Annotated in this window: 202 protein-coding genes, 2 tRNA genes, 3 rRNA genes, 2 pseudogenes and 1 riboswitch (2 of these 210 running past the window's edge); of the genes and pseudogenes, 107 read left to right on the top strand and 102 right to left on the bottom strand. The window is 36.8% G+C overall.

Annotation, left to right across the window (positions count from 1 at the left end; all coding sequences use genetic code 11):
- From fabD to pgk, 25 genes are all read right to left on the bottom strand, one after another.
- Positions 1–719, bottom strand: partial view of an ACP S-malonyltransferase gene (fabD, locus tag AC5LXV_RS03805; RefSeq protein ID WP_493467416.1) — the 5' portion only. The gene continues 217 nt to the left of window position 1, outside the view; only the first 719 of its 936 coding nucleotides appear in the window; its start codon is at positions 717–719; its stop codon lies off the left edge, out of view.
- Between the two features lie 36 nt (positions 720–755).
- Positions 756–1,709, bottom strand: a complete 954-nt coding sequence (locus AC5LXV_RS03800) for a beta-ketoacyl-ACP synthase III (protein ID WP_110424289.1) — start codon at positions 1,707–1,709, stop codon at positions 756–758.
- Between the two features lie 4 nt (positions 1,710–1,713).
- Complete coding sequence (plsX, locus tag AC5LXV_RS03795; RefSeq protein ID WP_493467415.1) at positions 1,714–2,760, bottom strand: phosphate acyltransferase PlsX; 1,047 nt, start codon at positions 2,758–2,760, stop codon at positions 1,714–1,716.
- A 33-nt stretch (positions 2,761–2,793) separates the two neighbouring features.
- Complete coding sequence (rpmF, locus tag AC5LXV_RS03790; protein ID WP_025316508.1) at positions 2,794–2,961, bottom strand: 50S ribosomal protein L32; 168 nt, start codon at positions 2,959–2,961, stop codon at positions 2,794–2,796.
- A gap of 4 nt (positions 2,962–2,965) precedes the next feature.
- Positions 2,966–3,475, bottom strand: a complete 510-nt coding sequence (gene yceD / locus AC5LXV_RS03785; RefSeq protein WP_110424291.1) for a 23S rRNA accumulation protein YceD — start codon at positions 3,473–3,475, stop codon at positions 2,966–2,968.
- Positions 3,476–3,771: 296 nt separating this feature from the next.
- Complete coding sequence (locus AC5LXV_RS03780; RefSeq protein ID WP_493467414.1) at positions 3,772–5,691, bottom strand: BglG family transcription antiterminator; 1,920 nt, start codon at positions 5,689–5,691, stop codon at positions 3,772–3,774.
- Positions 5,692–5,694: 3 nt separating this feature from the next.
- Positions 5,695–6,435, bottom strand: a complete 741-nt coding sequence (gene dagF / locus AC5LXV_RS03775) for a 2-dehydro-3-deoxy-phosphogluconate aldolase (RefSeq protein ID WP_110424293.1) — start codon at positions 6,433–6,435, stop codon at positions 5,695–5,697.
- Entirely contained in the window at positions 6,435–7,574 is a 1,140-nt protein-coding gene (locus tag AC5LXV_RS03770) for a DgaE family pyridoxal phosphate-dependent ammonia lyase (protein WP_493467413.1), read from the bottom strand. Before AC5LXV_RS03770 ends, dagF begins: the two co-directional genes overlap by 1 nt.
- Entirely contained in the window at positions 7,552–8,706 is a 1,155-nt protein-coding gene (locus AC5LXV_RS03765) for an amidohydrolase/deacetylase family metallohydrolase (RefSeq protein ID WP_493467412.1), read from the bottom strand. Before AC5LXV_RS03765 ends, AC5LXV_RS03770 begins: the two co-directional genes overlap by 23 nt.
- 48 nt (positions 8,707–8,754) lie before the next feature.
- On the bottom strand, positions 8,755–9,408 hold the full coding sequence (locus AC5LXV_RS03760) for a DUF4310 family protein (protein WP_493467411.1): 654 nt from the start codon (positions 9,406–9,408) through the stop codon (positions 8,755–8,757).
- 18 nt (positions 9,409–9,426) lie between these two features.
- Positions 9,427–10,179 (bottom strand): DUF4311 domain-containing protein, encoded by a 753-nt coding sequence (locus tag AC5LXV_RS03755; protein WP_110434536.1) that lies wholly within the window; start codon positions 10,177–10,179, stop codon positions 9,427–9,429.
- A 15-nt stretch (positions 10,180–10,194) separates the two neighbouring features.
- Positions 10,195–10,491 (bottom strand): DUF4312 family protein, encoded by a 297-nt coding sequence (locus tag AC5LXV_RS03750; protein ID WP_493467410.1) that lies wholly within the window; start codon positions 10,489–10,491, stop codon positions 10,195–10,197.
- A gap of 13 nt (positions 10,492–10,504) precedes the next feature.
- Entirely contained in the window at positions 10,505–10,873 is a 369-nt protein-coding gene (locus AC5LXV_RS03745) for an SFCGS family glycine-rich protein (RefSeq protein ID WP_034884881.1), read from the bottom strand.
- 45 nt (positions 10,874–10,918) lie between these two features.
- A complete protein-coding gene (locus tag AC5LXV_RS03740) occupies positions 10,919–11,248 on the bottom strand; it encodes a transcriptional antiterminator (RefSeq protein ID WP_493467409.1) in 330 nt (109 codons plus the stop codon).
- 420 nt (positions 11,249–11,668) lie between these two features.
- On the bottom strand, positions 11,669–12,589 hold the full coding sequence (locus AC5LXV_RS03735; protein WP_493467408.1) for a TPM domain-containing protein: 921 nt from the start codon (positions 12,587–12,589) through the stop codon (positions 11,669–11,671).
- Positions 12,590–12,594: 5 nt separating this feature from the next.
- Positions 12,595–13,194: a LemA family protein gene (locus AC5LXV_RS03730; RefSeq protein WP_110434539.1), complete on the bottom strand. Its 600-nt coding sequence runs from the start codon at positions 13,192–13,194 to the stop codon at positions 12,595–12,597.
- A 358-nt stretch (positions 13,195–13,552) separates the two neighbouring features.
- Positions 13,553–13,864, bottom strand: coding sequence for an antibiotic biosynthesis monooxygenase family protein (locus tag AC5LXV_RS03725; protein ID WP_110434540.1), 312 nt, complete (start codon positions 13,862–13,864; stop codon positions 13,553–13,555).
- Between the two features lie 83 nt (positions 13,865–13,947).
- Entirely contained in the window at positions 13,948–18,168 is a 4,221-nt protein-coding gene (gene rpoC, locus AC5LXV_RS03720) for a DNA-directed RNA polymerase subunit beta' (RefSeq protein ID WP_110434541.1), read from the bottom strand.
- A gap of 90 nt (positions 18,169–18,258) precedes the next feature.
- Positions 18,259–22,287, bottom strand: coding sequence for a DNA-directed RNA polymerase subunit beta (gene rpoB, locus AC5LXV_RS03715; protein WP_493467407.1), 4,029 nt, complete (start codon positions 22,285–22,287; stop codon positions 18,259–18,261).
- 245 nt (positions 22,288–22,532) lie between these two features.
- Positions 22,533–22,901: a 50S ribosomal protein L7/L12 gene (gene rplL / locus AC5LXV_RS03710; protein ID WP_493453068.1), complete on the bottom strand. Its 369-nt coding sequence runs from the start codon at positions 22,899–22,901 to the stop codon at positions 22,533–22,535.
- Positions 22,902–22,959: 58 nt separating this feature from the next.
- The gene (rplJ, locus tag AC5LXV_RS03705) at positions 22,960–23,457 is read right to left on the bottom strand and encodes a 50S ribosomal protein L10 (protein WP_034884318.1); all 498 of its coding nucleotides are present in this window, start codon (positions 23,455–23,457) and stop codon (positions 22,960–22,962) included.
- A 222-nt stretch (positions 23,458–23,679) separates the two neighbouring features.
- Entirely contained in the window at positions 23,680–24,381 is a 702-nt protein-coding gene (rplA, locus tag AC5LXV_RS03700; RefSeq protein WP_110434544.1) for a 50S ribosomal protein L1, read from the bottom strand.
- Positions 24,382–24,384: 3 nt separating this feature from the next.
- The gene (rplK, locus tag AC5LXV_RS03695) at positions 24,385–24,813 is read right to left on the bottom strand and encodes a 50S ribosomal protein L11 (protein WP_034884321.1); all 429 of its coding nucleotides are present in this window, start codon (positions 24,811–24,813) and stop codon (positions 24,385–24,387) included.
- Positions 24,814–25,003: 190 nt separating this feature from the next.
- The gene (gene fbaA, locus AC5LXV_RS03690; protein ID WP_493467406.1) at positions 25,004–26,083 is read right to left on the bottom strand and encodes a class II fructose-bisphosphate aldolase; all 1,080 of its coding nucleotides are present in this window, start codon (positions 26,081–26,083) and stop codon (positions 25,004–25,006) included.
- A 73-nt stretch (positions 26,084–26,156) separates the two neighbouring features.
- A complete protein-coding gene (gene pgk / locus AC5LXV_RS03685; protein ID WP_086358833.1) occupies positions 26,157–27,320 on the bottom strand; it encodes a phosphoglycerate kinase in 1,164 nt (387 codons plus the stop codon).
- Between the two features lie 229 nt (positions 27,321–27,549).
- Here pgk and rpsT point away from each other — a divergent pair, with 229 nt between their 5' ends.
- The 4 genes from rpsT (at position 27,550) to dtd (ending at position 29,816) form a co-directional block, all read left to right on the top strand.
- Entirely contained in the window at positions 27,550–27,813 is a 264-nt protein-coding gene (rpsT, locus tag AC5LXV_RS03680; protein ID WP_086358832.1) for a 30S ribosomal protein S20, read from the top strand.
- A 111-nt stretch (positions 27,814–27,924) separates the two neighbouring features.
- A complete protein-coding gene (locus tag AC5LXV_RS03675) occupies positions 27,925–28,518 on the top strand; it encodes an SPOR domain-containing protein (protein WP_493467405.1) in 594 nt (197 codons plus the stop codon).
- 12 nt (positions 28,519–28,530) lie between these two features.
- Positions 28,531–29,373, top strand: a complete 843-nt coding sequence (locus AC5LXV_RS03670) for a virulence factor BrkB family protein (protein ID WP_034884780.1) — start codon at positions 28,531–28,533, stop codon at positions 29,371–29,373.
- Between the two features lie 8 nt (positions 29,374–29,381).
- Positions 29,382–29,816, top strand: coding sequence for a D-aminoacyl-tRNA deacylase (gene dtd / locus AC5LXV_RS03665; RefSeq protein ID WP_493467404.1), 435 nt, complete (start codon positions 29,382–29,384; stop codon positions 29,814–29,816).
- Positions 29,817–29,820: 4 nt separating this feature from the next.
- On the opposite strand, the gene AC5LXV_RS03660 is transcribed toward dtd, so the two are convergent.
- On the bottom strand, positions 29,821–31,188 hold the full coding sequence (locus AC5LXV_RS03660) for a histidine-type phosphatase (RefSeq protein ID WP_493467403.1): 1,368 nt from the start codon (positions 31,186–31,188) through the stop codon (positions 29,821–29,823).
- 187 nt (positions 31,189–31,375) lie between these two features.
- Here AC5LXV_RS03660 and dauA point away from each other — a divergent pair, with 187 nt between their 5' ends.
- Positions 31,376–33,049 carry a C4-dicarboxylic acid transporter DauA gene (gene dauA / locus AC5LXV_RS03655; protein WP_493467402.1) on the top strand — a complete coding sequence of 558 codons (1,674 nt, stop codon included), beginning with the start codon at positions 31,376–31,378 and terminating at the stop codon, positions 33,047–33,049.
- Between the two features lie 187 nt (positions 33,050–33,236).
- Positions 33,237–33,788, top strand: a complete 552-nt coding sequence (locus AC5LXV_RS03650; RefSeq protein ID WP_110424309.1) for an HdeD family acid-resistance protein — start codon at positions 33,237–33,239, stop codon at positions 33,786–33,788.
- Positions 33,789–33,872: 84 nt separating this feature from the next.
- Here the strand turns inward: AC5LXV_RS03650 and rsgA are convergent, their stop codons facing one another.
- Positions 33,873–34,898, bottom strand: a complete 1,026-nt coding sequence (gene rsgA / locus AC5LXV_RS03645; RefSeq protein WP_493461137.1) for a small ribosomal subunit biogenesis GTPase RsgA — start codon at positions 34,896–34,898, stop codon at positions 33,873–33,875.
- A gap of 80 nt (positions 34,899–34,978) precedes the next feature.
- Here rsgA and orn point away from each other — a divergent pair, with 80 nt between their 5' ends.
- The 5 genes from orn (at position 34,979) to AC5LXV_RS03620 (ending at position 40,853) form a co-directional block, all read left to right on the top strand.
- A complete protein-coding gene (orn, locus tag AC5LXV_RS03640) occupies positions 34,979–35,545 on the top strand; it encodes an oligoribonuclease (RefSeq protein ID WP_034883923.1) in 567 nt (188 codons plus the stop codon).
- 2 nt (positions 35,546–35,547) lie between these two features.
- Positions 35,548–36,819, top strand: a complete 1,272-nt coding sequence (gene waaA / locus AC5LXV_RS03635; RefSeq protein ID WP_493467401.1) for a lipid IV(A) 3-deoxy-D-manno-octulosonic acid transferase — start codon at positions 35,548–35,550, stop codon at positions 36,817–36,819.
- 9 nt (positions 36,820–36,828) lie between these two features.
- Entirely contained in the window at positions 36,829–37,806 is a 978-nt protein-coding gene (gene hemH / locus AC5LXV_RS03630; RefSeq protein ID WP_493467400.1) for a ferrochelatase, read from the top strand.
- A gap of 164 nt (positions 37,807–37,970) precedes the next feature.
- Positions 37,971–39,302, top strand: a complete 1,332-nt coding sequence (locus tag AC5LXV_RS03625) for a CoA-disulfide reductase (protein ID WP_493467399.1) — start codon at positions 37,971–37,973, stop codon at positions 39,300–39,302.
- 129 nt (positions 39,303–39,431) lie between these two features.
- Entirely contained in the window at positions 39,432–40,853 is a 1,422-nt protein-coding gene (locus tag AC5LXV_RS03620; protein WP_493467398.1) for a cation:dicarboxylate symporter family transporter, read from the top strand.
- 83 nt (positions 40,854–40,936) lie between these two features.
- On the opposite strand, the gene galU is transcribed toward AC5LXV_RS03620, so the two are convergent.
- The 6 genes from galU to AC5LXV_RS03590 all read right to left on the bottom strand — a co-directional run bounded on the left by galU (position 40,937) and on the right by AC5LXV_RS03590 (position 44,958).
- Positions 40,937–41,851, bottom strand: a complete 915-nt coding sequence (gene galU, locus AC5LXV_RS03615; protein WP_110434552.1) for a UTP--glucose-1-phosphate uridylyltransferase GalU — start codon at positions 41,849–41,851, stop codon at positions 40,937–40,939.
- Between the two features lie 46 nt (positions 41,852–41,897).
- Complete coding sequence (locus AC5LXV_RS03610; RefSeq protein WP_110434553.1) at positions 41,898–42,368, bottom strand: DUF2569 domain-containing protein; 471 nt, start codon at positions 42,366–42,368, stop codon at positions 41,898–41,900.
- 9 nt (positions 42,369–42,377) lie between these two features.
- A complete protein-coding gene (locus AC5LXV_RS03605; protein ID WP_493467397.1) occupies positions 42,378–42,827 on the bottom strand; it encodes a hypothetical protein in 450 nt (149 codons plus the stop codon).
- A 97-nt stretch (positions 42,828–42,924) separates the two neighbouring features.
- Complete coding sequence (locus AC5LXV_RS03600) at positions 42,925–43,056, bottom strand: entericidin A/B family lipoprotein (protein WP_375334998.1); 132 nt, start codon at positions 43,054–43,056, stop codon at positions 42,925–42,927.
- A 47-nt stretch (positions 43,057–43,103) separates the two neighbouring features.
- Entirely contained in the window at positions 43,104–44,297 is a 1,194-nt protein-coding gene (locus AC5LXV_RS03595; RefSeq protein WP_110434556.1) for an amino acid aminotransferase, read from the bottom strand.
- Positions 44,298–44,574: 277 nt separating this feature from the next.
- Positions 44,575–44,958, bottom strand: a complete 384-nt coding sequence (locus AC5LXV_RS03590; RefSeq protein WP_493467396.1) for a RidA family protein — start codon at positions 44,956–44,958, stop codon at positions 44,575–44,577.
- 147 nt (positions 44,959–45,105) lie between these two features.
- On the opposite strand from AC5LXV_RS03590, the gene ffh reads away from it, so the two are divergent.
- Positions 45,106–46,473 (top strand): signal recognition particle protein, encoded by a 1,368-nt coding sequence (gene ffh / locus AC5LXV_RS03585; RefSeq protein WP_493467395.1) that lies wholly within the window; start codon positions 45,106–45,108, stop codon positions 46,471–46,473.
- Positions 46,474–46,654: 181 nt separating this feature from the next.
- On the opposite strand, the gene AC5LXV_RS03580 is transcribed toward ffh, so the two are convergent.
- The 3 genes from AC5LXV_RS03580 to ispB all read right to left on the bottom strand — a co-directional run bounded on the left by AC5LXV_RS03580 (position 46,655) and on the right by ispB (position 48,797).
- Entirely contained in the window at positions 46,655–46,780 is a 126-nt protein-coding gene (locus AC5LXV_RS03580; protein WP_493467394.1) for a hypothetical protein, read from the bottom strand.
- Positions 46,781–46,785: 5 nt separating this feature from the next.
- Complete coding sequence (locus AC5LXV_RS03575) at positions 46,786–47,658, bottom strand: EamA family transporter (protein WP_110434559.1); 873 nt, start codon at positions 47,656–47,658, stop codon at positions 46,786–46,788.
- A 155-nt stretch (positions 47,659–47,813) separates the two neighbouring features.
- The gene (gene ispB / locus AC5LXV_RS03570) at positions 47,814–48,797 is read right to left on the bottom strand and encodes an octaprenyl diphosphate synthase (RefSeq protein ID WP_110434604.1); all 984 of its coding nucleotides are present in this window, start codon (positions 48,795–48,797) and stop codon (positions 47,814–47,816) included.
- 154 nt (positions 48,798–48,951) lie between these two features.
- On the opposite strand from ispB, the gene AC5LXV_RS03565 reads away from it, so the two are divergent.
- A complete protein-coding gene (locus AC5LXV_RS03565) occupies positions 48,952–49,746 on the top strand; it encodes a TonB family protein (RefSeq protein ID WP_110434560.1) in 795 nt (264 codons plus the stop codon).
- An 82-nt stretch (positions 49,747–49,828) separates the two neighbouring features.
- On the opposite strand, the gene pepP is transcribed toward AC5LXV_RS03565, so the two are convergent.
- A complete protein-coding gene (pepP, locus tag AC5LXV_RS03560; RefSeq protein WP_493467393.1) occupies positions 49,829–51,142 on the bottom strand; it encodes a Xaa-Pro aminopeptidase in 1,314 nt (437 codons plus the stop codon).
- 33 nt (positions 51,143–51,175) lie between these two features.
- Positions 51,176–51,718, bottom strand: coding sequence for a UPF0149 family protein (locus AC5LXV_RS03555; RefSeq protein WP_110434562.1), 543 nt, complete (start codon positions 51,716–51,718; stop codon positions 51,176–51,178).
- 224 nt (positions 51,719–51,942) lie between these two features.
- Between AC5LXV_RS03555 and AC5LXV_RS03550 the strand changes: the two genes are divergently transcribed.
- The 4 genes from AC5LXV_RS03550 (at position 51,943) to crr (ending at position 54,867) form a co-directional block, all read left to right on the top strand.
- On the top strand, positions 51,943–52,176 hold the full coding sequence (locus tag AC5LXV_RS03550; protein WP_493467392.1) for a hypothetical protein: 234 nt from the start codon (positions 51,943–51,945) through the stop codon (positions 52,174–52,176).
- 140 nt (positions 52,177–52,316) lie between these two features.
- Positions 52,317–52,574, top strand: coding sequence for a phosphocarrier protein Hpr (ptsH, locus tag AC5LXV_RS03545; protein ID WP_034883950.1), 258 nt, complete (start codon positions 52,317–52,319; stop codon positions 52,572–52,574).
- A gap of 52 nt (positions 52,575–52,626) precedes the next feature.
- Positions 52,627–54,354, top strand: coding sequence for a phosphoenolpyruvate-protein phosphotransferase PtsI (ptsI, locus tag AC5LXV_RS03540; protein WP_110434564.1), 1,728 nt, complete (start codon positions 52,627–52,629; stop codon positions 54,352–54,354).
- A 9-nt stretch (positions 54,355–54,363) separates the two neighbouring features.
- Positions 54,364–54,867 carry a PTS glucose transporter subunit IIA gene (gene crr, locus AC5LXV_RS03535; protein WP_110434565.1) on the top strand — a complete coding sequence of 168 codons (504 nt, stop codon included), beginning with the start codon at positions 54,364–54,366 and terminating at the stop codon, positions 54,865–54,867.
- Positions 54,868–54,955: 88 nt separating this feature from the next.
- Here the strand turns inward: crr and pgi are convergent, their stop codons facing one another.
- Complete coding sequence (gene pgi / locus AC5LXV_RS03530) at positions 54,956–56,605, bottom strand: glucose-6-phosphate isomerase (RefSeq protein WP_110424324.1); 1,650 nt, start codon at positions 56,603–56,605, stop codon at positions 54,956–54,958.
- 256 nt (positions 56,606–56,861) lie between these two features.
- Between pgi and AC5LXV_RS03525 the strand changes: the two genes are divergently transcribed.
- Positions 56,862–57,614, top strand: a complete 753-nt coding sequence (locus AC5LXV_RS03525; RefSeq protein ID WP_034883954.1) for an IclR family transcriptional regulator — start codon at positions 56,862–56,864, stop codon at positions 57,612–57,614.
- A gap of 52 nt (positions 57,615–57,666) precedes the next feature.
- On the opposite strand, the gene AC5LXV_RS03520 is transcribed toward AC5LXV_RS03525, so the two are convergent.
- Entirely contained in the window at positions 57,667–58,809 is a 1,143-nt protein-coding gene (locus tag AC5LXV_RS03520) for an iron-containing alcohol dehydrogenase (protein ID WP_110434566.1), read from the bottom strand.
- 224 nt (positions 58,810–59,033) lie between these two features.
- On the opposite strand from AC5LXV_RS03520, the gene AC5LXV_RS03515 reads away from it, so the two are divergent.
- The 9 genes from AC5LXV_RS03515 (at position 59,034) to fucO (ending at position 69,779) form a co-directional block, all read left to right on the top strand.
- Complete coding sequence (locus AC5LXV_RS03515) at positions 59,034–59,951, top strand: dihydrodipicolinate synthase family protein (RefSeq protein WP_110424326.1); 918 nt, start codon at positions 59,034–59,036, stop codon at positions 59,949–59,951.
- Between the two features lie 14 nt (positions 59,952–59,965).
- The gene (locus tag AC5LXV_RS03510) at positions 59,966–61,234 is read left to right on the top strand and encodes an MFS transporter (protein ID WP_086358802.1); all 1,269 of its coding nucleotides are present in this window, start codon (positions 59,966–59,968) and stop codon (positions 61,232–61,234) included.
- Between the two features lie 27 nt (positions 61,235–61,261).
- Positions 61,262–62,974 carry a dihydroxy-acid dehydratase gene (ilvD, locus tag AC5LXV_RS03505; protein WP_086365903.1) on the top strand — a complete coding sequence of 571 codons (1,713 nt, stop codon included), beginning with the start codon at positions 61,262–61,264 and terminating at the stop codon, positions 62,972–62,974.
- 207 nt (positions 62,975–63,181) lie between these two features.
- On the top strand, positions 63,182–63,958 hold the full coding sequence (locus AC5LXV_RS03500; protein WP_493445781.1) for a class I SAM-dependent methyltransferase: 777 nt from the start codon (positions 63,182–63,184) through the stop codon (positions 63,956–63,958).
- Between the two features lie 386 nt (positions 63,959–64,344).
- Positions 64,345–65,103, top strand: coding sequence for an IclR family transcriptional regulator (locus tag AC5LXV_RS03495; RefSeq protein WP_110424329.1), 759 nt, complete (start codon positions 64,345–64,347; stop codon positions 65,101–65,103).
- A 27-nt stretch (positions 65,104–65,130) separates the two neighbouring features.
- Positions 65,131–66,336, top strand: coding sequence for an L-rhamnonate dehydratase (gene rhmD, locus AC5LXV_RS03490; RefSeq protein WP_493467391.1), 1,206 nt, complete (start codon positions 65,131–65,133; stop codon positions 66,334–66,336).
- Positions 66,337–66,481: 145 nt separating this feature from the next.
- A complete protein-coding gene (locus tag AC5LXV_RS03485; protein WP_493467390.1) occupies positions 66,482–67,747 on the top strand; it encodes an MFS transporter in 1,266 nt (421 codons plus the stop codon).
- 55 nt (positions 67,748–67,802) lie between these two features.
- Positions 67,803–68,609, top strand: coding sequence for a 2-keto-3-deoxy-L-rhamnonate aldolase (yfaU, locus tag AC5LXV_RS03480; RefSeq protein ID WP_493467389.1), 807 nt, complete (start codon positions 67,803–67,805; stop codon positions 68,607–68,609).
- Positions 68,610–68,627: 18 nt separating this feature from the next.
- Positions 68,628–69,779 carry a lactaldehyde reductase gene (fucO, locus tag AC5LXV_RS03475; protein ID WP_493467388.1) on the top strand — a complete coding sequence of 384 codons (1,152 nt, stop codon included), beginning with the start codon at positions 68,628–68,630 and terminating at the stop codon, positions 69,777–69,779.
- 118 nt (positions 69,780–69,897) lie between these two features.
- On the opposite strand, the gene metA is transcribed toward fucO, so the two are convergent.
- The 6 genes from metA to rne all read right to left on the bottom strand — a co-directional run bounded on the left by metA (position 69,898) and on the right by rne (position 77,404).
- The gene (metA, locus tag AC5LXV_RS03470) at positions 69,898–70,830 is read right to left on the bottom strand and encodes a homoserine O-succinyltransferase MetA (protein ID WP_493453114.1); all 933 of its coding nucleotides are present in this window, start codon (positions 70,828–70,830) and stop codon (positions 69,898–69,900) included.
- A gap of 241 nt (positions 70,831–71,071) precedes the next feature.
- Positions 71,072–71,884: a peptide ABC transporter ATP-binding protein gene (locus AC5LXV_RS03465; RefSeq protein ID WP_034883755.1), complete on the bottom strand. Its 813-nt coding sequence runs from the start codon at positions 71,882–71,884 to the stop codon at positions 71,072–71,074.
- Positions 71,885–71,905: 21 nt separating this feature from the next.
- A complete protein-coding gene (gene sapD / locus AC5LXV_RS03460) occupies positions 71,906–72,895 on the bottom strand; it encodes a putrescine export ABC transporter ATP-binding protein SapD (RefSeq protein WP_034883756.1) in 990 nt (329 codons plus the stop codon).
- Positions 72,896–72,897: 2 nt separating this feature from the next.
- Positions 72,898–73,758: an ABC transporter permease subunit gene (locus tag AC5LXV_RS03455; protein WP_493467387.1), complete on the bottom strand. Its 861-nt coding sequence runs from the start codon at positions 73,756–73,758 to the stop codon at positions 72,898–72,900.
- Positions 73,751–74,680 (bottom strand): ABC transporter permease subunit, encoded by a 930-nt coding sequence (locus AC5LXV_RS03450; protein ID WP_110434573.1) that lies wholly within the window; start codon positions 74,678–74,680, stop codon positions 73,751–73,753. The genes AC5LXV_RS03455 and AC5LXV_RS03450 overlap by 8 nt, the downstream gene beginning before the upstream one ends.
- A 63-nt stretch (positions 74,681–74,743) precedes the next feature.
- Positions 74,744–77,404, bottom strand: a complete 2,661-nt coding sequence (gene rne / locus AC5LXV_RS03445) for a ribonuclease E (RefSeq protein WP_493467386.1) — start codon at positions 77,402–77,404, stop codon at positions 74,744–74,746.
- Positions 77,405–78,136: 732 nt separating this feature from the next.
- On the opposite strand from rne, the gene syd reads away from it, so the two are divergent.
- The 7 genes from syd to AC5LXV_RS03410 all read left to right on the top strand — a co-directional run bounded on the left by syd (position 78,137) and on the right by AC5LXV_RS03410 (position 84,458).
- Entirely contained in the window at positions 78,137–78,670 is a 534-nt protein-coding gene (syd, locus tag AC5LXV_RS03440; protein ID WP_493467385.1) for a SecY-interacting protein, read from the top strand.
- 128 nt (positions 78,671–78,798) lie between these two features.
- Entirely contained in the window at positions 78,799–79,974 is a 1,176-nt protein-coding gene (locus AC5LXV_RS03435) for an amino acid aminotransferase (protein WP_493467384.1), read from the top strand.
- A 391-nt stretch (positions 79,975–80,365) separates the two neighbouring features.
- A complete protein-coding gene (gene purB, locus AC5LXV_RS03430) occupies positions 80,366–81,724 on the top strand; it encodes an adenylosuccinate lyase (protein WP_493467383.1) in 1,359 nt (452 codons plus the stop codon).
- The gene (locus AC5LXV_RS03425; protein ID WP_493461108.1) at positions 81,721–82,245 is read left to right on the top strand and encodes a GNAT family N-acetyltransferase; all 525 of its coding nucleotides are present in this window, start codon (positions 81,721–81,723) and stop codon (positions 82,243–82,245) included. Before purB ends, AC5LXV_RS03425 begins: the two co-directional genes overlap by 4 nt.
- Positions 82,245–83,027 carry an amino acid ABC transporter substrate-binding protein gene (locus tag AC5LXV_RS03420; RefSeq protein ID WP_493467382.1) on the top strand — a complete coding sequence of 261 codons (783 nt, stop codon included), beginning with the start codon at positions 82,245–82,247 and terminating at the stop codon, positions 83,025–83,027. The genes AC5LXV_RS03425 and AC5LXV_RS03420 overlap by 1 nt, the downstream gene beginning before the upstream one ends.
- Positions 83,024–83,695: an amino acid ABC transporter permease gene (locus AC5LXV_RS03415; protein ID WP_493467381.1), complete on the top strand. Its 672-nt coding sequence runs from the start codon at positions 83,024–83,026 to the stop codon at positions 83,693–83,695. Before AC5LXV_RS03420 ends, AC5LXV_RS03415 begins: the two co-directional genes overlap by 4 nt.
- 10 nt (positions 83,696–83,705) lie before the next feature.
- Positions 83,706–84,458: an amino acid ABC transporter ATP-binding protein gene (locus AC5LXV_RS03410; RefSeq protein WP_110434581.1), complete on the top strand. Its 753-nt coding sequence runs from the start codon at positions 83,706–83,708 to the stop codon at positions 84,456–84,458.
- A 54-nt stretch (positions 84,459–84,512) separates the two neighbouring features.
- Here AC5LXV_RS03410 and AC5LXV_RS03405 read toward each other — a convergent pair whose 3' ends face one another.
- Entirely contained in the window at positions 84,513–85,871 is a 1,359-nt protein-coding gene (locus AC5LXV_RS03405; RefSeq protein ID WP_110434582.1) for an MmgE/PrpD family protein, read from the bottom strand.
- A 186-nt stretch (positions 85,872–86,057) separates the two neighbouring features.
- Between AC5LXV_RS03405 and folK the strand changes: the two genes are divergently transcribed.
- The 3 genes from folK to gluQRS all read left to right on the top strand — a co-directional run bounded on the left by folK (position 86,058) and on the right by gluQRS (position 88,060).
- Complete coding sequence (folK, locus tag AC5LXV_RS03400) at positions 86,058–86,543, top strand: 2-amino-4-hydroxy-6-hydroxymethyldihydropteridine diphosphokinase (protein ID WP_493467380.1); 486 nt, start codon at positions 86,058–86,060, stop codon at positions 86,541–86,543.
- A 135-nt stretch (positions 86,544–86,678) separates the two neighbouring features.
- The gene (dksA, locus tag AC5LXV_RS03395) at positions 86,679–87,134 is read left to right on the top strand and encodes an RNA polymerase-binding protein DksA (RefSeq protein ID WP_493453123.1); all 456 of its coding nucleotides are present in this window, start codon (positions 86,679–86,681) and stop codon (positions 87,132–87,134) included.
- Between the two features lie 35 nt (positions 87,135–87,169).
- On the top strand, positions 87,170–88,060 hold the full coding sequence (gene gluQRS, locus AC5LXV_RS03390; protein ID WP_493467379.1) for a tRNA glutamyl-Q(34) synthetase GluQRS: 891 nt from the start codon (positions 87,170–87,172) through the stop codon (positions 88,058–88,060).
- Here gluQRS and moaA read toward each other — a convergent pair.
- Positions 88,040–89,014 (bottom strand): GTP 3',8-cyclase MoaA, encoded by a 975-nt coding sequence (gene moaA / locus AC5LXV_RS03385; protein WP_493467378.1) that lies wholly within the window; start codon positions 89,012–89,014, stop codon positions 88,040–88,042. The two genes, gluQRS and moaA, sit on opposite strands and share 21 nt — an antisense overlap.
- Positions 89,011–89,136: riboswitch (molybdenum cofactor riboswitch) on the bottom strand. Its footprint overlaps the gene before it by 4 nt.
- 73 nt (positions 89,137–89,209) lie before the next feature.
- Positions 89,210–90,199 (bottom strand): hypothetical protein, encoded by a 990-nt coding sequence (locus AC5LXV_RS03380; RefSeq protein ID WP_493467377.1) that lies wholly within the window; start codon positions 90,197–90,199, stop codon positions 89,210–89,212.
- A gap of 1,007 nt (positions 90,200–91,206) precedes the next feature.
- On the opposite strand from AC5LXV_RS03380, the gene AC5LXV_RS03375 reads away from it, so the two are divergent.
- Positions 91,207–93,762 carry a tetratricopeptide repeat protein gene (locus AC5LXV_RS03375; protein WP_493467376.1) on the top strand — a complete coding sequence of 852 codons (2,556 nt, stop codon included), beginning with the start codon at positions 91,207–91,209 and terminating at the stop codon, positions 93,760–93,762.
- A gap of 537 nt (positions 93,763–94,299) precedes the next feature.
- Positions 94,300–95,676, top strand: coding sequence for a nucleotide 5'-monophosphate nucleosidase PpnN (gene ppnN / locus AC5LXV_RS03370; RefSeq protein WP_493467375.1), 1,377 nt, complete (start codon positions 94,300–94,302; stop codon positions 95,674–95,676).
- Between the two features lie 73 nt (positions 95,677–95,749).
- Here the strand turns inward: ppnN and radA are convergent, their stop codons facing one another.
- The 3 genes from radA to AC5LXV_RS03355 form a co-directional block, all read right to left on the bottom strand.
- A complete protein-coding gene (gene radA / locus AC5LXV_RS03365) occupies positions 95,750–97,126 on the bottom strand; it encodes a DNA repair protein RadA (RefSeq protein WP_034883774.1) in 1,377 nt (458 codons plus the stop codon).
- A gap of 9 nt (positions 97,127–97,135) precedes the next feature.
- Positions 97,136–98,110, bottom strand: a complete 975-nt coding sequence (gene serB, locus AC5LXV_RS03360; RefSeq protein ID WP_110424349.1) for a phosphoserine phosphatase — start codon at positions 98,108–98,110, stop codon at positions 97,136–97,138.
- Between the two features lie 264 nt (positions 98,111–98,374).
- Positions 98,375–98,716, bottom strand: a complete 342-nt coding sequence (locus tag AC5LXV_RS03355; protein ID WP_034883777.1) for a winged helix-turn-helix transcriptional regulator — start codon at positions 98,714–98,716, stop codon at positions 98,375–98,377.
- Between the two features lie 111 nt (positions 98,717–98,827).
- Here AC5LXV_RS03355 and AC5LXV_RS03350 point away from each other — a divergent pair, with 111 nt between their 5' ends.
- A complete protein-coding gene (locus tag AC5LXV_RS03350; protein ID WP_493467374.1) occupies positions 98,828–99,364 on the top strand; it encodes an NAD(P)H-dependent oxidoreductase in 537 nt (178 codons plus the stop codon).
- A gap of 52 nt (positions 99,365–99,416) precedes the next feature.
- Here the strand turns inward: AC5LXV_RS03350 and rsmB are convergent, their stop codons facing one another.
- A complete protein-coding gene (gene rsmB, locus AC5LXV_RS03345) occupies positions 99,417–100,706 on the bottom strand; it encodes a 16S rRNA (cytosine(967)-C(5))-methyltransferase RsmB (protein WP_493467373.1) in 1,290 nt (429 codons plus the stop codon).
- Between the two features lie 31 nt (positions 100,707–100,737).
- Entirely contained in the window at positions 100,738–102,081 is a 1,344-nt protein-coding gene (locus AC5LXV_RS03340) for a Na+/H+ antiporter family protein (RefSeq protein WP_493467372.1), read from the bottom strand.
- Positions 102,082–102,542: 461 nt separating this feature from the next.
- On the opposite strand from AC5LXV_RS03340, the gene plsB reads away from it, so the two are divergent.
- The 13 genes and pseudogenes from plsB to AC5LXV_RS03275 form a co-directional block, all read left to right on the top strand.
- On the top strand, positions 102,543–104,978 hold the full coding sequence (gene plsB / locus AC5LXV_RS03335) for a glycerol-3-phosphate 1-O-acyltransferase PlsB (RefSeq protein WP_493467371.1): 2,436 nt from the start codon (positions 102,543–102,545) through the stop codon (positions 104,976–104,978).
- Positions 104,979–105,279: 301 nt separating this feature from the next.
- Positions 105,280–108,348: a formate dehydrogenase-N subunit alpha gene (gene fdnG / locus AC5LXV_RS03330; protein WP_493467370.1), complete on the top strand. Its 3,069-nt coding sequence runs from the start codon at positions 105,280–105,282 to the stop codon at positions 108,346–108,348.
- A gap of 15 nt (positions 108,349–108,363) precedes the next feature.
- Positions 108,364–109,338 carry a formate dehydrogenase subunit beta gene (fdxH, locus tag AC5LXV_RS03325; RefSeq protein ID WP_110434598.1) on the top strand — a complete coding sequence of 325 codons (975 nt, stop codon included), beginning with the start codon at positions 108,364–108,366 and terminating at the stop codon, positions 109,336–109,338.
- Entirely contained in the window at positions 109,331–110,029 is a 699-nt protein-coding gene (locus AC5LXV_RS03320; protein WP_493445761.1) for a formate dehydrogenase subunit gamma, read from the top strand. Before fdxH ends, AC5LXV_RS03320 begins: the two co-directional genes overlap by 8 nt.
- 85 nt (positions 110,030–110,114) lie before the next feature.
- Positions 110,115–111,011, top strand: coding sequence for a formate dehydrogenase accessory protein FdhE (gene fdhE, locus AC5LXV_RS03315; protein WP_493467369.1), 897 nt, complete (start codon positions 110,115–110,117; stop codon positions 111,009–111,011).
- A 90-nt stretch (positions 111,012–111,101) separates the two neighbouring features.
- A complete protein-coding gene (locus AC5LXV_RS03310; RefSeq protein WP_493467368.1) occupies positions 111,102–112,064 on the top strand; it encodes an ABC transporter substrate-binding protein in 963 nt (320 codons plus the stop codon).
- A 235-nt stretch (positions 112,065–112,299) separates the two neighbouring features.
- Positions 112,300–113,295, top strand: coding sequence for an ABC transporter substrate-binding protein (locus AC5LXV_RS03305; protein ID WP_493467964.1), 996 nt, complete (start codon positions 112,300–112,302; stop codon positions 113,293–113,295).
- Between the two features lie 66 nt (positions 113,296–113,361).
- The gene (locus tag AC5LXV_RS03300; protein ID WP_110424361.1) at positions 113,362–114,306 is read left to right on the top strand and encodes an ABC transporter permease; all 945 of its coding nucleotides are present in this window, start codon (positions 113,362–113,364) and stop codon (positions 114,304–114,306) included.
- Positions 114,307–114,308: 2 nt separating this feature from the next.
- A complete protein-coding gene (locus AC5LXV_RS03295) occupies positions 114,309–115,103 on the top strand; it encodes an ABC transporter ATP-binding protein (protein WP_110434601.1) in 795 nt (264 codons plus the stop codon).
- Between the two features lie 254 nt (positions 115,104–115,357).
- Positions 115,358–115,654, top strand: coding sequence for a transposase (locus AC5LXV_RS03290; RefSeq protein WP_303803345.1), 297 nt, complete (start codon positions 115,358–115,360; stop codon positions 115,652–115,654).
- Positions 115,651–115,932, top strand: coding sequence for an IS3 family transposase (locus AC5LXV_RS03285; protein ID WP_493467367.1), 282 nt, complete (start codon positions 115,651–115,653; stop codon positions 115,930–115,932). Before AC5LXV_RS03290 ends, AC5LXV_RS03285 begins: the two co-directional genes overlap by 4 nt.
- A gap of 11 nt (positions 115,933–115,943) precedes the next feature.
- Positions 115,944–116,204 (top strand): annotated as a pseudogene (gene maoP / locus AC5LXV_RS03280) (DUF413 domain-containing protein); the annotation flags it as partial.
- Positions 116,162–116,260, top strand: a pseudogene (locus AC5LXV_RS03275) (IS3 family transposase); the annotation flags it as partial. The pseudogenes maoP and AC5LXV_RS03275, both read left to right, overlap by 43 nt.
- Before the next feature lie 438 nt (positions 116,261–116,698).
- On the opposite strand, the gene AC5LXV_RS03270 reads toward AC5LXV_RS03275, so the two are convergent.
- The 5 genes from AC5LXV_RS03270 to AC5LXV_RS03250 all read right to left on the bottom strand — a co-directional run bounded on the left by AC5LXV_RS03270 (position 116,699) and on the right by AC5LXV_RS03250 (position 123,213).
- A protein-coding gene (locus AC5LXV_RS03270; RefSeq protein ID WP_493467366.1) for an IS3 family transposase occupies positions 116,699–117,780 on the bottom strand; the annotation gives its coding sequence in 2 pieces (ribosomal slippage) (positions 116,699–117,540 and positions 117,540–117,780; 1,083 coding nt in all).
- 406 nt (positions 117,781–118,186) lie between these two features.
- Positions 118,187–118,302 (bottom strand): 5S ribosomal RNA (rrf, locus tag AC5LXV_RS03265).
- 134 nt (positions 118,303–118,436) lie between these two features.
- Positions 118,437–121,335 (bottom strand): 23S ribosomal RNA (locus AC5LXV_RS03260).
- Between the two features lie 211 nt (positions 121,336–121,546).
- Positions 121,547–121,622 (bottom strand) — tRNA-Glu (locus tag AC5LXV_RS03255).
- A 53-nt stretch (positions 121,623–121,675) separates the two neighbouring features.
- Positions 121,676–123,213, bottom strand: a 16S ribosomal RNA gene (locus AC5LXV_RS03250).
- Together the 16S, 23S and 5S rRNA genes with 1 tRNA gene alongside form the textbook arrangement of a ribosomal RNA operon.
- A 482-nt stretch (positions 123,214–123,695) precedes the next feature.
- On the opposite strand from AC5LXV_RS03250, the gene AC5LXV_RS03245 reads away from it, so the two are divergent.
- A complete protein-coding gene (locus AC5LXV_RS03245; protein ID WP_493467365.1) occupies positions 123,696–123,968 on the top strand; it encodes a DUF4184 family protein in 273 nt (90 codons plus the stop codon).
- Between the two features lie 517 nt (positions 123,969–124,485).
- Here the strand turns inward: AC5LXV_RS03245 and gmhB are convergent.
- A complete protein-coding gene (gmhB, locus tag AC5LXV_RS03240) occupies positions 124,486–125,022 on the bottom strand; it encodes a D-glycero-beta-D-manno-heptose 1,7-bisphosphate 7-phosphatase (protein WP_034884786.1) in 537 nt (178 codons plus the stop codon).
- A gap of 116 nt (positions 125,023–125,138) precedes the next feature.
- Here gmhB and metN point away from each other — a divergent pair, with 116 nt between their 5' ends.
- The 4 genes from metN (at position 125,139) to tsaA (ending at position 128,635) form a co-directional block, all read left to right on the top strand.
- Positions 125,139–126,170, top strand: a complete 1,032-nt coding sequence (gene metN / locus AC5LXV_RS03235) for a methionine ABC transporter ATP-binding protein MetN (RefSeq protein ID WP_493467364.1) — start codon at positions 125,139–125,141, stop codon at positions 126,168–126,170.
- 112 nt (positions 126,171–126,282) lie between these two features.
- Positions 126,283–126,924, top strand: a complete 642-nt coding sequence (locus AC5LXV_RS03230; RefSeq protein ID WP_110424390.1) for a methionine ABC transporter permease — start codon at positions 126,283–126,285, stop codon at positions 126,922–126,924.
- 15 nt (positions 126,925–126,939) lie between these two features.
- On the top strand, positions 126,940–127,839 hold the full coding sequence (gene metQ / locus AC5LXV_RS03225; RefSeq protein ID WP_493467363.1) for a methionine ABC transporter substrate-binding lipoprotein MetQ: 900 nt from the start codon (positions 126,940–126,942) through the stop codon (positions 127,837–127,839).
- Positions 127,840–127,921: 82 nt separating this feature from the next.
- Positions 127,922–128,635 (top strand): tRNA (N6-threonylcarbamoyladenosine(37)-N6)-methyltransferase TrmO, encoded by a 714-nt coding sequence (gene tsaA / locus AC5LXV_RS03220; RefSeq protein ID WP_110434607.1) that lies wholly within the window; start codon positions 127,922–127,924, stop codon positions 128,633–128,635.
- A 210-nt stretch (positions 128,636–128,845) separates the two neighbouring features.
- Here tsaA and hslO read toward each other — a convergent pair whose 3' ends face one another.
- Both hslO and hslR read right to left on the bottom strand, forming a co-directional pair.
- Positions 128,846–129,733: an Hsp33 family molecular chaperone HslO gene (gene hslO, locus AC5LXV_RS03215; RefSeq protein WP_493467362.1), complete on the bottom strand. Its 888-nt coding sequence runs from the start codon at positions 129,731–129,733 to the stop codon at positions 128,846–128,848.
- On the bottom strand, positions 129,711–130,103 hold the full coding sequence (gene hslR / locus AC5LXV_RS03210; RefSeq protein ID WP_110434609.1) for a ribosome-associated heat shock protein Hsp15: 393 nt from the start codon (positions 130,101–130,103) through the stop codon (positions 129,711–129,713). Before hslR ends, hslO begins: the two co-directional genes overlap by 23 nt.
- A gap of 974 nt (positions 130,104–131,077) precedes the next feature.
- Between hslR and greA the strand changes: the two genes are divergently transcribed.
- Positions 131,078–131,554, top strand: a complete 477-nt coding sequence (greA, locus tag AC5LXV_RS03205; RefSeq protein ID WP_110424373.1) for a transcription elongation factor GreA — start codon at positions 131,078–131,080, stop codon at positions 131,552–131,554.
- Positions 131,555–131,590: 36 nt separating this feature from the next.
- Here greA and yhbY read toward each other — a convergent pair whose 3' ends face one another.
- A complete protein-coding gene (gene yhbY / locus AC5LXV_RS03200) occupies positions 131,591–131,884 on the bottom strand; it encodes a ribosome assembly RNA-binding protein YhbY (RefSeq protein WP_110424374.1) in 294 nt (97 codons plus the stop codon).
- Positions 131,885–131,982: 98 nt separating this feature from the next.
- Between yhbY and rlmE the strand changes: the two genes are divergently transcribed.
- The 3 genes from rlmE (at position 131,983) to folP (ending at position 135,552) form a co-directional block, all read left to right on the top strand.
- Positions 131,983–132,609, top strand: a complete 627-nt coding sequence (rlmE, locus tag AC5LXV_RS03195) for a 23S rRNA (uridine(2552)-2'-O)-methyltransferase RlmE (protein WP_110424375.1) — start codon at positions 131,983–131,985, stop codon at positions 132,607–132,609.
- A 75-nt stretch (positions 132,610–132,684) separates the two neighbouring features.
- On the top strand, positions 132,685–134,565 hold the full coding sequence (gene ftsH / locus AC5LXV_RS03190; protein ID WP_110434610.1) for an ATP-dependent zinc metalloprotease FtsH: 1,881 nt from the start codon (positions 132,685–132,687) through the stop codon (positions 134,563–134,565).
- Between the two features lie 150 nt (positions 134,566–134,715).
- The gene (folP, locus tag AC5LXV_RS03185; protein WP_493467361.1) at positions 134,716–135,552 is read left to right on the top strand and encodes a dihydropteroate synthase; all 837 of its coding nucleotides are present in this window, start codon (positions 134,716–134,718) and stop codon (positions 135,550–135,552) included.
- Positions 135,553–135,719: 167 nt separating this feature from the next.
- Here the strand turns inward: folP and AC5LXV_RS03180 are convergent, their stop codons facing one another.
- The 3 genes from AC5LXV_RS03180 to rpiB form a co-directional block, all read right to left on the bottom strand.
- Positions 135,720–137,309, bottom strand: a complete 1,590-nt coding sequence (locus tag AC5LXV_RS03180; RefSeq protein WP_493461505.1) for a PTS transporter subunit EIIC — start codon at positions 137,307–137,309, stop codon at positions 135,720–135,722.
- Positions 137,310–137,552: 243 nt separating this feature from the next.
- On the bottom strand, positions 137,553–138,206 hold the full coding sequence (gene rpe, locus AC5LXV_RS03175; protein ID WP_493445754.1) for a ribulose-phosphate 3-epimerase: 654 nt from the start codon (positions 138,204–138,206) through the stop codon (positions 137,553–137,555).
- Complete coding sequence (gene rpiB, locus AC5LXV_RS03170) at positions 138,199–138,651, bottom strand: ribose 5-phosphate isomerase B (RefSeq protein ID WP_110434614.1); 453 nt, start codon at positions 138,649–138,651, stop codon at positions 138,199–138,201. The genes rpe and rpiB overlap by 8 nt, the downstream gene beginning before the upstream one ends.
- A gap of 171 nt (positions 138,652–138,822) precedes the next feature.
- On the opposite strand from rpiB, the gene AC5LXV_RS03165 reads away from it, so the two are divergent.
- Positions 138,823–139,716: an SIS domain-containing protein gene (locus AC5LXV_RS03165; RefSeq protein WP_493467360.1), complete on the top strand. Its 894-nt coding sequence runs from the start codon at positions 138,823–138,825 to the stop codon at positions 139,714–139,716.
- 931 nt (positions 139,717–140,647) lie between these two features.
- On the opposite strand, the gene ubiA is transcribed toward AC5LXV_RS03165, so the two are convergent.
- The 5 genes from ubiA to AC5LXV_RS03140 all read right to left on the bottom strand — a co-directional run bounded on the left by ubiA (position 140,648) and on the right by AC5LXV_RS03140 (position 146,142).
- Positions 140,648–141,478 carry a 4-hydroxybenzoate octaprenyltransferase gene (ubiA, locus tag AC5LXV_RS03160; RefSeq protein WP_493467359.1) on the bottom strand — a complete coding sequence of 277 codons (831 nt, stop codon included), beginning with the start codon at positions 141,476–141,478 and terminating at the stop codon, positions 140,648–140,650.
- Positions 141,479–141,609: 131 nt separating this feature from the next.
- A complete protein-coding gene (locus tag AC5LXV_RS03155) occupies positions 141,610–142,167 on the bottom strand; it encodes a TorD/DmsD family molecular chaperone (protein WP_493467358.1) in 558 nt (185 codons plus the stop codon).
- 54 nt (positions 142,168–142,221) lie between these two features.
- Positions 142,222–143,061: a dimethyl sulfoxide reductase anchor subunit family protein gene (locus tag AC5LXV_RS03150; RefSeq protein ID WP_493467357.1), complete on the bottom strand. Its 840-nt coding sequence runs from the start codon at positions 143,059–143,061 to the stop codon at positions 142,222–142,224.
- A 1-nt stretch (position 143,062) separates the two neighbouring features.
- Positions 143,063–143,677: a DMSO/selenate family reductase complex B subunit gene (locus AC5LXV_RS03145; protein WP_219999831.1), complete on the bottom strand. Its 615-nt coding sequence runs from the start codon at positions 143,675–143,677 to the stop codon at positions 143,063–143,065.
- A 14-nt stretch (positions 143,678–143,691) separates the two neighbouring features.
- Positions 143,692–146,142, bottom strand: a complete 2,451-nt coding sequence (locus AC5LXV_RS03140; RefSeq protein WP_493467356.1) for a DMSO/selenate family reductase complex A subunit — start codon at positions 146,140–146,142, stop codon at positions 143,692–143,694.
- A 222-nt stretch (positions 146,143–146,364) separates the two neighbouring features.
- Here AC5LXV_RS03140 and parE point away from each other — a divergent pair, with 222 nt between their 5' ends.
- The 11 genes from parE to AC5LXV_RS03085 all read left to right on the top strand — a co-directional run bounded on the left by parE (position 146,365) and on the right by AC5LXV_RS03085 (position 163,901).
- Complete coding sequence (parE, locus tag AC5LXV_RS03135) at positions 146,365–148,254, top strand: DNA topoisomerase IV subunit B (RefSeq protein ID WP_493467355.1); 1,890 nt, start codon at positions 146,365–146,367, stop codon at positions 148,252–148,254.
- A gap of 27 nt (positions 148,255–148,281) precedes the next feature.
- Positions 148,282–150,510 (top strand): DNA topoisomerase IV subunit A, encoded by a 2,229-nt coding sequence (parC, locus tag AC5LXV_RS03130; RefSeq protein WP_493467354.1) that lies wholly within the window; start codon positions 148,282–148,284, stop codon positions 150,508–150,510.
- A gap of 1 nt (position 150,511) precedes the next feature.
- On the top strand, positions 150,512–151,369 hold the full coding sequence (gene djlA / locus AC5LXV_RS03125; RefSeq protein WP_493467353.1) for a co-chaperone DjlA: 858 nt from the start codon (positions 150,512–150,514) through the stop codon (positions 151,367–151,369).
- 14 nt (positions 151,370–151,383) lie between these two features.
- Complete coding sequence (locus AC5LXV_RS03120; protein WP_493467963.1) at positions 151,384–152,829, top strand: TrkH family potassium uptake protein; 1,446 nt, start codon at positions 151,384–151,386, stop codon at positions 152,827–152,829.
- Between the two features lie 143 nt (positions 152,830–152,972).
- The gene (locus AC5LXV_RS03115) at positions 152,973–154,538 is read left to right on the top strand and encodes a TerC family protein (RefSeq protein WP_493467352.1); all 1,566 of its coding nucleotides are present in this window, start codon (positions 152,973–152,975) and stop codon (positions 154,536–154,538) included.
- Positions 154,539–154,789: 251 nt separating this feature from the next.
- Positions 154,790–156,100 carry an NCS2 family permease gene (locus AC5LXV_RS03110; protein ID WP_493467351.1) on the top strand — a complete coding sequence of 437 codons (1,311 nt, stop codon included), beginning with the start codon at positions 154,790–154,792 and terminating at the stop codon, positions 156,098–156,100.
- Positions 156,101–156,370: 270 nt separating this feature from the next.
- Positions 156,371–157,813, top strand: coding sequence for a D-xylose transporter XylE (gene xylE, locus AC5LXV_RS03105; protein ID WP_493452966.1), 1,443 nt, complete (start codon positions 156,371–156,373; stop codon positions 157,811–157,813).
- Positions 157,814–157,852: 39 nt separating this feature from the next.
- Positions 157,853–159,172 (top strand): xylose isomerase, encoded by a 1,320-nt coding sequence (gene xylA, locus AC5LXV_RS03100; protein WP_110434625.1) that lies wholly within the window; start codon positions 157,853–157,855, stop codon positions 159,170–159,172.
- A gap of 72 nt (positions 159,173–159,244) precedes the next feature.
- Positions 159,245–160,702, top strand: coding sequence for a xylulokinase (xylB, locus tag AC5LXV_RS03095; protein WP_493467350.1), 1,458 nt, complete (start codon positions 159,245–159,247; stop codon positions 160,700–160,702).
- A gap of 297 nt (positions 160,703–160,999) precedes the next feature.
- Entirely contained in the window at positions 161,000–162,649 is a 1,650-nt protein-coding gene (locus AC5LXV_RS03090) for a glycoside hydrolase family 43 protein (protein WP_493467349.1), read from the top strand.
- Between the two features lie 16 nt (positions 162,650–162,665).
- The gene (locus AC5LXV_RS03085; protein WP_493467348.1) at positions 162,666–163,901 is read left to right on the top strand and encodes an MFS transporter; all 1,236 of its coding nucleotides are present in this window, start codon (positions 162,666–162,668) and stop codon (positions 163,899–163,901) included.
- A 75-nt stretch (positions 163,902–163,976) separates the two neighbouring features.
- Here AC5LXV_RS03085 and AC5LXV_RS03080 read toward each other — a convergent pair whose 3' ends face one another.
- Complete coding sequence (locus tag AC5LXV_RS03080; RefSeq protein ID WP_493467347.1) at positions 163,977–165,176, bottom strand: XylR family transcriptional regulator; 1,200 nt, start codon at positions 165,174–165,176, stop codon at positions 163,977–163,979.
- Between the two features lie 386 nt (positions 165,177–165,562).
- On the opposite strand from AC5LXV_RS03080, the gene rpsL reads away from it, so the two are divergent.
- The 5 genes from rpsL to AC5LXV_RS03055 all read left to right on the top strand — a co-directional run bounded on the left by rpsL (position 165,563) and on the right by AC5LXV_RS03055 (position 172,393).
- On the top strand, positions 165,563–165,937 hold the full coding sequence (rpsL, locus tag AC5LXV_RS03075; protein ID WP_034883792.1) for a 30S ribosomal protein S12: 375 nt from the start codon (positions 165,563–165,565) through the stop codon (positions 165,935–165,937).
- Positions 165,938–166,037: 100 nt separating this feature from the next.
- Positions 166,038–166,508 (top strand): 30S ribosomal protein S7, encoded by a 471-nt coding sequence (rpsG, locus tag AC5LXV_RS03070; protein WP_034883788.1) that lies wholly within the window; start codon positions 166,038–166,040, stop codon positions 166,506–166,508.
- Between the two features lie 108 nt (positions 166,509–166,616).
- Complete coding sequence (gene fusA, locus AC5LXV_RS03065; protein WP_034883786.1) at positions 166,617–168,719, top strand: elongation factor G; 2,103 nt, start codon at positions 166,617–166,619, stop codon at positions 168,717–168,719.
- Positions 168,720–168,789: 70 nt separating this feature from the next.
- Complete coding sequence (gene tuf / locus AC5LXV_RS03060) at positions 168,790–169,974, top strand: elongation factor Tu (RefSeq protein ID WP_034882428.1); 1,185 nt, start codon at positions 168,790–168,792, stop codon at positions 169,972–169,974.
- 355 nt (positions 169,975–170,329) lie between these two features.
- Complete coding sequence (locus AC5LXV_RS03055) at positions 170,330–172,393, top strand: TonB-dependent receptor family protein (RefSeq protein ID WP_493467346.1); 2,064 nt, start codon at positions 170,330–170,332, stop codon at positions 172,391–172,393.
- A 39-nt stretch (positions 172,394–172,432) separates the two neighbouring features.
- Here AC5LXV_RS03055 and AC5LXV_RS03050 read toward each other — a convergent pair whose 3' ends face one another.
- The gene (locus AC5LXV_RS03050) at positions 172,433–173,146 is read right to left on the bottom strand and encodes a Crp/Fnr family transcriptional regulator (protein ID WP_493467345.1); all 714 of its coding nucleotides are present in this window, start codon (positions 173,144–173,146) and stop codon (positions 172,433–172,435) included.
- A 223-nt stretch (positions 173,147–173,369) separates the two neighbouring features.
- On the opposite strand from AC5LXV_RS03050, the gene AC5LXV_RS03045 reads away from it, so the two are divergent.
- The 7 genes from AC5LXV_RS03045 (at position 173,370) to frr (ending at position 178,407) form a co-directional block, all read left to right on the top strand.
- Positions 173,370–173,702 carry a cupin domain-containing protein gene (locus AC5LXV_RS03045; RefSeq protein WP_493452974.1) on the top strand — a complete coding sequence of 111 codons (333 nt, stop codon included), beginning with the start codon at positions 173,370–173,372 and terminating at the stop codon, positions 173,700–173,702.
- A gap of 23 nt (positions 173,703–173,725) precedes the next feature.
- The gene (locus AC5LXV_RS03040) at positions 173,726–174,499 is read left to right on the top strand and encodes a class I SAM-dependent methyltransferase (RefSeq protein WP_493445738.1); all 774 of its coding nucleotides are present in this window, start codon (positions 173,726–173,728) and stop codon (positions 174,497–174,499) included.
- A gap of 99 nt (positions 174,500–174,598) precedes the next feature.
- On the top strand, positions 174,599–174,934 hold the full coding sequence (locus tag AC5LXV_RS03035) for a zinc ribbon domain-containing protein YjdM (protein WP_110434724.1): 336 nt from the start codon (positions 174,599–174,601) through the stop codon (positions 174,932–174,934).
- Positions 174,935–175,289: 355 nt separating this feature from the next.
- Positions 175,290–176,027 (top strand): 30S ribosomal protein S2, encoded by a 738-nt coding sequence (rpsB, locus tag AC5LXV_RS03030; RefSeq protein ID WP_034882419.1) that lies wholly within the window; start codon positions 175,290–175,292, stop codon positions 176,025–176,027.
- Positions 176,028–176,111: 84 nt separating this feature from the next.
- Positions 176,112–176,972 (top strand): translation elongation factor Ts, encoded by an 861-nt coding sequence (gene tsf / locus AC5LXV_RS03025; RefSeq protein WP_493467344.1) that lies wholly within the window; start codon positions 176,112–176,114, stop codon positions 176,970–176,972.
- A 119-nt stretch (positions 176,973–177,091) separates the two neighbouring features.
- The gene (pyrH, locus tag AC5LXV_RS03020) at positions 177,092–177,826 is read left to right on the top strand and encodes a UMP kinase (RefSeq protein WP_110424482.1); all 735 of its coding nucleotides are present in this window, start codon (positions 177,092–177,094) and stop codon (positions 177,824–177,826) included.
- 23 nt (positions 177,827–177,849) lie between these two features.
- Positions 177,850–178,407: a ribosome recycling factor gene (gene frr, locus AC5LXV_RS03015; RefSeq protein WP_034882415.1), complete on the top strand. Its 558-nt coding sequence runs from the start codon at positions 177,850–177,852 to the stop codon at positions 178,405–178,407.
- A 40-nt stretch (positions 178,408–178,447) separates the two neighbouring features.
- On the opposite strand, the gene AC5LXV_RS03010 is transcribed toward frr, so the two are convergent.
- From AC5LXV_RS03010 to rbsK, 3 genes are read right to left on the bottom strand one after another with little or no spacing between them, the layout of a single operon-like run.
- Positions 178,448–179,452, bottom strand: a complete 1,005-nt coding sequence (locus tag AC5LXV_RS03010; protein WP_493467343.1) for an aldose 1-epimerase family protein — start codon at positions 179,450–179,452, stop codon at positions 178,448–178,450.
- 17 nt (positions 179,453–179,469) lie between these two features.
- A complete protein-coding gene (fucP, locus tag AC5LXV_RS03005; protein WP_110434727.1) occupies positions 179,470–180,786 on the bottom strand; it encodes an L-fucose:H+ symporter permease in 1,317 nt (438 codons plus the stop codon).
- A gap of 2 nt (positions 180,787–180,788) precedes the next feature.
- Positions 180,789–181,718, bottom strand: a complete 930-nt coding sequence (rbsK, locus tag AC5LXV_RS03000) for a ribokinase (protein ID WP_110434728.1) — start codon at positions 181,716–181,718, stop codon at positions 180,789–180,791.
- Between the two features lie 211 nt (positions 181,719–181,929).
- Here rbsK and deoC point away from each other — a divergent pair, with 211 nt between their 5' ends.
- From deoC to ispC, 3 genes are read left to right on the top strand one after another with little or no spacing between them, the layout of a single operon-like run.
- Positions 181,930–182,601 (top strand): deoxyribose-phosphate aldolase, encoded by a 672-nt coding sequence (gene deoC / locus AC5LXV_RS02995; RefSeq protein WP_493452986.1) that lies wholly within the window; start codon positions 181,930–181,932, stop codon positions 182,599–182,601.
- Between the two features lie 60 nt (positions 182,602–182,661).
- Positions 182,662–183,423, top strand: coding sequence for a DNA-binding transcriptional repressor DeoR (deoR, locus tag AC5LXV_RS02990; RefSeq protein WP_110434730.1), 762 nt, complete (start codon positions 182,662–182,664; stop codon positions 183,421–183,423).
- 1 nt (position 183,424) lies between these two features.
- Complete coding sequence (gene ispC, locus AC5LXV_RS02985) at positions 183,425–184,603, top strand: 1-deoxy-D-xylulose-5-phosphate reductoisomerase (RefSeq protein ID WP_493467342.1); 1,179 nt, start codon at positions 183,425–183,427, stop codon at positions 184,601–184,603.
- A gap of 43 nt (positions 184,604–184,646) precedes the next feature.
- Here the strand turns inward: ispC and bioB are convergent, their stop codons facing one another.
- The 3 genes from bioB to AC5LXV_RS02970 form a co-directional block, all read right to left on the bottom strand.
- Complete coding sequence (gene bioB, locus AC5LXV_RS02980; protein ID WP_493467341.1) at positions 184,647–185,690, bottom strand: biotin synthase BioB; 1,044 nt, start codon at positions 185,688–185,690, stop codon at positions 184,647–184,649.
- Between the two features lie 315 nt (positions 185,691–186,005).
- Complete coding sequence (locus AC5LXV_RS02975) at positions 186,006–186,566, bottom strand: sugar O-acetyltransferase (protein WP_493467340.1); 561 nt, start codon at positions 186,564–186,566, stop codon at positions 186,006–186,008.
- Between the two features lie 4 nt (positions 186,567–186,570).
- Positions 186,571–187,530 carry a PfkB family carbohydrate kinase gene (locus AC5LXV_RS02970; protein WP_110424488.1) on the bottom strand — a complete coding sequence of 320 codons (960 nt, stop codon included), beginning with the start codon at positions 187,528–187,530 and terminating at the stop codon, positions 186,571–186,573.
- A gap of 283 nt (positions 187,531–187,813) precedes the next feature.
- On the opposite strand from AC5LXV_RS02970, the gene AC5LXV_RS02965 reads away from it, so the two are divergent.
- Positions 187,814–189,283 (top strand): glycoside hydrolase family 32 protein, encoded by a 1,470-nt coding sequence (locus AC5LXV_RS02965; RefSeq protein ID WP_110434735.1) that lies wholly within the window; start codon positions 187,814–187,816, stop codon positions 189,281–189,283.
- A 35-nt stretch (positions 189,284–189,318) separates the two neighbouring features.
- Here the strand turns inward: AC5LXV_RS02965 and AC5LXV_RS02960 are convergent, their stop codons facing one another.
- A complete protein-coding gene (locus AC5LXV_RS02960) occupies positions 189,319–190,323 on the bottom strand; it encodes a LacI family DNA-binding transcriptional regulator (protein WP_493445731.1) in 1,005 nt (334 codons plus the stop codon).
- 194 nt (positions 190,324–190,517) lie between these two features.
- On the opposite strand from AC5LXV_RS02960, the gene AC5LXV_RS02955 reads away from it, so the two are divergent.
- Both AC5LXV_RS02955 and cysE read left to right on the top strand, forming a co-directional pair.
- Entirely contained in the window at positions 190,518–191,753 is a 1,236-nt protein-coding gene (locus AC5LXV_RS02955; RefSeq protein WP_110434737.1) for an oligosaccharide MFS transporter, read from the top strand.
- Positions 191,754–191,932: 179 nt separating this feature from the next.
- Complete coding sequence (gene cysE / locus AC5LXV_RS02950) at positions 191,933–192,694, top strand: serine O-acetyltransferase (RefSeq protein WP_110424618.1); 762 nt, start codon at positions 191,933–191,935, stop codon at positions 192,692–192,694.
- Between the two features lie 51 nt (positions 192,695–192,745).
- Here the strand turns inward: cysE and AC5LXV_RS02945 are convergent, their stop codons facing one another.
- From AC5LXV_RS02945 to AC5LXV_RS02920, 6 genes are all read right to left on the bottom strand, one after another.
- Complete coding sequence (locus AC5LXV_RS02945; RefSeq protein ID WP_110434738.1) at positions 192,746–193,582, bottom strand: mechanosensitive ion channel domain-containing protein; 837 nt, start codon at positions 193,580–193,582, stop codon at positions 192,746–192,748.
- A 60-nt stretch (positions 193,583–193,642) separates the two neighbouring features.
- Positions 193,643–194,236 carry a nucleoid occlusion factor SlmA gene (gene slmA / locus AC5LXV_RS02940; protein WP_110424493.1) on the bottom strand — a complete coding sequence of 198 codons (594 nt, stop codon included), beginning with the start codon at positions 194,234–194,236 and terminating at the stop codon, positions 193,643–193,645.
- On the bottom strand, positions 194,233–194,691 hold the full coding sequence (dut, locus tag AC5LXV_RS02935) for a dUTP diphosphatase (protein WP_110424494.1): 459 nt from the start codon (positions 194,689–194,691) through the stop codon (positions 194,233–194,235). Before dut ends, slmA begins: the two co-directional genes overlap by 4 nt.
- Complete coding sequence (gene coaBC, locus AC5LXV_RS02930; RefSeq protein ID WP_493445728.1) at positions 194,675–195,901, bottom strand: bifunctional phosphopantothenoylcysteine decarboxylase/phosphopantothenate--cysteine ligase CoaBC; 1,227 nt, start codon at positions 195,899–195,901, stop codon at positions 194,675–194,677. The genes dut and coaBC overlap by 17 nt, the downstream gene beginning before the upstream one ends.
- 52 nt (positions 195,902–195,953) lie before the next feature.
- Positions 195,954–197,615, bottom strand: coding sequence for a DNA repair protein RecN (gene recN, locus AC5LXV_RS02925; protein ID WP_493460519.1), 1,662 nt, complete (start codon positions 197,613–197,615; stop codon positions 195,954–195,956).
- A 268-nt stretch (positions 197,616–197,883) separates the two neighbouring features.
- Positions 197,884–199,236 carry an Nramp family divalent metal transporter gene (locus AC5LXV_RS02920; protein WP_493467339.1) on the bottom strand — a complete coding sequence of 451 codons (1,353 nt, stop codon included), beginning with the start codon at positions 199,234–199,236 and terminating at the stop codon, positions 197,884–197,886.
- Between the two features lie 366 nt (positions 199,237–199,602).
- Between AC5LXV_RS02920 and AC5LXV_RS02915 the strand changes: the two genes are divergently transcribed.
- On the top strand, positions 199,603–200,154 hold the full coding sequence (locus AC5LXV_RS02915; RefSeq protein WP_034882391.1) for a YagU family protein: 552 nt from the start codon (positions 199,603–199,605) through the stop codon (positions 200,152–200,154).
- A gap of 58 nt (positions 200,155–200,212) precedes the next feature.
- Here AC5LXV_RS02915 and AC5LXV_RS02910 read toward each other — a convergent pair whose 3' ends face one another.
- Positions 200,213–200,584 carry a hypothetical protein gene (locus AC5LXV_RS02910; RefSeq protein WP_110424498.1) on the bottom strand — a complete coding sequence of 124 codons (372 nt, stop codon included), beginning with the start codon at positions 200,582–200,584 and terminating at the stop codon, positions 200,213–200,215.
- A 211-nt stretch (positions 200,585–200,795) separates the two neighbouring features.
- Between AC5LXV_RS02910 and metE the strand changes: the two genes are divergently transcribed.
- Together metE and metF are read left to right on the top strand one after the other, a co-directional pair.
- Complete coding sequence (gene metE, locus AC5LXV_RS02905) at positions 200,796–203,069, top strand: 5-methyltetrahydropteroyltriglutamate--homocysteine S-methyltransferase (protein WP_493467338.1); 2,274 nt, start codon at positions 200,796–200,798, stop codon at positions 203,067–203,069.
- A gap of 109 nt (positions 203,070–203,178) precedes the next feature.
- Positions 203,179–204,054 carry a methylenetetrahydrofolate reductase [NAD(P)H] gene (metF, locus tag AC5LXV_RS02900; RefSeq protein WP_493467337.1) on the top strand — a complete coding sequence of 292 codons (876 nt, stop codon included), beginning with the start codon at positions 203,179–203,181 and terminating at the stop codon, positions 204,052–204,054.
- 43 nt (positions 204,055–204,097) lie between these two features.
- Here metF and AC5LXV_RS02895 read toward each other — a convergent pair.
- Positions 204,098–204,174: transfer RNA gene (locus AC5LXV_RS02895), tRNA-Met, on the bottom strand.
- Positions 204,175–204,395: 221 nt separating this feature from the next.
- Between AC5LXV_RS02895 and AC5LXV_RS02890 the strand changes: the two genes are divergently transcribed.
- The gene (locus tag AC5LXV_RS02890; RefSeq protein ID WP_110434744.1) at positions 204,396–204,815 is read left to right on the top strand and encodes a GFA family protein; all 420 of its coding nucleotides are present in this window, start codon (positions 204,396–204,398) and stop codon (positions 204,813–204,815) included.
- A gap of 58 nt (positions 204,816–204,873) precedes the next feature.
- On the opposite strand, the gene carB is transcribed toward AC5LXV_RS02890, so the two are convergent.
- Positions 204,874–208,089, bottom strand: a complete 3,216-nt coding sequence (gene carB / locus AC5LXV_RS02885) for a carbamoyl-phosphate synthase large subunit (protein ID WP_493467336.1) — start codon at positions 208,087–208,089, stop codon at positions 204,874–204,876.
- 1 nt (position 208,090) lies between these two features.
- The gene (carA, locus tag AC5LXV_RS02880) at positions 208,091–209,251 is read right to left on the bottom strand and encodes a glutamine-hydrolyzing carbamoyl-phosphate synthase small subunit (RefSeq protein WP_493467335.1); all 1,161 of its coding nucleotides are present in this window, start codon (positions 209,249–209,251) and stop codon (positions 208,091–208,093) included.
- 267 nt (positions 209,252–209,518) lie between these two features.
- On the opposite strand from carA, the gene argF reads away from it, so the two are divergent.
- Together argF and AC5LXV_RS02870 are read left to right on the top strand one after the other, a co-directional pair.
- On the top strand, positions 209,519–210,529 hold the full coding sequence (gene argF, locus AC5LXV_RS02875) for an ornithine carbamoyltransferase (RefSeq protein ID WP_493467334.1): 1,011 nt from the start codon (positions 209,519–209,521) through the stop codon (positions 210,527–210,529).
- 96 nt (positions 210,530–210,625) lie between these two features.
- The gene (locus AC5LXV_RS02870; protein ID WP_493445721.1) at positions 210,626–211,123 is read left to right on the top strand and encodes a phosphatidylglycerophosphatase A family protein; all 498 of its coding nucleotides are present in this window, start codon (positions 210,626–210,628) and stop codon (positions 211,121–211,123) included.
- A gap of 49 nt (positions 211,124–211,172) precedes the next feature.
- Here the strand turns inward: AC5LXV_RS02870 and nadK are convergent, their stop codons facing one another.
- Complete coding sequence (nadK, locus tag AC5LXV_RS02865; protein ID WP_110434749.1) at positions 211,173–212,051, bottom strand: NAD(+) kinase; 879 nt, start codon at positions 212,049–212,051, stop codon at positions 211,173–211,175.
- A 154-nt stretch (positions 212,052–212,205) separates the two neighbouring features.
- On the opposite strand from nadK, the gene grpE reads away from it, so the two are divergent.
- Positions 212,206–212,790: a nucleotide exchange factor GrpE gene (gene grpE / locus AC5LXV_RS02860; RefSeq protein ID WP_110434750.1), complete on the top strand. Its 585-nt coding sequence runs from the start codon at positions 212,206–212,208 to the stop codon at positions 212,788–212,790.
- Positions 212,791–212,893: 103 nt separating this feature from the next.
- Here the strand turns inward: grpE and def are convergent, their stop codons facing one another.
- Positions 212,894–213,406: a peptide deformylase gene (def, locus tag AC5LXV_RS02855; protein ID WP_110434751.1), complete on the bottom strand. Its 513-nt coding sequence runs from the start codon at positions 213,404–213,406 to the stop codon at positions 212,894–212,896.
- Between the two features lie 160 nt (positions 213,407–213,566).
- Between def and dprA the strand changes: the two genes are divergently transcribed.
- Positions 213,567–214,688: a DNA-processing protein DprA gene (dprA, locus tag AC5LXV_RS02850; protein ID WP_493467333.1), complete on the top strand. Its 1,122-nt coding sequence runs from the start codon at positions 213,567–213,569 to the stop codon at positions 214,686–214,688.
- Between the two features lie 104 nt (positions 214,689–214,792).
- Here dprA and rraA read toward each other — a convergent pair whose 3' ends face one another.
- The 5 genes from rraA to AC5LXV_RS02825 form a co-directional block, all read right to left on the bottom strand.
- Positions 214,793–215,284 (bottom strand): ribonuclease E activity regulator RraA, encoded by a 492-nt coding sequence (gene rraA, locus AC5LXV_RS02845; protein ID WP_493467332.1) that lies wholly within the window; start codon positions 215,282–215,284, stop codon positions 214,793–214,795.
- An 89-nt stretch (positions 215,285–215,373) separates the two neighbouring features.
- Positions 215,374–216,276 (bottom strand): 1,4-dihydroxy-2-naphthoate polyprenyltransferase, encoded by a 903-nt coding sequence (locus AC5LXV_RS02840; protein WP_493467331.1) that lies wholly within the window; start codon positions 216,274–216,276, stop codon positions 215,374–215,376.
- Positions 216,277–216,348: 72 nt separating this feature from the next.
- On the bottom strand, positions 216,349–217,536 hold the full coding sequence (locus AC5LXV_RS02835) for an ABC transporter permease (protein ID WP_110434754.1): 1,188 nt from the start codon (positions 217,534–217,536) through the stop codon (positions 216,349–216,351).
- A 14-nt stretch (positions 217,537–217,550) separates the two neighbouring features.
- A complete protein-coding gene (locus AC5LXV_RS02830) occupies positions 217,551–218,690 on the bottom strand; it encodes an ABC transporter permease (RefSeq protein ID WP_110434755.1) in 1,140 nt (379 codons plus the stop codon).
- Complete coding sequence (locus AC5LXV_RS02825; protein WP_110434756.1) at positions 218,672–219,643, bottom strand: HlyD family secretion protein; 972 nt, start codon at positions 219,641–219,643, stop codon at positions 218,672–218,674. The genes AC5LXV_RS02830 and AC5LXV_RS02825 overlap by 19 nt, the downstream gene beginning before the upstream one ends.
- A gap of 338 nt (positions 219,644–219,981) precedes the next feature.
- On the opposite strand from AC5LXV_RS02825, the gene AC5LXV_RS02820 reads away from it, so the two are divergent.
- A complete protein-coding gene (locus AC5LXV_RS02820; protein ID WP_493467330.1) occupies positions 219,982–221,271 on the top strand; it encodes an NAD(P)/FAD-dependent oxidoreductase in 1,290 nt (429 codons plus the stop codon).
- An 88-nt stretch (positions 221,272–221,359) separates the two neighbouring features.
- Entirely contained in the window at positions 221,360–221,959 is a 600-nt protein-coding gene (locus AC5LXV_RS02815; protein WP_110434758.1) for a YiiX family permuted papain-like enzyme, read from the top strand.
- Between the two features lie 2 nt (positions 221,960–221,961).
- Here AC5LXV_RS02815 and rnhB read toward each other — a convergent pair whose 3' ends face one another.
- Genes rnhB through fabZ form a run of 4 tightly spaced genes read right to left on the bottom strand, consistent with a single transcriptional unit; the run spans position 221,962 to position 224,967 of the window.
- Complete coding sequence (gene rnhB, locus AC5LXV_RS02810) at positions 221,962–222,555, bottom strand: ribonuclease HII (protein WP_493467329.1); 594 nt, start codon at positions 222,553–222,555, stop codon at positions 221,962–221,964.
- Positions 222,546–223,700, bottom strand: coding sequence for a lipid-A-disaccharide synthase (lpxB, locus tag AC5LXV_RS02805; RefSeq protein ID WP_493467328.1), 1,155 nt, complete (start codon positions 223,698–223,700; stop codon positions 222,546–222,548). The genes rnhB and lpxB overlap by 10 nt, the downstream gene beginning before the upstream one ends.
- Positions 223,700–224,479 (bottom strand): acyl-ACP--UDP-N-acetylglucosamine O-acyltransferase, encoded by a 780-nt coding sequence (lpxA, locus tag AC5LXV_RS02800; RefSeq protein WP_493453149.1) that lies wholly within the window; start codon positions 224,477–224,479, stop codon positions 223,700–223,702. Before lpxA ends, lpxB begins: the two co-directional genes overlap by 1 nt.
- Positions 224,480–224,520: 41 nt before the next feature.
- On the bottom strand, positions 224,521–224,967 hold the full coding sequence (gene fabZ, locus AC5LXV_RS02795) for a 3-hydroxyacyl-ACP dehydratase FabZ (RefSeq protein WP_091121625.1): 447 nt from the start codon (positions 224,965–224,967) through the stop codon (positions 224,521–224,523).
- A 233-nt stretch (positions 224,968–225,200) separates the two neighbouring features.
- On the opposite strand from fabZ, the gene fkpA reads away from it, so the two are divergent.
- From fkpA to tusC, 3 genes are read left to right on the top strand one after another with little or no spacing between them, the layout of a single operon-like run.
- Positions 225,201–226,247 carry an FKBP-type peptidyl-prolyl cis-trans isomerase gene (fkpA, locus tag AC5LXV_RS02790; protein ID WP_493467327.1) on the top strand — a complete coding sequence of 349 codons (1,047 nt, stop codon included), beginning with the start codon at positions 225,201–225,203 and terminating at the stop codon, positions 226,245–226,247.
- 28 nt (positions 226,248–226,275) lie between these two features.
- Positions 226,276–226,641, top strand: coding sequence for a sulfurtransferase complex subunit TusD (gene tusD, locus AC5LXV_RS02785; protein WP_493467326.1), 366 nt, complete (start codon positions 226,276–226,278; stop codon positions 226,639–226,641).
- 15 nt (positions 226,642–226,656) lie between these two features.
- Complete coding sequence (tusC, locus tag AC5LXV_RS02780; RefSeq protein ID WP_110434764.1) at positions 226,657–227,010, top strand: sulfurtransferase complex subunit TusC; 354 nt, start codon at positions 226,657–226,659, stop codon at positions 227,008–227,010.
- A gap of 156 nt (positions 227,011–227,166) precedes the next feature.
- Here tusC and nagE read toward each other — a convergent pair whose 3' ends face one another.
- The gene (nagE, locus tag AC5LXV_RS02775; protein WP_110434765.1) at positions 227,167–228,645 is read right to left on the bottom strand and encodes an N-acetylglucosamine-specific PTS transporter subunit IIBC; all 1,479 of its coding nucleotides are present in this window, start codon (positions 228,643–228,645) and stop codon (positions 227,167–227,169) included.
- A gap of 249 nt (positions 228,646–228,894) precedes the next feature.
- On the opposite strand from nagE, the gene nagB reads away from it, so the two are divergent.
- On the top strand, positions 228,895–229,701 hold the full coding sequence (gene nagB, locus AC5LXV_RS02770) for a glucosamine-6-phosphate deaminase (protein WP_110434766.1): 807 nt from the start codon (positions 228,895–228,897) through the stop codon (positions 229,699–229,701).
- A gap of 11 nt (positions 229,702–229,712) precedes the next feature.
- Positions 229,713–230,686, top strand: partial view of an N-acetylglucosamine-6-phosphate deacetylase gene (nagA, locus tag AC5LXV_RS02765; protein ID WP_493445717.1) — the 5' portion only. It continues 169 nt past the right edge of the window; only the first 974 of its 1,143 coding nucleotides appear in the window; its start codon is at positions 229,713–229,715; its stop codon lies beyond the right edge, outside the window.

Genomic DNA, 230,686 nt, shown 5'->3' with positions numbered 1-230,686 from the left:
GCTGATGTTTCAACTTTAACATCGACATTATTAATTACCGCAAATTTAGGAGTATTAAATGTAATATCATTTAAAGTTATCGCTAATTTATCAGCAGCAGGTTTCATTAAGGCACAATGAGAAGGTACACTAACTGCAAGCGGTAATGCACGTTTAGCACCAGCCTCTTTACAAAGCGCCCCTGCGCGTTCAACCGCTTCTTTATTACCGGCAATAACAACTTGGCCAGGTGAATTGAAATTAACTGGTGCAACAACTTGACCTTGAGCCGCTTGTTCACATGCTTTTTGAATTGAATCGTTATCTAAACCAATAATAGCAAACATCGCGCCAGTACCACTTGGCACCGCTTCTTGCATTAGTTTTCCACGTAATTCAACTAATTTAATGGCATCTTTAAAATCAATTACGCCGGCACATACCAATGCTGAGTATTCTCCTAAACTGTGACCAGCCATAAATTCGGGTTGAGCACCATTAATACTTTGCCAAACACGGTAAATAGCTACCGATGAAGCAAGTAATGCAGGTTGAGTTTGCCAAGTTTTATTGAGTTCTTCAGCTGGCCCCTCTTGCACTAAAGCCCATAAATCATAACCTAACACTTGTGACGCTTCATCAAAAGTTGACTTAACAACTGGATAGTTTTCCGCAAGATCTTTTAACATACCTACAGCTTGTGAGCCTTGTCCTGGAAATACCATTGCAAATTTGGTCATTTTTGAAATCCTTGATTACCTAAAATAAGTTATAAATTAAAATTTAACGAGTGCCGAACCCCAAACAAAACCACCACCGAAAGCTTCTAATAAAATTAATTGCCCTCGCTTAATACGGCCATCTCGTACCCCAGTATCTAAAGCACAAGGCACGGACGCGGCAGAAGTATTGCCTTGTTTATCAAGCGTCACAATAACCTTACTCATATCCATATCAAGGCGTTTAGCCGTTGCTGAAATAATACGTAAATTAGCCTGATGAGGAACTAACCAATCTAAATCTGATTTCTTAAAGGCATTTTCGTTCAAAAGTTCATCGACTAAATTTGAAAGTTCTTTGACCGCAATTTTGAATACTTCATTACCTTGCATTGTCATATAGACAGGATCATTCAATGAACGACGATCGACATAGGGATATTTTAATAGTTCACCATAACGACCATCCGCATGAAGATGAGAAGCAATAATCCCAGGTTCTTGAGAAGCACCGACCACAACCGCGCCCGCACCATCACCAAAAATAATAATTGTGCCGCGATCATTTGGATTAACACCGCGAGTTAACATATCTGAGCCAACAACTAAAGCATATTTAATTGCACCGCTTTTTACATATTTATCCGCAATATCTAGCGCATAGATAAATCCTGAACAAGCTGCCGATACATCAAATGCAATTACATCACCTAGTTCCAATTTAGCTTGTAATTCAGTAGCTGAACTAGGAAAAGCATTAACCGAGGTGGCTGTTGCAACAATAATTAAACCAATTTCTTGTTTATCAATATCAGCCATTTCAATCGCGTTAATTGCTGCTTCATAAGCCATACTCGTAACGGTTTCATCGGGTGCGGCAATACGTCTCTCTTTAATACCAGTACGAGTTGTTATCCACTCGTCACTAGTATCCACCATCTTTTCAAGATCGGCATTGGTTCTTATTTGTTTTGGAAGGTAACTTCCTGTTCCTAATATCTTTGTATACATCTAATTATTCGCTCTTAGGTAGTGCGGAAGAAAGGCTGTTGGCAATCTTCTCAGGTATATTGGTTTCGATAGCTAAAATAGCTTGTTCAATGGCTGCAAAAAAAGATTTTTGATTGGCACTACCGTGACTTTTAATCACAATACTTTGAAGTCCAAGTAAACAGGCGCCATTATATCGTCCTGGGTCTAAATAACCAAAATTTTTTACTATTTTTCGTTGCAGCCATTTACTCAACAATTTCATAATTAATGAATTATGCCCTAACAGCATTTTGAATGATGACATAAAAATTTTGATCAATCCTTCTACGGTTTTTAACGTCACATTACCCACAAAACCATCACAAACAAGCACATCGGTTTTACCAGTTAACAACTCGTTACCTTCTAAATAACCGATATAATTGATTTGATCATTGGCTTTCAAAATAGACGCCGCAGCACGAATTTTATCTAATCCCTTAATATCTTCTTCACCAATATTAAGTAAGGCAACCCGCGGATTTTCAATATGCAGCACTGACTTTGCTAAAATTTCGCCCATTATGGCAAATTGCACTAACATATCACTATCGCATTCTGCATTAGCCCCTAAATCAAGCACAACTGTGTTTTGATTATTCAAAGCAGGAATAGTTGCAACTAACGCCGGTCGATCGATGCCAGTTAGTGAATGCAATAATAACTTAGAAAGTCCCATCAGCGCACCGGTATTACCAGCACTGACACAAGCCTGAGCTCTATTGCTTTTTACTAACTCCAATGCAATTCTCATTGAAGAGCCTTGACTATGTCTAATTGCATATGATGGCTTCATATCATTGGTAATAATCGAAGTAGATTCAGTTATCATCAAACGACCACTTTGTTGATATTGACTAACCAGCTTTGCATTTTCTTTAGACAAAAAGGCGTTGACTTCCTTTAAATCACCGATAAGGAAGATAGAGAGGTTTGGATAATGGTGTAATGCTTGAATTGCAGCAGGAACAACAATACGAGGACCGAAGTCCCCGCTCATAGCATCTAACGCAATGGTTAGATTATCCAAAATGTCACCTGAAGATTTCTAATTACTAAGTAATTATTTAGAAATCACTTTACGACCACGATAATAACCATCAGCGGTTACGTGATGACGTAAATGTGTTTTTCCTGATTCATCAACTGAGATATTAGCAACAGTTAATGCATCATGAGAACGACGCATACCACGTTTTGCACGAGTTTTACGATTCTGTTGAACAGCCATGGATTTACCCCTTATTCTTTAAACTAACTAAAATTGCAAATGGATTTGGTTTTTCATTCTCCGCTGGAATTTCACCAAATACCATATCTGCCTCTGACACTTCGCAGTGTTTACTATCATGCACCGGGACAATTGGTAAAGAGAGAATAATTTCGTCCTCAATTAACGCTAATATATCTACTTCACCAAACTCGTTAACTAAAACGGGCTCATAATGTTCCGGTAATGTCTCTGCTTGAGCATCGCTCTTAACAGGACTAAATTTATTCATCACATGAACTTCAGTGATAAAAGGTTTAAAACAACGCTGACAAATTTGTTCTAGCGTCATTTTTGCATCAATGGTGATAACGCAAAGTCTTTGCTCATCAAAATCAAAAGACAAATGACATTCGATATCACTTTTTGGACTTTCAATCCTCGTTGCACTTTGAGCTGGATAATATCCAATATAATCAAGTCGTTTTTGTGCTGCTTTGATTGGGTCAATTGTTAATGGTAATTTATTTTGCATAAGATATGCACCCCAACCTTAAAAATTATTTAGTGTAGCTAAAAACCACACAAAGCCATAAGGCGCGCATCTTACCCTTAAATCACTGTTTCGTCAATGGGCAAGCACAAGATAATTTGTTTTAATTTTTGATTATTTTCTTAATATTTATAAGTTTTATTTTACTTCATAATTAGCAAAAAAATATTAAAGGAAGTTTTTTTTGCGTCAAAAATCGTTATTTATTTCACCATTACCTAACAATTTTTATTCGCTTGATAAAATTCCATTTTCAATTTTAAATTAAAACGAATTAATTATGATAATCGCCCAAAACTATCTTTCACTATAGCTTGAAAATCATCAAAGTTACGACTGTTTAATAACCGCTTAGTTGATCTCTCTTTAACAAAATTGACGACTAAGTTATAAATTCGCATCGCATCTTCATATTCATCTTTGCTAATTGCTAATAAGAAAATAACATGCGCAATTTCATTTTTATTCCATTCAATGCCTTCAGGAGCCAAAATAGTGGTAACTACTGTCTTTTTGGCCAACAACCCAACTGAATGTGGAATGGCAATATTTTCTCCGATTAAGGTTGATACAATACTTTCTCGCTCTACTACAGATGGATAAAAGTCCTGTCCCACATATCCGGACTCCTCAAGCCGCTGACAAACCATCTGAAACAGTTCACTTTGTGTCATCGGTTTATCAATAATTAGGAAAAACTTTTCATTAAAAAAACGCTCAATAATATATGGCATAGTGCGATCAACCATAGATAAACGTCCTAATTGTTCAAGTTGATAAGGCGTTGGAAACGGTGCAATTTTCACTATTTGTTTATCTTTTTCGGTTAAGCGAACGGTTGATACCACAAAGTCTTCCTCAATATTGGTTAACTGTTCATACTCTCGATAAGATAGTGTACGGTTGATTAAAATATGCGGAAAATCGCGGTTAATTTTTGATTCAATCATGCGCATAGTTGCGTTACCTAATTCACTAACCAGTAAAATTTGCACTAATCTTTCATATCCAGCACTATAATTACGCTCCAATGCCACACCAATATGAATTGCTAAATAACTAATTTCATCTTCAGTCATTTCAACATCCGTAAATTTATGAATATTCGCTAATGCCGATAAAGTAATATCATAAGCAAAAGGATAATATTGTTTAATTTCATGTAATATTGGATTGAAAGTACGAATTTGGTATTTTATCCGAGATAGCATTGATGAAATATGAATTAGCATATCTTGGCGTAACTTCATATCCTGTTTTAAATTATAGTGATAAGAATCATTAATATAAGACAAGATATGTTCAAATAGCTCTAAACTTTTGGCTTGGTTAGGCGATTCCATAATAGTGCGCGAAATAATCTGCACACATAAATAGTTAAATTCGGGTTCTGAAAGAGTGTTACCTAAAAAATAGGAGAAACCTTCAGAAACCTCACGCGCAGCGCCAATAACTGTCGAATCAATATTATCGACTTGATATTCTACTAATTCATGCCCTTGTGTAATTCTGGTGATTGAAACGGCACAACAATAGAGCAAATACCCTTGACCTTCCGAAGTTAATTTTAATTCAAAACGTTCAAACTGATTTTGTAGTACACTTTCCAGATAATCTAAATCAATATCAGATAATATCACCTGAATTAGCCGAGTGAAATTAATAGTGTCTCCTGTTATATGATGTTGCCATAAAATATCAGTTAAACACGCTCGAATAGCCGATTCCTCACCAACTAATCGTATACCAGAATAAGGACGATTTTCCAACGATAAATGGTATTTATCTAGATATTGCTTAACTTCAATAACATCATTTTGTAATGTATTGCGGCTTAAAAACCATTCACCAGCAATATCATCCAACTTTACTGATTTTGATTGGGTTAAAAATGCAATCAATAAGGCAGAAACGCGTTCTTTATTAGTCCGAGGAACCCGTTCTATTTGCTGAACAATCGGTATGGTTGCATACAAATTAGAATCGGATATGACAAGATGATAACCAACGTTCTTAACATAATCAACTTTAGCACCATAAGTGTGTAATATATCGTTAAGAGCAACAATATCTGAACGAATAGTTCTTATTGATACTGAAAAACGATTTGCTAACTCTTTTTGAGGTAGCAATTCGTTTTTTATCGTATCAAAAATATACGCTAGTCGTTGATAGGGAAATAGCAATTTAGATGCCATTACTCATCCTGCTAACTTTTGCGTAATCGTTAATAGTTGTTTAACATCTTCCGTTCTTGTCGCACCTGTAACTTTATCGATAATTGAGGTATAAATATGTGGAATAACTTTTTTCACACCAGCATTTAAAGCAATTTTTAAAATGGCTTCATAATTATCTAAATCTATACCACCAGTAGGTTCTAGATAGAAATCATGTTCAGCACAACATTTAGCCACATATTCATATTCATCAATATGTTTTAACCCGCCCATAGGGAAATATTTTATAGAGCTCCCCCCCATGTCTTTTAATAAAGCAATTGCGGTTTCGACCGGCACTATTGCAGCGGGTGATTTTGAGCTTAGTGGTCCTGTGGCAATATTAACTAAACCTACTTTACCAGTTGGTGATACAAGACCATTGATTACCGTTTCTTTTTGTCCTAATAAAGCTCGACTTGTTGCCACCCCTGTGAAAACTTGATTGACATGTTGAGGCTGGAGAACTGCAGATATTTCTGACACCATAGTAGATTGGTTAGGATCACCTGCACCCAGACCAACAGAAATAGCATTATCAATCGCTAACGCATATTTTTTCATATCTGCTATTGCTTGCTGATTATCTGGATAATTTTTAGATAATACCCCCACAACAACATAAGTTTGTGCTGCTTCATAAATAGCACTAGCGTTATCAATTGAATTGGCTAATACGTTTAAACAAACACGATCGTTAAAATAATTTGGTGTCAATTGCATTATTTTACTCCTTGGATAATTTTTATAATTTTGTTATAGACAATATCAAGCTGTTCAGCCGTTACACTACGAACATCTGCGTCTACTTTACCTTCATTGGCTTTATATTCCCGAAAATAGACTGCAATCTCGCCTTGCTTCATTAGATCTATCATTTCAACAGCAGTTTTGCCAATTACCTTCGCATCAAAGGATATTTCTGTACGAGCAATATCTCGGCCAGCACCATCCCAGACAACTTTTGCCGATATACCATTAATAGAATTTAACTTTTCGATAAATGGTGTCATTTTGGCAACCATTTCTTGTCCAGTTTCTTGTTTAGGATCGTTAATATATAACTCAATAGCCTTGGTTAAGCCTAAAATACCCTCTTTACCTACCTTCATTGGTCGACCAATACCTTGAGATTGAAGTTTAAGCCATTCAATGGCTTGATGACGGCCAATAACTAAGCCACTAGTTGGCCCTTCAATTGCCTTTGCACCACTATAAATAACTAAATCAGCACCTTGTTGATAATAGGTTTGTAAATCCTCTTCTGCTGCGGCATCAACAATTAATGGAATATTATATTTTTTGGCCACCGTTACAGCTTGCGCAACTGATAGCATACTTTTTTGCACACAGTGATGTGATTTGACATATAAAATAGCCGCGGTATCAGAATTAATTAATGATTCAATATGCTCTGGTTTACACTCATTTGCATAACCCGCTTCAACCACAATTCCACCACCTAAAGAGACCATCGTACCAATAGGAGCGCCAAAATTTACGTTATGTCCTTTGGGTACAATAATTTCCCTAGCTACCCATTTATCAGAGCTATGTAAATTAAATAATAAATCACGATCATCTTTAACGATTAAGCCTGCGACAGCTTGCGCAATGCCAGCAGAGGCACAAGATACAACTACAGCATTTTCGACATTGAGTAATTTAGCAATGTATTGTCCAGTTTTATCGACTAAATCTTTTATTTCAAAATATTCATTTAATCCATGAGATACAGTATCAACCACTTCTGCTCTAGGTGTTGAAACACCTAAAATAGTCATTCGCCCCGAAGCATTAATCACTTTTTTCAAGTGGTATTTACTGTATATTTCTTTTTCAGTTTGAGATTCTGAGCTCATTTTTACTACCTTCTTGTTTTATTTCAATGATTGTAACATTTTTAGTTGTATTTTTTACGATAGCAGCTAAAGGAAAAAACTGTTCATGACATTCCCTTTTTTCACCTTCTGAATCAGTTAAAGAGACGGTTTGTTGTTTTATATCAAAAATAGTCAAATCGGCATCATAGCCAATGGCTATTTCCCCTTTATTATTTAAATGCAAAATTTGTGCCGCGTTTTTAGTAACACTATCAATAATTCTGGTTTTACTATAGCCTAGAGAGATAAATTTATTCATTACATTAGCTAAACTAAACACAGGACCTTGTAAGCGATTTTTAGAATAGATATCAGAGCTGATTGTGTTTGGATAAACATCTAAACATTTTGCTCGCTCAGCTACTGCAAAACTGAAACTTTCACCACCATGACCAATATCTAAAATCACCCCACGTTCAATAGCACGTTTAATTGAATCACGCAGATTATTTTGATTATCAAATATTTGGTTGGGCTTACCATTAAAACAATGAGTAATAATATCGCCTTTAGTTAATAAATCTGCAATTTCATCAAGTTCAGGAGGATTGTTTCCTACATGAATCATTAGTGGCAAACCAGTCTTTTTTTGCATCTCTTTCGCTTTGATTAACGGTAAAATACCATTTTCACCAACAACGCTACGACTCATCCTAACTTTTATACCAATAATAAAATTGGGATATTTAGCTAAAGTTTGATCAAATAACGGCACATCCACATCTTGCATATCAGCAAGCTCACTTTGCCTTACTAAGCCTATTTTTGAGATATTTAGGAAGGAATAAACATGAGTTTTAGCCTGCATCGCTAAATCATAAAACTCGTCAATATCAAGTGCACCAACACTACCAGCATCAACCACTGCCGTCACGCCAGACTCAACACCAATGAGATCGGGTTCATCATAGTAAATTGGTGAATGTGCAAAGCAATGGGTATGAGAATCTATCCATCCGGCACTTATATAGTGTTGATTTTGTAGATCTAACACTCGATTTGAAGTTGCGATTATATTTTTGTCAATTTCAACAATTTTGCCATGTTTAATGGCAATATCAGTTACTGAATTGTCAATAAGTTTGGCATTTTTTATAATTAAATCATACATAATTTAACCCAACCCCTCGACCACAATTATGATTGAGGGGATATAACATTATATAATTGGGAAGATACCACCAAAAATCATGGCACCTAATATTGCACCGCCAGTGATAGGCTTTTTCCATACATAAAATAATAGTGCACCAAGCAATGAACCGATACCGATAGGAATAGAGGCAACCATAGCGGATAAAATAATCATTGGACCAAGAAAACGACCAGATGCATTTCCCGCGCCCATCATGACATCAGCACCAAAAGTTGATCCACCACCACTATTAACCGTAAATTTACGGATAAGGATGATAAGTAAACCTATTGCCATACCGAGTAATAAACCGGTTAATAACGCCACCAAAAAGTTTTCAATTGGCAATGTATAGCCACCAGCCAGTAACAACGCGGGCACACCTAAACCTATACCTGTTTGTAACGCGCCACCAATATCGAGAATTCCAACTAGCGAGCCTTCAATGACACGGGCAAATAAAAAACTGGCACCAAATGCTGCTACTGCACCATAATCGCCTGTCGTCATACCTGATTTAAGCATGGCAACAAAGGCTATTTCATTAAAAGCACCAATTCCATATACATAAAAAGTATGCGTTCCAGCAAAAATACCTGCAGAGAGTAATCCACAAAAAATAGGGAATGACCAATCGGCATACCAAAAACTTTTATTAATGGTTGTTTGAGTATTCATAATCTATTGTTCCCTATATTATTTAAACCAATAAGACAGACCATCTCGGAATGAATTAATCATTTTCATATCAAATCCACGGAAATAACCGCTCATGACAAATAAAACAATTACCGCAGTTAACATGATTACCATCACTCGGTTCCAACCACTGTCATCCACTCCTTTACCAATCAAAATACCTAACACTAAACCAGGTACCGCATTGCCCATAATTAATTGCGCAAGCCCACCAAACAATGTGCCCCAAAAGCCACTTCTTCTACCGGCATCTAAAGCTGCCAACCAGAAAATAACCGGCATCACGGTTGCTACCAGTAAATTCGCAGCGGGAACTAAAACTTTGGTCGCGGTGATTTTTAAAGAATCAGGAATTACAGAGGTTGTTGTATTTAAAAATAACACAACAATCACACCGATTAATGCACATGCAAACGCCATTTTTTTAGGAGAATGTAATGTCTGCTCCAAATTTCGGTTTTTTATCATCAATAGTGCTGCGCCCCAGTTAGGGATAATACGGTGATCAACATCTTGGGTAAATGAACCGGCAGCAACAGATGAAGCCCAAGCATTAAAAAAGAATCCTAAGCCAAATGAGAAATGTGCAGCAGGATCACCCTCACAAGAATTAAGTTCACCTAGGGTACGAAAAGCCCCCATACCTTGATAAGTTGGAGCATGAAACATTCGAGCAGCACCAGCGCCTACTCCAAATCCACATAGCCCACCAATTACAATGGACTTCAATGCTATAATTAGAATTTCCATTACTTTCCTTTTGCGTTATTTAGAGATAAAGTTAATATCGTTGAGATCGATAAATGTAACATTTACTGAGACATCAAGAGTGATGTCATAAAATGTCTTTTTTCTTGGTAAAAAAATAAATAAAAAACGTTCTGTAGTTATCTTTTCAATAGCAGAAACAACACTAATATCAAGCGGTTCAATTCGTAGCATTATATTATTCGTATTTTTAAGCACTTGCTTTTGCACCTGATTTAGCGCTATAGCAAATGCCCGCTGCTTTGAATCTCCTTGCCCAGTTACTCTAATTTGTATCTGCTCAGTTTTTTTCATATTTCTAACCTATTTAACTACGTGGATATTTTTTCAAAAATGCTTGAGCTATACGTTGACCAAGTTCCACTGTATCCATAAAACCAAAGCCAAGTACTTTACAACCGTCATTAATGGCTGTTTCACCTTCTTCAATTGAACGCATACCATGTCGTTGAGAATAACCATATTTATTTTGCGCCGTTATGGCACCCGCACCACCACTGCCACAAAACGAAAGCCCTAAATCGGCATTCTCATTATTCATCACATCACCTAATTTCATATCAGCAGCCATACCTGGGATAACAATTGCACGACATCCTTCAATAGAATTGATTCCTTCTGCAATTTTTTGCCCTTTTCCCATTCTATCGCCGATTACGATGATTACTTCAGCCATAATTATTCTCCTATTAATTATTGTATTTTAGATCTAGTAATTTGGTTAATTTGCTATAGCCACTTCATAATGAACAGCTAATAAATAAGCCTCTTCTTTTGCTAGGCTATTGAATAATTGTACAGTTTTATGTGCAAGCATTAAGGATTGTTCTGAGAGCTCATCAAATAAAGATGGATCGACTTCAGGTAGTTTTTCTAGTGTTTTTGCTCTTTCAACCATTGCTTTAACATGTGATAACAACATCGCTTTTTGCACATCGTTTTGGGTTATTTGATGTTCAGTTAACCAACGATTAATAATTTCTATCGTTTGCTCAGTCACAACTTCGGGATCTAAATCATCTTCGATCATACGGAATTGTATTTGTGGCATAGTCATTCTAATTCTCTTGTTTTTTTAAGATGGCTTAGCCTAAATGAAATAACTATAAATGTGGAGAGAGAATTTTTCCTATTGCAAAAGGAAATTTCTTGTAATTATGGATTAATGCTGTTGCTAACAAGCATTTTAGTGGGAAATATTTTTGTAAATTGAGTTAATTTATTTTAAATCTAATCAGTAAGCGCGTTAAAATGCGATTAAATAGCAAATTTAATATGAGAAAACTCCTTTTCCTCATATTTTTATCAGATTTTTAATATAAAAGTAAAAATGTGTTAAATAATAATATGTTAACCATACAACAAAGATAACAGGAGCTATCCAATATGCAGGACATAGAAAACGATATTTGTCGAATAGAGTTAACATACATAAATTACTCAATCCGGTTAGTATTTAGTTTGTTAAAGTTCACCAGCTACCAGAAGCACCACCACCGCCACTGCGTCCACCGCCGCCGCCACCAAAGCCGCCAAAAGAACCTCCGCCAAATCCACCACCATTACCGCCACCAAAACCGCCTCCTCGACCGCGTCCACTACCGCCACCACCACGCATAGTTAAAATGCCACTTAAAATTGCACTGGCAACAAAAGCTAAAAATATTAGTGGTAAAACAATATGTAATGAATAACCATTGAATAAAGTAAACCCTCCAACTGACATCCCATTTAGCAAACCAGTACCTAAACTTCGGCTCGCACTACGTTTAGTGGAACTAATCGAAAATAAGCTAGCAATAGTGAAACAGATAAAAAAGGATGCTAACCCATAGTTAAATAAATTGGCACCAAAATCACCAGCAAGTACCGTTTTGAGATCAGGATCACTGTTGGTCGCAGGGACCTGTTGCGGATCATTCAAATGATTGATTAATACTGAAAGTGCATCATGTATCCCTTGATAATAGTTATTTTGTCTAAATTGTGGTGCTAATTGTTCGCGGATGATATGGCTAGCAATTAAGTCCGTAATGATGCCTTCAAAACCATAACCGACTTCAATTCGCATCAATTTATCATCTTTAATAATTAATAATAAAATGCCATTATCTCGCTCTTTGTTACCTATTTTCCACTGAATAAATACCCGATCGGCATACTGTTCAACCGTCTCATTATCAAGTTTGGCGATCATTAATACCGCAATCTGTGCACCATCAGTTCTCGTCTTTTCAAAAGCAATCAAGTCTGATTCCAAATCATCTATTTGTGAAGGTGCTAAAGTATTTGAGGTATCAATAACCCGCCGGTCAAAAGAGGGAATTTCAGTTAATGCATAACTTGCACAACTGAAAAACAGTAAACAAAAAAGTAGATAATATTTTTTCATTATATTTATTGTCCGAAATTGACAGCTGGAGGATTAGAAATTTGTTGTTCATTTTCAACGGTAAACTGTTGTTTTGGTTGTACCCCTATAACATTTGCAATCCATTTGGTTGGCAATTGTCGAATATAAGTGTTAAAGGATTGTACAGTCTCAATATATCGACCTCTAGCAACCGTTATACGGTTTTCGGTTCCTTCAAGTTGACTCATTAAATCTTGATAGAGTGTATTTGCTTTAAGTTCTGGGTAATTTTCACTAACGGCAATTAAGCGACTTAAGGCAGAACTTAATTCAGATTGAGCTTGTTGGAATTTTGAGAATAAAGCGGGATCACTAAGTTGATCGGCATTGATTTGAATCGAACCGACTTTAGCTCTGGCATCAGTTACTTGAGTAAAAACATCTTTTTCATGACTAGCATAACCTTTTACTGTATTAACTAAGTTAGGTACTAAATCAGCGCGTCGTTTGTACTGATTAACAACTTCTGACCAAGAAGCCGCCACTTTTTCGTCTTGAGTTTGAATGCTGTTATAGTCTTTAAAAAATAGAAACGCACCGATAATAATTAATATAACGATAAGCAAGAACAATTTGGATTTCATAGTTAGCCCCTATAAATAGTTAAACTTTCAAATAGCTTAAAAAGCATGATAATTAGCAAACACTAACCAGTAACCTGAAAATATTTTGCTACTAAACAAACTAATAATGCTTAATTGAGGAATATATTTATAACTATTTATGAAAATAGTTACGGACTACAGACTACCAAGAAGAGACTTTTAGATAATAGATTAATTTATATGAACTGACATATTTCTTTAATCGATGTTATGCCAGATAATTTTTAATAATTATAGCTTTTTTTTATGCAATTTGCGAAGAATAATCATCGGTAATTTTTATTGGTATTGCTCACAATACTTATTTTTAAATTAGATTTTTTAGATTAAAAAAAACTTAGATAATAACTTCAAAACATTCTAGTTGAGCCGGTTCAAAATAGATATCTGGGTTATTTGGACGGCTATCGGTATTACGGTGCGTATGTTTGAAATGATCTGAATTAACCCAGTTTTCAAAATCTTGTTTTGATTCCCATTCGGCATACGATGAAAACAGCGTGTAATCTGCATACGTTTTACCTTTAAGAAAATAAAAACGATTAAACCCTTTCGTCTCTTTTAAATGACTATCACGATTACGCCAGATTTCAATAAAAGTATCCTCACTACCCAACTTAATTTTAAAACGATTCATTACAATATACATCTAATTCTCCTTTCATGTACCCTACTGTTGACAAAAAAATAGCACGTGATTACACGTGCTATTTTAGTCAGTTTATCTAAAATTTATTGATTTTCTTCTGCTGAATTCAATAGTTCCGCTAAGTTAGCTGTAGCTTCTTCTGCTGAAACTGTTGTTGGTTGAATTTCATCATTAGTTGGCATTACACGTTTACGTAAACGCTCTTTATGATAAGCATAACCAGTACCAGCTGGGATCAAGCGACCAACAATAACGTTCTCTTTCAAGCCACGAAGTTCATCATTTTTACCTGCAACTGCTGCTTCAGTTAATACGCGAGTCGTTTCTTGGAACGATGCCGCAGAAATAAATGATTCAGTAGTAAGTGATGCTTTAGTAATACCAAGTAAATCATGCAAATAGACAATTGGTTCTTTACCTTGAGCTTCAAGTTCTCGGTTAATAATCTTCAAGCGTGAAACTTCAAGTTGTTCACCATCAAGTAAACGTGAACTTCCCGGATGAATAACCGTTGCTTTTCGTAACATTTGACGAACAATGACTTCAATGTGTTTATCGTTAATTTTTACACCTTGTAAGCGATAAACTTCTTGAACTTCATTCACAATGTAACGAGTCACAGCATTAACACCACGTAGACGTAAAATGTCATGTGCTGATTCAGGACCATCAGAAATTACATCACCACGACCAACTTGTTCACCTTCGAATACGTTAAGTTGACGCCATTTTGGAATCATCTCTTCGTATGGTTCGCTACCATCTAGTGGCGTAATGATTAAGCGACGTTTGCCTTTCGTTTCTTTACCGAATGAGATAATACCATCAATTTCAGCAAGAATTGCTGGCTCTTTAGGTTTACGAGCTTCAAATAAATCGGCAACGCGTGGTAAACCACCGGTGATATCTTTAGTACCCACAGATGCTTGTGGAATACGAGCAAGTGTGTCACCAACATTGATTTCCGCACCATCTTCTAATTGTACTAATGCTTTACCTGGTAAGAAGTACTGCGCAAGCATTTCTGTACCTGCCACAAAAATATCATTACCTTTAGCATCAACAATCTTAATTGCTGGACGTAAATCTTTACCAACACCAGTACGTTCTGCTACATCTAAGATTACAATAGAGGATAAACCAGTTAACTCATCAGTTTGACGAGTAATAGTTTGACCATCGATCATATCAACAAAGCGGACAAAACCTTTGGCTTCTGAGATAACCGGCATGGTATGCGGATCCCAATTAGCTAGAGTTTCACCTGCATCAACCGCTGCACCATTACCTTTAGTTAAAATCGAACCATAAGGAACTTTATAAGTTTCTTTCATTCGACCTAATTCATCGATAATCGTCAATTCAGCATTACGCGAAGTAATAACCAGTTTCTGATCTGGGTTAGTTACAAATTTAGCATTAGTTAATTTAATACTACCTTTGTTTTTAACTTGAACACTTGATTCTGCTGCCGCTCGTGATGCCGCACCACCGATATGGAACGTACGCATGGTTAACTGAGTACCTGGCTCACCGATTGACTGAGCGGCGATAACACCAATTGCTTCACCTTTATTTACTAGGTGACCACGAGCTAAGTCACGACCATAACATTTCGCACAAACACCAAAGTCAGTATCACACGAAACAACTGAACGAACTTTAACGCTATCTACAGATTCTTGTTCAAGTAGATCACAATAACTTTCATCAAGTAATGTATTACGAGGGATTAAGATATCCGCACTACCTGGTTTTAATACATCTTCAGCTGTTACCCGACCTAAAACACGTTCACGTAGTGGCTCTTTAACATCACCACCTTCAATTACTGGCGTCATTACCACGCCTTCTAACGTGCCACAGTCATCTTCAATAACAACTAAATCTTGAGCCACGTCAACTAAACGACGAGTCAAGTAACCTGAGTTTGCTGTCTTCAATGCGGTATCCGCAAGACCTTTACGCGCACCATGGGTGGAAATAAAGTACTGAAGAACGTTTAACCCTTCACGGAAGTTTGCTGTGATTGGCGTTTCGATGATAGAACCATCTGGTTTTGCCATCAAACCACGCATACCAGCTAACTGACGAATCTGAGCTGCAGAACCACGAGCACCAGAGTCGGCCATCATATAGATGCTGTTAAATGAAGATTGAACTTCTTCTTTACCTTCACGGTTAATAACTTTTTCAGTTGATAAGTTATCCATCATCGCTTTAGCAACACGTTCATTGGCTGCTGCCCAAATATCGATAACTTTATTATAACGTTCACCTGCGGTTACTAAACCTGATTGGAACTGTTCTTGAATTTCCGCAACTTCAATTTCAGCTTCATTGATGATTTGTAATTTCTTAGCTGGAATTTCCATATCATCAATACCAACTGATACCCCAGAACGCGCTGCATAAGCAAATCCGGTGTACATAACTTGGTCAGCTAAGATAACCGTTTCTTTCATGCCTAATTGGCGATAACAAATGTTTAAAATTCGTGAAATCGCCTTTTTACCAAGCGGTTGATTGATAACAGAGAAGCTCATACCTTTAGGCATAATTAACCATAAGATAGCACGACCAACTGTAGTATCGACAACTGAAGTTGTATCTTCCCATTCACCAATACTATTACGATGACTTTCTGTAATACGAACTTTAACTTTAGCATGTAATTCAACAAGACCTAAACGATACAGTTTTTCTGCTTCTTTAGGGCCAGTTAATATCATGCCTTCACCTTTCGCATTGACTTTATCGCGAGTCATGTAGTAAAGCCCTAAAACCACGTCCTGAGATGGAACGATGATAGGCTCACCACTTGCTGGTGAAAGAATATTGTTGGTTGACATCATTAACGCACGTGCTTCTAATTGCGCTTCTAACGTTAATGGAACGTGCACCGCCATTTGGTCACCATCGAAGTCAGCATTGAATGCCGCACAAACTAATGGGTGTAACTGAATAGCTTTACCTTCAATAAGAATCGGCTCAAATGCTTGAATACCTAATCGGTGAAGTGTTGGCGCACGGTTTAATAATACTGGATGTTCACGAATAACTTCATCTAAGATATCCCAAACAACTGCATCTTCACGCTCAACCATTTTCTTCGCCGCTTTAATGGTTGTTGCATAACCACGACGTTCTAATTTACCGTAGATAAATGGTTTAAATAGTTCAAGCGCCATTTTTTTCGGTAAACCACATTGATGTAAACGTAAGTATGGACCTACAGTGATTACTGAACGGCCTGAATAGTCAACACGTTTACCTAATAGGTTTTGACGGAAACGACCTTGCTTACCTTTAATCATATCGGCAAGTGATTTTAATGGACGTTTGTTTGAACCAGTGATTGCACGACCACGACGACCATTATCAAGTAAGGCGTCAACAGACTCTTGTAACATACGTTTTTCGTTGCGTACAATAATATCTGGTGCAGCTAAATCTAATAAGCGTTTTAAACGGTTATTACGGTTAATAACGCGACGATATAAATCGTTCAAATCTGATGTTGCAAAACGGCCACCATCTAATGGTACTAATGGACGTAAATCTGGCGGTAATACAGGCAACACATTTAAAATCATCCATTCTGGTTTATTTTCTGATTGAATGAATGCTTCAATGATTTTAATACGTTTTGTTAATTTTTTACGTTTAGTTTCTGAGTTAGTCGTTGAAAGTTCATCACGCAATGCTTCACATTCAGCTTGAACATCAATGTTGCGTAGTAACTCTTGAATAGCTTCTGCACCCATACGTGCATCAAACTCATCACCAAACTCTTCTAACGCATCTAAATACTGTTCTTCAGTTAAAATTTGTCCGCGTTCAAGGTTTGTCATACCACCATCAAGAACCATAAATGATTCAAAATAAAGTACCCGTTCAATATCACGAAGTGGCATATCGAGTAATAAACCGATACGTGATGGTAATGATTTTAAAAACCAGATATGTGCAGTAGGTGATGCAAGCTCAATGTGCCCCATACGTTCACGACGTACTTTAGCTTGAGTAACTTCTACCCCACATTTTTCACAAATAACACCACGGTGTTTTAAACGTTTATATTTTCCACACAAACATTCATAATCTTTAACTGGTCCGAAAATACGCGCACAAAACAAACCATCACGTTCAGGTTTGAACGTACGATAGTTGATTGTTTCAGGTTTTTTAACTTCACCAAAAGACCATGAGCGAATCATATCAGGAGAGGCAAGGCCAATCTTGATAGCATCAAAATCTTCAGTTTTTGTTTGCGCTTTTAGAAACTTTAGTAAGTCTTTCACAATTGACTCCTATGGAGTTAAACCAATTAGATAACTTATCATTACTGATAAGTTATCCCTATAAATAGAAATCATTTCAGTTAGTTAAGATTACTCTTCATCTAACTCGATATTAATACCTAACGAACGAATCTCTTTTAGTAATACATTAAATGATTCTGGAATCGCAGGTTCCATACGATGATCACCATCTACAATATTTTTATACATCTTAGTACGACCGTTCACATCATCTGATTTAACAGTTAACATTTCTTGTAGAGTATAAGCGGCACCATATGCTTCAAGTGCCCACACTTCCATCTCACCGAAACGTTGACCACCAAATTGAGCTTTACCACCCAACGGTTGTTGCGTAACCAGACTATATGAACCTGTAGAACGAGCATGCATCTTATCATCAACTAAGTGATTCAATTTAAGCATGTACATGTAACCTACTGTTACTGGACGTTCAAATTGCTCACCAGTACGACCATCAAACAAGGTAATTTGACCTGAAGTTGGTATATCACCAAGTTCAAGTAATGCTTTAATTTCTTGCTCTTTTGCACCATCAAACACTGGTGTTGCAAGTGGCATACCATTACGTAAATTTTGTGCCAATGTCATCACTTCTTGGTCGGTAAATTCAGCAACATTGACTTTTTGCGCTGCTCCTAAACCAAGGTCATAAGCTTTTTGGATAAAATCACGTAGTTTAGCTAGCTCTTGCTGTTCTTTTAGCATAGCATCGATCTTCTGACCAATACCTTTCGCCGCCATACCTAAGTGAGTTTCTAAAATCTGACCGATATTCATACGTGAAGGAACACCTAGCGGATTCAATACGATATCAACTGGACGTCCTTTATCATCATATGGCATATCTTCAATTGGGTTGATTTTAGAGATAACCCCTTTGTTACCATGACGACCCGCCATCTTATCACCAGGCTGAATTTGACGTTTAACCGCTAAGTAAACTTTAACAATTTTCAGCACACCAGGTTGTAAATCATCACCTTGAGTGATCTTCATGCGTTTAGCTTCAAGTTTTTTGTTAAACTCAGCTTTAATTTCATCATGCTGTTCAGCAAGTTGCTCTAATTGCGCTTGTTTGCTCTCATTAGCAATACCAATGGTTAACCATTTTTCACGTGGTAAGGCATCTAATTTGTCGGCTTTAATACCGCCAGAAATTAATACATCACGGATACGAGCAAATAAAGCTGCTTCAAGGATTTTAAGCTCTTCTGTTAAGTCTTTGCGAACTTGTTTAAGTTGCATCTCTTCAATTTCAAGTGCACGTTTATCTTTTTGTACACCATCACGAGTAAAGACTTGAACATCAATAACTGTACCTGAAACGCCATTTGGTACACGAAGTGAAGTATCTTTAACATCTGACGCTTTTTCACCAAAAATAGCGCGTAATAATTTTTCTTCTGGCGTTAATTGTGTTTCACCTTTTGGTGTTACTTTACCAACCAGAATATCGCCACCTTTAACTTCAGCACCAATATAAACAATACCTGATTCATCTAGTTTAGAAAGAGCCGCTTCACCTACATTTGGAATATCGGCGGTAATTTCTTCTGCACCAAGTTTGGTATCACGAGATACACAAGATAACTCTTGAATATGAATCGAAGTGAAACGGTCATCTTGAACCACTTTTTCAGAGACTAAAATAGAATCCTCAAAGTTATAACCATTCCATGGCATGAATGCCACTCGCATGTTTTGACCTAAAGCCAACTCACCTAAGTCAGTTGATGGACCATCGGCAAGGACATCACCACGCTCAACTTTTTCACCTAATTCCACACATGGAATTTGGTTAATACAGGTATTTTGGTTTGAACGGGTATATTTAGTTAAGTTATAAATATCAATCCCTGTTTCGCCAGCATACATTTCATCATCGTTAACATTAATTACAATACGTGATGCATCAACATATTGTACTGTACCGCCACGACGAGCAACTGCAGTTACACCTGAGTCAACCGCTACTGCACGTTCCATACCTGTACCAACAAATGGTTTTTCTGCTTTTAATGTTGGTACCGCTTGACGTTGCATGTTTGCACCCATCAATGCGCGGTTCGCATCATCATGTTCTAAGAACGGAATTAATGAAGCACCAACCGATACGATTTGTTGCGTTGATACGTCCATATAATGGACTTGTTCAGGACTATATAAACCTGACTCACCATTTAAACGACAAGTCACTAAATCTTCTTTAAAACGACCATCGTCATCAAGATTTGAGTTAGCCTGAGCAATAACAAATTCACTTTCGTCGATTGCTGATAAATAGTTAATTTCATCAGTTACCACACCATCAATTACCCGACGATATGGTGTTTCAAGGAATCCATATTCATTAGTACGAGAATAAACCGCTAATGAGTTAATCAAACCGATGTTTGGTCCTTCCGGTGTTTCAATCGGACATACACGACCATAATGGGTAGGATGTACGTCACGTACTTCAAAGCCTGCTCGTTCACGAGTTAAACCACCAGGACCTAATGCTGAAATACGACGTTTGTGAGTAATTTCAGATAATGGATTGTTTTGATCCATAAACTGAGATAACTGGCTAGAACCAAAGAATTCACGAATTGCCGCTGAAATTGGTTTAGCATTAATCATATCTTGTGGCATTAGTGAATCTAGATCACCTAATGATAAACGTTCTTTTACCGCACGTTCTACACGTACTAAACCAATACGGAATTGGTTTTCAGCCATTTCACCCACACTACGGATACGACGGTTTCCTAAGTGATCGATATCATCGACTTCACCATGACCATTACGGATGCTGATTAATTTCTTCATTACATCAACGATATCAGCTTTAGTTAAGACACTTTCACCTTCAATATCGTCTCGCCCTAAAGAACGATTAAATTTCATACGTCCGACTGCTGATAAGTCATAACGTTCGTCAGAGAAGAATAGATTATCAAATAATGCTTCAGCAGCTTCTTTTGTTGGTGGCTCGCCTGGGCGCATCATTCGGTAAATTTCAACTAAAGCTCCTAATCGATCTCGTGTAGAGTCAACATTTAGGGTTTCAGAAATAAATGGACCATGATCTAAATCATTAGTGAATAAAGTTTCGATTTTCTTATAACCAGCATTAGTTAATTGAAGTAATAGTTCTAACGAAATTGGAGTATTGGCAAATGCAACGACTTCACCCGTTTCTTCATCAATATAATTTTTAGCTAGTACTTTATTTACAATATACTCAACTGGAACGTCAATTTTAGTTACTTTATCTTTTTCAAGCTCACGAATATGACGAGCTGTAATACGACGACCTTTCTCTGCGTAGACTTTACCTTTAGATTCGATATCAAATAGTGCCGTTTCACCACGTAAACGCTCTGGTACAAGATCCATCTTTAATTTTGATTTGCCTACTTCGAAAATTGTTTTTTCGAAGAACATATCTAAAATTTCTTCAGTTTCATAACCTAACGCACGTAAAATGATTGTTGCAGGAAGTTTACGACGGCGGTCGATACGAGCAAAAAGATTATCTTTTGGATCAAATTCGAAATCAAGCCAAGAGCCACGATAAGGAATAATCCGAGCATTATATAAAACTTTACCAGAAGAGTGTGTTTTACCTTTATCACTATCAAAGAACACACCTGGACTACGATGTAATTGTGAAACGATAACACGTTCAGTACCGTTAATTACAAACGTACCATTGTCCGTCATTAAAGGAATTTCGCCCATATAGACGTCTTGCTCTTTAATATCTTTAACTGTTCCTTCTGGCGCATCTTTATCATAAATAACTAAACGTAATTTAACGCGCAATGGTGCTGAGTAAGTGATCCCTCTAATTTGACATTCTTTAACATCAAATACAGGTTCGCCCATTTTAAAGCTCACGTATTGTAACTCAGCGCTACCACTATAACTTTTTATCGGAAATATTGAACGAAAAGCGGCTTCTAATCCATATTGACCTTCTGGATCCTGCTCAATAAACTTCTGGAACGAATCAAGTTGAATAGAAAGAAGATACGGTATATCCAAGACTTGTGGACGCTTACCAAAATTCTTACGAATTCGTTTTTTCTCGGTATAAGAGTAAACCATTAGTTCCTCAACTTGCTTATCTGCTATTTTAGCATGATTAAATATTCATCAGGGTACTACGAAATAATAACGCCTGACACCTCATCGAAAATATCTATAAATATCAATTGATTAGGCTTAATATATATATTATTTCTTTATTACTTTTTATTGATAATCTTCAAATAAAATTGTATGACTTATTACAGCGCAAAAAGGCTGGAGGTATAAAAACCCCCAGCCGTTTAGCTTGGCTATCGATAAACTTACTTAAGTTCGACAACAGCACCAGATTCTTCAAGTGCTTTTTTAAGTTCATCTGCGTCAGCTTTACTAACACCTTCTTTAACAGTTGCTGGAGCTGATTCAACAAGATCTTTAGCTTCTTTTAAGCCTAAACCAGTTGCACCACGAACTGCTTTGATAACCGCTACTTTGTTAGCGCCAATATCTTTTAAGATTACATCAAATTCAGTTTTTTCTTCTGCTGCTTCAGCTGGACCAGCTGCTGCAACTGCTACAGCTGCTGCTGCAGAAACGCCAAATTTTTCTTCCATCATAGATACAAGTTCAACAACATCCATTACAGACATTTCTGCAACTGCATCTAAAATTTGTTCTTTAGTGATAGACATAATATAGTTTCCCAAATTTACATTTTTTTAATTAATAAAATTCACAATCAAACCGCAATTAAGCAGCTTCTTTTTGATCGCGAACCGCTGCAAGAGTACGAACCAATTTGCCAGCTGCGGCTTCTTTCATGGTTGACATCAAGCGAGCTAATGCTTCTTCATAAGTAGGTAATGTTGCTAAGCGATCAATGTTCGCTGCAGTAATCAACTCACCTTCAAAGGCTGCGGCTTTAATCTCAAAATTACTATTTTCTTTTGCAAACGCTTTAAAAATACGCGCTGCAGCACCTGGGTGCTCGTTTGAAAATGCAATTAGAGTTGGACCAACAAACGTATCTTTTAAACACTCGTATTGAGTTCCCTCAACAACGCGGCGTAATAAGGTGTTACGAACAACACGCATATAAACACCAGCTTCACGAGCAGATTTACGTAATGCGGTCATATTTTCTACAGTTACGCCACGAGAGTCAGCCACAACTGCAGATAGCGCACCTTTGGCGATTTCATTAACTTCAGCAACAATTTCTTGTTTATTTTGAAGATTTAGTGCCATTGGTATTGCTCCTGGATTAAACTAGGCAAAGCCTAGAATTGCTTTAACTAACTACAAATGTAGCTAGCACAATCACGATGAGCAGAATCCCTCTATTATATCTTATCAGGTTCTGTCACCGTCTACGTAGGAAGATTAAGTAATTAAATATCAATTACACCTACGGTCTTGGACGGGGTCTGGTTAAGGCCAGACACCAACCGATTCTTTGTTTAATATTAATTAAACAGCTGCATTTAATGTTGCTTGATCAATAGCAACACCAGCGCCCATTGTGGTAGAAAGGCTAACTTTCTTCACAAATACACCTTTTGAAGAGGCTGGTTTTGCACGTTTCAATGCAACAAGTAATGCTTCTAAATTTTCTTTAAGTTTATCTGCATCAAAATCAGCTTTACCGATAGTGGTATGGATAATACCATTTTTATCATTACGGTAGCGGATTTGACCTGCTTTAGCATTTTTTACTGCTTCAGCAACGTTAGGGGTTACTGTACCAACTTTAGGGTTTGGCATTAAACCACGAGGCCCTAAGATTTGACCTAGTTGACCAACCACGCGCATTGCGTCTGGAGATGCGATAACAACATCAAAGTCCATTTCGCCTTTTTTGATTTGATCTGCTAGATCATCCATACCAACTAATTCAGCACCAGCTTCTTTAGCGGCATCAGCGTTTGCACCTTGAGTAAATACAGCAACACGTACACTACGTCCAGTACCGTGTGGAAGAACGATAGCACCACGTACATTTTGATCTGATTTACGTGGATCGATACCTAAATTAACGGCAACGTCAACGCTTTCAGTAAATTTAGCTGTTGCGAATTCTTTTAATAAAGCAATAGCTTCATTAATTTCATATTGTTTAGTTGCGTTTACTTTTTCGCGGATAAGTTTAGCTTTCTTAGATAATTTAGCCATGAATTAACCCTCCACTTCCAAGCCCATTGAACGTGCTGTTCCTTCGATAGAACGCATCATCGTTTCAATGGTTGCACCATTCATATCAGCAGCTTTTAATTCAGCGATTTCGCGAATTTGAGCGCTAGTTACTTTACCTACTTTTTTCTTGTTAGGCTCACCTGAACCAGACTTGATTTTAGCCGCTTTCTTTAATAATACAGCGGCTGGAGGAGTCTTAGTTACAAAAGTGAATGAACGGTCAGAATATACAGTAATAACAACAGGAATAGGTAAACCTTTTTCCATGCTTTCTGTTTTAGCGTTAAATGCTTTACAGAATTCCATAATATTCACACCATGTTGACCAAGTGCTGGACCAACTGGCGGACTAGGATTTGCTGCACCAGCTGCAACTTGCAACTTGATGTAAGCTTGTACTTTTTTTGCCATTTTAGTTTCCTTTTCTCGGGTGCAAACGCCTCTATTAATAACAACTATTAATAAATAGACAGCTCCCCTAAGTTAAATGAGGGCGAGATTATCCTACAATTATTACAAAAATGCAAGATTTTTATTAGCAGATAAAATAAAAGCAGGGACAACCCTGCTTTATAGAATAAAAATAGAAAGTATTAAAGTATTAAAGTACATCGACAGCATTAAGTTCTTTAAATGCAAGTTCTAAACGTGCAACTAAAGACTCTTGACCTTTACGTAACCATACACGTGGGTCATAATATTTTTTATTTGGAGCATCAACACCTTCAGGGTTACCTAATTGACCTTGAAGATAAGCTTCATTTGCTTTGTAATAACCTAAAACACCTGCCCAGTTTGCCCATTGAGTATCAGTATCAATGTTCATTTTAACAACACCATAGCTTACTGCTTCTGCAATTTCTTCTGGTGTAGAACCTGAACCGCCATGGAACACAAAGTTTAATGATTTAGCTGGTAAATTGAATTTTTCAGATACAAATTTTTGCGAATTATCTAAAATTTTTGGTGTTAATTTCACATTACCTGGTTTGTAAACACCATGAACGTTACCAAATGATGCAGCAATAGTGAAACGAGGGCTAATTGCACTTAAACGCTCATAAGCATAAGCAACATCTTCAGGTTGAGTATAAAGTGCTGAACTATCCATATGGCTATTGTCTACGCCATCTTCTTCACCACCAGTACAACCAAGTTCTAACTCTAATGTCATTTTCATTGCTGACATACGAGCAAGATATTGACAACAGATATCAATGTTATCTTTCAAAGATTCTTCTGAAAGGTCGATCATGTGAGAAGAGAATAAAGGTTTACCAGTTTTAGCAAAGTGAGCTTCACCGGCGTCAAGTAATCCATCAACCCATGGAAGAAGTTTTTTAGCACAGTGGTCGGTATGAACAATAACAGGTACACCGTATTTTTCAGCCATAAGGTGAACATGTTTAGCACCAGAAATTGCACCTAAAACAGCAGCTTCTTGCCCATCTAATTTTAATCCTTTACCAGCGATAAATTGAGCACCGCCATTAGAGAATTGAACGATAACAGCAGAACCAACTTTAGCGGCAGTTTCAATTACTGCGTTAATTGTATTAGTGTCAACACAGTTAACAGCTGGTAGTGCAAAATTGTTTTCACGAGCAACTTGAAACACTTTTTGAACATCATCACCGGTTACAACACCAGGTTTCACGACATCAGAAATCTTTGTAGCCATTTTAATACCTATAGATTATTTATATAAAAAGTAAAGGATGAGTAATCGGCTCATCCTTCATATCGAAAAAATATTACGCTTTTGCTCTCTCTTCTAACATGGCAACCGCAGGAAGTTTTTTACCTTCAACAAACTCAAGGAACGCACCACCACCAGTTGAAATATAAGAGATTTTATCTTCAATACCAAATAAGTCAATTGCCGCTAATGTATCACCGCCACCAGCGATTGAGAAACCTTGGCTATCAGCAATTGCTTTAGCAACAATTTCAGTACCACGACGGAAATTCGGGAACTCAAACACACCGACAGGACCATTCCATAAAATGGTTTTTGCTTTTTTGATAATATCAGCTAACGCTTCTGCTGACTCATCACCTAAATCAAGGATCTGTTCATTTTCTTTCACATCTTTAACTGATTTTTCAGTTGCTGTTGCTGTTTCGCTAAATTCTGTTGCTACACGAACATCAGTTGGAACTGGAATATGACAATTAGCCATTAATTTTTTCGCTTCAGGAATTAAATCAGCTTCATAAAGTGATTTACCTACATTATAGCCTTCAGCTGCGATAAAGGTATTAGCGATACCACCACCAACAATAATTTGATCAGCGATTTTTGATAAAGAATCAAGAACGGTTAATTTAGTTGATACTTTAGAACCAGCAACAATCGCAACCATCGGACGAGCTGGATTATCAAGCGCTTTACCTAATGCATCAAGTTCTGCGGCTAATAATGGGCCTGCACAAGCAACTGGCGCAAATTTACCGGCACCATGAGTTGAAGCTTGCGCTCGGTGAGCGGTACCAAATGCATCCATTACATAGATATCACAAAGAGCTGCATATTTTTTAGATAAAGCTTCGTCATCTTTACCTTCACCAACATTAAAGCGTACATTTTCAAGAACAACAAGTTCACCTTCTTTAACGTCGACACCGTTAAGATAATCTTTAACTAGACGAACAGGGAAAGAAACATGTTCTTTTAAATAATCAACCACTGGTTGTAAAGAGAATTCAGGGTTATATTCACCTTCCGTTGGACGGCCAATATGAGAAGTAACCATTACTTTAGCGCCTTTTTTAATGGCTTCTTCAATAGTAGGTAATGATGCTTTAATTCGCGCATCAGAAGTAACCTTACCATTTTTGACTGGCACATTAAGATCTGAGCGAATAAATAAACGTTTCCCTTTTAGATCAAGATCTTGCATTCTAATGATAGACATGAGACTTCCTCTTATAAATATATAAACAATAAAATTTTTGTTATTCTAACATAAAATTTGTTTTTAGGTTACAATCATTATCGGTTATATAGTAAACATTTACTTGAAAAAGGTCATTTATACTTTTATAAGCAAATTTTTTTATGTAACAGCATTGACAATAGAAAGAAAATCAGGCATATTTCCCCGCCTTATTAATATGTATTTTATCTAAACTTGGGAGTTGACTTTGGCTAATATCAAATCAGCTAAAAAGCGTGCGGTTCAGTCCGAAAAACGCCGTAAACACAATGCTAGTAACCGTTCAATGATGCGTACTTATATTAAAAAAGTTTACGCAGCTGTAGCAGCTGGTGATAAACAAACAGCTGAAGTAGCATTCAAAGACATGCAAGCAGTTGTTGACCGTCAAGCGGCTCGTGGTTTAATCCACAGAAATAAAGCTGCACGTCATAAAGCGAATTTAATTAAACAGATTAAAGCATTAGCTTAATACTTTTCTCTGTTGATAAATAAAGTTAAACAAAATTGAAAAAAAGTGGTGTAGGCCACTTTTTTTATTTATATACTATTCTAATTATATGAATAAAAAAGAGAGCATATTGTGGTTCAGCGTGATTATGTAAGAAAAAAGAGCCAATCAAAAAAGAAAAAGAAAAAAAATAAATCACGATTATTGCCAACTATAATGATAATCTTTGCGATCATCATCATTATTTTGTTTTCGACTATTTTGTACTTTATTTCAAGCAATTCCCCTAAAAAGCCAGTTGAGCAGCCAAAAGTAAAAACTGAGACGCCAGCTATTACCTTACCAGAAAAACCTCAAGAACGTTGGACCTATCTTAAAGAGCTAGAAACCTCTAACGCCAGTGGTAATTCAAATACCACCACGAGCGAAAGACAACAAGCACTAAATAGTTTTATTAATAATAAACCTATCACCTCGACTTCGCCAACTACATCAGCAAATGCCAATAATAGTAAATGGTTACTACAATGCGGCGCATTTAAAGATAAAACCAATGCCGATGCAGTAAAAGCCTCTTTGGCGATGGCTGGTATTAGTAGCAATATCGCTTTAAACCAGCAATTTTATCGAGTCACTGCCGGCCCCTATAGCAGTAAAGGTGATGCGCAAAAGGTGTTAAGTACATTAGAAACTAATGGGATTAATAACTGTTTTATATCTAATTAAATAAGGCATATTATGAATATACTTAAGCATATACGAGCCTTTTTGATAATGTTATGGTTTCGAGTAAATCATGACCGTTTAACCACCTCATCAGCAGAGCTTGCTTATACAACCATACTGGCATTAGTCCCTCTGATAACTGTTATTTTTTCTTTACTCTCTGCCTTTCCAATGTTTGACGAAATTAGTCAATCATTAAAACGGCTCATTTATAGCAACCTAGTGCCCACTGCAAGTGACACTATTCAAAATTATCTCGAACAATTTATTGCCAATACCAAAAAAATGACTTTTGTCGGAATTATCGGTTTAATGGTGACATCATTACTACTGATTAATTCAATTAATAATGCGTTAAACCGCATTTGGCGAACCAAACGTAAACGCTCATTCATGTATAACTTAACCATGTATTGGACAATTTTAACATTAGGTCCTATTTTAGCTGGATCGAGTGTTGCGGTTAGTTCTTATATATTCTCGCTAAAATGGTTATCAACTGCCGCTAGTGGTGATTTACTACTGAGCACTTTACCATTTATCATATCGATTGTTGGATTCTGGTTGCTTTACAGCATTATTCCTACTGAATCAATACCGTTTAAAGAAGCGGCTATTGGTGCTTTAGTTGCCGCAATATTATTCGAAATTGGTAAACGTGCTTTTGCGCTGTATGTTACTTCTTTCCCAACTTATCAACTAATTTATGGCGTAGTTTCTTCAATTCCTATTATGTTGGTATGGATCTATTGCTCGTGGTGTATAGTGCTATTTGGCGCTGAATTTGCAGCAACCTTAACTGATTTTAATAAACAAAGAAAAGTACTGTTAAAGTACTCACCTAAACCGGAGTAGTATCTATTATGATTGCCCTAATTCAACGCGTAAAACAAGCATCAGTTTCTGTTGATAGTCAAATTATTGGTCAAATAGATCAGGGATTACTTGTTTTACTTGGTATTGAGCAAGGTGATAACGAGCAAAAAGCGATACGTTTGCGGGAAAAAGTACTTGGTTATCGTATCTTCAGTGATGATGATGGCAAGATGAACCTCAATGTTCAGCAAATAAATGGCAAATTATTGGTTGTTTCACAATTTACGCTAGCAGCGGATACACAAAAAGGTATGCGCCCAAGTTTCACAAAAGGCGCATCGCCCGCTATGGCCAATGAGCTTTACCAATTTTTTGTCAAACAGTGCCAACAGCATATTGAAACTCAAACAGGACAATTCGCCGCTGACATGCAGGTAGCGCTGATTAATGATGGCCCAGTGACCTTTTGGCTACAAGTTTAATAACTTATTTTACCTTATTTAACCATTCCAATGAGGCGCTCTCATCAGTCAGACCTAACTGATGCAATTTATTTTTATAGTACTGTTTAACTTCATCCCATCGATAGTATGGAAAATTATTGGTTGGCAAAGGGAGATGGACTTCTCGTTCATTTAACATCACTTTGATTAATATAGGTTGATTAGATTGGTTACTTTGGTAAAAAATCCATTGAATATTAGCTCCCATAGGAACAATTTTTTCTGCTTGCCAAACGGAAGGGTAGTCCTCCACTGAATTAACCGCTGTATATGCTCCCTCAAGTTCCAGCAATGTTGCTAATGGCGAAACGGTTTCGGCATGCGCAAAGCGTAAGTTAGCATCGACATTCTTATCGGTTATAGCCTTATCAGCAGTTTTTAGCATATCCAACAATAGTGGGGCAGCAATTTTAACTTGAATCCCCTTTGCATCAAAAGCAGGACCTATTTGTAAAAAATTTTTAGCTGTAACTACCGTATTAAACCACACTAGCTGATCTTGAGTAAAATAATCACTAAAATCAAGATGGTTACTAGCTAGCGTTTCTGGCGAAAACGATAGTAATTCTTGATAAAGTTGATAAATAGCAATAACAAAATCTGCTGTTTTAATTGAAGATTTTTCAGATAAAGCAACACCATTATTTAACTGATGAATAAAATCAGCTGTGAATATCAAACGGGCAACATCTTGGCTCATATCCGCGGTTTTAGTTGCACGTTCTAACGATTTTAATGCGGCTTTGATACTTTTACTCTTCTTATAAGCTTCATAGGCTGGAGAATACTCAAAAAAGCGTAATAACGTTTGTTTATTTTCTGGTGGTTGAAAAATGTAAATATCAGGATAATTCGCTTTAAATGGTTTAACAAAAATTTCCGCGGTTTCTTTGGCTCGTGGCGAAGTTGATGATATTACTTCGATTTTTTGTCCTTTAAAAACTGTCGGATAGTTTCTTAACATCCGTTGACTAATCAAACTAATATCTTTTCGACCAAGATCTGTAAGCTCTCCATAATGATTTCTATTCAGTGCGTTAATACCAATAATTTGCTTTAATAATGATTTTCCCATATCGGTTAATTGATTATTTTTTTCAGCTAAGGTTAATACCTTATAAGCAATATCTTCATATTTCGGTTTACTAAGATAGCGTGAACCATGGCGACCAATATGATCAATATAAAATGCTTGATAACCAGCTGGTACAGCAGTTGGTTGTTTAACATAGTGATACGCGGTCTTTGAGCCTGATGTCATCATTGTTGCCAAACTGAGGGGGGAAAATATCAGCAATAAAATTGCGACGATTAAAAACTGGATAAAAAAAGAGTGTTTTATAAAAGACATAATGACTCCTACCTATAATCAACAATATAAGTGGAAAATATGAGTGCTTTTTTGATCATTGTATACTATTAATGACATAATTTAACTGAAAATCATGTAATTATTTTAATAACACTCTTTCAATTTTTAAAAAAAAGATTATCTTATTAGCTACTTTTTATAACTCATTTAATTGATTTAAAACATAATGAAATTATATGGCCTTTCTGGTACTAAAATTAGCTGTGCGTTTATATCAGCCTGCATAACTACTCCATACAACACAACGCGTTTTCTTAAAGATCTCATTGCCGGAATAACCGTTGGTATTATCGCTATTCCGCTGGCTATGGCGTTAGCTATTGCGAGTGGTGTTGCACCTCAGCATGGCCTCTATACGGCAATTATCGCCGGGTTTGTGATTGCCCTTACCGGTGGCTCACGTTTTAGCGTTTCGGGGCCAACTGCGGCATTTGTGGTAATTCTATATCCTGTCTCTACACAATTTGGTTTATCCGGACTGTTAATTGCCACCCTACTTTCCGGTGTTTTTTTGATATTAATGGGCGTGATTCGTTTAGGGCGATTGATTGAATACATTCCACTACCGGTGGTATTAGGTTTTACGTCCGGTATTGCGATAACCATTGCCACCATGCAAATAAAAGATTTCTTTGGCTTAACGCTAGAACATATGCCAGAAAGCTATATCAATAAAGTTATTGAACTGGTTAAAACTTTTCCAACTATTAATATCGCCGATACTTTGGTTGGTTTTGTTACACTGATTGTTCTAATTGTTTGGCCTAAATTTCGGGTAAAAATATCAGGCCATTTACCAGCATTAATTGCCGGTATTTTAACCATGTTGCTATTCAATCAATTTGGTTATCACATCGAAACAATAGGTTCACGATTCACTTATACATTGGCCGATAACACTGTTGGTCATGGTATTCCGCCGGTTTTACCAGAATTTATCTTACCATGGCAGCACGCCACTTTTACCTGGGATTGGTCGACATTAACCGCTTTAATGCCGATCTCGTTAACTATGGCAATGTTATGTGCAATTGAATCATTGCTATGTGCAGTCGTGTTAGATGAAATGACACATACCAAACATCACTCCAATAGCGAACTCATTGGTCAGGGTTTAGGTAATCTCATCGCACCATTTTTTGGCGGAATTTCAGCAACTGCCGCCATTGCTCGTTCAGCAGCCAATGTTAAAGCAGGTGCCACCTCGCCGATTGCCGCTGTATTACATTCAATAATCGTATTATTGGCCCTTATCTGTTTTGCCCCGCTTTTATCATTTATCCCATTATCAGCAATGGCAGCATTATTGTTAATTGTTGCATGGAATATGAGTGCCGTTCAACGCGTAATCTATATTATTAAATGTGCGCCTAAAGACGACATTATTATCATGCTTATTTGCATGTCACTTACCGTATTATTCGATATGGTTATTGCTATTACACTGGGGATTGTATTAGCCTCTATCTTATTTATGCGACGTATTGCCCGTATGACTCGCTTGGTCGAATTGAATCAAAGCAATGAAAAAACCTTAGTTCTACGTATTAATGGTCCATTGTTCTTCGCCGCTGCTGAAAAGACATTCTTAGAGTTATATCAAAAAATTAATGGATACCAACATATTGTTTTACAATGGGATGCCGTACCTATTCTTGATGCAGGTGGCTTAAATGCACTGATCCATTTTATTGATGAATTACCACCGCAAGTCGATCTATCTATTTGCGAACTACAATTTCAACCATTAAAAACCTTAGCGCGAGCAAGAGTTGTACCAATCGCAGACAAATTAATGTTTTATTCAACTTTAGATGAAGCACTGAAAGATAAAATTTAATAGCTAAATTGGTTTTATTATATTGATTAAATATTATACTTAGTGAAAATAAATCGTCCTGATTTTCACTAAGTATTTTGTACCACCTATGCACACTTCCCTATTTCGAACTAATATGCATCAAAGTTAGCTCAGCAAGATTGTGTTATTTAATACGTTACATTAACAACAAAAATAGGAAATTAATATGATAGCTAATGAAAATATTATTCAACATGTTAAGCAAAAAGCGAATTGGTTTATTGTAATTGGTGTGATCTTAATTATTCTTGGTTGTTTGGCATTGGGTTATCAATTCATCGCCACTGTGTTTTCTGTTTATTTTATCGGCTCTCTACTTTTTATCGCCGGTGTTATCCAAGTTATCCACGCATTTAACCTTAAAGGTTTCGGTCAGACGGCTTTATGGGCCATCATGGGGATTTTATATATTTTTATTGGGGTGATGTCGTTTTTACAACCACTTGCCGTCTCCTCAGCATTAACGTTACTCATTTCACTATTATTGACTATTAGTGGATTTAGCCAAATTTTTGTTGCCATGAGTAACCGCAATTTACCACGTTGGGGATGGGTGGTTTTTTCTGGGATTATTAACATCATTTTAGGATTTATGCTAATAACCGGTTGGCCATATGATAGTATTTGGGTACTAGGAATGTTTTTAGGTATCGATCTTATTTTCCAAGGTTTTGCTTATATTACCATTGGTTTAGCGTTAAAAAAGCCTAACGCTTAATATGTTATTGCTCACAATATAATTTGTGAGCAATTCTCTTTTGCTGTTCAAAAAAGACCATGTTAACAACTCAATCAAAAATTGCTATTTATAACTTTTATTGGTTTTCCCTTTAACTTCGCGCATTGACTGCAATATTCGATGATAATTAGCTAATCTTGATGGCGCTATCGCGCCTTCATTAACCGCTTTTTGCAATAAACAACCTGGGGTATCTAAATGATTACAATCCCGAAATTGGCAGCCCCCTAAATAATCATCAAATTCGACAAAACCGGCAATAACTTCCTCAGGTTCTAAATGCCATAAACCAAACTCCCGAATTCCCGGCGAATCAATAATATCGCCGCCATTAGGTAAATGGTAAAGCCGAGTTGAAGTTGTGGTATGTTGGCCAAGCCCCGATATTTCAGACACTTCGCCAGTTAGCGTAGCTTGGTCATGAGGTAATAGCAAATTGATAATACTCGATTTACCGACACCTGATTGCCCAACTAAAATAGATATTTTGCCATCTAGTACCTGCTGCAAAGGCGCAATCCCCTGTTGTGATTGGCAAGAGACATATAAAACTTGATAACCAATTTTGCTGTAAATAAGAAACTGTTGTTCAATCTCTTGTTTTTTTTGTTCATCAAGCAAATCAATTTTATTTAATACGATAATTGGGGTAATTTTAGTCGCTTCACATGCAACTAAATAACGATCGATGATATTAAATGATAATTCAGGTAATACCGCAGAAATAATAACAATTTGATCGACATTGGCGGCAACAGGTTTAACGCCATCATAAAAATCAGGTCGTACTAACTCGGAATGACGAGGATGAACGGCTTCTATAATACCATTAGTATTCGGTTCTAAACTTTCACGCCACAATACTTTATCGCCGGTCACTAATGATGGTAAAGTACGACGAATACTACATCGGTAGATGTTGCCAGCATTATCTTCAACATCCGCTGATTTGCCAAAGCGACTCACCACCACGCCATCACGAGGCGCAGAAAAATTAGCCAGATTGTCATCTAACTTAGTTTCTAAACGCTGCTGATGCTTAGCGGCCATACGCCTTTTTTGATTTTTTGAGAGTTGATTTTTCGCCACAGTAACTAATTTTTTGCTCAAACAGTTTGGTACTTATGCTACACTACTCGGTATTAAAAAGAAAATTTATCTCGAAAATTATGACGACACAAGTAAATATAAACAGTAGTAATCTTATCTGGATTGACCTAGAAATGACAGGTCTTGATCCAAATAGCGATCGGATTATCGAAATCGCTACCATCGTAACTGATTCTAATTTAAATATCCTTGCTGAAGGACCAGTCATTGCTATCCATCAATCAGATGAACAACTTGCGCTTATGGATGATTGGAATCAAAGAACGCATGGCAAATCTGGATTAATTGATCGTGTGCGTCAAAGTACCATTTGCGAACAACAAGCTGAACAACAAACCATTGAATTTTTAAAACAATGGGTGCCGGAAAACAGTTCACCAATCTGTGGTAATACCATTGGTCAAGATCGCCGTTTTCTATTTAACTATATGCCAAATTTAGAAAAATATTTTCATTATCGATATTTAGATGTCAGTACGATTAAGGAATTAGCCAGACGCTGGAAACCAGAAATATTAAAAGGTATCAGTAAACAGAGTTCTCACCAAGCTTTAGATGATATTCGCGATTCAATTGCCGAATTAGTTTATTACCGACAACATTTTTTTAATCTTACTAATGAATGATCATGAGTATTGTATATACGATCTTACTTTATCTAATTCAACCACTAGTCTGGCTGAGATTACTTTGGCGTAGCCGTAAAGCGCCAGATTATCGTAAACGCTGGTTAGAACGTTATGGATTTTGCAAAAATAAAGTCAAATCAGGTGGAATTTTAGTACATGCGGTTTCTGTCGGCGAAACGTTAGCCGCAATTCCATTGATTAAAGCACTTCAAAGCCAATATCCACAGTTACCGATTACGGTGACGACCATGACCCCCACTGGCTCTAAACAAGTTAAATCAATACTCAAAGAGAGTGTTAGTCATGTCTACTTGCCTTATGATCTGCCTTGTGCAATACATCGCTTTCTAAAAACAGTTCAGCCCAAATTAGTCATAATTATGGAAACAGAGCTTTGGCCAAACTTAATTAGCCAATGTGATAGCAAAAAAATTCCATTGATCATTGCTAATGCCCGCTTATCTGAACGTTCAGCCAGAAGATACCATAAACTAGGACAAGCGATTAGTAAACTATTAGCTAAAATCAGCACGGTTGCCGCCCAAAATAGACAAGACGGTGATAGATTTATCTCATTGGGTCTACCGGCAGATCATTTAGCGGTAACGGGTAGTATTAAGTTTGATATTGAACTCACGGCCAAGCAACAACAGAATCTTGCGCAGTTAAAACAGCAATGGCAATTACATCGACCAGTACTAATCGCTGCCAGCACGCATTCAGGCGAAGATGAAATCATTTTATCAGCATTTCAACAGCTTCTTAAAAATCATAGCAACTTATTACTTATTTTGGTTCCTCGTCACCCTGAACGTTTTAAAACCGTTGAAAAACTAATTGCCGATAATGGCTTGAATTATATTACACGCAGTAGCAAACAAAACCCTACAGATCAGACACAAGTGATTTTGGGTGATACCATGGGAGAATTACTGGAACTTTATGGTTTGGCTAATATTGCTTTTGTTGGCGGTAGTTTAATTGAACATGGCGGACATAACCCCCTGGAACCGGCTCTACACCATATTCCCATTATAAGCGGTACACATTTTTTTAACTTTAAAGTTATTGGTGAACAGTTAATTGAAGCTAATGGCATGCTGATATGTGATAGTTCTGCTGATTCGCTCTATTCCACCATTAATAGCTTATTAAATGATGAAAGTCGTTGTCAGCAAATTGGCGAAAATGCCTATCAAGTTTTAAAAAATAACCAAGGTGCACTAAATCGCCTTCTTGAGGTTATCCATCACTATCTTGAAAAATCATAAGGATGGCTTGTGAATAAAAAACAGGGGTTATTGCTAGTTAATTTAGGCACACCAAGTGCCGTAACACCAATGGCGATTCGTTGTTACTTGACCGAGTTTTTACTCGATCGCCATGTTGTCGACCTGCCTGCTTTTATTTGGTATCCAATTTTAAAATACCTCGTACTGCCTAAACGTGTCCCCTATATCATCAACCATTATCAAAAGATATGGATAGAGGGTGAATCACCATTACTCCATTACAGTAAACGCTTGATCAATCAATTACAACCCGCATTACCAGATATGCAATGCGAATTAGCCATGACCTATGGGGAACCGAACTTACTGTCGGCGCTAAATAATTTAAAATCATGTGAAAAAGTCACTTTATTACCGTTATTTCCGCAATATTCGACCACCACAACTCAAGCGGTATTAGCTAAAGTAAAGCAACTTATTGCTGACAATAATATCAAAATTAATCTTAGCTATATTCGTGATTATGCCGACCACCCAAGTTATATTGATGCACTTTATTGGCAAGTTCAGCAAGCGTTTTCAACCCAAGGGCAACCGGATGTATTACTCCTTTCTTACCATGGTATTCCTCAACGCTATATTGATAAACGCCAAGACGACTATGTGCAAAGATGCCAGTTAACCACTAAATTATTGGCAAACAAGTGCCATGCAAATGGCATCGACTTACCAATAATAATGGCTTATCAATCAAAGTTTGGTAAAGGGAAATGGGTTGAACCCAACACCAGCGATATATTAGCAAACTTGGCTAAAACCGGTACTGAACATGTGCAGGTTATCTGTCCAGGTTTTTCGGCAGATTGTATTGAAACTATTTATGAAATTGACGAACAAAATCGAGAAATATTCTTAAATGCTGGTGGTAAACAGTTTTATTATATCCCAGCCCTAAACGATACACCATTACAGGTTAAATTAATCAAAAATATAGTTGAAAAACCTCCTTTCCTCAAAAAGTTTTAACCAACTAAGATCTATTTTTAATAATAATCAAATATATTAAATCTTATCTGCTCAACTTAAAATTGATTAATATTAACGCTAAATAACCAACTAATTTAACTAGTATGATTAACCTGTGTTAGGATGATAGTTAAAAATTATTAGCGCTCAAAGGAGAATAATCGATGAAAATAATCATCATTGGCGCTCAAGCAGCTGGCGCAAGTGCTGCTGCAAAAGCCAAAAGAAGGGATCCCAATGCGACGATTCGCATCTATGAAAAATCAGATATTGTTTCATTTGGAGCGTGTGGCTTACCTTACTTTATTGGCAACCACTTTGGTGATGAAAATGAAATGATATCCAGAACACCAGAACAATTTGCTAAAGATGGCATTGAAATCAAAACATTGCATGAAGTTATCGCTATTGACCCAAGATTAAAAAAAATTACCGTTAGGGATATCAAAAGCAATAATTGTTTTGATGATGATTATGACAAATTACTCATTGCCGTTGGTGCCGCACCAATAATTCCACCGTTAGAAAATCAGCAACTGGAAAATATTTTCACTTTACGGGATATGTATGATGGTTTAGCCATAAAAAATGCCTTAACCAATCGGCAAAATAGCAATATTGTGGTCATAGGTGGCGGCTATATCGGGCTGGAAATAACCGAATCTTTAGTCGCATTAAACAAAAATGTAAAGCTAATTCAATTAGATGAAAGAGTATTGGTCGACGCCTTCGATCCGGAACTTACCGAGATAATTGAAGAAAACCTAAAACAACATTGTGATTTACACCTACAAGAACGAGTACAAGGTTTCGAAGGTGAACAGAAAGTTACTCATGTTATTACCAATAAAGCTAAATATCCTGCTGATATAGTCATTATTGCCACCGGGGTAAAACCTAATAGCGAGCTATATAAAGATTTAGATCTTGAAACACTTAGCAATGGGGCTATTGTCATTGATAGTTATGGCAAAACTAATATTGCTGATATTTATGCCGCAGGCGACTGTGTCGCTCTTTATCATCGTGTTAGCCAATCAATGACCTATATTCCATTAGCGACTGGCGCCAACAAACTCGGTAAGGTGGTTGGTGACAATTTAGCCGGCGGTAATAATCAATTCCCAGGAACCCTTGGCACATCAGCATTAAGAGTGTTTGATATTGAAGCTGGCCGAACAGGACTCACCGAACAGCAAGCTATCAAAGCAGCTATCCCTTACAAAACAGTGATAGTTAAAGATAAAAATCATAGTAACTATGTTGCAGGGCAAACTAGCGTTATTGCTAAACTGATTTATCACGCTGAAACTCGTGTTTTATTAGGTGGACAACTGGCTGGCGGCAGTGGCGCTGCATTAAGAACCAATAGTTTAGCTACGGCTATTTGGGCAAATATGAAAATTGATGAATTAGCGATGATGGACTTTTTATATGCGCCACCTTTTTCAAGACCGTGGGATATTTTAAATATCGCCGGAGGTATCGCTAAATAGAGTTTAAGCATAATAAATATTTGCTTAGTTATTAAGATTCAGAATGGGCAGTTGGGTTAATTTAAATGGTTAATCCAACCCCAAAACAGATTATTCAAAATTAATTTTATCCAAACGCTGGGGGTAAACATGTCAGATGCCATATTTCAGGGCACTTTTTTCGAAAAGTTCTTATCTATCACTCATTATCAAACCTTAATCGGCATTGGGTTATTACTGCTTTGCTTTTTCGCTATCATGCGGCCACTACAAACAAAAAAAGTTAATTTTTCCATTCGAATGTTAGTCGGATTGATACTTGGTGCCGTTCTTGGTTTAGGTATCCAAGCCACAGCCGGTTTTCCTACTGACTCAACAGTTTGGATGCAAGAAACAGCAACATGGTATGGTTTATTTGGTCGCGCCTTTATCGCTTTTATACGCATGCTGGTGATCCCGTTAATTTTTGTTTCAATCGTAAAAGTGATTATTGATTTTTCTGGTAAAGAGAATTTACCACAAATCGCATTCAGAGGGATTTTTTGGTTACTATTTACTACCGCAATTGCATGTATAGTCGGTATCCTCTTAGCCAATGTCTTATCCTTAGGTGAAATCAGCTCAGCCTCAGCCAAAACTGCTACCGCGAAACAATATACAAATATCATCGATACATTTGTCAATCTTATTCCAAGTAATATTATTGCTTCTATGGTAAAAGAGAATATCGTAGGTTTAGTTATCTTTTCGGCTTTAATGGGGCTTGCCGCTAACCGCATGGAAAAAAAGAATCCACAACCTATCGCTCTTTTTAAAACTTTTATTGAGGCGCTTTATAAAATCATCATGTCAATTGCCATGACAGTCATCAAATATATGCCTTATGCGGTAATTGCCTTACTTGCTCGCACCATTATTTCAAACGGTATCCCAGCAATTATTGAAGTATCAAGCTTCGTATTAGCGATTTACCTTGCCACTATAATAATGCTTGTTGTGCATATTGTGATTGTGATGGTGCATGGTATTTCCCCTATCCTCTTTATTAAAAAGGCACTTGGCACATGGTTACTGGCCTTCACCAGCCGCTCATCGGTTGGTACATTACCAATGACGATATCAACACTGACCGTCAGAATGGGGGTAAATACCGGTACCGCAAACCTAGTCGGATCGCTTGGTAGTACAATGGGTATGAATGGTTGCGCTGGCTTTTTCCCTGCTTTACTGGCGGTTATGGTTGCTCATATGGTAGGCATTAATACTGATATTCAATTTTACATTATGCTAGTAATTGTGGTGGTTATCGGTTCGATTGGCATCGCCGGTATTCCAGGTACCGCAACTGTTGCTGCTACTGTGGTGCTTTCTGGTATGGGAATGGCTGAGTACTTCCCATTAATCGGTATGGTATTAGCCGTCGATCCAATTATTGATATGGCGAGAACTTTAGCTAACGTATCTGGAGCAATGACCGCAGCAATAGCAACGGATCACGAGGTTGGATTAATGGATATGGATATCTATAACGATCCAAATGTAACTTTAGATAATGAACAGTCAGAAGTTTAACCAAGAAATAATTTGCATTGAATTTATTGTAAATTGCAAAAGACGCCAATTGGCGTCTTTTTTATCTTAACGGTAAAGCAAACTTATAGGGTCTTTAACCACGCTTTAACATCATCACCTAAACTATTGTGACGCATTGCGTATTGTACGAAAGTTTGTACATAACCTAATTTATTTCCACAGTCATGGCTTCGACCTTTTATACAATAGGCATCGACAGGCTCATCTTCTAGTAACATCGCAATCGCATCAGTTAATTGAATCTCACCACCTGCTCCTAATGGCGTTTTGGCTAATAAAGGCCAAATTTTTTCAGACAGTACATAACGTCCAACGACTGATTGATTAGACGGCGCTTCGTCAATTGACGGTTTTTCAACTACACTATACATTTGGACGACATTACCAGCCGATAACTCTTCACCTCGGCAGTCGACAATACCATAAGAGGAAACTAGCTCTTTCGGTACTGGTTCAACCATAATTTGACTATGTTTAGTGTTATGATAATTATTAATCATCGCCGCTAAATTATCTTGAGAAAGATCGCTATCATACTCATCAATAATTACATCCGGTAACACAACGGCAAAAGGTTCATCACCAACTAAAGGATAAGCACAAAGCACCGCATGACCAAGTCCTTTAGCTAAACCTTGACGAACACTTGTGATAGTGACATTTTTTGGTAGTATACCTTGTACTTCCTGCAAGAGCTGGCGTTTAACACGCGCCTCAAGCATAGCTTCAAGCTCAAAACTGGTATCAAAATGGTTTTCAATAGAATTTTTCGAAGAGTGTGTCACGAAGATAATTTCGGTTATTCCCGCAGCAATACACTCTTTGACTACATATTGAATAAGTGGTTTATCAACCACTGGTAGCATCTCTTTAGGAATCGCTTTAGTTGCAGGTAACATTCTTGTGCCAAGACCAGCAACAGGGATCACCGCTTTTTTAACTTTTCCCTTAACAGAGGGTTCAAAATTTAATGGCATTTTAATTCCTTAAAAAAAATTAACTAATAATATTATAACTTTTCTCTCAACGATATCCATTTACAAACGTATTCTTCACGCGCACTGAATTTAGCATATACAAGACCCAAATAGTGCTCCAAATAATGCTATTTGTTGTAATAAAAATATCACGAATTTCAAGTTTAAATATAGTAAATTGATCATTAATAAACAGGTCTAAAACCTTAAATATAACGATTACAAATTCAAAACAGATCATTAAAGATGGAAATTTATAATTTTTAGTAAAAAACAGATAGAGCAGATAGCTACTAAAAAAAATAATAATCAGATTAATACCAATTTCAAATAGATAAACCCACTTAAGATTTTCAATATAAAGATTGGAATCTGGATTAGTAATTTGAGACCATTCTATAAAGATAATGCTACTATAAAGAATCAAAATTAAACTACTGATACAACTAAAAATTAATCTTATTGCAACAATAATAAGCCAGCCACCTAACCCCTTAAGGGGTGAGTTGTCAGTCATATAAATTCCTTATTTGATAATAGATAAATCGTTAGATTCAATTAGTGACGGATTATCCCTATCTTTAGCTAAAGAATCAATGGAAATATAGACAATCTGACAGGTCTCTAATACCGCCTCTTTAACTACAAATTTTGCTTTACGATCGCGTGCTTCTTTCTGTTTGGCGCTAATGTAGAGATCATCATAACCATCATCATACATTGATGCTCGTTCATATATATTAGTACTACGCCAAAATGTCTCTTTTGGATAATCGCGCTCAAAAGTTTGACCGGTTAATTTGCCTTTTAAACCAGCATAACTTATTGGTAAATGATTACCCGCTCGACTTTGTGAGAGATAAATATGGGGATATTCTGTAAGATTGGATTCAAGCTGGTTTAGCTTAAATTCAATACCAGAACGATTTTGGTACTGGCAATTTTCCATTGTTAAAGGCGCAGTTCGAAAATTCAACGAACTGCACCCTACAAGTAAAAATACTAAAATAAAGATTCGATACATATTTTCCTGTTTGCTTATAAAAATATTTATAAGCAATTGCACTCATCGTTTACATTTTATCACTAACATTTTCGGCGGTATTGGTAATTGCTTTACCGCCTGATTGCACATCTTTACCTACACCTTTAAACGTATTACAACCTACAACCAATGTTGCCATAACAAGAGCTACTACTAACATTAACATTTTGTGGAACATTTTAAATACTCCTCTGATTAATGAATTAGCTATTTGATTGTAGCAAAAGCCTCTGCTACACGATGTATATTAAGGTGATTTAAACCCGCCACACACATTCTTCCACTGCCCACCAAATAAACAGCAAAATCATCTTTTAATTGTGCGACTTGCTCTTTAGAAAAACCGGTATAACTAAACATACCTCTTTGTTTAAGTAAATAATCAAAATTCTGCTTAGGTGCTGCTGTTTTTAATAGATCGACTAATGTTGAGCGCATACTAACAATACGGTTACGCATTGATTCAACTTCTTTAAACCATAAAGCTTTAAGTTCAGCATTATTCAGTACGTATGACACTAACTGCGCACCATAAGCGGCTGGACTTGAATAATTTCGACGAACGGTTGCTTGTAACTGGCCAAATACTCGATTAGCCGCTTGGTTATCATCACATAAAACCGATAAACCACCTACTCGCTCACCATAAAGTGAGAATGTTTTAGAAAACGAATTACTGATAAAACCACACAAGCCTTGCTCCGCCACTTTTTTTATTGCATAACTATCACTTTCGATAGTTTCGCCAAAACCTTGGTAAGCAATATCCATAAATGGGATAAGATCACGATTTTGTAAAACCTCAATCACTTTATCCCACTGTTGATGGGTTAAATCTGCCCCCGTTGGGTTATGACAGCAAGGATGCAACAACACGATACTTTTAGCCGGTAAACTATTTAGTGTCGCAAGCATAGCATCAAATTTTACGCCACAAGTCTCTGGATCAAAATAGGGATATTTATTTACCTTAAAGCCTGCTCCATTGAAAATAGCGATATGATTTTCCCAAGTTGGATCACTAACCCACACTTGCGAATCGGGAAAATAGCGATATAAAAAGTCAGCACCGACTTTCAGCGCTCCAGATCCGCCTAATGTCTGAACAGTGGCAATTCGCTGTGCTTGAAAAGCAGGATTATCTTCACCAAAAAGTAGCGATTGGATCGCTTGACAATAACTCGGTAAGCCACTCATCGGCAAATAAAGTTGCGCACCTTGTTGATGATGATAAATATAGTCTCGAGCCGTTTTTACGCAGGATAATTGCGGAACCACACTGTTTTCATCATAATAATAACCAATACTTAAATTGATCTTATCGGCACGCTTATCATTATTAAATTCAGCGACCAATGATAAAATGGGATCACCCGCATACGACTCTACTTTTTCAAACATTTTTCCAACCTAATTAACCAATAAATAGCAATGTATAGTTGTAGATTATTGCACCAACTTAATTGGCAATCAATCATTAAATAATAGTTTAAATATAAATAATTTTAGGCTAATAAAAGCGATGGTTTAAAAAATTGATTCTGATAGAAAAATCCCAAAGTAGACAACAAAAATTAGGAAAATTAAGTAAAAAAACTCAAAAACCCCGTTCCTCAACTTTTCGGTACTTTAATTGGTCGTTAATTAGCACCTTTCGGTGCTAACCATTTTTGTGAGCTTATTTGACAGCAATCACTTCTATTTCAACTTTTGCATCTTTAGGAATGCGTGCAACTTGCACACAAGAGCGAGCAGGGAATGTGGCTTGATTCTCAGTAAAAAATGCCTCATAGACACTATTTACTTGCGCAAAATCATTCATATCAGCTAAAAAAATCGTTGTTTTAACAATATTTTTAACTTGATAACCGGCTTCAGTAATAATCGCTTTAACATTTGCTAAACTTTGTTTTGCTTGCTCTTTGACACAATTTGGCATCTCACCTGTTGCGGGGTTAATCGGAATTTGACCTGAGGCAAATAACATATTGCCTAAATCAACACCTTGAACATAAGGGCCAATAGCCGCAGGGGCTTTATCGGTATTAACAACTTTTACCATGTATGCTTTCTCCTTTCATCTTGTTATGGCTCCCATTTCAACAGGAAGCCAATTTGGTGTCAAGTCACGGTAAATTTATGATCATGGGACTTCTGTCAATTTTCTGATATGATAGGTGAAAATTTTTTCATTTTTTTGAGAGTTAGTATGTTTGAGAATTTAACTGATCGTTTATCACAGACATTTCGCAATATTAGTGGTCGTGGGCGTCTGTCTGAAGATAATATTAAAGATGCGTTGCGCGATGTGCGTATGGCATTACTTGAGGCCGATGTTGCCTTACCTGTAGTACGAGAATTTATTAACCAAGTTAAACAAAAAGCTGTCGGTTTAGATGTTAATAAAAGTCTAACACCCGGCCAAGAATTTATAAAAATAGTTCAAGCCGAACTTACCAGCGCAATGGGCGAAGTTAACAGTACACTTAACTTAGCTACCCAGCCTCCAGCGGTTATACTAATGGCTGGCTTGCAAGGTGCCGGTAAAACAACTAGCGTGGCTAAACTAGCAAAATTCTTAAAAGAAAAACAGAAAAAGAAAGTCTTAGTTGTCTCTGCTGACGTTTATCGTCCCGCAGCGATAAAACAATTAGAAACACTGGCGAAAGCGATTAATGTTGAGTTCTTCCCATCAGATATAAAACAAAAACCGGTTGATATTGTTAACCAAGCCATTTCGCATGCCAAACTACAATTCTTTGATGTGCTTATTGTCGATACTGCGGGTCGATTGCATGTTGATAGCGAAATGATGGATGAAATTAAAGCATTACATGATGCAATCAATCCAATTGAAACCTTATTTGTGGTCGATGCCATGACCGGGCAAGATGCTGCTAATACCGCCAAAGCATTTAATGATGCCTTACCACTAACTGGGGTTATTTTAACTAAAGTGGATGGTGATGCGCGTGGTGGTGCGGCATTATCAATTCGTCATATTACCGGTAAACCAATCAAATTCTTAGGGATGGGTGAAAAGACGGATGCTCTTGAACCTTTTTATCCTGACCGTATCGCATCACGCATTTTAGGCATGGGTGATGTTCTCTCTTTAATTGAAGAATTACAGAGTAATGTTGATCGTGAAAAAGCGGAAAAAATCGCCAAAAAACTTAAAAAAGGCGATAAGTTTGATTTTAACGACTTTCAAGATCAACTACGACAAATGCGTAGTATGGGCGGAATGGGCGCAATGCTAGCCAAACTGCCGGGCGTCGGTCAACTTCCTGAGCATATCAAAGCGCAGATGGATGATAAAATCACCATCAAGATGGAAGCGATTATTGGTTCAATGACATTAAAAGAGCGGGCAAACCCCGAAATTATAAAAGGTTCTCGCAAACGTCGAATTGCTAATGGTTCCGGTACCCAAGTGCAAGATGTCAACAAGCTACTTAAACAGTTTGAAGATATGCAAAAGATGATGAAAAAAATGAAAGGTGGTGGCATGATGAAGATGATGCGCCAAATGAAAGGGTTAATGGGCGGCGGTATGGGTTTCCCACCGAGATAACGTTTTACTTTTCTCTTTCTTGCAATTCATTACTATCGCGTAGCTCGGCGCGATAGTATTTCAAAAAACACAATTCTCGCGATTTACTGCTTTAAGTTTGCTTGGCCGATGCGATGCATGGTTAATGATACATAGTTAATACGGTTCCAATCGATGAAACAATAATAAACATAATAGCCAACTATTGATAATGTGTTAATTGTTCGTGCAACACAATTAATCCGCAAAACGCCGCAAATACCGGTGACAAACTCATTAAGGTACTAAAAACGCCACTATCGCGCGGCTCGGCGCGATAGTATTTCAATAAACTTAATTCTCGCGATTTACTGCTTTAATCTTACTTGGCCGATGCATGGTTAATACGGTTCCAATCGATGAAACGATAATGAACATAATAGCCAACCATTGATAATGTGTTAACTGTTCGTGCAACACAATTAATCCGGAAAACGCCGCAAATACTGGTGACAAACTCATTAAGGTACTAAAAGTTTGCGCCGGTAAGCGTGGTAGTGCGATCATATCAAGACCATATGGAATAGCTGAAGCTAACAATGAAACCACAAAAACCAGTGGCAGCAGTTCGATTGAAAACATGTTGCTTCCACTTTGCCATACGCCAATTGGAAACAGTAATAGCGAGGCGACAATTGAACCTACCGCAACACTTGATGCACCATAAATTTCACCCGCTTTACGGCCAAAAAGAATATAACCCGCCCAACAGCTACCTGCACATAAAGCCAGTAAAATACCAATAGGATCTAAATCATTGGAAGCTTGATGAATAGGCAACAACATCACTAATCCAACTATCGCAATAGCTAACCAAATAAAATCGGTTAATCGTCGTCCGGAAAACATCGCCACCATAATGGGGCCAGTTAACTCAATGGCTACCGCGATACCTATCGGGATTCGTGATATAGCATTATAAAAAGCCAAATTCATACATCCCATCGCTACACCATATAAAATAATATATTTAATGGCCGGTTTAGTGATGGTTTTACGCCAAGGTTTAAAGATTATTACCAATAAAATTGCCGAGAAAAATAACCGCCAAGCAGTCATCGCCTCTGGCCCGAGTACCGGGAACAAGTATTTAGCGAATGAAGCACTTGCTTGTACCGATATCATCGAAACAAAAATTAATAGCACAGGCCAAGATCTTTTGAACATAATAACTACCTTGATTGAAGTAACTGCATTTAAAGGGTCGCAATCTGTTTGCATAACAACGTAAAATCAATTTAAGATTATTACGATATGTAGCTAAAACACGTTGTTATTAAATAAATTGCATCAATAACGTTTTTAAAAATATCACATCACGTTTAGTTTTCCCTTTTTACTGATAGCAATGCCAGATCTTGAAGCGCTTTTTTATAAGGGGAATCCGGTAGGATTGAAATAACATTAAATGCTTTATTGGCTTCTTGTTGAGCGGTTTTAAAAGTAAATTCAAGTGATCCACAAGACTGCATCACCGCTAAAATATGATCTAATAAATGACGACCATTTCCTTGCTCAATGGCTTGGCGGATTAAAGTCGCATCTTCTGAATTAGCATGATGCATCGCATGTAATAATGGTAAAGTTGGTTTACCCTCATTAAGGTCATCACCTAAATTTTTACCTAATTTTTGATTACTATCAGCGCTATAGTCTAATAGGTCATCAATAATTTGAAAGGCTGTTCCCAAATATTTTCCATATTCTTGCAGGGCAAATTCCTGCTCAGGGGTTGCGCCGGCTAATACCGCAGCGGAATGTGAAGTGGCTTCAAACAGTCTTGCTGTTTTACGATAAATAACTTGTAAATACTGCTCTTTAGTAATATCAGGATCATTACAATTCATAAGTTGTTGAACTTCACCTTCGGCAATGACATTGGTCGCTTCTGACATTATTTTTAATACTTTGAATGATTCGGTACGTACCATCATTTGGAAAGATCGGGTATAAATATAATCACCAACTAAGACACTAGCCGCATTACCAAATAATGCATTAGCGGTTGATTTGCCACGCCGTAAATCAGATTCATCAACAACATCATCATGCAATAAAGTCGCCGTGTGGATAAATTCAATAAAAGCTGCGGTAATAATATGTTTATCACCCTGATAATTGAGCGCTTTAGCGATGAGTAATGCAATAATAGGACGAATACGCTTGCCACCACTGCTGATGATATAATTTCCTAATTGATTGATTAATACCACATCGGAACAGAGTTCTGCTTGTATTGCTTCATTAACCTTAATTAAATCATCTTGCACTAAATCGAGTATTTGTTTTATTGATGGATTATTCATCAGTCTAACCGCTACAAATGGGAAATATTTGCTTACTATTATCTGATAAATATTTTTAAGCAACAAGTAGTGATAAATCATATTTAAAAAAATGCTACAAATGATAAGCATTTTCATTTAGAATACTCGCCTTAAGCGAAAATTATTTACCGTTATGAAGATTAATTTTGATATAGATATCAACAACGAACAAGAACCACAATCACCTGCTTCTAATAAGCCAAAGGATGTTTATTTATATACATCTATCTCTGTGATATCGCATCTATTTTTATTCGGATTATTATTCAGTTCAGCACTGTTTGCAAATAATATCACGATTGATGAAGGTGATAATTCAATTAAAGCTGTGATGGTCGACCTTACTCAGCTAGCCGCGCCTGAACAATCTTTAGTTGAAGATGCACCTGACATTAAAGGTGTTGAAAACAGTGAAATCATCGACAATAAACCAATTGAAGAACCGCAAGTTGACCCGGTAAAAGAGCCTGAGATCGTCAAAGAAGAAAAACCAGTGGTTGAAACCGATAAACCGGTAATTATTAAAACCGAACCAAAGCCGAAAAATAAAAAACCTCCTACCCAAAAATCATCTCGTCAACAAGTTAAGCAAGACGTGATCAGTGATAAAGTGGCAAATACTTCAGTAGCACCTAAAGTATCTGAAAATCGACAATATTCAGGCAATCCAACACCAATTAGTCGTAATCGACCTGAATATCCTCGAAGAGCACTTGATATGCGCTTAGAGGGTTATGTTGTTGCCATGTTCGATGTTACAAGTGAGGGGCGTGTTGAAAATATTAGAATCATTGAAACCCAACCTAATAATATTTTTAATCGCTCAGTTATCTCGGCAATGAAAACGTGGAAGTACAAACCAATTGCTGGTAAAGATATCAAAATAAAGATTATTTTTAACCGCGATAATTCAATTAGCTTAGGTTAATCATACAGTTACCAATCAATAATTGTCTTTTAAACAATAAAAAGCGCTAATCTCAACATTTTGATTAGCGCCTTATTTAAATTCATCGGTTATTTTGCATTAAAAATTCAATCTGCTGTGGATCTTTTGGTACCGTTGCGGTTAAAACTTGGTTGCCAGAGTCGGTAATTAAAATATTGTCTTCAATCCGAATCCCGATACCCTTATAGCGTTCAGCAACATCAGCATCTTTATTAATATAGAGTCCAGGTTCTACCGTTAAGACCATACCCGGTTCCAGTAGACGATCGCGATCACTGCCAACATCATGCACATCAATACCTAACCAATGGCCTAAACCATGCATATAAAACGCTTGATAAGCTTTATTAACAATCAATGTTTCAACATCGCCTTGCATAATTCGCAACTGAACTAACCCTTCAACCATCATCCGAATAATTTTTTGATTCACTAAGGATATTGAAGTACCTGGTTTTAATAATTTGATAGCGGTATATTGTGCCGTTAATACTATGTCATATATTTCGCGTTGAGCTAGATTGAAGTGACCATTAACCGGAAATGTTCGGGTAATATCTCCGGCATAATATTGGTATTCACAACCTGCATCAATTAAGACTAAATCACCATCTTGCAACTTGTCGCTATTATTTTCATAATGCAATATACAACCATTATTACCACCACCAACGATGGTGTTATATGACGGCCAACGAGCACCACGCCGAGCAAACTCATGTAAGATTTCGGCTTCTAATTGATACTCAAACCAATTGGGCTGACATTTTTGCATTGCTCGAATATGTGCTTGCGCACTGATTTCACAAGCTTGACGTAAAATGGCGATTTCATATTCAGACTTAAACATCCGCATTTCGTGAACGATTGGTCGCCAATCAATAACTATGCTTGGCGCTGAAAGTTTTAATCGACTGCCTTGCCGTAGCGTATTAAGCGTTTTTTTAATTATCTCGTCAGCATAATGATATAGCTGGTCAGCATGATAAATAGCTTTTTTACCATTGATTAAATTAGGCAAAACCTCATCAATCTCATCAAAAAGATAGGCTTCATCTACTAAAACTTTTTCAAGTGCAGCTTGTTGACCTAACCGATATCCGGTCCATGTTTCAGCTAGAGGATCTTTTTTACGATTAAATAAAATATAACGTGGTTGATTATCTGACTGTTTAATAACCACAAAAAGTGCTTCTGGTTCAGCAAAAGAAGTAAAATACCAAAAATCACTATCTTGTCGATAAGGATAATGGGTATCATTACTTCGCTTAACTTCTGGCGAAGCAAAAAATAAGGCAATGCTATTTAACTCCATCTGTGCCAATAATTTATTTCGTCGAGCTAACAGTTCTGCCTTGGTATCAATATCTATCATAGCGTTTACCTTAATGATCAATAATACAGCATTTTAGTGAAGAGTTGGGGTGATATCAGATTCATTAAATTCATCAAAACATAACATCGCCGTAATTCGAACGTACTCTTTGATCTCTTCAAATGCAAAACCTAGCTCTTGCTGATCTTCATCTTCATCATAACCGAGTTTAACTATTTGTCTTAGGTCGTATATTGCTTCACCTACATCGCCTTTAAGCCGATTAAGTTTTGGTTGAACTAAACCAATACCTAATAAAAAATGATTTACCCAACCAACTAAATCATCAATTTGGCGAAACAAATCTTGTTCACTAAGTAAAAGCTGGAACTCAAAATCTTCATCAATAAGTTGTTGTTTTGTTGAATGATATAATTTTTCTATTTGTTTATTTAACGGTTCAGCAATTTTTTGCCCATCATTTAACATGTCTTGCACTAACACCCTCCAGCTCTCGTCATGATTGCCGCCTGCCAAGATGCCAGTTAAAAATCCATGTAATTCAGCTGCGGTTATACCAATTTTATTCTGAATAAGTTGACGATTAAGCTCATCATAAATTTTGCTATCTGTCATGAATTCCACCCTTGTTTTGTGATAACGGTAAAAATACACCCCTGCACTTTCACACATTATTAGTATATAATTTGCGCCTAACTGTAAATAATAAACAGGTTATTGCGCTTTATAAAGGAATTATTTTGAACATTTTAAGATTAATTTTAACATCGCTATACATAGTTATATCATTAACTGCGTGTAGTTCATGGCTACCAAACAAAGGTATAATTGTTCTTGATGTGCGAAATAAGACAAATGCCTTTGTAACTAGCCAAGATTTACCTAAAAATTATCAGTTAGGCAATAGTGAACAAGAACTTGATAAGTTTGAATCTTTCTGCCGAGAAGAGATCCGTGCCTCACAACTAGATGGTAGTGAGGAGTTGGTATATGAAAATATCAAACGAGGAATTCACGGGCAGGTAGAATTTAAAAAATGTAGTGATAAGATCACTCGGATTTACCAATATTAATAAATATATCAGCTAACATTGATGATTATGGCCAATAAGATTAACTAAATATTACATATCTGTGAAATCTTACTAGCCTTTCAAGCTGTTTTTATTTATATTGTCGCATGAACAAATATATTTTTGGGAGTTAAATAATTATGTATAAGCAAGATGTAACCATTACTGCATCGAACGGTCTTCATACCCGCCCTGCTGCACAATTCGTAAAGGAAGCTAAAAATTTCAATTCTGAAATTACTGTCACATCAAATGGAAAAAGTGCTAGTGCTAAAAGCTTATTTAAATTACAAACACTAGGATTAACTCAAGGAACTACTATTACTATTTCAGCTGAAGGTGAAGATGAAAAAGAAGCAGTAGCTCATTTAGTAAAATTAATTCCTGAATTGGAATAATACTCCCATATCAGCTTTAAACGGTTTTAATATTAGATAAGGATTAAATGTTATGGTATCAGGTATACTTGTTTCCCCCGGTATCGCTTTTGCAAAAGCGCTATTATTAAAAGAAGAACCTATTATTATTAATAATAGGCAAATTCTAGATAACAAAATTGATGCTGAAATTGATCGCTTTAAAGAAGCGCGTGAAAAATCAAGCGAACAATTACATGCCATCATGGAGCGAGCAAAAACCACTTTAGGTGAAGATAAAGCTGCCATTTTTGAAGGTCATATTATGCTTCTTGAAGATGAAGATCTTGAACAAGAAGTTATTTCACGTATCAAAAGTAAACACTCAAGTGCTGATGCCGCAGTCCAATCTGTATTTGAAACCCAAGCAAAAGAGTTAGAGAACTTAGATGATGAATATCTAAAAGAACGTGCGGCCGATATCCGAGATATTGGTAAACGATTGCTAAAAAATATTTTAGGTATTGAAATTGTTGATTTAAGTGCTATTAGCCAACCTTGTATTTTAGTTGCGACTGATTTAACACCATCGGAAACTGCGCAATTAAATTTAGATATGGTATTAGGTTTCATCACTGATGCCGGCGGTCGTACGTCACATACATCGATTATGGCTCGTTCATTAGAAATTCCAGCTATCGTTGGTACCTCTAATGCAACCCAAGCAATCAAACAAGGTGATTTTGTTATTTTAGATGCCATCAACAACGCTATCTACATTAATCCAGATCACGCAACTCAAGAAAAATTAAAACAAGTTCAAACCAAATATATTGCTGATAAAGAAGAGTTAGCAAAATTAAAAGACTTACCAGCTGTGACCCTTGATGGTCATCAAGTTGAAATTTGTGCCAATATCGGTACAGTTCGTGATATTGCTGGTGCAGATCGTAATGGTTATGAAGGTGTTGGTCTTTATCGTACTGAATTCTTATTTATGGATCGTGATGCGTATCCTAATGAAGACGAACAATTCAAAGCATATAAAGAAGTTGCTGAATCAACTAATGGCCTATCGGTTATTGTTCGTACCATGGATATTGGTGGTGACAAAGATGTACCTTATATGCATTTACCAAAAGAAGAAAATCCATTCTTAGGTTGGCGAGCAATTCGTATCTGTCTAGACCGTAAAGAAATCTTACATGCTCAGTTACGTGCAGTTTTACGTGCTTCGGCATTTGGTAAATTACGTATTATGTTCCCAATGATTATTTCGGTTGAAGAGATTCGTATCTTAAAATCTGAAATTAACATCCTTAAAGAACAATTAACCTCTGAAGGTAAAGCATTCGATAAAAACATTGAAATCGGTGTTATGATCGAAACGCCAGCCGCAGCAGTCATTGCTCGTCACTTAGCGAAAGAAGTTGACTTCTTTAGTATTGGTACTAACGATTTAACCCAATATACCCTTGCGGTTGACCGTGGTAATGAATTGATTTCACATCTTTATAATCCACTTTCACCATCAGTATTAACTTTAATTAAAAATGTAATCGATGCGTCTCACCAAGAAGGTAAATGGACTGGAATGTGTGGTGAACTTGCTGGTGACGAAAGAGCAACAATTTTATTACTTGGTATGGGTCTTGATGAGTTTAGTATGAGTGCGGTATCAATTCCTAAAATTAAGAAACTAATTCGTAATACTAATTATGAAGAAGCGAAGAAATTTGCTGACACGGTTCTTGAAAAAGCAACAGCTAAAGAAGTAACCGATTTAATTGAAAAATATACTGCTGAAAAGCAAATTTGTTAGGAGGCCATGATGGGGCTATTTGATAAAATTAAACAATTTGTATCTGATGATAACAAACATAACATCGAAATTATTTCACCGCTTAGTGGTGAAATCGTTAAAATCGAAGATGTACCCGATGTTGTTTTTGCAGAAAAAATCGTTGGTGATGGCGTAGCTATCAAACCTTCTGGTAACAAAATTGTTGCACCATTAAATGGTAAAATTGGTAAAATTTTCGAAACCAATCACGCCTTTGCTATTGAATCAGATGAAGGTATCGAGCTTTTTGTTCACTTTGGTATAGATACTGTTGAATTAAAAGGTGAAGGTTTTACCCGTGTTGCCGAAGAAGGACAACAAGTTAAGATTGGTGATACTATCATTGAAATCGATCTACCTTTACTTGAAAGTAGAGCTAAATCAGTATTAACCCCAGTGGTTATTTCAAATATGGAAACCGTGGTTGAATTAACTAAACTAACAGGTTCAGTTGAAGCGGGCAAAACACCAATAATGCGTGTTAAAAAATAATCAGTTATAAAAAAACCTTCAGTTTAGAAGCTGAAGGTTTTTTTTATTTATTCAATTCATAATACTTATTCAATTCACAAAATAGTGGTTAACGCCATTTCTTATATTGATTAATTAGATTATTAGTAGAATCATCGTGAGAACTCACCGGTTTATCATCAGCTAATTCCGGTAAAATTCGGCCAGCTAATTGCTTACCAAGCTCAACTCCCCATTGATCAAAACTAAAGATATTAAGAATAATACCTTGGGTAAAGATCTTATGTTCGTACATCGCGACTAGTGCCCCTAATGTATAAGGCGTGATTTTCTTGACTAAAATAGAGTTGGTTGGTTTGTTACCTTCAAAGACTTTAAATGGAACAATAGATTTAACTTCATCGAGTGTTTTACCCGCAGCAACAAACTCTTGTTCTACTTGTTGAGCTGTCTTACCAAAAGCTAAAGCTTCTGTTTGGGCAAAAAAGTTAGAAAGTAACTTCGGATGATGATCACCAACCGGATTGTGACTAATGGCTGGCGCAATAAAATCGCAAGGAATCAGTTTAGTACCTTGATGAATTAATTGATAAAAAGCATGCTGACCATTTGTTCCCGGCTCTCCCCAAATAATTGGGCCGGTTGTATAACCAGTTTTGTTACCATTACGATCAACACTTTTACCATTTGATTCCATATTACCTTGCTGGAAGTAGGCGGCAAAACGATGCATATATTGATCATAAGGTAGAATCGCTTCGGTTTCGGCACCATAAAAGTTATTGTACCAAATACCAATTAAAGCAAGTAAAGTCGGAATATTTTTTTCAATTGGTGCGCTTTGGAAATGTTTATCCATTGCATGGCCACCAGCTAAAAACTGTTTAAAGTTTTCAAAGCCAATTGAAAGGACAATCGATAAACCGATAGCTGACCAAGAAGAGTAACGACCACCTACCCAATCCCAAAACTCAAACATATTAGCTGTATCAATACCAAATTTTTCAACTTCTTTGGCATTAGTTGATAACGCCACAAAGTGAAGCGCAACGGCTTTCTCATCTTTTGCCGCATCAAGTAACCATTGACGAGCCGTTTGCGCATTGGTCATCGTTTCTTGAGTTGTAAACGTTTTTGAGGCAACTAAAAATAACGTAGTTTCTGGATTTAAACCCTTTAAAGCTTCAACAATATGCGTACCATCAACATTTGAAACAAAGTGCATAGTTAAATGATTTTTATAAGGTCTTAGCGCTTCGGTTATCATATGTGGCCCTAAATCTGAACCACCAATACCGATATTAACTACATCGGTAATTGCTTTACCAGTATAACCTTTCCACTCACCACTAATAATTTTTTTACTAAAGGATTCCATCTTAGCAAGCACTGCATTGACATCATCCATAACATTTTTACCATCAACATAAATTGGCGAATTTGATACATTACGAAGCGCAACATGCAAAACGGCGCGATTTTCTGTGCGATTAATTTTTTCACCGCTGTACATAGCCTTAATGGCACCATTTAAATCACATTCATCGGCAAGTTTATAAAGAATTTCTAATGTCTCTTGCGTTACACGATTTTTTGCAAGATCAACCAAGAACTCATCTTCAAAAGGAATACTTAACTTTTCAACTCGCTTAGGTTCATCTTTTAGAATTTGGGCAATGGTTTTAGCGTGATGCTTTTGATAACTAGCTTGAAGGGACTTCCAGGCGGAAGTAGTTGTTGGATCAATTGACTTTAACATGACTTATTCCTTAATTAATATAGCACTATTAACCATAATATAACTATGCCTAACATGATGCAAGATAAGGATTTATTCTTTCAAATTAAGTTAAAATAAAAAATAATAAATGTTATTTTCTTTTCCTAATCATATAACTTGAATATAATGTTACAGATAAGCCATTTAATACATATAACCGTTCAAAAAATAATTTTCTAACTAATTAGTACCATAAAATAACTAAATTTTTGACATTATTATATTAGGATATTTCATGCCAAATATTCAAACTCTAGTACCTGCATTAGATAAAATAGTACGCATTTGTGATTATTTAGATAATCACAAAGGTGCAACTTTTAGTCAAATATTTCAGGATCTTAATTTACCCAAAAGTAGTACTTCAACCCTACTTAATGCATTAGTTATGCATGGTATCTTGCGTCAAGATCAGAACCAGTATTATCTTGGATTAAAATTGCATGAATGGGGTGATAAATCGCTGGAACAGTTTGATATCACCAAAATAGCGGAACCGTTGATGTCAAAATTAAGAGATCAAACCAATTTAACTTGCCATCTAGGTGTGTTAGATGGTCTATATTCAGTCTATATTGCAAAAATTGAAAATGACCAAGCTATCGGTATTCGTACTTGGATAGGCAAAAAATTACCTCTGCATAGTTCCGGTATTGGTAAAGCATTGATAGCATGGTTACCAGATGAGAAAATCGATCAACTTATACCAGAAGATAAATTGGTTAAATATACCGACACCACAATTACCAGCAAAAAACAGTTAAAAAAAGAGCTAGCAAAAATTCGCTCGCAAGGTTGGGCCTATGACAATCAAGAAGATGTAAAAGGTGTTCATTGTATCGCTGCTCCTATTTTTAATAAAAATCATGAACCAATTGCGGCGATTAGTATTTCTGGGGTGCTTTTTCAACTACCGGTAGAGAAGATCGAAAAATATTCAGAGCTAGTGCGTAAAGCATGTCAACAACTGACTAGCAAGTTTCAATAATATTGAATCATTATGATTCAATATTATTTTAACTATTTTAATCCATAACTCATTAAGCTATCTTCTTAAATAGCTCAATAAGTTTTTGTTTATCAAAAAAGACGGGGTTAGCACCGGCACAAGCATCCTTCATTGAATTTTCTGCCAACAACTCAAAATCAGGATTATCGACGCCTAACTCCTTCAATGATTTAGGAATACCGACTTCTTGTGCCAAATCTTCAATTCTTTTTATCACATAATCAACACATTCTTGGTCGGTTTTATCTTTAGTATCTAATCCAATTGTTTCGGCAATCGCTCTAAATTTTTCTGGAGCATGTTTCGCATTTTCCTTTTCAACTACCGATAATAGCATCGCATTACAGACCCCATGAGGTAAATCATAAAGACCACCGAGTTGATGTGCCATCGCATGCACATTACCTAAACCCGCATTACTAAAAGCAATACCGTTTAAAAAGCAGGCATAACTCATCTGCTCTCTGGCTTCAATATCATTACCATTTTTAACCGCGCGCGCCAAATATTTAAAGGTTTGACCAATTGCATACAGTGCGGTCGAATCAGTGACATCCATCGCACCTTTAGCTACCACCGCTTCTATTGCATGAGTTAACGCATCCATACCGGTTGCTGCGGTTAAATTTGCTGGTTTAGAAATCATTAAATCGGGATCACTAACCGTTATTGATGCCAGTGTATTTGGATCGACCATAATCATTTTTACGTGTCTGCTTTCATCAGTAATCACGTAATTGATGGTAACTTCGGCAGAAGTACCTGCAGTGGTTGCTATTGCCACGATAGGTAAACATTTATGTTTACTTTTATGCATCCCTTCATAATCGGTAATTTTGCCACCATTAGTTGCTAACACCGCAACCGCTTTACCACAATCCTGAGGTGATCCACCACCAATGGAAACCACAAAATCACATTTAGATTCTTGACATAATTTTAGTGCATTTTCAACATTAGCAACGGTAGGATTTGGTTTAACATCATAAAAAATAACCGATTCAATTCCCTCTTTGGCTAAAATATCGACTACTCTATCTACCGTACCATTACCGACTAAAAACTTGTCACTAACCACAAATGCCTTTTGGCAATTTAGTTTTTTAACCGGTACCCCTAACTCAGATAGACATCCTTTTCCTAATAAATTAACGGGTGGAATGTAATAAATCATATTTACCTCTTTAATTAATCATATTTCAAAAAAAATCCCACAAAAAGAACTTAATTTCATTATACGGAAAAAATAAACTTGCCGAAAAAATATTTTTTACAATGAGAGGAGGATCACAAAATTAATTTTCTTTTGAATTAATGCATTGCAATTCAAAATTTTTTCCTCAATAATCCGTTCACAAGAAAGAAATAAAGTTCCATATTATGAACAAAGGAGAAAAAATGAGTTTAGCAAAATTTAAAGGGATATTTCCACCCGTGCCGACAATTGTAGATAAACATGGGGAACTGGATAAAAAAGGAATGGCTAATCTATTAGATCATCTGATCGATAGTGAAGCTGATGGCGTTTTGATTTTAGGGAGTGGTGGTGAATTTTGTCATATGCCACCGAAACTACGACTTGAAGTTGCTGAATTTGCGGTAAAACATATCAATAAACGCATTCCAGTGATGATTGGAATATCCAGTCCAAGTACCAAAGAAACTATTCAATATGGTCAACATGCAGCACAAATAGGCGCAGATGCCGTTTTAGTGGTCAATCCATATTATGCTTTATTGAATAGTGATGCCATTTATCACCATTATAAAACTGTCGCTGAAAATCTTGATATACCAGTGCTACTTTACAATTTCCCGGCATTAACCGGCCAAGATATTGGTATTGATGTTATTACTCGATTAGCCAAGGAGCAGCCAAATATTATTGGTTTGAAAGACACCATTGATAACATAAGCCATACCCGAGAAGTCATCAACAGGGTTCACGCCTTCCGTCCAGATTTTATCATCTTCAGTGGATTTGATGAATATATGTTAGACACGCTTATTCTTGGTGGTCATGGTGGCATTCCAGCAACATTTAATTTTGCCCCGAAAATCACCAAGGGAATTTATAAGGCATTCATTAAAAAAGATTACCAAACCGCATTTAAATTACAGCGTCAATTAGCAAAATTAATGCCGGTTTATGCGATTGAATCGCCTTTCTTTGGGGTTATTAAACAAGCTATCAAACTAACTGGAGTAGATATTTCAACTGAGGTTTTGGCGCCGGTAACAAAACTACCAAAAAACAAAAAAGACCTATTAATTCAAGTATTAGAGTCTGCTCAAATTCCTATTATAAATAAATAATTGGAGGCATCCATATGAATAATACAGAAGATAAAACAATTCCTAAAGGGCGTTGGAAACATATAATTCCGGCTACCATTCTGGTGTATATCGTGGCATATATGGACAGAACAAATATTGCCATTGGTATTGCCGGAGGAATGAATAAAGACTTAGGTATGACCGCGTCTTTCGCAGGTCTTGTCGCAGGGATCTTTTTTATTGGCTATATATTTTTACAAATTCCCGGTGGTCAAATCGCTGAACGCTATAGCGCCAAAAAATTTATCGCATGGACTATTGTTGTTTGGGGCGGTTTTGCTGCAATAACAGGATTTGTTCGAGATCCCATTCAATTACTTATCATACGTTTTATATTGGGGGTAGCTGAAGGGGGAGTATACCCTGCTATATTGGCATTGATTGGGCATTGGTTTCCAAATCATGAAAGAGCTAGAGCAATTGCATTTTTCCAAATGAATTTAGCGGCAGCATCTATCATTACCGGTCCATTATCTGGTTGGTTAATTGAAGCTTGGGGTTGGAGAGAAATGTTTATCATTGAAGGTATTATATCTTTAGCATTACTCTTTGTTTGGATGCCTCTTGTTTCTGATTATCCTCATCAAGCTAAATGGCTAGATCCTAAAGAATTAAATTGGTTAAACCAACAATTTGCCGAAGATAAAGCGCTTATAAAATTAGATGACAAAGCAAGTGTTAAAACAGTATTAAGTAGTATCAACTTATGGAAACTGGTTGCTATCTATTTCTTCTTCCAAATTGGTTTTTACGGTTTTGCCCTTTGGATGCCAATGTTAATTAAACAATTAACCGGTAGTGGTATGTCTATTGTTGGACTATTAACCGCAGCACCATACATTCTTTGTATATTTGGACAATACTATATTGCTAAATTATGTGACCAAACCATGAATCGTAGGCTCTATACTGCAATTCCTATGATTGGGTTTGCTGTATGTTTAACGTTATCTATATTATTAGAAAACAGTACATGGCTTGCTTATGGAATGATGGTTTTATGTGGCTTTTTCCTACAAGCATACGCCGGCCCATTTTGGACATTACCACCACTATTATTCCCATCAAATGTTTTAGGTGGAGTACGAGGAACAATCAATGCCCTTGGTAATCTAGGAGGATTTATCGGGCCATATCTAGTTGGTTTATTAACCGTTACCGTAAGTAAAAATGCAGGACTATATACCTTAGTTGGGGCTTTAATCATTGCAATTATTCTATTATTCACGCTACCTGCTGTAACCGCAAAACCAACAAAATAAAAAATTAAAAAAGCATTGGAGGAAATTATGCAACAAAAATGTAAATTTGCCAGGGATCTATGGTCACAATTAGATGCATTACGAATGGGCATGAATTATACCGTTGAAGATACTGAAAAACCACAAGTTCTTATTGATGACTGTTATGGAGAAAGTCATCCGGGTAGTTATCACCTCGATAGTTTAGGTTATGAAGTTGTTCTTGGCGTGCATGAACGAGGCGGTCGTTCAGTACGTAGCCATGTTACAGATATTTGTGATGGCTGGGGACAAGGTCATGATGGCATGAATTATATATTAGCCTCAAGGGAAGCGATTGCTAATATGGTCGAAATTCATGGTTCTGTCATACCATATGATGCAGCAGTACTTATTTCTAGTTGTGATAAATCAGTACCTGCTCACCTTATTGCAGCTGCACGACTTGACATACCGTTAGTTCATGTTCCTGGTGGTTCAATGCGCCCTGCTCCTAATATGACGACATCAGACTTAGGCGGTGCCACTGCACAATATAAAAAAGGTGAAATTGATATCAAACAAATTCAAACCTTACAAAGATGTGGTTGTCCTACCGCTGGTGCATGTCAATTCATGGGTACCGCAAGTACAATGCAATGCATGTCAGAAGCACTCGGGTTAGCACTACCAGGAAGCGCATTAGCACCTTCGACCATGTCTGAAATTCGCAGGATGGCTAGATCTGCAGGCCACCATGCCATGTATCTAGCTAAAGAAGGAATAACCTCTCGTAAAATACTTACACCTGCTGCATTTGAAAATGCCATTAAAGTACACGCTGCTATCAGTGGTAGTACAAATGCGCTGATTCATTTACCGGCTATCGCACATGCATCAGGATTTGAATTAACCGCAGATGTATTTGATCGAATTAATAACACCGTACCATACCTTACAAATGTGCAACCAAGCGGACAATATGTAACTGAATTATTATGGTTTGCTGGTGGTATTCCTATGGTTCAATGGATGATTAAGGATTTACTCGATCTTGATGTAATGACAGTTACAGGACAGTCTTTAGGTGATAATTTGGAAATGATGCAGCAAACCGGTTTCTTTGACCGTAATTTAGGCTATTTGCATAATTACAAATTAGAACGAAATGATTTAATTCGCCAACCTAACAAAGAAAAAATGGGATCCATCGCTGTTTTAAAAGGCAATATAGCGCCAGATGGTGCAGTTATAAAATATACTGCCTGTAGTCCTGATATGCATAAACATACTGGACCAGCCAAAGTTTATAATTCGGAAGAAGCAGCTCAAGAGGCTATTATTAATAATAAGGTTAATCCTGGTGATGTTATTTTCATTTGTTATGAAGGGCCAAAAGGTTCAGGTGCGCCAGAAATGCTAATGACCACAGATGCAATTGTCTTTGATAAGCGTCTTAATGGTAGTGTCGCATTGGTCACCGATGGACGTTTTTCGGGAGCAACACATGGTCCATGCATTGGTCACGTATCTCCTGAAGCTGCGGATGGCGGTCCAATTGCACTTGTTGAAGATAATGATATTGTCGAAATCGATGTGCATGCTAGAAAACTTAATATTATTGGTATTAATGGTGAAATTAAATCTGCAGAAGAAATTGCTGAAATATTTACTAAACGTAAGCAAAAATGGACACCTCCCGATTATTCAAAACGAAAAGGGGTATTTAAACAATATACAGAAAGAGCTAAATCATTAATGGCCGGTGCCTATATAGAATAAAATTGATACAAAGTGCCACCTATCACATTGGTGGCATTTCAAATCATTCACGCTAAAATTTACCTTTAATTATCTCAATTAATATCCTATTTTTTAATACTAAAAACTTATCTATAAAGTTATAGTAGTAAATATTATCTTATTGAGTAATAATGATTATACTACCTGTCTCACAATTAAAAATTATTTAAAAAAGCGAGAAACTAAGTGCTAGTAGCGAATAATAATGATGATAATCTTTTGCAAGATCTTATTATCTATTGGACAAACCGAGCGAAAGGATACAGCCAAACTAACCAAGACGAACTGGCAACGGATAAAAGAAAAATCTGGCAAAAGTTAATCTTAAACCATGCTCCTAACAAAAATAAATTGCGGATATTAGACATTGGAACCGGTCCTGGTTTTTTGGCGATTACCTTAGCTTTAGCGGGCCATGAAGTAACCGCAGTTGATGTTACTCAAGCGATGATAGATCAAGCAAAAGACAATGCCTCGCAATATCGGGTAAAAGTGAATTTTGTTTTATCAGATGTTCATTGCTTACCGTTTGACGATAATCATTTTGATTTAATTGTGTTACGTAATGTAACTTGGAACCTAAGTAATCCCACAGTAGCTTATCAAGAATGGTTTCGGGTACTAAATTCTCAAGGAAAATTACTTAATTTTGATGCAAACTGGTACTTATTTCTTTTTAATAAAGATCTTCATTCACAATACATGCAAGACCGAGAAAATACAGCCAATTGTGGTATAGACGATCATTATCGCCAAACCGATACCCACGAAATGGAACGGATCGCCAGATTACTACCGTTAAGTCAAAAAATCAGACCTGAATGGGATATGAATATCCTACAATCAATCGGCTATAAAAATATTCATATTCACAAAGATATATCCAAGATAGTTTGGGATGAAATTGAACAAATTAATTATCATTCAACACCAATGTTTTTAATAATGGCGGAAAAAGCGTAAAAATATATTTTACATAGAAATATGATTACTTTAGTTACTGAGATTTCTTTGTAAAAATAATTAAGGCGTCTATACCATTACGCTAATATTTGAATATTATCTTATTGGCGACTATTAAATCGGTTTTAATTAAAAACGCTTCATGGTATCACTGCAATTTAAAGCATAACCCTCTCATTTGATATCTTTGATAAATTTATCCATTTTAAATTCCTCTATACTGGAATAAAACGAAAAATTCCAATATAGAGGAATAACCATTTGTTAATTATAAATTTTTTATGATCAACTTCACAATTATGCGATTAAATAGTTGTGCCCAGATTTGATAAACGTAAAATCGACCCATCCAATATACAGGATTAAAGTACAATATATAGGAATGTATGTCTAAAGTACCGGCTTTACAAAGAACAATAAAAATACTTAACTTTATCTCTTCTAAAGGAAGGTGTAGTGCTGCCGAAATAATCAGCAGTCTACAAATACCGAAAAGTTCCGCTTATCTTTTATTAGAAGAACTAAAGTCCTATCAATTTATTAAACAAGATCAGAATGGTGACTATTTTTTATGGATCAAATTGGTCGAGTTAGGTGAACTTGCTTCAAATTGTTTTGATATTAGAGAAATAGCCAAAAAACATCTTGCCAGATTAACCAATAACACCGGGCTTTTAACTCATTTAGGCATTTTAGACAATAAAACCGCTTACTATATTTTGAAATGTGAATCACACAGCACAATCAGTGTTCGTTCTTATGTAGGTAAACAAGTTTCCCTTTACCGTTCAGGGGTAGGTAAGTGCTTATTAGCCTTCCAACCAAGCGAAAAAATAACTGAAATCGTAAACCAGATTACCTTCGAACAAAAAACCGCAAATACAATTATGACATCGAGTTCACTACATACTGAACTGGCCAAGATTCGCCAACAAGGTTGTAGTTTTGATAATGAAGAAGATTATATCAATATCAGATGTATAGCAGCACCTATATTTAATGCACAAAATAATATTGCTGCGGCAATATCAGCGGTAGGAACAACATTTCAAATAACCGACCATGTATTACCGCAAATTACGATTAAAATCAAGGAGTGTGCAAAAGATATCTCAAAAGAATTGGGTTGTCTTATGTACGAATAATTTTTGTAACATTAAAGGAGAAAGTAAATGAAGCTACCAAAAATAAAAGAAGTACGAGCTTATTTTATGGGAGGAGCAACCGCCAAAAAAGGGAGTGGCGGGGCAGACTATCACGATCAGGGCGGCCACCACTGGATCGACGACCATATCGCCACGCCAATGAGCAAGTATAAAGAGTATGAGCAATCACGTCAATCTTTTGGTATTAACGTTCTTGGAACACTTATTGTCGAAGTTGAAGCTGATAATGGACAAATTGGCTTTGCCGTATCAACTGGCGGAGAAATGGGATGTTTTATTGTTGAAAAACATCTAAATAGATTTATTGAAGGAAAATGTGTTTCTGATATCAAACTAATTCACGACCAAATGATGAATGCCACCATGTATTATTCTGGTTCAGGTGGTTTAGTGATGAACACGATATCATGTGTTGATTTAGCCCTTTGGGATCTATTTGGTAAAGTGACTGATCTACCTGTCTATAAATTATTAGGTGGTGCAGTTCGTGATGAAATTCAATTTTATACAACTGGTGCTCGCCCCGATTTGGCAAAAGAGATGGGCTTTATTGGTGGCAAGATGCCTACCCATTGGGGACCTCATGACGGTGATCAAGGCATCAAAAAAGATGCGCAAATGGTTGCCGACATGCGCGAAAAGTGCGGACCTGATTTTTGGCTCATGCTTGATTGCTGGATGAGTCAAGACGTAAATTACGCCACAAAACTTGCTTATGCTTGTGCGCCTTATAACTTAAAATGGATTGAAGAATGTTTACCTCCGCAACAATATGAAGGATACCGAGAGTTAAAACGCAATGCACCGCCAGGAATGATGGTGACCTCTGGTGAACATCATGGAACAATTCAATCATTTAGAACATTATCTGAAACTGGAATTGATATCATGCAACCCGATGTTGGTTGGTGTGGTGGCTTAACCACCTTACTTGAAATTGCTGCAATTGCGAAATCAAAAGGACAGCTGGTCGTACCTCATGGTTCATCCGTTTATTCTCACCATGCAGTAATTACCTTCACAAATACCCCATTTAGTGAGTTTTTAATGACAAGTCCGGATTGTTCAACACTCCGTCCACAATTTGATCCAATATTGATTGATGAACCGGTTCCTGTAAATGGAAAAATTCATAAATCGGTACTGGATAAACCTGGATTTGGTGTTGAATTAAATCGTGGATGTAAATTAATTCGTCCTTATTCTCATTAATTATATGAGGGAAAAGAAGTTTATTTATTGATTTATTGCAGTTTTAAAGGAGTTTAAAACTGCGATTTTAGATTAAATAAAATTATTTTCCTCATCTGCACATTATTTATATCTCTGTCATTTTTATGGAGAGGGGGGGTTTTTTATGTCTAATATTCTCGAAAAAGCGGTAAGCAAAACCCGTTTAAGACTGGTGCCATTCATGTTAATACTCTATGTATTAGCATTTTTAGACCGTGCAAATATTGGTTTTGCCAAATCGGCATATCAATTAGATACCGGACTAAGTAATGAAGCATTTGCACTTGGAGCAGGTATTTTCTTCGTGGCTTATGCCTTTTTAGGCGCACCAGCCAATTTATTAATGCGTAAATTTGGTGCTCGTTACTGGATTGGCGGTACAACTTTAGTATGGGGATTATTATCCGCGGCCATGGCTTATGCTGATTCTGAATGGAAATTTTTAACGGTTCGTGTACTACTTGGTATGGCTGAAGCTGGTTTCTTCCCTGGTATGATCTATTTAACTTCGCAATGGTTCCCACAAAAACATCGTGCCGGAATAATGGGGTTATTTTATATGGGGGCACCTTTGGCGTTAACATTTGGCTCACCGCTATCAGGGGCTTTGTTAGAGATGCATGGCTTTTTAGATCATCCTGGTTGGTACTGGATGTTTATTATCGAAGGTATTCTTGCTGTTATAGCAGGTGTTGTCACTTTTATTTACCTTGATGACAAGATCAGTAATGCTAGATTTTTAAATAAAGATGAAAAACAAGCATTACAAGAAAAATTATCATCAGAAGAGAGTGTCAAAACCACCTCTAAAATAATTGATGCTATCAGTAATGTCACCGTTTGGCATCTAGCCATTATTTACATGATAATTCAAATAAGTGTTTACGGGCTTATTTTCTTTTTACCAACACAAGTTGCTCAATTAATGGGAACAACGGTTGGTTTTAAAGCCTCACTGGTCGCAGCAATTCCTTGGATTGCTGCATTATTCGGTACTTATTTTATTCCTCGATATTCAGACAAAGTTGGAGAAAGGAGAAATATCGCTGCGATAACATTATTGGTAGCGGGTTTAGGTATTGGAATTTCCGCACTAGCTAGCCCTATCATTGCAATTATTGCTCTTTGTTTTGCCGCAATTGGTTTTATTGCGGTACAACCTGTTTTTTGGACTATACCAACCAACCTGTTATCTGGAGCAGCCCTAGCTGCTGGCATAGGATTTATTAATATGTTTGGGGCATTTGGTGGTTTTTTCGCGCCAATTATTCGGGTAAAAGCAGAAACGCTTTTTGATAACAATATAGCAGGTTTACTAACTTTAGCAGTGATAACAATAGTCGGCACTATCACTATATTCATGCTAAAACAAACTAACAAAAATAGTTAACCAACTGAGCTTATTGATTTTATCAATAAGCTCCTAATACATTAGGAATAACATAATGAAAAAACTATTGGAAAACAAATTCAAACAAGAAATTACTCAAGGAAATTTACAAATTGGTCTTTGGTTATCTTCAGCGACATCTTATATGGCTGAAATTGCTGCAACCTCAGAATATGATTGGTTACTACTTGATGGTGAACATGCGCCAAATACTGCACAAACACTACTTACTCAATTACAAGCAATCGCCCCCTATGCCAGCCATCCTGTAGTACGACCTTTAGAAGGCAGTCAGGCTAACATTAAACAGATTCTAGATATTGGTTCTCAGACTTTATTAATACCGATGGTCGAAACAGGTGAACAAGCCAAAGCTGTCGTTTCAGCGACACGTTATCCACCCGAAGGCACTCGAGGTGTAGGCGCCAGTGTGGCAAGAGCCGCTCGCTGGGGTAAAATTGAAAACTACATGCAACAAGTCAACGATTCACTCTGTCTATTAGTACAAGTTGAAAGTAAAAAAGCCCTCGAAAATCTTGATGAAATCGTCATGACCGACGGGGTAGATGGCGTATTTATTGGCCCTGCCGATTTATCGGCATCCTTAGGTTATCCTGATAATGCTGGACATCCAGATGTACAAAAAATTATCGAAAAAACAATTAAAAGGATTAGGCAATTAGGTAAAGCGGCTGGATTTTTAGCGGTTGATATCGAAATGGCGCAAAAATGTATCTCATGGGGAGCAAATTTCGTTGCTGTTGGCGTGGATACCATGTTGTATATGCAGGCGATTGATGAACGATTAAAACACTTTAAACAGTTAAAAAAACCCAATAAATCATCTTCAGTTGCATATTAATAAAGAAAGAGGTTAAAAATGAGTCATAGAATGATTTTGAATCAAACCGCATATTTTGGGGTGAATTCAATCAATAATATTATCGATGAAGTAAAAAAACGTGGCTATCAAAAAGCTTTAGTGGTTACTGATAAAGAACTGATTAAATTTAACGTGGCAACTAAGGTTACTGAGTTACTTAATTCGGCAAAATTAGATTATCAAATATTTGATGAAGTTATGCCGAATCCAACAATAAGTATAGTAAAACAAGGAATAGAGATATTTAAGCAATCAAATGCAGACTATCTAATAGCGATTGGTGGTGGGTCACCGCAAGATACCGCTAAAGCGATTGGAATTGTGATAAATAATCCTGAATTTTCTGATATTCGTAGTTTAGAAGGTTTAGCGCAAACCAAAAAACCATCGATCCCAATCATTGCTATTCCGACAACATCAGGAACAGCAGCAGAAGTGACTATCAATTATGTGATTACCGATGAAGAGAATAAAAGAAAATTTGTCTGCGTGGATCCTCACGATATACCGGTTCTCACTTTGGTTGATCCTAATATGATGATGAGTATGCCAGCTAGTTTAAAAGCAGCAACCGGTATTGACGCGCTTACTCATGCAATAGAAGGCTATATCACGAAAGGTGCATGGGAGATGAGTGATATGTTTCATTTGAAAGCCATTGAAATTATCTCTCGTTCACTACGCGATTCAGTAAATGGCGATCTTAATGCCGTTGAGCAAATGGCTTTAGGTCAATATATTGCCGGAATGGGATTCTCCAATGTTGGCCTCGGCTTAGTTCATGGTATGGCGCATCCATTGGGTGCTTTTTATAATGTTCCTCATGGTGTTGCTAATGCAATATTACTTCCACATATCATGCAATATAATGCACCATACACCGGTGAAAAATATCGGCATATAGCCAAAGCAATGGGGATAAGAAATAGTGAAGAGATGTCGATTGAAGATGCTCGAAATGCAGCCGTGAATGCCGTTTTTCAGTTAAATCATGACGTCAAAATACCCACAAATTTACATATGGTTGGCGTAAAGAAGGAAGATATAACAGCACTAGCCGAAGCAGCCTATGCTGATGTGTGTACTCAAGGAAATCCAAGAGAAACAAACCTATCAGATATTGAAAAATTATATCACTCTGTTTTTTAATTTTAGTTATTTACTTTGTATGAATAGCAATAGTTAATGATTATCAAATAGATGGAGTTATTCATTTAATAAATCCATCTATCATCTATCGTTAACGTTAATCGTTAATCGTTAATCGTTAATCATCAATTGTCAAATTACGAGTCGTTAAATCAAACGGTGTTAATTGATAAACGTAATAGTTAAGCCAATTACTAAATAGTAAATAGGCATGACTTCGCCATGTCGCTTTTGGCGTTAAATCGGGATTATTTTCTGGGAAGTAGTTATAAGGGATCTCAGGATTTATACCGGCTTTTAAGTCACGAGAATATTCATTAGCCAAAGTAAATGAGTCATATTCAGGATGACCGGTTACAAACGCCATTCGTTTATCGGCGGTTGCCATTAAGTATGGACCTGTGATTTCTGACTCAGCTAAGATATTTAAATCGGTATAGTTTTTAATTTTATCCATTGGAAAATCAGCATTACGCGAATGTGGTGCTAGAAACGTATCGTCAAAACCTCGGGTTAAAATCGCATTTGGTTGCAAGATTTGGTGTTGATAAACGCCAGATAACTTTTGTGAACGGGTGAATTTCGGCAAATCATAGAGTACATTTAAAGCCGCTTGCACCGCCCAGCAAACAAACATGGTTGAGGTTACATGATCTTTCGCCCAAGTAATTATTTCAGCTAACTTTGGCCAATAGACCACATCGGAAAAAGCAACTTTACCTAATGGTGCGCCAGTGATAATTAGACCATCGAAATTCTGTTCACGAATATCCTCAAAATCACAATAAAAACTATTTAAATGCTCTACAGGGGTATTTTTTGACTCACGTTGATCAATACGTAGTAGTTGAATATTGACTTGTAAAGATGAATTAGAGAGTAGCCGTAAAAACTGATTTTCAGTTTCAATCTTTTTAGGCATTAAATTTAAAAAAAGAAGCTTTAATGGACGAATTTCTTGAGTATTAGCACGCGTTGAGGTCATCACAAATACATTTTCATTACGTAATACATCTACTGCCGGTAATGAATCAGGAATACAGATAGGCATATCAAAAGCTCCTATTAATTACTTTTTATATTAATTATTTTTTATATTAATTACTTTTTATAATTTTTGAGATAGACGTCTAGAAATCTATATAGCTAAATATAGTGGGTTTTAGAAAATTTGTCGAGCGTTTTTATTAGAAATAATAGCCAGGATATTGCCAACAAAATCAGAATAATAGCAAACTAATTGGATTTAACTGTTAACCGTTATCGATAATCTATATAGCAAAGAGGTGAATTTAAATGGCTCGGGTATCGGTCCGCCAAGTATCTGCGGTTAACGCCTCACCAAAATAGCTATTGATAAGTTTTTGTGTGATTTCACTTAGTGGCGACGCCAAAACTTCAGCAGTATTACCATATTCAACCAATTCACCATTATGCATAACGATAATTTGGTCACTAATATGTTTCATCATGCCAATATCTTGTGTGACATAGACATAAGATATATTTTGTTCTTGTTGTAGCGACAGCATCAAATTAACAATTTGTGAACGCATTGAGATATCTAAAGCCGCTAAAGCTTCATCAAGAATAATCACTTTTGGTTTTAAAATTAAAGCTCTAGCTAACGCAACGCGTTGTTTTTGCCCGGCAGCCATCACAGATGGATAATAAGAGGCGTGTTCTGGCAATAAACCTACTTGTTTTAAAACATCATTAATCAATTTTTCTCGTTCGTGAGCGGTATAATTGGCATTGCGTTTAAGTGGAATTTCCAGTAATTGACCAATGCGAAGTCTTGGATCAAAAGAACTTTCCACATGTTGGAATATCATGCGAATCAGTTGCGAACGATGCCCATAATCGCCATATTCAACTTTATTACCATCGATCCAAATATCGCCACTGTCTGGCTTTATCATACCCACCAACATTTTAGCTAATGTCGATTTTCCGGAACCATTTTGCCCAATAATGGCTAAGGTTTTACCTTCGTTAAGCGAGAACGACAAGGGTTTGACGGCATCAATTTGTAAATGACCAAAGAGTCCTTTAGGGATTTTAAATCGTTTTGATAAATTGCGAACTTTTAATATTGGGTTCATTAACTATTCCTATATCTCAAATTACTCATCAGTATTTAATGGAAAATGGCAGGCTACCGAATGATCTTTGATTGGGATAAGTTCTGGTGCTTGTATACATTTTTTTTGCGCATAAGGGCAACGCGGCCCTAAGCGGCAACCAATAGGTAAATGTTCTAATGATGGAATAACCCCAGGTAAGGTATTTAAAGGGCTTTTATGCGGCATCGCTTTACCAAAATCAGGAATCGCATAAATCAATGCCTGCGTATATGGGTGATAAGGTGATTTAATTAAATCTTCACTATCAGCTACCTCAACGGTTTGTCCGCAATATAGGACATTGATACGATCAGTCCAGCGAGTAACCATCTGTAGATCATGGCTAATAAGTAAAATCGTCGTCCCCATATTTTGATTCATACTGGCCAGCAATCTGAAAATTTGCGCTTCGGTGGTCGCTTCCATGGCGTTAGTTGGTTCATCGGCAATCAGTAATTTAGGTTGATTGGCTAATGCTATAGCAATCATCACTTTTTGACATTCACCTTCGGTTAATTCAAATGGATAGGATTTGAGGATCTCTTTATGATCTTTAATCCCAACGCGATGCAATAATTCAACTGCGCGATTCTTACGCCAAAATAGGCGTTGCCACCAATGGCCTTTAAAGGTTCTGCGAGGAATGGCTTCAATTAACTGTTGGCCGATTTTCATCGAAGGATCCAAGCAAGATTGCGGCTCTTGGAACACCATCGAAATATTATCACTTATCACTTTTCGCCGTTGTTTGGCGGTCAATTTAAGCAAATCGACATCATTAAAATGGAAACGATCAGCGGAGATCTTCCAATTATGGTTATTCACACCTAATATCGCTTTGGCGATCAGGCTTTTACCGGAACCCGACTCTCCAACCAAACCTCGGATTTCGCCTTCTGATAACTTCAAATTAACCCGATCAATTGCCCGCAACAGGCCATCAGGAGTAATAAACTCAATGGTTAAATTGCGAATGTCTAATAATGCCATAATTAATGCCCTACTCGCTGGCCATATAATCCAAAATTGAATAAATAAACCAACGTAATTGTAGCAGAAACAGCAATACCCGGTGCTAAAAAAGCCAGCAAATTAACATCAATAATGTCTTTCATTTTAAACATCATCATGCCTAAGTCCGGCCGAGAAAAGTCATTAGCAAAGCCTAAAAAGGTAATGGTAGTAATAGCTAAAATAACCGAACCAAATAATGAAACCACTTCAGCTAAGTAAACCGGTAAAATATTGGGGATAATATAGTGATTTAAAATCGAAAATGAAGATAAGCCATCTAAACGATATGCCGTAATATAGGTTTTATTCCACTCTTTTATAACCCGTTGATGGATATTATAAATAAAGCGCGGTGCATAGGATAAACCAATCACAATTAATATATTGGTAATATCATCTTCCAATAACAAACTGATAACAATTACCCCAAGCAATGGCGGTACTACCATAAAAAATCTAAAGATAAATAGAATAAAAGGCCGGATAAATGTGACAAAAAACATTAAATAGTTAATTACGCCACCGATTATAATGACATAAAAAACTGCTTTTAGCGTCATTACAATCGTTGACCGATAACCTATTAATAAATAGTCAAAAATATCCTGCCCTTGCTCAGTAGTTCCTAAAATATGATTAATATCACCATTAGGCCACCAAGCTGGCGGTAAGGAGCTTACATAGATGGGATTTAAATGCGCATGAAAGAACCATTTGGTTGATAATGCAATAAAAGCAATTGCTAAAATCCCATAAAAACTGACAATCAGATATAAATTGCTATGAAGTCGATGGAAGCACGAATTTATTCGCTTACCTAACTGAATTATCCTAGACATAATGTTCCTTATGACGTAATGGATAAATAGCAATAGCCGTTATCTCACCTAATAAAGTTAATAAGCTTATTACCGTTCCACACGCAAGAATGGCTATCGAAATAATAAAATAATTATGATTACGATACGCCATCATCACCCATTGACCTAAACCAACTCGATTAAATAAGATTTCTATCACCATGGTAAAAAACAGTAAAGTCGTGGTGTTATAGGTCAATTGTGGAATGGTAGCCGGAATTGAATTGGGTAATAAATGCCGACGTAATACTTTAAACGGCGAACGTTCCCGAATAATTGCCATTTTAATATAGTTTTGCCTTGAGGTATTTTTGACGTTTTCACTCACCAGCTGAATGGTCATAATACTTGGCTGTATAGCTAAAATAATGGTTGGCAAAAGTAAATAGTGAAGCTGATCTAACAATGCTTTTAATTTTTCTGGCCTTGATGAGATTAAAATATCAAGCAAAGAGCTACCCGTTACTGATGGTGGTATATCAAAGTTCATAGAAATCGACCATTTCGCCGAAAGATAATACATCACAATTGTTGCCAACATCACAATCGGGCAAGAATAAAATATCAAACTCGCTAAGCGAATAGTGGCATTCAACCAATTTATATTACTTAATCCAAGAAAAATACCTAACGGTAAACCGACAAGTAATGCCACCAATAACGCTAAAATACATAGCTCAAACGTTGTTAATAGGGTATCTAAAAATGGTAAAGTTTCACCAGATGCTAAACGAAATTGACCTTGTAGTAACTGTTTAAAAAAAGCACTATAGGCATCAATAAAAGTTAAATCACTAAAAATAGATTGAGGAACAAAGTAAACCAGACAGAAGCTAATCTGGGCAAGTACGCAGATAATGAATAAAAACGTCACTATTTTTTTTAAAATATAGATAATCATTGTTTATCTTTATCATGAATTAAAAACAACGGTGATATCCATCACCGCTGTTTTAGTTGTCGGCTAATCAGGTATCACCGGTTTACTTGCTGCGGCATAAGCGTGATCTTGAGCGCTTAATCCACCAGCATTACCTTTACCGTCATAGTGATAATCCAATTCTTCTCGAGTCTTTATTTTACTATCAGATTGCACATAATCTGGAGCTGGAGCCTTAGTCATTATTGATGATGAATAACCTGAAGCAGTATCAGCTGTAGATTGGCTGATTTCTTGTTCTATAGGTTGTTTCTCAATATTAGGTTGAGTAGCAGATGTTGTGATATTTGATTGCGATATACTTGCAACATCTTGTTTAGCGTTAGCTGTAGAGACCTCATCTTTGATTACAATTGGTAATAACAGTGAAGGGATCACAGTAACAGTGTTACTTGGCTCATCTCGACTCACTTGACTATAATCAACCGCTACACGACCTAATGCCAGCTCTAATGAGGCGGCAGCAAATTCTAATGGCATTGCTGACTGTTTTAATTCGGTATTTTTGCCACGTCGTTTAGTCCGAGGGGCATTCATACGCAAATGTCGAGAAGTTCGTCGTTGACGTTTCGGTTGAGCATCAGCGGTTATGTTATTATCGTCTGATTCAGGAACAATAACTGGCACTAATAATGTCGGAATAACGATACGCTCTTTTTCATCTGGTACCGGTGTATCACTATTTTTAACCCGAACGCTCTTAGTTAATGTACGCTGTTGTCGCCTTGGTTTCGCTTCCTTTTGTTTTGGTTGTACCGGTTCACTCACTACTTTATCGGCTTTAATGTTATTCGCGGTATTAGCGGTATTACCATTTTGTTTACTTCGACGATTAGGGCGCGTAGTCTCTTTAACCTCTTCAGTTGCTGTATTATTTGCTACTGAACCATTATTACTATTACGGTTATTACGTTGACGTCGATTATTTGTACGTTGGTTATCTCGTCGTTTATTTGACTGAGGTTTAACTTCTGGCTTAGGTTCATCCTCTTGAGCAGCAAACAGCTGTTGAAGCTTCTTAAAGAAACCAACAAATAAACCGCTAGATTTTTCAACTTGTTGCGGTTCGGTTTTCGCTTTAGCTGCTTTGCTCGCTTCGACTTTAGGGCCCGATAAAACTGCTTGCTCTACCACCAACTCAGCAACTTGCTCTTCTTCCTCTTCTTCAAGTTCACGAATCAGCTTAGGTAAATTGTAACTTAGTACATCGGTCTCTTCACCAGTGCGTTTACGAATCACTTTATAAAGCGGTGTTTCCATCTCTTCATCGCCAGCAATAACGATTTTCACATCTGGGTGCATTCTTTCAATATTAGTAATGGCTCGGCGCTTTTCGTTGAGCAAGTAGCTGGCAATTGGCACTGGTACTATTACGTCAATTTGCACGGTATTATCTTTCATCGCTTCTTCTTGAATTAAACGAAGAATTGACAGTGATAATGAATTATTATCACGAACGGTACCGGTTCCTTGGCAACGCGGACAAATATGATGGGTTGCCTCTCGCAAAGATGGGCTCAAACGTTGACGAGACATTTCTAGCAAACCAAAACGGGAAATACGCGTGGTTTGAATTCTTGCTCGGTCAGTTTTCATGGCTTCTTTTAGACGATTTTCGACTTCTCGTTGATTACGAATTGGTGTCATATCAATAAAGTCGATAACAATCAAACCACCTAAATCACGTAAACGTAATTGGCGAGCTATCTCTTCTGCCGCTTCAAGATTAGTATTAAATGCTGTCTCTTCAATATCGCTACCACGAATAGATTTAGCAGAGTTAATATCAATCGCTGTTAATGCTTCGGTCGCATCGATTACAATCGAACCACCAGATGGTAAGCGGACTTCACGTTGGAATGCGGATTCAATCTGACCTTCGATTTGGAAATGGTTAAACAGTGGTACATCACCATCATAAAGTTTAAGGCGACTAACGTACTCAACTCGACCTAAGTCAACTAAGCGTTTTTTGGCAATCTCAAGTACTTTTGGATTATCGATAAGAATATCACCGACATCATCACGTAAATAATCACGAAATGCGCGCGTAATAATATCACTTTCTTTATGAATTAAACTTGGTGCGGGATGATTCTTAGACTCATTTTGAATTGCGGTCCAATAATTAACTAAGGCATTTAAATCCTGTTGTAACTCTTCTTGGCTTTTACCTACGCCAGCGGTTCTTGCAATGACGCCCATGCCTTTAGGTTTTTCTAACGCATCGATAACGCGTTTTAGATCAGCGCGTTCTTCACCCTCAATACGACGCGAAACCCCACCAGCTCTTGGGTCATTTGGCATTAATACTAAGTAGCTACCGGCTAAACTAATATAAGTTGTTAACGCTGCCCCTTTTTTGCCACGAATCTCTTTTTCAATTTGAATAAGGACTTCTTGACCTTCTTGTAAATGTTTAATACTGCGACGGCCAGAAATATTTGAAGGGAAATAGCTTTCAGCGATCTCTTTTAATGGTAAAAAACCATCTCGCTCTCCACCATACGAAACAAAAGCGGCTTCTAAACTAGGATTGATTTTAGTAATTTTGCCTTTATAAATATTGGCTTTTTTTTGTTCGTGACCAAGGCTCTCGATATCTAAATCATATAAGCGTTGGCCATCAACAAGGGCAACGCGCAGCTCTTCTTGCTGTGTTGCGTTGATTAGCATTCTTTTCATTATTCTACACTCTTGATTAATCTAAATTAACTGTAGGTAGAATTTTATTATTAATAAACGCTTATTTTAACAATAATAAACAATAGTACTTAACTAAATATTTCGGTATACCGTATTCATTATTTTATTTGTGTTATTTTTGTTATTATTTTATGTGAAATCAGTATAAATTATACAACATCAATATACTGTTTAACGGTAATATTACATTCAAAACACTTATGTACTGTTTTCAATACCACTAAACTGATAACAATTGATATTATTTCAACGATGAGTTTGCAAATTTCTACAATTTAACAAACCACTAAATCTTTATATGATTGTTTAAAATAAACATATTAATTAATTATAATAATTCTACTTACGCTATTTTATTTTGACAAACTGTAATGTCTAACGCCATTGCTGCATTACAAGGATAAATTATCCCTGCCTATTATTCACGTTTCAGCAGAGGATAGCAAGTAAATTAAACTGATTATTTTATAAACAATTACCTGTTAATTTTAGCTGAGTGCCAAAATCGGTAAGTAGCTTAATCGCAAACGATCTTTTTTGGTTGTTTGCTAAAGGTGATATAGATGAATTTTTTTACTTATCATCATTAATTTTATACACCATTTTATTAATGTATTAAACCTAACAATAACACTGGTGCATATCCTTATTTTAACCGTATAATACCCAGTAGATTTGCTTGTAAAATAAACAATAAAATAGTGTGTATTTATGGAATTACCGGAAAAAGTTGCTCTACTTGATTTTACCCAGCGCTGGATTGCTCAATTTGATGACGCTCCCAAAAGTGAAGAATTACACTCGTTACCCTCGCCTTGCATTATAAAAACCGAAAATCTTGCTGTTTATTGGCAACCTTTTTTGCTTATTCCGCCAAGAGATTTAACCATCGTTGAACAAGTGGTTAATATCAAGATACATCCAAGTGCTCATACTTATTACGGCACACAATATGCGGCCAATATGACCGCCAAATTTGCTGATATTGAACTAATTTTACTACAACCATGGAGTGATGATGACTTCGCCAATTTAGAACAAAATTTAATTGCGCATCTATCTCAATTAAGAAAATTAAAACGTCAGCCAACCATTTTTATTGGTTCAACCGATAAAGATACCGAAATCATCGCATTAAATAACTTAACAGGAGAAGTGGTTAAAGAAGATTTAATAACTGGGCAGTTAAGTACGTTAACATCTGATTTAAAATCATTTCTTGAAAAATTGGAAATTAAAAATTGATAACTTGGGAGGGATAACCACTGATAATGGTAAAATATTGCGCCAAAACAAGATTGCTAACCAAATTGTAACTTGCCAAACAATGTGTATATAATGCATTGAGGGTCAGAAAAAGAAATAGGTACATTATGTTTGAATATTTATTAGCAGCACCTGCAGATCCCATCTTAGGTTTAGCGGATCTCTATAACAAGGACGAACGCACCAACAAAATCAATTTAAGTGTTGGTGTTTATAAAGATGAGACCACCAAAACGCCTATTTTAGAAAGTGTTAAAAAAGCTGAGCATCTAATATTAAATGATGAAACCACCAAAAGCTATTTACCTATCGATGGTCTTAATCCATTTAATAGTGCCACCCAAATTCTACTATTCGGTAATGAAAATCCACGAGCTAGAACCGCGCAAGCACCAGGAGGCACTGGGGCATTACGTATTATGGCGGATTTTTTGTCGCGTCGTACCAAAGTAAAACGTGTCTGGGTAAGTAATCCATCTTGGCCTAATCATCGTAGCGTATTCCAAACCGCGGGCTTAGAAGTTCGCGAATATCGTTATTACAATGCGCAAACACGAAGCTTGGATTTTGAGGGATTAATCAGTGATTTAAGCCTAGTTGCCGAGGGTGAAGCGGTGTTATTTCATGGCTGTTGCCATAATCCAACCGGCATTGATCCAACACCGGAACAATGGCAAGCTATCTCAGAATTAGCGTTAAAAAACGGTTGGTTACCACTATTCGATCTCGCTTATCAAGGATTTGGTCAAGGGATAGAAGAGGATGTATATGGGCTTAGATTATTTGCCAATAGTCAGCCGGAACTATTAATTGCTAGCTCTTACTCTAAAAATTTCGGTCTTTATAATGAGCGTGTGGGGGCATTTACGTTAATTGCTGCTGATAGCGAGATTGCTGATCGCGCCTTTAGTCAGGTAAAAACCATTATCAGAGCTAATTACTCCAATCCACCCGCGCATGGCGCTAAAATTGTCTCTTATATTTTAAATAATGAAGAACTAAAAGAAGAGTGGATTGATGAATTAACCAGCATGCGCCAACGGATACATCGTATGCGGCAGCTATTTGTTAAAACGCTACAAGACAAAGGGGCTAACCAAGACTTTAGTTTTATTACTAAACAAAATGGCATGTTCTCATTTAGTGGTTTAAATGAAGAACAAGTGCTTAAATTACGTGATGATTATGGTATTTACATTGTTAACTCCGGCCGAATTAATGTCGCTGGAATGACTATTGATAATATGTCGAGACTATGTGAATCGATTGTCGACGTTTTATAGTTGGCGATTTTAATAAACTATTGTTTAATCTAGTCGAATACATTGGTAGTTAATCTACATTTTAGCCACCAATGTATTTAATTTCTTGAATATAAAAATCTTCTTAAAACCGCAATCAATATTAGGTGTTTGGCCCTGAATGGCTAGCAACCATCATTACATTCACGTTTAATAATAAATTGATTTTTATTGACCTTTTTGACCTTTCCGCCCTGCTCGACAAAATTTTTGCCAGTTTTCCATCTTTTTAAACAATAAATGAAGAATAGGATTGCATTATTAATTCTATTATTCTTTTTAGTTATATCGATAGACAAACTAACTATTAGACGTTAATTCAATAATTAATAATAATTGCTAACAACATGGTATTTTGATTAAGGATGGTTTTGTGGCATCGCATATTTTAGATTTTTTAATTTTAGGCAACAATTTTGGTACTAGCGAAATGCGTCAGATATGGTCTGAGCAAAATCGTTTGGAGAAGCAAGTAAAAGTCGAAGTGGCTTTGGCAAAAGCACAAGGTGAATTAGGGGTGATTCCTGCTGAGATTGCTGATACCATTATTGCCAAAGCGGATGCATCAAAATTATCCCTTGAACAACTTGCCCAAGAGGCAGCCAAAGCCAAACATTCACTAATGTCAACCATCAGTGCCTTGCAAAAGCAAGTTGGCGACGCTGGTGAATACATTCATTATGGCGCAACCACTCAAGATATTGTTGATACAGCAACTGTCCTACAGATACAACAATCATTCGCTATCATTGAACGGGATACCAAATTAATTGCTAGTCAATTAAAACTGTTAGCTAAACAATATCAATATTTACCGATGGTCGGTCGTACCCACGGTATGCAAGCCTTACCGACCACATTTGGCTTTAAACTAGCGGTGTGGTTAGATGAGTTTGTTCGCCATTTACAACGTTTATCTGAAATTAAACAACGGGTTTTAGTGGGTAATATAAGTGGCGCTATTTGTACTTACGCATCAATGGGAGAACTCGGCCCACAAGTTGAGCAGCGAGCGCTAACGTTACTTGGACTCAATACACCCAATATAGGTTGGCAAGCAGCCCGCGACCGATTTTCTGAATATGCATCAGTGATTGCCCTTATTAGTGGCACACTTGGCAAAATTGGTAACGAATTTTACAACCTGATGCGAACCGAAATAAATGAGGTTGAAGAGCCGTTTTCCGACGGTAAAATTGGATCAACCACCATGCCGCATAAACGTAATCCTGCCGCTTTAGAGGGATTGGCTAGTCTTACCGCCCCTTTATTGAAAAGTGTGGCGCTTATTCATGAATCAATGAAGGTTGAACATGAGCGTGATGCCATGAGTTGGCGTGCGGAATGGATCGCGCTCCCGGAAATCAATCTTTATATTTCCGCGCAACTGCAAACGGCTTTAGCCGTGTTAAAAGGTTTAAAGGTGAATGCCGATCAAATGTTAACTAATTTAGCAAAACAAAATGGCTTACTGTTATCCGAAAAAATAATGTTTGAAATTGGCAAACGTCTAGGCAAACAAACCGCTCACCATTTAATTTATGAAAATGCTATGCAAGCATTTGAACAAAATCGACCATTTAAATCACTATTATTGGAAGATCCTCGAATCAATAATCACTTTAGCGAATCTGAACTCGATAATTGGCTAAATCCAATTAATTATCTCGGCAGTGCAGCCGAAAAGGTTGAACAGGTCATCAAATATGCCGAGCAAAGCGGAGTATTATGATGAATTTTCGCTTAATCAGCTATTCCGATATTCCTGCATATCAGCAATTATTGCACCGTGCCTATCAAGCCACATCACAATTAGGCATTCATTTTGCTGCTGCCACTGTCGAACCAGAAGAAATCGCTCAGCATATTGATTCGAATGCCGTATATCTACTGGAAAAAGAGCAACAATTAATATCAACGCTCAGTATTCGTTTTCCATGGGGAAATAACCCAGGCCCTTATGGCTTACCGCATTTAGGCTGGTTTGCCACCGATCCAACTTATAAAGGGCAAGGCTACGGTAATGCATTATGGGATTGGGTTGAAAACGAAATTCTAATTAATCAACTTAAGCTACCGGCAGTCACTTTAGGTACAGCAGCCAATCATCCATGGCTAGCCAAATTATATCGCCAAAAAGGCTATCAACCAATTGGCCAAGCAGATTTAACTAGTGATCACACTACCCTTTATTTTGAAAAAATACTCAATCATCAAAACTATACCAATTGGAAGAAGAGGAGTCATCGATAATGAAAAAAATCATAACGTGGTTTGCTGCTATTTTATTAACCAGCCTAAGCTTAATTGGTTGTGATGATCAAGCTAACCATCAGGCAACTGAACAAAATATTATTAAAGTTGGCTCTACAGGCCAAAGCTATCCAAATGGTTATAAACAAGATGGTAAGTTAGTTGGATTTGATGTTGAGGTGACCGAAGCGATTGCCAATGAGTTAGGTTATAAAGTTGAATGGGTAATTGCTGAGTTTGGTGGATTAATGGGACAATTTGACTCAGGCCGTTTAGACACAGTGGCTAATGCGGTGGCGGTAACTCCCGCGCGTCAGGCTAAATATGATTTCTCCGAAACTTATAGTTTTTATGGCAGTCAAATTGTTACTCATAAAGACAATAACAATATTAATCAGTTAACTGATTTCAATGGTAAAACTATTGCCGGCGTACTTGGTTCAAATCATATCAATAACCTAAAAAAAGCCTTTCCAAATAACGAAATTACCATCAAAACTTATGAAACCCGAGATGGTGCAATGCATGACGCTGAATTTCAACGCGTCGATGGTTATGTCAATTCCAAACCCATTTTATTGGCCGAGATCAAACGAAAAAATCTACCATTTAAGCTAGTTGGCGATCCTATTACGATAGAACAAGTTGCCTTCCCTTTTAATAAAGATGAAAAAGGCCAAGCTTTACGCGAAAAATTTAACCAAGTGATCGAAAAATTACGTGCTAATGGCACACTGAAAAATCTGTCGATTAAATATTTTGGTGAAGATATTACCTCATGAATTTTAATATAAACTATTTTTTTAGTGTATTTCCGCAGATATTACCTTATCTGCCGGTTACACTTTTTATTGCCATTGTTTCAATTCTGTTTGCCATTATATTGGGACTTGCCATCGCGCTCATTCGAAACAATCGGATTATTATTATTGATTCTTGTTTGGCACTGTTTATCTCGTTATTTCGTGGTATTCCATCCGTTGTTTTACTGTTTATTATTTACTATGGTTTACCACAAATATTTCCAATAATGAAACATATGGGGGCAACTACCGCGGCAATCATCTGTTTTAGTTTAAAATATTCGGCTTATTTAGCCGAGATTTTTCGTGCAGGTTTAGCGTCGGTTGATCATGGACAAAAAGAAGCAGGATTAACCTCAGGGTTAAGTACCATTCAGGTTTATCGTGGTATTATATTACCGCAAGCGATGCTCAACGCCCTACCGAATACCGGTAATATGTTTATTTCACTACTTAAAGATTCATCTGTAGCTTTTTTTGTCGGCGTACAAGAGCTATTAGCGGCAGGAAAAATGTTAACCGCAAATTCTTTCCTCTACTTTGAAACTTATCTAGCCGTCGGTATTGTTTATTGGCTAACGGTTGTCGCCTATTCATGGTTACAAAAACAGCTAGAACGAAAACTGACTAAACCATATCATCGTTAAGGAGAGCATGATGATTAATGTATCTCATTTATCTAAACGATTTGGCAATCATGAAGTATTAAAAGAAATAAATCTGACGATCAAACAAGGTGAAGTGGTTGCCATTATTGGGCCATCAGGCTCTGGCAAATCAACCTTATTGCGTTGTCTTAATTTACTTGAAAAACCCAATAGCGGTACTATTGCTATTGATCAAGTCATACTTAATAGTCAACATTACAACCATAAACAAGAAACCAATTTACGCAAACAGTCGGCAATGGTTTTTCAACACTATAATTTATTTAAAAATAAAACCGCATTAGAGAATATTACTTATCCCTTAATAGTCGGTCAAAAAATGGCTAAAGATGAAGCCAAACAGTATGGGTTATCTTTATTAGAGCGTGTTGGCATGTTAGCTTATGCTAATCAATACCCAATCACCTTATCAGGAGGGCAACAACAACGAGTTGCCATTGCCAGAGCTTTAGCGGTAAGACCCAAAGTGTTATTATTTGATGAACCAACTTCAGCATTAGATCCCGAGCGAGTACATGAAGTTCTGCAAGTGATGTTAAAACTGGCTAAAGAAAATATTACTATGTTGATAGTGACCCACGAGATGGAGTTTGCCAAATATGTCGCCGATCGTATCATTTTTATGAGCAATGGTATTATTGTAGAGGAAGGGCAAGCAAAATCATTAATTGATAATCCACAACATGAGTTAACCCAACGCTTTTTACGGCAACTCACTGATGAGGTGGATTTTGAGATTTAACCTTACCTTTATAAAATGGTTAAGTTGTTTATCCTCACTATCCAATCTCAAGCATCAAAGCGTTTGCCAATGTGATAACAGTAATTGTTTAATATCCATACCATTGGCTAACGCATGAATATCGGTCAGTAACTGTTGTGCTTTAACGTCATTTTGCAATGCCGTAAATAACTTGGCAGCCAGCTCTTGTTGACTATAGGGATTTTTCGGTGAGCCTTTCGGGACATCTATTCGCTGGCTAATTTTTTGGTTATTATCAAAGACAATTTCAATAACCACATAACGCTTATTATATGCATCCGGATGCGGAGGTAATTGGATATCATAACTACGCTGCATTTTTTGCATTAATTTTTGGATATTTTCAGCTATTGGTGTTGCGCCAAATTGTTGAAAATCGATCGGTATACCCAGTAAAATCAACGCCAAAATATATTCTGCCGAAAAACGCCCCTGCTCAGCTAATAATGGCGTTTTATAGATCAGCGCGGCATCACTATTAACTGGGGCAAAGAAAAGGGTAATATGCTTAATATTATCCACATTAAATTTAGGATGCTTATACAGTAACTTACCAGCATCAGCAATATATGAAGCCGCAGAACAATATGAATAAGTTTTAAACCATAATCCTGGCTGGACAATCTTCCAAGGTTTTGCCCAACTAGTTAAATCTAAATTATCATTACCTTGGCCATAGATAGCTAAAAAACCTAAATTATCATCAAGAAAATCTTTATCTGCCGAAATGCCTGCTCTTAGCCAGTCAATGGCTTGTATAGCATGTTGTGCCGCCAATCCTGCATGCAAAAATTTTATCGGGGTTCCCATCAATAAGCGCATACCTGATGCTTGTGTAGCGGCTAACGTTAATGCTTGAGCAAGAAATGGTTCATCATATAAATAACCAATCGCAGCTGTTGCCGCAATTCCACCTAAAGTGACTGTCGTATGCCAACCTTTTTCATAATGCTCAGGGTTGACACATTGCCCCAATAAGGCCATAACTTCAATACCAATTACATAGGCTGTTAAAAACCGTCGACCATCTAACTGGCTTAATGAATCATCTAAGCGGATACTCGCAAATAACGCCGATAAAATAACCGCTGATGGATGACCGCGTATATCTGAATGCACATCATCATAATCCAAACAGTGTGCCTGAAAGCCATTAAATAATGCTGCTTGGCGACGGGTAGCTAATTTCTTTTGGCCGATTAACCAAGCACGGCTATGGCCGCCTTCGTCATTAATCCAAGTCAACAATTTCTTAACATTCGCTTCATTAGACGCCTGTAAACTACTAGCAAAATAGTCAATAAGCCCATTAATTGCACAATCAAGGAGTGACTGTTGCGCAATAATTGGCGTATTTTTTATTAACAAACTCAATTGCTGGCCTAGATGCATGACAAACTCTCATAAAAATCGCAATAAATGTTGAGCGAATAGTGGATAACAAATATACATCTTAAAGATTATATCGCTATATAACAATAACCCGAAATAATCATTATTGACCAAGCTCGGTTAATAAGCTTTTTTATGTGCTAAAATGAGCCTACATTTTAACATCACCTAAAAATAGATCTGATTATGTCAATATGTTATATTGCCTTAGGCAGTAATCTTAACGATCCACTAGCACAAGCCCATCAGGCTATAGCTGCGTTAAAACAATTACCGAATACCGAAGTTTCTGACGTTTCACCGTTTTATCGTAGTAAACCTCTTGGACCGCAAGATCAAAACGATTATCTTAATGCTGTGATCAAATTAACCACCTCTCTGACACCTATCGCGTTATTAGATGAGCTACAAGCGATAGAAAAATCACAGGGTCGAGTACGCAAAGATAATCGCTGGGGAGCAAGAACATTAGATTTAGATATTTTGTTATATGATAATTTAATGATAGATAATGAAAGATTAACCATTCCTCATTATCATATGAAAAACCGAGAATTTGTGCTTTATCCGCTATTTGATATCTCACCTGACCTTATATTACCTGATAACGATAAACTTTTTAATTTATTAACAAAATGTCCGATAAATGGAATGAAAAAATGGCATGACTAATTAACCTTATTAATAACATATAGTTGTAATTTTTTTCGGTTTAATGGTAAAAAAAATAATAAAAAAAATTTGCCAACGGCTAAATTATTGCTATAGTTTACCGCTCGCAAATAATCTGTACTTAAGGGGATTGCTGTGAAACAGGAACAAAAAGTAAATACATCTTCTCTTAGCCTGCTTGCTATTGCTGGGCTTGAGCCTTATCAAGAGGCAAAAGATGAGGAGTATATGAATCCTAAGCAATTAAAACATTTCAAACTTATCTTAGAAGCATGGCTGTCACAGTTACAAGGTGAAATGGGTAAAACAGTTTCTCACATGCAAGATGAGGCTGCAAATTTCCCAGATCCGGCTGACCGCGCTACTCAAGAAGAAGAGTTTAGCTTAGAATTAAGAGCGCGTGACAGAGAACGCAAATTGATCAAAAAAATTGAAAAGACATTAAAGAAAATTGAAACCGATGATTTTGGTTTTTGTGAATCATGTGGTGTTGAAATTGGTATTCGTCGTTTAGAAGCAAGGCCGACAGCTGATTTATGTATTGATTGTAAAACATTAGCTGAACTTCGTGAAAAACAAATGGGTATATAATTTCCATTTAAACCGTCGTTTTATTCAATACGCCCATGCAATATATTGGTCGTTTTGCCCCCTCACCATCTGGACCATTACATTTTGGTTCTTTGGTGACGGCTCTCGGTAGTTACTTACAAGCCAAAGCCAATTTTGGTAAGTGGCTTGTTCGCATTGAAGATATTGACCCACCACGGCAAGTCAAAGGCGCCGCATCGTTAATATTAAAAACCTTAGAGGCTTTCGAGCTGTATTGGGATGACCAAGTTTTATATCAATCAAACTGTAGTGAGCGGTATCGATCGGTTTTAGCATCATTACTTTGTCAGCAAAAAGCTTACTATTGTGATTGTACTAGACAAAGGATCCATAACCTTACCAATGGGATATATGATGGCTTTTGTCGTGAGCGACATTTAGCATCCACTTGCCAACAGCAATGTGCGATTCGACTAAAACAAAATCAGCCAGTTTTTTGCTTCGATGATAAAATTCGAGGGCAACAAACCATTGATTCCACTAATGCTTTAGAAGATTTTATTATTCATCGTAAAGATGGTCTATTTGCTTATAATTTAGTTGTGGTGTTAGATGATAATTATCAAGGGATCACCGAAATTGTTCGCGGTGCTGATCTACTTCCGGTAACTGCTAAACAGATCTCACTTTATCGATTATTTAATTTCACCATACCCAATTACTGCCATTTACCATTGGCTTTAGATAGTCATGGTAATAAGCTGTCAAAACAGAACCATGCTAGCCCGATTGATAGTAAAAAAGCGAATTTATTAACCGCACAAGCATTACAATTTTTAGGTCAACAATTGCCAGACAATTGGCAAGATGCCTCACAAACACAGTTATTAGCTTGGGCTACAACTCATTGGCAAATTAACCAAGTACCGAAACAAAACAGAGTGTTAACCTCCGATATAAGATAAATTAGGTGTAATACCTAGATTATGCTCATGTAATAAATGTTTTTCCGGTTTTATTAATAGCGAAGCTAACACTCGTGCCTTAAGTTGTGCTTTCTGTTCTGGACTGCTTAGCAAATCTCGTAAATCAACTGCGGCATCACCAAACAGGCAATAATGTAATTTACCAAGCGATGAAACGCGCAATCGATTACAACTTTTACAAAAATCCTGCGAATAAGGCATAATCAGACCAATTTTACCTTGATAATCACTATGGGCATAAACTTTAGCCGGACCAGATAACGCCTCTTTTGACTGTAATTGCCAACCTTGTTCAATAAGTTGTGCTTCCATCCTCTGACCGGCTAAATGATAACGATTAAATAACTCACGGCTCTCCGTTGTCTCCATCAGTTCAATAAAACGTAATTCAACCGGACGATGTTTGATCCAAGTTAAATAATCAGCCAGATGATCATTCATATTTCTCAGCAAAACAGTATTAATTTTAACTTTACTGATGCCAACTTCTAATGATTTGTCAACGCCTTGAATCAACTCACTAAGTCTATCTTGACCGGTTATCTGTTTAAAAACATAAGGAGAAAAACTATCAATGCTAATATTAATAGCATTAAGTCCTGCTTGTTGCCAGCTATCTACATTTTTTAATAACCGTGAGCCATTAGTGGTAATTGCCAATTGTTTAATACTTGGATAAGCCGAAATAATTGACAAAATATCAATAAAATCTCGACGCAACGTCGGTTCACCGCCAGTTAAGCGAATTTTATGTACGCCAAGTTCAGTAAATGTTGACACAACATTGTTGATTTCATTTAACGATAGAAATTGATGATCTTTATTAGGTCGATAACCATTAGGCAGACAATACTGACACTGAAAATTACACAGTTCAGTAAGCGATAAGCGTAAGTATTGAAATCGACGTTGATAATTATCGACTAATTGCATATATGTAATGAACACCTTATCCAAATCGGGAAGCATAGCCATTTCTGCGCTATACCGCGGCTAAATCACCATATGAATAACATTATCACTTAGGCAAAGTAGCTTCAGAGTTTAGTTTAGTCTAGCATAACGTTTATTTTTTGACTATGGACAATTATTTAATATCAATCTAATAAAAAACAATTTGTTTTTTACCTAAGATTCGACTTTATCATTACTACTCTCGGTATGGATAACCGTTATGTAACTAGGAATAACCGTTGCCGTTCGATAAATATAAACCCACCGTGTATCTGGGGGCTCGTCACTTAAAAATTGTTTTAGTAAAATATCATCCTCAGTTTCATCATCCGATTGTTGATTTCTATAATAATCGATAAATTCTTCATACAGTTCTTCTAAATTTGTTAATGAACCACTATAGTTAGCTTCATATTGTTTAAATAAAAAATCTAATTTATCAATAAAAAAATCACATTCTCTGTCGATTGTAAAATTTTTAGGATTAACATAACCTAAAGTTGCAAAAATTTTATCAGCCACAGGCGATCCTGATTCCAATGTTTTAAATGTAGAATAATAAAAACGTACTGGTAAAAAAAATAACAATGCCAAAACTGCAAGAATAAGATGACCAATACTCTTGAGAGAATATGCTAACATTAACATATATACGAAAATAAACGCACCAGCTATGCCGAAACTAGAAAAGATAATAAGTGGTATTAATGATAGGTATTCTTTCTTTTTTCTTTTGGCCAAGTCAGTCCCCATCGTTGCGTACGGATGTAGCCATAAATAATGATCTACTGGTCGACGTAATGCATAGGCAAAATAGTTTTCGCCTTCAATTTGATCAACAACAACTTCTACATAGTCACCTATATTGAAAAATGCGCGACAAAAAACTCCCTCAATCACTTTATCACCCAATTTAAAACAAAAATATTGTTCAATGTTTTGAATAAGAGAACCGTCTTCTCTCCTCACTTTGATAGATTTCATATAATTATTTTCATTAAAAACCTTATCTAAATGACCAATTGAAGACACATTAAAATCTGGACGGTTAGCTAAAGTGCGAGCTTGGATAAAATTTTGATAGTTATCATATAGTTCAAGATCAGTGATATAACCGGTAATGACTTGATAGTATCTACTATTTGATGTTAAGTTAGATTGCATTATATACATTCCTTATATTTTTCTATCATTTAATCAATAACATTCAGCCAATCAGGTAAAATTGGTGTACGGCAATAATAATAAAACCTACTTATAAATAATTTCAATTTTTTAAAATTTGGTGCTTTTAGCTCACTAATTTTTTAGGTGCATTAATATGATGTAATGTCTTAAATGGTCTGGCTTCTTTTTCGATATTATATTGCCAAGGTTTACTATAACCTAAACAGTTAAAAACTCGATTGCCAAAAAGTAATTCCCACCGCCCATTACTCAAAATATAAAAATAGGATAACGCTAGCAATAATAAATATTGTAGTCATAATAGAATTGAGTTTAAGAGTTACTCTCGGCGATATTTCAATAGAAAGGATAAATATTAAAGCATATTGTTTCATAATATGAACCACATAACACGCATAAATATCATTGTGAAATGAAGGTTTTACTAACATCTCAATATAATCACTTTCATTGAAGATCATTTGTGTAAGTCGTCCGCCTACTGAATGGTTATCGACATAACAATAAAAGGATTTTTCTTTTAAAGAAGCGTTGTCACCCAAAAATAACATAAAAAAGCGGGCATTGAGAACAATAATAAAAATCCTTTTTTAGCTGACTGACCGTTCCTCTGAGTAAACAAAAATCTATTTCATTGATAACACAATTACTTCATGACTAAAATTAAGATAATTTTATACTAGATTTATATTTAAGTCATTGTTAAATATCATGTTGAAAAAATTGGATAAAAGAAGAACAATTGTATTTTTTCATTTGGTATCAATTAAATTATTTATAAATTAGGTTGGGATAGTTATAAAAATTAGCTTACAAGAAAGTGATATTGACTACGGATAACACAAAATACCCATAAAAATAAAATTAATAATTGATTGATTATTATATATTATTTAATATATCTCGCTATTGGATTAATTTTTAAACTAACTTATCATTTGTCTAAAAAATGGATTGTTTGTTATTTATATGGAAATAACATAATGAATAAAATTATAATTTTATCTGGCTTAATACTTTTTTCTATTCCATCACATAACGCTTTTGCTGAAACGATATCGCAAACAGTGTGGTCATTAGCAATGAATAACAATGATGGTGATGCCCAATATAAAATTGCTCAAGCTTATAACCCATCCATTAGCAATTATGATTGGGATTGTCGCCCTCATCAATTTTATCTTGAAGTACAAAATAAAAAATTAAGAGGATGTCAAAATAAATCTGACGACAAATATATTGAATTCTTAACCAAAGCAGCCAAAAACTCACATCCAAATGCACAAACAAATTTAGGTATTGCCTATATTGAAGGTAAATCAGTTACTAAAAATATCCAAAAAGGATTGTATTGGTTGGAAAAAGCCGCTAAAGCGGGATCTTATGTAGGCAAAGCACAATATTTTCTCGGTAACCTCTATGAAGAGGGTTTAGAGGTTAAACAAGATTATACTAAAGCAATTAAATATTATGAACTAGCAAGCAGTAGCAGAGATTTGGGACATAATGGTAGTGCACAATATGAACTCTATTGGTTGTATAAATATAAATTAAATGATCCCGTAAAATCTTTATACTGGCTTGAGCAATCTTTAAAAAAAATGGATGATAAAAGAGCATTAAAGCTAACATATGAATTAATTGATTATTTCTTAGATGGCGGTCAAGCAGACGGTACAAAATTAGAACAACCAAATTATTTATGGGCTGCTAAATATCTAATGTTTTTTGTTAATTGTAGTGGCATAGAAAAAAGTATCAGACAAAAAATAGCTTTTCAATTAGCTTGGTTTTACTTAAATGGTTTAGGTGTGGAAAAAGATCCTGAAAAAGCTGCCATATACTATCATTTAGGTCTTGAACTTGGTAAAACATTTGAATCAATTGATGATAAATTAATGGGAAAAGAATTTTTACTGAATGTGATTAAACCCATTTATAAAAACAAGGATTTATACATAAGAGAATTTGACGAATTTGTACATACAGATCTTTATAATAAGAAAATGAAAACTCTCACTTTGGACAATCAAGCCTATGCTACCAATGCAAGTAAATATGTTGCATTGGTATTTGGTGAAAATTCAGAAGATGAGGAAAGGTTTTATACAAAACTAATTGATCAAATACGATCTAAATATCCTATTGATTCAGATCAAGCTTGGATTATTTCTCCGATATTAGCCCTAGCCAAAGAAAGGAAAATGGCTTATGGTTATTATCAAGATGCTCAAAGGATTAATGGAAAAACAATAGATCAATTAATTGAGCTTTACCAATCAGCTTTAAAACTTGAACCTAAAAATCCCAAAATTTTATTTGGTTTAGGTACAGTATATGATTTTTTAAACCAGAAACCAAAGACCGCAATACCCTATTACCAACAAGCAGCAAATTCAGGATATATGCCTGCTCAATATCGTTTAGGTGTCATCTATTATAAAGGTAGAGGTGTTAAACAGAACTACCGAAAAGCTTGGCGGTACCTTAATTTAGCGGCTGAACAAAATTACGCTGCCGCCCAAAACTTTTTGATAACAATTGATAAATCTCATCCTGATTTTGACTGGTTGACTACGCAGTATATAGAGCATGAGCAGAATTACCGATCACCAACAGTTTTAGTTGATGGTGAAGATTGGTTAACAGTTGAAAAGGAAAATAATCCAACAGCTAAAATTAATTATCGTTTGTTGAAGCATAACACACGTAGGTTTCAAAGTATGAGTTGCGATATAGTCGTCAATGCTGCTCTCGCAGGTGATATCTCTCTTCAGCAATACTTTGTCGTCGAAGCATTAAATACTGAAGCACTTCACTGTAAACTACCACAAGATCAATTTTTTACTTGGATAGACAACAGCAATCTTGAAGATGATAGAAAACAATTTTTAAAAGCACATTATTACATAGCTACCGACCAGTATGATATAGAGCTAAAATCTTTAATCGATAAGCAAAATCAATATGCGATTATTGAATCAATAGATCGAGCTCGAGCTAATTGGCATTATGATAATAGAGATGAGGAATTGCTTTTAAGTTTAAAAGAACTATTAAAAACTGGTAATCAATACGCAGCTAGATTACTATTTGAGTATTACTCATCCCAAAGTGAATATGTTGATAACGCCTATCAACGGCAAAAAATTACTCTATTAGTAAATGATTTAGATGATGTTACTAAATTTGGAAACTACCGCTCTTTTACCTATGATTTATTTAATAGCTCACCTTTAACTCAACTTAAATATTATGAGCCTGTAAGCAGCAAAGAACTTTCATCTTCTGAGGTTTATAAAATCTGGTTTGAATTGGCCAATATGCATGAAGAAGGCATTGAAGTTCCTAAGAATAATAGTTTAGCTTATGTTTGGTATAGTCTATTATCAGAACATCAACAACCTCGAGCTGCAGAAAAAGCTGAAGAATTAAAACAGCAACTAACAGCAGAACAATTGACTCAAGCTAATAATCGGCTAGAACAATACAGTAAGCTATATCGTTTTATTCCAGTAACGCATTTGGATATACATTAAAAATTAAAATTTGATCACCAATAATATAGCAGCTTAATATCAGCAACTTAATACGGAATATAAAAGATGAATAAAACGATAGTTACAACAACTAACTCCCAAAAACGACGAAAAAAAATTGGGTTTCTTATTTTGATATTTATATTAACAATATGCAGTGTAATTTACTTATGTTATGGATCACTATCTTCCTCACAACCACAGATAGGTAAATATTTTAAGACAGAGAACAGGAACATGGATTTGGAATATAATGAAAATTTTGAATGCATTATAAATATTAGATATGAAGGTCAAAAAGAAAGTGATACCTCTTTTTCTGTAAGATATGATGATGCTCAAGACAAACGCGAAAATTGCATACCTTTATAAAACAAATTATAGCAAATATAGGTAAATCATCTTACCTATATTTTTTATTACAAATTCTAATAATATTGTGATTGTGTTATGTAAAGTTTTTATCCACTTTACTTATTTAACTGGTTCAAGTATATATAGTCCTCTTGTCAATAAAACCGTCAAATGGAGGTTGTGATGATCACCCATATTAGCCCATTAGGATCAATGGATTTGCTTGCGCAGGCTGAAGTTGATATTTTAAAGAAATCAGCCAATAGCGAACTTTATCAATTATATAGAAATTGTTCATTGGCTACTCTTAATGCGGGCAGTAAAACCGATAATACCCAAGAATTATTGGATAGATTTAAATCTTTCGAAATTAACGTTATCAGCAAAGAGCGTGGTGTTAAATTAGAACTGATTAATGCGCCCGAAAGTGCATTTGTTGATAAACGAATCATTCGCTCAATTCAAGCCAATCTGTTTGCTGTTTTACGTGATATTCTTTTTTTAAATGGCCAAATTAGCGCAATTAAACATTTGGTACCCAATGAGAAGCTTGAAAAAGATCGCTCCTATTATATCACCAATCTGGTTTTTTCTATTCTACGTAATGCCAATGCACTACATGTTGGTGAAGAACCTAACTTAATTGTTTGTTGGGGAGGTCATTCTATCAACGAAAACGAATATTATTATGCTCGTCAAGTTGGTATGCAATTAGGGCTACGTGAACTAAATATCTGTACTGGCTGTGGTCCGGGAATTATGGAAGCCCCGATGAAAGGTGCTGCTGTTGGTCATGCACAACAACGTATCAAAGATAGTCGTTTTATTGGTATGACCGAACCATCCATTATTGCCGCCGAACCACCAAACGCATTAGTTAATGAGCTGATCATTATGCCTGACATTGAAAAACGACTTGAAGCGTTTGTGCGTATGGCGCATGGTATTGTTATCTTTCCAGGTGGCCCAGGTACCGCGGAAGAATTACTTTATATATTGGGGATTATGCTCAATCCTGCCAATAAAAATCAGACTTTACCAATTATTTTGACTGGTCCCAAAGAGTGTGAAGATTATTTTGCGGCGATTGACCAATTTATCCGTAACACCTTAGGTGAAGAAGCGACTAAGCTGTATGAAATTATCATTGATTCGCCGGAACAAGTCGCTCGCATCATGAAACATGGCGTAAAACAGGTGAAATCATCACGGTTAGCGACTGGCGATGCTTACGGATTTAACTGGTTACTGAAAATAGATGAAGCACTACAGCACCCATTTGAACCAACCCATGAAAACATGGCATCCCTCAATCTACATAAAGATCAACCTGTTGAATTATTAGCAGCTGATTTACGTCGAGCTTTTTCTGGTATTGTGGCCGGTAATGTTAAAGAGTTCGGGATGAAACAAATTGCTGAGCATGGCCGTTATAAATTGCAAGGTGATCCAGAAATCATGAGGCAGTTAGATAATTTACTGCTTAGCTATGTGAAACAAGACCGTATGAAGCTACCTGGAGGCAGTGCTTATCAACCTTGTTATGAAATTTGTTATTAATTAATCTTAATATAAAGCAATTACTCTCCGCCGATATCGAAATCGGCGGCATATTTAGCAGTTATAGCGCAAATTAAAAATTACTTAAAATATCTAACGCTTCTGCTACTTTCTTAACGGCAAAAATCTGCATATTTTCTGGTTTTTTCTTTGGCATATTGGCAATAGGTACAATTGCTTTTTTAAAGCCATGTTTAGCCGCCTCTGAAATACGTTCTTGGCCACTTGGTACAGGTCGAATTTCACCACCTAGTCCTATTTCACCAAAAATTACCACATCCTGTGGCAAAGGCCGATTGCGAAAACTCGATACCAATGCGGCAATTAATGCTAAATCGGCACTGGTTTCGGTTACTTTTACCCCACCGACAACATTAACAAAAATATCTTGGTCGGCCATTTGTAACCCCCCATGACGATGTAGAACGGCGAGTAAAAGCGCTAACCGATTTTGATCAAGTCCGACGGTTACTCGTCTTGGATTGCCATAAACCGAATGATCGACTAATGCTTGGATTTCAACCAGTAATGGGCGAGTTCCTTCCCATAATACCATTACCGAACTCCCTGATAAGATCTCTTCACCACGACTTAAAAAGATTGCAGATGGATTACTAACCTCTTTCAATCCTTGTTCTGTCATGGCAAACACACCTAGTTCATTTACCGCTCCGAAGCGATTTTTATGGCTGCGTAAAGTACGGAATCGAGAATCAGCATCGCCATCGAGTAAAATCGAACAGTCAATACAGTGTTCAAGGACTTTAGGCCCAGCCAGTGATCCATCTTTAGTCACATGGCCAACCATGATAATGGCAATTCCTTTGGTTTTGGCAAACCGGGTTAAATAAGCTGCTGTTTCACGAACTTGTGCCACACTACCCGGTGAAGATTGAATATCAGCAAGATGCATCACTTGAATTGAGTCGATAACCATTAATTTGGGTTGAGACTGTTCGGCCAGTAAACAGATCTGCTCAATACTTGTCTCAGACAACATATTAATATTATCAGTTGGTAAACCCAAACGGTGGGCACGCATCGCCACTTGTTGTAGTGATTCCTCACCAGTAACGTAAAGCGTATTCATTTGTGCCGAAAGTTTACTCATGGTTTGCAATAGCAAAGTACTTTTACCAGCACCGGGATTACCACCAATTAAGATAGCACTACCCGGCACCACACCACCACCTAGTACTCGGTCAAATTCAGAAAAACCGGTTGAAAATCTTGGCAAGGCCTCAAGACTAATTTCAGACAGTTTTTGGATTCTAGTTTGCCCGGCGCCACCTGCATAACCGGTTAATCGATCATTACGTGACGAAGTACTCGCTAACCTTACTTCAGTAATCGTATTCCAAGCATGACAAGCACTACATTGACCTTGCCAACGAGGATAGTCCGCGCCACAATCATTACATACATAAGCGCGCTTTACGGTTTTGGCCAAATTTTTCTCCTAACCTTCACTTAGTAAACTGGTTGATAAGATGCACCATAAACCAGTTAAATCGGCATAATTGATACTAATTCTTGCTTTTTCAACGACTTTAGGTTTGCCGTGATAAGCAACACCAAGTCCAGCAATTCTAATCATCATTAAATCATTGGCGCCATCACCTATCGCAACCGTCTGCTCAATAGGAATATCTAAAGAGGTAGCTAATTGTTGCAAGGTTCGAGCTTTATATTTAGCATCAACAATTTGGCCGATCACTTTACCAGTTAGCTTACCATTTTTAATTTCTAACTCATTAGCATGAGCATCTATTAGTTTTAACTTCTGTTTTAAATGGTCGGCAAAATAGGTGAATCCACCGGAAACAATGGCAACATGCCAATTTTTTTTATGTAGCTCTTTAACTAAATAAGTTAATCCTGGGGTTAATGGTAGGCCCTCTTTTACCTGTTCTAAAATAGTTTGCTCTGCACCTTTTAAAGTTGCCACGCGTTTGCGTAAGCTAGTGGCAAAATCGAGTTCACCGCGCATAGCAAGCTCGGTGACCGCGGCAACTTGTTCACCGACGCCCTGAAGTTTTGCCAACTCATCGATACATTCAATACCAATAGCGGTTGAATCCATATCCATAACCAATAAGCCAGGAGAATGTAAGGAAGGTAAATTATCAATTGGCGCAACATCAATTCCTAAGGTTAACGAAATCGATTTGGCTTTTTTCGGCATTACGCCAGCAATACGCACAATTTGATAGGTTTTAATTTTCCACGATGAAACCACTACCATCGGCATTGCAAGTTGTCTTTGAAATTTCGACAGTAATGTTTTGTTTAACTTTTTTCCATAAATAATCCAACCAGTTTTTCCGGCATTGTAATCTAATGGAACTACTTCACAACCATTTAAAGACAAAGGTAAACCTTGCCAATGTTGTATATTTTCTGGGAGATCACTATAGGTTAATGTGTAAGCCATATTTCGAAAGTCTTAAAAGTGCAAATCAGATTCGGAATTTACCATATCTGCCAAAGATTGTCCAAGTAAGGATTGTAAGAGGTTATTTAATCAATTTTGCAATTTAAAAAACCTGACTCCGGTTGAATATCGAAATCAGGCCTTACAAGCCGCTTAATAAAAGTGCCCAACTTTATGGGGTCACTTCATTCCCTCAACTTTTTTTGACTAAATATTTAATTGATTATTTGTTAATAAGTCCGAATTAGAAAGCGCAAACAAACGTTAAACCGCTAACCCCCACAAACATAGTTGTTCAAGTGCTGGGCCAATTTTTTCACCCAGTGGCGTTAATTTATATAACACTTTAAGTGGTGGTTTTTTGCCATAGACGCTACGAATAATAAGCCCATCTTCTTCCAGTTTTTTTAGTTGGATACTTAGCGTCATATCAGTGATTTCGGGAATCAAGATCTTTAACTCACTAAATCGTTTTTCACCGGATAGCAGATAATAGAGAATAACCCCTTTCCATTTTCCACCGATTAAATCCATTGCTAAACTTATTGGACAATAATAAATTTTATTGTTATAGCGTTTTAGCGGCCGTTCTTCAGCACTTTGCATACATATTCCTAACTATACTATCAAGTTTGATAGATATTGCTTAAAAAGTATTGATCACTAAACTAAATAGAGTAACTCAATTTTTTATAGTATAAAAACAAAGGAAATGTTATGCCATTAATTATTTTAGCTCATCCCCATTTTGAACAATCAACAGCCAATAAAACTATTGTTGAAACTTTACAAAATAAAGTTAAAGATCTTGAAGTTCGTAATATTCATCAGCTTTATCCAAACTACCAAATCAATGTAGCGGAAGAACAAGCCGCATTACTAAGACATGAGCTAATCATTTTACAATACCCAATGTATTGGTTTAACATACCAGCGATACTGAAATTATGGTTTGATGAAGTGTTTACCTATCAATTTGCCTATGGTTCAAAAGGCGATAAATTGAAAGATAAAAAATTGCTTACCAGTTTAACTATCGGCCAAGTTGAACAAAATTATAGTGATTATGACGTTGATGTTATCAATCATCTGCATGAACCAGTAAAACTATCAACACTTTATAGCCAAATGCAATACCTAACACCGATTGTTTTATATGGGGTATCACCTGTAACCACTGAGCAAAATGATATACAAGCTAAAGCAAAACAACATAGTGAAAAATTAGTAGCGCTGATTGAAAAATATCGTTAATAGTTTAATTGTGATGATCTATGCCTAAAGCATAAATCATCACGCATAATAACTACACTTTGTTTAATACCGCATAAAAGAAACCATCACCGCCCAATTCAGTCGGTAAAAACTGTCTTAGTTCCCCCTGCTGTTTGGCATTAGGATTTTCTTTTAAAAAACGGCAAATCTGTAATTTATTTTCTTCTGGTAATACGGAGCAAGTGGCATAAACTAAAGTGCCACCTGTTTTTAAATAAGGCCATATATGAGTTAAAATAGCATATTGCAACTCAGTAAGTTGAGTAATATCGCTATCACGCCGTAACCATTTTATATCAGGATGACGACGAATAACGCCGGTCGCCGAACAAGGTGCATCAAGCAAGATACGATCAAACTGATGCCCATCACACCACTTTTCAGGGGTTAAACCATCACCAACTTTGACTTGTGCATGCAGTTTGAGCCGAGTTAAATTTTCATCAATTCGTTTAACACGGTTGGCATCAACATCTACAGCTAATACATTAGCTGTTGGTGCAAGTTCTAAAATATGGGTGGTTTTACCGCCAGGTGCAGCACACATATCTAAAATCTGCTCACCATTTTTAGGGGCTAATAGATAAGCCGCATATTGTGCCGATAAATCTTGTACGGTTACCGCGCCTTCCTCAAAAAACGGTAATTTATTCACATTCACCGCTGTAGTTAAGCGAAGCGCACCGGGAATATCAGCACAACTCTCGGAAGCAATTTGCTGCGCTTGAAGTAGTTGTTGGTATTCACTTACCGAATAGTGATTAAGATTAACTCGCAGCCACATCGGTGGCTTTTGATTATTCGCCGCAACAATTGCTTGCCACTGCTCTGGATAGGCAGATTTTAGCCGATTTAGCAACCAACTAGGATGTAACGTTCGACTGGTTTCTTGTTGGTTATCTTGCGTGAAATTTTGTTTTAATGAGGTCTGTTGACGTAAAAATTCACGCAAAACGCCATTAATTACCCCTTTCAACTGTGATTTTTTTAAATCATTAACCGCACCAACTGTTTCAGCCACTGCGGCATGCTCAGGAATTCGGGTATAAAGAATCTGGTAAAGTCCGACCAATAATAGATAATGTAAAACTCTATTTTTACCCGTCAGCACTTTTTTCATTAAATGATGAATATAGAAATTAAGCTCTGGCAATACGCGCATCACACCAAAGCTGATCTCTTGAATTAGTGCTTTATCTTTATCGGCAACTTGGTGATTTAAAGATGCTAACGCGGTACTGAGTGATTGCCCGTCTTCAAGCACCGCAAAAATAGCTTTTGCACAAAGCGCACGAATGTTTTGGTATGACTTTTTATTCATAACTAATAATAGCCTTAATTCTTTATATTGATTAAAGAATCAATGATCCCACCCAACCAGCAATAAATAATGGAATATTAAAATGGGTAAAGGTTGGAATAACACTATCTCTTATATGATCATGCTGACCATCACTATTTAAACCAGCTGAAGTGGCTAAAATAGTATCTGAAGGCGGTGAACCTGCGTCACCAATCGCTCCTGAGGCACCAATTAAACAGACTGTGGCTATTGGTGAAAACCCTAGCTGAACACATAGTGGAACATAAATAGCCGCAATAATAGGTACTGTTGAGAAAGATGAACCAATACCTAGGGTAATCACCAAGCCAACTAACATCATCATAAAAGATGCCACCACTTTATTACCGGCAAATAACGCAGCACTATTGACAACTAATGGTTCTATTTCATGAGTCTGTTTTAATACTTCGGCAAATCCTTGCGCAGATATCATCACAAAGCCAATCATCGCCATCATTTTGATACCATCAGTAAAGATTCCGTCTGCTTCGCCCCATTTAATTGACCCTGATACGATAAAACAAATAAAGCCGATTAAAGCACCTAAAATCATCGATCCAGTATAAAGTTGCACGGTAAAAGAAAGAACGATGGCTAATAGTGAGACAATAAGTGAACGCGTACTTACATTACTAAATGCTTCAGCATGGCTCTTTTCATGAATAAGTTTATACTCTCTTGGTTTACGATAACTGATAAAAATAGCCCAAAGTAGACCAACAAACATCCCAAAAGCTGGAATAGCCATTGCATGCATAACATTAACATGGCTAACATCCATCCCCGATGAAATAATGTTTTTTAACAAGATTTGATTTAAGAAGATATTACCAAATCCAACCGGCAAGAACATATATGGGGTAATTAAACCAAATGTCATAATACAAGCAATCATGCGTCTATCTAATTGTAATTTCGACATCACATATAATAGTGGTGGAATTAACAACGGAATAAAGGCGATATGAATTGGGATAATGTTTTGTGAGGAAATACTAACTAAGCCAATAATAATAATTAACAACCATTTAATCCGTGTTTTCGCATCATTGGTCGTTAATTGTTTGATAGCTTTATCAGCTAATAACTCTGGTAATCCTGATTTTGAAATTGCCACCGCAAAGGCACCAAGCATAGCGTAAGATAGAGCAATATTAGCCCCATTACTTATCCCGGTATTAAAAGCATCAATCGTTTCTTTTAGTGTTAAATGACTACACAAACCGCCGACAAATGCCCCAATAATCAAGCTAATAACCACATGAACACGGCAAAGCGAAAGTACCAACATTAAAATGACCGCAACAACAACAGCATTTACCGAGGAAAATAGCTCAAAAATAGTATTCATAGATAGATTCTTTGTAGCGAGAGAAAGGTGGTTATTCTAGGCGATAGCTATTTAAAGTGCAATTGTTAGTATACGCTTACTGCGGATAAATTATTTTTTTAGGCAAAACAAAAGAGAACTTATTAGCAGTTTAATGTTTGTGTAGCTAATTAAACATAATTAATTTAGGACGTTAAAAAAACATAACGCTTATTAACCACTTTAATTAGCATTCAAGTTCATTTAATGTTCAATGTGGTATTGGTATAAATAAACCTTTATAATAAGCAGCCATTATCATAATATTGTGGTAATAACTACAATATTATGCAAATTTGCTAACAGCTATACAATAATGTATATATACTTGAATTAACGTTTCTTATTTTAAAATAAGATAGCAATTTACAGCTTAAACATTCATTATTAAATTGGTAAATGAATAACTTAACATGATTTAAGTATACAATTAGCAACAAAGTATGAGGTTTATTTTTATGTTTTCTTGGTGGACAAAAATCTATTTTTCACTAATTCAGATCCCTGTTAAGCTTTTTGTTAAAAGTAAACCCATTCCAACTGATCCTATTACTGAATTGGAGCTCGATATCCATCGGCCAATTTTGTATGTGCTACCTTATAACTCTCAAATTGACTTAATGGTAGTGAGATCACTTTGCCTTAAATATGATTTACCCGATCCGTTATTAGGCATTGAGATCAATGGTAAAACTGTACCGGCTTATATTTATATCGATAAAGGACCGGGTATTTTTGCTTCAAATAAGCAAAAAAGTAAAACAATTGAAATTTTAAGAGAATATATTTCAGCTCACCAACAAAATGATGAACTGGATATCCAAATGTTGCCAGTATCTGTGATGTTTGGGCGGAAACCGGATAAGGAAGGCAAAAAAATGCCTTCACTACAAGTATTAGGTGCTACCTATAAACTGTATAAAATCTTAATTTCTGGTCGTGACTGTTATACTCGGTTTTCGCGAACAGTATCTTTTAAAAATATTAAAGTTAATGATAAACAAGATATTTCTGTTCTAGCGCATAAACTTTCGCGGGTAGCACGCATTCATTTTGCCAAACAACGAACTGCTTCTGTTGGGCCAACATTGCCGGTTCGACAACAAATGCTCAATAAATTATTAACGAATCCAGCGCTTGCTGAAGCAATAAAAGAAGAAGCTAAAAGTAAAAACATTGGGATAGATAAAGCCAAAAAGAGTGCTTTATCCCTGTTGAATGAAATTGCTGCTAATTTTTCTTACCGTATGTTGAGAGTGACTGATTTTGTTCTCACCTGGGCTTGGAATAGGCTTTACCAAGGTTTAAAAGTCACCAATGCTGACCCAGTCCGAGAGCTAGCAGAAAATGGTCACGAAATAGTTTACGCGCCATGTCATCGCAGTCATATGGATTATTTATTGTTATCTTATGTACTTTATCGACAAGGATTGGTGCCACCACATATTGCAGCCGGTATCAATTTAAATTTCTGGCCTGCCGGTCCTATCTTTAGACGCTTAGGGGCATTTTTTATCCGTCGTTCATTTAAGGGTAACAAACTTTATACTGCGGTCTTTAGAGAGTATCTAGCAGAATTATTTATTCGCGGTTATGCCGTCGAATATTTCATTGAAGGTGGACGTTCACGTACCGGAAGACTACTCGATCCTAAAACTGGAATGCTGATGATGACAGTCCAAACTTTATTACGAGGTGACAATCGCCCAATCACAATTGTTCCTGTCTATATTGGTTACGAACATGTTTTAGAAGTTGCCACTTATGCTAATGAGCTTCGCGGTGCTAAAAAAGAAAAAGAGAGTTTATGGAGTACCATTAAAGCTTTCTTAAAATTAAAAAAATTAGGTTTTGGCTATGTTAACTTTGGTAACCCAATACCTTTAAATCAATTTCTAAATCAGCAAATACCTGAGTGGCGAGATGCGATTGATCCAAGCGGAATGCAGCGTCCTAGCTGGTTAACGCCAACAACTAACCTACTTGCCAAACAAATAATGGAGCATATCAACTCTTCAGCAGCAATTAATGCCATGAATTTATGTTGTTCAATATTATTAGCCGCCGATCAGTGTACCTTAACCAAAGTAAAACTATTAGAACATATTAATTATCTTTTAAAACTATTAAAAAATATTCCCTATTCTGATTTGATTACCATTCCCGATCAAACTGCTGAACAGATGTTTGAGCACGCCAAAGAGATGGGTAAATTTGTTATTACCACCGATGAAGTGGGTGAAATGGTGGGATTAACTACCGAACAAGCGGTATTGATGACCTATTATCGTAATAATATTCAGCATTTACTGATTATACCGGCAATTGTGGCTAGAATTTTACTTAAGCATAATCGCATTTCAGCTGACGAAGTACTTAGACAAGTTAAATTACTCTTTACTTTAATAAAAGCCGAACTATTTTTATATCATAATGAAGAGCAATTAACTGAATATGTGAATAAAATTATTGAGACTTACGCTGAATTAAATCTAATCAGTTATGCGCCGGATAAATTAACGTTGAATTACTTGAAAATGTCAGGATTACAGTTGTTAGCATCATCATCCCGGGATACATTGCAACGCTATGTCATCGCATTTTCATTGTTACAAAAAGATCCAACCATTAGTCGTGCAACATTAGAAAAAGAAGGGCGTTTAATTGCAGAACGGTTATCAATATTACATGGTATAAATGCCCCTGAATTTTTTGATAAAGGTGTTTTTTCAACCTTAGTTGCTTCACTTCGTGAACAAGGTTATTTAGATGATAAAGACGATGCCAATTTAGCGAAAATTGACACTATGAATAAAATACTTAAACCATTAATCACCAACCGAGTAATGCAGACAATTGACGAAATTAATCCATCATAATTAGATTATCTAGGGCTTACCTGATTATTTTGGGTAAGCCTTATAAACACAATCATTAAATAAAACATCAACTTTTCTATCTCTATCACTATTTTTTAAATAATTTTATTCTTTCAATACCCATAATTAAGTAATTAAATAAATAGTGCAACTATTTTTTTGACATATGTCAACCTTTTCAATATTTATCCCTTTATTTCCATCCAATTAAATATTATCATTACAATTAATAAGGATGTTAATGATATCCCCCCAAAAAACTAAATTATAAAATGTAATGTCAGCTTTTTAAGGAGTTCATATGCTATTTAACCGAAGACAGTTCTTTAAGATCTGCGCTGGTGGCATGGCAGGAACAACAGTTGCTACCCTCGGACTGGCGCCGAGTATAGCGCTTGCAGAAACTCGCCAATATAAATTATTAAAATCAAAAGAAACGCGAAATAATTGTACCTATTGTTCCGTTGGATGTGGAATGCTCCTTTATAGCCGAGGAGATGGTGCTAAAAATGCCGAATCGTCTATTTTTCATATTGAAGGCGACCCGGATCATCCCGTTAGTCGTGGCTCACTTTGTCCAAAAGGCGCCGGTGTGCTCGACTATATTAAAAGTGAACAACGGGTTAAATATCCTGAATATCGTGCTCCTGGTTCTGACAAATGGCAACGGATTAGTTGGGATGAAGCAATTGATCGTATTGCACGGTTAATGAAAGCTGACCGCGATAAAAATTTCCAAGAGAAAAATGAACAAGGTACAACCGTTAATCGCTGGACAACAACCGGCTGGTTGGTTACCTCAGCAGCGAGTAATGAAACGGGTTGGTTAGCCTTTAAAGTTGCTCGTTCATTAGGGATGTTAAGCCTCGAAACCCAAGCTAGGGTTTGTCATGGTCCTTCTGTTTCTAGCTTAGCTGCGACATTTGGTCGAGGCGCGATGACCAATAATTGGAATGATATCAAAAATGCTAATGTGGTTATCGTTATGGGCGGGAATGCAGCAGAAGCCCACCCTGTTGGATTTAAATGGGCTATTGAAGCCAAAATTACTAACGGCGCGGAACTGATTGCGATTGATCCACGTTTTCATCGAACTGCCTCCGTCGCTGATCATTATGTACCAATTCGTGCTGGTTCTGACATTGCTTTTTTACTTGGTATTATTAATTATCTTATCTCACATAACGAAGTAAACTTTGAATATCTGGTTACCCACTCTAATGCTAGTTTAATTGTCCGAGATGATTTTAACTTTGATACAAATAGTGGTTTATTTAGTGGTTATGATGCTGCTAACCGCCAATACGATCAAACCAGTTGGGCATATCAAAAAGATGAAAATGGTTATGCATTAAGAGATAAAACCCTAAGTCATCCACGTTGTGTATGGAATTTATTAAAACAACATGTAAGTCGCTATACACCGGAAATGGTAAATAAAGTTACCGGTAGTCCAATAGATGGTTTTTTACATGTTTGCCGTTCACTCGCCAGTACCAAAACCAACGATCGTGCAGCAACTTTCTTATATGCCTTAGGTTGGACACAACATACTTATGGTTCGCAAATTATTCGTACCGCGGCAATGATTCAATTGATTCTTGGTAATATTGGTGTCATGGGTGGCGGTATAAATGCGCTGCGTGGTCACTCAAATATTCAAGGTTTAACCGATGTTGGTTTACTGTCTAATCGTTTGCCTGCTTATCTTGACTTACCAAAAGAATCGCAAACTTCACTTGAGCAATATCTGACAGAAAAAACCCCTAAACCACTTGGTCCAAATGAGGTCAATTTTTGGGGGAATTACCCGAAATTCTTTGTTAGCTTTATGAAAGCAATGTATGGTGAGAATGCCACTCAAGATAACAATTGGGGATTTGATTGGTTACCAAAATGGGATAAAACCTATGATGTTTTAAGATTCAGCAAAATGATGCGTGATGGTCAAGCTAACGGTTTTATTTGCCAAGGTTTCAACCCATTAGCCGCTCTTCCTGATAAAAATAGTATTCGTGATGGATTATCTAAGCTTAAATTTTTAGTTAGCATTGATCCAATGCCAACCGAAACCGCTGAGTTTTGGAAAAACCATGGCGAATCCAATGATGTTGATCCAAGCAAAATTCAAACCGAGGTATTTAGGCTTCCTGCTAACTGCTTTGCAGAAGAAAACGGCACAATTGTTAACTCATCACGTTTATTACAATGGCACTGGGCAGCAGCCAGACCACCTTATGAATCACTTTATGATCCAGAGATTATTGCCCGCATTTACCTAAGAATTAAAGAGCTTTATAAAGAAGAAGGTGGTGCTTACCACGAACCAATTAACAATTTAAGCTGGGATTACCTAGATCCAGAAGGCCCATCGGCTGAAGAACTCGCTAAAGAGTGTAATGGTCGAGCATTAGCTGACTTAACGGATAACAGTGGCAATGTCATCCTGAAAAAAGGTCAACTATTAAGCGGTTTTTCACAATTAAAAGCTGACGGCTCTACCTCATCAGGGATCTGGATATTCTGTGGCTCTTGGACTGAGCAAGGTAATCTAATGGCACGCCGCGATCCTAGTGATCCATCCGGTAAAGGTATCCATGCTGGCTGGGCATGGGCATGGCCAATGAATCGACGAGTGTTGTATAACCGAGCCTCGGCCGACGAAAATGGTAAACCATGGGATCCAAATCGAGTATTAATCAAATGGAATGGTACAAATTGGGATGGTAATGATGTCGCTGACTTTACCGGTACATTATCACCAAGCTCTGGTGCCGGTGCATTTATCATGAATAATGACGGTTTAGGTGGATTATTTTGTTTAAATCGTTTGGTTGATGGTCCATTCCCTGAACATTATGAGCCATTTGAAACACCAATTTCCAATAATCCTATGCATCCTAAACAAGTTAATAGCCCAGTTGCTCGAGCATTTAAAGAGGATTTAGCTCGCTTAGGTAAAGCAGATGAGTTTCCTTATGTTGGCACCACATACAGTATTACTGAACACTTCCACTTCTGGACGCAACATGCAAGATTAGCATCCATCACACAACCGGAACAATTTATTGAACTGAGTGAAAATCTTGCTAATAAAAAAGGCATAAAACTAGGCGATACGGTTAAAGTTACCTCATATCGAGGTTACATCAAAGCCAAAGCAGTTGTGACAAAACGTTTACCAACTTTGACAGTTGATGGTAAAGAGATCGAAACCATCGGAATTCCAATTGTTTGGGGATTCACGGGGCAAACTAAAAAAGGCTTTTTGGTTAATGAATTAACACCACATTTAGGTGATGCTAATTCACAAACACCAGAATATAAGTCGTTTTTAGTTAACATCGAAAAAGTTACCACAGCGGCATAAGGAGGGAGATAAATTATGTCATTACAAACTCAAGATATTATTCGCCGCTCAGCAACTAACGCTTTAACCCCTGCACCTCGTGTACGAGATTATCAGCAGGAAGTTGCCAAGTTAATTGATGTAACTACCTGTATCGGTTGTAAAGCTTGCCAAGTCGCTTGTAGCGAATGGAATGACCTACGAGCAGAAGTAGGCAATACTGTCGGCGTTTATGATAATCCAGCCGACTTACAACCAAAAGCGTGGACCGTTATGCGCTATTCAGAAGTGGAGATCAATGGCAAATTTGAATGGCTTATACGTAAAGACGGTTGTATGCACTGCGCCGATCCCGGTTGTTTAAAAGCGTGTCCATCAGAAGGTGCAATCATCCAATATGCAAATGGTATTGTTGATTTTCAATCGGAACACTGCATAGGGTGCGGTTATTGTGTTGCTGGTTGTCCATTTAATATTCCGCGTGTCAGCAAAGAAGATAATCATTCGTATAAATGCACATTATGTGTTGATCGTGTCGCAGTTGGCCAAGAACCTGCTTGTGTAAAAACCTGCCCAACTGGTGCAATTCATTTTGGCACCAAACAAGATATGATTCGCCATGCGGAGCATCGAATCGTTGATCTGAAAAAACGTGGATTTGAGCATGCAGGTCTTTATAACCCCGAAGGTGTTGGTGGTACTCATGTTATGTATGTATTACATCATGCCGATCAACCAGAACTTTACCATGGCTTACCCAAAGATCCTCAAATTAGTGAAATCGTTAAGTTCTGGAAAGGCGCTTGGAAACCATTGTCGGCGGCTACTTTTGTTGCCACTTTTGGTGGATTACTGTTCCACTATATGGGAGTAGGTGCAGTTGAAGTCGACGAAGAGGATATTGAACACGAGAAAGAAGCGGATAAACAAGCAAGAACACGTTTAGGACTACCGATTTTTGGCCGAAAAAATAGCCCTAATTCATCACAATCGGAGGCTCGTCATGAATAAGAAAGGAATGATATTAAGAACATCACTTATTGTACGCTTCTGTCACTGGTGTATGGTCTGCCTGTTTATTTTAACTGCACTATCTGGTTTAGCGCTGTTTTTTCCATCCATTAAACTATTTGGATTATTCCTTGGCACTCCACAATTGCTAAGAGCCCTACATCCTATCATTGGTTGTGTGGTCTTCTTTTTACTCATGTTTATGTTTATCAAACTCGCCCATCACAATATTCCAAATAAAAATGACCTTTTATGGATTAAAAACTTTAAAAACGTCATTATGGGAAAAGAAGAAGGCATTCCAATTGGTAAATATAATGTTGGTCAGAAATTTTTATTCTGGTGCATTATGAGTTTAATCTTTGTACTATTTGTTACAGGCTTGATAATGTGGCGCCGCTATGTGTCTGATTACTTTCCAATCCAAATAGTCCGTATTGCGATATTTTTCCATTCATTTGCAGCTATTTGCCTTATTTTACTGGCTATTGGCCATGCTTATATGGCAATTTGGGTTAAAGGCTCAATAAAAGGCATGATAACGGGTTATGTATCACGCGCATGGGCGTTTAAAAACCACTCCTCTTGGTATGAAGAAGAAATGGCAAAAGTCTATCAGCAAGAACTCAAGGAAAATAGAGAGATCACCGTTGAGCAAGCGTCGCCAACTGAACAAAAAACGGCTTTATAAAAAATAGATCTATCCGCTGATCCTAAATCAGCGGAATCCTCTTATTTATTAATAATGGATAAAATAACAGAACTGGTTATCAATAATGAGCATTAAAATCATCCCACAAGAAGAACTAGAACAACAACAAACCTCGGTGATTAGACAGATACCTTTAATCTTTTATCCTTCACCTCAAACCCTTTATATTCGTCGCGCTGAACGTTTAAAAACCTTAGCGCAAAACAGCGCGATAAGTGATTATTTAAATTTTTGCGCGAATATAGCTGAGCAACAAGCTAAGCTAAGCAAAAAATCGATTGATGTTACTCCATCTGTTAATCGTGATTTTCCACCATTAAGTTTGCCAAATTTACCTTTAAATACGCTCTGGCAAGAGTATTTATCAGCGTTATTAGATGCATTTGCAAACACCACCCAACAAATTCAATCGGTCATTAAGCAATTAAAATTAAACGATGCTAATCAGCTACAAGATAAGGCACTTAACTTGCTTAATGGTAAATTTACATTGGTTGACGGTAATGAATCGCTATTTATTTGGTCAGCCTTATCGGTTTACTATTGCCAACTGGCTAAGCAAATTAAAGGAAAAGCCATCGCCGATAACAGTGACCAAAGCTGGTTATGTCCAGTATGTAATAGTTTACCTGTTGCCAGTGTTATTCAGCTAGGCGGTAACAACGGATTAAGATATCTCCATTGTAGCTTATGTGAAAGTGAATGGTATGTGCCACGAATAAAGTGTACTTGTTGTGATAATATGCAAGATATCCAATATTTCTCTTTAGATAAAGAGTTAGCTGCAATTAAAAACGAATGTTGTGATGCTTGCCATAGTTATTTGAAAATTTTAGATCAAGATAAAGATCCTCACATCGAAGTCATCGCTGATGATATCGCCTCATTAATATTAGATATCAAAACCGAAGAAGAAGGATATGCTAAAAGTGGCGTAAACCCCTTTATCTTTGCCCAGTAACAAAATAATGGAATTAAAAAAATATTACTTAACATTTTCAGATATTAAGACTAGAATGATATCACTGTACTAGTTTATGAGTTCTTTATAATGAAACGCTCTCTAATTTTAATAATGATGTTAGTAATGGCACCATTTCTCTGTTTGGCTGATTCGATAAAAAATGTTGCGATAACCGCAATTGTTGAACATCCTTCATTAGACCAAATCCGTGATGGGGTAAAAGATGAATTAACCGCCAGTGGCTTTAAATTAAACGAAGATTTAAATGTCCAATATCGAAGTGCTCAAGGTAGTAGCGCAACCGCCGCACAAATCGCCAGGCAGTTTGTTGCCGCCAAACCAGATGTCATCGTTGCGATTGCCACCCCAAGTGCTCAAGCAACAGTTGCCGCTACAAAGCAAATCCCGGTGGTATTTGCAGGAATCACTGATCCAGTAGCCGCAAAATTAATCAAAAATTGGCAGCCCTCGCATACTAATGTGACTGGCGTTTCCGATTATCAAGAAATAGGCCCGCAAATTGAATTTATGAAGAAAGTTGTGCCTAATGTAAAATCTGTCGGTTATATCTATAGTCCCAGTGAAATTAACTCTACCATCGTGTTAAAAAATCTACAAAATGAACTTAACCTGCAAAATATTTCATTGGTGGCGGTACCAGCCCAACGTACGGCGGATATCTCAACCGCAGCCAATACCTTGAAAGGAAAAGTTGATCTTATTTACACCACCACAGACAACAATGTCGTTTCGGCATATGAATCATTAGTTAAATTTGCCAATGAAAATAAAATTCCACTTTTAGCGTCGTTTCCTGATGCTATTGAACGTGGAGCTGTTGCGGCTTATGGCATGAGCTATTATGATGTTGGTCGTCAATCTGGCAAGCTAGTAGTGCGAGTTTTAAATGGTGAAGAGCCAGGTAATATTAAACCAGAAATTGGACAAGCATTGCGTCTCGTCGTCAATACCGATGCAGCTAAAAAGCAAGGAATTGTTTTATCACCAGAGGTGATTAAGTCTGCCTATAAAGTTGTTGGTCAACCATAAAATCCTATCTTCAAATAAATGCAATCCTTTACGCTTTTTAATGGGTAAAGGATGTGCAAGCCCTTATTTTTCGCAAGCAAAAATATTTTTAATTTATCATTGGTAAAACGGCGTTATTAACAAGAGTTTTCAATAAAATGTAATATAATATTTACACTTATACTTTCTTTTAAATATAGAAAATTATCTGTTTTTGCTTTATAGTGAATAAAAATTTAGATTGGTTGTAAAATAAATATTACAGGAGTACCAAATGCGAAATTCAATCATCAAACTTTTCATGTTACTTAGTTTGTCAGCAGTAACATTTTATTCATCAGCAGATGATAAATCTGAGCAAAAATATGTCGCAATCACCTCTATTGTAGAGCATCCTGCACTCGACAATGTTCGCAAAGGTGTTGAAGATGAATTAAAAGACAATGGCTATATTTCAGGTCAAAACTTAAAATTGCAATTTGCTAGTGCCCAAGGTAGTAGTGCTAATGCAGCACAAATCGCTAAGCAATTTGTTGCCAATAAACCTGATGTTATCGTTGGAATTGCCACACCAAGTACCCAAGCTTTAGTGGCGACAACCAAATCAATTCCTATCGTGTTTACCGCAGTTACCGATCCGGTTGCGGCTAAATTGACACCAAGTTGGGATGCGTCTAAAACCAATGTAACCGGTGTGTCAGATGCCTTATCATTAGAACCACAAATCGATATGATGTTAAAAATTAAACCTGATGCCAAAAATATTGGTTACGTTTATAGTCCGAGCGAAGTAAATTCAACAATTGTCCTTAAAGAATTACAAATTGCACTTGAAAAACGTGGCATGAAAATTATTGCTGCTCCAGCTCAACGCACATCAGATATCTCAACCGCTGCAATAAGTTTGAAAGGAAAAGTTGATTTGATCTACACAACCACCGATAATAACGTGGTTTCAGCTTATGAAGCGTTAGCAAAAGTTGCCAATGAAAACAAAATTCCTCTTGTTGCATCAAATCCAGAGTCAGCTGAACGAGGTGCTATTGCAGCTTTGGGAATGAGTTATTATGATCTTGGTCATCAAGCTGGTAAAATTGTTATTCGAATTCTTAACGGTGAAAAACCAGGTGATATTCCACCACAAATAGGTAATATCACACAATTAATAATTAATAAAAAAGCTGCTGAGCGTCAAGGTATCACTCTATCTGAAGAGGTATTAAAATCAGCGGCAAAAATTATTGAAAAATAATTTATTAAACCGTTTTTTAATAACTAAACCGCCAATTTTGGCGGTTACTTTTTAGTGGATTTTTTCATGTCATTTGAATTTTTATTAGGCTCAGTTGGAATAGGACTTATTTACGCATTAGTTAGCTTAGGTGTGTTTATATCATTTCGGTTACTCGATTTCCCCGATCTCACTGCTGATGCGAGCTTCCCGCTTGGTGGAGCAATATGCGGCTTATGTATGTATGTTGGTATTGACCCATGGATTGCAACCTTTTTAGGTATGTTCGCCGGATGTATTGCTGGTGCAATGACAGGGCTACTATATGTTAAACTTAACATATTACAACTACTGTCAAGTATTATCGTGATGATAGGTCTCTATTCAATTAATCTAAGAATTTTAGGTTTAGGCCCTTATCTTATGGATGAAACCCCGAGAATGGCTGGTTCGCCGAATCTATCTTTACTCGATGCCAGAACGATTTTCTCTCCATTTATTAATGAAGATTATAGTAATCAATACTTAGTGCAACCACTTATGGTTTTAGCTTTTGTTGTGGTATTTTGGTTACTGTTAAATCTATTTTTAAATACGCAAATCGGATTGGCACTAAGAGCAACGGGTACTAATCAACGCATGGCAAAATCCCAAGGAATTCCCACTGGTGCTATCACTATTTTAGGCATGGCCATCTCAAATGGCTTAATCGCACTTGGCGGTTCTTTATTTGTGCAAACACAAGGTGGAGCCGACATTACTATTGGTGTAGGTACTATCGTTATCGGTCTGGCGTCAATCATTATTGGTGAAAGTATATTTCCAACCAAACGCATCTGGGCGGTGATGATGGCTGTTATTTTCGGCGCAATCTTATATCGTTTATTTATCGCCTTTGCGCTTAGCAATGAATATTTACAAGAGATCGGTGTGGGTACAGAAGATCTAAATCTTATTACCGCAATATTGGTGGTTTTAGCTTTAGTCTTACCAAAACAACTGAAAAAATACTCAAAAAGAAGAGGGAAGTAAGCATGATTAAAGTTGGACAATTACAATTGACGTTTAACCGAGGAACGCCAATTGAAAATCATGTATTACGAGGTTTAAATCTCTATATCAAAAAAGGTGAGTTTGTTACTATAATCGGTAGTAACGGTGCAGGCAAGAGCTCGTTACTTAATGTTATTAGTGGTGACCTGATTGCCGATTCGGGTCATGTGATTATCAACAATAAAAATGTAACACGTTGGCCAGCATGGAAAAGAGCCGGTATGGTTGCTCGAGTATTCCAAGATCCTATGGTAGGAACCTGTGAAAACCTGACCATTGAGGAAAACTTAGCGATTGCTTACAATCGAGGAAATAATTTTACTTTACGACCCGCTTTAAATCGCAAACTGCGTGTTCTATTTAAAGAAAAACTCGCAACCCTAAATTTAGGCTTGGAAAATAGGCTAGCAGATATGATGGGCTTACTATCAGGTGGACAAAGACAGGCAGTAAGCCTTTTAATGTCAACGTTACAACCATCAAAGATCTTATTGCTCGATGAACACACTGCAGCTCTCGATCCCAAAACAGCGCAATTCGTTTTGGATTTAACTAATGAAATTGTGTTAAAAAATAAGTTAACCACTATGATGGTTACCCATTCAATGAAACAAGCATTAGAGTATGGTACACGAACAGTGATGCTTCACCAAGGGCAAGTGGTACTTGATGTATCCGGAGAACAGCGAGATAAATTAACCGTTACCGATCTCTTAGAGATGTTTGAAAAAACGCGTGGGGAAAAAGTTACAGACGATGCCTTACTTTTAGGTTAGTATGTAAATTAGAAAGCAATATTTATTTAATAAATATAGTTTTTTATACCCATTTATTAATTGTGAAAAGCTGATAACTATTTATTTAAATGGATGCTAGGGATTAATTAACATAATCCCCAATTAATTTTACCTCGTATGGCTTAATAATGTTATAAGTATTTCAAAATAATCTATCCATATTGGATAGGCTACACTAATTAGTACAACTTTTTTAAGGGATAAGATAAACTACCCAAAAAAAGGAAAATACCATGAAAATAAAACGACGAGAAAGACGAACCTATACAGATGATTTTAAACAGCAGATGGTAACGCTCTATCAACAAGGTAAAACCCGCAGTGAATTAGTTTTACAGTATGAGTTAACGCCATCAGCATTAGATAGATGGATAACACAATACTCCACAACGGGTTCATTCAAAACTAAAGATAATCGAAGTACTGAAGATAATGAGTTACTCGCTCTGCGCAAAGAGAATAAACGATTATTGATGGAAAACGATATCCTAAAGCAAGCCGCACTGATAATGGCACGAAAATCGCAGTGATACAATCAAATCGACATCGCCATTCATTGAGTTGGTTGTGTCGATGTTTAGGTATATCAAGGCATTACTTTTATTATCAGTGCAAAACGCGGCTTGAGAAAAAAGTTTTAAAGTATGCACAAGAGATTCAATCTATTTTTAATCGTAGCGATCAATCTTATGGTACGCGAAGGATACGAAAAGCCTTGTCAAATCAAGGTATAATCGTATCGCGTCGTTATGTGGCTAAAGTCATGAAAACATTATCATTGAAATCAAAATATACCGCTAAACGGTAAATAAAAAGCCAGCTACTCCAGAAGAAAAATCTTTTGTTGCAGTTTGTAAAGGGGAAAAGGAACCTACGACTGATTATGAAAAAACATGGTTAAAATACCTTTCTAAAATCAACAAACAAAACCGTTCTAAAGGTGTTAATTCAGTTGCAATTGCCAACGTATTACAGCGAAATTTTACTGTAGGTGTAAAAGCAAATGTTATTGTCGCTGATGACAACGTTTTTCTGCTTATGCATATTGGTACAACAACAACCGACTGCATTCATCATTAGGTTACTTGACGCCGATGGCATTTAATAAACAGTTACCCCTTAATTTTGTTGTATGAAAAAGTGTAGACATTCCATTTTGTTATGATAGAAGAAGGTTGCTTTTGGGTATGTCCCCAAAAGTATAAATATTTAAATCGTTTACCGCTGCTATATTGTTTGCGTAATTCCAATAAATCCATATAAATTCCTTATCATCACTAATGAATATGTTATAGGTATTTTCTTCGAATACCAATATAGTTTTAGTAAAAAACAGATTTTAGTTTTCAATAGAAAAAACTGCATGCCATTAATATATAATATATTTAAAATAATTAGGCCTACCAGAAATACTTAAGGCTATGATGTTGTGTAAAAGAAAGATAACGTTGATTGTTATGATTAAGGTTTTGTGTAAAAATTATGTAACTTTATACATAAAATAGTATTCTTCATTCCAAAATGCAAAAAACTCTGTAAATACCCCAAACCTAGAACAAGATTCAAGTAGAAAATCATGCTGCTTGTTTTAGTGTTTTATACTCAATCGGTGTCATGTTATTTAATGCCTCATGCGGTCTTTCGGTATTATAAATCGTTAACCATTCTTCGGTTATTCTCCTTGCTTGTGCTAAGTTGTTAAAAAGATATAAATCGAGTACTTCAGTACGATAGGTACGATTAAATCGTTCAATATAGCCATTTTGATAAGGACTACCGGGCTGGATATAATCAATGGCTATATCATGGGATTTAGCCCAGTTTATAAAGGTTTTTCCTGTAAATTCTGGCCCATTATCGACTCGTATTTTTAATCGATACCCATGATATTCAGCCAATTTATCTAAGTAACGGGTAACTCTCCCTGCTGGTAAGCTTACAGCAATATCAATGCCTAGCGCCTCACGATTAAAGTCATCGATGACATTGAATGTCCTAAAGTGACGTTGATTACAACTACTGTCACTCATAAAATCCATTGACCAACATTCACCTTGTTTATTGGCTGCTGATAGCCTTTCTGGGGTTCGTGGAGGAATGCGTTTTTTACGCTTTACCCTGAGATTAAGCTTTAATTCACAATACACCCGATATACTCGTTTATGATTCCATTTATAGCCGAGCTTTCTGATACGATTAAAGCATTTAGGAAAGCCCCAGCGTAAATGCCGGTCTGTGATAGCATTCAACACCGAAACAATCACCGAATCATCCAGTAACTTAGGTTGATAATAGTAAGCACAACGGCTTAAGCCAACAATGGCACAACTCATAGCAATAGTAATAGAATGATTTTGTTGTAGTTGCTGTGCCCACGTTTTACGTGCTTTTGTGGGCACTAAAGCTTTTTTATAATTTCTTCCTGAAGCTGGGATTTTAAGCTCAGTTCGGCAAACATCTGCTTAAGCTTACGGTTTTCAGCCTCAAGCTCCTTTAAGCGTTTGATATCCGAAGTTTCCATTCCGCCATATTTTTCCCGCCATTTATAGAAAGTTGAATTACCCATGCCATATTTACGACAGAGCTCTTTGACAGGAATACCCGCTTCAGCTTCTTTTAAAATAGCTACTATTTGATGTTCAGTCATTTTTTTCATAATTAAATCCCCTTTACTTTTATCATAGAGAATTTTCTACTTTTTTGCTGTACTATTTTAGGGGATAGTTACAACTCAGCATTCCTGATAAGCTCTTTCTTACAACTATATTTCTGAACAAAGATATGCTAATAAAAATACCGTAATCGCTATTTATTTTATCACTCTCGCAAAGTCGGCTATTAATAGTTCATCAAATATTGAATTACCACTCCGCTCGTCAATCCAAAAATATGTGAATGCTATACAACTAAGCTATACAACTAATAGATTGCAATTCTCGGTGCTCTATATAGCGAAAAGATCGAATTAATAGATCTGAATAATAGATTGTTTATAAATATGTTTTTATTAATTTTAGAATGCAAAAAAGCCCAACATTGCTGCTGGGCTCGTGTATTTAAAAGTCTGGCGGCACCCTACTCTCACATGGGTAATACCCACACTACCATCGGCACTACGGCGTTTCACTTCTGAGTTCGGCATGGGTTCAGGTGGGACCACCGCGCTATTACCGCCAGACATATTCTGTCTTCTCTTCTTCCAATTGCTGCGCATTATCTCATATTCACAACAATCCCTCAATCCGGAACAAACTGTTTGATTATCTCATAATCAATCTTTATCTTCGCGTACCCAAAACAACTCCGAGTTGTAAGGTTAAGACTCTCGGTTCATTAGTATCAGTTAGCTCAATGTATCACTACACTTACACACCTGACCTATCTACGTCTTAGTCTCAAACGGACCTTACTGATTCTCATCAGGGAAAACTCATCTCGAGGCTAGTTTCGTACTTAGATGCTTTCAGCACTTATCTATTCCGCACGTAGCTACCGGGCAATGCAATTGGCATCACAACCCGAACACCAGCGGTGCGTTCACTTCGGTCCTCTCGTACTAGAAGCAAACCCTCTCAATTTTCCTACGCCCATGGCAGATAGGGACCGAACTGTCTCACGACGTTCTAAACCCAGCTCGCGTACCACTTTAAACGGCGAACAGCCGTACCCTTGGGACCTACTTCAGCCCCAGGATGTGATGAGCCGACATCGAGGTGCCAAACACCGCCGTCGATATGAACTCTTGGGCGGTATCAGCCTGTTATCCCCGGAGTACCTTTTATCCGTTGAGCGATGGCCCTTCCATTCAGAACCACCGGATCACTATGACCTACTTTCGTACCTGCTCGAGCCGTCACTCTCGCAGTCAAGCTAGCTTTTGCCATTGCACTAACCTCCTGATGTCCGACCAGGATTAGCTAACCTTCGTGCTCCTCCGTTACTCTTTGGGAGGAGACCGCCCCAGTCAAACTACCCACCAGACAGTGTCCCTTACCTCGATTCAGAAGTATAGGTTAGAACATCAAACATTAAAGGGTGGTATTTCAAGGGCGACTCCATGCATACTGGCGTACACACTTCTTAGTCTCCCACCTATCCTACACATTAAGGCTCAATGTTCACTGTCAAGCTATAGTAAAGGTTCACGGGGTCTTTCCGTCTTGCCACGGGTACACCGCATCTTCACGGCAAGTTCAATTTCACTGAGTCTCGGGTGGAGACAGCCTGGCCATCATTACGCCATTCGTGCAGGTCGGAACTTACCCGACAAGGAATTTCGCTACCTTAGGACCGTTATAGTTACGGCCGCCGTTTACTGGGGCTTCGATCAAGAGCTTCTGCTTGCGCATAACCCCATCAATTAACCTTCCAGCACCGGGCAGGCGTCACACCGTATACGTCCACTTTCGTGTTTGCACAGTGCTGTGTTTTTATTAAACAGTTGCAGCCAGCTGGTATCTTCGACTGATTTCACCTCCATCCGCACGGGACTTCAATTACCATCAGCGTGCCTTCTCCCGAAGTTACGGCACCATTTTGCCTAGTTCCTTCACCCGAGTTCTCTCAAGCGCCTTAGTATTCTCTACCTGACCACCTGTGTCGGTTTCGGGTACGATTAACTATAACCTGAAGCTTAGAGGATTTTCCTGGAAGCAGGGCATCAATTACTTCAGCACCTTAGTGCCTCGTCGTCACGCCTCAGAGTCTTAGTGACCGGATTTGCCTAATCACACCCCTACACGTTTAACCCACCATCCAATAGGTGGTAAACCTAGCCTTCTTCGTCCCCCCATCGCAGTTATAGCCAGTACGGGAATATTAACCCGTTTCCCATCAGATACGCCCTTCGGCCTCTCCTTAGGGGTCGACTCACCCTGCCCCGATTAACGTTGGACAGGAACCCTTGGTCTTCCGGCGAGCGGGCTTTTCACCCGCTTTATCGTTACTTATGTCAGCATTCGCACTTCTGATACCTCCAGCACACCTCACAATGCACCTTCAACGGCTTACAGAACGCTCCCCTACCCAACACACTTTCGTGCGCTGCCGCAGCTTCGGTGCATAGTTTTAGCCCCGTTACATCTTCCGCGCAGGCCGACTCGACTAGTGAGCTATTACGCTTTCTTTAAATGATGGCTGCTTCTAAGCCAACATCCTAGCTGTCTAAGCCTTCCCACTTCGTTTCCCACTTAACTATGACTTGGGGACCTTAGCTGGCGGTCTGGGTTGTTTCCCTCTTCACGACGAACGTTAGCACCCGCCGTGTGTCTCCCATGATTAAACTTGTCAGTATTCGGAGTTTGCATCGGGTTGGTAAGCCGGGATGGCCCCCTAGCCGAAACAGTGCTCTACCCCCAACAGTTACTCATGAGGCGCTACCTAAATAGCTTTCGGGGAGAACCAGCTATCTCCCGGTTTGATTGGCCTTTCACCCCCAGCCACAGGTCATCCGCTAATTTTTCAACATTAGTCGGTTCGGTCCTCCAGTTAGTGTTAACCAACCTTCAACCTGCCCATGGCTAGATCACCGGGTTTCGGGTCTATACCCTGCAACTTAACGCACAGTTAATACTCGGTTTCCCTTCGGCTCCCCTATTCGGTTAACCTTGCTACAGAATATAAGTCGCTGACCCATTATACAAAAGGTACGCAGTCACTATTACCTAATGGTAACAGCTCCCACTGATTGTACGTACACGGTTTCAGGGTCTATTTCACTCCCCTCCCGGGGTTCTTTTCGCCTTTCCCTCACGGTACTGGTTCACTATCGGTCAATCAGGAGTATTTAGCCTTGGAGGATGGTCCCCCCATCTTCAGACAGGATATCACGTGTCCCGCCCTACTCTATAAGCTTCCACATAATGTATCTTCGTGTACGGGACTTTCACCCTCTATCGTGCGACTTTCCAGACGCTTCCACTAACACAATATGCTACCCGCTTGGGCTCCTCCCCTTTCGCTCGCCGCTACTTAGGGAATCTCGGTTGATTTCTTTTCCTCGGGGTACTTAGATGTTTCAGTTCTCCCGGTTCGCCTCATCTGACTATGTATTCATCAGATGATAGTGCAGTCGCCTGCACTGGGTTTCCCCATTCGGACATCAACGGTTATAGCGCCTTTTATCGACTTACCGTTGCTTTTCGCAGATTAACACGTCCTTCATCGCCTCTGATTGCCTAGGCATCCACCGTGTACGCTTAATTTCTTAACCTTACAACTCACAGTTGTCTTGGTTTTAATTACGCTTTCTTCTCTTTCTTATCTCAAACTAATATATTTTCATATATCAATTTGCCATAAAAACGAGAACTCGTTTCTTTCAGCTTGTTCCTAATTGTTAAAGAGCTTTATCTTTCTATTCATTCGAATATCAAATAAATACAAACATAATTTTTTTTGAAAAATAGCTTCATCACATTTTATGGCGTCCCCTAGGGGATTCGAACCCCTGTTACCGCCGTGAAAGGGCGATGTCCTAGGCCTCTAGACGAAGGGGACTTAACTATTTTTCGATAAACAAACAATCTGTGTGAACACTTACGAGCTCTTCGTAAGGAGGTGATCCAACCGCAGGTTCCCCTACGGTTACCTTGTTACGACTTCACCCCAGTCATGGACCACACCGTGGTAAACGCCCTCCTTGCGGTTAAGCTATCTACTTCTGGTGCAACCCACTCCCATGGTGTGACGGGCGGTGTGTACAAGGCCCGGGAACGTATTCACCGTGACATTCTGATTCACGATTACTAGCGATTCCGACTTCATGGAGTCGAGTTGCAGACTCCAATCCGGACTTAGACGTACTTTGTGAGGTCCGCTTGCTCTCGCGAGGTCGCCTCCCTTTGTATACGCCATTGTAGCACGTGTGTAGCCCTGGTCGTAAGGGCCATGATGACTTGACGTCGTCCCCACCTTCCTCCGCTTTATCAACGGCAGTCTCCTTTGAGTTCCCGACCAAATCGCTGGCAACAAAGGATAAGGGTTGCGCTCGTTGCGGGACTTAACCCAACATTTCACAACACGAGCTGACGACAGCCATGCAGCACCTGTCTCACAGTTCCCGAAGGCACTCTCGCATCTCTGCAAGATTCTGTGGATGTCAAGACCAGGTAAGGTTCTTCGCGTTGCATCGAATTAAACCACATGCTCCACCGCTTGTGCGGGCCCCCGTCAATTCATTTGAGTTTTAACCTTGCGGCCGTACTCCCCAGGCGGTCGATTTATCGCGTTAGCTTCGGAGCCCATCACTCAGGGCAACAAACTCCAAATCGACATCGTTTACAGCGTGGACTACCAGGGTATCTAATCCTGTTTGCTCCCCACGCTTTCGCATCTCAGCGTCAGTATCTGTCCAGAAGGCCGCCTTCGCCACCGGTATTCCTCCACATCTCTACGCATTTCACCGCTACACGTGGAATTCTACCTTCCTCTACAATACTCTAGTTAACCAGTTTTAAGTGCAATTCCTAGGTTGAGCCCAGGGCTTTCACACCTAACTTAATTATCCGCCTACATGCCCTTTACGCCCAGTCATTCCGATTAACGCTCGCACCCTCCGTATTACCGCGGCTGCTGGCACGGAGTTAGCCGGTGCTTCTTCTGTAATTAACGTCAATTGATGCACCTATTAGATACACCACCTTCCTCATTACCGAAAGTACTTTACAACCCGAAGGCCTTCTTCATACACGCGGCATGGCTGCATCAGGGTTTCCCCCATTGTGCAATATTCCCCACTGCTGCCTCCCGTAGGAGTCTGGACCGTGTCTCAGTTCCAGTGTGGCTGGTCATCCTCTCAGACCAGCTAGAGATCGTCGCCTTGGTAAGCCTTTACCCTACCAACTAGCTAATCCCATATGGGTTCATCAAATGGCGCATGGCCCGAAGGTCCCATGCTTTGGTTTCTCAACATCATGCGGTATTAGCAGTCGTTTCCAACTGTTGTCCCCCTCCATTCGGCAGATCCCCATACTTTACTCACCCGTCCGCCACTCGTCATCAAGTGCAAGCACTCATGTTACCGTTCGACTTGCATGTGTTAAGCCTGCCGCCAGCGTTCAATCTGAGCCATGATCAAACTCTTCAATTTAAAGTTTGATGCTCAATAACTGTCTCTGACATATTCAAATGAATCTTCAGTGTCACTTATCAAGACTTAATTTTTTTAGTCCGTAGACTTTTAATTTTTCGTCTCGTAAGTGCCCACACAGATTGTCTGTTTCTTCTTTTTAAAGAGCTGACAGCTTATTAATTAACTTCACAATTTCTTGTTTTAGTTTGCTGTCTCAAGGGCTGCGTATACTACGCTACACTTTTTCATTCGTCAAGATCTTTTTTTAAAATTTTTGACCTTGCTCACTAACACTAGTTTTGTCTGCTTATCGCTGACGCCGTGTCAGTGGATGCGCATTATAGGGCGTTAAAAAAAACGTGCAAGTGATTATTGCAACATTTCTTACTGTTTGTCTTTTTTTTACGCAGAATGAGCTAAAAACAACCTAAAATTGACATTTTGTAGTAATTTTTGCTTTGGAACATTTAATCTGTTGGTAATATTTTCTACTATATAAAGTGATCAAATCCGGTAATTTCAGCAAAATTTACTCAATACTTTTTACTTTTGCACATCCAAATATAATCTTACCTTTTTATAAACAACCCTATTTATTCTTAATAACGGTCTTCATTATTGCTAACATGTCCCCAATTTTTGAATATTTTATTAGAATGGCAGTCGAAAGCGATGTGAGTCATCATATAATTGGTATACTTTTATTTGGATTTGCTATTAACTCTCTTTATTGCTTTTCTCTTATACTCCATTATTCGCGATCGCTTAATTAACAATTTGCCAAACTTCTTTTATAAAAGATTTGCTACTTATATTGTTTTTAATTGGCGTCAATACTTTTATTGACACTGATTAGTGGTTTTGACTTCCACTTTTATCGGTATTGTTTCTTATATATATTGGGATAGATTTATCCTGATATCGGGTTATTTAGTTAATTTATCTGGTTTTCTAAAAATGATATTCAGTAGGCTCAATGCTGATTCCAATCTATCAGCTACGACAACATAGTAGAACAACATAGTAGCACATTGATTAGTCTGACTATTATAGTGATACTTATTTTACGGTTACCGATAATTATCCCCAAAATATCAAATCAGTGTGCAATACTGGCGTTTTGTAATAATTATTACTGCCACTATTTTTGCCATTTTCGGATATTGTTTTTACTTAAATCAAATAGACAACATAGTTATCATTTTAATTAGTGCAGCATTTTTAGGTTTAATGTTTACACCACTTATAATCAAAAAAACAACAGCGTTTAAAATAAACGCTGTTGTTTTGTTATGCTTCTGCTTTAATCTTTTGCGGTAAATCCGCTAAACTATCAATTAACCAATCAGCTTGAGCTAAAGCTTCTTCGGTTATTACATCACCGGTTTTAACTAATACGGTTTTTTTGACCCCTGCTCGTTTACCGGATAATAAATCAGAAACTCGGTCACCAACCATATAGGAATTTGCAATATCAATATTTAACTCTTTAGCGGCGGTTTGGATCATGCCTGGACTTGGTTTACGACATTCACAATCATCAACTAACGGATCATGTGGACAATAATAAATACCATCTAAATCTACACCACGGTCTTGTAGTGACCAATCCATCCATTCAGTTAACGTATTGAATTGTTCATCAGTAAATATATTTCTGGCAATACCTGATTGGTTAGTGGTGATAACAAGTAAAAAACCCATCTTTTTGAGCTCTTGCATCGCTTCAATAACACCATCAATAAAGTGAAACTTATCAATCGTGTGCACATAATTATAATCTATATTAATGGTACCATCTCGATCTAAAAATATAGCTGGTTTCATATTTAATTATCTTCCTTTTATAGGCGTATCTATCTTACTTTATATAGGATATTATTGATTGACTTAGATGTCTAGACGTCTTAATATTTAACTATTCATATTTTTTAGTTTATATCATGATAAAACTCGAACACATCTCAAAAACTTTTGAGCACAATAACACCACGATTCATGCTTTAAAGGACATCTCATTATATGTTCCTAAAGGTAAAATTTATGGTGTTATCGGCAAGTCAGGGGCTGGTAAAAGTACATTAATACGCTGTGTAAACCTGTTAGAAAATCCAACCAGTGGAAAAATATTTTTTGATAACCAAGAGATCACTCATCTCTCTAATCGAAAATTGATTGAAGTGCGTCGCAAGATCAGCATGATCTTTCAGCATTTTAATTTATTATCGTCAAGAACGGTATTTGATAACATCGCTTTTCCACTTGAATTAAATAAAACCCCTAAAGCGGTAATTAAACAAAAGGTAAAAGCGCTTATTGAGCTGGTTGGTTTAAGTGATAAGGCTGATGTCTACCCAGCTAATTTATCTGGCGGACAAAAACAGCGTGTTGCCATTGCCAGAGCGTTAGCCAGTGATCCGAAAGTATTATTATGTGATGAAGCCACTAGCGCACTTGATCCGGAAACAACACGCTCTATTTTGGCATTATTAAAAGATATCAATCAAAAATTGGGGTTAACCATTTTATTAATCACGCATGAAATGGATGTGGTTAAACAGATATGTGACCAAGTGGCAGTAATTAGTAACGGCGAATTAGTTGAGCAATCTTCAGTCGGTGAAATGTTTTCACATGCAAAAACCGATATTGCAAGACAATTTATTCAATCAACCTTACACCTTACTATTCCTGATGACTATTTGGTAAGACTTACACCCGAACATAAAGAAGGCCTCAATCCATTGGTTCGTTTGGAATTTTCCGGCGTATCGGTTGATTTACCTTTATTGTCGCAAATAGCAAAAGAATTCCAAGTTGATAGTAATATTATTAGTGCTCAGATGGATTATGCCGGTGGTGTTAAGTTTGGTTTAATGTTAACAGAAATGAAAGGAACACAGAAAAGTACAGCAGCTGCAATTACGTTTTTAGAAAATAACAATACCAAGGTTGAGGTTTTAGGCTATGTTTGATTTTATTCCTTCATTTAAACCATTTGAATCACTATTTCGCTATTTAGCTCAACATGGCTTCTGGGCAGATTTTGTTGCTTTTTGTTCTTCATTTAATGGATTTAACGAAGCAATGCTATTTAAAATGGCTCAAGCGACGGATGAAACTATTTATATGGTCATCTTATCTGGTTTTTGGGGTACTGTAATCGGACTACCCATCGGTATATTGCTTTATACTACCCGAAAAGGGCAAATATTAGATTCTTATATAGCAAATAGTCTTATTTCATTTATAACCAATGTTTTCCGTTCTATACCTTTTATTATATTAATTGTATGGATTATTCCTTTTACAACAATTTTAATGGGAACATTTATAGGTAAACAAGCGGCTATTGTTCCACTAAGTATAGGTGTTTCGCCATTGATTGCTCGAATGATTGAAAATGCTTTACTTGATGTACCCAAAGGATTAATTGAAGCCTCTCGTTCTATGGGCGCGACACCATTACAAATAGTCTATAAAGTTTTATTGCCTGAAGCATTACCGGTGATTGTAAATAGTATGACCATTACACTCATTACATTAACAGGCTATATTGCTATGGCCGGAGCTGTCGGAGCTGGAGGATTAGGTCAACTTGCTATTCAATATGGTTATAACGGTTATAAACCTGCTATAATGAATACCGTTTTGATTATCTTAATTATGATTGTCTTTATAATACAATTTATTGGCAATAATATTGTTAAACGCGTTACCCATCATTAATTTTGGAGAAAATTTATGTCTATAAAAAAATTGGCACTGATCACTACATTGGCAAGTGCATTTTTCCTAACTGGTTGTGATAATAACAAAACGACTGTAGCTGAGAATAAACCTGAAGAGCCCGCGAAAGTAACTACGCTTAAAGTTGGTGTAATTTCAGGTCCAGAACAAGAAGTGGCAGAGGTTGTTAAACAACAAGCTAAAGATCTCTATAATCTTGATGTTGAACTTGTCATTTTTAATGATTATGTTACGCCAAACCAAGCATTAAATGATGGATTAATTGATGTCAACGCTTTTCAACATAAACCTTATCTAGATGAACAAATCAAAGAAAGAGGCTATAAATTATCTGTTGTTGGTAACTCATTTGTTTATCCAATTGCCAGTTATTCACACAAGTTAAAACCAATTGATGAGAGCAGTGAAACAGGCGAAGGGGTAAAAGTGACTTCACCTCGTGGCGAAACATTCTTTATTCCTGCTAAATCAACAATTGCTATCCCTAATGATCCTACCAATTTAGGTCGAGCATTACTTTTATTACAACATGAAGGTTTAATTACTGTTGATAAAGAGAAAGGCTTATTACCAACTGTACTTGATATTACTAGTAACCCATATGAGTATAAAATTGTAGAACTTGAAGCACCAATGCTTCCTCGTTCACTTGATGATGCACAGATCGATCTTGCCATTATTAATAATGCATTTGCTGGACAAGCAAATTTAACACCAAGTAAAGACGGTATTTTTGTTGAAGATAAAGAGTCTCCATATGTTAACATCATCGTATCGCGTGAAGCTGATAAAGATAATGAAAACGTGAAAAACTTTGTTAAAGCTTACCAAACTGATGCCGTAGCACAAAAAGCTGACCAAATTTTTAATGGTGGCGCCATTCGTGGTTGGTAATACAATACTAACAAACTAAAATTTACCCCATTCCGTCGACACTGGTCGACGGAAACCCTTAAAATAATTAACTAATGAATCAATAATGACATATCAATTTGAACCAATTGCTGTCATCCGCTCACCTTACCGAGAAAAATTTGCTGTGCCACGACAAGCCAATTTGGTCAAGGCTGCCCAAGGTGAATTGCATTTACTTGCACCCTATAACGATCCACTTAGTGTCAAAGGGTTAGAACAGTTTTCTCACTTATGGCTTCTGTTTCATTTCCATCATATTGACCCCAGCAAAAAGCGATTAACGGTACGTCCGCCACGTTTAGGTGGAAATAAAAGTTTAGGCGTATTTGCGACAAGATCCCCATTTAGACCTAATAATATTGGTCTTTCAGTTGTCGAATTGCTTGATATCGTTATTAAAAAAAATCAGGTGATTTTGACCGTAAGCGGATTAGATCTGGTAGATGGCACCCCAATAATTGATATAAAACCCTACTTACCTTACTGTGACAGCCTTCCTGATGCAAAAGCGGGCTACGCGCAAATGATTCCTGAACAGAAGCTTAAGGTTTCATTCTCAACCGAAGCTAGCTTATTTTTGCAATCCCAACAACAAGACTATCCACAACTAACCGAACTTATTGAACAAGTCATATCTCAAGATCCTAGGCCAGCCTATAAACAAAAAAATAGCCATGAACAAACCTATGCTATCTCATTATATGATTTTAATATTAAATGGAAGGTAGCCGGTTGCTTAGCTAGCATTGAAGAGATACAAATTGTTAGTCGCTAAAATTTATTTATTTAAATAATAAAATTTGACAATAATCTGTTTTTTCATTAGATTTTTTATTTGTAAAGAAAATTTACAAAATAGCTACGCGAAACCGATAATTTTAGTTGGTAAAAAATTATGATTCTGTTAAATTGGATGTGGGTTTAATTCCCTATATTTCACTTAGCCACTAAAGTTTTAATAGTTTTAGTGGCATTTTTATTTAGCTCAATGATAATTAAGATGTCTCTTATTTCGCAATTGTGCAATATCTATCGCATCAAACAGATAATGTTTGCCACAATAATCACAATGAATATCGATCTTGCCACCCTCTTCATTTAAGATCTCATCAATTTCGCTGGCCGGTAACGTCATTAAACTATCTTCACAACGTTGTCGTGAACAGCCACATTTAAAGATAATTTGATGCGTTTCAAACAGACGAACTTCTTCTTGATTATAAAGACGATACAAAATTTCATCCGTAGGGAGTTGAAATAACTCATCGCCGGTGATAGTTTCGGTTAAAGCACTTAAGTGCTCAAATGAGGCTTGAATATTCTCATTTGCCGGTAATACTTGTAATAAAATACCTGCTGCCATAGGTTTGTTATTATGAACCCCTGTTTTGACAAATAAACGGGTAGGCAGTTGTTCAGATTGCATAAAGTAATTTTCTATACAACCAATTAAAGTGTCTTTTTCAAGACCAACAATACCTTGATAACGCTCGCCTTTTTTAGGTGTTATGGTAATAACAATATAACCGTTGCCAACCATCTGTTTAAGTGTGGCATCATCGGCAATTTCACCATTTACACGCGCGACTCCACGTAATTCTTGTTGGTTATTACCATTGACAACCGCTAACGTCAATGGACCATCGCCTTGTAACTGTACAGCAATATCACCATCAAATTTCAACGTCGCGGTTAATAAACTAGTTGCGACTAATAATTCACCTAATAAGTTCTGAACCGCAATAGGATAATTATGGTTTTCTAAAATAGATTGGTATGTTTTTTCAAGTCGGGTAATTTCTCCGCGAACGGGATGATTATCAAATAAAAACCGATTTAAGGTATCCATATTAATTGCCTTGTTGTCTATCATATTTAAATTTAATTAGTGTACGCCGCTCTTTTTTATCAGGACGTCGATCCGGATGCGGCATGGTTAGTGCATTAAGTTTTCGTGCCTGAGCAATATTTTCACGCTTGGTGATACTTTCTAGAGTCTCTTGATAAAGGTATTCCGCCTCTCTTGCCGTTCGACGCTGATCACTAATGGCTAAAACGCGAATTGTCTTTTGTTCATTGCCTTGTCGCAGTGTTATCATTGCGCCAACTTCAACAATCTTGCTTGGCTTTGCTCGCTGACCATTATAATGGACTTTCCCTCCATCAATCATATCACGAGCAATAGAACGCGTTTTATAAAACCTTGCAGCCCATAACCATTTATCTAATCTTACTAGATACATTGTTTCCTCATTTAAAACTTAATACATTTTATAACTGATATAAGGATAGATTTATTAAAATCAATGTAATGAATGAATAGATTAATCATCGTCATTAGTCAACAAAGTTCTTAATAACCTAAATGGTACAATTTTAACATGTAAATCAGTATGACAATTTACCAATTGGAAAAAAATTAGATTAATTTTGCATTGATTAACGCATCAAGTTATTTTTCAAGATTCAATTAAACCATCTTTGGCATAAAATGGCAGCAATTGGCGATTATTGTCTGCTTGATAACCCAAATGGTTTAATGGTGTCACGCTTTTCTACTAGTCATGGGCTATTCGGTCTGTCATTAAATGAAATTTAATTAGTGAGTGATAAAAATGCTATCCATAGACCAAAAACAGAGTGGAGAATTGACTGCCATCAAGTTAATCATCCAAAATAGTAATTTGATTAACTTGATGAAGCTAGCATAAATTTAACTATCAAAGCCAATAATCAATTGAGCTGCATTAATCACGACTTGTTTATCCGTGATTAGCCATCAATTATCAATTCATAACATATCAAATTAACCAACGGATGATTTATTTTGCCAATTGAAATAAAATACAACTTAGTTTTGATAATTGCGACTTACTATTTTGATAGCCTAACTGATTTGTAAAGCAAAATAGCTGATAGCAGTTAACAACCAAAAAATCGAAATGGACAAGATTAAACAACGATGTTAGTCGCTTCATAAATAAGCGATATAGTGATAGATGATGGGTGTGAATTGTTATTACCCTCTGATTTTGAATAAAAGCACTCTTCATTTTGATATAAATAATTTGTTGTTAAGCCAATTTTAACGTTAATATATAATCAAAACTAATTGTGACATCAGAATAACAAACTCTCTAAATTATTCCTCATTCGTTGACTAGAGTGAACATGTGTTATTCTTTTTTATTGACTATATAAATAGGAAAAAATCGAGATGAAACAGATCCCAATGACGGTGAAGGGAGCCGAATTATTACGTGCAGAACTTGAAGAACTTAAAAATGTCAAAAGACCTCAAATTACTGCCGCCATTGCTGAAGCTAGAGCTCACGGCGATTTAAAAGAAAACGCCGAATACCACGCAGCCAGAGAACAACAAGGTTTTTGTGAAGGTCGTATTCAAGAAATTGAAGGCAAATTATCTCAAGCACAAATTATTGATATTACCAAAGTCAAAAATACCGGACGCATTATCTTTGGCGCAACCGTAACCGTAATCAATATCGATACCGATGAAGAAACAACTTATCGCATTGTTGGTGATGATGAAGCGGATTATAAGCAAAATTTAATTTCGGTTAATTCACCTATCGCTCGTGGACTTATTGGTAAGGAAGATGGTGATACCGTGCAAATTAAAACGCCAGGCGGTGATGTTGAATTTGATATTGTTAAAGTTGAATATATCTAATATAACTCATGACTAAAACAGGGCAATTGCCCTGTTTTATTTTGGTAAAGTGATTTTTTTCTCGTCACTCGGTCTAAATATGGTAAAAATAGATCCGACTTGTTGAACGGCTAACGCTTTTGTTTCACGAATGATAGCTTCACAAATTAGCTTTTTGGTCTCCCGATCTTCAGCAGATATTTTAACTTTAATTAATTCATGGAAATTTAAGGCATTTTCAATTTCAGCTAAAACGCCTTCGGTAAATCCATTAGCCCCAATCATCACTATCGGTTTTAAATGATGAGCTTCACTTTTTAAATACTGTTTTTGTTTATTTGATAAATTCATTAATTTTTTATCACATTAAGTTGTAATTTTGCTATTCTACCCTTATATATAATTGTAATCAATTGAAGTGACCTCAATACATTAAGGATTTATTCGCTGTGAGTAACAAAAAACGCTCAGCAAGCTCTACTCGTTGGCTAAATGAACATTTTAAAGATCGTTTTGTGCAACAAGCACAGAAAAAAGGCCTACGTTCTCGAGCATGGTTTAAATTAGAAGAAATACAAAAAAGTGACAAACTATTCAAACCGGGGATTACTGTGGTCGATCTCGGGGCAGCACCGGGCGGATGGTCACAATATGTTGCATCACTCATTGGCAATAAAGGACGAATTATTGCTTGTGACCTATTACCAATGGATCCCATTGTTGGCGTAGATTTCTTGCAAGGTGATTTTCGGGATGAAGCCGTATTAAATGCCTTACTTGAACGCGTTGGCGAAGAAAAAGTACAAGTCGTCATGTCTGACATGGCTCCCAATATGAGTGGGCAACCTGCCGTTGACATACCAAGAGCAATGTATTTAGTTGAACTTGCATTGGATATGTGTAAAGACGTTCTTGCACCTAATGGGAGTTTTATCGTCAAAGTATTTCAAGGCGAAGGCTTTGAAGAGTATCTAAAAACAGTAAGATCACTGTTTAAAACGGTCAAAATTCGCAAGCCTGAAGCTTCACGAGCAAGGTCTCGAGAAGTATATATAGTCGCAATGGGGATGAAGTAGCCAGCCGGACAATTTTGTAGTACCATACTTGGTTAATTTTAGTCGTAACTATTAATTTTATGAGAGGTTTTTCTTTTGAACGACATGGTAAAGAATTTACTGATCTGGGGTGTTATCGCGGTTGTATTGATTGCTGTATTTAACCAATTCAGCACGCTATCCAATAGCGGACCTCAAGTCGATTATACCAAATTTAATTCGGATGTAACGAGCGGTAAGCTTAAAGAAGTGCATATTAACGGCCGCGAAATTGTTGCCACAACGAAAGGTAATGGTAATTATGTTACTTACATACCTTATCTAGATGAAAAGCTAGTTGATAATTTGGTGCTTAATGATATAGCTGTATATGGTAGCCCAGATGAAAAACCAAGCTTATTAGTTAGCATTCTAATTTCTTGGTTCCCGATTATCTTACTACTTGGTTTTTGGTTCTTTGTCATGCGCCAAATGCAAGGTGGTGGTAAAGGTGGTCCAATGTCGGTGGGCAAAAGTAAAGCCAAAATGCTAACTCCAGACCAAGTTAAGACTAAATTTACCGATGTAGCCGGCAGTGAAGAAGCGAAACAAGAAGTTACCGAAGTTGTCGATTTTTTACGTGATCCAGGCAAATACCAAAAATTAGGTGGTCGTATTCCAAAAGGAATTTTAATGGTAGGGCCTCCAGGTACTGGTAAAACATTACTAGCTAAAGCTATTGCCGGTGAAGCCAATGTACCTTTCTTTAGCATTTCAGGTTCTGACTTTGTTGAAATGTTTGTTGGTGTAGGTGCCTCTCGTGTCCGTGACCTATTCGAACAAGCTCGTAAACATTCACCATGTATCATCTTTATTGATGAGATTGATGCCGTTGGCCGTAAACGTGGGGCAGGCTCAATGGGTGGTCATGACGAACGAGAACAGACCCTTAACCAAATGTTAGTGGAAATGGATGGTTTTGAAGCTAATAGTGGTATTATCATTATTGCCGCAACCAACCGTGTGGATATTTTAGATCCAGCCCTACTTCGCCCTGGTCGTTTTGACCGCCAAGTTCAAATTGGCTTACCTGATATGAAAGGCCGTGAACAAATTTTAGCTGTTCATGTGCGCAAAGTGCCACTTGGTACTGATGTCAACCTATCCGTTCTTGCTCGTGGTACACCGGGCTATTCTGGTGCTGAGCTGGCAAACTTAGTGAATGAAGCCGCACTATTTGCCGCACGTCGTAATAAGCGTGTTGTCACAATGGACGAATTTGAAGAAGCCAAAGATAAGATCAACATGGGTACAGAGCGACGTTCGCTAACCATGACTCAAGAACAACTTATTTCAACTGCTTATCATGAAGCTGGGCATGCAATTGTTGGTTATTTGATGCCAGATCACGATCCAATCCATAAAGTCACTATCATCCCACGTGGCCGAGCATTAGGGGTTACCTTCTTCTTACCTGAGGGTGATCGTGTTAGTGAAAGCCGTGAAAAATTAGAAGGGGATATTGCCACACTATATGGTGGACGTCTTGCCGAAGAGCTTATTTATGGTGTTGATAAAATATCGACTGGTGCATCCAACGATATCAAAGTTGCCACCCAATATGCCAGAGCGATGGTCACGCAATGGGGGTTTTCAGATCGCTTAGGTCCACTATTTTATGAGATGGATGATAATGCCTCTTATGGTCGACCGAAAGATATTTCTGATGAAACTGCCCGAATCATTGATGAAGAAGTGAAAAAAATTATCGATCGTAACTTTGAACGTGCACGCAAAATCTTAACTGACAATATGGACGTACTTCATGCCATGAAAGATGCATTAATGAAATACGAAACCATCGGCGCCAAACAAGTTGCTGATTTAATTGCTCGTAGACCAATTAGCGCACCAGATGATTGGACAGAAAGTGATGAACAAGCAGCCAAAGAGATTCCAAATGAGGGAACTGAGATACCACCTCAAGCAGAAGATTAATGATGACTAAATCTTAAACGCGCTACGGCGCGTTTTTTATCATCAAAAATCAATTAATTTACAAAAGAAGATCAAACAGCAACGGCAATACGTCATCATCTCAATAGCGTACTTAGCAAGAACAATATAGATAAAATAAGGCCTAAAATCATGGAAATTCGTTTTCAAAATCACGTAATGGATCTCTCATTTCCGCAAGTAATGGGAATTGTTAATATGACCCCAGATTCTTTTTCAGACGGCGGTAATTACAACAATCTTGATGATGCAATGCGCCGGGTTGATCATATGATTCAAGCCGGGGCAACCTTTATTGATGTAGGTGGGGAATCAACTCGCCCCGGCGCTGCAGAAGTATCAACTAGCGAAGAGCTTGACCGAGTAATTCCGTTAGTCGAAAAAATTGCTCGCTACTTTGATGTCTGGATTTCAGTTGATACGTCAAAACCGGAAGTTATCACTGAATCAGCCAAAGCCGGAGCACATTTGATTAATGATATCCGTGCATTAACTTTACCGGGTGCACTTCAAGCAGCGCAAAAAACGGAGTTACCGGTATGTATCATGCATATGCAAGGTGATCCAAAAACCATGCAAAATGCGCCCCATTATCAGCAAGATATCTATCAAGAAGTCGATTCATTTTTTGCAGAACATATCAACCGATGTGTAACTGCTGGTATTGCTCGGGAAAAAATCATCCTTGACCCAGGTTTTGGCTTTGGTAAAACTTTAGCCCACAACTATCGTCTATTAGCAACCCTAGAAAGATTTCATCACTTTAAGCTACCTATTTTAGTTGGCATGTCAAGAAAATCAATGGTCGGACAAGTGCTAAATGTACCACCAAAAGAGCGTGTCCTTGGTAGCGTCTCTTGTGCAGTTATTGCTGCAATGAAAGGTGCACAAATTATCCGTGTTCATGATGTCAAAGAAACATTTGATGCCATGCGAATAGTCCAAGCAACATTAGCTGAGCAAGGTTAATTTTTGGCGGGATTAACGTCATTTTTACTATCATTAAATCAATAAGTTAGCCGTTAAAGATTATCTAAAAACGGCTAAATATTTAGATTGATTCAACTACTCAGAAGAAACTATGTTTAAAAAAGGAACTATGTTTAAAAAAGGAACTATGTTTAAAAATAGTTTTATTATTCTAATGTTGCAATATACTCCTCTAAGTGTGATTTAATTACAGTTACATGAGGACCATAAATCACTTGAACACCTTGTCCATTAATAATTACGCCTTTTGCTCCGGTTGATTTTAAGATTTCTTTATCCACCAATTGATTATCATGTACCGAAATTCTTAATCTTGTTGCGCAACAATCAACATAAGTAATGTTTTCTTTACCGCCTAATCCTTCTAAGATAACACTTGAGAGATCGCTGTTATTTTTATTTTTCTTGGCATTTTCAACATCTTTTCTAGTATATAATTTGGTTTCTTCACTATCATCTTCTCGTCCAGGAGTTTTAAAATTGAATTTTTTGATCAAGAATCTAAAGGTGAAGTAATAGATTGGGAATAATGGAAGACCAATGAGAATAACATTAATCCAATGCGTTTTACTATTTCCTTGTAAAACACCAAATAATACGAAATCAATTAAACTACCAGAGAAGGTTTGTCCCACGCCAACATCAAAAATGTGACACAACATGAAAGATAAACCAGCATAAATACAATGAATAACATAAAGTAAAGGACCGGCAAAGAGGAAAGAAAACTCAATAGGTTCAGTGATCCCTGTCAAAATAGCGGTTAAGGTTGCTGAAACAAGAAGGCCTAACACCATTTTACGATTTTGTGGTTTAGCGGTATGGTAAATAGCTAATGCTGCACCCGGAATACCAAATAAATAAAATGGAAACTTACCAGCCATAAAGCGAGTTGCTTCAACTGAAAATTCGGTAGTATTTGGACTAGCGAGTTGAGCAAAGAAAATATTTTGCGCACCAGCAACAAGAGTGCCATCAATCATTGCTGTACCACCAACCCCGGTTTGCCAGAATGGCATATAAAATACATGATGCAAACCAAATGGAATTAAAGCACGTTCAATAAATCCATAAATAAAGGTACCGGCATAACCTGATTCATTAACTAAGCGGCCTAATAATAAAATTCCATGTTGGATTGATGGCCAAATATAAAACATGACAATACCGACAAATAAATAGACGAACGCGGTAATAATAGGCACAAAACGAGAGCCACCAAAGAACGATAATATAGCTGGTAATTCAATTCGATAATAACGGTTGTGTAAAGCAGCTACGCCTAACCCGACTATAACCCCACCAAAAACGCCCATTTGCAACGTCTGAATGCCAACCGCATCACCTAAAGATCCGTCCGGCAGTGCACCTTCTTTTAATAGTCCTTTTAACTCTAATAGTGCATGAATAGTTGAATGCATAATAAAGAAGCCAACAGCACCAGATATTGCAGCAACTTCTTTTTCTTGTTTGGCCATTCCCATCGCAACGCCAATAGCGAACAAAATAGGAAGATTAGAAAATACAACACTACCAGCATTTTTCATTATGGTTAAAAATGCATGAAGCAGGGTTCCTTCACCTAAAAAGTCCTGTAACCCATAAGAGACAATAGTTGTTTCATTAGTAAATGAAGCTCCTATGCCCAACATTAATCCAGCCACAGGAAGGAGAGCAATGGGTAACATAAAAGATCGTCCAACCCGTTGCAATACACTAAAAAAAGTACTTTTCATTGTAGTTAATCCTATTTTTTTTATTAAAAGACAACGTGAACAGCTTAAATAATTCACAAAATTAATTTTATATGTAAAGTGACTTAAATTAAAGAGATCTAGTTCACATAATTTTAATAAAAAATTAATTTTTAGCGCTCTATTACCGGGTTATATGGTGAAAAATGAATTATAAATTATCTTGTTTGAAATATTTTGTGAATTAAGACCTTTATCACATTATCGCAATAAAGGCCTTATAAACTAGGATAGGTTTCGTAACTCATTGATGGTCTGCTTATAAGGTTTATCTTTATTAAACAATCCAGCAGTTCCAAGTATGAAATATTCAACGTAAGGGGATAATTGTTCGATGATATTAGGGCTTATCGCGCCATCAATAGCGATAGTCGTATTTAGATTTCTATCTTTAATCATAGAATTTAAGCGCTTAATTCTATCAATAGAATTAGCGATAAAAGGTTGTCCAGCAAACCCTGGATTAACTGACATTATCAAAACAACATCAATAAGATCTAAAACATCTTCTAATACTACTAATGGCGTACCGGGATTAATGGCAACACCAACCTTTTTACCTGTTGATTTAATTTGATTTAATGTGCGATGTACATGCACTAATGTTTCCACATGCACATAAATAATATCACAGCCAAGTTGGGCAAATTTTTCAATGTATGGCGTTGGATTGGTTACCATCAAATGCACATCGTAAGGGATTTTGCTTAATTTGCTTACCGCTTTAATATCTTCTATACCTAATGCGAAATTAGGCACAAAATTACCATCCATCACATCAATGTGAAACATATCGACGCCAGCCTCCTCTAATGAGTTTAGTTCGGCCTCCAACTTAGAAAAGTCAACGCACATAAGCGAAGGACAAAATTTACTCATGAAACTCTCCTTTTTGTATAGCATCGATTTGATCTATTCTAGTTTGATGACGTCCACCTTCGAATTTTGCCATTAACCACTGATCAACAATCATTTTAGCTAATTCACTACCTACCACACGAGAACCAAAAGCAAGAATATTGGTATTATTATGTTCACGAGATAATTTTGCCGAATAGGGGTCACTACAAACAACGGCTCTTATTCCTTGGCATTTATTGGCCGCAATCGAAATACCAATACCGGTTCCACATATTAAGATGCCTAAATCAGCCTCCTTGGAATTAATGGCTTTGGCCACCCGGTTAGCATAAATCGGATAATCGGTTCTTTCTGTTGATGGTGCACCAAGATCAATCACGGTAATATTTTTATTTTCCAAATATTCAATGATATCTTTCTTCAAAATATATCCTACATGATCATAACCAATCGCAATTTTCATATATTTCCTCTCCGTTGACTAAAAATAAGGCGATTTACTTCACTTTTTATGATATTAACGTTAATTTATTTTTTTGTAAAGTTCACCAAAAATAAAAAATTTGCTTTTTACCATGTGCTTAAATTGAAATTGGGTTAAAATTACCCTTCAAAAATGTTACGGAGTAAAAATGTGAAACAGCTAAATGATCCTGAAAGTTCTAATGCGTTAGCAATTGGAGCAATGATTCGTATTTCACTTTCAAGTTTGAGTAATACCGAACAACGAATTATTGAATGGATGATGACTAAGGGTAATTTAAAGCCAAGAACCAGTATTAAAGAGGTGGCCGAAGCATTATCTGTTTCAGAACCATTGCTGGTAAAAGTTTCCAAAAAGTTAGGCTATTCAGGTTTTAGAGAAATTCGAAGTGCATTGCTTTCCTACTTTGATGCCTTGCCTTTTGATAAAGAGCAAGAACTGTCAGAAAAAGATAATGTCGAAGATATTATTGAGAAAGTGTTTAATAACTCTGTGCAAGCATTAAAAGAAGCTCAATCTATTGTTGATGCTAAAATTATTTCCAAAGCTGCACAATGGATTTTCCATGCTAATCGGATCGTTATTCTTGGTGTAGGTGGTTCAGCAATTGTTGGTGAAGATTTTGAGCATAAATTATTGAGAATAGGAATTCACAGCCATACATATAGTGATAATCATTTGATGGTGATGGTAGCGAGCCAATTAAAAGAAAACGATGTGGTTATTGCTATCTCTCAATCAGGAAACACCGCAGAAATATGTAATGCAATATTGGTTGCCAAAAAGAATCAGGCGAAGATTATTTGTATTACCAATAATCACCAATCAGAATTGGCTGAAATTTCTGACTTATCTATCTTTAGCCCAGCCAAAAATGGACCGTTACTCGGTCAAAATGCTGCCGCTCGAATTATCCAACTCACTTTGTTAGATACACTATTTATCGCAATTGTGGTTTTGGATCATGAAAAATCCAAAGTCCATTTGGAGCGGAGTATTGATGTCGTTAAACCATTACATAAAAAAACACAATCTGACGAATGAGATAATTTTTAAATAATTAAATATGAAAATCTTATTAATCTCCTCTTTCCTCAATCTTTTTAGTTGTGATTAGCCAGCATAAAAATATTGAGGAATTTACACCGTCGCAATTGCTAATCATCGACTATTTTTCATAAATAATTAAACGCTAGCCAGCAAGATAAGTTGGCGCACAGCAACGCCAATCCGACTATTTCTAATAATTAAAATAGATAGTCGCCTGTCAGATTTTATCACTTTAGAAAGCCAGCATACTTTTCTGTAAAAAATATTGCCAAGTCTATATCGTCACAATTGCTAATCATCGACTATTTTTCATAAATAATTAAACGCTAGCCAGCAAGATAAGTTGGCGCACAGCAACGCCAATCCGACTATTTCTAATAATTAAAATAGATAGTCGCCTGTCAGATTTTATCACTTTAGAAAGCCAGCATACTTTTCTGTAAAAAATATTGCCAAGTCTATATCGTCACAATTGCTAATCATCGACTATTATTTAAAAATAATTAAACGCTAGCCAGCAAGATAAGTTGGCGCACAGCAACGCCAATCCGACTATTTCTAATAACTAAAATAGATAGTTGCCTGTCAGATTTTATCTCTTAAGAAAGCCAGCATACTTTTCTGTAAAAAATATTGCCAAGTTTATATCGTCACAATTGCTAATCATCGACTATTATTTAAAAATAATTAAACGCTAGCCAGCAAGATAAGTTGGCGCACGCCAACGTGAATCCTATTATTTCTAATAACTAAAATAGATAGTTGCCTGTCAGATTTTATCTCTTTAGAAAGCCAGAATACTTTTCTGTAAAAATATTGCGAGGCTATATTGTTGCGCTTTTTGATAATAAATGTTCTGCAATTAAAAACACTAAAGCCAGTCAGTACGGCTTAATTGGTGTTTTTAATAAAGATAGTAAAATTTTTATTCAATAAAGATCGCGATAAATATAAACAGGCCGATATAGTTATTATTCATAAAGGCTTTAAAACAATTGGTTCTATCTCTGTCTTTGATTAACCATTGTTGATAAATAAACAGCAATAAAGCGATGATTAAACCAATATAATAAAATTGATGAAAATGGTTGTTTATGCCGATAAATGCTAAACAAATTAAAGTTAACGTTTGCAATACCACAATAATAAACTTGTCATAACGACCAAATAGGATGGCTGTAGATTTTATACCAATTTTCAAATCATCATTGCGATCAACCATAGCATATTCGGTGTCGTAAGCGATTGTCCAACAAATATTAGCCAAACAGAGTAACCAACAAGTTAAAGGAAATTGTGCGATCGTGGCGGCATACGCCATCGGTATTCCCCAACTGAAGGCGATACCTAAGGTCACTTGTGGTAAATGGGTATAACGTTTCATAAATGGGTAGACCATTGCGGTAATTAAGGCAAATCCAGCAATTAACCATGTTAATTTATCTAAAGTAAGCAATAAACCCAGTGCAATTACTAGTAACACAAATAAGGTGTATAAAGCATTTTTTTCGCTCAACGCGCCACGAGCGAGAGGACGATTTTTAGTGCGTTCGACTTTTCCATCAAAATGCCGGTCAGCATAATCATTGATCACACATCCCGCAGAGCGCATAACAATCACGCCAAGTACAAATACGCTAACGACATGAACCGATGGAGTCGCGGTAGCAAGCCAAATCGCCCACAATGTTGGCCAAAGTAGTAATAAGCAACCAATTGGCTTGTCTAAGCGCATCAACTGTAAATAAGCTAACATAATAGGTAGTCATTATCCTGAATCATAATAGACGGATTATACCTGTTCCCCTAAAAGCTGCAATCCGCAGCGTTCACTGAGCATATTGCATTATCAAATAAACGAACGATCAATTTGCTCTGCAATAAAGTTTATAGCATTGGCAAATAGTTTTCGGCAACTATGGCCAATGCTTGGTAAAACGGGCTGATTTGGTTTTGTTTTAGACTCTCTAAATAAGCTGGCGCCCAAGTTAATAGATGTTCGGTCAGTAATTGTTTAGCTGCTTGAAATTGATGTTTTTCAAGTAGTAGTGCATAAGCCATTAACATTAAACCGAACTGATCTTCCGGCTCATTCATCCCGGTATTGAGCCTCAAACCTTGTTGTTGTAAGAATACCCGGTAGCGTTCTTGTGATTCGCCCATGAGTAATTTGTCTTGATCCAAATAGACCGAACCCCATGGTGGGGCGATCATACTACCTTGACCTTCAAATAGTAGCGAGAATTGATATTCTATTTCAGGATGATCTATCTGTTTTTTTAATATTTGGCACTGTTCTGTTATTAAGGATTGATTTGGCCAATTGGTTAACTGATCGACCTGTAATAATCCTTCAAGCAATGAATTTATCTGCTCACTTTTGGGTGGATAATAAAAAAAAGCGCCGAATATTTTCGCCAAAGTGATAGATGTTAGATTATCCAAACTATTCAATCCTTTATTCATCATTGCATTAATATTGTATAAAGTATTACACCATTAGATGGTTATCATCCACAAATTATAAAAGGTAATACGTTCACAAATTTCGGCGACAAATACGCCAATAAACACCAATAGATAGAGTATTTTTGGATGGCGACGGAACAAAATCGTTAATAAAAGTAATACCATAGCGCCAATCAACAATCTACATTGGATAACGTTCAAGTCATGTTGATTATTCGTTAGCTCTGGGGCGATGCTAGTCATGAGTTCTAAGTAAGGTCTTTTTACTAGTAGAATCACCGAGCTACCAATAAAAAAAGCACAATAGCCAATTCGATATAGGCCTAACCAAGTAACCGCAATACCGCCTAGCACTAACATTGCAGTATACATTTGTATTGCAGTATAGTGGGTATTCCAGGTTTTAATCGTTGGTAACATATAGGTTTGTACAATTGACCATACAAATAACTGGCTTAATATGACCAACATAGTGGCTAATAAATAGTTTAAACCAGGGATGCGGTTAATTTTTTGACATAGTGGTTTGATGATTTTTAATTTTGTACTATCCGGGTATAGAACAAAATGGTTAAGTATGACAAAGGCAAAAGCGATACCAAATGATAAGCAAAAGGTAAAAATTTCATTACTCATTGGTGAACGCCCTATGCCAAAAATGACATTCAATGCGCGTAATGGTTGCCCTAAATGTAATGAGGCAACGCCCATGCCAATCATCATAAAGATGAGCGATACTGCATAGATCTTTCGCGTGATGGCTAATTTAGTTGGCGAACGAGAAACAAGATAAAATAATCCACTTAAGAGAATCATTCCTGCTGATAGTTGGCCAATTACCGTAAAAAATACCAGTGGTAGTTCCTGCATTTTAGACCTCCTCTGGATTAAGTATGGAACCAAACGATTCAGCGGTTACTTTAGCTTGTGGATGTGGTTTTATCACAATACTTGGTTTGGTTAATTCTGAACTTGGTAACGGTGCAATATCACACTCTTGGCCATAAAGCTCACGCAATTTTCCAATTTCATCAAAATCCAAAGCACGTTGAGGACAAGACTCAACACAGACTGGTTTTAAACCTTGCGAGACACGTTCATAACAACCATCACATTTGGACATAACTCGTTTTTGATGATCATAATGTGGTGCACCATAAGGGCAACGCATTTCACAATAACGACAACCGATACAGATATCTTGATTGACAACGACTAAGCCATCTTCTTGACGTTTATGCATGGCACCGGTTGGGCAACCTTGTACACAGGTTGGTTCTTGGCAATGGTTGCAGGAGACCGATAAATAATAGACAAAGGTATCATTTTGCCAACATCCATCGACTTGTTGCCAACTGCCGCCACCATATTCATAGACACGCCGGAAATTAATCCCTAGCGCATTATCTTTTTCATCTTTACAGCTTACTTGGCAAGTTTTGCAACCGGTGCATTTGGCTGAGTTAATATAGAATCCATATTGCATTTTTATCATCTCCCTTACGATGCCGCCGGCGTAACCGTTAATGGTTTCATTTCAACCAAATTGGTATGCTGAGGATTAGATTTGGCCAGTACAGATGGTCGCAATGAGGTTAAACGATTAATACAGCCTCCAATATCAATACCTGCCGCATTGGTTTTGGCCCATAATCCCTGTGGAATAGCAATAATGCCGGGTAATATGCGTGGCGTGACTTTAGCTGGAATATAAAGTCGGCCACGATCGTTATAAACTTCAACCAATTGACCATGTTTTATTTGCCTTACTTCAGCATCTAATGGATTAATCCAGATACTACTTGCCACCGCTTCTTTAAGTTGCGGAAGATTACTATAACTTGAGTGACAATGCCCTTTGATATGAAAACCAATCAATTGTAATGGATATTTTTGCCGTTTTTGAGTATCTTCGCTACCCTCAATTGCAGGCAAATAAGCCGGTATCGGGTAGAGCAGATCACCTTCATCAAACTCCCACTGCTCGGCAATTTGGACTAATGCCTCTGAATAGATTTCGATTTTACCAGACGGCGTATTTAGTCGATTTTTTATTGGATCATCGCGAAACGCTTTTAAGCCAATATGGGCATCACTATTAGCTAATTTACGATCAACAACCCCCATACCATCAGTGTCAGCAAAAGAAGGTAAATTTGGATCGAGTTTTCGCATTTTTTCATAACTATAGGCGATCCAATCATCTTGGCTTCGGCCTTCGGTAAATTTGTCTTTAACACCCATTTTTTCAGATAGTTCAGTCAATACATCATAAGCTGGACGATTTTCCCAAAGTGGCTTAATGGCTCGTTGCATACGGATAACATAATGATAAGCACCCGATGCATATGAGTTATTGATTAAATCGTTACTTTCAACTGATGAGACATCTGGTAACAATAAATCGGCATATTTTGCCGAAGCAGTCATATGCGTATCCCATACTAAAATAAATTCACACTTTGATTCATCTTGTAGAATTTGATGAGTTCGGTTGAGATCAGAATGTTGATTACCGGTGACGTTGCTAGCATAACTCCAAAGGAATTTAATACCAACATCTAATTTATCTTTACCTTTTATATAAGCATTTTTGGCGGTCATACTCAGCGGATCTTCGATCGCTTTAGTCCATAAAAAGAAGGGAATACTGGTTTTAATTGGATTAACCATATTTAAGCCAGGTACTGGATAGGTAATACTTTCCCCCCAAGTTCCAATATTGGTACCTTGCTTACCAAATTGACCGGTAATGATAGGTAAGATCATAATCGCTCTTGTGGTATGCTCGCCATTTTGCCAACGTTGTGGTCCCCAACCTTGGGAAATCCATGCAGCTTTGGCATTGACAATATCTAACGCCAATTTTCGAATCTGATCGGCCGCAATCCCGGTTTTTTTGCTCGCCCACTCTGGGGTTTTAGGTATTCCATCATCACCCAATCCTAAAATATAAGATTTATAGTCACTAAAAAGTGGCGCTTCATCAGGTAAAGTTTCGGCATTCCAACCAATACAATATTTGGTTAACATCGCCTCATCAATACGATCTTTTTCAAGTAAAGCATAAATAATTCCAGCGACCAGTGCGGCATCTGTTCCTGGGATAATCGGCATCCATTGAGCATTAAAACCCACCACACTTTCACTACGGCGTGGATCGATAATGATGACTCTAGCTTTACTTTGCGCTAAGGCATTAAACATTTCGTTAACTTGGCCACCACCGGACATACGGGTTTCTGCAATATTGTGACCAAACATGACAACCAGATCGGAGTGCTTAATTTGATCTAATAATGAAGCTTTAGCATTACCATAAATAAACGGTTGCATCGCGGTAATCTGTCCACTGGAATAATCGCCATGATAATTTAGATGACCGCCGATTGTGCTTAAAAAGCGTTTACAAGCGTTACGCCCCGAGATATTTGCACCAGTGGTACCCGTGCCATATTGATAATAAATGGCTTCATTACCATAGTTATTAATAGTATATTTGAGTTTTTCGCTTAATAGATTGATGGCTTCATCCCACGAGATACGCTTAAATTTACCTTCACCGCGTTTACCAATTCGTAGCATTGGATATTTTAATCGTTCAGGATCATAAGTCCGCCAACGAACAGCTCGTCCACGAAGACAAGGTCGAATTTGATGTTTTCCAAAAACAGCATCATTAATTCCATCTTCAGATGATATTTTGGTAATAATGTCGTTTTTAACATGTACTTTTAAGGGGCAACGACTGCCACAATTGACTAAACAAGCACTATAAAAAATCTTTTCTTCGTTAGTCGAATTAGTTGGCGGCACTTTATTAGGATCTGTCTCAGGCGTTGCATAAGCAAAAGGTAATTGTATATTACTAGCTAATGCAGCCACCCCACTTATTGCTAATGATTTTTGTAAAAAATCACGCCGAGTTATCTTATTTTCTGACCTGCTCATCCTATTCCATCATCTCTATCTGGGAGGTATTTATCATAATAAATTTATTAAGATTATAATACAGAAAAACGATTAAAATCGAATTTAACTTAAAATAAATTAATTAAATAAGAATGATTATCAATTACAAATTTATTTTACTTGCTATTATAAATTTAATTTCATGCATCTTAAAGAAAGACTGGTATAATACGACCATTTATTCGAATAAATAGAAAAGTTATGTCACAATCCACTTATAATGCTGTTGATATTGAAGTCTTAAAAGGACTCGATCCTGTTCGCCATCGACCAGGCATGTATACTGATACCGTTCGCCCAAATCATTTGGGACAAGAGGTTATTGATAACAGTGTCGATGAAGCTATTGCGGGACATGCTCGCCAAGTTAAAGTCACCCTTTATGAAGATAATTCACTTGAGGTTATTGACGATGGGCGCGGTATGCCGGTTGATATTCATCCTGAAGAGGGTGTGCCGGCTATTGAACTTTTACTTTGTCGTTTACATGCTGGTGGTAAGTTTTCTAATAAAAATTATCAATTTTCTGGCGGTTTGCATGGCGTGGGTATCTCAGTGGTTAATGCGTTATCCAAACGAGTGGAAGTTACCGTCAACCGGGATGGACAAGTTTATCAAATTGCTTTTGAAAACGGTTATAAAGTAGAGGATTTGCAGGTGATAGGTACCTGTGGTCGTCGTAATACCGGTACCAAAGTACGTTTTTGGCCGGATGAAAAGTATTTTGATTCACCTCGATTTTCCGTGCCGCGTTTAACTCATTTGCTTAAAGCGAAAGCAGTACTCTGTCCTGGATTGGAAATCATTTTCAAAGACAAAATTAATAACACTGAGCAACGCTGGTGTTATCAAGATGGCTTAAAAGATTATTTAATGGAGTCAGTTAGTGGATATACTCTATTACCAGAAGAGCCATTTACCGGTAATCATACCGGCGAAACAGAAGCGGTCGAATGGGCATTACTTTGGTTACCGGAAGGTGGCGAACTGTTAACCGAAAGTTACGTTAACTTGATTCCAACGGTGCAAGGTGGAACTCATGTGAATGGTTTACGCCAAGGCCTACTTGATGCGATGCGGGAGTTTTGTGAGTTCCGTAATTTACTGCCTCGTGGGTTAAAGCTAACCGCTGATGATATTTGGGAACGTTGTGCTTATGTGTTATCCGTGAAAATGCAAGAACCGCAATTTGCAGGTCAAACTAAAGAACGTTTATCATCAAGACAAAGCGCAGCATTTGTTTCGGCGATTGTTAAAGATGCCTTTAGCCTTTGGTTAAATCAGCATGTACAAATTGCTGAATTGTTAGCTGAAATGGTAATTTCCAGTGCACAAAAACGGTTACGCGCATCGAAAAAAGTCATTCGTAAAAAACTGACCAGTGGTCCGGCCTTACCGGGTAAATTGGCCGATTGTTCGTCACAAGATTTAAGTCGTACTGAACTATTTTTAGTCGAAGGTGATTCTGCTGGTGGTTCAGCTAAACAGGCGCGAGATCGTGAATATCAAGCGATTATGCCGTTGAAAGGTAAAATTTTAAATACTTGGGAAGTCTCTTCTGACGAAGTTTTAGGCTCTCAAGAGATTCATGATATTTCTGTCGCGATTGGTATCGATCCTGATAGTGATGATTTGAGTCAATTACGTTACGGTAAAATCTGTATTTTAGCTGATGCTGACTCAGATGGATTGCATATTGCCACATTACTTTGTGCATTGTTTGTTCGTCACTTTCGGGCGATGGTGGAACATGGTCATATTTTTGTTGCTATGCCGCCACTTTACCGTATCGATTTAGGTAAAGAAGTATATTACGCCCTAGATGAAGAAGAAAAAGAAGGCATTTTAGAACAACTGAAACGTAAAAAAGGCAAACCGAATGTTCAACGTTTCAAAGGGTTAGGTGAAATGAATCCATTACAATTGCGTGAAACAACGATGGATCCAAATACTCGCAGATTAGTGCAGTTATCACTTGATAGTACAGAAGAAACCATGGCATTAATGGATATGTTGTTGGCGAAAAAGCGCGCCGAAGATCGCCGAGAGTGGTTACAAGAAAAAGGTGACCAAGTTGAACTTGATGTCTAATATACAGAATAATTTAGAGGAACAATAATGAGTGAAATAACTCATGACGGAGTAGAAGTTCAGTCGCTACGAACATTTACCGAAAGCGCCTATTTAAACTACTCAATGTATGTCATTATGGATCGCGCATTACCTTTTATTGGTGATGGTTTAAAACCTGTGCAGCGCCGCATTGTTTATGCCATGTCTGAATTAGGGCTAAATGCGCAGGCTAAATTCAAAAAATCCGCGCGTACTGTCGGTGATGTGTTAGGTAAATACCACCCGCATGGTGATAGTGCTTGTTATGAAGCCATGGTGTTAATGGCACAACCATTCTCTTATCGTTATCCGTTAGTTGATGGCCAAGGGAACTGGGGGGCACCTGATGATCCTAAATCATTTGCCGCAATGCGTTATACCGAATCACGTCTATCAAAATATGCGGAATTATTATTAGGCGAGTTAGGCCAAGGTACCGTTGACTATATCCCAAATTTTGATGGTACTTTGCAAGAGCCGAAAATGTTGCCAGCGCGATTACCGAATATTTTATTAAATGGCACCACCGGTATTGCAGTTGGTATGGCAACCGATATCCCGCCACATAATATTCGAGAAGTGGCCAATGCCGCCATCATGTTGGCTGATAACCCGAAAGCTACACTTAGCGAAGTGATGGCTCACATACCGGGGCCGGATTATCCAACCGAAGCCGAAATTATCACCTCACCAGACGATATAGCTAAGATTTATCAAACTGGACGCGGCTCAATCCGCATGCGTGCAGTATGGAAAAAAGAAGATGGTGATATTGTTATTACTGATTTGCCACATCAAGTTTCTGGTGCAAAAATCTTAGAGCAGATTGCCTCGCAAATGCGGGCGAAAAAATTGCCGTTAATTGAAGATTTACGTGATGAGTCTGATCACGAAAACCCAACTCGATTAGTGATTGTACCAAGGTCTAATCGCGTGGATCTAGAGCAAGTAATGAATCATCTCTTTGCCACTACCGATCTTGAAAAAAGCTATCGCGTTAATATGAACATGATTGGACTAGATAATCGTCCATCCGTTAAGGGATTGCTCGAAATATTAACCGAATGGTTAGAATATCGACGTTTAACAGTAACACGTCGTCTAAATTATCGTTTAGATAAAATACTTAAAAGATTACATATTTTAGATGGTTTATTAATTGCGTTTTTAAATATTGATGAAGTGATTGAAATCATTCGTCATGAGGAAGATCCAAAAGCCGAATTGATTAAACGATTTGCCTTAAGCGAAACCCAAGCGGAAGCTATTTTAGAGTTAAAACTTCGCCATTTAGCCAAATTGGAAGAGATGCGCATCAAAGGCGAACAAGCGGATCTGGCTAAAGAACGAGATCAACTACAAGCTCTACTTGCTTCACCAAGAAAGCTGAGTAATTTAATCAAAAAAGAGTTACAAGCCGACGCTGAAAAGTATGGCGATGAACGCCGTTCGCCAATTGTTGAGCGCAGTGAAGCCAAAGCAATTACCGAGCAAGAATTAACACCTTCTGAACCCGTCACTATTGTATTATCAGAAATGGGATGGGTAAGAGCGGCTAAAGGCCATGATATTGATCCAGTTGGGTTAAGTTATAAAGCCGGTGATAGCTTCAAAGCGGCAGCAAAAGGTAAAAGTAACCAACCGGTTGTCTTTATCGATTCAACCGGACGCAGTTACGCTATTGAACCAAATACGTTGCCATCCGCCCGCGGACAAGGTGAACCGCTTACCGGTAAATTGACCTTACCGGCTGGCGCAACCGTTGAACATGTTTTAATGTCAACCAATGAAGACCCAAAATTGTTACTTGCCTCAAGTGCTGGTTACGGCTTTATTTGTCAATTTAGCGATTTAATCGCGCGTAACCGCAACGGTAAAGCCATAATTAATTTATCTAACGATGCCAAAGTGCTTGCACCGATAGAAATTATATCTGAAGAGAGCTTGCTTTTATCAATTAGCCAAGCAGGTAGAATGCTTATCTTCCCGGTAAAAGATTTACCAGAATTATCTAAAGGTAAGGGAAATAAAATTATTTCACTCTCTGGCAGTGATGATAGCCTCGCTTATATGATGCTAATAACACCTGAGACATCGTTAACATTATATGTTGGTAAACGCAAACTCACGCTTTCCTCAGCTGATTTACAAAACTTTAGAGCAGAGCGAGCCCGTAAAGGGACATCATTACCGCGCGGATTACAAAAAATCGATCGAATTGAGGTGAACGAATAATATGTCTTTGATCTGGTCCATTATTTTCGGATTAATACTAAGTTCAGTATTAAAATCGGGATGGGGATTTATAATTGGACTATTTATTGGTCCAATGCTATATCAAGCATTGGGCAATAAATTGACTGAAAAAAGGACACAATCAAATCCAACTCTATACTTAACTATTGCATTTGAAGTATTGGGACATTTAAGTAAAGCAAAAGGCGTTGTTACTCAAGATGATATTAATCTTGCTCGGCAATTTATGGATCGGCTACAACTCGATGCCACCAGTCGCCAATTAGCCCAACAGTCATTCAATCGTGGTAAAGCTAGTGATTACCCACTTCGATCACGTTTGCGAGAACTCTACTTCCAATATCGTTTTAGGCGGAATGTATTAAATATTTTTTGTGAACAACTCATCCAAGCAGCATTAGTCGATGGCAAGTTAGATGAAAAAGAGTCACAAATTTTGTTTATTGTTGCCGATGAATTTCATATTCCTCGCCAACGAATGGTTATTTATATTCAGATGATGATGGGAAGTTTTCATTTTCGTCATGGGTATTATGATAATCAACAAAATAGTCAGTACCAACAAAATAATCAGTATAATCAAAGTAATCATTATGGCGGTTATCAAAGCAATTCTCGACAGACAGATTTACAAAATGCGTATAAAATTTTAGGAATAGATTCATCGGCTGATATTCCTGAAATTAAACGTGCTTATCGTAAATTAATGAATGAACATCATCCCGACAAGTTAGTATCAAAAGGCTTGCCAAAAGAGATGCTGGAGGCTGCCAAAAAACGTGCTCAAGAGATTCAAGCCGCTTATGACCTTATAAAAGCATCACGTGGATTCAAATAGAGATAATTGCTATGATGCATTGGCGCTCAATTATAAGAATTATCGGATTATTAATATCACTGTTGTCGGTATTTATGCTAATACCGGCACTGGTAGCATTAATTTATCGTGATGGTGCTGGCGCAATTTTTGTCCGTTCATTTTTTGCGGCATTAATTTTGGGCGGATTATTGTGGTTTCCTAATCGCAATCAACGCCACGAATTGAGCACCCGAGAAGGCTTTTTTATCGTAGTATTATTTTGGATAGTATTAGGTACTATTGGTGCATTCCCATTCTTGTTTGATAATCATATCAATCTTAATTTAACCACCGCATTTTTTGAGTCTTTTTCAGGGTTAACCACCACTGGTGCAACAACCATTATTAATCTAGATCATTTGCCAAAAGCACTACTATTTTATCGTCAATTGTTACAATGGCTTGGTGGGATGGGGATTATCGTACTTGCGGTTGCTATTTTACCACTATTAGGTGTTGGGGGCATGCAGCTCTATCGTGCCGAAATTCCTGGTCCACAAAAAGATAGTAAAATGCGCCCGCGAATTGCTGAAACTGCAAAAACACTATGGTCTATCTATATTTTACTTACCACCTTATGTGCAATAAGTTTGTGGTTTGCAGGAATGGATATCTTTGATGCAATTTCCCATAGCTTTTCAACGATATCAATGGGGGGATTTTCAACCCATGATAACAATTTAGCCTATTTTAATAGTCCGGCAATTAACTATATTGTTACCCTTTTCCTTATTTTGTCTGGTTGTAATTTTGCCCTACATTTTGCCGCATTAAATGGCATTTCACTCAAAGTATATTGGCACGATCAAGAGTTTAGAACGTTTATTTTTATCCTTCTTACTTTAATTGCTATCTGTGCCTTTGTTATCTACTTTTATCAGCCACAACGAAACCTGAGTATTGATAAAATTGTATTACAAGTGGTGTCGGTTTCTGCAACTGTCGGCTTTACCGTTGATGATATTAATACTTGGCCATCCTCATTACCGATTTTTCTATTATGTGCTTCGTTTATTGGTGGCTGCGCGGGTTCAACTGGCGGGGGATTAAAAGTCGTCCGTGTACTACTGTTATTTATGCAAGGCTCGCGGGAATTGAAACGACTTATTCACCCGAATGCGATTTATACATTAAAATTAAATCATCGGGTGGTACCAGAACGGATTATTGAGGCGGTTTGGGGCTTCTTTTCTGCCTATGCATTAGTATTTTTAGTCAGTCTATTTATCATTATGACATCAGGCATTGACGCTACTGACTCCTTTTATATTGTTGCTTCATCACTCAACAATTTAGGGGTTGGTCTGGGAAGTGTCAGTGATAATTTTGCTCATGTCAGTGATATGGTGAAATGGGTTATGGTTGTTGATATGTTATTTGGGCGACTGGAAATATTTACATTGTTGGTTCTATTTACGCCAACATTCTGGCGAAGTTAACTTTCCTCACCTAATTAAGTGTTAATTTGAAGAATTTTCACAAAATAGCTAAAAATTTAAATATTTTATTGATTATTTGCTCAATTACCGCCAGAATTATCAAGCAGCATGTGCTGTATTCATTAGAGGTAATCACCTGACATATGGAATGGATCATGGATCCTACAATTTGGATTGGTTTATCCACTCTGGTTGTACTTGAAATCGTCCTTGGCATTGATAACATTGTGTTTATTGCCATTCTTGCCGAGAAACTTCCACCCCAAGAACGAGATAAAGCACGCATTACCGGCCTCGCTTTTGCATTAATCACACGAATTTTATTATTAATGATAACTGGTTGGTTAGTTACTCTTAACACACCACTATTCTCAAAATTTGGTATTACTTTCAATGCGCACCAACTAATTATGTTTGTTGGGGGATTATTTTTGCTTTTCAAAGCAACCATGGAACTCAATGAACGCCTTGAAGGTTCTGCCCGTGAAGAAGGAAAACCGAAAAAAACCTCCCATTTTTGGACAGTCGTTGCGCAAATCGTGGTGCTCGATGCCGTATTTTCACTCGATTCAGTAATTACCGCTGTAGGAATGGTTGAGCACATTCCTGTCATGATTATCGCTGTTTGTATTGCTATTGGTATTATGATGGTTGCCAGTAAACCATTAGCCTATTTTGTTAACTCTCATCCAACGATAGTTATTTTATGTTTAAGCTTTTTATTGATGATTGGCTTTAGTTTGGTTGCCGAAGGTTTTGGTTTTATTATTCCTAAAGGCTATCTCTATGCCGCTATTGGCTTCTCAATTATGATCGAGTTTTTCAACCAATTAGCCATATTTAATCGCCGAAAAGCATTAAACAAAAAACCGTTACGTGAACGTACCGCCGAAGCAATTTTACATCTGCTCAAGGGCGATGTCGAAGAAGATCCCGATACTCACAATATTGATGTTGTCTCGGATAATAATAAGAAAACATCAGTATTTAATTATCAAGAATTAAACATGGTTGAACGGGTACTAGGTTTAGCGCAGCGTTCTGTTAGTAGTATTATGACTTCTCGATTAGACGTAGATATGGTCAATATCAATGATGATCGCGAGGTGATATTAAAAGAGATATTTGATAATCCTCATTCGCGTCTAGTGGTGACCGATAATGCCTCAATTGATGAGCCATTAGGGATTATTCAAGTTAATGATCTTTTAAAAGATGTTTTACAAAATAAACAACCTATTGATATTAGTACTTTAATAAAACAACCATTAATCTTTCCGGAAACTGTCTCTTTACTTGTTGCTCTGGAACAATTTAAAAAAGCCAAAACCCATTTTGCGTTTGTGGTTGATGAATTTGGTTCAATGCAAGGTGTTGTGTCAGTAACTGATATTATTGAAACCATTGCCGGCGATTTTCCAACCGAAGAAGAGGAAATCGATGCCAAACATGATATTCAATGTATCGATGATAATAGTTGGCTAGCTAATGGCTATATTCCAGTTGAGGAATTAGTCAGATTCGTTCCGATTCCTATAGATGATAAGCGGGAATTTCATACTCTTGCTGGATTATTGATGGAAAAAGCGCAACATTTACTTAATGTCGGGGAAACTATCCAGATTGGCGATTATTTATTTGAAGTTGCCGAAGTTGAAAGTCATCGTATTTTAAAAGTAAAAATTACTAAAAATAAATTAGAGACATAAAACAACCAGTTTGCTGATATTTTACCTATTTGGATGGTAAGTTATAAAAATTATCTATCTATAATTCGAGGCTACTCTTAATATGAATAACGCTTGACCAAAATAAATTACTGGCAATAATAGCGCTGTGTTTTGTCGTTTTTTGAGATATGAAGTGATAACTTTGTATCTTTTTTATTTTTACCACAAATTAATCTAGGTAAAAATAGCGATTATATTGATTATTATCAACCTAAATTGGGCTTTAACATATGAATTCACTATTCGAAAAAATTTTTCAACTCAAAGAGAAGAAAACCACCATCAGTACTGAGGTTATCGCAGGCTGTACCACCTTTTTAACCATGGTTTACATTATCTTTGTTAACCCTTCTATTCTATCTGCAACTGGCATGGACAAATCAGCGGTCTTTGTTCTAACGTGTGTGGTAACCGCTTTGGCTACTATTTTAATGGGGCTATTTGCTAATCTACCGATTGCCTTAGCGCCAGCGATGGGGCTTAATGTCTTCTTTGCTTATGGAATATGTGGTGCGATGGGCTACTCATGGCAAGTCGGTATGGGGGCGATATTTTGGGGTTCATTAGCCTTTTTTGCATTATCATTATTTAAAGTTCGCCATTGGTTGATTGAACATATTCCGCAGTGTTTGCGAGCGGGTATCAGTGCGGGTATTGGATTATTTATTGCTTTTATGGGATTCCAGAACATGGGCATTGTGGTCGGCTCACAAGCCACATTACTAACCTTAGGCAATATCTTATCACTTAAAGTATTATTAGGTTCGCTTGGATTTTTTATCATTATTATTCTTGCATCACGTAATTTTCATGCCGCGGTATTAGTTTCAATTCTTGCGGTTACCTTACTTGCGCTATGGCTTGATCCAAATATTAGTTATCAAGGAATTGCTTCTGCTCCACCAAGTGTTAGCAGTGTTGTTGGTCATGTTGACCTAGCTGGCTCGCTTAATATTGGTATTATGGGAGTTATCTTTTCAGTTATGATTGTCAGTCTGTTTGACTCTTCAGGCACAATTTTAGCTTTAACCGACAAAGCAGGACTTTCTGACGAAAAAGGGCGTTTTCCTAAAATGCGTCAAGCGTTGTTAATCGATAGTTTCAGCTCTTCACTAGGTGGATTATTTGGGACTTCATCAGTATTAACTTACATTGAAAGTTCCGCAGGCATTTCAGTTGGTGGACGTACTGGCTTAACAGCAGTGGTAGTTGGCCTATTATTTTTAATGATGACTTTCTTATCGCCTTTAGCGCATTTAGTACCACCTTATGCCACATCGGGTGCACTAATTTTTGTTGGTATCTTAATGGTATCTAGTTTAATGAAAGTTAACTGGTCTGATTTAACTGATGCAACGCCAGCCTTTATCACTGCATTAATGATGCCATTTGCTTTTGCTATTACTGAAGGGGTCGCACTTGGTTTTATCTCTTATGTAATTTTGAAAACATTTACAGGTAAATTTAAAGAGCTAAACCTCTGTGTTATCATTTTTGCATTACTGTTTGCTTTGAAATTTATCTTTATTGATCATCACTAATTTCATCAAACTATTTCTACCATTAACATGGTAGAAATAGCTTCTTCTTCCATAAAATTATTCGCTCTCAAATTAAAAACAGATTACAACCATCATTTCACCTTCGTTAAACCCTTTATAGAATTTGATCTGCGTCACAAAAAACAAAAAACATAAAATCGTTACAAAATTTAGTAATTGTTGCTGTACTTAATATTCATGCATATTGATTGAACAGTTTTAGTTTTAGATTTAATTAAAACTTAATTTGATAAACAGGGAGGTATGAATATGAGTACGCATTACAATTCTCTATATGTTTTCCGAATTACCCTAGTTGCAACTTTAGGTGGCCTATTATTTGGTTATGATACAGCCGTTATCTCTGGAACAGTTGAATCTATATTTAAAGTTTTTGTTGAACCGCAACATTTAAGTGAGACGAGTGCCAATTCCTTATTAGGTTTCTGTGTGGCAAGTGCTTTAATCGGTTGTATTATCGGCGGTTTAATGGGTGGTTATTTAAGTAATCGTTTTGGTCGTCGAAATTCATTACTAATTGCCGCATTTTTATTCTTTATCGCTGCAATTGGCTCCGCTTGGCCGGAACTAGGCTTTCATACAGTAGAATCGCAAAAAATACCCTATTATTTAGCTCAATATGTACCTCACTTTGTGTTTTATCGCATCATCGGTGGTATTGGTGTTGGCTTAGCTTCTATGTTATCACCTATGTACATTGCAGAAGTAGCACCAGCAGAGATTCGAGGTAAGCTAGTATCGTTTAACCAATTTGCTATTATTTTCGGACAACTCTTAGTTTATTGTGTTAATTACTGCATAGCAAGTTCAGGCGATCAAGTTTGGTTGAATATAGTTGGTTGGAGATATATGTTTTTGTCTTTAGCCATTCCAGCATTACTGTTTTTTGCCTTATTATTCACCGTACCAGAAAGCCCTCGTTGGTTAACCGCACAAAATAAAATAAACAAAGCTCAACATATTCTTGTTAACATTTTGGGAAAGCAAACAGCCGATCAAGCATTAAAAAGCATTATCAATTCCCTCTCATCCAATTGTGATAAAAAAAGCAGCTCATTATTAAAATATGGTATAGGCGTTATTATTATTGGAATTTTATTATCTGCATTTCAACAATTGATGGGAATTAATGTTGTTCTTTATTATGCACCAGAAGTATTTAAAACATTAGGTGCTAGTACTGATTCCGCATTATTACAAACCATTGTAGTTGGTATTATCAATCTAGCCTTTACTACCATTGCCATTTTTACCGTTGATAAATTTGGTCGAAAACCATTACAAATAATCGGTGCCATTGGTATGGCAATCGGCATGATCACATTAGGCACGACATTTTATTTACAGTTATCAGCAAGTATTGCCCTTGCGGCAATGTTGTTCTATATCGCTTCTTTTGCTATCTCTTGGGGACCTGTATGCTGGGTATTATTAGCAGAAATATTCCCTAACTCTATCCGCAGTAAAGCGTTATCCATTGCGGTTGCAGCACAATGGATTACAAATTACCTAGTATCTTGGACTTTTCCAATTATGGATAAAAATACCTATCTTATATCTCATTTTAATAACGGTTTTGCTTATTGGCTATATGGCGCAATTAGCATACTGGCAGCTATTTTTATCTGGAAATGGCTTCCTGAAACAAAAGGAAAATCTTTAGAAGAACTTGAAAAGTTCTGGAATAAATAAACCAAAACCTAGTTTAAAAACAATATTAAGGAGAATATTATGAAACATTATTATGACCAAATAGAACGCATTAATTACGAAGGAACACAAACTAATAATCCTTTTGCGTTCAGACATTACAATCCAGAGCAGATAATTTTGGGTAAAACAATGGCCGAACATTTACGCTTTTCTATCTGTTATTGGCATACTTTTTGTTGGGCTGGAACAGATATGTTTGGTTCGGGTTCATTTAACTATCCATGGCAATCTAGCGCTGATCCATTAAGTAACGCAAAAGCTAAAGCTGATGTTGCCTTTGAGTTTTTTTATAAAATGAATGTTCCTTTTTATGCATTTCATGATGTGGATGTTGCTCCTGAAGGCAATTCGATTCAAGAATATATCAACAATTTATCAATAATGACCGATATCTTGCTAGAAAAGCAACAACAGACAGGCGTTAAGCTACTCTGGGGAACAGCAAATTGTTTCACTAATCCAAGATATGCCGCTGGTGCAGCAACCAATCCTGATCCGGAAGTTTTTGCCTGTGCTGCCACTCAAGTTGTCCATGCAATGAATGCTACTCATAAGTTAGGTGGTCAAAATTATGTACTGTGGGGTGGTCGGGAAGGTTATGAAACGCTGTTAAATACTAACTTACGCCAAGAACGTGAACAACTTGGTAAATTCATGCAATTAGTTGTCGAAAATAAATATAAGATTGGTTTTAACGGCACATTACTCATTGAGCCAAAACCACAAGAGCCAACCAAACACCAATATGATTACGATGTCGCAACCATTTATGGCTTTTTAAAACAATTTGGCTTAGAGAAGGAAATCAAGGTCAATATTGAGGCGAATCATGCAACACTTGCCGGTCATTCATTTCAACATGAAGTCGCTTCAGCTATTGCCTTAGATATATTTGGATCACTTGATGCTAATCGAGGGGATCCACAATTGGGGTGGGATACCGATCAATTTCCAAATAGTGTCGAGGAAAACACACTGGTTATGTATGAAATTTTAAAAAGTGGCGGATTTACCACTGGTGGACTTAACTTTGATGCCAAAATAAGACGGCAAAGCATTGATAAATATGATGTATTCCATGGCCATATTGGTGCCATCGACACCATGGCATTATCATTAAAATGTGCAGCAAAAATGATTGAAGATAAGCGATTAGATCAAAAAGTAGCTGAGCGTTATGCCGATTGGGACAAAAATCTAGGTAAAGACATTTTACAAGGGAATATGTCGCTACAAGAAATTGCTCAATATAGCCTAGTAAATAATCTACAACCTAAAGCGCGTAGCGGTGCTCAAGAGCAATTAGAAAATATTGTTAATAAAGCTATTTTTGGCTAAAAAAATCATTGTGTATTTACCGTTCAGAACTATTATGTCTATAGTTCTGATAGCTACATAATGGAGGCAGATATGTATATTGGTATTGATTTAGGCACTTCCGGTGTCAAAGTAATTTTAATGGATGAAAAACAACGTATTGTGGCATCAAATACCAAGCCACTCTCTGTATCGCGTCCTCATCCATTATGGTCCGAACAAGATCCACAGCAGTGGTGGCAAGCAGCCGATTCAGCAATACAAGAACTTAGTCATAAGCATGACTTAACCCAAGTCAAGGCAATTGGCCTAAGTGGACAAATGCATGGTGCTGTATTATTAGATAGTTCATCTCAAGTATTAAGGCCAGCAATTTTATGGAATGATGGCCGTTGTGATATTGAATGTCATGAGTTAGAACAATTAGTGCCAAATTCTAGAAAAATTACTGGCAATTTGATGATGGCAGGTTTTACCGCACCGAAAATAAAATGGGTACAAAAACACGAACCTGAAACGTTTGCCAAAATAGATAAAGTACTTTTACCAAAGGATTATTTACGATTTAAAATTACAGGCGAATATGCATCAGATATGTCTGATTCTGCTGGCACCATGTGGTTAGATGTTGAAAACCGTGATTGGAACGATCAATTGTTAAATGCTTGTGGTTTAAGTCGACGACATATGCCAACCTTATTTGAAGGTAATCAAATAACTGGTTATGTTACTGATGATATTGCTAAACGCTGGAATATCAATCCAATTCCAGTTATTGCCGGTGGTGGCGATAATGCGGCAGGTGCTATCGGTGTTGGTCTTTATCAACCAGGACAAGCAATGCTTTCACTTGGTACTTCAGGGGTTTATTTCGCCGTTACTGATCGGTTTATCAGCCAACCTGAACAGGCAATTCATAGCTTTTGTCATGCATTACCTAATCGCTGGCATCTGATGTCAGTGATGTTAAGTTGTGCTTCATGTCTAGATTGGGGATGTCAATTGTTAGGCATTAAAGATGTTGCTACCTTATTGAGTTTGATTGAGGAACAACCGTCTGACGATAAACCACCAGTCTACTTTTTACCTTACTTATCTGGTGAGAGAACACCACATAATAACCCTGAAGCCAAAGGCGTATTTTTTGGTCTAACTTATCAACATAACAAGGTAGATCTAGCAAAAGCAATATTATTGGGCGTCAGCTATGCGCTTGCCGATGGTATTGATGTTGTTCATCAAACCGGAACTTCGCCGGATAAAATCCTGATTATTGGTGGCGGTGCCCGTAGTGGCTATTGGCGGCAATTGATCAGTGATATTTCAGGTTACCATATTGAATATTGTGAAGGGAGCGAAGTGGGACCTGCTTTAGGAGCAGCGAAACTGGCACAAATTGCCTGTAATCCCAATACTCACTTAGAGGTGCTGTTACCACCATTACCAATGGTTCAAACCCACCAACCCGATATTAAAAAACATGCAGAATTCCAACAACAACGTTCAATTTTTAGAAAAATTTATCAACAATTAAAACCATTAATGTCTTGATATTTAACTAGCAGAATTTCATATCTATATGATTTTCTGCTGTTAACCTAGAATCTTCACTAATTAAATGATGTTTAACAAAAATGTCATTAATATTTAATAAGTTAAAATCATAAATTAATAGTTCCTTACTTTTATTAACAACACATTAAGAATGTGATCAATCTCCCATTAACAAAATTTCGTAAACCGAAAACCAAATTTGATAATAAAAAAGTTTCAACAGATAAATTATATTTCGATCATAGACATAAACATTTTTTCTTATCAATACAATAACACTAGGAGTTGTTAAAAATGCCTAAAATAAAAAATCCTATTATACCTGGCATGTCACCTGACCCATCAATTATACGCGTCAATGAGACTTACTATATTGCTACCTCAACCTTTCACTGGCACCCTTCAATTCAAATTTTTCAATCTAATGATTTATCAAATTGGAAATTAGTTGATTATATTTTTAAAAATGGTGAAATCAAACTTTCAGGAACTAATACACCGGCAGGTATTTGGGCTCCTCATCTATCTTATGATCCGATCAATCAAAAATATTGGTTAATTTATTCTCACATGGTTAGCATGGCAGGAAGAGAATTTAATGCTGATGCTTATGCAGTTCATGCAGATAACATAAAAGGTCCTTGGTCAGATCCTATTTATTTTACATCCATTGGCTTCGACCCTGCATTATTCCACGATGATGATGGCAAACATTATTTAACGATCTTAGAATGGGAAACTCGTCAAGGTTATCAAGCACCTGGAAATATAGTAATAGCGGAAGTAGATTTAAATAAAGGTAAAGTCATTAGCCCATGGACAAGAGTGACCAATGGATTTACTACTCGAGGATGTTCTGAAGCTCCACAAATTTATAAAAAATTCGACTACTATTATCTAATCATTGCTGCCGGCGGAACGGGTTATGCCCATGGCATTGAAATAGGTCGCTCTAAAAATATTTATGGACCTTATGAACCACATCCGTCAAGAGAACCGATAGTCACATCATCACCCAATCATTTATTTTCATTAGGTGACCCAGACGCAGGTCATTTTGAAATGTACAATCCAAATTCAATAATGCAAAAAGCCGGTCATGGTTCATTATTTGAGGCACAAGATGGTGAGTGGTACATTGCTCACTTAATGTCTAGACCGCTTAATGGGACATTGTTAAATCCTTTGGGTCGAGAAACTTCCATACAAAAGATGAGATGGACCGATGATGGCTGGTTAGAAATGGCCGATGGAACAAATTTAGCTAAAATGGAGTTTGATTATTCATTACCTATTGGTAGTGAAGTAAGCCATGATGTTATTGATGATTTTGACAAAGAGTATCAACTAGAATTTATGACACCATATAGAGCGCAAACACCTAATTGGGTGAATACCCATGAACGACCGGGACATTTGCGAATATATGGACAAAATTCACTATTCTCCCAATTTAATCCATCAATTATGGCAACACGCGCAACATCCTTTAATTATGATATTCAAACTAAAGTTGAATTTCATCCTGAACATTATTCGCAAACGGCTGGCGTTGGGCTCTATTATGATTCTAATAATTGGATCTACTTAAATTTAACTTATAGTGAACAACTAAACGCTACCATCCTTACTATTTTACAAGCAAAACTTGGAACTCGAATTGAATTTGTTAATCATAGAATAGTCATACCTAATGGACAAGTTGAACTCAAATTATCATATCGAGATGGATTTGTTTCACTCTTTTACCGCATGGAGAAAGAGGAGTGGAATAATATCATTAATCAGATAGATGCTACCTATTTGTCGGATGAAGGAGTAAATGGAGAACCAGGAGAAATAGGTGGTTTTACCGGACTGTTTAATTTTATCGCCTCAGTTGATACCTACCAACATCAATCCTACGCCGATTTTGATTATTACTACGTGAAAAATAATCAATAATATTAAGGAAGAGATCATGAAAATAACAATTCCATTAACTCGACTAGTTCCTGGACTTATTATTGGACCTGCCACTTGGTTAGGTCCCTACATTGCCGCCGCAAGTCTATTTTTACCCGCTTTAATTCAACAACTTGATGAAACCAATAAAATTACATTATTAGCGCTATTTTCAAGTTGTGGTATGGCCGCGGCTGCAATATCAAATATGTTGGCAGGTTATGTATCTGATAGGACTTATTCTAGATTTGGCAGTCGCACACCGTGGATTATAATTGGGGCAATTGGATTTATGTTATCCATGATATTAACATCAACCGCCAACAGTATACCCTTTCTATTATTTTGTTGGATATTAGCGCAAACTGCCTTAAATTTTATTGTGGCCCCGATGGTTGCTTGGCTTGATTTTGCGGCAGATGATAAAAAAGGAACCGCATCTGGTGCTTATGGTGGCCTGGGTATGGCACTGGGTAATAATGGATTTACCATTATTGCAGCAATGTTCTTAGGTAGTTTCCGATTAGGTTTCATTGTATTTGGGGTCATCACTTTTATCGGTGCATTAATATCAGTCTTTATTGTTCGCGAACCTTCAAACTTAAGCCAAAAGAACCAAAATCAAGTAACACAAAATGAGAATAAACAAAAAAGCTCGTTAGCTATATTTCCGAGATGGTCAATTGGCCGTGATTACTACTTAGCATTAATAGGTAAACTTTTTCAAGGAATTGGTAATTTTGCAATCACGGGTTATTTGCTATTTATTATGACTGACTTTATGCATACTGACTCATCTGAAACACAAAATTCAATTCAGTTAATTAATTTGATTATGCTTATATTTGGTATTTTGATGGGATTTATTGCCGGACCAATATCCGATAAATTGAAAATACTTAAAATTCCAGTTGGTTTATCAACAATATTTTTAGGTATTGGGGCGTTAAGTTTAGTTATTGCTCCTAATCATATTGGTATTTTGATTTATGCATTTGCGGCTGGAATTGGTATGGGGGTATGGAACTCTTTAGATAATTTATTAAATTTAGAAGTTATTCCCGACAAAAATAGAATTGCATTCTTTCTAGGTGTTTATAATTTAGGTAATACAGCAACTCAAGCTTTAGCACCAATAATTGCCGCTTGTGTAATATCACTTTTCGGTTTTGGCGCGATATTTATTACTTCTTTTGTTTTTGCCATGTTAGGCGGAATATCAATACTTTCAATCCGCTCAGTAAAAAGATAAGAATTAACCCATTAATAATAGGAAAATGTAGTTAACCACATTTTCCTATTTATTCGGTACCACATTATAGTCAACTTATTTAATAACATTATTACTATAAAAGTTAGGCGTTAAAAATTTATTTCTAAAATCTTTTGGGGTCATTCTACATAGCTTTTTAAATAAAAAGTAAAAATACTGAACCGATGGATAGCCACACTGCTGAGAAATAGCTTGAATAGACAATGATGATTCAATTAGTAGATATTTAGCACGATTAAATTTCTCTTCATGAATGACCGTGTGAATAGTTTTACCTAATGATGTTTTAAAGCGAAGTTCTAAATTGGAACGAGATATTTGCAATTCCGAAGTTACTTGATCTACTTTAATGCCTTTACAAGCATAATCACGGATATAATGAATAGCTTGTATAACATAAGGGTCTTGTATTGAACGGTAATCCGTCGAACGACGTTCAATGACTTTTTTTGGTGAGATTAACCTTGGAGAGGTAGCAACCTTCCCTTTATTGAATATTTTTTGCAGCAGTTTAGCTGCTTCAAATCCCATCTCCTCAGTTCCTTGTTTAACGGTAGATAAGGAAACCATCGACAGATCATTAATTACTTCTTCATTATCTATACCAATCAAACATAACTCTTCAGGTATTTTTATTTCAACTCTATCACAAGCTTGTAAAATATGGTGAGCTCTAGCATCATTTACGGCAATAATACCGGTGTTAACAGGTAAGGATAATAACCATTTAGAGAGTTTATCTAAGCTATCTTGCCAATTATCAAGTGATGTCGAGGTTCCTTGATAAATAAATCCTTCATAACCCTTTTGGCTTACAATTTGCGAAAAAAATTGTTCTCTTACAGCTGCCCAACGACAAGATCGATTCAATGGTAAACCATAAAAGGCAAATTTATTAATTCCTTTCGAACATAAATGATTAAAAGCACTCTCTATAATGGCAAAATTATCCGCGGCAACATACGGCACTTTAGGATAATTTGAGTCATGGTGATGCGAACTACCTACGCCAATTATTGGTATATCTACATCAGCGAGCAAATCTTGAATATCTGGATCATCAAAATTAGCAATAATACCATCGCAATCAAAATAGAAAGGTGCATTAGTATCATAGCGCATCGTTTCGGAAATATAGATATTCCAGTGAATATTATTCGCTTTTAAAAAATTCCCGATACCTTTTAGTATTTGCCGGTCATAAATATTATTTGCATTAAATAGCAAAACAACTCGGTAACTCTTATTTTGCATCTCGATCATTATCACCTACTAATATATTTAACTTATTAGCATTAATTTGTAGTCTGCTTATTAGAATAAACCAGTGTTACATAAAATATCAATTTGTATAGTTGTATAGTGCAAATAACTACCATATTCAGCCTAAATTTTCTCAACAACATTTGCTCAAGACACTATCAAAATTAAGAGAAAAACTCATTTTTATATTACATCTGAAGGCCATATAAATTATTATTAAATAACATAAAGATCTTATGCTGATACTTGACATTATAGCTATTGAGGACTAGAATCTTGCGACCCAAAACTTATATAAATAGGCTTTGGGCTACAGTTATTAATTACGTATCTAAAAAGCAATTTTAAATTTATTTTAATTAATCAGGAGCTTATTAATGGCAACAATTAATCAGCTGGTACGCAAACCAAGAGCACTAAAGGAAGCGAAAAGTAACGTTCCTGCACTTGAAGCATGCCCGCAAAAACGAGGTGTTTGTACACGTGTTTACACTACTACACCTAAAAAACCAAACTCAGCATTACGTAAAGTATGCCGTGTACGTTTAACCAACGGTTTTGAAGTTACTTCTTATATCGGTGGTGAAGGTCATAACTTGCAAGAACATAGCGTGATTTTAATCCGCGGTGGTCGTGTTAAAGATTTACCTGGTGTTCGTTATCACACTGTTCGTGGTGCATTAGACTGCGCAGGTGTTAAAGATCGCAAACAAAGCCGTTCTAAATACGGTGTGAAACGACCTAAAGCTTAATGGAACTCCGTTAAGTAAGGCCAAACTATAATAATTCCATTTAACTCATTTGAGTTTTGGGTAAACCTGAAAATTTATAACATATAAACGGAGTATTCCAATGCCACGTCGTCATGTTGTCGGTCAAAGAAAAATTTTACCTGATCCGAAATTCGGTTCAGATTTGCTGGCGAAATTTGTAAATATTTTAATGATAGATGGTAAGAAATCTATCGCAGAATCAATCGTATATTCAGCTCTTGATAAATTAGCTGAGCGTAGTGGAAAAGACCACTTAGCAGCTTTCGAAGTTGCATTAGATAACGTAAGACCAACTGTAGAAGTTAAGTCTCGTCGCGTTGGTGGTTCTACATACCAAGTTCCTGTTGAAGTGCGTCCTGTCCGTCGTAATGCACTTGCAATGCGTTGGATTGTAGATGCTGCACGTAAACGTGGCGATAAATCAATGGCATTACGCCTAGCGAATGAACTTATGGATGCTTTTGAAAACAAAGGTACCGCTGTGAAAAAACGCGAAGATGTTCATCGTATGGCTGAAGCTAATAGAGCGTTTGCACATTATCGTTGGTAATTTGAGCGCTTTTATAAACCGCTTGAAATTAGACTGATAGCGCATATCTACTATCAGTCAACCTGAAAAGATATTTTATAAGCAAACGATTCTAAATAGAGGATTAATATGGCTCGTACAACCCCTATAGCACGCTACCGTAATATCGGTATCAGTGCACATATTGACGCAGGTAAAACGACGACTACTGAACGTATTTTGTTTTACACTGGCGTAAGTCACAAAATTGGTGAGGTTCATGATGGCGCAGCTACCATGGACTGGATGGAACAAGAACAAGAACGTGGTATTACTATCACGTCTGCAGCGACTACAGCTTTCTGGTCTGGTATGGGTCAACAATATGAACCACACCGAATCAATATTATCGACACCCCGGGACACGTTGACTTCACCATCGAAGTTGAACGTTCTATGCGTGTTTTAGATGGTGCTGTAATGGTTTACTGTGCGGTTGGTGGTGTTCAACCTCAATCAGAAACAGTATGGCGTCAAGCAAACAAATATAAAGTTCCACGTATCGCTTTCGTAAACAAAATGGACCGTATGGGTGCTAACTTCTTACGTGTTGTTGATCAAATCAAAACACGTTTAGCGGCAGTGCCAGTTCCATTAGTACTACCTATCGGTGCAGAAGAAGGTTTTACTGGTGTAGTTGATTTACTTAAACGTAAAGCAATTAACTGGAATGATGCTGATCAAGGCGTTACTTTCACTTATGAAGATGTTCCAGCAGATATGGTTGAGCAAGTCGAAGAGTGGCGTGCAAACCTAATGGAAGCTGCTGCTGAAGCAAATGAAGAGTTAATGGAAAAATACCTTGGTGGTGAAGAGTTAAGCGAAGAAGAAGTCAAAGCAGCGTTACGTGAACGCGTACTTGCTAACGAAATCATCTTAGTAACTTGTGGTAGTGCCTTTAAAAATAAAGGTGTTCAATTCATGCTTGATGCGGTAATTGAATACTTACCAGCACCAACAGATGTTCCTGCGATCAAAGGTGAATTACCTAATGGTGAAGCAGCTGAGCGTCACTCAAGTGATGACGAACCATTCTCATCACTAGCATTTAAAATTGCAACTGACCCATTTGTTGGTAACTTAACATTCTTCCGTGTTTACTCTGGTGTTGTAAACTCAGGTGATACTGTTCTTAACTCTGTTAAAGATAAAAAAGAACGTTTTGGTCGTATCGTTCAGATGCACGCTAACAAACGTGAAGAAATTAAAGAAGTTCGCGCGGGTGACATTGCTGCGGCAATCGGTCTTAAAGATGTAACGACTGGTGATACATTATGTGCTGAGAGCGCACCAATCATTCTAGAAAGAATGGAGTTCCCAGAGCCGGTAATTTCTGTTGCTGTTGAACCAAAAACTAAAGCTGACCAAGAAAAAATGGGACTTGCTTTAGGGCGACTAGCACAAGAAGATCCTTCATTCCGTGTTCACACTGATGAAGAATCAGGTCAAACAATTATTTCTGGTATGGGTGAGCTTCACTTAGAAATCATCGTTGACCGTATGAAACGTGAATTTAAAGTGGAAGCAAATGTTGGTAAACCACAAGTTGCTTACCGTGAAACCATTCGCAATGAAGTTGAACAAGAAGGTAAATTTGTTCGTCAGTCTGGTGGTCGTGGTCAATATGGTCATGTATGGTTAAGAATTAAACCATTAGAAGCTGGTGGCGAAGGCTACAAATTCAACAATGAAATTGTTGGTGGTGTGGTTCCTAAAGAATACATCCCGGCAGTTGATAAAGGTTGTCAGGAACAAATGAAAAACGGTGTTCTTGCTGGCTACCCAATTGTTGATGTTGAAGTCACTATCTATGATGGTTCTTACCATGATGTTGACTCATCAGAAATGGCATTTAAAATTGCCGGTTCAATGGCATTTAAAGATGGCTTCATGAAAGCTAAACCTGTGCTTTTAGAACCGATCATGAAAGTAGAAGTCGAAACTCCTGAAGATTATATGGGTGACGTAATCGGTGACTTAAACCGTCGTCGTGGTATGATCGAAGGAATGGAAGATACTGCAACTGGTAAAACAGTTAAAGCACAAGTTCCACTTTCAGAAATGTTTGGTTATGCAACTGACCTTCGTTCACAAACCCAAGGTCGTGCTTCTTACTCAATGGAGTTCTTGAAGTACAATGAAGCGCCAACCAATATTGCAACTGCAATTATTGAAGCTCGTAAAGCGAAATAATTATTTATATAAATAAAGTAACACTTCCCTAATAATAAATAGGGAAGTGATTTAATAAAGGAACATTAAGATGTCTAAAGAAAAATTTGAACGTACAAAACCCCACGTTAACGTTGGTACAATCGGCCACGTTGACCATGGTAAAACAACTTTAACTGCAGCTATTACTTCTGTACTTTCTAAAAAATACGGTGGTCAAGCTCGTGCATTCGATCAAATCGATAACGCACCAGAAGAAAAAGCTCGTGGTATCACCATCAACACTTCACACGTTGAATACGATACACCAACTCGTCACTACGCACACGTAGACTGCCCAGGCCATGCTGACTATGTTAAAAACATGATCACTGGTGCGGCACAAATGGACGGCGCTATCTTAGTAGTAGCAGCAACTGATGGTCCTATGCCACAAACTCGTGAGCATATTCTTTTAGGTCGTCAAGTAGGTGTTCCTTACATCATCGTATTCTTAAACAAATGCGATATGGTTGATGATGAAGAGTTATTAGAATTAGTTGAAATGGAAGTACGTGAACTTCTATCTCAATACGATTTCCCAGGTGACGATACTCCAGTAATTCGTGGTTCAGCGCTTAAAGCGTTAGAAGGCGATGCAGCATGGGAAGAAAAAATTGTTGAATTAGCAGAAGCATTAGACACTTATATCCCAGAACCAGAGCGTGACATTGATAAACCATTCTTATTACCAATCGAAGACGTATTCTCAATCTCAGGTCGTGGTACAGTAGTAACAGGTCGTGTAGAGCGCGGTGTAATCAAAGTTGGTGAAGAAGTTGAAATCGTTGGTATCAAACCAACAGCTAAAACAACTTGTACTGGTGTAGAAATGTTCCGTAAATTACTAGACGAAGGTCGTGCTGGTGAGAACGTAGGTGTATTACTACGTGGTACAAAACGTGAAGAAATCGAACGTGGCCAAGTATTAGCAAAACCAGGTTCAATCACACCACATACTGATTTTGAATCAGAAGTGTATATTCTAAGTAAAGATGAAGGTGGTCGTCATACTCCATTCTTCAAAGGCTACCGTCCACAGTTCTACTTCCGTACAACTGACGTAACTGGTACTATCGAATTACCAGAAGGCGTAGAAATGGTAATGCCAGGTGATAACATCAAAATGACAGTATCATTAATTCACCCAATCGCAATGGCAGACGGTTTACGTTTCGCTATCCGTGAAGGTGGTCGTACTGTTGGTGCTGGTGTTGTTGCTAAAGTTATCAAATAATTTAAGCTTAATCAGCTCAAAAAAGGTGCACTATGTGCACCTTTTTTATTGTCCTCAATATTTAACTACACCAATTAAACAGGTTAATTAGCCTATTTAAACCAATGTATCAAGATAAAGGCGATATCAGTGAAGATGCTGCATTATATAGCTGCTAGAAGTATTAGCTAGACAAAGGAAAAGCAACTAAGAAAATAATTTACAATATTACTGTTGATTAACAAAAGCTGGAGATAGTCTATATCTCAAACTTTTATTACTTATTTTTTGTCATATTTGATAAATGTCATAGTGTTTCTTATTATTCGTGCAAATAATAATCATTATCATTAAAACAAATGAGAAGTGAGATGTTATGTGCAGAAAAAATAAAGTTATTCAAATAAGTATATTAACCCTATTCTATTCACCCATGATGTTTAGCGGTTATGCATTCGCCGAGACTAGTCATGATACAATTATAGTTACCCCTAATGATAATGATGACAAAAAAAATTCATTGTCTCCGAGTTTTCAGCAGGAACAAGCTAAACAGAAACAAACTGCTGGGGCGACTAACTTAATCATTCCAGAACAGGAAAATAGATTATCCACACTACAAGATGCACTTGATTATCAACCCGGAATTATTATTCAAAACTTTTTCGGCGGCACAGATCAACCAAGGTTGAATATTCGTGGTTCCGGGGTGCAAAGCGCGCCACTATCAAGAGGGGTCTTACTATTACAAGATGGGCTACCTATCACTGATGCTGATGGTGATTTCCATATTAGTACCTTAGATATGCGTGAAGCTCGGTTAATTTCAGTCTACCGTGGAGCCAATAATAGCCATCCTCAAGCCAATAGTTTAGGTGGAGAATTGAATTTCATCTCCTACACAGGAAAAGATGAACTTGGTAGTGCTCGTTATGAATATGGAGCATTTGGTCGAGAAGCCGCGCAAATCGCATTAGGTCATAGCGGTTATGATATGGATGGTCGCATTAGCCTATCTTATGACCATTTTGATGGTTATCGAGATCATTCAACCTCGCAACGAAAAACGGTTCGATCTAACTTTGGTTATAGTAATGAAAACTTTGAAAATCGAACATGGTTAAGTTGGACAGATTTACGTTTTGATATTCCAGGGCCTTTATCGCAACGTAAAAGCAAAAGTGATCCAACGAGTATTTTTAAAGTCGTGCAAATGCGAGACCCGCATCGTAATGTTCAACAGGGGCGTATTGCTAACCGCGCAAATTGGACCCTAGATAACCAAGCGATTGAGCTAGGTTTATGGTATCAGCATACCCATGATAATTTTGTTACGCCAACCGATTATATTTTAAGTGATAGTAACACTATTGGTAGTCAATTAACTTATAATGCGAACTTTGATGATTTTAGCTATCGAGCGGCTCTCGCATGGGATAAAACCAATCTTGATCGTCAATTATTGATGAATCGACGTCATACCAGAATGAATAAACGTTCACTGGGAAAATATGATGCTACCGCAGAAAACATATATGGTTCCATTGGCTCCTCATGGCAAATCAACAATGAATGGCAACTCAATTTAGATACAAAAGTTACACATGCTAAACGAGATGTTGATGCGCGGCACAATAAAAACGCCCTTGACCAATCATGGACATTCTGGTCACCCAAATTTGGGGTAATTTGGCATCAAACCAATGATACACGATTTTATGCCAATTTAAGCACTAGTAACGAACCTGCATCTTTCCGTGAAATTATTACTAGCGATGGCATGAAAGCCAAAATTAACAAATTAAATCGTCAAAAAGGTATTACAGCTGAAATTGGTGGTAATGGAAAGATAACCCAAGAACTAAACTGGGATATTGCTTTATATCGAAGCATCATTAAAGATGAATATATTACCACTTACGACTCAAGTGGAACGGCAATAGGGGTATTTAATTATGGCGCCAAAACACGTCATCAAGGGATAGAAGCAGGCCTAAAAGGGCTAATACCTTCAGTTATTGCTTCTGGCGATATCGAATATCGTCTAGCTTGGACGTATAACGATTTTCGTTTTATGGGTGGCGAATACAATCGTAATTATATTGCCGGCATCCCTAGAAATACCATTACTGCCGAAATTTTATATAAATATGATAATTGGACGTTTGGCCCAAATATTCACTGGTCTCCAACCAATACGCCGGTTGATCATGCCAATAATATGAATGTTCAATATCGAGATAAATATGCAGCTTTAGGCTTTAAAATTAATTATCAAAATCCTAATGGTTGGTCGGCTTATTTAACTGCGGATAACCTAACCAACAAACATTATGCTACCGCCTCGGTTGCTAATAAAGTAGTAAAATCAAAACAAGAAAATACCTTATTCCCAGCGATGGGATTCAATCTTAATAGTGGGCTTGTTTACCACTTCTAAAAAAGTGTATCTGACAGTAATGCTGTCAGATACCGCTACTTAAAATGAACGTTGTGAAGGAAGCGTAAGATCATTAAGATACGATTTATTTAATATTTTTATATTATTTAATTCAATTTCAATAATTTTTTGCTTACGCCAACTCGACATTAATCGACTTAAAGTTTCATAACGGATCCCAAGCTTAGTCGCCAATTGACTACGTGATATTGGTAAAACAAAATTTGCATCTTGGTTCGATGATTGAGATAAGATATAAGCTGCTAGTCGTTGTTCTGCCGAGCTTGAGGTTAACCAATCGATATTATTGATTTGTTCGTATAGTTTTATACTAAATTGAACTAACAAACGTTGCATAATAATGGGATTATTTATGCAAACTTGTAACACGCTACTTTTTTCTAACAATAACAAAGTGCAATGTGTTTTTGCTCTGATGGTCATAGGAAAGCGATTATGAGGCATAAATACTGCGGCTATCGCAACTAATTCATAAGGAGAAAATATTCCAAAAATTTTCTCTTCACCTAAATAAGTATTTCGAAACACTTCAACTTTGCCGGTAATAACTAAAGAACAACCGGAGAATGGCATACCTTCATAACTAATCAAATCGCCAGTACTAAATTCCAGATAATTGGCATTTTCAATAATTGGCTTTAATGCATCAGCAGCTAATCCATCGAACAACTTTACCTGATTTAACCAATTTAAGATCTTACTTTGAGTTGGCATAGTTTTGACAAATGTCATAGGAATTGCCTAATGATACTTTTAGAATGATGCCAATATAATTGATAATAATTCTTATTTCAATTGATAATACAATAATATTATATGAAATAACCTTATGAAATATAATGTTTTATTTATCTTAATAGCAATAATTTAACCACTTATAACCTATGCCTGGGCAGAGGCTAAAAAATGATCACTACTTTTTTATTTAACATTTAGTTATAATCAGGAGAATCCTATGTCAAATAATACAATTATTCCAGCACGAGCACTTAATTTAATTTCATTAGTTAATGAAACTGAGCAAGGGATTGCTAGCCGTATTTTAGCTAAGACTTCAGGCGGTAATCTAACCTTATTTGCTTTTGATAAAGGACAAGGACTCTCTGAGCATAGTGCGCCATTTGATGCGCTCGTTATGGTTTTAGAAGGTCAACTAAATTTAATCATTGATGGTAAGCCAGTTAACGCGGAGCCGGGAACAATTGTGAGAATGCCAGCTAATATCCCTCACGCTGTTGAAGCCCCGACAAAAGCAAAAATGTTATTAATAATGTTAAGAGAAATCTAAGTTAATTAAACAAAGGATCTACCATGGAAAACAATAAAAAAGAAGTTGGTCACAAGTTATTAGCTCGTCTTGGTAAAACACGTTTACGACCAGGTGGAAAAAAAGCCACTGAGTGGTTATTCAAACAAGCTGGATTTACACCGCAAAGCCAAGTGTTAGAGATCGCATGCAATATGGGTACGACCTCTATCGAAATAGCTAAGCGATTTAATTGCCATATTATTGGTATCGACATGGATAAAATGGCATTAGAGAAAGCCAAACAAAATGTTATCCAAAACAATGTAAGTGAATTAGTTGAGATAAAACAAGCGGATGCTTCAAAATTACCTTTTGATGATAACAGCTTTGATATTGTAATTAATGAAGCGATGTTAACTATGTACGCAGATAAGGCGAAGGCTCACTTACTCAAAGAGTATTTTCGAGTATTAAAACCAGGTGGAAAATTATTAACCCATGACATGATGTTACTAAACACCGAAAATCCTCAATACATACTGGAACAAATCTATCAAGCGATCAATGTTAATGCTCAGCCTATGAGCCATGATGGTTGGATAAATCTTTTTTCTAGCGCAGGATTTAGCGATATAAAAACATCACACGCCCCTATGACGCTATTGTCACCGACGGGAATGATTATTGATGAGGGATTTTTTGGTGCACTGAAAATTTTTCGTAATGCATTACATAAACAAAATCGGCAACAATTTTTCAACATGCTTAACAGATTTAGAAAAAATAAAAAATACCTTAATTATATTGCGGTGTGCAGTGTCAAACCTAAAGAATAAATAGGTATAGCGGATCCTTAAAAAGAGAATACCATGACGAAATAGCCTTTTTTTGCTATAGTGACCACCATTTTATTTAACTTGGAATAATGAAAAACTATGGAATCTATACCTAATTGCCCAGTTTGCCAATCAGAACACACTTACCATGATGGTACCTTTTATGTTTGCCCTGAATGTGCACATGAATGGGATCCAAATCAAGAAACTTCAACCAATGATGAATTACAAGTTAAAGACAGCAATGGCAATTTACTTGTTGATGGTGACGATATTATTTTGATTAAAGATCTAAAATTAAAAGGATCATCAACCGTTCTGAAAAAAGGGGCTAAAGCTAAAGGCATTCGTCTGGTAGACGGCGATCATGAAATTGATTGTAAAGTTGATGGGATGAAAGTCATGCTTAAAGCTTGCTTTGTTAAAAAAGCTTAGTTACCCAAATCCACCTGCAACTTATCTTTTATAAGCTAATGAACTCTCTTCATTAGCTTATAAATTAACCACCTCTAATACCTAATCAAAAAATGACCAATCAACAGTTTATACTTAAAATCATATAATTTTAAATACTGCTGGTAATTTTTAACTAAATATGATATAAAACGCGCGCTACATTTCATATTATTTTCATTGAGAAAAATAGTGAAATAGCAGCATAAAATTTATTAATTAACGTTATAACACACACATATCATTACTCTTTGCCGGGGTGCCTTTTACTTAAAGTAATTAGGTCGGCTAAAGCGGATATGTGGAGGCATAACCCCAACGTAAAAATGAGGAAATCATGACTACAGTATCAATGCGCGATATGTTACAAGCAGGTGTACACTTTGGACACCAAACTCGTTATTGGAATCCAAAAATGAAACCATTTATTTTTGGTGCACGTAACAAAGTTCACATTATCAATCTTGAAAAAACAGTACCAATGTTCAATGAAGCATTAGCTGAATTAAACAAGATTGCTGCGCGTAAAGGTAAAATTTTATTTGTTGGTACCAAACGTGCCGCGAGTGAAGCAATTAAACAAGCAGCTGAAAGCTGTGGACAATACTACGTTAATCACCGTTGGTTAGGTGGTATGTTGACTAACTGGAAAACAGTACGTCAATCAATCAAACGTCTTAAAGATTTAGAAACACAAGCTAATGATGGTACATTTGATAAATTAACCAAGAAAGAAGCACTTATGCGTGCTCGTGAAATGGCTAAATTAGAAAATAGCTTGGGTGGAATTAAAAATATGGGTGGCTTACCCGATGTGATTTTTGTTATTGGTGCTGACCATGAACATATCGCAATCAAAGAAGCTAACAATTTAGGTATTCCAGTCATTGCTGTTGTTGATACTAACTCAGATCCAGATGGTATTGATTATATCGTTCCAGGTAATGATGATGCGATCCGTGCAATTCAATTATATGCAAATGCGGTTGCTGAAGCAGTTCGTTCTGGTCGTGAACAAAATCAATCTCCAGTATCTGAAGAAAGCTTTGTTGAAGAAGCTCCAGCAGCAGAGTAATAAACTCAAATATTTTCAGGGTCGATAATAGCATCGACCCATTCTAATGAAAATCATCATAATGGTTAAATAGAGGATTTAAAAATGGCTGAAGTTACCGCTTCTATGGTAAAAGAACTGCGCGAAAGAACTGGCGCAGGTATGATGGAATGTAAAAAAGCATTAGTTGAAGCAAATGGCGATATCGATCTTGCTATCGACAACATGCGTAAATCAGGTCAAGCAAAAGCAGCTAAAAAAGCTGGTCGTGTAGCAGCTGAAGGTGTAATTATTTCTAAAATTTCTGCTGATAAAAAAGTGGGTGTTATTTTAGAAATCAACTGTGAAACTGACTTCGTGGCTAAAGATGCTGGCTTCTTAGCATTTAGCGACAAAGTAGCAACTGCCGCTTTAAATGATCGCATCACTGATCTTGCAGCTTTACAAGCAAAATTTGAAGAAGAACGTACGGCACTAGTTGCTAAAATTGGCGAAAACATTGGTATCCGTCGTGTTAAAGAAATTACTGGCGATGTTGTTGGTAGTTATCAACACGGTGCCCGTATTGGTGTTTTAGTTGCAGCAAATAGCGGTTGTGATGAAGAATTAGTTAAACACATTGCAATGCACATTGCAGCAAGCAAACCAGAATATGTTGACCCAAGTGATGTACCTGCTGATGTGGTTGAACATGAACGTAATATTCAAATCGATATTGCAATGCAATCTGGTAAACCTCGTGAAATCGCAGAAAAAATGGTTGAAGGCCGTATGCGTAAATTCACTGGTGAAGTATCACTTACCGGTCAACCATTTGTAATGGATCCTAGCAAAACAGTTGGTGATTTACTTACTGAGAAAAAAGCGACTGTTGCATCATTTATCCGCTTCGAAGTGGGTGAAGGTATCGAAAAAGTCGAAGTTGACTTTGCAGCCGAAGTTGCTGCGATTTCGAAACAATCTTAATTGTTTTATTAAAACCGCCGTCATGGCGGTTTTGTTTATCTGCAAAATATTTTAAAATGATTGCCAGCTAGTTATGCTAGCTTTTTAAGTAATTAAATAACGAAATAGTGAGACTTCATATGGTAACCCCTTTCTATAAACGTATCCTTCTTAAACTCAGTGGTGAAGCATTGCAAGGTGAAGAAGGTTTTGGTATTGATCCAACTGTTCTTGATCGTATGGCACAAGAAATTAAAGAACTTATCGACATGAATGTTCAGGTTGCTGTTGTTATTGGGGGTGGTAATCTATTTCGTGGTGCAGGACTTGCTAAAGCGGGTATGAACCGTGTTGTTGGAGACCATATGGGCATGCTTGCCACCGTTATGAATGGTCTTGCCATGCGTGATGCGTTGCACCGAATTGAAGTTAATGCTCGTTTGATGTCGGCAATTCCATTAAACGGCGTTTGTGATGATTATCGCTGGACCGAGGCAATCAGCTTGCTTAAGCATGGTAAAGTCGTTATTCTTTCGGCAGGAACTGGCAACCCGTTTTTCACAACTGATTCAGCGGCATGTCTACGCGGGATTGAAATTGAAGCTGATGTGGTTTTAAAAGCGACCAAAGTTAATGGCGTTTATTCTGCCGATCCAGTAAAAGATCCCAATGCAACACTCTATAAAACACTTAACTATGAAAAAGTGTTAGATGATGAATTAAAAGTAATGGATTTAGCCGCATTTACATTAGCACGTGATCATAATCTACCAATTTGTGTGTTTAATATGAATAAACCGGGTGCATTACGTCGCGTCATTTTAGGCGAGCAAGAAGGAACATTAATCAATAATCAGGCTACAGTTACCTGTTAGTCTTATTTAAAAAGGTTTTTATTATGCTAAATGAGATTCAAAAAGAAGCGCAAGAGCGCATGGAAAAAAGTATTGAGGCTTTCCAGAATCATATTTCTAAAATTCGAACTGGTCGCGCATCACCTAGTTTATTAGATGGTATTATGGTTGAATATTACGGTAGCCCAACACCGCTTCGCCAATTAGCCAATGTGGTTGCTGAAGATTCAAGAACACTTGCAATTACCGTGTTTGATAAATCATTAACACCATTAATTGAAAAAGCAATTTTAACTTCTGATTTAGGCTTGAACCCTGCATCAGCCGGTACCGTTATTCGAGTTCCTCTACCACCGTTAACTGAAGAACGTCGTCGTGATTTAACGAAAATTGTTCGTGGTGAAGCAGAACAAGGACGCGTATCAATCCGTAATATCCGTCGTGATGCCAATGATCAGATTAAAGCATTATTGAAAGATAAAGAAATTTCTGAAGATGATGAACGTAAATCACAAGATCTCATTCAAAAAGCAACCGATGCGGCAATCAAAAAATTAGATAGCGTACTTGCTGATAAAGAAAAAGAATTAATGGAATTTTAATATTGCCATGCCCAGTTAAAATTTAACTGGGCATGTGTGTTTATTTATCAATTCCTGTTGTCACTAAGAAACTTTTTGTTTCCCCACTTTTAAGCATAATCAATGTACCATTATTTTTTGCAGCTAGAAAACCTTCTGGTCGACATGTTGCTGGTAATATAAAGGCGGCGACTTTTTGATCTTTATTATTTAAAATCCAACGAGTTCCATGATTAAATTGCTTTGTTGAAAAACGAGTAAGAAAGCGCTTTCCATTAGGTAATGTCATATAAAATTCTGCCGCATCTGTATATTGCGATAAATCATCAACTAAAAAAACGATTTCTGGATCATAATAATGGGGCTCATTAAGAACGGTTAGATTTGTTAATTTTTTAGTATAATCTAACCATTGTTCAGTCGGATGAACATGCGAGGGGATGGTTTTTCGCAACATAAACGCATTATCAGGTATATTTTGTTCCAGAGTAGCATTATCAATGTAAGCATAGTTCAAATGACACATATATTGCAAAGGCATTTCAAATCCACTCAAATTAGTTACTTGCATTTTTATATCAAAAGTAGCGCTGTTAGCAGTTAAAGTTACTGAAGGTCGAGCAACATAGTGGGCACCAAATCCTTTTATAAATTCAACTTCGCCACAAATAGATAAACTACTATCTTGTACTTCAATCCAAGCTTTACTTAGTTTGGCACATGCCATTTCTCCATGCATAATATGATCATCGTCTGATGAAGGACAACCATTACTTAGTAGTCCAGAATGAAAGGCAAAGCAACCATATGTATCGGTAATATCTGTGCCGTATTGTGGCTGATTAAACATATTGTCCATTTTTAATGTCAAGCCATCAAATTCAGCATCCCATACCATTTGTCCATAGTAAGGTAATACCGTAATAAAACCACGACTATTTTTTATCGTTAACGCTTCAATCCCTGAATTAAAACGTGAAGATGTAATAGTAAAATATTCATTAGAATACAATTCTAATGGTAATATTTGAAATTGTTCAGGGATTAATGAAATTTTTGTAAGCATTAGTGACTCCTAATAATTTATAATTTAGATTGCTCTTGTTTTAATTCAGTCCAAAAATAAATACCCACATAAATAAAACAGATTAATGGAACGATAAAAGCAAATTGCATTGAACCTAATTTATCGGAAACAAGTCCTTGGATAGCCGGCATAACCGCCCCTCCAATTATTGACATAACAATAATTGCTCCAGCGGTTTCGGTATACTTACTATCTACCACAGCTAAAGTTTTTGCATAAATAGTGGCCCAACATGGTCCGAATAACACACTAACAAAGACAGCCGCATATACCGCAGAGAAATTGGAAACTAAAACCACATAAGCTAATGTAATACTTCCCAGTATCGAATAAATAATCAGGACCTTAGTAGGATTAAAGCGTGTCATTAAAAAGTTAGCGATAAACTTACCAATAAAGAAACAAGCAAAACTAAAAATCATAAAATTAGATGCATATCGCTCATTTATATCACCAAGATCTAAAGCTAATCGGATAGTAAATGACCAAACGGTAACTTGCATACCAACATACATAAACTGGGCGATAATACCTTTTTTAAATCTAAAGTTAGCGGCTAAATACTTTAAGGTACTAGTTAAGGATTCTGATTTTGGATTATCTTTATTTTCCGCTCTACATGAAGGATATTGAGTAATTAAAAACAAAAAGAGCACAATAATAAGTACCAAAATAAGATATTTATAAGGTTGCAGTGTGTATTCAAGCATGGATAGACGGAATTCATGAATTTGCTCTATAGTCATATTAGACATTTGCAGTTCAAGACTATCTCCTTCTTGGAAAACAAGGTATTTTCCTAATACAATTCCGAGTAACGCACCTATAGGGTAAAAAGTTTGACTTATATTTAGTCGTAATGTAGCAAAATTTTTATTTCCTATCATAGAACTATAGGTGTTTGCTGATGTTTCCAGAAAACTTAAACCAATAGCAATAGCGAAAATCGCGGCTAAAAACATTGTATAAGTTGCCATATGCGATGCAGGATAAAACATTAAGCAACCGATAATATAAAGGGCTAAACCAATTAATATAGCAATCTTATAACTTGTTTTCTTTATAATAAGTGATGAAGGTATTGCTATGATGAAATAGCCACCATAAAATGCGCTTTGAACTAATGCACTTGCAAAATCACTTAATGTAAATACACTTTTAAATTGGGTGATTAAAATATCATTTAAACTTGCTGCACATCCCCATAATGGAAATAAACAAGAAAGTAATATAAATTGAAAGATAGGTGTTTTATCTAAGAAACCATCCGGCATCTGAGAGATTTTTTTTAATTTTATTATGTTAAATTTCATAATTATTCTCCTAGAGATAGAGAAGATAAAAATTCATTAAATTGTATTGAGTCAAGATAAGAGCGTTGAGTACCTTTTCTGGTTACACTGGCAGCAGAATAAGCTGATGCTTTATTTAGCGCTTTAATGATGTCGTGATTTTTAATATATTCACTAGCAAAACAGCCAATAAAAGCATCCCCTGCTCCACTGGTATCTATAGCGTTTACTTTTATAGGATCGATGTGATGAATTTTATCTTTAGTCATCCATATAGAACCCTGATGACCTAAGGTAATAATTAAGTTCTTTAACCCTTTATCCAAAAGGAGTTTACCTGCTTTATAGATAGCTTCTTCACTATTAATTGATATATTTGTTAGTATTTCTAATTCAGTCTCATTTGGGATAAAAAAATCACATTTACAGGCATATGAAATGTCCAAGTTTTTAATTGCAGGGGCAGGATTTAAAATAACTTCAATTCCATGAGTAACAGCAAAATCTATGGCAGCATAAACTGTCTCGAGCGGCACTTCTAACTGTAATATGATTAAATTACATTGAGACAAAGAATCCTTAGCATCAATAATATCTTGTGGAAGTAGGTAGTTATTTGCCCCTTTAATTATTAAAATTCTATTTTGAGAATTTTTATCAACAAAAATTGGCGCCACACCACTAGAAACATTGTTTATAACTTTGACGTATTGGGTATCAATACCTATATTTTTAAAATTATTAATTGTGTTTTGACCAAATAAATCATCTCCAACCTTAGTTAACATCATTACGTTAGCACCGAGTTTGGCCGCTGCTACAGCTTGATTAGCCCCTTTACCTCCGCAACCTATTTCAAATTCTGGTGCTTCTATCGTCTCACCTTCTTTTGGCATTTGATCGATATAAGTTATTAAATCAACCATGTTAGAACCAATAACAGCAATTTTCATATTTATTTCCTCCTGAATATTTTTGTTTTTTAATTCTATGTTAGAAATTTAACAAAATTAACTATGAAATGTTATTATTGTGACACAGATCTCGTTTATAAATTTTGGATTTACTTTTTACATAACTTAAATACAATAAATTTAAATAGTTATTCAGTTTTTTATATGTTATATTAATAACAATTCTTAAATACAAAATAGATTGAGGAAAATTATTATGAATTATGCAAAATATATTGATCATACTTTACTGGCGATGAATGCAACCGAGGATCAGATCCGAAAACTTTGTGATGAAGCAAAGGAATATCATTTTTATTCAGTCTGTGTGAATTCTGGTTATGTTCCTTTAGCTGCGGAATTATTAAAAGGGAGTGACGTAAAAGTGTGCTCCGTGGTTGGTTTTCCTCTTGGTGCGATGCTCACTTCTGCTAAAGCTTATGAAACCGAAATGGCTGTTAAGGCTGGCGCTGAAGAGATTGATATGGTAATTAATGTTGGTTGGTTAAAAAGTAATAATTGGCAGGCAGTTAAACAAGATATAGAAGCCGTATTTAAATCTTGTAATAACGTACCATTGAAAGTTATTTTAGAAACCTGTTTATTATCAAAAGAAGAAATTATAAAAATCTGTTTAATTTGTAAAGAAATTGGTGTAGGCTTTGTCAAAACCTCTACTGGCTTTAGTACTTCAGGCGCAACAGTTGAAGATGTAAAACTAATGCGTGAAACTGTTGGTGAAAACATAGGAGTTAAAGCTTCAGGTGGGATTCGTGATCGTATGACTGCTGAAAAAATGGTGCAGGCTGGCGCAAACCGTTTGGGTGCAAGTGCTGGTATCGCCATTGTTTCAGGTAACAGTACGTCAACTAGCAATTACTAACCAATAATAACAATAAGTTACATATATTTTATGTAGCTTATTGCTGTTTTAGGAAAAACAATGGAAACTCAACCGCAAAAAAGAATTAATGAACTCATTGAAATCCTAAAGACCACTGATAAGATACACTTAAAAGAGGCTGCCGAACGATTGGCGGTTTCAGAAATGACCATTCGACGAGATATTAATAATCTACCTACATCATTAATTGTATTAGGTGGCTATATTGTCGATGAAGCCCGTCATTCCATAGCACGATATTTTGTATCTGATCAACAAGATAAACAAGTTGAGGAAAAAAGTGATATTGCCAAGCTGGTCAGCCAATTAGTCAATGAAAACGATACAATTTTTTTCGATTGTGGTACCACCATGCCTTTCATTATTAATGCTATCGATAATGAAATTTCCTTTACCGCCATCTGTTATTCACTTAACGCCTTTTTAGCTCTGCAAAATAAGCCAAAATGTAAAATTATTTTATGTGGCGGTCATTATCAACTCAATAATGCTATCTTCACAAGTGTAAATCAGCACAGTCAATTAGACTCTATATGTCCGAATAAAGCATTTATTTCAGCTGCAGGTATCGATCTTCAACAAGGGGTAACCTGTTATCATTTTGATGAGCTTAGTATGAAACATCAAGCAATGAAAAAATCAGGTCAAAATATCTTAATTGCTGATCATACTAAATTTGGCCAAATTAAGCCGGCTTTCATCAGTGAATTAACTTTGTTCGATCAAGTAATTACTGATAAACTGCCTGATGAGCGATTCGTCTCATTTTTTGCTGAAAACAATATAAGTTTAATTTACTAATATGAAAAATATCACAATTTTAGGTTCAACTGGCTCAATAGGTTGTAGTACTTTAGCCGTTATACGGCAAAATCCAGATTTATTTAAAGCAATTGCTTTAACTGGTGGGCAGAATGTCGGCAAAATGACCGAACAATGTTTGGAATTTAGGCCAAATTATGTCGCCATGGCTGATGAAGAAGCCGCTCAACAACTTAAAAAGAATCTCGTAGACCTAAAATTAAATATTGAAGTATTTCATGGTCAACAAGCTATATGCGATTTAGCAGAGCTTACTGAAGTCGATATGGTTATGGCAGCTATCGTCGGAGCAGCAGGATTAAAACCTACCCTTGCCGCCATTAAAAAAGGCAAACGGATTTTGTTAGCGAATAAAGAATCTTTGGTAACTTGTGGCCATTTATTTATGCAGGCAGTCAAACAATATGGTGCACAGTTATTACCTGTTGACAGTGAGCACAATGCGATTTTTCAAAGCCTGCCATCAGAAGTTCAACAAAATTTAGGATTTGCTAATTTAGCCGATTATGGCATCACCAAAATTGTCCTAACCGGTTCTGGAGGACCATTTCGAGATTTACCGTTAAATCAATTAACCACAGTTACGCCTGAACAAGCAGTTGCTCATCCTAATTGGTCAATGGGTAAGAAAATCTCTGTCGATTCTGCTACCATGATGAATAAAGGACTAGAATATATTGAAGCGCGTTGGCTGTTTAATGCCAGTGAAGAAGAGATGGAAATTATCATTCATCCTCAATCAATCATACATTCGATGGTTCGTTACCAAGATGGCAGTGTGATTGCCGAGCTCGGCATTCCTGATATGTGTACGCCAATTGCTTATGCAATGTCTTATCCTGCTAGAATTTCATCAAGCGTGCCGGCATTAGATTTTACGCAAATTTCATCACTGACTTTTTCTCAACCCGATTTTAACCGTTATCCTTGCTTAAAGTTAGCTATTGAGGCATTCAATCAAGGACAAGCGGCAACAACGGCACTCAATGCGGCGAATGAAATGGCGGTAGCGGCATTCTTACAAAACAAAATCGGCTTTATGGATATTGCTAAACAGGTAGCAACAGTTTTAGAAGCACTTGATTTTCCTGAACCAACCACGATTGAAGACGTATTTACAATAGATCTATGGGCAAGACAAACCTGCGCAAACTTATAGTAATCGGCCAAAAAGTTAAGATTAATATTGTTATATTCAAATCTTAGAAATTGTCGCCAAATTGATTATTTTGCGTTTGCTCACTAATTGCTTGCACAATAGCAGCCTTATGTATCTCATCACTATAATCTTGGATCTTCTCTGGATTAATGCCTAATTTAAAAAATAGAGCATTATCTTTATCGACTTGCGGATTGGATGTAGTTAATAACTTATCACCATAAAATATTGAATTAGCACCGGCTAAAAAAGCCAATGCTTGCATTTGCTCACTCATTTGTTCTCTTCCTGCTGACAAGCGTATATAAGATTTAGGCATCATAATCCGAGCGACAGCTAGCATTCTAATAAAATCAAATGGTTCAATATCTTTTTCATTTGCTAACGGGGTACCTTTAACCTTGACTAAATTATTAATGGGAACACTTTCTGGGTGTTGGTCTAAATTAGCAAGTTGTATCAATAAATTGGCTCGATCTTGTAAAGTTTCTCCCATACCGAGAATACCACCTGAGCAAATTTTAATGCCGGCCTCTCTTACATAAGCCAATGTTTGTAAACGCTCACTGTATGTACGAGTAGTAATTATTTGCTGATAAAACTCAGGTGAAGTATCTAAATTATGATTATAAAAATCTAAACCAGCATCGGCTAATGCATAAGCCTGTAGTTGGGATAGTTGCCCCAGAGTCATGCAGGTTTCCATCCCCAGTGCTTTGACGCCTTTTACCATCTCCAAGAGATAAGGCATATCGCGATTTGTTGGATGTTTCCATGCAGCCCCCATACAAAAACGTGTAGCCCCTACAGCTTTGGCTGCTTTCGCTTCTTCAACTACTCTTTGTACTTCAAGTAATTTTTCTTTTTCTAAGCCAGTATCATGATGGATAGACTGGGGACAATATTTACAATCTTCAGGACAAGCACCTGTCTTTATTGATAACAGAGTAGAAACTTGTACTTTATTCGCATCAAAATATTGTCGATGTATGGTTTGTGCTTTGAAAATAAGATCATTGAAAGGTAACTGAAAAATATCCATTACTTCAGACAATACCCAGTCATGACGAATGCCATTGAATGACATAGAAAATCCTTTTAAGAATCAATATAAATCTACGTGCATCATAATACATAACCACGCATTGTCAACTAGTTTAATTTTAAATAGTTGACATGAAAGGGATTACTATGCCTTTTTGCTATACAAAAGTTGATTTAACTGAAAACAGATATCTTGCGCATTAAGTTATTTATTAGCACGTAAATTGAGACCAAGATCTTACAATAAACCTGCTAATATTTTCTCACTTTCTGTCATTTTATTACGCCATTTGTTAAGCGTATAAAACAGGATTATCGCTTATAAATGCTTACCAAAATGCACTATCAGATAGTGCTGTTAATGCTCTGTTAATGTTTTATATACCCGGCAAGGGGTACCCATGGCGATAACATTGCTAGGTATGTCACGATCGACAATGCTCCCAGCAGCAATAACGCTATCATCACCAATTGTTACCCCGGGTAATACAATAACATTACCACCAATCCAAACGTTATTACCGATTGTTATTGGTTTGGCAAACTCTAAACCACTATTGCGTGTTTGGCTATCAAGTGGATGACCTGAGGTATAAAAACCACAATTAGGCGCGACAAGCACATTATCACCAAATGTCACTTTAGCCGCATCTAAGATAATACAATTAAAATTAGCAAAAAAATCATCACCAATTTCAATATTGTAGCCATAATCACACTGAAAACCGGGCATAATGGTAAATTGCTGGGTAGTTTTACCCAGTAATTTTTTAAAAAGTTGTTGCCGTTTATCTACGGCGGAAGGAGGTAGCTGATTTAGCGCAAAACAGAGATCTTGTGCATAAAGTCGCTCGCTTTCAAGCTCATTAATACCAGGGTTATAAAGTAAACCGCTTAACATTTTCTCTTTTTCAGTCATATTACTATCCCATCTGTTTTGCGACTAATGCGGGATTATCACTAATGAATGATTGTAAAAACCCACTGTCTGGCAGTGCTGTTAATGCCCCTTTTTTGGTGGTTGCTAATGCACCACAGGCACTGGCTATAGTCATCATACTTTCTAACATTAACTTATCTTCAGGCATACCAGATGAGGCGATGCTGCTAAGCAACCCGGCAACAAATGCATCTCCGGCTCCAGTGGTATCAATGCTATTGACATGAAATGAGTCAAAATTAAACGTTTTACCTTGCCATAACACAATACTGCCATTTTTACCTTTAGTGATTAATTTTAATGGTGCCGGATAATGTTGCGCTAATTTTCTTAAGGCAATATGCAAATCATTATTTTCTGTTAACCAAAATAACTCTTCGTCTGAAAGTTTAAGAATGTCAGCATCATGGCAGAATTGGGTGATAACGGAGCGCATTTCAGTTTTATCTTGCCACATTTGTTCACGCAAATTGATATCAAAACTAATCAAACCATTTTTAGCAGTCAGTTGTTCAATAGCGGTTTTCAGCGTTTGCCGACATGTTGGTCCAACTAATGCCAAAGAACAAAAATGCAGAATATCTTGATTAAATTCAGGAACTGCTTGTTCAGATAGGAATTGATCGGCAGAAGGTGACACAAGAAAGGTAAAACTTCGCTCACCATTTTCACCTAAATCAACAACAACTGTACTTGTTCTATGTTCATCGTCTTTTTCCAGACTTTGGCAATCCACATGATGTTCACAAAAAGTCTTCTCCATAAAGTGACCAAATGGGTCATTACCCACTCTACCAATAAAACCTGAAGGAAGTCCTAACTTAGCAATACCGATAGCAACATTTGCTGGGGCTCCACCTGCACAGGCTCGATAATTCATTTCACCAAATGGTAATAAATCAATAACGGCATCACCAAGAGACCATACTTTTGTATTCTTCATTTTGTCACTCATATTATTGTTGAATAGGGTTGAATTACATTATTCATATTGTTTCAGCATATTACTAATTAAATTAGCTCATAGAGCACTAATTGGCTGAGATATTGATAATCAATATTAACAATAAACTAAATCATTTATAAAAAATTTATTGTTAACGTTAAAAATATGTGACTATCATCACATATTTTAACGTTTATTTCATTATAAGTTAACGTTAACAAATAATTTAATGTAGTATATAACCAGATTAACTTAACTGATGATGAAAGAAGGGAATGTTATGACAAACGCAATTGATAAAGCTAACCAAGCGGTAAAAAAATTAGAAGAAGAAATGAATAAACAATATTATCCTCATTTCCATTTAGCACCTCAAGCTGGTTGGATGAATGACCCAAATGGTTTAGTCTATTATAACGGACAATATCATGCCTTCTACCAACACCATCCTTATAATGAAAATTGGGGACCAATGCATTGGGGACATGCAGTAAGTGATGATCTTATTACTTGGCGAAGATTACCAATTGCTATTGCCCCAGATCATGATTATGACCAAAGCGGCTGTTTTTCCGGTTCAGCCGTTGATAATAATGGCGAATTAAGCTTAATTTACACTGGCCACATCTGGTTAAATGGTCAAGGTAATGACGAACATATCCGAGAAACCCAATGCCTTGCCACTAGTAAAGACGGTATTAATTTTAAAAAACATGGCACGGTACTTACTCCTAAAGAAGGGATTATGCATTTTCGTGATCCTAAAGTTTTTCAACAAAATGGTAAGTGGTGGATGGTAGTTGGCCAACGAGAAACCAATGATGTCGGTCAAGTGTTACTTTATCATTCAACTGATTTAAAAGATTGGAAATTCGATCAGGTACTTATTAGTGATATTGATCCAAATGTTTATATGCTTGAATGCCCAGACTTTTTTCCATTAGGCGATAAATGGATATTGATGTTCTCACCACAAGGCATGCAGGCAAAAGGTTATCAATATCGAAATCGATTCCAATCGGGCTATGTTGTCGGAGATTGGCAACCAGGTAAACCATACACAGTGATTAAATCATTCCAAGAGATGGATTATGGCCATGATTTTTATGCACCGCAATCATTCCTTGCGGCTGATGGCCGTCGTATTATGTTTGGTTGGATGGATATGTGGGAATCGAAAATGCCAAGTAAACACGATAAATGGATGGGAGCATTTACTTTACCACGCGAATTAATCCTAGATGGCCAAAATAGAGTTCGTAATCGCCCTATAAAAGAACTTGTTGCGCTTCGGAACCAACCTAAATCACTGACCAATATCGAATTAAATAGTGAGTTAAAAAACACCGAAATTGAGTCAATCAGTTGTGAACTTAATGTTGAAATTGATTTAGCCAATAGTAATGCCGAACGTTTTGGCTTACAACTAGCTGCCACGCCAGATGGTAAACAAGCGACTTTACTGTATATTGACCGTCAAGCTAACCGTATCATTCTTGATCGAAGTCTTTCTGGAATCGACTTAAAAGGTTATCGAAGTGTACCCTTACCCAAAACGAAGAAACTGTCACTGCATATTTTTGTAGATGCCTCATCAGTCGAAGTTTTTGTAAATAAAGATTTATATAGCCTTTCAAGCCGTATTTACCCTAAATTACCGGCAAAAAGAGTAATTAACTTATTTGCCGAAAATGGACAAGCCCAAATAAGCAAATTGGCAAGTTGGCAATTAAAATCAATTTATGAATAATTTATAAAAAACCACCAGAAATGGTGGTTTTTAAGTTATAAAGATTCTCTTGCTAAATAGGGTGATGGTATTTGAGTAATAGTCTTGTCATTTTCACCGTTGATGATATGCAAGGCGGCTTTTTCACCAATCTCGTAATGCGGTAATTGCACGGTCGTTAGTGAAGGATAAAAAAGTTCACCGGTACCGACCATATTGTCATAGCCAAGCACCGCCACATCCTCGGGAATATGAAATCCTCTACCAAGTAAAAATTGATAAGCCACAAAGGCAATTCGGTCATTACCACAAACTAATACATCAAAATCAGGTTTGTTAATACAATGCTTTGCCAAAATTTCTATCGTCATCATATATTCTAAAGCAAGATTTTCAGGTGACATTGAAGTATGATAACTCTTCATATCATTTAAATCGTTACCAGCATCTAACCACGCTTGCTCAGCAGCTTTACGCCTAATTTTTCCAGCTAAAGTATTTTCTGATAAATAGATACATAAAGGTTTTTGGTATCCCTTATTTATCACATTTTGCATTGCTTGATATTGGCCGGCATAATCATCCGGAATGTAACACGCCAGTTGCTCTGAATCACTAATGCAGTTTGCTAATACCACATTTTTACCTAGCAATTTATCGGGAAGCTGAACCTTTCTTAACCCCATTGTGGTATAGATGATACCATTAGGTCGATAAGATAAAAGAGTATTAATCGCATGATCAGCATCTTTATCATCAAATAAATTGACAATAAATGTATTCCAACCATGTTGTTGCGCGGTTTTTTCTATTGCTTGAAGTAATTCAACGGAAAATGGCGTCGTTGCAGTTTCTAATGCCAGCACTCCAATAGCATATGGACCAGAATTATCACCACGAATCTTGCGTGCTGATAAATCAGGGACATAATTAAGCTCCTCAATAGCTTTCTTCACTTTCTTATACGTATCTTTATTTAATTTTTCAGGATTATTAATTGCCCGCGAAACCGTCATCAATGAAACTGATGCCAATCTAGCAACATCCTTTAGTGAAGCCATAGTTCAATCCTTTTACTCAGCACTAAAATAATAATTAATTTTCACTTAGTGTGATGATACCACAAATAAAAATGATAAAAAGTGTGAGGAAAGTAACATTTATGACAATTGATTGTTTCTATTTTATTTCAACTATGACAATAATGTTAACATTAACATGTTAACGTTAAACTTCCACAGAAAAGAGAATAAAAATGAAAATAGATATGATTAAAAATAGCAATTATTGGTTCTCGTCAGGTTATCTTGTTACCTTTTATGCAGCATGGTCACTATGGTGGTCTTTTTATGCCATTTGGCTTAAAAATGAAATTGGTTTATCTGGAGAACAATTAGGGATTGTTTATTCAGCTAATTCTGCTGCTGCCATGTTTTTTATGATTTTTTATGGCATTATCCAAGATAAATTACAGATCGGCAAAGCGGTAATTACCTTCCAAAGTATTATCATGCTACTTATTGGGCCGTTCTTAATCTATGTATATGAACCTTTATTGCGCAATGATTTTATTTTAGGTGTTTGTATTGGCGCTCCGGTTTTAAGTGCAGGATTTATCTCTGGATGTGCTTTGATTGATTCATTTATTGAGCGTATTAGTCGATTATTTGGTTTTGAATTTGGTCCAGCAAGATTCTGGGGATCATTTGGTTATGCCGCAGCAACTTTTGTTGCCGGGATTCTATTTGGCATCAACCCCCATATTAACTTCTGGATGGCGTCTGCCGTTGCCGCTGTCTATTTCACTATCAATTTAATTTACAAACCTACGCAACAATTTTCGGCAACCGATAAAGCAGTAATACAAAAGCCAACTATCCCTACCATGAATGAAATTTTCTCACTATTTGGTATGAAAAAGTTTTGGTTATTTGTCTTTTTTATAATTGGTACTAACAGTTTTTATACCATTTATGATCAGCAACTATTCCCAAATTTTTATACCAGCTTCTTTGAAAAACCTGACAAGGGATATCAAATTTATGGATATTTAAACTCCTTCCAAGTCTTTTTAGAAGCTGCTTGTATGATTTTAGCCCCTTATTTTATTAACAAAATTGGCGCTAAAAAGGCATTATTAGCCGCGGCTTTGGTGATGGTTTGCCGAATCTCATTATCAGCAACATTGGATAATGTTTATCTAATTTCATTGGTTAAACTTTTCCACGCCATTGAAACACCATTGTTTATTCTAGCGGTATTTAAATATGCTGTAGCTAACTTTGATGCACGACTATCATCTACCTTATATTTAGTTGGATTCAATATTTCATCCAATGTTGGGGTGATAGTATTATCATGGATAGTCGGTAAATTATTTGATAAAACAGGATATTCAACGACTTTCTATATCCTTGCGGCAATCGTATTTGTCATTCTATTTATCGCAACATTTACGTTAAGTGACAGTAAGAAAAAAGTAGAAAAATAACCACACATTTATTTTGTGATATTGTAAAAATGGGAACACATTGCTCCCATTTTATAATCTCACTAGAGAAAGCTTGCTTCTATTCTTGGTTTGCGAAACAATATAAACTATTGAAACTAACCTTTAAATCGATATAGGTACTTGGTGTGAATACGAGCAAAAAAGTAGTTAAACCTGAAATGTTATGGCAAACCATCCGACAAGAAGCGTCCAAGCTCGTTGAAAGTGAGCCAATGTTAGCAAGTTATTTTCATGCAACCTTACTTAATCATGAAAATTTGGATAGTGCATTAAGTTACATTCTCGCTAACAAACTAGCGACGCAAGTTGTACCGGCAATGGAAATTCGTGAAATTGCTAGACAAGCTTATCAGGCGGATAACAACATTATCTCTGCAGCGATTACTGATATACTTGCGGTTTATATTCGTGATCCGGCAACCAATTACTACTCTACACCGCTGCTTTATTATAAAGGTTTTCTTTCACTACAAGCTTATCGAATTGCACATTGGCTTTGGCAACAAAACCGTAAATCACTGGCAACCTTTTTACAAAGCCAAATTGCCATTGTATTTGGCGTGGATATCCATCCAGCAGCAAGAATTGGCTGCGGAGTAATGTTTGACCATGCAACCGGGATTGTCATTGGTGAAACCGTCGTTATTGAAAATGATGTTTCTATTTTACAATCAGTGACACTGGGTGGTACCGGAAAAGAAAATGGCGATCGTCACCCTAAAATTCGCGAAGGTGTAATGATTGGTGCGCACTCAACTATTTTAGGAAATATTGAAATCGGTAAAGGTGCAAAAATTGGTGCCGGTTCAGTGGTTTTAGAGCCAGTACCTAAACATACCACCGTTGCGGGTGTGCCGGCTAAAGTTGTTGGTTGTCCTGATTGTGATAAACCAGCATTAAATATGGATCAAGATATCTAATTTCAAAGGCCATTCCGTTGCTGACAAGCAACGGAATACCATAATTGTAAATTACGATTGCGAATTAAGATTTACATCCATAGTTGGGTACGGAATATTAATACCATTTTCAGTTAGGCCATTTTTAATATTTTCAAGTAATGCCGCTTTAACTGATCCATAATTAGCATTTAACGTCCAAACAAGGACATTAAAATTCATGGATGAAGCATCCAACAAATCCAAACGAATAGTTGGCGCCTTATTGGTTAAAATATTATCAGTTTTGTTTACCGCCGCTCTTAATACTTGATAAACCTGTTGAATATCTGAATTGTAACCAACATTAACCACTAGATCTAAACGTCTTTCCGGTAAGCGAGTATAATTAATAATATTGGCACTAACTACTTGGCTATTTGGAATAACGACTACTTCATTTGTTGGGGTGACAATAGTGGTTGAAAAGATTTGAATTGAATCAATATCCCCTTTTTGGTTATTAATAACCACGGTTTCCCCGACTTTAAAAGGACGAAAAATAATTAAGATTACACCAGCAGCAAAATTCGACAACGACCCTTGCAAAGCTAAACCTACCGCCAAGCCTGCCGCACCGATTACCGCAACAATTGAAGCGGTTTGCACACCAAGTTGCCCTAGCACGGCAACTAATGTCATAACTATAATGGCGTAATAAGATAGCGAACTAACAAATTTAACTACTGTTGGATCGACATGACGATTAGTTAAAATTCTTCTTAGTTGACGAGCAACAAATCTAGCAATTGTTCGACCTATGAGAAAAATAACAATGGCAAAACAAAAATGAGCTATATAACTAATTACTACGCCATCATATTTTTCAATAAATAACCAAATCTGGTTTGCTATATTTTCAAAACTCATGAAATTATCCTCTGTAAAAAATAACAGAAATCGTTAAGTGAATAATTACGATTAAATCGGTTAAACTAACTGTTTTGCTAATAAAGCCCAACGGGTTTCAAAATTGGTTGTTGGCAGATATTTAAAACCAGAACGAGAATAGCGTGCCATCATCCCTTCGCAAAAAGCCAGTAACTGACTAGATAAAACACGCTCATCGGTGGTAAAGGCCACGCCTTCACGAATCTTTCTTTCTCGTATGACTTGTTTTATCTGCGTTTCGATACGTTCAAATAATTGATTGATTCGTTCTTGTAATTGATCTTGCTCAAACATCAACGCATGCCCAGTCATAATTCGCGTCAACCCTGGATTTTTTTCAGAAAAACCAAGAATTAAAGCCAAAATAAGCTGTAGTCGTGTAAATGTTTTAGGCTCATCTTGCATAATCACATTAATACGCGAAAGCAAAATATCCTCAATATAAACAATTAAACTTTCAAACATTTTCGTCTTACTTGGAAAATGCCTATACAATGCCGCTTCCGAAACACCAACCGTTGCTGCTAATTTAGCTGTAGTTATCCGTTGTGTTCCTTCATTGGATTCAAGCATAGTTGCTAATGCTTGGAGTATATCTTCTTTACGATTTTTATTTTTGTTACTCACGATCATTTCTTACCTGAATGCCCAAATCCACCTTCACCGCGTGTTGATTCAACAAAATCATCAACAATATTAAATTCAGCTTGCACGACTGGCACAATAATTAATTGCGCAATTCTATCGCCCGGTTCAATAACAAATGGGGTTTGGCTTCGATTCCAAACCGGCACAAATAATTGACCTTGATAATCAGAATCAATTAAACCAACTAAATTACCTAGTACAATACCGTTTTTTGAACCCAGTCCTGAACGGGGTAACACTAATGCCGCTAAGCTAGGATCAGCAATATACATTGATAAGCCGGTTGGAGTTAAGATTGTTTCACCTGGTTTGATTTCCGTTGTTTTATCAAACATCGCTCTTAAATCAATACCAGCAGAACCTTCAGTGGCATAACTTGGCAGTGGAAACTCGTTACCTAAACGTTTATCTAATACTTTAATATCAATTTTTCTTTTCATCATGACTCGCTTTATATCGTGTTATAACTGCTTGAAGTAATTCTCTTGCTAATTGTTGTTTACTGCTTAATGGTAACGTTTGTTCGCCATTTTGCCAATAAATGGTTAATGCATTTTGATCAGAATTAAAGCCTATGCTCTTATCAGACACATCATTAGCACAAATCAAATCTAAATTCTTAGTAGTTAATTTTTTAAGGGCATAAGCCTTAATATTGTTGGTTTCAGCTGCAAAACCGACAACAAACGGACGCCCCTTTTTTAACGCAGCAATACTAGCTACAATATCAGGATTTTTAACCAATTTAATCACAAGTTCATTATTATCATCAGTTTTTTTAATTTTTTGCTTAGCAATCGTTTCTGCTCGATAATCAGCAACAGCGGCGCAAGAGATAAAAATCGCCGATTTTGTAGCAAGCTTTAACGCCGCATCACACATCTCATTAGCACTTTTTACATTAATGCGATTAACATTATTGGGAGTTGCTAAATTAACTGGACCGCTAATTAAATTTACTGTTGCGCCCATTTCCGCCGCCGCTTGTGCAATAGCATACCCCATTTTACCTGAACTGTAATTACTGATATAACGAACCGGATCAAGCTCTTCAATGGTTGGGCCTGCGGTAATGGTAATTTCGGTTCCAACAAGTGTTGCAGTTGCGAGAAAATAGCTTTCGACATGTTCAACGATGGTTGCCGGTTCAACCATTCGCCCTGGACCAAAATCTCCACAAGCTTGGAAACCATCATCGGGGCCTAAAATTAAGGTATTACGTGAAGCTAAGCTCGCTAAATTCTGTTGAGTTGCCGCGGCTTTATACATCTGTTGATTCATAGCTGGCGCGATGACGATCTTAGCTGGTGTTGCCAAGCAAATGGTCGATAAAAGGTCATCAGCAATACCATTTGCCATTTTTGCAATAATATTGGCTGTAGCCGGCGCGATTAATAGTAAATCAGCCCATTTGGCTAATTCAATATGGCTCATCGAAAGTTCGGCAGAAGGATCGAATAAATCACGTGATACCGCATTACCAGATAGCGCTTGCAGTGTCATTGGCGTGACAAAATGGCTCGCTGATTCAGTCATTACTACACGGACCTGCGCGCCCGCTTTTTTTAAATGACGAACGAGATCAGGGCATTTATAAGCAGCAATGCCGCCTGTTATCCCCAATAAGATATGTTTACCAGATAGACTCATGATCTCGTTACTCTCCGATCTCTGTTAAAAGCGTTATATTACCATAATTAATTTAGATAATAAGTAACTCTTTCGCATTGGCCAATGTTGCATCGGTAATTTTATCCCCACCTAACAATCGTGCAAGCTCATTTATACGCCCATTTTTATCTAATTTTTGCATATCTGTCGAAGTTTGTTTACCCGTTGTTTGCTTACTGACAAAATAGTGTTGATTGGCTTGACCGGCAACTTGCGGCAAATGGGTAACCGTAATCACTTGGGTTGACTCACCAAGCTGCCTCAATAACTGTCCGACTTTAGCGGCAGTTGGTCCGCTGATACCGACATCAATTTCATCAAAAATTAATGCTGGCGTATCCATTTTTTGTGCGGTTAAAACCTGTATGGCAAGGGCAATACGTGATAATTCCCCACCTGATGCTACTTTTGCTAAAGGCTGTGCCTCTTGTCCGGCATTAGTGCTCACTAAAAAACAGACTTGGTCTGCGCCATCTTCACTCAATCGGTTTTCATCAAATACAACATCTATACTAAATTGACCATTTGGCATGGATAATTCATGCATAATCGCCATGACTTTTTTAGCTAACGTTTTACTTACTGTTAATCGCTTTTGATGTAATTTAGTGGCAAGTTTAAGGGCAATTTGTTGATACTTTTTGATCTCTTCTTGTAATTGCTCACCTTGTTCATCTTGTTGATTAATCTGTTTAAATTCATTTAATAAACTTTGATGTAACTCGGGTAATGCCTCGGGAGAAACATGATGTTTACGCGCTAAGGCAATTTGTTTTGATAACCGTTGTTCAAGTTGCATTACTCTTGCCGGATCAAGCTCTAAGCTTTCACTATAATGACGTAATTCATAGCTAGCTTCTTTAATTTGAATAGCAGCTTCTTCTAACATCGTTAAAATATCATTTAGCGACGGATCTAATGTTACTAACTCATGGATACTCTGCTTCACACTATTGAGCATATTATTAACATTATATTCATCTGCTTCATCTAATAGCATGATAGATTGTTGGCTAAGATTAATTAGCTGCTCACTATTTGACAACTTTTTATATTCTTCATCAATCAGTTGATATTCACCGTCAATAGGAGAAAATTCGTTTAACTCTTTTAATTGATATTGCAATAACTGTAGGTGTGCATCCCGCTCTTGTTTGGAAGCTTGGTATTGCTGATAAGCTTGGGCGGCAGATTTCCATTGCTTATAAGCTTGTTGCATTTGTGACAATAATGTCGGCTCATTCATATAGTGATTAAGTAAAATTTGTTGATAATCACTACGTAGTAGACGTTGATGTTCATGTTGTCCATGAATTTGAATTAACATTTGCCCTAAATCTTTTAATTGCGAAATAGGCACTGCGCGACCATTAATAAATGCTTTAGAACGTCCATCTTGATTAATAACTCGCCTTAAAATACATTCATTACCTTCATCAAGTTGATTCTCGGTTAACCACGAATGTGCCGCCGGAGTATCATCAAGAACAAAACTGGCAGAAATATCTACCCGATCCGCGCCATTGCGAATGGCTGAAGCATCAGAACGATTTCCTAAACAAAGCCCTAAAGCATCGATCGCAATCGATTTACCCGCGCCGGTCTCCCCCGTTATTGCCGTCATTCCTGTTGTAAAATCAACTAACAACTGATCGACAATAGCAAAATTATTAATAGTAAGTTGAGTTATCATAATAGTTCAATAAGTGTATGCAACTGATTAAAATTAATGCGAGTATATCAATAATAACACTGTAAATAAACACAGCTTTTTAAATAAAATGACGATTTTATTCGAGGATATTTGCTAGAATTATTGTGCTGATAGGGTTTAAGATACTTTTAAAGCTTATTCATTTTTTTAAATAAATAAGTAAATAAGTGATAGTGAGAGATTTATCGGCCACTAAAAATTCAAAAAAGCCATTGATAAGGAGAAATTTCAATGGCCTAAAACAGAGCTAATATAATGAAGCAATAACTTCATAGATCAATTGCAGATTTAAAACCACTAGTGCAATAGTAGCTATCCAGCCTAAAATAATCGTTAACTTACTATTAACAAACTCCTTCATAATTTTTCTATTTGAAGTAACCAAAATTAAAGGTACCATTGAAATCGGTAAGGCAATACTTAAAAATACTTGAGTATAAATCAATAAATTCTCAACAATATTTTCCTTATCTCCCCAGATATAGATACATAAAATCACTGGCGTAACCGCCAATCCTCGACTAATCATTCGTCTAGCCCAAAGTGGAATAGAGAGATTAATAAACCCTTCCATCACGATTTGCCCGGTTAATGTGCCGGTAATAGTGGCGTTCTGACCTGAGGCCAGTAGCGCCACAGCAAATAATGTTGCCATAATCGAACTGGCTACCGGCCCAACCATATTTGGATCTTTCAAAGCATCATATAGCTGTGTAAATCGACCAAGATCATCGGGATTATTGCCATAAAAAAGGGCGGCACCAAGAATCAATAATAGGCAATTGATGATGAACGAAAAGGATAACTGTATATTAGAATCAATGGTGGCATATTTAATTGCATCTTTTAGACTAGTTCGATTCTTTCTGTCATATTTTCTGGTTTGAACGATAGAAGAGTGTAGATATAAATTATGTGGCATAACAGTTGCACCAACAATCCCTAGCGCAATAACCAATGCTGAATCATGGCCTTTGATTGAAGCAGTAAAAATGTCCGTCCTTGGTATAAAGCCATTTATAATGTCACTCAATGCCGGTGAAGCTCTTAACACTTCATAAGTGAAGATAATAAATATTGTCGCAATCAGACAAAAGACGATCGCTTCTATTTTCCTAAATCCAAACCGCATTAAAATTAATAGAATAACAACGTCAAAAACCGTTAATAAAACACCAATCAATAATGGAATATCAAACAAAAGATTCAAGGCAACGGCACTACCAATAACCTCAGCAATTTCTGTGGCAATAATCGCTAATTCAGTTGATATCCATAAACAAAATGCTACCTTCCTACCCACCATCGATTTAGTTGCTTGAGCAAGATCCATGCCGGTAACTACGCCAATCTTGACACACATGGCCTGTAATAACATGGCTATCAAGCTAGAAATTAATATCACTGATAGCAACAAATAACTATAAAGCGCACCGCCTTGAATTGAGGTGATCCAATTACCGGGATCCATATAACCAACCGCTACTAAAGCCCCCGGACCAGAAAAAGCCCACAGTTTTCGAAGAAAACTCGCATTTGGATCGGGAATATGAACAGTATTATTGATCTCTTCTAAACTTACTGTGGATATTTTCAACATAATCAAAACCTCAAAATTGATATATTGCCATTATATATGATAATGAGAATCATTATCAATTAAATTAACCATTTTAAGTTTTTTTAGAAATTATGATCGGGATAATGTGTATTATTTAGATTTAAAAGCGTATATTATTTAACCGTAATTAGTCTATAAATCGGTATGTCGGCATCTAACCATTATGACTGATTAAAGCTATATTAGTCCACCCCAAAAGTAATACTGAGCAAGCAAATTTTGTTTTAAACGAATATACGATAAAACGTCCTACCGAATTTAGGTAGAACTTAGATAGAACACATTTTATTTATATTATTGGCTATTTAATTTCAATTCTATTAAATATAGTAAGGAATAACTTCAATGTTTGGAAATAAAACAAATCGTCAAATTATCATCTGGACAACAATTATTGGTGGTTTTATCAGTTCATTAGTCAAATGGGGCTCTGAAGTTAATATGCCACCTCGAGTTCCCGGTGAAATTTCGCCACCAGCGGCACATATTGATGCTTGGCTTGGTTGGTTAGGTATTAATTCTCATTCTCTTGATTATATTTATCAAGGTGCAAACGTTTTAGGTGCGGTCACCCTTTATCACTGGTTATTCAGTTTCGCTTTTGCTTTTGTTTATGTATTTATCGCTTATTTTTGGAATAAAATCCGACTTTGGTATGGAGCCTTTTATGGGCTAATTATTACTGTTGTTATGCATGGTTTTTTTATTCCATTGTTAGGCTTCCGTCATCCGGCTTATGCACCTGAAGGAACAATAGGTTGGTTGTGGAATTTAAATGGTTATGAGTTATGGAGTGAAATCTTAGGCCATATTTATTGGGGGGTATCAATCGAGATCTGTATGATTGCCGTACTCGCTCACTTTTCTAGACCGATTCATGGTGAATGGCGAAAATAAATATTGTTTACTACCCTTCTGTCCCAATCAAGATAGGAGGGTTTAAAGTTAAGATAAATTAATTATTAATCATTTTCTTATGTGAAATATTTAGGTTAATCTTCACCACTCTATCTGCATTTATATCACTAAGTTGTCGCTCAACTCTAATTGATTGACGAGCTTCCTTTTTCTTTTCCACCATAAAATTATTCACAGGGATAAAAATAATAACCGCAAATAATAATCCAACCGCAGTATAATCAAACCAATGTTTATGTGATTTAAATAGCCAATACAGAATATTGACAATGCAGTTAAACAAGAAAAAAACCATAATAAAAAAGTTCAAAATAGACTGAGTCGTCATAACACCGATATGGTCATTACCTAATGACGGACAGATCAAAGTAAGTTCAAGAAAATAAATTAAATAAAGAATAATACACATAGTAACTTTTACTCATCATGCTATAGAATTTCTTATTATCTTAATATATGGCTATTAAACAAATATAGTTAATTTTTGATTAAGTGAAAATGGTGGATGATTTTATTATAGATAAAAACTATACCAACCAATAAAAAACTAGAATTATTCAATAACATTTTTTTTTGTTATCTTTCCTATTACTAACCAAATGTGATGAAAGGAAGACAAAATGAATACTGCTGTTATCGGATACCCTCGAGTTGGGAAGCTTCGTGAATTAAAATTTGCCACCGAAGCTTATTTTAAAGGTAATAAAACCCAAGCTGAATTATTAAGTGAAGCAAAAGCACTACGTGCGGAACATTTACAACAACAAGCTTCGCAAAAAATCGCATTTATCTCATCAAATGATTTTTCATTTTATGATGCCGTACTTGATACTGCATGTTTACTTAATGTTATTCCCAAACGTTATCAAGATTTAGGTTTACCTGAACTCGATCGCTATTTTGCAATGGCGCGTGGTTATCAAGGTGAAAAAGGTGATGTGCGTGCGTTAGCAATGAAGAAATGGTTTAACACCAATTACCACTACTTAGTGCCTGAAATTGAAGATTCACTGCAAATTAAAATCGCCAGTACAAAACCTTTTGATGAATATCAAGAAGCAAAAGCATTAGGTATCCAAACTAAACCGGTTATTATTGGGGCATTAACCTTTTTCAAATTAGCCCAATATTTAGGCAGCAAACAACTGGTTGATTTTAAGGCAGATATTATTAAAGCCTATCAAGAAATCATCGAAAAATTCACTGCACTTGGTGCTGACTGGATCCAAATTGATGAACCAATTTTAGTGACGGATCTTAGTCAACAAGATATCGCACTATTTAACGAACTCTATCAAGCTATCTTATCAGTTAAAGGTAAAACTAAAGTTGTGTTACAAACCTATTTTGGTGATGTGCGTGACTGCTATAAAGAACTGGTTGCATTACCGTTTGATGGTATTGGTCTGGATTTTGTTGAAGGTAAGCAAACATTAACCTTACTTGAAAATAATGGCTTCCCTGTTGATAAAGTTTTATTTGCCGGTGTCGTTAATGGTAAAAATATTTGGAAAAATGATTACAAAAAAACCTTAACTTTATTAGCTAAAATTAAACAAAAAGCGGCAAACGTGGTGGTAAATACTTCATGCTCATTATTGCATGTACCTTATACGCTACAAAATGAGACGAAATTAACTATTCAACAACGTGCTTATTTTGCTTTCGCCCAAGAAAAACTACAAGAACTTGCTGAACTAGGTCAATTACTTAATGAAGCCAATCCTGATAACAATGCGGCTTACAAAGCTAACCAAACTCTGTTTACCCGTGAACGTGAAGGGGCTAACCAAGCGGTTCGCCAAAAAGTGGCGGCACTGAAAGAGTCTGATTTTACTCGTTTACCTGAGTTTTCAGTACGTGAAGCTGCGCAGAAAAAAGCCTTTAATTTGCCATTATTACCTACTACTACTATTGGTTCATTCCCACAAACGCCGGATGTACGTTTAAATCGTGCTAAATTCAAAAAAGGCGAAATTTGCCTAAATGAATACACTGAATTTAATAAGAAAAAAATTGCTGAATGTATCAAACTACAAGAAGAGATCGGTATTGATGTATTAGTTCACGGTGAATTTGAACGTAATGACATGGTGGAATACTTCGGTGAAAGTTTAAATGGCTTTGTCTTTACTGAAAAAGCATGGGTACAATCTTATGGTACGCGTTGCGTTAAGCCACCAATTGTTTGGGGTGATATTTCCCGTTCTAAACCAATTACGGTTGAATATTCAAAATATGCGCAAAGTTTAACTGATAAACCTGTTAAAGGCATGTTAACTGGCCCTGTGACTATCCTAAACTGGTCATTCCCTCGTGAAGATATTTCACAAAAAGAATCGGTATTCCAAATTGGATTAGCGATCAGTGATGAAGTATTAGATCTTGAAGCGGCTGGCATTAAAGTCATCCAAATTGACGAAGCGGCATTAAAAGAAAAATTACCACTACGTAAAGCGGATTGGAATAGTGAATATCTAGATTGGGCAATTCCGGCATTTAGATTAGTTCACAGCAAAGTACAAGCTGATACCCAAATTCATACTCATATGTGTTATAGCGAATTTGCTGACATCATCAAAGATATCGATGCAATGGATGCTGATGTTATTTCATTTGAAGCATCACGCTCAAATCTACAATTAATTGATGTGCTTAAAGCAAATAACTTTAAAACAGAAGTGGGGCCTGGTGTATATGACATCCACTCACCACGCGTACCACCAGTTGCGGAAATCAAAGCAACCATTGAAAAATTAGTGGCTAAAATTGATAAGCAAAAATTGTGGATTAATCCAGATTGTGGTTTAAAAACTCGCGGTGAAAAAGAAGTAGTTGAAAGCTTAGAACATCTAGTTCAAGCAACCTTAGAAGTGAGAAAGACTCTTAATTAACACTGTTTTTTATAAAGTTAATTAGCTTTGTCTGTCTTAATTACCGCCGCCTTTATAGGCGGCGGTAATGTCAGTAGAGTAAAAAAGATAGCAAGAATGGATGGTACCAATGAAAACAAATTTATTATTTAACCAAAAAACAGTATTCTCCTTTGAGGTTTTTCCACCTAAAAAAACGTCACCATTAGAGACAATTTATAGCACTTTACGCGAATTAGGTTATTTTAAACCTGACTTTATTAGTGTCACTTATGGGGCTGGTGGTAGTTTAAATGGTCAAACTACGATTGATATTGCGCATGCAGTTAAACATACTTATGGTATTGAAAGTGTCGCCCATTTACCGGGGATTAACTTCGACAAAGCCGAAATGCTAAAAATTCTTCACGACCTCAAATGTGCTGGAATTGATAACGTATTAGCATTACGTGGTGATACCAGTCCCAATGTAACACCTAAAGATGATTTTCGCTTTGCTAGCGAATTAGTCACCTTTATTAAAGAAAATGGTGATTTTAATGTTATTGGCGCATGCTATCCAGAAGGGCATCTTGAAGCAACGACGCTTAAACAAGATTTAATCCATCTAAAAGAGAAAGTAAATGCCGGTACCGATCAGTTAATTTCACAACTATTTTTTGATAATGACTATTTTTATGCCTTTTTAGATAAAGCGCATGATATGGATATTAATGTACCAATTGAAGCAGGTATTATGCCAGTTACTAATAAAAATCAAATTGAACGCATGGTTTCAATGTGTGGCGTAAATTTACCTAAAAAGTTCAAACAGATGATGGAAAAATATGAACATCATCCAGATGCATTTCGTGATGCTGGTATAGCTTATGCTATTGATCAGATTGTTGATTTAGTCTCACAAAACGTTGATGGTATCCATTTATATACAATGAACAATAGTTACATTGCTAGACGCATTAGCGAAGCGGTATCAACACTGCTTGCGGTGCCAAAATCAGCGTAATTATTTCGTTGTTTGTAAGAATATGAGAAAGGTTTGGTAGAATTGGTTGCGGGGGCTGGATTTGAACCAACGACCTTCGGGTTATGAGCCCGACGAGCTACCAAGCTGCTCCACCCCGCGTCAAAGAGGTTGCTATAATATAGTAATTAAATAATAAAGCAATACCTTTCTTGTCTAAACGCCCTTTTTTTACGCATTCCTTACCAAATAATCTCGCTTTTTATACGATTTAGTATGCTTTTCTCAATATTTTTATAACAAAATTTATTTTCGTTGATAATTCATTATGCTAACATCTTTACAATTACATAAAATTTTTAATAAGAAAAAAGGAAATAAGTATGTCAACTCAATATCATGGAGCTTGTTTGTGTGGAAAAGTTAAATTATCTGTACCATTTGCCAATACGGAGTTTAGTGCATGTCATTGCCAAACTTGTCGTAAATGGAGTGCTGGGCCTTTAATGACCTTAGCGCACAGTGGTGATTTAACGATAGAAGGACAAGAAAACGTTACCCATTTTAACTCATCAGAATGGGCGGAAAGAGCATTTTGTAAAGAGTGTGGCTCTCATCTTTATTATCATTTAAAAGGTACGCAAAATTACTATATTGCTGCTTGGATCTTTGACGATATTAAAGAGTTAAAATTCACAGCTGAAGTCTTTATTGATAAAAAACCAACTTGCTACGCGTTTGCTAATCCGACTCACAAATTAACCGAAGCAGATATTTTAGCGATGGCGGCAGGAAAGGCTTAAAAAATAAATTATAACTTGATATATTTATAAAAAAGACGAGCATTGCTCGTCTTTTTGCTTATTGATAAAGTGCCTGTAATGGCACCACACTGTTGGCAGGATCGTAATCTAGTGCCGACGTTGTGGCATAAGCAGCATTCATAGTGGTATCGTAATGGACTTTATATTGGATAGCACTACGGCGCAGAATTTTAGAAGCTTCAATAGCAGCTCGCCCTGAGGTCGTGTTAAGAATATAACTGTACTCGCCATTTTTGATATGATCATGAATATTGGGCCGACCTTCATTCTCTTTTTTGACAATTTGGCAGGCAATTCCTGCTTGTTGCAATGCTTTTGCTGTACCAAGGGTGGCATCAATAGTAAATCCATGAGCGATTAATCGTTTAGCAACTTCTAATAGACGTGGTTTATCTTGTTCACGAATAGAAAGTAATGCTTTACCAGATTTTTTCATGTTAGATAAACTACCAAGTTGTGCTTTAGCAAAAGCTTCGGCAAACGTTTTACCAATTCCCATAACTTCACCGGTTGAGCGCATTTCAGGCCCTAAAATTGGGTCAACACCGCTAAACTTATTAAATGGTAATACCACTTCTTTAACTGAGTAATAAGGCGGAATCACTTCTTGGGTGACCTTTTGCTTGGCAAGCAATCGCCCTGTCATGACGCGAGCCGCAATTTTAGCCAGTGGTAAGCCTGTCGCTTTCGAGACAAATGGCACCGTACGCGCTGCACGCGGATTAATTTCAATCAGATAAACTTGATTATCTTTGACTGCAAATTGCCCATTCATTAAACCTTTTACATTAAGTTCAAACGCCAATTGTTTCGCTTGTTTTCGCAGTTCAGCTAAAATTTCAGGGCTTAAGGTATGAGTTGGCAGTGAACAAGCTGAATCACCCGAGTGGATACCGGCTTGTTCAATATGCTCCATAATGCCACCAATAACGATTTGCTCGCCATCGGCAATCACATCAATATCCACCTCGATTGCATCATCTAAAAAGTGGTCAAGCAGTACTGGCGCATTATTGGATTCACTTACTGCGGTTTTAATGTAGCGTCGTAAATCTTGTTCATTGTAGACAATTTCCATTGCTCGTCCGCCTAATACATAAGATGGACGCACCACAAGTGGATAACCGATTTGCTCTGCTTTGATTACTGCTTCATCGATATCGATTACGGTGGCATTAACAGGCTGTTTTAATTTTAATTTATCGACTACTTCTTGAAAGCGTTTGCGATCTTCAGCTCTATCTATGGCATCAGGTGAAGTACCAATAATTGGAATTCCAGCAGCTTCAAGGGCTCGCGCCAATTTCAGCGGAGTTTGTCCACCATACTGCACTATCACGCCATCAGGTTTTTCAACGTGGGCAATTTCAAGCACATCTTCAAGGGTAACCGGCTCAAAATAGAGTCTATCGGAAGTATCATAATCGGTTGAAACCGTTTCGGGATTGCAATTTACCATAATGGTTTCAAAGCCGTCTTCGCGTAAAGCTAAAGCAGCATGTACACAGCAGTAATCAAATTCAATCCCTTGTCCAATACGATTAGGTCCTCCTCCTAAAATCATAATCTTTTTACGATTAAATTGTGGATTGGCCTCACACTCTTGTTCATAGGTTGAGTAAAGATAGGCGGTATCGGTTGAAAACTCGGCTGCACAGGTATCCACACGTTTATAAACTGGGTGAATATCATATTGTACGCGCAGATCTCGCACAGCTTGTTCTTGAGTATTAAGCAGTTTAGCAATACGCAGATCCGAAAAGCCTTTACGTTTAAGTTGCCATAATGTCTCTTGATCAAGATCATGAATAGTTTGTTGCTTTAAGCGGTTTTCTATTTGCACTAATTCTTCTATTTGCACTAAGAACCAGCGATCAATATGCGTTAATAAAAACACTTCATTAACGGTAAAACCAGCGCGAAAAGCATCGGCTATATACCAAATGCGATCGCTACCAGCCTCTTGTAGTTCGTATCGAATTTTAGCAAGATTCTTTTCATCGCTAGCATCATCGATTTTTTCATCTAATCCGCACGCCCCTACTTCTAAACCGCGAAGTGCTTTTTGCATTGATTCTTGGAATGTTCGGCCAATTGCCATCACTTCGCCTACTGATTTCATTTGTGTGGTTAAGCGATCATTGCAACCGGCAAATTTTTCAAAATTAAACCGTGGGATTTTAGTCACCACATAATCAATAGAAGGTTCGAAAGAAGCAGGCGTTTTACCACCAGTAATATCATTGCAAAGCTCATCAAGTGTATAGCCAACCGCTAATTTAGCTGCAATCTTGGCAATAGGAAAGCCGGTTGCTTTAGAGGCTAACGCCGAAGAGCGTGATACCCGAGGATTCATCTCAATGACAATTAATCGTCCCGTTTGTGGATCAACCGAAAATTGCACGTTTGAACCGCCAGTTTCAACACCAATTTCGCGCAATACCGCAATAGAGGCATTACGCATGATTTGATACTCTTTATCTGTCAAAGTTTGTGCCGGCGCAACTGTTATCGAATCACCAGTATGAATGCCCATTGCGTCGAAGTTTTCAATCGAACAAACAATAATGCAATTATCGTTTTTATCGCGCACAACTTCCATTTCATACTCTTTCCAGCCTATTAGTGATTCGTCGATCAGGAGTTCATTGGTTGGAGATAAATCAAGTCCACGAGTACAGATTTCTTCAAACTCTTCTTGATTATAAGCGATGCCACCGCCGGTTCCGCCCATAGTGAATGATGGACGAATAATACAAGGAAAGCCCACTTGTTCCAGTACCGCATAAGCCTCTGGTAATGAGTGAGCAATGCCTGAACGGGCGGTATCAAGCCCAATTTTTTTCATTGCCTGATCAAAACGTTTGCGATCTTCGGCTTTATCAATCGCATCTGCGGTAGCGCCGATCATTTCAACATTAAACTCTTTTAATACACCCTGTTTTTCAAGTTCTAATGCGCAATTTAATGCCGTTTGTCCGCCCATTGTTGGTAAAATGGCATCGGGTCGCTCTTTTTCAATAATTTTGCGCACACATGTCCAATGAATTGGCTCAATATAGGTGGCATCCGCCATTTCAGGATCGGTCATAATGGTTGCCGGATTGGAGTTAACTAAAATTACTCGGTATCCTTCTTCACGTAGAGCTTTACATGCCTGAGCGCCTGAATAATCAAATTCACAAGCTTGACCAATAACAATTGGACCCGCGCCAATAATTAGAATACTGTTAATATCTGTTCGCTTAGCCATATTATTGCTCCTGCTTATAAATTTTAATTAATTCGATAAAGTGATCAAAAAGTGGCGCAGCATCGTGTGGACCCGGACTGGCTTCAGGGTGTCCTTGAAAACTAAATGCAGGTTTTTGATTATGATGAATTCCTTGTAATGAACCATCAAATAAGGATTTGTGTGTAGCACGTAAATGTGCGGGCAAGGTGCTTTCATCGACAGCAAATCCGTGATTTTGTGCGGTAATCATGACACGATTATTTTCTAGATCCTTAACTGGATGATTGCCTCCATGATGACCAAATTTCATTTTGATAGTTTTAGCTCCACAGGCTAGTGCTAACAGTTGGTGTCCCAAACAGATACCAAAAACCGGAATATCAGTAGTCAGAAACTTCTTAATCGCTTCAATGGCATAAGTACAAGGCGCCGGATCTCCTGGGCCATTTGATAAAAAGATTCCATCCGGATTTAGTGCCAACACTTCATTTGCGGGGGTTTTAGCCGGAACAACAGTTAACTTACATCCACGCGCAACTAACATCCGTAATATATTTTGTTTCACGCCAAAATCATAAGCAACCACATGGTAAGGCAATTCACTTTCCGCTTTTGGTGTAGGATGCTCTTGTTGTCTGGTCCAAATACCAAAAGTCCATGTGTAACTTTGTTTACAAGTCACTTCTTTAGCCAAATCTAATCCACTTAACCCTTTATAATTTAGTGCTTCCTGTTTGGCATTTTCGGCTTTATCTAATAAGGTCTGTTTATCATTTGCGGTAATGATCACACCATGTTGTGCCCCTTTTTCACGTAAAATACGAGTTAAACGACGGGTATCAATATCCGCAATAGCAATTACATTATGCTTTTTTAAATAACTGGAAAGATCCATTTCACTTCGATAATTGCTGGCAATTAGCGGCAAATCACGAATAATCAATCCTTTTGCATAAACTTGTGTTGATTCAGCATCGGCACTATTGGTACCAACATTACCAATATGCGGATAAGTTAATGTAACGATTTGCTCACTATAAGAAGGATCAGTGAGGATTTCCTGATAACCGGTCATTGACGTATTAAACACCACTTCACCAACAGTTTGACCGTTAGCACCAATTGACTTACCGATAAATTGTGAACCATCTTGTAACATAAGGAGGGCATAAGTTTGCATGATTAAACAACCTTTGATTAAATAATCAATAATTATGAATAATAATTCATTTAACTGTTTTTTTAGGATCTAATGTTTGGCCATTTTATTACACTTTTTTGAACAAAAAAAGCGATATTATAAAAAATAATTAAATAATAAAATCTAATTTTTTAGACAATTCAAAGATTAAAAAATAATATTAACTAAATTAAAAATGTTTAACTTGAAATTGCATAATTATTCAAATAAAATCGTAACAATATTTACCGCTATTAGGAGCTCAATATGCACGGTTTTTATCAACGCCATTTTTTACGTTTACTCGACTTCACCCCAGCAGAAATTAACCAGCTGATTCAGCTTGCTATCGAATTAAAAAAAGCCAAAAAACACGGTGGCGAAAAAAAACATTTAGTTGGTAAAAATATTGCCCTTATTTTTGAAAAAGACTCAACCCGTACACGCTGTGCATTTGAAGTAGGTGGCTTTGATCAAGGTGCACAAGTTACCTATTTAGGACCAAGTGGTAGTCAAATCGGACACAAAGAGTCGATTGCCGATACCGCTCGGGTACTAGGTAGAATGTATGATGGCATTGAATATCGTGGTTATGGGCAAGAAATTGTTGAAACTTTAGCAAAATATGCTGGCGTGCCGGTTTGGAATGGTTTAACTACCGAAGCCCATCCAACGCAAATTTTAGCTGATTTTATGACCATGAAAGAACATATTGGCGATAGAGCATTAAACAGTGTTAAATTTGCCTATTTAGGTGATGCACGAAATAATATGGGCAATTCCTTAATGGAAGGTGCTGCATTAATGGGTATGGAAATTCGCTTAGTTGCCCCAAAAGCTTGCCAACCTGAAGCTGAGTTAGTACAAAAATGCCAAGAAATCGCTAAAACCACCGGCGCTAAAATTATTTTAACGGAAGATGTTGCTTCAGGTGTCAAATATGTAGATTTTCTTTATACCGATGTATGGGTATCAATGGGCGAACCGAAAGAAGTGTGGGATGAACGAGTAAAATTATTAACACCATATCAAGTCAATCAAAATGTGATCAAATTAACTGGCAACCCAAATGTGAAATTTATGCATTGCTTACCGGCTTTCCATGATATGAATACCACTGTGGGCAAACAAATGGCAGCTCAATATGGTTTGCAAAATGGTTTAGAAGTGACCGATGAAGTCTTTGAATCAAAACATAGCATCGTATTTGACGAAGCGGAGAACCGCCTCCATACGATAAAAGCGGTAATGGTTGCAACCTTAACTAAAGACGAATAATATAGTTGATTATCACTAATGCTTAGCTTGATTTAGCTAAACCGTTTTTTGCCGACTTTAAGTCGGCATTATTTTATCTAACAGACCTTTAACATAATGACAAAACAAGAGCGAAATAGAGACTTTAAAAAATATGTGCAATTAACAAATCCTATCCATCTACTCGCGGTGGGTTTAGGATCGGGAATGTCACCTATTATGCCCGGCACAATGGGATCAGCAATGGCTATTCCACTTTGGCTGCTATTTGATGGTCTGCAACCATATTTATATTGGGTGTTAATAGTTGTCGCCTTTATTTTTGGTTGTTTTTTATGTCAAAAAACCTCGGATGATACTCACACCCATGATTCAGGGCATATAGTATGGGATGAATTTGTTGGTATGTGGATTACCCTATTTTTTATTCCACAGATCTCTGTTTTATGGATTGCTATTGCTTTTGTTGCTTTTAGAGTATTTGATATGGCAAAACCTTGGCCAATCCGCTGGTTTGATAAACGCGTGCCGGGTGGATTTGGCATTATGGTTGATGATGTGATCGCCGCAATCTTTTCATCATTAACGGTTTATGCCTTAACCTTTATCATTTAAAGATAGATTTATCTTTAAATGATAATTTACTTGCAGTAATAATTTTCCACTAAAACATTTTCTGCGACCAACCTAGTTTGCTCGAAAGATTATTAAAATAGTCATAATCTTTCGAATGGATTAAATTAAATTCATAATCTGAGCGACGAATAATCACATCTTGTGTCGGTTTAATCGGTAAAATAATTTGGCTATCGCAAGCAATATTAAGATCCAACGCGGTTGTGGGAAATTTAAGATGGATAGGATTATCACTTTTTATTACCAATGGTCTAACCGCTAACGAGTGTGGAAACATTGGTGTAATAATTAACGCATCTAAATGTGGCGCAAGGATCGGACCACCGGCCGATAGTGAGTACGCGGTTGAACCGGTCGGTGTGGCAATAATTAAGCCATCCGCATGCTGCGAAAATGCATTACGCTCATTGATATAGACATCATAATCAATCATATGGGCAACCGTATTGGGGGTAACCACTATTTCATTTACCGCAAAACCAGAATTAATCAATTGACCATCACTATAGATTGATACTTCCAGCAAAAATCGAGGATCATCATCATATTCACCTTTGATAACTGGGGTTAATTGTTCGATGACATGATCATGAGAAATATCGGTTAAAAAACCTAAATTACCACGATTTACGCCAATGACTTTGATTTTATAGTGTGATAAGTGACGGGCTGAACGCAACATATTACCATCGCCACCCACCACAATAGCTAAATCGGCTTGTTCACCAATAGTATCTAATGATGCATATACATTGCTTGGGAATTTAATGTATTGCGCTAATTGATCTTCAACCAAAACTTCAATACCTAAGTTAACTAGCCAGTCATATAGTACTTGGTGAGTTTCAATCGCCTCTAACTTACGTGGAATCCCAACCAAACCAACACATTTAAATGGTCTACCCATAAAATATCCTTGTTTATTTTTGACTTAAGTACAATTATTTTTTAGTTATCAATTAAAAAACACGATATCATCTTATCGTTAAACTTGTAATAATAAAAATTATCCCCATAATAACTGTTATTCACTAAGTTTTCGACTAAATTTGGAGTACCGTATGACTGAACAAGAGAACAATATGTCAGAAAATGAGACAAACATTGAAACCGCTGCTGAGCAAACAACTGAAGAACAAACCCCATCACAACCAAGTGTTGAAGAGCAGTTAAAGGCTAAAGATGCACGTATTAGCGAACTTGAACAAGCACTGCAAATAGCTAAGAAAAATGAAAGCGAAGCAATGATTCGTGCTCGAGCAGAAATTGATAATGTTCGCAAACGTGTTGAGCAAGATGTAGATAAAGCACGTAAATTTGCGTTAGAAAAATTCTCAAATGAACTACTACCGGTAATTGATAATCTTGAGCGTGCGTTAGAATCTACCGATAAAAATAATCCAGAACACCAAGCAACAGTGGAAGGATTAGAGTTAACCTTAAAATCATTTTTAGATACGGTCAAAAAATTTGGCATTGACGTAATCAATACAGCTGATTCACAGCTCAATCCAGATCTGCACCAAGCAATTAGTATGGTTGAATCGCCTGAACATCAGTCAGGACAGATTGTAAATACTATCCAAAAAGGCTATACACTTAATGGCCGACTTATTCGACCGGCGATGGTAATTGTCGCTAAATAATGGTCGCTTAAACTAAAAACCGCCAAATTTGAAGTGCCCCCCAATAGTTGGACAACCAATTACTGGGGGAGCTTTTTATGTCAAAATATAGTGGCGGTTTATACTATCGATTCTTTTGCTCTTCACGAGCTAGTTTTTTCATCTTTTGTTCAATACGTTGACGCTTTAATGGCGAGAGATAATCGACAAACAGTTTTCCTTTTAAGTGATCCATTTCATGCTGAATACAAATCGCCAATAGTTCATCAGCATCAATTTCATAAGGATTACCCTCACGATCTAATGCTTTGATCTTGATTTTTTCTGATCTTGGTACAAATCCACGGCAGTCAGGTATCGACAAACATCCCTCTTCAATGCCAGTTTCGCCTTCTTGGCTGATCACTTCCGGATTGATAATCACATAAAGCTGGCTTCGATCTTCTGACACATCAATCACAATGATCTGTTCATGCACATCCACTTGCGTCGCTGCAAGTCCAATACCATTTTCAGCATACATGGTTTCAGTCATGTTATCGATAATTTCTTGTAGCTCTGGTGTAAAATTAGAGACAGGCTTTGCGATTTTGCGAAGTCGTTCGTCTGGGAAACGTAATACCGGTAAAATAGCCATAAATTCTTCGATCTACTCCTCAATTTTGTGTTTTTTCAGATTCGCCTACATTGTAAACATTTATGATGCTGGTGAATAGCCTTAGTTGACTATTGGTCAAATATATCTAATCAATTCCAGATATGGCACCAAGCAACGATGTAGATGAAAAAGGATAGTAATGAGTAAATATGAATTTTTATTACGAATTTCAATGCTTGGTCATAAAAGAATAGGCTGTTTTGAGCGAATTAGTCTTTGCTTTAGCAATGGTCTGCCAAATAACATCAATGATGTTTCGTTATTGTTAGATAGACTAGGTTTATCCAAAACGGTTCAAGAGCAATTTTTTCAAACCTCTTATCTTCATTTTGAACCAGTACTCGATTGGTTAGCCACACCTTATCCAGCCAAACATTTGATTGCCTATTGTGATTCCGATTATCCAATATTGCTTAAACAGATAAGTTCACCACCGCCATTGTTATTTGTTATGGGCAATAAACAGTTATTACATTCACCACAAATTGCGATGGTAGGTAGTCGTGAATTTAGTGAGTATGGTGCACAATGGGGACGATATTTTGCTAGTGAATTAGCCATTAATGGTTTGACGGTGACTAGCGGACTGGCACTGGGTTTAGATGCGATCTGTCATCGTGGTGCACTTGAGGTATCAGGAAATACTATTGCCGTTTTAGGTAGCGGTTTAGCGCAAATCACACCTCGTTCAAATGTTAGATTAGCCAATGATATTTTGGCACAAAATGGGGCTATTGTTTCAGAATTTTATCCATTTGAAAAAGCAAGATCCGAATACTTTCCGCGCCGCAATCGTATTATTAGTGGATTAAGTTTAGGGACATTTGTTGTTGAGGCATCGGAAAAAAGCGGATCACTTATTACTGCTCGTTATGCGCTTGAACAAAATCGTGATGTGTTTGCATTGCCGGGGGATATCGATAATCAGAATAGCCATGGTACCCATTACTTAATCAAACAAGGTGCCTATTTAGTCACAGAACCAACCGATATTTTAGAACACTATAGTGGTTTTTTATCCACAATTGATAGACAAAGTGATTTTGATAACCAAGAGAGTAATAGTGTGTTATATCCTGACATTTTTGCCGTTATCCACCATCAACCAATTCCAGTTGATACCATTGCGTCCCTTGTTAATTTACCTATTCCTGAGCTAACCATTAAATTATTAGACATGGAAATAGCAGGATTAATCATTACCGTCACGGGTGGTTACATTCGTAACCGAACAAGAACCGCACAAGATACTGTGCGATAGCCAAAAGGTTGAGGAAAGTTATTTATCTAAAAAACCGCTGTAAAAGTATCCAACTTTATGTGGTCACTTCAAAAGTACAGCGGTTTATAAATATGCTACGCGATTTATTTATCGTCTATTTCAAGCGCAATTTCAGATAAGATAATGCCAGTATTATCAGCATAGATAAAGTCGCCAGAGAAGAACGTCACTCCACCAAAGTTAACGCGAATATCTATTTCACCAACACCTTGATCATCAGAGCCGACAGGTATTGCCGCTAGTGCTTGCACTCCAATTTCAGCATCGGCGATATAATCAACTTGGCGCACCGCCCCATAAACAATGATACCTTCCCATTGGTTTTGCAGGGCAATATCGATTAATTCGGCATCTATCAATGCTCGACGCACCGAACCACCGCCATCAATAACCAGTACCTTACCTGCACCATCGGATTGTAACACTTCGTACAATATGCCGTTATCTTCAAAACATTTCACTGTAACAACCTGGCCTGAAAACGACGTCACACCACCAAAGTTACTAAATATCGGTTCTACGACGTTTACATCTTCTGGGTAGTAATCGCAAAGAATTGATGTTTCAAATTCCATGGTCGAGTCTCCTTTAACTGTAATATCTATTTGATTCTAGTATAACGCTAACATGAAGTAAAACGATATAAATTTGGCATAAACGTGAACTAGCTCAAAATAATCCCTAAACAATAAAGTAAATTAATCAATAAAGCAAGTTTGACCATTTGTAATAGTAAAGGGAACGCATCTTTTGCTGTTTTAAATTGAAAAACGGCATAGATATGTTCAATTAACAAAGGTAGACCGAGCATAAATAGCCAACCCCAACGAGGATTTAGATAACTATAGGAGAACATGCTAAATGAGCATAATGAGATCACCAATAATAGAAGGTGATAAACTCGCCCACGATCTTTGCCCATTAAAACTACTAGTGTTCGTTTGTGATTCATTCTGTCACTATCTATATCACGTAGATTATTAATATTAAGTACTGCAACGGACAATAATCCACAGCCTAAAGCTGGCAAAATAATCGGTATTGGTAATGTTTTGGTTTGTAAATAATAGCTTCCTGTTACACTAATTAGACCAAAAAAGATAAGAACAGATAGATCTCCAAGACCTATATAACCATAAGGTTTTTTACCTACCGTGTAAGTTATTGCTGCAATAATAGATAATATTCCTAATAGTATAAAACTTAAAATTTCATAAATATTATTACAAGCTAAATAAATTAAAGTCAGTCCAAATAAAATACATAAAAAAGTATTAATCCATAATGCTTTTTTTAATTGATTAAGCGTAATTAGACCTAACTGCACCCCCCGTTTATGCCCAGTTAAGTTTTTATCATCGCTGCCTTTAATCGCATCACCATAATCATTGGCTAGATTCGATAAAATTTGTAACAATGATGCGGTAATAATTGATAAGAGCATAATCAGTGGATCAAAAGACCAACTCCAATACGCAAGCGCATTACCCATCAAAATGGAACAAAGTGATAATACTAATGTTTTAGGGCGTAAACTAATCATCCATGGATAATATTTATTGGGCATACAACATATTATTTATTCAAAAAATCAAGCATTCATCATATCAGTAATCAATAATATATTCACGTTTTTACACTAACTAATTGAGGATTTATTATTAACTTTCTGATTACTTGAGCGCATCAGTTTTTTTACTTTTTTGATATATCCTCTGACCTTATTTTCTCGTAATGCCGCAATAAAAAAGCCTAATGCCCCATAAATTGCCCCAAGAAAAAGAATCATAAATATATTAAATAAATTATCTGATAAACCTAATCCCATCTGATTGACACCGGCAATCATATTGGTCGCCCAGGTTGATGGTAACATTCGCGATACCGTTTGTACCCAAAACGGCATAGCATCAAGCGGCCATATGGTACCCGAAAGGTAAAATACCGGCGTAGTCAAAAAGGCTAAAGTAAGATAAATCATCTCGGTTCGGTGTAAACATTCAGTGAGTAATTTACTTAAACCTAATACGCCTAATAATAGCGGAAATGTCATCACCAAAATCGCCGGTATGCTAGCTAATTGCCGGTAACCAAGCACCCAAGGCCATAATCCAAATAGAACCAAAGACAAAAATAGCCAAATTGGAATAAGACCGCATAAACTTCCGAAGATAACAATCCTCGGTGGCTTGCCTTGTGGCAAGGAGTGTAAAGTAATGTTGGTACGCGTTGAGGCAATCAAAAAAGAGTGTTGCAACAACATGACTAATAATCCAGGAAAAGTTATTGCCGCAAAACTGATACCGGCATTATAAAGAGGCATAGTTTGCCCTTTTATTGGCGATAGGATGATATTAATCTGCGGATCAGAAAAACCGGCATTACGCATTACCCGGGTATTATATTCGGTTAATATTTGTTGATATATTCCTCGAATATCGACTTGTATCAAACCATTAGCTAAACGGCTAGAGGCATCTCCATAGGCAGGGATGGTCACGTCTTCACCGTTTAACAGGCGTTTTTCAAAATCTCTGGGAATGGTAAATACCGCAAATAATTTACGGTTGTTAATATCATCATAAGCTTCTAATGAACTTTCATAAGTAAGTACATCAATTTTAGAACTGGTATTTAGTGAACGAATCAAGCTGCGACTAGTGGCAGTATGATCTTGATCCACGATCGCAACGGGCAAATTCGTGATGGTACCATTAATATAAACTAGGCTCATTAATGAAACAGATACTAATAGCAATAACCACATTGGTCGCATGAGCATGTAGAAAAACATTTTTACAGCTGAAGATAAAAATAGCTTAAGCATCCCAATATTGCCTCTTACTGTGAATGTAAACGTTTGACTAAACGTTTTCTAACTAGCACTGTGATAATGATTGGATAGATCATTAAAATACCACAGGTTTTTAATACGGATAGATAGCTAGAATGCCGCAAAAAAAGATCGAACAATTTATTAAGCGCATAAGTTAAAGGTTCTAAAGAAGAGATAAATCTAGCTATCCAAGGCATCGATAATTCAGGTACCACTACCCCCGAATAGGTTAAGGCCAGTCCAACTAACACACCAATATAGGTATAGGCATCTAATACTGTTTTAGTAAACGTATAGAGCAAAATACCAATACTTTGCGCCGCAATCACATAAAAGAACACAACCAACATCATAGCGAATGGCGAACCTGATACTCGAGCATCAGAAAATAGAACCAGCATGGCTATTTCAAACATTAATAACATAGTGTACCAAATGGTATAAGGCGCTAGCTTACCTAATACAAATGGATAATTAGGTCGAGTTCTTTTAGGTAATCGCGAGAGAATATGAATCGTTGTGGTCACTACAAATAATTGTAATAGATGTACTACCGCAGAAAATTGCTGAAAGTACATTGAGTTACCACTGGCATTAAATAATCCATCATAATTGAAATTAACTTGTGCAAGTTTCGGTACCGGCAAACCAATACTGGTAGCCAGAGTGGTACGATATTGAGTGTTTAATGAGGCAATTAATCCGGAATAATCCATGATGGAATATAAACCAGCACTATAATATAAAGCATTATAATAAAGCATTGGTGTCGGTTGACGACCGGCTAACACATCGGCTTCAAAATTAGGCGGTATATAGAGAATAGCGTAAATTTTAGCTTTCTCTAAATCACGTTCAGCCATTTTTAGCTGATTATCATAATTAGTTAGATTTGCGTGCGCTCCAGCATTAAGATCGCGAATAATTTCACGAGATAAGGTACTTTTATCTTGATCAACATAACCTACTGGTAGGTCAAATAATACCCCTCTATAGAAAATACTGCTGATGATAACAAATATAATCAACGGTAAAATCCACATTAACCAATGAAAGGTAAAGCGCTTAAATATAACTGGGATTTCATCGTTAAATGCATCTTTAAATCGGTGCCAGAAATCTGAAATTAGTTGTCTATTTTCCATAATGTACTCATACCTGCGCGTAAGCCCTCAACAGGTTTAGTTGGATAAAGTCTAATTTCAAAGGTTTTTAAATCGAAATCACCTGTCGCTCGCGTAGCTCGTTTAGTGGCATAATCACCCATTGGTGAGATAAAACGCACCTCAGCTTCAACTTCTTTATTGCCAAGCGCTGGAACTTCCAGCTTAACATGATCACCTTTATGAATATTAGGCATAATATTTTCACGAATGTTAAACACGAAATAAGCTTGTGGTAAGCGAATAACCGTTAATAATGGACTATTAGGATTAAACAACTCACCAACTTCAGCAGGAATTGAACCGACTTCGCCATCGACCGGTGCTTTAACTTGCAGATCATCATATTGAATCTGTAATTGTTTAAGCTGCTCTTCTGCCTCTTTCAATTTAGCATTATAGATTTCGCGTTGCTCAATACGATCACCATTTTGCGCTTGATCTAAATTGGCTTTAGCTGATAGAACTTGTTGATAAGCAGCATCACGCGTTTTAAGGGCATTATCCAATATTGATTGCGATACAAAGCCTTTTGCCGAAATGGCTTTATTACGGTTGTACTCTTTCGAGGCGTTGTCATAAGCAACTTTAGCTTGTTCAAGTAATGCCTCATAATAACGGATACTTTCTTCACGGGTGCCGTTTTGCGAAAGTTCAACTTGCGCTTTAGCTTGGTCCCGCCCAGCTTCAGCTGCTTTAACTTGAGCTAAAAGTTCAGGACTATCGAGCGTAATTAAAACATCATTTTGTTTAACATCATCGCCACGATTGACATGAATAACTTGCACTCTCCCCTTGGCTTTTGAGGAAATGCTAACATTGGGTGCGTCAACTTCGCCTTGCAAAATAAGCTGGCTATTATGAGCACGTATTAAGATCGTCATCGAAATTAAAATAACAATCAATGCAATAACAATAAATATTTTTTTATTCATAAATTTATTTTGAGTGACAATTGTAAGATAAGGCCTAAAGAACTAGGATAATTGTATGCAATCTAGAATTAATATACATCAATAATGATTACTATATCACAGGATATAGTGCTTTACTTAAACAATCAAAGCTATATTTCTATAACAAAGTAAGGCTACTACATGGGATTATTTACAACTACATTAAAAGATATTCTATTGCACCCTTAAATAAATTTCAATAATTGCAAACCACCATTTCAATAGATTTCATTTATAAATGTTATCAGTCAAAAGAAATAGATAAAAACCTACTTATTTAGTATGATATTTTTAGTTTAAAAAATAAGGCTTGAAATATGCAAAAAATAATTATTATAGGTGGTGGTGCCGGCGGTTTAGAACTCGCTACCGACCTAGGTGATAAGTTAGGCAAAACGGATAAAGCGCAAATAACCTTAATTGATAAAAACAGTTATCATCTATGGAAACCATTATTGCATGAAGTTGCAACTGGTGTACTTGATGAACAAGTTGATAATATCTTTTATGCCGCTCAAGGACAACAGCATAATTTCGAATTTACCCAAGGTAATTTTACTAACCTTGATCGTGACCAAAAACAAATTACTATCATCAATCACCAAGACGAAACACTAACTATTAATTATGATATTTTAGTTATTGCCATTGGTAGTACCTCTAATGATTTTGGTACCCCTGGTGTAAAAGAACATTGTATTTTCTTAGATGATCAAAATGCCGCTATACGATTACGTGAAACCTTAATCAATAAATTTACCAGTTTTTGTTCCATCATCGATAATGATCAAAGCAGTGAGGAAGATAAAATCCGCATTGCTATCGTGGGTGGTGGTGCAACCGGCGTAGAATTAGCTTCTGAACTACCACATATGGTGGAAACATTTGGCGCCTGCGGTCGTAATAAGATGTGTTCCGATCTTTTAGATGTGTCGGTTATTGAAGCAACCGATCGGATTTTACCTGCTCTTCCTGAAAAGACCGCTGCAAGCATCACTAAAACACTTGAGAAACAAGGTATTCATGTATTAACTAAGACCATGATTACCAAAGCCGAAAGTGATGGTTTTTATCCAAAAGAAGGCGATACCATCAAAGCAGATATTATGATCTGGACTGCAGGGGTTAAAGCACCTGATTATTTGAAAGAAATTGCTGGGTTAGAATCAAGCCGTTCCAACCAATTGGTAGTAAAACCAACATTGCAAACTTCACGTGATGATAGTATTTTTGTTATTGGTGACTGTGCTTATGCGATGCAAGATAATGGCCATGCTTCACCACCTACCGCTCAAGCTGCGCATCAAATGGCAAAAATCTGTTATGAAAACATTATCAATATACTAAATAACAATCCATTAAAATCATTTAAGTATACTGATAATGGTACAATCATTTCTTTACACGATACTGCACAAGGTGTGGTGAAAATAGCAGGAAAAAGTGAAATGAGTGTAAAAGGCTGGTTTGCACTCATCATTCATCGATTGTTGTATCGAATGCACCAAGCTAGTTTGTTGGGGATTTTTAAAGCGATCCGTTTTGCTCGTGCTAGCAAAGTTATGTACAAAACAAAATCAACTTCCATTTTTAGTAATCGGGATTAATTATTAAAACATCAGCTACTTAAAAATTTTGTTAAGTAGCTGTTTTAGCATATACTACTACTTTAGTTTATTTTTTAAGTCACTGTTTATGCGTTTTATTTTCATTATAGGATTACTTTTCACTAGCTACACGGCTATAGCAGATTATCTACCTCAAGATGGTGATATCATTTTCCAATCTTCTCAATCAAACCAAAGCAAAGCTGTTGAGCAAGCAACTAATTCACCTTATAGTCATATGGGTATCATTTTTACTAAAAATGGTAAACCTTATGTTTTTGAAGCGGCGAGTAAAGTGGTTTATACGCCATTAGATAAATGGATAAATCGCGGAAAAAATAAAAAATATGTGATTAAACGGTTAAAAGATCATACCTTATCAGCTAAAGAAATTACCAATTTAAAGCAAGTCGCTCACACATTTGAAAACAAGCCTTACGATATTTGGTTTGGTTGGGATGATAACTATATTTACTGTTCAGAATTAGTTTGGAAAATTTACAATAAAGCACTTAATTTAAAAATTGGTAAATTACAAACGATTAAAGATTTTAACCTAACATCACCAGCGGTTAAACAAAAATTAAAACAACGTTATGGCGATAAGATCCCTTATCAAGAGACGGTAATTTCACCGGTTGCGATGTTTAATTCACCTCTATTAATCACCGTTGATAAGAACTGGTGATCTTAAATGAGTAACAATTTTTTTATTGGTGCAAAGCTTTTACGATATAAATGATTCACACCATGTTCTTCAATTGCCCTTAAATGGTCTTTCGTTGGATAACCCTTGTGTTTGGCCAAGCCATACTGAGGGTATAACTTATCAAACTCGACCATTTCGCGATCACGCGTCACCTTAGCTAAAATCGATGCGGCACTGATTTCTGCGACTAATAAGTCACCTTTAACCACCGCCTGAGTTTGGATACCAAAATTAGGGCTACGATTACCATCAACTAAAACATAATTTGGTTTGATTGATAATCCTGCCACCGCGCGTTGCATTGCTAGCATGGTGGCATGCAGGATATTGAGTTTATCAATCTCCTCAACTGATGCTCTGGCAACACACCATGCTAGTGCATTTTGCTTAATAATATCAAAGAGGGCTTCACGTTTTTTTTCTGTTAACTTTTTAGAATCGGTTAATCCCGCAATCGGTTTATTCGGATCTAAAATCACCGCAGCAGTTACGACATCGCCACAAAGTGGTCCGCGACCAACTTCATCAACACCGGCAATTAATGTCGCATCCGGGTAAGTAAATTCTAATAACAAGGGGAATCCTCTAATACATCTAATACCGCCTGGGCAGCTTGTTCATCAGCATTACAGCGAATTTGTTTATGTAAAGCTAAAAATGTTGCTTTTAGTTCGGTGTTGTCACCTTCTAAAAAAGGAAGAACATGATTAGCGATATTTTCCGGCGTACAGTCATGCTGTAATAATTCAGGGACGATTTCTTTACCCGCTAGAATATTAGGTAGAGAAACATAAGGAGTTTTGATAAGTTTTTTTGCCAGCCAAAAGGTAAAGGCTTTCATTTTATAACCCACTACCATTGGGCATTTGGCTAACATACACTCAAGCGCAACGGTTCCGGAAGCCAAAATTGCCGCATTGCTAGCAATCATTGCTTCACGTGCATGGCCATCTACTAACTGAACATTAAGTTGTGGCGCAACTTCGGCTTTAATTTGCTCAAATTCTTGTCTTCTTTTGGCGTTCGCTAAAGGAACCACAATATGTAAATCGGGCAATTTATCTCGTAATAGTTGAGCTGCTTGCAAAAAAGGTTGAGATAATAAGGCCACTTCGGCATGACGGCTACCCGGCAAAAGTGCTAAGCATTGACTATCAAGCGGAATACCTAATTGCTGACGCATAGCCGTTTGATCAGGCTCTAAAGGAATATCATCGGCCATTTTATGACCAATAAATCGACAAGGAACATCAAATTTATCATAAAAGGCTTTTTCAAAAGGCAGAAAAGCTAAAATCAAATTAGTATTGCGTTTAATCTTAAATACGCGTTTTTGCTTCCAAGCCCACACCGAAGGACTTACGTAATGGATAGTTTTAATTCCAACTTGTTTAAGTTTGCCTTCTAATGCAAGATTAAAATCTGGGGCATCAATACCGATAAAAATATCAGGTTTTAGATCAATAAGACGTTTAGTGATATCTCGACGAATTGCTAATATACGACGTAATCGACCTAATACCTCGACAATGCCCATCACCGATAACTCTTCCATTTCGTACCAAGCTTTACAACCTTCAGCTTGCATCTGAGGGCCAGCAATGCCAACAAATTGCATATTGGGATGGCATTTTTTGAGAGCACGAATTAAACCTGCGCCAAGAATATCGCCGGATGTTTCACCAGCGACTAGGGCAACGATTAAGGGTTTATCTGTCATTAACGAATAATGCCACGAGTTGAACGAGCAAAAAAGTCGATAAACAGTTGAACTTCAGGATACTGTTTTGCCAACGATTCAATTTCAACTTTGGCATCGTCAAGGGTTAAGCCGTTTCGATAAAGGATTTTATATGTGTTACGAATGGCTTGTAACGCCTCTTTACTAAAACCTCGACGTTTCAACCCTTCATAGTTAACCCCATGTGGTGTTGCGTGATTTCCTTGAGCAATAACATAAGGTGGGACATCTTGGGCTACGCCAGAACAACCGCCAACCATTACGTGAGAGCCGATCACACAGAATTGGTGCACAGCTGTCATGCCGCCAATAATGACATAATCATCTAACTGCACATGGCCACCAAGTGTGGCATTATTGGCTAAAATACAGCGATTACCAATAATACAATCATGCGCAACATGGGCATTAATCATCAATAAATTATCACTACCAATACGGGTTAACATACCACCTTGAGCCGTACCACGATGAATCGTCACACTTTCACGAATCAGATTGCGATCACCAATTATAGTGTCAGTTGGTTCACCACGATATTTTAAATCCTGGTTGACTTCACCGATTGAGGCAAATTGATAGATTTGATTATTCTGACCAATTTTTGTGTGTCCATTGATGACAACATGTGATTTTAAAAAGGTACCGTCACCAATTTCAACATGTTCACCAATATAACAAAAAGGCCCGATTTTGACATTATCACCAATCTTTGCCCCCTTTTCTATTACTGAACTTGGGTGTATTTCCGTTGCCATAGCAATTCCTTAATACTTTTGGGATATTTCAAAAATCAAAATTATTTACGGGCACACATCATTTCGGCTTCACAAACCAGTTTACCATCAACTGTTGCTACACCATGAAACAATGCAATACCACGACGCTCTTTAATATATTCAACATCAAGTACGATTTGATCTCCTGGTACGACAGGACGTTTAAAGCGCGCTTTATCGATTGAAGCGAAATAATAAAGTTGACCCGGCGAAAGCTCTTCAATACTTTTGAAAGCAAGAATTCCTGTCGCTTGAGCCATTGCTTCTAAAATTAACACACCAGGGAAAATCGGTTTATTAGGAAAGTGGCCTTGGAAGAAAGGTTCATTAACAGTCACATTTTTAATGGCTTTTAATGTTTTGCCTTTTTCATAACTAAGTACGCGATCAACCATTAAAAATGGATAACGATGAGGCAGTAAACTGATGATCTCTTCAATATCAAGGGTATTAAGTTCGGTAGTCAAAATAGCTATCCTTATACATTATTTACTATAAATTGTGTCTATTATAACTGAGGAAACCACTTTCACTCAAGGAGTGATTTTTCACCTTGTTTTTATGGTTTGCAATAATAAATAAATCTAATTCGATATAAATTAATTATATAAATGATATGTAAAAACTATATTATCCAATAATAGATCATATATAATATGATTAATATTTAGCTAAAAGATCTTTTAACTTGGAGAGTGAAATGAAATCATTTATTAAAATGACATTGATAAGTAGTGCTATTGTACTAGCATTAGCAGGTTGTGATGATAAAAAAACTACAGAAAAAAGCGAAGCACCGGTAACAACAACTAAAACTACAACAGCAAATACTACTGAAAATAATAGTACTCCTGCCCCTGACACAGCAATAAATGAAAATAGCCCAAAATCGGTAACAACGACAATAGTTGATAATACAGAAGGCAACGATAAGCCGGTATCAACATCGGCAACTACGATAGATGAAAATAAACCAGAATCTGAAACAACGACAACAGTCGATAATGCCAAAGCTAGCGAAACACCTGAAAAAGATGAGGTTCAAAACACGCCAATAAAAATTACAACTGAAGCTCAAAAAGAATCTTATGCGCTAGGTTCTTCATTTGCTAACTACTTAAAATCAAACTTAGAACAAAATGGCATAGAAGCTGACCAAGCATATTTAATTAGCGGCTTTAACGAAACAATGAAAAATACTTCACAATTCAGCCAAGAAGAAGTGAATACAATTCTTGAGACTTTCGGTAAACGAGTGCAAGAAGAAAGTAGAGCGCGTTTTGAAAAACAAAAAGCTGAAAATACCGCAGCTGGTGAAAAATTCCGCGAAGAGTTTGCCAAAGAACCTGGTGTAATAAAAACTAAGTCAGGCTTACTATATAAAGTTATTAACGAAGGAACCGGAGCTCACCCAACAGAGAATGATACTGTTATTGTTCACTATATTGGAACATTAACTGATGGTCGTAAATTTGACAGCTCTTTTGATCGCAACGAAACTGCGACCTTCCCACTTAATGGTGTCATTAAAGGTTGGACTGAAGGAATTCAAATTATTGGTGTCGGTGGTAAGATTAAACTCGTTGTTCCCCCTGAATTAGCTTATGGTGATCAAGGATTCCCAAACCAAGGCGACAAAGCTAGCATTACCCCTGCGTCAACTTTAGTTTTTGAAGTTGAACTACTTGGTATTGATAGTGATAAAGAGCACAATGAAGAGACTGCTCCAGCTACCGATACAGAATAAACACAAGAACTATCAGCAAAATAATTTAATGAAACCATTGAGTTATACATTGGTTATTATGGGTCCCGCTTATGGGGCCCAATCTGCTTATTGTGCTTATCAATTTGCACAAATACTGCTTTCAAGTACTAATCATTCCATCGATAATATCTTTTTTTATGCGGATGGTGTTTATAACGCCAACTGTTATACGGATCCGGCTAATGATGAGTTTGATTTAATCAAAGCTTGGCAAAATTTAGCAAAAACATATTCCTTAAAGCTTACGGTCTGTGTAGCGGCTGCGCAAAGACGAGGAATTAGTCTAGACAATCTTGCCGAACATTTTGAATTAACTGGTCTTGGAGAGTTAAGTGCTGCGGTAGCCAGTTCAGATCGGGTTGTACAATTTTAAATACAGGCAGATAACATGAAAAAAGTAGCCATCATAATTAGCTCAGCACCACATGGCAGTGCCAAGGGTCGAGAAGCGTTGGATACTGCTTTAGCGCTCTCAACATTTAACCATATTTCCGTCTTTTTTATGGGTGATGGTGTTTTTCATCTTTTACCTAATCAACATCCAGAAGATATCTTGATGCGAGATTATATAGCAACATTTAATATGTTAGAACTTTATGACATTGAAGATGTTTATGTTTGTAAAACATCACTAGATGAACGGAATTTAAGCCAGATAACCATCAATATTGCCAACCAACTAATTGAAAATAAACAATTGCACCAATTACTAGCGAGTCAAGACGCGGTTTTACGCTTTTAATTACCTTTACAACCTCGATTACGCCACTCTCTTATTCTTTAATTTGAGAATTATCTTATTAATATTTAACCTAATTTTGTCAGTAATAATAAAAATCCCCGTGGTTTTATAAGCCGCGGGGATTATTTTAAACAAACTTAGTAGATAAAATTTATATTAAACTAACTTTTTCATATGATCGGCAATCTTTTCAGCTTGTTGACCAACCACGATTTGCACACCGGTTTTACCTAATTTTATGACTGCCATTGCACCCAGTGCTTTAGCTGCTTGTTCATCAATTAGATCGGTATCATGAACATTTAAACGCAAACGAGTAATACATGAATCAATATTAGTTAAGTTTTCTTTACCACCAATAACCACTAAATATTGTTCAGCAAGTTTAGAAACATCACCTACAGTTGGTACGTTTTCTTCAGCTACCGTAACATCGTCTTCACGACCCGGTGTTTTAAGATTGAGTTTAACAATGACAAAACGGAATACGATATAGTAAACAAAGAAGAATACGATACCTTGTAGAATTAACATATACCAGTGTACAGCTAATGGGTTACGTGATTGTAACAACATATCGATTAACCCTGCACTGAATGCAAATCCTGATATCCATTGCATGGTTGCGGCAATAAATAGAGAGATACCGGTTAAAGCAGCATGAATTACATATAATACTGGCGCAACAAACATGAAGGCAAATTCTAAAGGTTCAGTAATACCAGTAAAGAAGGCCGCAAAAGATGCCGCTAACATAATTGAAGCTGTTTTATCTTTATTACCTTTTTTAGCAGAATGATAAATTGCCAGTGCAGCACCAGGTAAACCAAACATCATAATAGGAAAGAAACCTGCTTGATAACGACCAGTTATACCTGCAATCGCTTTACCAGAATCAATAGAACCTTGTCCGCCTAAGAAGTTAGGAATATCATTAACACCTGCCACATCAAACCAAAATACTGAGTTTAACGCATGGTGTAAACCAACAGGAATTAATAAACGGTTAAAGAAGCCATAAATACCTGCACCTACTGAACCTAAATTCTTAATCCATTCACCAAAAGAAACTAATGCACTAAATACCATTGGCCAAATAAAATATAGTACCGCTGAAACAAGTAGCATCACAATAGAAACAATGATTGGAACTAAGCGCTTACCACTGAAAAAAGCTAATGTTTTATGTAGTTCAACAGAGCTAAAGCGATTATATAGTTCAGCAGAAATAATCCCTACTAGAATACCAATAAATTGGTTATTTATCTTGCTAAAAGCTGGAGATATTTGTGCATTCCAACCTTCCACACTAGTATCGACCCCTTCAAATAGAGCGATAGTATTAGGTGATAATAGTGTAGTAATGATTAAAAAGCCTACCAATCCAGATAATGCTGCTGCACCATCTTTATCTTTAGACATACCATATGCAACACCGATTGCGAAAAGGATTGGCATATTATCGATAATAGCACCGCCGGATTTAATCAAAAATGCCGCAGCAATATTGTTTGTTCCCCAACCCTCTGGATCAATCCAATAGCCAACACCTAAAAGTATTGCAGCAGCTGGTAATACTGCCACAGGCACCATCAACGAGCGCCCAATTCGTTGTAAATAAGCTAAAATTCCCATAAGTTTTACCTCATATTATTATTTGGGAGTTACTTAAAAATAGTGAAATATCACATCGTTAAGTAAAAGTGTGTAAGTCAACTATATTTGACATTATATTATTTTACTTCGCAAATTAAATGTTTGCTTTTTGTGATTTACATCACGATTTTTTTTTGATTAATTACTTTAATATAGTAGAATACCCGCAACATATTTTACTTTAAAAAAAAAGATTTTATTTAATTATATCAGAAGAGGCTATATCTTATGAGACTTATTCCTTTAGAAAATGCGCAAGAAGTCGGCGCTTGGGTAGCGCAGCGCATTGTTAACAAAATTAACCAATTTAAACCGACAGCGGATCGTCCGTTTTTACTAGGTTTACCAACAGGAAGTTCACCACTAGTTATGTATCAACAACTGATTAAACAGTACCAAGCTGGTAACGTCAGTTTTAAACATGTAGTTACTTTCAATATGGATGAGTATGTTGGCCTTCCTGAAGATCATCCACAAAGTTATCACACTTTTATGTATGAAAATTTCTTCAACCATGTTGATATTGATAAAAACAATATCCATATATTAAATGGTAATGCGCCTGATATCGATCAAGAGTGCCGAGCATACGAAGAAAAGATTAAATCCTATGGTAAAATCAATATTTTTGTTGGTGGTGTTGGTCAAGATGGGCATATTGCCTTTAATGAACCAGGTTCTTCACTTTGTTCAAGAACGCGGATTAAAACCTTAACTGAAGATACCATTATCGCTAATTCACGCTTCTTTGATAATGATATCAAACAAGTTCCAAAACACGCGTTAACTATCGGTGTTGCAACATTAATGGATGCACAGGAAGTGATCTTATTAGTTTGTGGCCACAACAAAAGTTTAGCTTTACAAGCAGGTGTTGAAGGATCAGTTAATCATTTATGGACAGTTACCGCATTACAAATGCATCCAGCATCAATTATTGTTTGTGATGAGCCGAGTACTGATGATCTAAAAGTGAAAACTCTAAAATATTTCCAACAAATGGAAGCTGATAACCTTAAAGTGACCGTTTTATAAAGGATAACTCAATGTACGCATTAACAAATTGCCGTATTTATACTGGTTATGAAATTCTTGAAAATCACGCCGTTGTAATCGACGGCGATAAGATTGCCAAAGTTTGTAAACAAGAAGAATTACCAGCAGGTATCACCATTAAAGATTTACAAGGTGCCATCGTCGCACCGGGTCTTATTGACATTCAAGTCAATGGTTGTGGTGGTGTACAATTTAATGAAACACTTGATGCGTTAAGTGTTGAAACATTAGAAAAAATGCAAGCAACCAATCTTGTTTATGGCTGTACCAGCTATTTACCGACGTTAATCACTTCAACTGATGAATTTATGATTAAAGCAGTAAATGTAATGCGTGAATATTTGGCTAAACATCCAAACCAAGCATTAGGTTTACATCTTGAAGGGCCATATATTAACCCTGAAAAGAAAGGTATACATAACGTCAATTACATCCGCCAACCTTCACAAAAAATGATCGACTTTCTTTGTGACAATGCCGATGTAATAAAAATTATTACGTTAGCTCCTGAAAAAGTTGAATCTCATTATATTAAACAATTAACTGAAGCTGGCATTCATGTTTCTGTTGGCCATTCTAACGGCCATTATGAAGATTGCCGTCGTGGTTTTAATGCCGGTATTCGTTTAGGTACGCATCTATTTAATGCAATGCCTTATATTACTGGTCGTGAGCCGGGTGTTGTTGGTGCAATTTATGATGAGCCAGAAGTTTATGTTGGTATTATTGCTGATGGACAACATGTAAGTTGGGCGAATATTCGTAATAGCCATAAAATTAAACAAGACCATTTAATTTTAATTACTGATGCGATGTTATTAGCCGGCTCTAATTTAACTTCTGGGGTATTTGCTGATAAAACTATCTATTACAAAGATGGCCGTTGTGTTGATGAAAATGGCACATTAGGTGGTTCAGCATTAACCATGATTGAAGCAGTAAAAAATGCGGTTGAATATGTTGG

The organism is Gilliamella sp. LMG 34359 (assembly GCF_984569085.1).
The sequence above is the reverse complement of the archived record's forward strand: the minus strand, read 5'-3'. Positions and strand labels throughout refer to the sequence as shown.

Coding starts and splice junctions, on each gene's coding strand:
- fucP (WP_110434727.1), bottom strand. CDS start 180,786: ATGAAATTTAACATAATAAAATTAAAAAAAATCTCTCAGATGCCGGAT.
- AC5LXV_RS03425 (WP_493461108.1), top strand. CDS start 81,721: ATGATGAATTTTCGCTTAATCAGCTATTCCGATATTCCTGCATATCAG.
- fusA (WP_034883786.1), top strand. CDS start 166,617: ATGGCTCGTACAACCCCTATAGCACGCTACCGTAATATCGGTATCAGT.
- AC5LXV_RS02890 (WP_110434744.1), top strand. CDS start 204,396: ATGTCAACTCAATATCATGGAGCTTGTTTGTGTGGAAAAGTTAAATTA.
- AC5LXV_RS03610 (WP_110434553.1), bottom strand. CDS start 42,368: ATGACTGACAACTCACCCCTTAAGGGGTTAGGTGGCTGGCTTATTATT.
- ptsI (WP_110434564.1), top strand. CDS start 52,627: ATGGTATCAGGTATACTTGTTTCCCCCGGTATCGCTTTTGCAAAAGCG.
- AC5LXV_RS03085 (WP_493467348.1), top strand. CDS start 162,666: ATGAAAATAACAATTCCATTAACTCGACTAGTTCCTGGACTTATTATT.
- AC5LXV_RS03590 (WP_493467396.1), bottom strand. CDS start 44,958: ATGGTAAAAGTTGTTAATACCGATAAAGCCCCTGCGGCTATTGGCCCT.
- coaBC (WP_493445728.1), bottom strand. CDS start 195,901: ATGAGTCTATCTGGTAAACATATCTTATTGGGGATAACAGGCGGCATT.
- tsf (WP_493467344.1), top strand. CDS start 176,112: ATGGCTGAAGTTACCGCTTCTATGGTAAAAGAACTGCGCGAAAGAACT.
- tuf (WP_034882428.1), top strand. CDS start 168,790: ATGTCTAAAGAAAAATTTGAACGTACAAAACCCCACGTTAACGTTGGT.
- AC5LXV_RS03725 (WP_110434540.1), bottom strand. CDS start 13,864: ATGTATATTGTAATGAATCGTTTTAAAATTAAGTTGGGTAGTGAGGAT.
- rplL (WP_493453068.1), bottom strand. CDS start 22,901: ATGTCTATCACTAAAGAACAAATTTTAGATGCAGTTGCAGAAATGTCT.
- rhmD (WP_493467391.1), top strand. CDS start 65,131: ATGAAGCTACCAAAAATAAAAGAAGTACGAGCTTATTTTATGGGAGGA.
- AC5LXV_RS03230 (WP_110424390.1), top strand. CDS start 126,283: ATGCTATTTAAAATGGCTCAAGCGACGGATGAAACTATTTATATGGTC.
- AC5LXV_RS03515 (WP_110424326.1), top strand. CDS start 59,034: ATGAGTTTAGCAAAATTTAAAGGGATATTTCCACCCGTGCCGACAATT.
- rsmB (WP_493467373.1), bottom strand. CDS start 100,706: ATGAATAAAAAGTCATACCAAAACATTCGTGCGCTTTGTGCAAAAGCT.
- AC5LXV_RS02870 (WP_493445721.1), top strand. CDS start 210,626: ATGACAAAACAAGAGCGAAATAGAGACTTTAAAAAATATGTGCAATTA.
- AC5LXV_RS03575 (WP_110434559.1), bottom strand. CDS start 47,658: ATGTTCAAAAGATCTTGGCCTGTGCTATTAATTTTTGTTTCGATGATA.
- AC5LXV_RS03620 (WP_493467398.1), top strand. CDS start 39,432: ATGTCAGATGCCATATTTCAGGGCACTTTTTTCGAAAAGTTCTTATCT.
- AC5LXV_RS03495 (WP_110424329.1), top strand. CDS start 64,345: ATGTCTAAAGTACCGGCTTTACAAAGAACAATAAAAATACTTAACTTT.
- AC5LXV_RS03115 (WP_493467352.1), top strand. CDS start 152,973: ATGGAATGGATCATGGATCCTACAATTTGGATTGGTTTATCCACTCTG.
- syd (WP_493467385.1), top strand. CDS start 78,137: ATGGAATTACCGGAAAAAGTTGCTCTACTTGATTTTACCCAGCGCTGG.
- yhbY (WP_110424374.1), bottom strand. CDS start 131,884: ATGAATTTATCAAATAAACAAAAACAGTATTTAAAAAGTGAAGCTCAT.
- AC5LXV_RS03300 (WP_110424361.1), top strand. CDS start 113,362: ATGTCATTTGAATTTTTATTAGGCTCAGTTGGAATAGGACTTATTTAC.
- gluQRS (WP_493467379.1), top strand. CDS start 87,170: ATGCAATATATTGGTCGTTTTGCCCCCTCACCATCTGGACCATTACAT.
- AC5LXV_RS03140 (WP_493467356.1), bottom strand. CDS start 146,142: ATGAGCAGGTCAGAAAATAAGATAACTCGGCGTGATTTTTTACAAAAA.
- AC5LXV_RS02825 (WP_110434756.1), bottom strand. CDS start 219,643: ATGAATAAAAAAATATTTATTGTTATTGCATTGATTGTTATTTTAATT.
- rpe (WP_493445754.1), bottom strand. CDS start 138,206: ATGAGTAAATTTTGTCCTTCGCTTATGTGCGTTGACTTTTCTAAGTTG.
- AC5LXV_RS02830 (WP_110434755.1), bottom strand. CDS start 218,690: ATGGAAAATAGACAACTAATTTCAGATTTCTGGCACCGATTTAAAGAT.
- grpE (WP_110434750.1), top strand. CDS start 212,206: ATGACTGAACAAGAGAACAATATGTCAGAAAATGAGACAAACATTGAA.
- yceD (WP_110424291.1), bottom strand. CDS start 3,475: ATGCAAAATAAATTACCATTAACAATTGACCCAATCAAAGCAGCACAA.
- AC5LXV_RS02910 (WP_110424498.1), bottom strand. CDS start 200,584: ATGTGTATTATTCTTTATTTAATTTATTTTCTTGAACTTACTTTGATC.
- greA (WP_110424373.1), top strand. CDS start 131,078: ATGAAACAGATCCCAATGACGGTGAAGGGAGCCGAATTATTACGTGCA.
- metE (WP_493467338.1), top strand. CDS start 200,796: ATGAATACTGCTGTTATCGGATACCCTCGAGTTGGGAAGCTTCGTGAA.
- AC5LXV_RS03745 (WP_034884881.1), bottom strand. CDS start 10,873: ATGGCTGAAGTAATCATCGTAATCGGCGATAGAATGGGAAAAGGGCAA.
- AC5LXV_RS02970 (WP_110424488.1), bottom strand. CDS start 187,530: ATGAAGAATACAAAAGTATGGTCTCTTGGTGATGCCGTTATTGATTTA.
- AC5LXV_RS03455 (WP_493467387.1), bottom strand. CDS start 73,758: ATGTCTAGGATAATTCAGTTAGGTAAGCGAATAAATTCGTGCTTCCAT.
- rplA (WP_110434544.1), bottom strand. CDS start 24,381: ATGGCTAAATTATCTAAGAAAGCTAAACTTATCCGCGAAAAAGTAAAC.
- rpsL (WP_034883792.1), top strand. CDS start 165,563: ATGGCAACAATTAATCAGCTGGTACGCAAACCAAGAGCACTAAAGGAA.
- AC5LXV_RS03670 (WP_034884780.1), top strand. CDS start 28,531: ATGAATATACTTAAGCATATACGAGCCTTTTTGATAATGTTATGGTTT.
- xylB (WP_493467350.1), top strand. CDS start 159,245: ATGTATATTGGTATTGATTTAGGCACTTCCGGTGTCAAAGTAATTTTA.
- dut (WP_110424494.1), bottom strand. CDS start 194,691: ATGAAAAGAAAAATTGATATTAAAGTATTAGATAAACGTTTAGGTAAC.
- rpsG (WP_034883788.1), top strand. CDS start 166,038: ATGCCACGTCGTCATGTTGTCGGTCAAAGAAAAATTTTACCTGATCCG.
- rraA (WP_493467332.1), bottom strand. CDS start 215,284: ATGGAATTTGAAACATCAATTCTTTGCGATTACTACCCAGAAGATGTA.
- rpoB (WP_493467407.1), bottom strand. CDS start 22,287: ATGGTTTACTCTTATACCGAGAAAAAACGAATTCGTAAGAATTTTGGT.
- AC5LXV_RS02960 (WP_493445731.1), bottom strand. CDS start 190,323: ATGGCTTCACTAAAGGATGTTGCTAGATTGGCATCAGTTTCATTGATG.
- nagE (WP_110434765.1), bottom strand. CDS start 228,645: ATGGGAATTTTAGCTTATTTACAACGAATTGGGCGCTCGTTGATGGTG.
- rplK (WP_034884321.1), bottom strand. CDS start 24,813: ATGGCAAAAAAAGTACAAGCTTACATCAAGTTGCAAGTTGCAGCTGGT.
- hslO (WP_493467362.1), bottom strand. CDS start 129,733: ATGATAGACAACAAGGCAATTAATATGGATACCTTAAATCGGTTTTTA.
- AC5LXV_RS03050 (WP_493467345.1), bottom strand. CDS start 173,146: ATGACATTTGTCAAAACTATGCCAACTCAAAGTAAGATCTTAAATTGG.
- nagB (WP_110434766.1), top strand. CDS start 228,895: ATGAGACTTATTCCTTTAGAAAATGCGCAAGAAGTCGGCGCTTGGGTA.
- fdhE (WP_493467369.1), top strand. CDS start 110,115: ATGAGCATTAAAATCATCCCACAAGAAGAACTAGAACAACAACAAACC.
- dprA (WP_493467333.1), top strand. CDS start 213,567: ATGAGTAAATATGAATTTTTATTACGAATTTCAATGCTTGGTCATAAA.
- AC5LXV_RS03145 (WP_219999831.1), bottom strand. CDS start 143,677: ATGCAATATGGATTCTATATTAACTCAGCCAAATGCACCGGTTGCAAA.
- fdxH (WP_110434598.1), top strand. CDS start 108,364: ATGTCATTACAAACTCAAGATATTATTCGCCGCTCAGCAACTAACGCT.
- def (WP_110434751.1), bottom strand. CDS start 213,406: ATGGCTATTTTACCGGTATTACGTTTCCCAGACGAACGACTTCGCAAA.
- xylE (WP_493452966.1), top strand. CDS start 156,371: ATGAGTACGCATTACAATTCTCTATATGTTTTCCGAATTACCCTAGTT.
- lpxB (WP_493467328.1), bottom strand. CDS start 223,700: ATGACAGATAAACCCTTAATCGTTGCCCTAGTCGCTGGTGAAACATCC.
- tusD (WP_493467326.1), top strand. CDS start 226,276: ATGAAACCATTGAGTTATACATTGGTTATTATGGGTCCCGCTTATGGG.
- rpiB (WP_110434614.1), bottom strand. CDS start 138,651: ATGAAAATTGCGATTGGTTATGATCATGTAGGATATATTTTGAAGAAA.
- AC5LXV_RS03180 (WP_493461505.1), bottom strand. CDS start 137,309: ATGAAAAGTACTTTTTTTAGTGTATTGCAACGGGTTGGACGATCTTTT.
- rpsB (WP_034882419.1), top strand. CDS start 175,290: ATGACTACAGTATCAATGCGCGATATGTTACAAGCAGGTGTACACTTT.
- AC5LXV_RS03045 (WP_493452974.1), top strand. CDS start 173,370: ATGTCAAATAATACAATTATTCCAGCACGAGCACTTAATTTAATTTCA.
- AC5LXV_RS03035 (WP_110434724.1), top strand. CDS start 174,599: ATGGAATCTATACCTAATTGCCCAGTTTGCCAATCAGAACACACTTAC.
- deoR (WP_110434730.1), top strand. CDS start 182,662: ATGGAAACTCAACCGCAAAAAAGAATTAATGAACTCATTGAAATCCTA.
- AC5LXV_RS03420 (WP_493467382.1), top strand. CDS start 82,245: ATGAAAAAAATCATAACGTGGTTTGCTGCTATTTTATTAACCAGCCTA.
- ubiA (WP_493467359.1), bottom strand. CDS start 141,478: ATGTTAGCTTATTTACAGTTGATGCGCTTAGACAAGCCAATTGGTTGC.
- AC5LXV_RS03520 (WP_110434566.1), bottom strand. CDS start 58,809: ATGATTTATTACATTCCACCCGTTAATTTATTAGGAAAAGGATGTCTA.
- AC5LXV_RS03055 (WP_493467346.1), top strand. CDS start 170,330: ATGTGCAGAAAAAATAAAGTTATTCAAATAAGTATATTAACCCTATTC.
- AC5LXV_RS03780 (WP_493467414.1), bottom strand. CDS start 5,691: ATGGCATCTAAATTGCTATTTCCCTATCAACGACTAGCGTATATTTTT.
- AC5LXV_RS03555 (WP_110434562.1), bottom strand. CDS start 51,718: ATGACAGATAGCAAAATTTATGATGAGCTTAATCGTCAACTTATTCAG.
- AC5LXV_RS03565 (WP_110434560.1), top strand. CDS start 48,952: ATGAAGATTAATTTTGATATAGATATCAACAACGAACAAGAACCACAA.
- AC5LXV_RS03010 (WP_493467343.1), bottom strand. CDS start 179,452: ATGCTTACAAAAATTTCATTAATCCCTGAACAATTTCAAATATTACCA.
- AC5LXV_RS02915 (WP_034882391.1), top strand. CDS start 199,603: ATGTTTGGAAATAAAACAAATCGTCAAATTATCATCTGGACAACAATT.
- AC5LXV_RS03150 (WP_493467357.1), bottom strand. CDS start 143,061: ATGCAGGAACTACCACTGGTATTTTTTACGGTAATTGGCCAACTATCA.
- AC5LXV_RS02945 (WP_110434738.1), bottom strand. CDS start 193,582: ATGAGTTTTGAAAATATAGCAAACCAGATTTGGTTATTTATTGAAAAA.
- djlA (WP_493467353.1), top strand. CDS start 150,512: ATGTCTTTGATCTGGTCCATTATTTTCGGATTAATACTAAGTTCAGTA.
- dagF (WP_110424293.1), bottom strand. CDS start 6,435: ATGCAATTGACACCAAATTATTTTAACGATCGTGTTTGTTTAAACGTA.
- crr (WP_110434565.1), top strand. CDS start 54,364: ATGGGGCTATTTGATAAAATTAAACAATTTGTATCTGATGATAACAAA.
- AC5LXV_RS03405 (WP_110434582.1), bottom strand. CDS start 85,871: ATGCATCTAGGCCAGCAATTGAGTTTGTTAATAAAAAATACGCCAATT.
- fkpA (WP_493467327.1), top strand. CDS start 225,201: ATGAAATCATTTATTAAAATGACATTGATAAGTAGTGCTATTGTACTA.
- AC5LXV_RS02815 (WP_110434758.1), top strand. CDS start 221,360: ATGCGTTTTATTTTCATTATAGGATTACTTTTCACTAGCTACACGGCT.
- xylA (WP_110434625.1), top strand. CDS start 157,853: ATGAAACATTATTATGACCAAATAGAACGCATTAATTACGAAGGAACA.
- gmhB (WP_034884786.1), bottom strand. CDS start 125,022: ATGAAACCAGCTATATTTTTAGATCGAGATGGTACCATTAATATAGAT.
- pepP (WP_493467393.1), bottom strand. CDS start 51,142: ATGATAGATATTGATACCAAGGCAGAACTGTTAGCTCGACGAAATAAA.
- nadK (WP_110434749.1), bottom strand. CDS start 212,051: ATGGGTAGACCATTTAAATGTGTTGGTTTGGTTGGGATTCCACGTAAG.
- tusC (WP_110434764.1), top strand. CDS start 226,657: ATGAAAAAAGTAGCCATCATAATTAGCTCAGCACCACATGGCAGTGCC.
- AC5LXV_RS03770 (WP_493467413.1), bottom strand. CDS start 7,574: ATGAGCTCAGAATCTCAAACTGAAAAAGAAATATACAGTAAATACCAC.
- AC5LXV_RS03660 (WP_493467403.1), bottom strand. CDS start 31,188: ATGTCTTTTATAAAACACTCTTTTTTTATCCAGTTTTTAATCGTCGCA.
- fdnG (WP_493467370.1), top strand. CDS start 105,280: ATGCTATTTAACCGAAGACAGTTCTTTAAGATCTGCGCTGGTGGCATG.
- AC5LXV_RS03110 (WP_493467351.1), top strand. CDS start 154,790: ATGAATTCACTATTCGAAAAAATTTTTCAACTCAAAGAGAAGAAAACC.
- argF (WP_493467334.1), top strand. CDS start 209,519: ATGCACGGTTTTTATCAACGCCATTTTTTACGTTTACTCGACTTCACC.
- rne (WP_493467386.1), bottom strand. CDS start 77,404: ATGAAAAGAATGCTAATCAACGCAACACAGCAAGAAGAGCTGCGCGTT.
- folP (WP_493467361.1), top strand. CDS start 134,716: ATGGAAATTCGTTTTCAAAATCACGTAATGGATCTCTCATTTCCGCAA.
- parC (WP_493467354.1), top strand. CDS start 148,282: ATGAGTGAAATAACTCATGACGGAGTAGAAGTTCAGTCGCTACGAACA.
- AC5LXV_RS03525 (WP_034883954.1), top strand. CDS start 56,862: ATGCCAAATATTCAAACTCTAGTACCTGCATTAGATAAAATAGTACGC.
- AC5LXV_RS03600 (WP_375334998.1), bottom strand. CDS start 43,056: ATGTTAGTAGTAGCTCTTGTTATGGCAACATTGGTTGTAGGTTGTAAT.
- ispB (WP_110434604.1), bottom strand. CDS start 48,797: ATGAATAATCCATCAATAAAACAAATACTCGATTTAGTGCAAGATGAT.
- slmA (WP_110424493.1), bottom strand. CDS start 194,236: ATGATCGTGAGTAACAAAAATAAAAATCGTAAAGAAGATATACTCCAA.
- hslR (WP_110434609.1), bottom strand. CDS start 130,103: ATGTATCTAGTAAGATTAGATAAATGGTTATGGGCTGCAAGGTTTTAT.
- AC5LXV_RS03090 (WP_493467349.1), top strand. CDS start 161,000: ATGCCTAAAATAAAAAATCCTATTATACCTGGCATGTCACCTGACCCA.
- cysE (WP_110424618.1), top strand. CDS start 191,933: ATGTTATGGCAAACCATCCGACAAGAAGCGTCCAAGCTCGTTGAAAGT.
- dauA (WP_493467402.1), top strand. CDS start 31,376: ATGAAATTATATGGCCTTTCTGGTACTAAAATTAGCTGTGCGTTTATA.
- metN (WP_493467364.1), top strand. CDS start 125,139: ATGATAAAACTCGAACACATCTCAAAAACTTTTGAGCACAATAACACC.
- bioB (WP_493467341.1), bottom strand. CDS start 185,690: ATGTCATTCAATGGCATTCGTCATGACTGGGTATTGTCTGAAGTAATG.
- AC5LXV_RS03750 (WP_493467410.1), bottom strand. CDS start 10,491: ATGAAAAAAACTGAGCAGATACAAATTAGAGTAACTGGGCAAGGAGAT.
- metF (WP_493467337.1), top strand. CDS start 203,179: ATGAAAACAAATTTATTATTTAACCAAAAAACAGTATTCTCCTTTGAG.
- AC5LXV_RS02955 (WP_110434737.1), top strand. CDS start 190,518: ATGAAAATAGATATGATTAAAAATAGCAATTATTGGTTCTCGTCAGGT.
- fbaA (WP_493467406.1), bottom strand. CDS start 26,083: ATGGCTACAAAGATTTCTGATGTCGTGAAACCTGGTGTTGTAACCGGT.
- lpxA (WP_493453149.1), bottom strand. CDS start 224,479: ATGGCAACGGAAATACACCCAAGTTCAGTAATAGAAAAGGGGGCAAAG.
- folK (WP_493467380.1), top strand. CDS start 86,058: ATGTCAATATGTTATATTGCCTTAGGCAGTAATCTTAACGATCCACTA.
- AC5LXV_RS03320 (WP_493445761.1), top strand. CDS start 109,331: ATGAATAAGAAAGGAATGATATTAAGAACATCACTTATTGTACGCTTC.
- AC5LXV_RS03310 (WP_493467368.1), top strand. CDS start 111,102: ATGAAACGCTCTCTAATTTTAATAATGATGTTAGTAATGGCACCATTT.
- AC5LXV_RS03290 (WP_303803345.1), top strand. CDS start 115,358: ATGAAAATAAAACGACGAGAAAGACGAACCTATACAGATGATTTTAAA.
- metQ (WP_493467363.1), top strand. CDS start 126,940: ATGTCTATAAAAAAATTGGCACTGATCACTACATTGGCAAGTGCATTT.
- pyrH (WP_110424482.1), top strand. CDS start 177,092: ATGGTAACCCCTTTCTATAAACGTATCCTTCTTAAACTCAGTGGTGAA.
- AC5LXV_RS03765 (WP_493467412.1), bottom strand. CDS start 8,706: ATGTATGATTTAATTATAAAAAATGCCAAACTTATTGACAATTCAGTA.
- dtd (WP_493467404.1), top strand. CDS start 29,382: ATGATTGCCCTAATTCAACGCGTAAAACAAGCATCAGTTTCTGTTGAT.
- AC5LXV_RS03735 (WP_493467408.1), bottom strand. CDS start 12,589: ATGAAAAAATATTATCTACTTTTTTGTTTACTGTTTTTCAGTTGTGCA.
- frr (WP_034882415.1), top strand. CDS start 177,850: ATGCTAAATGAGATTCAAAAAGAAGCGCAAGAGCGCATGGAAAAAAGT.
- ispC (WP_493467342.1), top strand. CDS start 183,425: ATGAAAAATATCACAATTTTAGGTTCAACTGGCTCAATAGGTTGTAGT.
- waaA (WP_493467401.1), top strand. CDS start 35,548: ATGAGTATTGTATATACGATCTTACTTTATCTAATTCAACCACTAGTC.
- AC5LXV_RS02975 (WP_493467340.1), bottom strand. CDS start 186,566: ATGACTGAAAAAGAGAAAATGTTAAGCGGTTTACTTTATAACCCTGGT.
- sapD (WP_034883756.1), bottom strand. CDS start 72,895: ATGGCATTATTAGACATTCGCAATTTAACCATTGAGTTTATTACTCCT.
- AC5LXV_RS03435 (WP_493467384.1), top strand. CDS start 78,799: ATGTTTGAATATTTATTAGCAGCACCTGCAGATCCCATCTTAGGTTTA.
- metA (WP_493453114.1), bottom strand. CDS start 70,830: ATGCCTATCTGTATTCCTGATTCATTACCGGCAGTAGATGTATTACGT.
- recN (WP_493460519.1), bottom strand. CDS start 197,615: ATGATAACTCAACTTACTATTAATAATTTTGCTATTGTCGATCAGTTG.
- AC5LXV_RS03755 (WP_110434536.1), bottom strand. CDS start 10,179: ATGGAAATTCTAATTATAGCATTGAAGTCCATTGTAATTGGTGGGCTA.
- AC5LXV_RS02820 (WP_493467330.1), top strand. CDS start 219,982: ATGCAAAAAATAATTATTATAGGTGGTGGTGCCGGCGGTTTAGAACTC.
- AC5LXV_RS03340 (WP_493467372.1), bottom strand. CDS start 102,081: ATGAATACTATTTTTGAGCTATTTTCCTCGGTAAATGCTGTTGTTGTT.
- serB (WP_110424349.1), bottom strand. CDS start 98,110: ATGGCTTACACATTAACCTATAGTGATCTCCCAGAAAATATACAACAT.
- rplJ (WP_034884318.1), bottom strand. CDS start 23,457: ATGGCACTAAATCTTCAAAATAAACAAGAAATTGTTGCTGAAGTTAAT.
- AC5LXV_RS03485 (WP_493467390.1), top strand. CDS start 66,482: ATGTCTAATATTCTCGAAAAAGCGGTAAGCAAAACCCGTTTAAGACTG.
- rpmF (WP_025316508.1), bottom strand. CDS start 2,961: ATGGCTGTTCAACAGAATCGTAAAACTCGTGCAAAACGTGGTATGCGT.
- AC5LXV_RS03595 (WP_110434556.1), bottom strand. CDS start 44,297: ATGTTTGAAAAAGTAGAGTCGTATGCGGGTGATCCCATTTTATCATTG.
- ffh (WP_493467395.1), top strand. CDS start 45,106: ATGTTTGAGAATTTAACTGATCGTTTATCACAGACATTTCGCAATATT.
- ilvD (WP_086365903.1), top strand. CDS start 61,262: ATGCAACAAAAATGTAAATTTGCCAGGGATCTATGGTCACAATTAGAT.
- carA (WP_493467335.1), bottom strand. CDS start 209,251: ATGCAAACTTATGCCCTCCTTATGTTACAAGATGGTTCACAATTTATC.
- AC5LXV_RS02835 (WP_110434754.1), bottom strand. CDS start 217,536: ATGCTTAAGCTATTTTTATCTTCAGCTGTAAAAATGTTTTTCTACATG.
- AC5LXV_RS03465 (WP_034883755.1), bottom strand. CDS start 71,884: ATGAACCCAATATTAAAAGTTCGCAATTTATCAAAACGATTTAAAATC.
- ppnN (WP_493467375.1), top strand. CDS start 94,300: ATGATCACCCATATTAGCCCATTAGGATCAATGGATTTGCTTGCGCAG.
- plsB (WP_493467371.1), top strand. CDS start 102,543: ATGAGGTTTATTTTTATGTTTTCTTGGTGGACAAAAATCTATTTTTCA.
- AC5LXV_RS03375 (WP_493467376.1), top strand. CDS start 91,207: ATGAATAAAATTATAATTTTATCTGGCTTAATACTTTTTTCTATTCCA.
- AC5LXV_RS03740 (WP_493467409.1), bottom strand. CDS start 11,248: ATGCCACAAATACAATTCCGTATGATCGAAGATGATTTAGATCCCGAA.
- AC5LXV_RS03450 (WP_110434573.1), bottom strand. CDS start 74,680: ATGATTATCTATATTTTAAAAAAAATAGTGACGTTTTTATTCATTATC.
- AC5LXV_RS03295 (WP_110434601.1), top strand. CDS start 114,309: ATGATTAAAGTTGGACAATTACAATTGACGTTTAACCGAGGAACGCCA.
- pgk (WP_086358833.1), bottom strand. CDS start 27,320: ATGTCTATCATTAGAATGCAAGATCTTGATCTAAAAGGGAAACGTTTA.
- AC5LXV_RS03380 (WP_493467377.1), bottom strand. CDS start 90,199: ATGCAATCTAACTTAACATCAAATAGTAGATACTATCAAGTCATTACC.
- AC5LXV_RS03415 (WP_493467381.1), top strand. CDS start 83,024: ATGAATTTTAATATAAACTATTTTTTTAGTGTATTTCCGCAGATATTA.
- AC5LXV_RS03080 (WP_493467347.1), bottom strand. CDS start 165,176: ATGCAAAATAAGAGTTACCGAGTTGTTTTGCTATTTAATGCAAATAAT.
- ptsH (WP_034883950.1), top strand. CDS start 52,317: ATGTATAAGCAAGATGTAACCATTACTGCATCGAACGGTCTTCATACC.
- AC5LXV_RS02965 (WP_110434735.1), top strand. CDS start 187,814: ATGACAAACGCAATTGATAAAGCTAACCAAGCGGTAAAAAAATTAGAA.
- AC5LXV_RS03120 (WP_493467963.1), top strand. CDS start 151,384: ATGCATTGGCGCTCAATTATAAGAATTATCGGATTATTAATATCACTG.
- AC5LXV_RS03350 (WP_493467374.1), top strand. CDS start 98,828: ATGCCATTAATTATTTTAGCTCATCCCCATTTTGAACAATCAACAGCC.
- galU (WP_110434552.1), bottom strand. CDS start 41,851: ATGCCATTAAATTTTGAACCCTCTGTTAAGGGAAAAGTTAAAAAAGCG.
- parE (WP_493467355.1), top strand. CDS start 146,365: ATGTCACAATCCACTTATAATGCTGTTGATATTGAAGTCTTAAAAGGA.
- carB (WP_493467336.1), bottom strand. CDS start 208,089: ATGGCTAAGCGAACAGATATTAACAGTATTCTAATTATTGGCGCGGGT.
- AC5LXV_RS03625 (WP_493467399.1), top strand. CDS start 37,971: ATGAAAATAATCATCATTGGCGCTCAAGCAGCTGGCGCAAGTGCTGCT.
- AC5LXV_RS03760 (WP_493467411.1), bottom strand. CDS start 9,408: ATGAATACTCAAACAACCATTAATAAAAGTTTTTGGTATGCCGATTGG.
- AC5LXV_RS02920 (WP_493467339.1), bottom strand. CDS start 199,236: ATGTTGAAAATATCCACAGTAAGTTTAGAAGAGATCAATAATACTGTT.
- AC5LXV_RS03650 (WP_110424309.1), top strand. CDS start 33,237: ATGATAGCTAATGAAAATATTATTCAACATGTTAAGCAAAAAGCGAAT.
- orn (WP_034883923.1), top strand. CDS start 34,979: ATGACGACACAAGTAAATATAAACAGTAGTAATCTTATCTGGATTGAC.
- AC5LXV_RS03800 (WP_110424289.1), bottom strand. CDS start 1,709: ATGTATACAAAGATATTAGGAACAGGAAGTTACCTTCCAAAACAAATA.
- AC5LXV_RS02840 (WP_493467331.1), bottom strand. CDS start 216,276: ATGCCCAATAAATATTATCCATGGATGATTAGTTTACGCCCTAAAACA.
- AC5LXV_RS03355 (WP_034883777.1), bottom strand. CDS start 98,716: ATGCAAAGTGCTGAAGAACGGCCGCTAAAACGCTATAACAATAAAATT.
- fucO (WP_493467388.1), top strand. CDS start 68,628: ATGAGTCATAGAATGATTTTGAATCAAACCGCATATTTTGGGGTGAAT.
- AC5LXV_RS03730 (WP_110434539.1), bottom strand. CDS start 13,194: ATGAAATCCAAATTGTTCTTGCTTATCGTTATATTAATTATTATCGGT.
- AC5LXV_RS03510 (WP_086358802.1), top strand. CDS start 59,966: ATGAATAATACAGAAGATAAAACAATTCCTAAAGGGCGTTGGAAACAT.
- AC5LXV_RS03410 (WP_110434581.1), top strand. CDS start 83,706: ATGATTAATGTATCTCATTTATCTAAACGATTTGGCAATCATGAAGTA.
- AC5LXV_RS03040 (WP_493445738.1), top strand. CDS start 173,726: ATGGAAAACAATAAAAAAGAAGTTGGTCACAAGTTATTAGCTCGTCTT.
- rbsK (WP_110434728.1), bottom strand. CDS start 181,718: ATGAAAATTGCTGTTATTGGTTCTAACATGGTTGATTTAATAACTTAT.
- pgi (WP_110424324.1), bottom strand. CDS start 56,605: ATGTTAAAGTCAATTGATCCAACAACTACTTCCGCCTGGAAGTCCCTT.
- moaA (WP_493467378.1), bottom strand. CDS start 89,014: ATGCAATTAGTCGATAATTATCAACGTCGATTTCAATACTTACGCTTA.
- yfaU (WP_493467389.1), top strand. CDS start 67,803: ATGAAAAAACTATTGGAAAACAAATTCAAACAAGAAATTACTCAAGGA.